This window comes from Candidatus Karelsulcia muelleri (genome assembly GCF_003214255.1).
GTDB classification, from domain to species: domain Bacteria; phylum Bacteroidota; class Bacteroidia; order Flavobacteriales; family Blattabacteriaceae; genus Karelsulcia; species Karelsulcia muelleri_B.
On sequence record NZ_CP029011.1, the window covers coordinates 90,001 to 273,706 of the forward strand.

General features: G+C 22.5%; 185 protein-coding genes, 18 tRNA genes and 2 other RNA genes (1 of these 205 cut by a window edge). 118 read left to right on the plus strand and 87 right to left on the minus strand.

Annotated features, from left to right (window positions below; genetic code table 11):
- Positions 1–683 carry the 3' portion of an ADP-forming succinate--CoA ligase subunit beta gene (sucC, locus tag DDE61_RS00435; protein WP_110476748.1) on the plus strand. The gene continues 487 nt to the left of window position 1, outside the view, so only the last 683 of its 1,170 coding nucleotides appear in the window; the start codon falls outside the window, past its left edge; it ends in the stop codon at positions 681–683.
- Positions 684–687: 4 nt separating this feature from the next.
- A complete protein-coding gene (gene dnaX, locus DDE61_RS00440; protein WP_110476749.1) occupies positions 688–1,731 on the plus strand; it encodes a DNA polymerase III subunit gamma/tau in 1,044 nt (347 codons plus the stop codon).
- 117 nt (positions 1,732–1,848) lie between these two features.
- Here dnaX and DDE61_RS00450 read toward each other — a convergent pair whose 3' ends face one another.
- Positions 1,849–2,016, minus strand: coding sequence for a Sec-independent protein translocase subunit TatA/TatB (locus DDE61_RS00450; protein ID WP_041520607.1), 168 nt, complete (start codon positions 2,014–2,016; stop codon positions 1,849–1,851).
- A gap of 61 nt (positions 2,017–2,077) precedes the next feature.
- On the opposite strand from DDE61_RS00450, the gene DDE61_RS00455 reads away from it, so the two are divergent.
- The 5 genes from DDE61_RS00455 to DDE61_RS00475 all read left to right on the plus strand — a co-directional run bounded on the left by DDE61_RS00455 (position 2,078) and on the right by DDE61_RS00475 (position 6,705).
- Positions 2,078–2,737 carry a ClpP family protease gene (locus DDE61_RS00455; RefSeq protein ID WP_110467235.1) on the plus strand — a complete coding sequence of 220 codons (660 nt, stop codon included), beginning with the start codon at positions 2,078–2,080 and terminating at the stop codon, positions 2,735–2,737.
- Between the two features lie 27 nt (positions 2,738–2,764).
- The gene (clpX, locus tag DDE61_RS00460; protein ID WP_204352372.1) at positions 2,765–3,919 is read left to right on the plus strand and encodes an ATP-dependent Clp protease ATP-binding subunit ClpX; all 1,155 of its coding nucleotides are present in this window, start codon (positions 2,765–2,767) and stop codon (positions 3,917–3,919) included.
- Between the two features lies 1 nt (position 3,920).
- Positions 3,921–6,476: a DNA mismatch repair protein MutS gene (gene mutS / locus DDE61_RS00465; RefSeq protein WP_110476751.1), complete on the plus strand. Its 2,556-nt coding sequence runs from the start codon at positions 3,921–3,923 to the stop codon at positions 6,474–6,476.
- A gap of 16 nt (positions 6,477–6,492) precedes the next feature.
- Positions 6,493–6,565 (plus strand) — tRNA-Gly (locus DDE61_RS00470).
- 53 nt (positions 6,566–6,618) lie between these two features.
- Positions 6,619–6,705: transfer RNA gene (locus tag DDE61_RS00475), tRNA-Leu, on the plus strand.
- Here DDE61_RS00475 and tsf read toward each other — a convergent pair.
- The 4 genes from tsf to rplM are packed head-to-tail and all read right to left on the minus strand — an operon-like array spanning position 6,706 to position 9,175.
- Positions 6,706–7,608 (minus strand): translation elongation factor Ts, encoded by a 903-nt coding sequence (gene tsf / locus DDE61_RS00480; RefSeq protein WP_110476856.1) that lies wholly within the window; start codon positions 7,606–7,608, stop codon positions 6,706–6,708.
- A gap of 7 nt (positions 7,609–7,615) precedes the next feature.
- The gene (gene rpsB / locus DDE61_RS00485) at positions 7,616–8,323 is read right to left on the minus strand and encodes a 30S ribosomal protein S2 (protein ID WP_110476857.1); all 708 of its coding nucleotides are present in this window, start codon (positions 8,321–8,323) and stop codon (positions 7,616–7,618) included.
- Between the two features lie 4 nt (positions 8,324–8,327).
- On the minus strand, positions 8,328–8,717 hold the full coding sequence (gene rpsI / locus DDE61_RS00490; RefSeq protein ID WP_012784056.1) for a 30S ribosomal protein S9: 390 nt from the start codon (positions 8,715–8,717) through the stop codon (positions 8,328–8,330).
- 2 nt (positions 8,718–8,719) lie between these two features.
- On the minus strand, positions 8,720–9,175 hold the full coding sequence (rplM, locus tag DDE61_RS00495; protein ID WP_012784057.1) for a 50S ribosomal protein L13: 456 nt from the start codon (positions 9,173–9,175) through the stop codon (positions 8,720–8,722).
- 226 nt (positions 9,176–9,401) lie between these two features.
- Between rplM and dnaK the strand changes: the two genes are divergently transcribed.
- From dnaK to rplT, 4 genes are all read left to right on the plus strand, one after another.
- Positions 9,402–11,288: a molecular chaperone DnaK gene (gene dnaK, locus DDE61_RS00500; RefSeq protein ID WP_110476752.1), complete on the plus strand. Its 1,887-nt coding sequence runs from the start codon at positions 9,402–9,404 to the stop codon at positions 11,286–11,288.
- Between the two features lie 63 nt (positions 11,289–11,351).
- A complete protein-coding gene (infC, locus tag DDE61_RS00505) occupies positions 11,352–11,873 on the plus strand; it encodes a translation initiation factor IF-3 (protein ID WP_110476753.1) in 522 nt (173 codons plus the stop codon).
- A gap of 5 nt (positions 11,874–11,878) precedes the next feature.
- The gene (gene rpmI, locus DDE61_RS00510; RefSeq protein WP_110476754.1) at positions 11,879–12,091 is read left to right on the plus strand and encodes a 50S ribosomal protein L35; all 213 of its coding nucleotides are present in this window, start codon (positions 11,879–11,881) and stop codon (positions 12,089–12,091) included.
- Entirely contained in the window at positions 12,084–12,419 is a 336-nt protein-coding gene (rplT, locus tag DDE61_RS00515) for a 50S ribosomal protein L20 (RefSeq protein ID WP_110476755.1), read from the plus strand. Before rpmI ends, rplT begins: the two co-directional genes overlap by 8 nt.
- On the opposite strand, the gene def is transcribed toward rplT, so the two are convergent.
- Positions 12,391–12,933 (minus strand): peptide deformylase, encoded by a 543-nt coding sequence (gene def, locus DDE61_RS00520; RefSeq protein WP_110476756.1) that lies wholly within the window; start codon positions 12,931–12,933, stop codon positions 12,391–12,393. The two genes, rplT and def, sit on opposite strands and share 29 nt — an antisense overlap.
- 11 nt (positions 12,934–12,944) lie before the next feature.
- Positions 12,945–13,364 carry a Holliday junction resolvase RuvX gene (ruvX, locus tag DDE61_RS00525; protein ID WP_110476757.1) on the minus strand — a complete coding sequence of 140 codons (420 nt, stop codon included), beginning with the start codon at positions 13,362–13,364 and terminating at the stop codon, positions 12,945–12,947.
- 277 nt (positions 13,365–13,641) lie between these two features.
- Between ruvX and DDE61_RS00535 the strand changes: the two genes are divergently transcribed.
- Together DDE61_RS00535 and DDE61_RS00540 are read left to right on the plus strand one after the other, a co-directional pair.
- A complete protein-coding gene (locus DDE61_RS00535) occupies positions 13,642–14,466 on the plus strand; it encodes a 2,3,4,5-tetrahydropyridine-2,6-dicarboxylate N-succinyltransferase (RefSeq protein WP_110467388.1) in 825 nt (274 codons plus the stop codon).
- A 9-nt stretch (positions 14,467–14,475) separates the two neighbouring features.
- Complete coding sequence (locus tag DDE61_RS00540; protein ID WP_110467390.1) at positions 14,476–15,528, plus strand: branched-chain amino acid aminotransferase; 1,053 nt, start codon at positions 14,476–14,478, stop codon at positions 15,526–15,528.
- A gap of 158 nt (positions 15,529–15,686) precedes the next feature.
- On the opposite strand, the gene DDE61_RS00545 is transcribed toward DDE61_RS00540, so the two are convergent.
- From DDE61_RS00545 to DDE61_RS00560, 4 genes are all read right to left on the minus strand, one after another.
- Positions 15,687–16,622, minus strand: a complete 936-nt coding sequence (locus tag DDE61_RS00545; RefSeq protein ID WP_110476758.1) for an HD domain-containing protein — start codon at positions 16,620–16,622, stop codon at positions 15,687–15,689.
- An 84-nt stretch (positions 16,623–16,706) separates the two neighbouring features.
- Positions 16,707–17,798 (minus strand): tRNA 2-thiouridine(34) synthase MnmA, encoded by a 1,092-nt coding sequence (mnmA, locus tag DDE61_RS00550; protein ID WP_110476759.1) that lies wholly within the window; start codon positions 17,796–17,798, stop codon positions 16,707–16,709.
- Complete coding sequence (locus DDE61_RS00555) at positions 17,795–18,880, minus strand: DnaJ C-terminal domain-containing protein (protein WP_110476760.1); 1,086 nt, start codon at positions 18,878–18,880, stop codon at positions 17,795–17,797. The genes mnmA and DDE61_RS00555 overlap by 4 nt, the downstream gene beginning before the upstream one ends.
- 13 nt (positions 18,881–18,893) lie before the next feature.
- Positions 18,894–19,088 (minus strand): hypothetical protein, encoded by a 195-nt coding sequence (locus tag DDE61_RS00560; protein WP_110467247.1) that lies wholly within the window; start codon positions 19,086–19,088, stop codon positions 18,894–18,896.
- Between the two features lie 19 nt (positions 19,089–19,107).
- Between DDE61_RS00560 and DDE61_RS00565 the strand changes: the two genes are divergently transcribed.
- The 4 genes from DDE61_RS00565 to DDE61_RS00580 are packed head-to-tail and all read left to right on the plus strand — an operon-like array spanning position 19,108 to position 24,145.
- Positions 19,108–20,394 (plus strand): HDIG domain-containing metalloprotein, encoded by a 1,287-nt coding sequence (locus DDE61_RS00565; RefSeq protein ID WP_110467248.1) that lies wholly within the window; start codon positions 19,108–19,110, stop codon positions 20,392–20,394.
- A gap of 17 nt (positions 20,395–20,411) precedes the next feature.
- A complete protein-coding gene (gene lpdA / locus DDE61_RS00570) occupies positions 20,412–21,815 on the plus strand; it encodes a dihydrolipoyl dehydrogenase (RefSeq protein WP_110476859.1) in 1,404 nt (467 codons plus the stop codon).
- Positions 21,816–21,818: 3 nt separating this feature from the next.
- Complete coding sequence (gene dnaB, locus DDE61_RS00575; protein ID WP_110476761.1) at positions 21,819–23,165, plus strand: replicative DNA helicase; 1,347 nt, start codon at positions 21,819–21,821, stop codon at positions 23,163–23,165.
- 5 nt (positions 23,166–23,170) lie between these two features.
- Positions 23,171–24,145, plus strand: a complete 975-nt coding sequence (locus DDE61_RS00580; RefSeq protein WP_110476762.1) for a zinc-binding metallopeptidase family protein — start codon at positions 23,171–23,173, stop codon at positions 24,143–24,145.
- Here DDE61_RS00580 and rbfA read toward each other — a convergent pair.
- A complete protein-coding gene (gene rbfA, locus DDE61_RS00585) occupies positions 24,142–24,522 on the minus strand; it encodes a 30S ribosome-binding factor RbfA (protein ID WP_110473198.1) in 381 nt (126 codons plus the stop codon). The genes DDE61_RS00580 and rbfA overlap by 4 nt on opposite strands.
- 83 nt (positions 24,523–24,605) lie before the next feature.
- Here rbfA and pta point away from each other — a divergent pair, with 83 nt between their 5' ends.
- The 14 genes from pta to DDE61_RS00655 all read left to right on the plus strand — a co-directional run bounded on the left by pta (position 24,606) and on the right by DDE61_RS00655 (position 43,743).
- Complete coding sequence (gene pta / locus DDE61_RS00590; protein ID WP_110476763.1) at positions 24,606–25,604, plus strand: phosphate acetyltransferase; 999 nt, start codon at positions 24,606–24,608, stop codon at positions 25,602–25,604.
- Complete coding sequence (locus DDE61_RS00595) at positions 25,601–26,797, plus strand: acetate/propionate family kinase (protein WP_110476860.1); 1,197 nt, start codon at positions 25,601–25,603, stop codon at positions 26,795–26,797. The genes pta and DDE61_RS00595 overlap by 4 nt, the downstream gene beginning before the upstream one ends.
- 4 nt (positions 26,798–26,801) lie before the next feature.
- The gene (gene mnmE, locus DDE61_RS00600; RefSeq protein WP_110476764.1) at positions 26,802–28,178 is read left to right on the plus strand and encodes a tRNA uridine-5-carboxymethylaminomethyl(34) synthesis GTPase MnmE; all 1,377 of its coding nucleotides are present in this window, start codon (positions 26,802–26,804) and stop codon (positions 28,176–28,178) included.
- Between the two features lie 19 nt (positions 28,179–28,197).
- Positions 28,198–28,272 (plus strand) — tRNA-Val (locus DDE61_RS00605).
- 42 nt (positions 28,273–28,314) lie between these two features.
- Entirely contained in the window at positions 28,315–32,661 is a 4,347-nt protein-coding gene (gene dnaE, locus DDE61_RS00610) for a DNA polymerase III subunit alpha (protein ID WP_110476765.1), read from the plus strand.
- A 94-nt stretch (positions 32,662–32,755) separates the two neighbouring features.
- On the plus strand, positions 32,756–34,501 hold the full coding sequence (locus DDE61_RS00615; protein WP_110476766.1) for an argininosuccinate synthase: 1,746 nt from the start codon (positions 32,756–32,758) through the stop codon (positions 34,499–34,501).
- Complete coding sequence (gene argC, locus DDE61_RS00620) at positions 34,494–35,465, plus strand: N-acetyl-gamma-glutamyl-phosphate reductase (RefSeq protein ID WP_110476767.1); 972 nt, start codon at positions 34,494–34,496, stop codon at positions 35,463–35,465. The genes DDE61_RS00615 and argC overlap by 8 nt, the downstream gene beginning before the upstream one ends.
- A gap of 9 nt (positions 35,466–35,474) precedes the next feature.
- Positions 35,475–36,620: an aspartate aminotransferase family protein gene (locus DDE61_RS00625; RefSeq protein WP_110476768.1), complete on the plus strand. Its 1,146-nt coding sequence runs from the start codon at positions 35,475–35,477 to the stop codon at positions 36,618–36,620.
- Positions 36,610–37,704, plus strand: coding sequence for a glutamine-hydrolyzing carbamoyl-phosphate synthase small subunit (gene carA, locus DDE61_RS00630; RefSeq protein ID WP_110476769.1), 1,095 nt, complete (start codon positions 36,610–36,612; stop codon positions 37,702–37,704). The genes DDE61_RS00625 and carA overlap by 11 nt, the downstream gene beginning before the upstream one ends.
- Entirely contained in the window at positions 37,701–40,892 is a 3,192-nt protein-coding gene (gene carB, locus DDE61_RS00635; RefSeq protein WP_110476770.1) for a carbamoyl-phosphate synthase (glutamine-hydrolyzing) large subunit, read from the plus strand. The genes carA and carB overlap by 4 nt, the downstream gene beginning before the upstream one ends.
- A 14-nt stretch (positions 40,893–40,906) precedes the next feature.
- Positions 40,907–41,845, plus strand: a complete 939-nt coding sequence (locus DDE61_RS00640; RefSeq protein ID WP_110476771.1) for a Rossmann-fold NAD(P)-binding domain-containing protein — start codon at positions 40,907–40,909, stop codon at positions 41,843–41,845.
- On the plus strand, positions 41,842–42,618 hold the full coding sequence (argB, locus tag DDE61_RS00645; protein ID WP_110476772.1) for an acetylglutamate kinase: 777 nt from the start codon (positions 41,842–41,844) through the stop codon (positions 42,616–42,618). Before DDE61_RS00640 ends, argB begins: the two co-directional genes overlap by 4 nt.
- A complete protein-coding gene (locus DDE61_RS00650) occupies positions 42,606–43,679 on the plus strand; it encodes a M20 family metallo-hydrolase (protein WP_110476773.1) in 1,074 nt (357 codons plus the stop codon). The genes argB and DDE61_RS00650 overlap by 13 nt, the downstream gene beginning before the upstream one ends.
- A tRNA-Asp gene (locus tag DDE61_RS00655) sits at positions 43,670–43,743 on the plus strand. Before DDE61_RS00650 ends, DDE61_RS00655 begins: the two co-directional genes overlap by 10 nt.
- Before the next feature lie 55 nt (positions 43,744–43,798).
- Here DDE61_RS00655 and DDE61_RS00660 read toward each other — a convergent pair.
- Positions 43,799–43,871 (minus strand) — tRNA-Lys (locus tag DDE61_RS00660).
- Between the two features lie 72 nt (positions 43,872–43,943).
- Here DDE61_RS00660 and DDE61_RS00665 point away from each other — a divergent pair.
- Both DDE61_RS00665 and tilS read left to right on the plus strand, forming a co-directional pair.
- Entirely contained in the window at positions 43,944–44,435 is a 492-nt protein-coding gene (locus DDE61_RS00665; protein WP_239493662.1) for a shikimate kinase, read from the plus strand.
- Positions 44,425–45,735, plus strand: a complete 1,311-nt coding sequence (gene tilS / locus DDE61_RS00670; protein WP_110476775.1) for a tRNA lysidine(34) synthetase TilS — start codon at positions 44,425–44,427, stop codon at positions 45,733–45,735. The genes DDE61_RS00665 and tilS overlap by 11 nt, the downstream gene beginning before the upstream one ends.
- Here tilS and trpA read toward each other — a convergent pair.
- The 7 genes from trpA to proS all read right to left on the minus strand — a co-directional run bounded on the left by trpA (position 45,718) and on the right by proS (position 53,554).
- Positions 45,718–46,464 carry a tryptophan synthase subunit alpha gene (gene trpA, locus DDE61_RS00675; protein WP_110476776.1) on the minus strand — a complete coding sequence of 249 codons (747 nt, stop codon included), beginning with the start codon at positions 46,462–46,464 and terminating at the stop codon, positions 45,718–45,720. The genes tilS and trpA overlap by 18 nt on opposite strands.
- Positions 46,461–48,254, minus strand: coding sequence for a bifunctional phosphoribosylanthranilate isomerase/tryptophan synthase subunit beta (locus tag DDE61_RS00680; protein ID WP_110476777.1), 1,794 nt, complete (start codon positions 48,252–48,254; stop codon positions 46,461–46,463). The genes trpA and DDE61_RS00680 overlap by 4 nt, the downstream gene beginning before the upstream one ends.
- Positions 48,214–49,023: an indole-3-glycerol phosphate synthase TrpC gene (gene trpC, locus DDE61_RS00685; RefSeq protein WP_110467268.1), complete on the minus strand. Its 810-nt coding sequence runs from the start codon at positions 49,021–49,023 to the stop codon at positions 48,214–48,216. Before trpC ends, DDE61_RS00680 begins: the two co-directional genes overlap by 41 nt.
- A gap of 11 nt (positions 49,024–49,034) precedes the next feature.
- A complete protein-coding gene (gene trpD, locus DDE61_RS00690; protein ID WP_110467392.1) occupies positions 49,035–50,021 on the minus strand; it encodes an anthranilate phosphoribosyltransferase in 987 nt (328 codons plus the stop codon).
- Complete coding sequence (locus DDE61_RS00695; protein WP_110476778.1) at positions 50,018–50,602, minus strand: anthranilate synthase component II; 585 nt, start codon at positions 50,600–50,602, stop codon at positions 50,018–50,020. Before DDE61_RS00695 ends, trpD begins: the two co-directional genes overlap by 4 nt.
- Positions 50,599–52,014, minus strand: a complete 1,416-nt coding sequence (locus tag DDE61_RS00700; RefSeq protein WP_110476779.1) for an anthranilate synthase component I family protein — start codon at positions 52,012–52,014, stop codon at positions 50,599–50,601. The genes DDE61_RS00695 and DDE61_RS00700 overlap by 4 nt, the downstream gene beginning before the upstream one ends.
- Before the next feature lie 73 nt (positions 52,015–52,087).
- Positions 52,088–53,554: a proline--tRNA ligase gene (gene proS / locus DDE61_RS00705; protein WP_110476780.1), complete on the minus strand. Its 1,467-nt coding sequence runs from the start codon at positions 53,552–53,554 to the stop codon at positions 52,088–52,090.
- Between the two features lie 77 nt (positions 53,555–53,631).
- Here proS and lon point away from each other — a divergent pair, with 77 nt between their 5' ends.
- The 5 genes from lon (at position 53,632) to htpG (ending at position 60,323) form a co-directional block, all read left to right on the plus strand.
- Entirely contained in the window at positions 53,632–56,040 is a 2,409-nt protein-coding gene (gene lon / locus DDE61_RS00710) for an endopeptidase La (protein WP_110476861.1), read from the plus strand.
- A gap of 19 nt (positions 56,041–56,059) precedes the next feature.
- The gene (gene lysA, locus DDE61_RS00715) at positions 56,060–57,268 is read left to right on the plus strand and encodes a diaminopimelate decarboxylase (protein ID WP_110476781.1); all 1,209 of its coding nucleotides are present in this window, start codon (positions 56,060–56,062) and stop codon (positions 57,266–57,268) included.
- An 11-nt stretch (positions 57,269–57,279) separates the two neighbouring features.
- A tRNA-Ser gene (locus DDE61_RS00720) sits at positions 57,280–57,365 on the plus strand.
- Between the two features lie 28 nt (positions 57,366–57,393).
- The gene (gene aroC / locus DDE61_RS00725) at positions 57,394–58,479 is read left to right on the plus strand and encodes a chorismate synthase (RefSeq protein ID WP_110476782.1); all 1,086 of its coding nucleotides are present in this window, start codon (positions 57,394–57,396) and stop codon (positions 58,477–58,479) included.
- 5 nt (positions 58,480–58,484) lie between these two features.
- Complete coding sequence (gene htpG, locus DDE61_RS00730) at positions 58,485–60,323, plus strand: molecular chaperone HtpG (protein ID WP_110476783.1); 1,839 nt, start codon at positions 58,485–58,487, stop codon at positions 60,321–60,323.
- On the opposite strand, the gene mtaB is transcribed toward htpG, so the two are convergent.
- Together mtaB and DDE61_RS00740 are read right to left on the minus strand one after the other, a co-directional pair.
- Positions 60,320–61,630 (minus strand): tRNA (N(6)-L-threonylcarbamoyladenosine(37)-C(2))-methylthiotransferase MtaB, encoded by a 1,311-nt coding sequence (gene mtaB, locus DDE61_RS00735; RefSeq protein ID WP_110476784.1) that lies wholly within the window; start codon positions 61,628–61,630, stop codon positions 60,320–60,322. The genes htpG and mtaB overlap by 4 nt on opposite strands.
- A 3-nt stretch (positions 61,631–61,633) precedes the next feature.
- On the minus strand, positions 61,634–64,780 hold the full coding sequence (locus DDE61_RS00740; protein ID WP_110476785.1) for a preprotein translocase subunit SecA: 3,147 nt from the start codon (positions 64,778–64,780) through the stop codon (positions 61,634–61,636).
- 56 nt (positions 64,781–64,836) lie between these two features.
- Here DDE61_RS00740 and rplS point away from each other — a divergent pair, with 56 nt between their 5' ends.
- From rplS to menA, 4 genes are read left to right on the plus strand one after another with little or no spacing between them, the layout of a single operon-like run.
- A complete protein-coding gene (gene rplS, locus DDE61_RS00745; protein WP_015799422.1) occupies positions 64,837–65,205 on the plus strand; it encodes a 50S ribosomal protein L19 in 369 nt (122 codons plus the stop codon).
- Entirely contained in the window at positions 65,174–65,530 is a 357-nt protein-coding gene (locus tag DDE61_RS00750; protein ID WP_110467277.1) for a 4Fe-4S binding protein, read from the plus strand. The genes rplS and DDE61_RS00750 overlap by 32 nt, the downstream gene beginning before the upstream one ends.
- 21 nt (positions 65,531–65,551) lie before the next feature.
- Positions 65,552–67,057 (plus strand): glycine--tRNA ligase, encoded by a 1,506-nt coding sequence (locus DDE61_RS00755; RefSeq protein WP_110476786.1) that lies wholly within the window; start codon positions 65,552–65,554, stop codon positions 67,055–67,057.
- Positions 67,057–67,962 carry a 1,4-dihydroxy-2-naphthoate octaprenyltransferase gene (menA, locus tag DDE61_RS00760; protein WP_110476787.1) on the plus strand — a complete coding sequence of 302 codons (906 nt, stop codon included), beginning with the start codon at positions 67,057–67,059 and terminating at the stop codon, positions 67,960–67,962. Before DDE61_RS00755 ends, menA begins: the two co-directional genes overlap by 1 nt.
- Here menA and thrC read toward each other — a convergent pair.
- The 15 genes from thrC to rpmH all read right to left on the minus strand — a co-directional run bounded on the left by thrC (position 67,950) and on the right by rpmH (position 82,007).
- Positions 67,950–69,275, minus strand: a complete 1,326-nt coding sequence (gene thrC, locus DDE61_RS00765) for a threonine synthase (protein ID WP_110476788.1) — start codon at positions 69,273–69,275, stop codon at positions 67,950–67,952. The two genes, menA and thrC, sit on opposite strands and share 13 nt — an antisense overlap.
- Before the next feature lie 11 nt (positions 69,276–69,286).
- Positions 69,287–70,219 (minus strand): homoserine kinase, encoded by a 933-nt coding sequence (locus DDE61_RS00770; RefSeq protein ID WP_110476789.1) that lies wholly within the window; start codon positions 70,217–70,219, stop codon positions 69,287–69,289.
- Between the two features lies 1 nt (position 70,220).
- Positions 70,221–72,674, minus strand: a complete 2,454-nt coding sequence (thrA, locus tag DDE61_RS00775; RefSeq protein ID WP_110467282.1) for a bifunctional aspartate kinase/homoserine dehydrogenase I — start codon at positions 72,672–72,674, stop codon at positions 70,221–70,223.
- 28 nt (positions 72,675–72,702) lie between these two features.
- Positions 72,703–72,775: transfer RNA gene (locus tag DDE61_RS00780), tRNA-Arg, on the minus strand.
- A 3-nt stretch (positions 72,776–72,778) separates the two neighbouring features.
- Positions 72,779–72,853: transfer RNA gene (locus tag DDE61_RS00785), tRNA-Pro, on the minus strand.
- Between the two features lie 3 nt (positions 72,854–72,856).
- Positions 72,857–72,938: transfer RNA gene (locus DDE61_RS00790), tRNA-Ser, on the minus strand.
- Between the two features lies 1 nt (position 72,939).
- Positions 72,940–73,599, minus strand: coding sequence for a sulfite exporter TauE/SafE family protein (locus DDE61_RS00795; RefSeq protein WP_110476790.1), 660 nt, complete (start codon positions 73,597–73,599; stop codon positions 72,940–72,942).
- Entirely contained in the window at positions 73,587–74,033 is a 447-nt protein-coding gene (locus DDE61_RS00800; RefSeq protein ID WP_110467284.1) for a FixH family protein, read from the minus strand. The genes DDE61_RS00795 and DDE61_RS00800 overlap by 13 nt, the downstream gene beginning before the upstream one ends.
- 30 nt (positions 74,034–74,063) lie before the next feature.
- The gene (locus DDE61_RS00805) at positions 74,064–74,843 is read right to left on the minus strand and encodes a cbb3-type cytochrome c oxidase N-terminal domain-containing protein (RefSeq protein WP_110467285.1); all 780 of its coding nucleotides are present in this window, start codon (positions 74,841–74,843) and stop codon (positions 74,064–74,066) included.
- A 9-nt stretch (positions 74,844–74,852) separates the two neighbouring features.
- Positions 74,853–77,096: a cytochrome-c oxidase, cbb3-type subunit I gene (gene ccoN, locus DDE61_RS00810; RefSeq protein ID WP_110476791.1), complete on the minus strand. Its 2,244-nt coding sequence runs from the start codon at positions 77,094–77,096 to the stop codon at positions 74,853–74,855.
- A complete protein-coding gene (gene ccoS / locus DDE61_RS00815) occupies positions 77,035–77,214 on the minus strand; it encodes a cbb3-type cytochrome oxidase assembly protein CcoS (RefSeq protein ID WP_239493655.1) in 180 nt (59 codons plus the stop codon). Before ccoS ends, ccoN begins: the two co-directional genes overlap by 62 nt.
- 20 nt (positions 77,215–77,234) lie before the next feature.
- The gene (locus tag DDE61_RS00820) at positions 77,235–79,619 is read right to left on the minus strand and encodes a heavy metal translocating P-type ATPase (protein WP_110476792.1); all 2,385 of its coding nucleotides are present in this window, start codon (positions 79,617–79,619) and stop codon (positions 77,235–77,237) included.
- Positions 79,620–79,663: 44 nt separating this feature from the next.
- Positions 79,664–80,980, minus strand: a complete 1,317-nt coding sequence (gene der, locus DDE61_RS00825) for a ribosome biogenesis GTPase Der (RefSeq protein WP_110476793.1) — start codon at positions 80,978–80,980, stop codon at positions 79,664–79,666.
- Positions 80,981–80,985: 5 nt separating this feature from the next.
- Positions 80,986–81,843 carry a lipoyl synthase gene (gene lipA, locus DDE61_RS00830; protein WP_110476794.1) on the minus strand — a complete coding sequence of 286 codons (858 nt, stop codon included), beginning with the start codon at positions 81,841–81,843 and terminating at the stop codon, positions 80,986–80,988.
- A gap of 11 nt (positions 81,844–81,854) precedes the next feature.
- The gene (gene rpmH, locus DDE61_RS00835) at positions 81,855–82,007 is read right to left on the minus strand and encodes a 50S ribosomal protein L34 (protein WP_015799436.1); all 153 of its coding nucleotides are present in this window, start codon (positions 82,005–82,007) and stop codon (positions 81,855–81,857) included.
- A gap of 63 nt (positions 82,008–82,070) precedes the next feature.
- Between rpmH and sucD the strand changes: the two genes are divergently transcribed.
- Positions 82,071–82,949 (plus strand): succinate--CoA ligase subunit alpha, encoded by an 879-nt coding sequence (gene sucD, locus DDE61_RS00840; protein ID WP_110476795.1) that lies wholly within the window; start codon positions 82,071–82,073, stop codon positions 82,947–82,949.
- Here the strand turns inward: sucD and DDE61_RS00845 are convergent.
- The 4 genes from DDE61_RS00845 to trpS all read right to left on the minus strand — a co-directional run bounded on the left by DDE61_RS00845 (position 82,936) and on the right by trpS (position 84,910).
- Complete coding sequence (locus DDE61_RS00845) at positions 82,936–83,616, minus strand: CPBP family intramembrane glutamic endopeptidase (RefSeq protein WP_110476796.1); 681 nt, start codon at positions 83,614–83,616, stop codon at positions 82,936–82,938. The genes sucD and DDE61_RS00845 overlap by 14 nt on opposite strands.
- A gap of 5 nt (positions 83,617–83,621) precedes the next feature.
- Positions 83,622–83,706 (minus strand) — tRNA-Leu (locus tag DDE61_RS00850).
- A 6-nt stretch (positions 83,707–83,712) separates the two neighbouring features.
- Positions 83,713–83,796: transfer RNA gene (locus DDE61_RS00855), tRNA-Leu, on the minus strand.
- Between the two features lie 145 nt (positions 83,797–83,941).
- On the minus strand, positions 83,942–84,910 hold the full coding sequence (gene trpS / locus DDE61_RS00860) for a tryptophan--tRNA ligase (RefSeq protein WP_110476797.1): 969 nt from the start codon (positions 84,908–84,910) through the stop codon (positions 83,942–83,944).
- A gap of 42 nt (positions 84,911–84,952) precedes the next feature.
- On the opposite strand from trpS, the gene DDE61_RS00865 reads away from it, so the two are divergent.
- Genes DDE61_RS00865 through DDE61_RS01465 form a run of 3 tightly spaced genes read left to right on the plus strand, consistent with a single transcriptional unit; the run spans position 84,953 to position 88,197 of the window.
- Positions 84,953–86,338 (plus strand): cytochrome c biogenesis protein ResB, encoded by a 1,386-nt coding sequence (locus DDE61_RS00865; protein ID WP_110476798.1) that lies wholly within the window; start codon positions 84,953–84,955, stop codon positions 86,336–86,338.
- A gap of 15 nt (positions 86,339–86,353) precedes the next feature.
- A complete protein-coding gene (locus DDE61_RS00870; protein WP_110476799.1) occupies positions 86,354–88,048 on the plus strand; it encodes a cytochrome c biogenesis protein in 1,695 nt (564 codons plus the stop codon).
- 8 nt (positions 88,049–88,056) lie between these two features.
- Positions 88,057–88,197 (plus strand): hypothetical protein, encoded by a 141-nt coding sequence (locus tag DDE61_RS01465; RefSeq protein ID WP_162616598.1) that lies wholly within the window; start codon positions 88,057–88,059, stop codon positions 88,195–88,197.
- A gap of 2 nt (positions 88,198–88,199) precedes the next feature.
- Here DDE61_RS01465 and DDE61_RS00875 read toward each other — a convergent pair whose 3' ends face one another.
- A complete protein-coding gene (locus tag DDE61_RS00875; protein ID WP_110476800.1) occupies positions 88,200–90,494 on the minus strand; it encodes a BamA/OMP85 family outer membrane protein in 2,295 nt (764 codons plus the stop codon).
- 61 nt (positions 90,495–90,555) lie between these two features.
- On the opposite strand from DDE61_RS00875, the gene DDE61_RS00880 reads away from it, so the two are divergent.
- From DDE61_RS00880 to rplI, 10 genes are all read left to right on the plus strand, one after another.
- A complete protein-coding gene (locus DDE61_RS00880) occupies positions 90,556–91,110 on the plus strand; it encodes a ribosome recycling factor (RefSeq protein ID WP_110476801.1) in 555 nt (184 codons plus the stop codon).
- A gap of 1 nt (position 91,111) precedes the next feature.
- On the plus strand, positions 91,112–92,503 hold the full coding sequence (gene asnS, locus DDE61_RS00885) for an asparagine--tRNA ligase (RefSeq protein WP_110476802.1): 1,392 nt from the start codon (positions 91,112–91,114) through the stop codon (positions 92,501–92,503).
- Between the two features lie 19 nt (positions 92,504–92,522).
- Positions 92,523–92,609, plus strand: a tRNA-Ser gene (locus DDE61_RS00890).
- Between the two features lie 6 nt (positions 92,610–92,615).
- Positions 92,616–92,689 (plus strand) — tRNA-Ile (locus DDE61_RS00895).
- Positions 92,690–92,714: 25 nt separating this feature from the next.
- Positions 92,715–93,041 (plus strand): 50S ribosomal protein L21, encoded by a 327-nt coding sequence (gene rplU / locus DDE61_RS00900; RefSeq protein WP_110467297.1) that lies wholly within the window; start codon positions 92,715–92,717, stop codon positions 93,039–93,041.
- A 2-nt stretch (positions 93,042–93,043) separates the two neighbouring features.
- Positions 93,044–93,298 carry a 50S ribosomal protein L27 gene (gene rpmA, locus DDE61_RS00905; protein ID WP_015799444.1) on the plus strand — a complete coding sequence of 85 codons (255 nt, stop codon included), beginning with the start codon at positions 93,044–93,046 and terminating at the stop codon, positions 93,296–93,298.
- A 10-nt stretch (positions 93,299–93,308) separates the two neighbouring features.
- Positions 93,309–93,631: a transfer-messenger RNA gene (ssrA, locus tag DDE61_RS00910) on the plus strand.
- A 15-nt stretch (positions 93,632–93,646) separates the two neighbouring features.
- A complete protein-coding gene (gene rpsF / locus DDE61_RS00915; protein WP_110467298.1) occupies positions 93,647–94,012 on the plus strand; it encodes a 30S ribosomal protein S6 in 366 nt (121 codons plus the stop codon).
- Positions 94,013–94,265: 253 nt separating this feature from the next.
- Positions 94,266–94,517 (plus strand): 30S ribosomal protein S18, encoded by a 252-nt coding sequence (gene rpsR, locus DDE61_RS01475; RefSeq protein ID WP_239493548.1) that lies wholly within the window; start codon positions 94,266–94,268, stop codon positions 94,515–94,517.
- 1 nt (position 94,518) lies between these two features.
- Positions 94,519–94,980: a 50S ribosomal protein L9 gene (rplI, locus tag DDE61_RS00925; RefSeq protein WP_110476803.1), complete on the plus strand. Its 462-nt coding sequence runs from the start codon at positions 94,519–94,521 to the stop codon at positions 94,978–94,980.
- Here the strand turns inward: rplI and DDE61_RS00930 are convergent.
- From DDE61_RS00930 to dapA, 3 genes are read right to left on the minus strand one after another with little or no spacing between them, the layout of a single operon-like run.
- Entirely contained in the window at positions 94,975–95,514 is a 540-nt protein-coding gene (locus tag DDE61_RS00930) for a hypothetical protein (RefSeq protein WP_110476804.1), read from the minus strand. The genes rplI and DDE61_RS00930 overlap by 6 nt on opposite strands.
- Positions 95,495–97,096 (minus strand): outer membrane protein assembly factor BamD, encoded by a 1,602-nt coding sequence (locus DDE61_RS00935; protein WP_110476805.1) that lies wholly within the window; start codon positions 97,094–97,096, stop codon positions 95,495–95,497. The genes DDE61_RS00930 and DDE61_RS00935 overlap by 20 nt, the downstream gene beginning before the upstream one ends.
- A gap of 4 nt (positions 97,097–97,100) precedes the next feature.
- Complete coding sequence (dapA, locus tag DDE61_RS00940) at positions 97,101–97,985, minus strand: 4-hydroxy-tetrahydrodipicolinate synthase (RefSeq protein WP_110467397.1); 885 nt, start codon at positions 97,983–97,985, stop codon at positions 97,101–97,103.
- A gap of 147 nt (positions 97,986–98,132) precedes the next feature.
- Between dapA and prfB the strand changes: the two genes are divergently transcribed.
- From prfB to DDE61_RS00965, 5 genes are read left to right on the plus strand one after another with little or no spacing between them, the layout of a single operon-like run.
- On the plus strand, positions 98,133–99,209 hold the full coding sequence (gene prfB / locus DDE61_RS00945) for a peptide chain release factor 2 (RefSeq protein WP_110467302.1): 1,077 nt from the start codon (positions 98,133–98,135) through the stop codon (positions 99,207–99,209).
- A 55-nt stretch (positions 99,210–99,264) separates the two neighbouring features.
- On the plus strand, positions 99,265–99,978 hold the full coding sequence (gene dapB / locus DDE61_RS00950; protein ID WP_110476864.1) for a 4-hydroxy-tetrahydrodipicolinate reductase: 714 nt from the start codon (positions 99,265–99,267) through the stop codon (positions 99,976–99,978).
- 1 nt (position 99,979) lies between these two features.
- A complete protein-coding gene (lepB, locus tag DDE61_RS00955; RefSeq protein ID WP_110476806.1) occupies positions 99,980–101,188 on the plus strand; it encodes a signal peptidase I in 1,209 nt (402 codons plus the stop codon).
- 57 nt (positions 101,189–101,245) lie between these two features.
- The gene (gene rpsU / locus DDE61_RS00960) at positions 101,246–101,458 is read left to right on the plus strand and encodes a 30S ribosomal protein S21 (RefSeq protein WP_110473246.1); all 213 of its coding nucleotides are present in this window, start codon (positions 101,246–101,248) and stop codon (positions 101,456–101,458) included.
- 1 nt (position 101,459) lies between these two features.
- Positions 101,460–102,218: a shikimate dehydrogenase family protein gene (locus DDE61_RS00965; RefSeq protein ID WP_110476807.1), complete on the plus strand. Its 759-nt coding sequence runs from the start codon at positions 101,460–101,462 to the stop codon at positions 102,216–102,218.
- Here DDE61_RS00965 and obgE read toward each other — a convergent pair.
- The 4 genes from obgE to DDE61_RS00985 form a co-directional block, all read right to left on the minus strand.
- On the minus strand, positions 102,215–103,195 hold the full coding sequence (gene obgE / locus DDE61_RS00970) for a GTPase ObgE (protein WP_110476808.1): 981 nt from the start codon (positions 103,193–103,195) through the stop codon (positions 102,215–102,217). The genes DDE61_RS00965 and obgE overlap by 4 nt on opposite strands.
- A 3-nt stretch (positions 103,196–103,198) precedes the next feature.
- Entirely contained in the window at positions 103,199–104,602 is a 1,404-nt protein-coding gene (gene lpdA / locus DDE61_RS00975; protein ID WP_110476809.1) for a dihydrolipoyl dehydrogenase, read from the minus strand.
- 26 nt (positions 104,603–104,628) lie between these two features.
- A tRNA-Leu gene (locus tag DDE61_RS00980) sits at positions 104,629–104,713 on the minus strand.
- Positions 104,714–104,720: 7 nt separating this feature from the next.
- A complete protein-coding gene (locus DDE61_RS00985) occupies positions 104,721–105,092 on the minus strand; it encodes an START-like domain-containing protein (protein WP_110473250.1) in 372 nt (123 codons plus the stop codon).
- Between the two features lie 109 nt (positions 105,093–105,201).
- Here DDE61_RS00985 and DDE61_RS00990 point away from each other — a divergent pair.
- The 5 genes from DDE61_RS00990 (at position 105,202) to tatC (ending at position 111,305) form a co-directional block, all read left to right on the plus strand.
- Positions 105,202–105,275 (plus strand) — tRNA-Met (locus tag DDE61_RS00990).
- Positions 105,276–105,308: 33 nt separating this feature from the next.
- Positions 105,309–106,649 carry an alanine--tRNA ligase gene (gene alaS / locus DDE61_RS00995; protein ID WP_110476810.1) on the plus strand — a complete coding sequence of 447 codons (1,341 nt, stop codon included), beginning with the start codon at positions 105,309–105,311 and terminating at the stop codon, positions 106,647–106,649.
- Positions 106,642–109,350, plus strand: a complete 2,709-nt coding sequence (locus DDE61_RS01000; RefSeq protein WP_110476811.1) for a 2-oxoglutarate dehydrogenase E1 component — start codon at positions 106,642–106,644, stop codon at positions 109,348–109,350. The genes alaS and DDE61_RS01000 overlap by 8 nt, the downstream gene beginning before the upstream one ends.
- A 13-nt stretch (positions 109,351–109,363) precedes the next feature.
- On the plus strand, positions 109,364–110,485 hold the full coding sequence (sucB, locus tag DDE61_RS01005; protein WP_110476812.1) for a dihydrolipoyllysine-residue succinyltransferase: 1,122 nt from the start codon (positions 109,364–109,366) through the stop codon (positions 110,483–110,485).
- A gap of 55 nt (positions 110,486–110,540) precedes the next feature.
- Entirely contained in the window at positions 110,541–111,305 is a 765-nt protein-coding gene (gene tatC / locus DDE61_RS01010; RefSeq protein WP_239493657.1) for a twin-arginine translocase subunit TatC, read from the plus strand.
- Here tatC and smpB read toward each other — a convergent pair.
- Positions 111,288–111,740, minus strand: coding sequence for an SsrA-binding protein (gene smpB, locus DDE61_RS01015; RefSeq protein WP_110476813.1), 453 nt, complete (start codon positions 111,738–111,740; stop codon positions 111,288–111,290). The genes tatC and smpB overlap by 18 nt on opposite strands.
- 34 nt (positions 111,741–111,774) lie before the next feature.
- Between smpB and DDE61_RS01020 the strand changes: the two genes are divergently transcribed.
- The 3 genes from DDE61_RS01020 (at position 111,775) to DDE61_RS01030 (ending at position 114,090) form a co-directional block, all read left to right on the plus strand.
- Positions 111,775–113,388: an ABC-F family ATP-binding cassette domain-containing protein gene (locus DDE61_RS01020; RefSeq protein WP_110476814.1), complete on the plus strand. Its 1,614-nt coding sequence runs from the start codon at positions 111,775–111,777 to the stop codon at positions 113,386–113,388.
- A complete protein-coding gene (locus DDE61_RS01025; RefSeq protein ID WP_110467316.1) occupies positions 113,375–113,677 on the plus strand; it encodes an iron-sulfur cluster assembly protein in 303 nt (100 codons plus the stop codon). Before DDE61_RS01020 ends, DDE61_RS01025 begins: the two co-directional genes overlap by 14 nt.
- Before the next feature lie 65 nt (positions 113,678–113,742).
- Positions 113,743–114,090, plus strand: a complete 348-nt coding sequence (locus DDE61_RS01030) for a DUF3127 domain-containing protein (RefSeq protein ID WP_110476815.1) — start codon at positions 113,743–113,745, stop codon at positions 114,088–114,090.
- 171 nt (positions 114,091–114,261) lie between these two features.
- Here the strand turns inward: DDE61_RS01030 and groL are convergent, their stop codons facing one another.
- The 3 genes from groL to miaB form a co-directional block, all read right to left on the minus strand.
- Positions 114,262–115,896 carry a chaperonin GroEL gene (gene groL / locus DDE61_RS01035; RefSeq protein ID WP_110476816.1) on the minus strand — a complete coding sequence of 545 codons (1,635 nt, stop codon included), beginning with the start codon at positions 115,894–115,896 and terminating at the stop codon, positions 114,262–114,264.
- 35 nt (positions 115,897–115,931) lie between these two features.
- Entirely contained in the window at positions 115,932–116,213 is a 282-nt protein-coding gene (locus DDE61_RS01040) for a co-chaperone GroES (protein WP_110473485.1), read from the minus strand.
- 239 nt (positions 116,214–116,452) lie between these two features.
- Positions 116,453–117,817: a tRNA (N6-isopentenyl adenosine(37)-C2)-methylthiotransferase MiaB gene (gene miaB / locus DDE61_RS01045; RefSeq protein WP_110476817.1), complete on the minus strand. Its 1,365-nt coding sequence runs from the start codon at positions 117,815–117,817 to the stop codon at positions 116,453–116,455.
- 59 nt (positions 117,818–117,876) lie between these two features.
- On the opposite strand from miaB, the gene sufB reads away from it, so the two are divergent.
- From sufB to infB, 6 genes are read left to right on the plus strand one after another with little or no spacing between them, the layout of a single operon-like run.
- On the plus strand, positions 117,877–119,286 hold the full coding sequence (gene sufB, locus DDE61_RS01050) for a Fe-S cluster assembly protein SufB (protein WP_110467398.1): 1,410 nt from the start codon (positions 117,877–117,879) through the stop codon (positions 119,284–119,286).
- A gap of 16 nt (positions 119,287–119,302) precedes the next feature.
- Positions 119,303–120,061, plus strand: a complete 759-nt coding sequence (gene sufC / locus DDE61_RS01055; RefSeq protein WP_015799471.1) for a Fe-S cluster assembly ATPase SufC — start codon at positions 119,303–119,305, stop codon at positions 120,059–120,061.
- On the plus strand, positions 120,048–121,340 hold the full coding sequence (locus DDE61_RS01060) for a SufD family Fe-S cluster assembly protein (protein WP_110476865.1): 1,293 nt from the start codon (positions 120,048–120,050) through the stop codon (positions 121,338–121,340). The genes sufC and DDE61_RS01060 overlap by 14 nt, the downstream gene beginning before the upstream one ends.
- Complete coding sequence (locus DDE61_RS01065) at positions 121,330–122,544, plus strand: SufS family cysteine desulfurase (protein ID WP_110476818.1); 1,215 nt, start codon at positions 121,330–121,332, stop codon at positions 122,542–122,544. Before DDE61_RS01060 ends, DDE61_RS01065 begins: the two co-directional genes overlap by 11 nt.
- A 31-nt stretch (positions 122,545–122,575) precedes the next feature.
- Positions 122,576–123,613: a transcription termination factor NusA gene (nusA, locus tag DDE61_RS01070; RefSeq protein ID WP_110476819.1), complete on the plus strand. Its 1,038-nt coding sequence runs from the start codon at positions 122,576–122,578 to the stop codon at positions 123,611–123,613.
- Positions 123,606–125,210, plus strand: coding sequence for a translation initiation factor IF-2 (gene infB, locus DDE61_RS01075; RefSeq protein ID WP_110476820.1), 1,605 nt, complete (start codon positions 123,606–123,608; stop codon positions 125,208–125,210). Before nusA ends, infB begins: the two co-directional genes overlap by 8 nt.
- A 38-nt stretch (positions 125,211–125,248) precedes the next feature.
- Here infB and DDE61_RS01080 read toward each other — a convergent pair whose 3' ends face one another.
- The 9 genes from DDE61_RS01080 to rpsP all read right to left on the minus strand — a co-directional run bounded on the left by DDE61_RS01080 (position 125,249) and on the right by rpsP (position 131,900).
- On the minus strand, positions 125,249–126,364 hold the full coding sequence (locus tag DDE61_RS01080; RefSeq protein WP_394798023.1) for a chorismate mutase: 1,116 nt from the start codon (positions 126,362–126,364) through the stop codon (positions 125,249–125,251).
- A gap of 28 nt (positions 126,365–126,392) precedes the next feature.
- Positions 126,393–127,547 carry a pyridoxal phosphate-dependent aminotransferase gene (locus DDE61_RS01085; protein WP_110476821.1) on the minus strand — a complete coding sequence of 385 codons (1,155 nt, stop codon included), beginning with the start codon at positions 127,545–127,547 and terminating at the stop codon, positions 126,393–126,395.
- Positions 127,544–128,371 carry a prephenate dehydratase gene (locus DDE61_RS01090; protein WP_110476867.1) on the minus strand — a complete coding sequence of 276 codons (828 nt, stop codon included), beginning with the start codon at positions 128,369–128,371 and terminating at the stop codon, positions 127,544–127,546. Before DDE61_RS01090 ends, DDE61_RS01085 begins: the two co-directional genes overlap by 4 nt.
- A gap of 9 nt (positions 128,372–128,380) precedes the next feature.
- The gene (locus DDE61_RS01095) at positions 128,381–129,376 is read right to left on the minus strand and encodes an aspartate-semialdehyde dehydrogenase (RefSeq protein WP_110476822.1); all 996 of its coding nucleotides are present in this window, start codon (positions 129,374–129,376) and stop codon (positions 128,381–128,383) included.
- A 48-nt stretch (positions 129,377–129,424) separates the two neighbouring features.
- Positions 129,425–129,667: a 30S ribosomal protein S20 gene (rpsT, locus tag DDE61_RS01100; RefSeq protein ID WP_110467327.1), complete on the minus strand. Its 243-nt coding sequence runs from the start codon at positions 129,665–129,667 to the stop codon at positions 129,425–129,427.
- A 24-nt stretch (positions 129,668–129,691) separates the two neighbouring features.
- Positions 129,692–129,763: transfer RNA gene (locus tag DDE61_RS01105), tRNA-Glu, on the minus strand.
- A 12-nt stretch (positions 129,764–129,775) separates the two neighbouring features.
- Positions 129,776–131,017 carry a 3-phosphoshikimate 1-carboxyvinyltransferase gene (locus tag DDE61_RS01110; RefSeq protein ID WP_110467328.1) on the minus strand — a complete coding sequence of 414 codons (1,242 nt, stop codon included), beginning with the start codon at positions 131,015–131,017 and terminating at the stop codon, positions 129,776–129,778.
- The gene (locus DDE61_RS01115; RefSeq protein ID WP_110467329.1) at positions 131,017–131,559 is read right to left on the minus strand and encodes a hypothetical protein; all 543 of its coding nucleotides are present in this window, start codon (positions 131,557–131,559) and stop codon (positions 131,017–131,019) included. Before DDE61_RS01115 ends, DDE61_RS01110 begins: the two co-directional genes overlap by 1 nt.
- Positions 131,556–131,900 (minus strand): 30S ribosomal protein S16, encoded by a 345-nt coding sequence (gene rpsP / locus DDE61_RS01120; protein WP_110467330.1) that lies wholly within the window; start codon positions 131,898–131,900, stop codon positions 131,556–131,558. The genes DDE61_RS01115 and rpsP overlap by 4 nt, the downstream gene beginning before the upstream one ends.
- A 44-nt stretch (positions 131,901–131,944) precedes the next feature.
- Here rpsP and DDE61_RS01125 point away from each other — a divergent pair.
- Positions 131,945–132,015: transfer RNA gene (locus DDE61_RS01125), tRNA-Gln, on the plus strand.
- A gap of 1 nt (position 132,016) precedes the next feature.
- On the opposite strand, the gene DDE61_RS01130 is transcribed toward DDE61_RS01125, so the two are convergent.
- From DDE61_RS01130 to rsmG, 3 genes are all read right to left on the minus strand, one after another.
- A complete protein-coding gene (locus DDE61_RS01130; RefSeq protein WP_110473270.1) occupies positions 132,017–132,499 on the minus strand; it encodes a GreA/GreB family elongation factor in 483 nt (160 codons plus the stop codon).
- A gap of 84 nt (positions 132,500–132,583) precedes the next feature.
- Complete coding sequence (locus tag DDE61_RS01135) at positions 132,584–134,479, minus strand: DNA gyrase/topoisomerase IV subunit B (RefSeq protein WP_110476823.1); 1,896 nt, start codon at positions 134,477–134,479, stop codon at positions 132,584–132,586.
- A gap of 13 nt (positions 134,480–134,492) precedes the next feature.
- Positions 134,493–135,140, minus strand: a complete 648-nt coding sequence (gene rsmG, locus DDE61_RS01140; protein WP_110476824.1) for a 16S rRNA (guanine(527)-N(7))-methyltransferase RsmG — start codon at positions 135,138–135,140, stop codon at positions 134,493–134,495.
- Positions 135,141–135,146: 6 nt separating this feature from the next.
- Between rsmG and DDE61_RS01145 the strand changes: the two genes are divergently transcribed.
- Positions 135,147–136,325: a pyridoxal phosphate-dependent aminotransferase gene (locus DDE61_RS01145; protein WP_110476825.1), complete on the plus strand. Its 1,179-nt coding sequence runs from the start codon at positions 135,147–135,149 to the stop codon at positions 136,323–136,325.
- Here the strand turns inward: DDE61_RS01145 and map are convergent.
- Positions 136,302–137,096, minus strand: coding sequence for a type I methionyl aminopeptidase (map, locus tag DDE61_RS01150; RefSeq protein WP_110476826.1), 795 nt, complete (start codon positions 137,094–137,096; stop codon positions 136,302–136,304). The genes DDE61_RS01145 and map overlap by 24 nt on opposite strands.
- A gap of 41 nt (positions 137,097–137,137) precedes the next feature.
- Here map and rpmF point away from each other — a divergent pair, with 41 nt between their 5' ends.
- Positions 137,138–137,329, plus strand: coding sequence for a 50S ribosomal protein L32 (rpmF, locus tag DDE61_RS01155; RefSeq protein WP_110467401.1), 192 nt, complete (start codon positions 137,138–137,140; stop codon positions 137,327–137,329).
- Here rpmF and DDE61_RS01160 read toward each other — a convergent pair.
- The 7 genes from DDE61_RS01160 to DDE61_RS01190 all read right to left on the minus strand — a co-directional run bounded on the left by DDE61_RS01160 (position 137,301) and on the right by DDE61_RS01190 (position 144,475).
- Positions 137,301–138,290: an alpha-ketoacid dehydrogenase subunit beta gene (locus tag DDE61_RS01160; RefSeq protein ID WP_110476827.1), complete on the minus strand. Its 990-nt coding sequence runs from the start codon at positions 138,288–138,290 to the stop codon at positions 137,301–137,303. The genes rpmF and DDE61_RS01160 overlap by 29 nt on opposite strands.
- A 1-nt stretch (position 138,291) precedes the next feature.
- Entirely contained in the window at positions 138,292–139,341 is a 1,050-nt protein-coding gene (fbaA, locus tag DDE61_RS01165) for a class II fructose-bisphosphate aldolase (protein ID WP_110476828.1), read from the minus strand.
- On the minus strand, positions 139,342–140,094 hold the full coding sequence (locus DDE61_RS01170; RefSeq protein WP_110476829.1) for a transcription antitermination protein NusB: 753 nt from the start codon (positions 140,092–140,094) through the stop codon (positions 139,342–139,344).
- Positions 140,095–140,392: 298 nt separating this feature from the next.
- A complete protein-coding gene (locus DDE61_RS01175; RefSeq protein ID WP_110476868.1) occupies positions 140,393–141,355 on the minus strand; it encodes a sigma-70 family RNA polymerase sigma factor in 963 nt (320 codons plus the stop codon).
- A 12-nt stretch (positions 141,356–141,367) separates the two neighbouring features.
- The gene (locus DDE61_RS01180; protein ID WP_110476830.1) at positions 141,368–143,446 is read right to left on the minus strand and encodes a polyribonucleotide nucleotidyltransferase; all 2,079 of its coding nucleotides are present in this window, start codon (positions 143,444–143,446) and stop codon (positions 141,368–141,370) included.
- 13 nt (positions 143,447–143,459) lie between these two features.
- Entirely contained in the window at positions 143,460–143,732 is a 273-nt protein-coding gene (gene rpsO, locus DDE61_RS01185) for a 30S ribosomal protein S15 (protein ID WP_110467341.1), read from the minus strand.
- A gap of 17 nt (positions 143,733–143,749) precedes the next feature.
- Positions 143,750–144,475, minus strand: coding sequence for a ubiquinone/menaquinone biosynthesis methyltransferase (locus tag DDE61_RS01190; RefSeq protein WP_110476831.1), 726 nt, complete (start codon positions 144,473–144,475; stop codon positions 143,750–143,752).
- A gap of 34 nt (positions 144,476–144,509) precedes the next feature.
- Between DDE61_RS01190 and DDE61_RS01195 the strand changes: the two genes are divergently transcribed.
- The 32 genes from DDE61_RS01195 (at position 144,510) to rplQ (ending at position 161,486) form a co-directional block, all read left to right on the plus strand.
- On the plus strand, positions 144,510–144,752 hold the full coding sequence (locus DDE61_RS01195; protein WP_110467343.1) for a type B 50S ribosomal protein L31: 243 nt from the start codon (positions 144,510–144,512) through the stop codon (positions 144,750–144,752).
- Between the two features lie 50 nt (positions 144,753–144,802).
- A complete protein-coding gene (gene rpsL / locus DDE61_RS01200; protein ID WP_110467403.1) occupies positions 144,803–145,180 on the plus strand; it encodes a 30S ribosomal protein S12 in 378 nt (125 codons plus the stop codon).
- 11 nt (positions 145,181–145,191) lie between these two features.
- Positions 145,192–145,668 (plus strand): 30S ribosomal protein S7, encoded by a 477-nt coding sequence (gene rpsG / locus DDE61_RS01205; RefSeq protein ID WP_110476832.1) that lies wholly within the window; start codon positions 145,192–145,194, stop codon positions 145,666–145,668.
- Positions 145,669–145,679: 11 nt separating this feature from the next.
- Positions 145,680–147,767 (plus strand): elongation factor G, encoded by a 2,088-nt coding sequence (fusA, locus tag DDE61_RS01210; protein WP_110476833.1) that lies wholly within the window; start codon positions 145,680–145,682, stop codon positions 147,765–147,767.
- A 12-nt stretch (positions 147,768–147,779) separates the two neighbouring features.
- Positions 147,780–148,091 carry a 30S ribosomal protein S10 gene (gene rpsJ / locus DDE61_RS01215; protein ID WP_204352369.1) on the plus strand — a complete coding sequence of 104 codons (312 nt, stop codon included), beginning with the start codon at positions 147,780–147,782 and terminating at the stop codon, positions 148,089–148,091.
- 2 nt (positions 148,092–148,093) lie between these two features.
- On the plus strand, positions 148,094–148,711 hold the full coding sequence (gene rplC / locus DDE61_RS01220) for a 50S ribosomal protein L3 (RefSeq protein ID WP_110467346.1): 618 nt from the start codon (positions 148,094–148,096) through the stop codon (positions 148,709–148,711).
- Between the two features lie 3 nt (positions 148,712–148,714).
- Entirely contained in the window at positions 148,715–149,350 is a 636-nt protein-coding gene (gene rplD / locus DDE61_RS01225) for a 50S ribosomal protein L4 (protein WP_110473284.1), read from the plus strand.
- A gap of 5 nt (positions 149,351–149,355) precedes the next feature.
- Entirely contained in the window at positions 149,356–149,904 is a 549-nt protein-coding gene (gene rplW / locus DDE61_RS01230) for a 50S ribosomal protein L23 (RefSeq protein WP_110476834.1), read from the plus strand.
- A 46-nt stretch (positions 149,905–149,950) separates the two neighbouring features.
- Positions 149,951–150,769 carry a 50S ribosomal protein L2 gene (rplB, locus tag DDE61_RS01235; protein ID WP_110467349.1) on the plus strand — a complete coding sequence of 273 codons (819 nt, stop codon included), beginning with the start codon at positions 149,951–149,953 and terminating at the stop codon, positions 150,767–150,769.
- Positions 150,770–150,783: 14 nt separating this feature from the next.
- Positions 150,784–151,068, plus strand: a complete 285-nt coding sequence (gene rpsS, locus DDE61_RS01240; RefSeq protein ID WP_041520710.1) for a 30S ribosomal protein S19 — start codon at positions 150,784–150,786, stop codon at positions 151,066–151,068.
- 1 nt (position 151,069) lies between these two features.
- Positions 151,070–151,477, plus strand: a complete 408-nt coding sequence (gene rplV / locus DDE61_RS01245; RefSeq protein WP_110476835.1) for a 50S ribosomal protein L22 — start codon at positions 151,070–151,072, stop codon at positions 151,475–151,477.
- Positions 151,467–152,159 (plus strand): 30S ribosomal protein S3, encoded by a 693-nt coding sequence (rpsC, locus tag DDE61_RS01250; RefSeq protein ID WP_110467351.1) that lies wholly within the window; start codon positions 151,467–151,469, stop codon positions 152,157–152,159. Before rplV ends, rpsC begins: the two co-directional genes overlap by 11 nt.
- Before the next feature lie 12 nt (positions 152,160–152,171).
- Entirely contained in the window at positions 152,172–152,582 is a 411-nt protein-coding gene (rplP, locus tag DDE61_RS01255; protein WP_110473287.1) for a 50S ribosomal protein L16, read from the plus strand.
- A 1-nt stretch (position 152,583) separates the two neighbouring features.
- Positions 152,584–152,841, plus strand: a complete 258-nt coding sequence (rpsQ, locus tag DDE61_RS01260) for a 30S ribosomal protein S17 (protein WP_110467352.1) — start codon at positions 152,584–152,586, stop codon at positions 152,839–152,841.
- A 1-nt stretch (position 152,842) separates the two neighbouring features.
- Entirely contained in the window at positions 152,843–153,211 is a 369-nt protein-coding gene (gene rplN / locus DDE61_RS01265; protein WP_110467353.1) for a 50S ribosomal protein L14, read from the plus strand.
- A complete protein-coding gene (locus DDE61_RS01270) occupies positions 153,208–153,474 on the plus strand; it encodes a hypothetical protein (protein WP_110476836.1) in 267 nt (88 codons plus the stop codon). Before rplN ends, DDE61_RS01270 begins: the two co-directional genes overlap by 4 nt.
- Positions 153,475–153,486: 12 nt before the next feature.
- A complete protein-coding gene (rplE, locus tag DDE61_RS01275; protein WP_110473289.1) occupies positions 153,487–154,041 on the plus strand; it encodes a 50S ribosomal protein L5 in 555 nt (184 codons plus the stop codon).
- Positions 154,042–154,046: 5 nt separating this feature from the next.
- A complete protein-coding gene (rpsN, locus tag DDE61_RS01280; RefSeq protein ID WP_015799512.1) occupies positions 154,047–154,316 on the plus strand; it encodes a 30S ribosomal protein S14 in 270 nt (89 codons plus the stop codon).
- Positions 154,317–154,339: 23 nt separating this feature from the next.
- On the plus strand, positions 154,340–154,741 hold the full coding sequence (rpsH, locus tag DDE61_RS01285) for a 30S ribosomal protein S8 (RefSeq protein ID WP_015799513.1): 402 nt from the start codon (positions 154,340–154,342) through the stop codon (positions 154,739–154,741).
- 28 nt (positions 154,742–154,769) lie between these two features.
- Entirely contained in the window at positions 154,770–155,318 is a 549-nt protein-coding gene (gene rplF / locus DDE61_RS01290) for a 50S ribosomal protein L6 (RefSeq protein WP_015799514.1), read from the plus strand.
- Positions 155,319–155,630 carry a 50S ribosomal protein L18 gene (gene rplR, locus DDE61_RS01295; RefSeq protein WP_110467356.1) on the plus strand — a complete coding sequence of 104 codons (312 nt, stop codon included), beginning with the start codon at positions 155,319–155,321 and terminating at the stop codon, positions 155,628–155,630.
- Positions 155,631–155,635: 5 nt separating this feature from the next.
- A complete protein-coding gene (rpsE, locus tag DDE61_RS01300) occupies positions 155,636–156,175 on the plus strand; it encodes a 30S ribosomal protein S5 (protein WP_110467405.1) in 540 nt (179 codons plus the stop codon).
- Positions 156,176–156,262: 87 nt separating this feature from the next.
- Positions 156,263–156,433, plus strand: coding sequence for a 50S ribosomal protein L30 (gene rpmD, locus DDE61_RS01305; protein WP_110467357.1), 171 nt, complete (start codon positions 156,263–156,265; stop codon positions 156,431–156,433).
- 4 nt (positions 156,434–156,437) lie between these two features.
- Complete coding sequence (gene rplO / locus DDE61_RS01310) at positions 156,438–156,887, plus strand: 50S ribosomal protein L15 (protein ID WP_110467358.1); 450 nt, start codon at positions 156,438–156,440, stop codon at positions 156,885–156,887.
- Entirely contained in the window at positions 156,884–158,215 is a 1,332-nt protein-coding gene (locus tag DDE61_RS01315) for a preprotein translocase subunit SecY (protein WP_239493658.1), read from the plus strand. Before rplO ends, DDE61_RS01315 begins: the two co-directional genes overlap by 4 nt.
- A 2-nt stretch (positions 158,216–158,217) precedes the next feature.
- Positions 158,218–158,433 (plus strand): translation initiation factor IF-1, encoded by a 216-nt coding sequence (gene infA / locus DDE61_RS01320; protein WP_110467360.1) that lies wholly within the window; start codon positions 158,218–158,220, stop codon positions 158,431–158,433.
- A gap of 7 nt (positions 158,434–158,440) precedes the next feature.
- Entirely contained in the window at positions 158,441–158,557 is a 117-nt protein-coding gene (gene rpmJ, locus DDE61_RS01325) for a 50S ribosomal protein L36 (RefSeq protein ID WP_015799519.1), read from the plus strand.
- A 4-nt stretch (positions 158,558–158,561) separates the two neighbouring features.
- Positions 158,562–158,969, plus strand: a complete 408-nt coding sequence (gene rpsM, locus DDE61_RS01330) for a 30S ribosomal protein S13 (protein ID WP_110467361.1) — start codon at positions 158,562–158,564, stop codon at positions 158,967–158,969.
- 6 nt (positions 158,970–158,975) lie between these two features.
- Positions 158,976–159,356 carry a 30S ribosomal protein S11 gene (gene rpsK / locus DDE61_RS01335; protein WP_110467406.1) on the plus strand — a complete coding sequence of 127 codons (381 nt, stop codon included), beginning with the start codon at positions 158,976–158,978 and terminating at the stop codon, positions 159,354–159,356.
- A 21-nt stretch (positions 159,357–159,377) separates the two neighbouring features.
- Complete coding sequence (rpsD, locus tag DDE61_RS01340) at positions 159,378–160,049, plus strand: 30S ribosomal protein S4 (RefSeq protein WP_110467362.1); 672 nt, start codon at positions 159,378–159,380, stop codon at positions 160,047–160,049.
- A 10-nt stretch (positions 160,050–160,059) separates the two neighbouring features.
- Complete coding sequence (locus DDE61_RS01345; RefSeq protein ID WP_110476838.1) at positions 160,060–161,121, plus strand: DNA-directed RNA polymerase subunit alpha; 1,062 nt, start codon at positions 160,060–160,062, stop codon at positions 161,119–161,121.
- Positions 161,118–161,486 (plus strand): 50S ribosomal protein L17, encoded by a 369-nt coding sequence (gene rplQ / locus DDE61_RS01350; protein WP_110467364.1) that lies wholly within the window; start codon positions 161,118–161,120, stop codon positions 161,484–161,486. The genes DDE61_RS01345 and rplQ overlap by 4 nt, the downstream gene beginning before the upstream one ends.
- Here rplQ and dapF read toward each other — a convergent pair.
- Positions 161,483–162,268 (minus strand): diaminopimelate epimerase, encoded by a 786-nt coding sequence (gene dapF / locus DDE61_RS01355; protein ID WP_110476839.1) that lies wholly within the window; start codon positions 162,266–162,268, stop codon positions 161,483–161,485. The two genes, rplQ and dapF, sit on opposite strands and share 4 nt — an antisense overlap.
- A gap of 73 nt (positions 162,269–162,341) precedes the next feature.
- Here dapF and rsmH point away from each other — a divergent pair, with 73 nt between their 5' ends.
- A complete protein-coding gene (rsmH, locus tag DDE61_RS01360; protein WP_110476840.1) occupies positions 162,342–163,256 on the plus strand; it encodes a 16S rRNA (cytosine(1402)-N(4))-methyltransferase RsmH in 915 nt (304 codons plus the stop codon).
- On the opposite strand, the gene rnpB is transcribed toward rsmH, so the two are convergent.
- The 3 genes from rnpB to mutL all read right to left on the minus strand — a co-directional run bounded on the left by rnpB (position 163,251) and on the right by mutL (position 166,623).
- Positions 163,251–163,589, minus strand: an RNA gene (gene rnpB / locus DDE61_RS01365) — RNase P RNA component class A. The genes rsmH and rnpB overlap by 6 nt on opposite strands.
- 17 nt (positions 163,590–163,606) lie before the next feature.
- The gene (locus DDE61_RS01370) at positions 163,607–164,986 is read right to left on the minus strand and encodes an aldehyde dehydrogenase family protein (protein WP_110476841.1); all 1,380 of its coding nucleotides are present in this window, start codon (positions 164,984–164,986) and stop codon (positions 163,607–163,609) included.
- Positions 164,983–166,623 carry a DNA mismatch repair endonuclease MutL gene (gene mutL, locus DDE61_RS01375; RefSeq protein ID WP_110476842.1) on the minus strand — a complete coding sequence of 547 codons (1,641 nt, stop codon included), beginning with the start codon at positions 166,621–166,623 and terminating at the stop codon, positions 164,983–164,985. Before mutL ends, DDE61_RS01370 begins: the two co-directional genes overlap by 4 nt.
- A 47-nt stretch (positions 166,624–166,670) precedes the next feature.
- Here mutL and argH point away from each other — a divergent pair, with 47 nt between their 5' ends.
- Complete coding sequence (argH, locus tag DDE61_RS01380; RefSeq protein ID WP_110476869.1) at positions 166,671–168,005, plus strand: argininosuccinate lyase; 1,335 nt, start codon at positions 166,671–166,673, stop codon at positions 168,003–168,005.
- Positions 168,006–168,015: 10 nt separating this feature from the next.
- On the opposite strand, the gene lysS is transcribed toward argH, so the two are convergent.
- Together lysS and DDE61_RS01390 are read right to left on the minus strand one after the other, a co-directional pair.
- Complete coding sequence (gene lysS / locus DDE61_RS01385) at positions 168,016–169,515, minus strand: lysine--tRNA ligase (protein ID WP_110476843.1); 1,500 nt, start codon at positions 169,513–169,515, stop codon at positions 168,016–168,018.
- 36 nt (positions 169,516–169,551) lie between these two features.
- Positions 169,552–169,625: transfer RNA gene (locus tag DDE61_RS01390), tRNA-Arg, on the minus strand.
- A gap of 32 nt (positions 169,626–169,657) precedes the next feature.
- Here DDE61_RS01390 and pdhA point away from each other — a divergent pair.
- The gene (pdhA, locus tag DDE61_RS01395) at positions 169,658–170,659 is read left to right on the plus strand and encodes a pyruvate dehydrogenase (acetyl-transferring) E1 component subunit alpha (protein WP_110467370.1); all 1,002 of its coding nucleotides are present in this window, start codon (positions 169,658–169,660) and stop codon (positions 170,657–170,659) included.
- Positions 170,660–170,662: 3 nt separating this feature from the next.
- The gene (locus tag DDE61_RS01400) at positions 170,663–171,784 is read left to right on the plus strand and encodes a dihydrolipoamide acetyltransferase family protein (protein WP_110476844.1); all 1,122 of its coding nucleotides are present in this window, start codon (positions 170,663–170,665) and stop codon (positions 171,782–171,784) included.
- Here DDE61_RS01400 and DDE61_RS01405 read toward each other — a convergent pair.
- The gene (locus DDE61_RS01405) at positions 171,776–172,489 is read right to left on the minus strand and encodes a DUF475 domain-containing protein (RefSeq protein WP_110476845.1); all 714 of its coding nucleotides are present in this window, start codon (positions 172,487–172,489) and stop codon (positions 171,776–171,778) included. The two genes, DDE61_RS01400 and DDE61_RS01405, sit on opposite strands and share 9 nt — an antisense overlap.
- Before the next feature lie 76 nt (positions 172,490–172,565).
- Between DDE61_RS01405 and gap the strand changes: the two genes are divergently transcribed.
- Complete coding sequence (gap, locus tag DDE61_RS01410) at positions 172,566–173,588, plus strand: type I glyceraldehyde-3-phosphate dehydrogenase (protein WP_110476846.1); 1,023 nt, start codon at positions 172,566–172,568, stop codon at positions 173,586–173,588.
- On the opposite strand, the gene DDE61_RS01415 is transcribed toward gap, so the two are convergent.
- Positions 173,585–174,010, minus strand: coding sequence for a type I restriction enzyme HsdR N-terminal domain-containing protein (locus tag DDE61_RS01415; protein WP_204352371.1), 426 nt, complete (start codon positions 174,008–174,010; stop codon positions 173,585–173,587). The genes gap and DDE61_RS01415 overlap by 4 nt on opposite strands.
- A gap of 4 nt (positions 174,011–174,014) precedes the next feature.
- Here DDE61_RS01415 and holA point away from each other — a divergent pair, with 4 nt between their 5' ends.
- Genes holA through rlmB form a run of 3 tightly spaced genes read left to right on the plus strand, consistent with a single transcriptional unit; the run spans position 174,015 to position 176,672 of the window.
- Positions 174,015–174,983 carry a DNA polymerase III subunit delta gene (gene holA, locus DDE61_RS01420; protein WP_110476847.1) on the plus strand — a complete coding sequence of 323 codons (969 nt, stop codon included), beginning with the start codon at positions 174,015–174,017 and terminating at the stop codon, positions 174,981–174,983.
- Between the two features lie 4 nt (positions 174,984–174,987).
- Positions 174,988–175,929, plus strand: a complete 942-nt coding sequence (gene trxB / locus DDE61_RS01425; RefSeq protein ID WP_110476848.1) for a thioredoxin-disulfide reductase — start codon at positions 174,988–174,990, stop codon at positions 175,927–175,929.
- Between the two features lie 14 nt (positions 175,930–175,943).
- On the plus strand, positions 175,944–176,672 hold the full coding sequence (gene rlmB / locus DDE61_RS01430; RefSeq protein ID WP_394798024.1) for a 23S rRNA (guanosine(2251)-2'-O)-methyltransferase RlmB: 729 nt from the start codon (positions 175,944–175,946) through the stop codon (positions 176,670–176,672).
- Here rlmB and pheS read toward each other — a convergent pair.
- From pheS to ilvD, 6 genes are all read right to left on the minus strand, one after another.
- Positions 176,669–177,664 carry a phenylalanine--tRNA ligase subunit alpha gene (gene pheS / locus DDE61_RS01435; protein WP_110476849.1) on the minus strand — a complete coding sequence of 332 codons (996 nt, stop codon included), beginning with the start codon at positions 177,662–177,664 and terminating at the stop codon, positions 176,669–176,671. The two genes, rlmB and pheS, sit on opposite strands and share 4 nt — an antisense overlap.
- Positions 177,665–177,675: 11 nt before the next feature.
- A complete protein-coding gene (gene ilvA, locus DDE61_RS01440) occupies positions 177,676–178,935 on the minus strand; it encodes a threonine ammonia-lyase (protein ID WP_110476850.1) in 1,260 nt (419 codons plus the stop codon).
- Between the two features lie 75 nt (positions 178,936–179,010).
- Complete coding sequence (gene ilvC, locus DDE61_RS01445; RefSeq protein ID WP_110476851.1) at positions 179,011–180,045, minus strand: ketol-acid reductoisomerase; 1,035 nt, start codon at positions 180,043–180,045, stop codon at positions 179,011–179,013.
- Positions 180,046–180,051: 6 nt separating this feature from the next.
- Positions 180,052–180,312, minus strand: coding sequence for an acetolactate synthase (locus tag DDE61_RS01450; RefSeq protein ID WP_239493601.1), 261 nt, complete (start codon positions 180,310–180,312; stop codon positions 180,052–180,054).
- 4 nt (positions 180,313–180,316) lie between these two features.
- Positions 180,317–182,014 (minus strand): biosynthetic-type acetolactate synthase large subunit, encoded by a 1,698-nt coding sequence (ilvB, locus tag DDE61_RS01455; RefSeq protein WP_110476852.1) that lies wholly within the window; start codon positions 182,012–182,014, stop codon positions 180,317–180,319.
- Positions 182,011–183,699 carry a dihydroxy-acid dehydratase gene (ilvD, locus tag DDE61_RS01460; protein ID WP_110473313.1) on the minus strand — a complete coding sequence of 563 codons (1,689 nt, stop codon included), beginning with the start codon at positions 183,697–183,699 and terminating at the stop codon, positions 182,011–182,013. Before ilvD ends, ilvB begins: the two co-directional genes overlap by 4 nt.
- Between the last annotated feature and the right edge of the window lie 7 nt (positions 183,700–183,706).

The following is a 183,706-nucleotide window of genomic DNA, read 5'->3' on the forward strand; positions in this document are numbered from 1 at the left end:
TGAGAAAAATTGCATTTCATTTAAAAATGAAAGATTCAGCTTTGATGAATTTGAAATTGTTTCTAAAAAATTTTTATAATGCTTATATAGCTTCGGATGCATATCTTTTGGAGATAAATCCTTTGTTAATAACTAAGAAAAATGAAATATTAGCAATAGATGCTAAAGGAATATTAGATGAGAATGCTATGTTTCGTCATATTGATTATAAGTCAATGGATTGGGATGATTTGGATTCGAGAGAATTAGAAGCTAAAAAAGCCGGGGTAAATTTTTTAAAGTTAGATGGGGAGGTAGCCTGTATGGTAAATGGAGCAGGGTTAGCTATGGCTACGATGGATATGATAAAACTGACTGGAGCTAATCCAGCTAATTTTTTAGATTTAGGTGGCCAAGCAGATTTGAAACGTATAAAAAAAGGATTGGATTTAATTTTAAAAGATAAAAAAGTGAAATTAATTTTAATAAATATTTTTGGGGGAATTGTTCGTTGTGATATAGTTGCGGAAGGAATTTTAAAATTTTTTGAAAAAAAAAATTTTATAAATTTGCCAATAATTATAAGATTAGAAGGGACAAATGTAAAACTAGCCAAAAAAAAATTAAAAAAAATAAATTGTTTTTATGTTTCTTCTCTTGAAGAAGCTGCTATGAAAATAAAAGTTTTATTAAAGAAAAGTTAATTAAATGGATTACGTGGTTTCATATAGAAAATATATACCGAGAGATTTTGAGGAGGTGATAGGTCAAAAAAATATTACAGAAACTTTAAAAAAAGCTATAGAAAAAAAAATGTTATCTAAATCTTTTTTATTTTGCGGTCCACGAGGTGTAGGCAAAACAACTTGTGCCAAAATTCTCGCTAGAAAAGTAAATAATTTTTATTATGAAGAAAAAAAGAGTATGTTTAATATAATTGAATTAGATGCCGCTTCAAATAATTCTGTAGATGATATAAGAAATATTATAAATCAAGTAAATTTTAGACCCCAATATGGAAAATATAAAGTATATATAATTGATGAAGTTCATATGTTATCTAATTCAGCATTTAATGCTTTTTTAAAGATTTTAGAAGATCCTCCATCACATGTAATATTTATATTAGCAACTACTGAAAAAAATAAAATATTATCAACTATAATTTCTCGTTGTCAGGTATATGATTTTAAGAGAATATCTGTTAATGAGATTACAAATTATTTAAGAAAAATTTGTAAAAAAGAAGGAATTGAATTTGAAGAAGATGCTTTATTATTAATTTCTGAAATTTCAGATGGATCTTTACGTGATGCTTTATCTATATTTGATAAACTAATTTTAGATTCTAATAAGAGATTATTAAGTGATAGAGTATATAATCAATTAGGGTTACTAGATATAGAATATTGTTTAAAGATTACAAATTTAATATTAAAAAAAGAGATATATAATGTCTTCTTATTATTTGATGAGATTATTAAAAAAGGTGTAAACATAAATATGTTTATAACTTCTTTATCTAAACATTTTAGAAATCTTTTTCTCTCAAAAGAGAGAAGAACTATTAAGTTAATTTATTTTTCTGAAAAAAGAAAAAAAGAATTTTGGATTCAATCAAAAAAAATATCTAAGAATTTTATTAAAAAAGCATTAAATTTATGTAATAAAACTGAAATTACTTATAAATCAAATAAGGATATAAGACTTGCATTAGAAATAGCTTTAATTAACTTAACTTCAATAACTTGAACTTGAACTTGAACTTGAACTTGAACTTGAACTTGAACTTGAACTTGAACTTGAACTTGAACTTGAACTTGAACTTGAACTTGAACTTGAACTTGAACTTGAACTTGAATAATAAATTCAAATTCTTTGTCTTTGAACACCTTGAATTGCTTCTCTAAATTCTTTTAACCCTAAACCTAATCCTTTCATAAATTCAGGAATTTTTTTACCACCAAAAAGTAGGAGTGCTAAAAAAACAATAACTACTATTTCTGTAGTTCCAAAACTACCTAAGAGTAGATTCATGGCATGGTTTTATATTAGATTGTATATATTAAAAAAAAAAAAAATAAAATAAAATAAAATGATGAATTATTCAAAAGAATTTAAAAAATATGCTTTAAGTACTAAAAGTATTAATAAGAGTTATATTGAAAATTATATGAAATCAATGACACCATATATAATGGAAGAAAGAAAGTATAATGTATATCAAATGGATGTTTTTTCAAGATTAATGATGGATAGAATTATTTTTTTAGGATCCCCTATTGATGATCAGATAGCTAATATTATACAAGCTCAATTATTATTTTTACAATCTTTAAATTCAAAGAAAGATATTCAAATTTATATTAATTCTCCTGGAGGAAGTGTTTATTCTGGATTAGGAATTTATGATACGATGCAAATAGTAAAACCAGAAATATCTACTATATGTACAGGAATAGCTGCTTCTATGGCTGCGATTTTACTTTGTTCTGGAAAAAAAGGAAAAAGATTTATTTTAAAACATTCTAGAGTTTTGATTCATCAACCTATTGGTTACTCTAAAGGACAATCATCAGCATCAGATATGGAAATAACTGTCCGTGAAATATTAAAATTAAAAGAAGAACTTAATAAAATTATTAGTGAACATACTAATAAACCCTTTGAAAAAGTACAAAAAGATTCTGATAGAGATTATTGGATGACTTCCGAAGAAGCGAAAAATTATGGAATTGTGGATGAAATTTTATTTTGAAATGTTATTTTTAAATTTTATTTTGAAATGTTAAAAAAGGATATGAAAAGTCCTAAAAAAATTAAAAATTTTTTAGATCAATATGTTATTGGTCAAGAAGATGCGAAAAAAATAATTTCTGTTGCTGTTTATAATCATTATAAAAGAATTATGAATTATGGTTATGGTTATGGTTATGGTTATGGTTATGGAACTAATGAAAATTATGGTTATGGTTATGGTAATGGTAATGGTAATGGTAATGGTAATGGTAATGGTAATGGTAATGGTAATGGTAATGGTAATGAAGTAGAAATAGAAAAATCTAATGTTTTAATGATAGGGGAGACAGGAACTGGAAAAACTCTTTTAGCTAAAAGCATTTCTAAATTTTTAAATGTTCCTTTTGCAAGAGTAGATGCCACTTCACTTACTGAAGCAGGATATGTTGGAGAAGATGTAGAAAGCATTTTAACAAAATTATTACAATCAGCTAATTATAATATTTCTTTAGCCGAAAAAGGAATAGTATTTATAGATGAAATTGATAAAATTTCGAAAAAAAATGATAATCCATCTATTACTAGAGATGTTTCAGGAGAAGGCGTACAACAAGCTTTATTAAAAATATTAGAAGGATCCATTGTTAATGTTCCTCCATTTGGTGGAAGAAAACATCCTGAACAACAATTTATACAAATAAATACTAAAAATATTTTATTTATTGCTGGAGGAGCATTTGATGGATTAAAAAATATTATATCAAATAGATTAAATATATCTACTATAGGTTTTAAACCTAATTTGGAGAAAAAAATAAATGAAAAAGATTTATTAAAATTTGTAGAATCACCGGATTTAAAAAAATTTGGATTAATTCCTGAATTAATAGGAAGGTTACCTATTATATCTAATTTAAAATCTCTTGATAAAAATTCTTTAAAAAGAATATTATTAGAACCTAAAAATGCTATTATAAAACAATATAAAAAATTATTTTTTTTGGATAAAATAAATTTAGAATTTACTGATTCTGCTATTGATTTAATAGCTGAGACAGCTATTAAATTAAGTTTAGGTGCAAGAGGTTTAAGAACTATATGTGAAAAAATAATGAAAGATTATATGTTTAATATAGATAAAATAAAAGGATCTCTTATCATAGATAAATTTGATATGAAAAAATATATTCAATATCAATAAAATGAAAAAAGCTTACATAACACCTCTGATGAGGCAATATTTTGATATAAGAAAGAAATATCCTGATGATACTTTAATTTTATTTAGAGTAGGAGATTTTTATGAAATGTTTGGAAATGATGCTATAAAATGTTCAAAAATTCTTAATATTGTTTTAACCAAACGTAATAATAAGAATAATTCATCTATTGAATTAGCTGGATTCCCTTATCATTCTATAGATAATTATTTACCTAAATTAATTAAATCTGGATTTAGAGTAGCTATCTGTGATCAATTAGAAAAAAAAAAGGATCAATTAGAAAACAAAATTTTAAATAGAGGGGTAACAGAAATAATTACTCCTGGTGTAATTATTAATAGTGAAGTATTAGAAGCTAAAAAAAGTAATTTTTTAGCAGCTATTCAGATAGAAACCAAAACCAATAAAATTGGAATATCGTTTTTAGATATATCGACTGGAGAATTTTTTGTTGGAGAAGGATCTAAGAGTTATATTGATCAATTTTTGAATAAATTTAATCCTAATGAAGTTCTTTATAAAAAAAATATAAAATCAGATTGGTTAAAATCAATAAAAAAAAAATATTATTCTAATGGAATGGAAGATTGGGTTTTTGATTATTTATCTGCTTATGAAAATTTATTAATGCATTTTAAAACTAACTCTCTAAAAGGATTTAATATAGAAAACTTATATAATGGGATTATTGCTGCAGGAGCAATATTAAACTATGTAGGGAGTATATGTAATATTAAAATTAGTCATATATCTAATATAATTAATTTAATAGAAGATGAATATGTTGCATTAGATGATTTTACATTAGAAAATTTAGAGATTATAAATTCAAAAAATGAAAAAGCAATATCATTAATAAATATACTAGATAAGACAATATCTCCAATGGGTGGAAGATTATTAAAAAAATGGATTACTTTTCCAAGAAAAAATATTCTTGATATTAAAAAAAGACAAAAAATAGTTTCTTTATTAAGAAGTAATAAGAAGATTTCAAAAGAAATTTCAGAAAAATTAAAAAATATTTCTGATATAGAAAGATTAACATCAAAAATAGTTTCTTATAAAGTGAATCCACATGATCTCATTTTGTTATCAAAATCTTTAAAAAAAATTACAGAAATAAAAAATCTGCTTTTTCAATCGAAAATGGAGGAATTGAAAAGATTATCAGATAAAATTAAAAAATGTGATCATATATATAATCATATTGAAAAAATATTATCTATGTCTTATAATAAAGGAAATATTATTTTACCTGGCTTTTCTAAAGAATTAGATGAATTGAGAACAATTATTAATTCAAGTAAAAAATCTATAAACCAAATTTTTAATAGGGAAAAAAAAAATTCTGGAATAAAAAAATTAAAAATATTATACAATAATATATTTGGATTTTTTATCGAAATAAAAAATTTGGAAAAAAAAAAAGTTCCCAGCCATTGGAATCTTAAACAAAAATTATCTAATTGTGAACGTTATATAACAAATGAGTTAAAAGATCATGAAATGAAAATTCTTTCTACTAAAGAAAAAATTATTTTGATAGAAAAGAATATTTTTTCTAAATTAATAGATTCTTTATCTAAAGAAACAGAGAGATTACAATATAATTCTAAATTAATAGCAGAAATAGATATTTTTATCTCATTTGCGATATCGGCATTAGAAAATAATTATATATGTCCCAAATTAAATGAATCTTTTAATATTTTTATAAAAGATGGTAGACATCCTGTCATAGAAAAACAAATTTATTCATCAGATAATAAATCATATATTCCAAATGATATTATTATGAATAATAATGATTCTCAAATTATTATTATTACTGGCCCAAATATGGCTGGAAAGTCTGCAATTTTACGGCAAACGGCATTAATAATATTAATGGCTCAGATAGGAAGCTATGTTCCCGCAAGTTATGCTTCGATTGGAATAATTGATAAAATTTTTAGTAGAGTGGGATCATCTGATAATATTTCTATGGGGGAATCTACTTTTATGAAAGAAATGAATGAAACAGCAAGGATAATAAATAATCTTTCTGATAGAAGTTTTTTAATATTAGATGAAATAGGAAGAGGAACAAGTAATGAGGATGGAATTGCTTTAGCGTGGTCAATAATAGAATTTTTAAATAAAAATATTCATAAACCCAAAACATTATTTGCTACTCATTATCATGAATTAAATACTATAAGTAATTATATTAAGAATATAAAAAATTATAGTGTTTCTGTAAAAAAAAAAGATGACAATATAATTTTTACAAGAAAATTAGAATTAGTAACTACTGTAACTACTAAGAGTTATGGAATCCATATAGCTAAACTTGCAGGCATCCCAGATGCTATTATTAATAGAGCTAATAAATTTTTAGCTAAAAGAGAGAGAGAAAAAAGAAATATAAAAGATTTTTATAATATCTATTCATTTATTAATAATATAGATATAGATAATATGACTCCTATTGAGGCTCTTAAAAAGATAGAGGAAATAAAAAAAAAAATTCAAATTCTTTTTGAAAAATAAATTTGAAAAATAAATTGCGAGAATAGCTCATCTGGTAGAGTACTACCTTGCCAAGGTAGTGGTAGCGGGTTCGAATCCCGTTTCTCGCTTCGCTTATTATATTATATTATATTATATTATATTATATTATATTATGCTGCCTGCCTGGATGGTGAAACTGGTAGACACGCAGGACTTAAAATCCTGTAGCTCTTAAAAAGCTGTGCGGGTTCAATTCCCGCTCTAGGTACTAACTTATTCTTTTATAAGAAGAAATTTTTAAATTTTTAATAAATTTTTTTATATAAATTTTTTTATCTGTTATCAGATTTTGATCCAATAATACATTTTCATTAAAAAACTTGTTAAGTTTTCCAATAATAATTTTTTTTATTAAATTTTGATTTTTAAATAATAAATTATTTATTATAATATTTTTTTCTCTTTTAATAACATCTCTCGGAATATCCTTTTTCTCCAATCCTATAGGATTGGTAGCAACTATTTGCATAGCAATTTCTTTATAAATTGCTTCTGCTTCTGCTTCTGCTTCTGCTTCTGCTTCTGCTTCTGCTTCTGCTTCTGCTTCTGCTTCTGCTTCGATAATTTTTTTATATTTATATTTATATTTATATTTATATTTATATTTATATTTATAAAACCCTACTATTGAACCAATTTTATTACTATGATGTACATAATATCCTACAAATTCTGATTGAATCCTTTCAAAGGAAATTAATTTTATTTGTTCTTTAATAATATTATTAATATGATGATTAATCATTTCTTTTACTGAAAGGTTTTTTTTTATTTTAAATAATAATAATTCATCTTTTGATTTACAAAATATAGCATTATTAGCTATAATTTTTGCCATTTTTAAAAATGTACTATTTTTAGTGACAAAATCTGTTTCACAACTTATTTTTAAAAGTACTCCTATTGTTTTTTTTTTATTAATTTTACAAATTACAAAACCTTCATTGGTTTTTTTAAAAGAAGTTGCATCTGCAACTCCTTTTTTTCTTAACCAATCTATAGCTTTTTCGAAATTTCCATTTGATTCTATCATTGCTTTTTTACAATCTTTTATCCCAGAGTTCGTACTTTTTCTAAGTTTCGTTATTTCTGATATTTTAGGTTTATACATATTTTTTTTACATATTTTTTTTATTTTTTTTAAAAAAAGAAATTCCTTCAATGATAGAATCGGTTAGATAGCTTAATATTAAATTAATAGATTTTGAAGAATCATCATTTGCAGGAATAGGATATTTTATTTTTCTAGGATCAGAATTTGTATCCACTATTCCAATAATAGGAATGCCTAAATTCAAACATTCATTTACAGCAATTTTTTCTTCTGTTACATCAACTATTATGACACATGCAGGTAAAAAATTCATTTTATAGATAGATCCTAGATTTTTTTTTAATTTAGCTTTTAATCTCTTTATAAGGAATCTTTCTTTTTTAGACATCATCTCATATGTCCCATCTAGTTTTTGTCTATCTATAACTTTAAGTTGTTTTACAGATTGACGGATAGTGGCAATATTAGTTAATATGCCTCCTAACCACCTTTCGGTTATATAAGGCATATTAACTTTATCTGCATAATCAGAAACTATAGTTTTTATTTGTTTTTTAGTTGCTACAAATAATATTTTCTTTCCAGAAGAAGAAATATTTTTAAGAAATATACAAGCTTCATTTAACTTTTTTATAGTTTTAGATATATCTAGAATATGTATTCCACATTTTTTCATAAAAATATACTGTCTCATATTTGGATTCCATTTTGATGAAATATGTCCCAAATGTGCTCCTACTTTAATAAATTCATCTATCTTTAGATTTAACATAATATTATCTTTTTGAAAATTGAAATTTTTTCCGTGATTTTTTTTTCCCATATTTTTTACGTTCTACCATTCTGGGATCTCTAGTAAGTAGATTGTTTTCTTTTAAAAAAGGTTTATTATTAATATCAAATTTACAAAGAGCTCTAGAGAGAGCTAAGCTAATTGCTTCAGCTTGACTATTTATTCCTCCTCCTGAAACTTTTATATAAATATCAAATTTATTTTTAGTCTCTGTTAAAATTAACGGTCTGGAAATTTTATGAAATGCTAAATTAGTAGTAAAATATTTTTTATAATAAATATTATTTACTTTAATTAAACCTTTTCCAATTCTCATGTACATTCGAGCAACAGCAGTTTTTCTTCTCCCTATAGTATGAATACTATTTTTCATAATTAATAAATATCATTTATATTTAATAAATTTAATTTAATAGTTTTTTTTAAATTATGGTTTGCAGTAGAAAAAATATATAAATTTTTTTTTATTTTGCTTCCTAATGAAGTTTTTGGTAACATTCCTAAAATAGATTTATATATTAAAAGACAAGGATTTTTTTTAAATAATTCAATTGCAGTTGAGATTTTTTTTCCTCCAGGAAATCCACTATGACTAATATATTTTTTATCTTTAAATTTTTTTCCAGTTAAAATTATTTTACTTGCATTTATAATAATAATTTTATTTCCACAATTAAGATTTGGAGTAAAAAATATTTGATTTTTTCCTATTAGGATTTTTGCAATTATAGAACAAAATCTACCAAGAATTTGATTTTCTGCATCGAATAATAACCATTTTTTATTTTTATTTAAAATAGTTTTATTAGCTGATAAAGTTTTAAAAAACATTTATTTTTTTATAAAAAAAAAGTATATATTATATATATATTATATTTTAATTTTGATTTTCAATTATAATTTAATTTTAAATTAAATTAAATTTTGATTTGAAATTAAATTAAATTATATATATAATATAATATAATATAATATAATATAATATAATATAATATAATATAATATAATATAATATAATATAATATAATATAATATAATATAATATAATAAAAAAAAAATGAGTAAAATAATAGGAATAGATTTAGGTACTACAAATTCATGTGTTTCTGTAATGGAAGGCAATTCACCAGTGGTAATTCCAAATTCAGAAGGAAAAAGGACAACTCCTTCAATAATTGCTTTTTTAGAAGGAGGAGAAACAAAAGTAGGAGATCCAGCTAAACGGCAAGCTGTTACTAATCCGAATAAAACTATTTTTTCGATTAAACGTTTTATGGGACGAAACTTTTCAGAAGTGACTGAAGAATTAAAAAATGTTCCTTATAAAATAATAAAAGGAGAAAATGATACTCCTAGAGTTTCTATAGGAAAAAAACTATATTCTCCTCAAGAAATTTCTGCTATTATTTTACAAAAAATGAAAAAAACAGCAGAAGATTATATTGGAAATGAAGTTAAAAAAGCTGTTATTACTGTCCCAGCATATTTTAATGATGCTCAACGTCAAGCAACAAAAGAAGCTGGAGAAATTGCTGGCTTAAATGTAGAACGGATAATAAATGAACCTACTGCGGCAGCCTTAGCTTATGGATTAGATAAAAATCATAATAATAATAAAATAGTGGTATATGATTTAGGGGGAGGAACATTTGATATTTCTATTCTAGAATTAGGTGAGGGTGTATTTGAGGTTTTATCTACAAGTGGAGATACTCACCTTGGTGGGGATGATTTTGATAAAGTTATTATAGATTGGTTAGGAAAAGAATTTAAAAAAGAACAAGGAGTGGATTTAAGGAATGATTCTATGGCGCATCAAAGATTGAAAGAAGCTGCAGAAAAAGCAAAAATAGAACTTTCATCAAGTTCAAAAACTGAAATTAATTTACCATATATAACTGCCAATGCTGATGGACCAAAACATTTAGTAAAAACTCTGACTAGGGCAAATTTTGAAAAATTATCTGATCATCTTATGAAAAGATCATTAGATCCTTGTAAAAAAGCTTTAGAAGCTGCAAATTTAATAGATAAAAATATAGATGAAGTAATTTTGGTAGGAGGTTCGACACGAATTCCGAAGATACAAGAACAGGTAGAAAAATTTTTTAAAAAAACTCCTTCGAAAGGAGTAAATCCAGATGAAGTGGTTTCAATAGGAGCAGCTATACAAGGAGGAGTTTTAAGTGGAGATGTAAAAGATGTATTATTATTAGATGTAACTCCATTATCATTAGGAATTGAAACATTAGGTGGAGTATTTACAAAATTAATAGACTCAAATACTACTATTCCTACTAAAAGATCAGAAATTTTTTCTACTGCTGCAGATAATCAATCAGCAGTTACTATCCGTGTGGGCCAAGGAGAAAGATCAATGTTTAATGATAATAAAGAAATAGGTAGATTTGATCTAATAGATATTGCCCCTGCACCGAGAGGTGTTCCACAAATAGAGGTTACATTTGATATTGATGCCAATGGAATTTTAAATGTATCAGCTAAAGATAAAAGCACTGGCAAAGAGCAATCTATCCGAATCCAAGCTTCATCCGGCTTAAGCCAAAATGAAATAGAAAGAATGAAAAGAGAAGCACAAGAAAATGCCGAAAAAGATAAAAAATTAAAAGAAGAAATAGAAAAAATAAATTCTGCGGATAGTATGATTTTTCAAACTGAAAAACAACTGAAAGAGTATGGAAATAAAATTTCAGAAGAAACTAAAAAAAAGATTGAATTGAATTTAAAAAATCTAAAAGAGGCTCGTAATTCAAAAAATATATCTGATATAGATCATTATATAAATATAATGAATAAGATATTATCTACTTCAGCCCAAGAATTATATAACACTAAAAAAAAGAAAGATGAGAAAAATGATTCAGAGAAGAAATCGGAAAAAAATAAAAATGTTCAAGATGTAGATTTTGAAGAAGTAAAATAAGTTTGTGTTGAATTTGAAAAGAATTTTATTTTATTTATATTGTTATAAAGAATATGAAAATTGATGAAAAGAAAACCTGCCAAAAGGAGAAGTTATAAAATAAATAAAAAGATTTCTGCTACTGAACTAAGGTTAGTAGGAAATAATATTGAAACTGGAATTTATTCTTTGAAAGAAGCTTTAAAGAGAGCTTCAAATTTGGGGTTAGACTTAGTAGAAATAAATTCTAAAACAAACCCTCCTATTGGGAGAATTATTGATTATAAAAAATTTTTATATGAACAAAAAAAAAAAACAAAAAAATATAAACAAGAAAAAATGAGAACTAAAGAAATAAGATTAACTCCTCAAATATGTGAACATGATCTTCTTTTTAAAAGAAAACATGCAGAAAGATTTTTAAAATCTAAAGAAAAAGTGAAATTTACAATTTTTTTTAAAGGTCGTTCGATTATTCATAAAGAAAAAGGAAAAATTCTTTTATTAAAATGTGCTTCTTATCTTGAAAAATTTGGAAAAATAGAACAAATTCCAATTATGGAGGGGAAAAAAATGTATATAATTTTATCACCTAAAAGATTTTAATTTTTATGTTAAAATTAAAATTAAAATTAAAATTAAAAACTAAATCTGGAGCCAAAAAACGTTTTAAATTGATAGGAAATGGAAAAATTAAAAGAAAAAAATCATTTAAAAATCATCTTTTAACTAAAAAAAAGAATAAAAGAAAACGTAGATTATCCGAATTTGAGATAGTACATAAATCAGATATGAAAAATATAAAAAAACAATTAAATGCCTAGATCAGGAAATGCTGTAGCCTCCAAAAAACATAAAAAAAAAATTTTAAATTATGCTAAAGGTTTTTATGGGGCAAGAAGTAAATTATATACAGTAGCTAAAAATGCAGTGGAAAAATCATTTCAATATTCTTACATGGGACGTAAAATGAAGAAAAGAAATTTTAGAAAATTATGGATTAAACGGATTAATGCAGCAGCTAGAAAAAATGGAATATCCTATTCCAATTTAATTTTCTTTTTTAAGAAAAAAAATTTTGTTTTAAATCGGAAAGGTTTAGCGGATTTAGCAATGAAGAATTTTAAAAATGTAAATTATTGTTTGGATTAGGATTGATTTTAGCTGAGATTTTTTTTAATTGATTATGAAGAAATAATTTTTTGGGATCAGAAATGTGATCTAGAAAGAATTTCCCCTCAATATGATCATATTCATGTTGAATTATTATTGATAATAACCCGTTAAAATGTTGTTTATATTTTTTCCAATTTTCATCATAATATTCTAGTATTAAATGATTTTTTCTGATTATATTTTCTAGTATATTAGGAATACTTAAACAACCTTCTTTAGTTATCAAATATGAACCATAAATTTTTAAAATTTTTGGATTAATAAAAACTTGTTTAAATTTTTTTTTATAAAAATTATTATATTCAATAATAAATAAACGAAGAGAGATTCCTATTTGGGGAGCAGCTAATCCAATGCCTTGGGCTTTCCCCATTGTATCATACATATTTTTAATTAAAGAATTAATTTTGTTGGAGTTGGAGAATTTTTCAATTTCAAGACATCTTTTTCTTAAGAGAGGGTGACCATAAATTAGTATGGGTAATATCATGATCATGAATTTTAGATTGTAAAAGAAGAATTGCTTAGAAAATCTTGTAAAAGAAGAATTGCACTGATTTGATCTAAGATTTTTTTTCTTTTTTTTATTTTTTTTTTGTTTAAAAAACTATTTATTAAAAAATAATTAGCAATTTTAGATGAAAATCTTTCATCTATACGTTTGATTATTAATTTGGGATATTTTTTTTTTAAAAAGTTTATAAATTTGAGAATATCTTTTTCTATTGGAAAAAGAGATTTATCAGATTTGAGAGGATGTCCTATAACAAGAGTATCTATATATTTATTTTTTATATATTTATCGATTGTGGCAATTAAATGATTGTAATCTACTGTTTCTAGACCAAATGCTATTGATCTAATAGGAATTGATAATCCTATTCTTTTGGTTCCAAAATCAATACATAAGATTTTTGACATAAAAAAAATATATTATTAATATAATATAATATAATATAATATAATATAATATAATATAATATAATATAATATAATATAATATAATATAATATAATATAATATAATATAATATAATATAATATAATATAATATAATATAATATAATATAATATAATATAATATAATATAATATAATATAATATAATATAATATAATATAATATAATATAATATAATATAATATAATATAATATATATATAATATTAATATATATATAATATAATTTATGATAGAATTTATGGACAAGATTATATTGAATTTAAAAAAAAAGATAGATTTTTATTGGGAGAAAAAATTTAAGATTTGTGAAAGTGATTTGAAATTTACTGTAGAAAAAGTGATAGAATATTTAGATAAAGGGAAATTAAGAGTAATTTCTTTTTCAAAAAAAAAGAAAATTATTATTAATGAATGGATAAAAAAAGCAATTTTAATTTATTTTAAAATAAAAAAAATAAAATTAATAGAATTTGGAAAATTTAAATTTTTTGATAAAATTCCTTTAAAAAAAAATTTTAATGGTGTGAGAGTAGTTCCTACCGCTCTTGCAAGATATGGATCTTTTATTTCAAAGAATGTAATTTTAATGCCTTCCTATGTAAATATAGGAGCTTTTATAGGAAAAGAATCTATGATAGATACTTGGGCAACTATAGGTAGTTGTGCCCAAATTGGGAATAGAGTACATATAAGTGGAGGAGTAGGAATAGGAGGAGTATTAGAACCCTTACAAAATTCCCCTGTTATTATAGGGAATAATGTTTTTATAGGATCAAGATGTATTTTAGTAGAAGGTGTAATTGTTGAAGATGAAGCTGTATTAGGAGCTAATGTAGTATTAACGGCTTCTACTAAGATAATAGATGTGACAAATGTCACTAAAAAAATTTCAAAAGGGTTAATTACTAAAAGGTCAGTAGTAATTCCTGGTTCATATTCTAAAATATTTAAATCAGGGAAATATTACGTACCTTGTGCATTAATTATAGGAAAAAGAAAAAAAAGTACTGATAAAAAAACATCATTAAATGATGTGTTAAGAAAATATAATATTTCAGTTTAATTGAATAATATGATAATTGAAAAAATTTATAAATCCCGGATAAATAAAATTGATTTGAATGATATATCTTTTGGGAATCATTATTCAGATCATATGCTTTATTGTAATTTTAAAAATGGAAAATGGGAAAATCCTATAATAAAACCATTTGGTAAAATTACTGTTTCTCCTATTTCACTAGTATTTCATTATGGTCAAGCAATTTTTGAAGGTATGAAAGCTTATAAAGATAAGTTAGAAAATGTATTTTTATTTAGGCCGATGGAAAATTTTAATCGTATGAATTCTTCTGCTAAACGTTTAAAAATGCCATTAATATCTAAATCGATTTTTATAGATGGATTAAAAAAATTAATAAATTTAGATAAAAAATGGATTCCAAATAATTATGGGCAATCTCTTTATATTCGTCCTTTTATTATAGCTTCAGATGGAAAATTATCAGCCAATCCATCTAAAAAATATATTTTTATGATTATTTGTACTCCTGCAAAGAATTATTATTCAACTCCCTTAAAAGTGAAGATAGAACAAAAATATAGTAGATCAGCTGAGGGAGGAATAGGTTTTACAAAAGCGGCAGGCAACTATGCCTCTTCTTTTTATCCTACTAATATAGCACAAAAAGAAGGATATGATCAAATATTATGGACTGATTCATCAACTCATTCTTTTATAGAAGAATCAGGAACAATGAATGTTTTTTTTTATATTAAAGATTGTTTAATAACAGCTCCAGCTAATGAAAAAATTCTTAGTGGAATTACTAGAAAAAGTATTATTACTCTAGCAAAAGAAAAAGGTTTAAAAGTAAAAGAATGTAATTTATCTGTTTCAGAACTTTTATATAGTTTCCGTAAAAATTTAGTAAAAGAAGTATTTGGGTGTGGGACTGCAGTGGTTGTAAATCATTTTAAACAAATAGGATATAAAGGTAAAAATTATTTTTTACCTAAAATCTCTTATGAGAAAAGAATATCTTTTTTTTTAAAAAAAAGATTGTTAGATATTCAACATAATGTAGTTGATGATCCATTTGTATGGAGAAAAAAAATTAATTAATAATTTTTTTTAAATTTATTGACATGAATTTATATTTAAAATATTTATTTATTTATTTAACATTTAAATTAAACCCATTTCTTTTCCTGCTTTTTTAACATTTATTGAATTTTTAACATTTTTTTCTTTTCTTTATTTTATTTTATCTTTATTTTATTTTATTTTATCTTTATTTTGAATAAATTTTTTAATAAATAAAGATTTTTAATAAATAAAGAAGCTTTATTAAAGTCATTTGGAATTATTCCTTTAATAATTGCTTTTTTTAAAAGTTTTTTTAAAATTCCTATTTCTTTACATGAATTTATATTTAAAATATTCATAATATTATCTCCTGATAAAGGAAAAACAAATTTTTTTTTGTTTTTTTTTTCTTCAATTTTTTTAATTTTTTTTTTCAAAAAATCCAATTTTTGTTTAAATTGTTTTTTTTTTAAAAACTTTTTAGTTGTTATATCAGATTTACACAAGAAGATTAAATCTTCTATAGAATTCCCCATATTAACTAATAATTTTTTTATTGAAGAATCAGTAGTCAAATAACTGATTAAAGTTATAGGTCTTGAACTATATTTAATAATATTTTTAATATATTTAATATTTTTTTTTTTATGTAATTTAAGTCTTTTAAAAATTGAATCAATCATTTTTGCACCTATTAATTCATGTGAATAAAAAGTCCATCCAATATTTGATCTATATTTTTTAGTTAGATATTTTCCAATATCATGTAATAATGCTGCCCATTTTAACCAAAGATTATTAGAATAATTACTAATATTATCTACTACTTTTAATGTATGATAAAAATTATCTTTATGTTTAAAACAATGAATTTTTTTTATACCTTTAATATTTATTAATTCTGGTAGAATTATTTTTAATAATCCTATTTTATAATAGAAAAAAATTCCTTTAGAAGGATTTTTATCTAATAAAATTTTATTAAATTCATAAATAATTCTTTCTATAGAAAGAATTTGAAAATTGTTTTCAATATAAAATCTTATACTTTTAAGTGGATCCTCTGAATTTGAATTTGAATTTGAATTTGAATTTGAATTATAAAATTTCAATTTCCTCCTATCCTTCATTTATAATTTATAATTTATAATTTATAATTTATAATTTATAATTTATAATTTATAATTTATAATTTATAATTTATAATTTATAATTTAACCTATTCTGCCAGAACCTATTACTTCATTATTTATATACCAAACTATAAATTGACCTGCATTAACAGCTAATTGTGGAATTTCAAATTCTACATATATTTTATTTTTTTTTTTATATAAAGTAGCTTTTTGCAACTTTTGTCTATATCTAATTCTACATTTAACTTCTTTTTTAAAAAAATCATGATTTGGATTGATCCAATGAATATTTTTTTTTTTTATCAAAACAACTTTTGTATATAATCCTGGATGATTTTTTCCCATTCCTACATATAAAATATTATTTTTTATATCTTTTTCTATTACAAATAAAGGAAATTTATATCCCCCAATTTTTAATCCTTTTCTTTGACCTTTTGTAAAAAAATGAGCTCCTATATGTTTTCCTATAATTTTTCCATCTTCTTTTTTATAATTTTTACTATTTTGATTAATTTCTATAATAGAACCTTCTTTTTTTTTTAATTTTAATTTTAAAAAATTAAATAATTTTATTTTTCCAATAAAACAAATTCCTTGAGAATCTTTTTTTTTAGCATTAATTAAATGATATTTACTAGCTATTTGTCTCACTTCTTTTTTAGTTAAATTTCCCAGTGGAAAAAGAGATTTTTTTATTTGATTTTGATTAAGTTTACATAAAAAATATGATTGATCTTTATTCTGATCAATACCAGATTTTATTTGATAATAAATTTTTCCATTTTCAAAAATTTCTTTTTTTCTAACATAATGACCTGTTGCAATAAAATCTGATTTTAAATCAATTAATTTTTCTAAAAAGATTTTAAATTTAATTTTCCTATTACAAAGTATATCAGGATTAGGGGTAAAACCTTTTCTATATTCTTTATAAATATATTTTATAATTTTTTTTTTATAGATTTTACTTATATCAATAATATAAAATGGAATTTTTAAAGTTTGAGAAACTAACATTGCGTCTATACTATCTTCTCTCCAAGTATTAATATTAGAATTAGAATATTTAAGATATATTCCAATGACCTCATAACCTTGTTTTTTTAATAACAAAGCTGCTACACTAGAATCTACACCACCAGACATTCCGACAATTACCCGTTTCATATTTCTTTTCCTTTTTTAGGATTCGGAATAAAATTTTTTTCAAATTTAAATTTCTCAAAAATTTTTTTTTGGTCTTCATTTAATTGGTTAGGAGTCCATATCTTGATATGAATCAGGAAATCTCCTTTTCCATAACCTTCAATAGAAGGTAATCCTTTCCCTTTTAATCTAAGAATTTTTCCTGATTGGGTTCCTGCTTCGATTTTTAATCGAACTTTTCCATCGACAGTAGGAACTTCTTCAAAAGTCCCTAATACTGCATCTGGAAAAGATATATATAAATCATAATGTAAATTTTTTCCTTCACGTTTGAATTTTTCATGATGAATTTCTTCAATAACTACTATAAGATCCCCAGAAATTCCATTTCCAAATGGAGCCTCATTTCCTTTTCCTGATATTTTTAATTGTATACCTTCAGTAACTCCAGGAGTAATCTTAAGACTTATTAAGTCTTCTTCTTTTTTTAGACCTTTATTATTTGCTCCTTTAGGAAGTTTTTTAATTTTTTTTCCTAATCCATTGCAGAAATTACATGTAGTAGTTGTCTGCATTTTCCCTAGAATCGTATTGGTTACACGAGTAATTTTTCCTGTTCCATTACAATTTTTACAAGAGAAAAATTCTCCACCTTTAGCAAATTTCATGCGTTTAACTTTAATTTTTTTTTCTACCCCCTTTAAAATTTCTTTTAAAGTTAATTTTACTCTGATTCTTAGATCACTTCCTTTAAAAATTTTTTTTCTATTATAATTTCCAAATCCAAAGTCTGAAAAACTACCACTAAAAGCATCTCCAAATAAATCTCCAAAATTTTCAAAAATTTCTTCCATCTTCATTCCTTCCGAACCAGAATATCCGTAATGTCCAAATTGATCATAACGTTGTTTTTTTTCTGGATTACTTAAGACATTATAAGCTTCAGCTGCTTCTTTAAATTTTTCTTCAGCTTTTTTTTTATTTTTATTTTGATTTTTATCTGGATGATATTTTATTGCTAATTTTCTGTAAGCTTTTTTTATTTCCTCAGGAGAGGCTTGTTTGGATATACCTAATATTTCGTAATAATCTTTTTTTGTCATTTTTAATTGGTTTTTATGTTACTAATTTTCTAATATTAAAAATATCCCCTTTTTTATGTTTCATTTTTATATGTAATAATTCCAACGTTTTATTGGCATTTTTTATTTTGAGACGTTTTTTATAATTTTCAAAATCTGCATTATTATTTTCTTCAATTCCTTTAATTTTTAATTTTTTGAATTCTTCTTTTAAATTTTCATCAATCATAATTAATTTAAGTTTATAAATGTTTATAATATTTTATAAACAACAATTATTATTTAATAAAAAAAAAATTACTTTATTTAAAAAAATTTTTTTTTATGAAAAAAATTGTTTTTTTTTAAATTTTTTTAAATATAAAATTAATAATTTATATAAAAAAAATATTTTTTTTTTAGAAAATATTTCGAATATTTCATTTTCAACTGCACGTTATTTTTTAATAAAATTTTTCAAAAAAGAAAAAAAAAAAATATTTAATTCAAATATTGAAATAATTTTTAAAACAAAAAAAAAACAAATGCATTTTTTAGCAAAAAAAATAATAATTCAATCTATTCAAAAATTAGCAACATCTTTTTCTATAGAAAATTCTATTTCTCTTTTGAATTTAGATTCATTAAAAATGAAAGGAAAACTTATAGGAAAAAATGGAGAAAATCTTAGATTTTTAGAAAATTTAACTGGAGTAGAAATTATAATAGATGAAAATCCAGAATATATTTTATTATCTAGTTTTAATCCAATAAGAAGAGAAATAGCCAAATTGGCAATTGTTCAATTAATTTTCCATGGAAGAATAAATCCTTCACGAATAGAAGAAATGGTTTTTTATTCTGAAAAAAAAATTTTAAATAAAATATTTAAAATTGGAAAAAAAAGTCTAATTGAAATGGGAATAAGAATTATTCATCCAGAATTAATTAAAATGGTAGGTACCATGAAATTTCGTTCTTCTTATGGACAAAATTTATTAGAACATTCTCGTGAAGTTGCTAATTTAGCTTCAATTTTGTCATCTGAAATTGGATTAAATGTAAAATTTGCTAAACGTGCAGGATTGTTACATGATATTGGAAAAGTTTCAGATATTGAATATGAACTTTCTCATGCATTATTAGGAATGAATTTAGCAAAAAAATTTGGAGAACATCCATATATTTGGAATTCTATTGGTTCTCATCATGATGAAATAGAAATGAAATCCTTCTTATCTCCTATAATTCAAATATCAGATACTATAAGTAGTTCTAGACCTGGAATTAGAAGAAAAAATTATGAATTTTTTTTAAAAAGATTAAATGAAATTGAAAATTTAGCAATGAATTTTAATGTAGTAAAAAAAGCTTTTGCACTTCAATCAGGCAAAGAATTACGTGTTATTGTTGAAAGTGAAAAAATAGATGAAAAAAAACTTTCACAATTATCTTGTGATTTATTGAAAAAAATTAAAACTGAAATCAAGTTTCCAGGAGAACTAAAAATTACCATAATTAGAGAAAATAAAGTTATAAACTTAAATTTAACTTGAAGAAATTAAATAAAAAGATGAATTTTTATGATGTTGTTATAATAGGATCTGGTCCTGGTGGATATATATCTGCAATACGTTGTTCACAATTAGGATTTAAAACTGCTATTATAGAAAAATATAATCAATTTGGAGGAACTTGTCTTAATGTAGGATGTATACCATCAAAAACACTTTTATATTCTGCGGAATTTTATCATAAAGCTAAAAATATGTTTTTTAAACATGGAATAACCTTTGAAAATCTTTTATTAGATTTTAATCAATTGATGAATAGAAAAAAAAATATTATTAACAACATTTGTAAAGGAATAAAATATCTTTTTTTTAAAAATAAAATAACCCCTTATTTAGGAACAGCTAGTTTTAAAGATAAAAATACTCTTTTGGTTTTAAACAATGAATCGAAAATAGAAAAAATAAATTTTACTTATGCTATAATAGCAACTGGCTCTAAACCAATGGAATTACCATTTGCCAAAATAGATGGAAAAAAAATATTGTCATCTACAGAAATATTATCACTGAATTATATTCCAAAGAAATTAGCAATAATAGGAGGTGGTGTAATAGGGATTGAATTAGGATCATTATATAATAAATTAGGATCAGATGTAACAATAATTGAATATGAAAAAACTTTAATAAAGAAATTAGATTTTTCTTTAAGTAAAGAATTAAAAAATATTTTAAAAAAAGATGGAATTAAATTTTATTTTTCAACAAAAGTTGAAAACATAGAAATAATTAAATCTAATGTTAAAATTTATGCCAATAAAAATAAAAATGAGAAAATAAATTTAATATGTGATTGTTGTTTATTATCAATAGGAAGAATTCCATATACAAAAAATCTAGAATTAGAAAATATTGGAATAAAAAAAAATAATAAAGGGTTTATATTAGTAAATAAAAATTTACAAACCAATATAGAAAATATATATGCTATAGGTGATGTAATTGGAGGATTAATGTTAGCTCATAAAGCTGAAAAAGAAGGAATTTTGGTTTCAGAAAAAATTTATGGGTTAAAAAAGAAAATTAATTATAATTTAATTCCATCTGTAATTTATACAAATCCAGAAGTAGCAAGTGTAGGAAAAAGTGAAAAAGAATTAAAAAATATGAATATAAATTATAAAATAGGAAAATTTCCTATTAAAGCTTTAGGCCGGGCTATTTCAAGTGGAGAAATTAATGGATTTATAAAAATTTTATCTAATGAATTAACAGATGAAATATTAGGAATTCATATGATAGGTCCTAGAGTTTCAGATCTAATAATTGAAGCTGTATTAGCAATGGAATTAAAAGCATCATCTGATGATTTATCATTAATAACTTATGCTCATCCTACTTTTAGTGAAGCTGTTAAAGAAGCGGCATTAATGGCTAAAGGAAAGAAACCGATTCATCTATAAAAAATGATAAAATCTCCCCCTCAAGCTATAGATTTAGAAGAAGCAGTTTTAGGTGCATTGATGATTGATAAAAAAGTCTTTTCTAATCTTATAGAGATAATAACTCCAGAAATTTTTTATAAAAATGAAAATCGTGAAATTTTTAAAGTGATACAAAAATTATTTAATAATTCTCAGCCTATAGATTTATATACTGTTTCAAATCAATTAAAAAAAGAAGGCAAAATTAATTTTATAGGAGGAGATTATTATCTGATAAAACTGACTCAAAAAGTCATTTCTTCAGCTCATATAGAATATCATGCAAATATAATTAAACAAAAATTTATATTAAGACGATTAATTGAAATTTCTTCTTATATAATAAAAACTTCATATAAAGAAACGACGGATGTAGTGGATCTTTTAAATTATGCAGAATCACAATTATTTAATATTAGTCAGAATAAATTTAATAAAAAATCTGAAAAAGCTCAAAATTTAATTGATAATGCTTTATCAAATATAAAAAAAATCCAACTTAATAATGGATTAAGTGGAATTCCTTCAGGATTTAAATCGATTGATAATCTTACTGGAGGATGGCAAAAATCTGATTTAATCATTATTGCGGCTCGACCTGGAATGGGAAAAACCTCTTTTGCTCTTTCTATGACTAGAAATATTGTTATTAAATATAATATACCTACAATGATTTTTTCTTTAGAAATGTCTTCCCTACAATTAATTACAAGATTAATTTATTCGGAAACAGAAATTTCTTCTGAAGAATTTAGAAAATCAGTTTTTTCTGATTTTGAATGGAAGAATATTTTGACTAAAATAAAAAAATTAAAAAATTCCCCTTTATTTATTGATGATACCCCCTCTTTATCTGTTTTTGACTTAAGAGCTAAATGTAGACGTATGGTATCACAATATAAAATAGGAATAATAATTATAGATTATTTACAATTAATGACAGTAAGTAATAGGAATTTAAATAAACCTCTAAATAGAGAACAAGAAATTTCTCTGATTTCAAGAAGTTTAAAATCTATAGCAAAAGAATTAAATATACCTATAGTTGCTATTTCACAATTATCACGTGCTGTAGAAATAAGAGGTGGGTATAAAAGACCTTTATTATCAGATTTAAGAGAATCTGGGGCTATAGAACAAGATGCAGATATTGTTTCATTTATTTATCGTCCGGATTATTATGGTTTTAATAATTGGGATGATGAGGAATCTTCTCCTTGTCAAGGAGAAGCAGAATTTATAATAGCTAAAAATAGAAATGGTGGATTATTTAATTTAAGACTTAATTTTAGAAGTAATAATGTGAAATTTACTGAGATAGAAAAATAAAACATATGTATAAAATATGTAAAAAATCAGAATTTTTTTTATATAAATATTTATATGCTTCTTCTTTAGTGGAAGAAGAAGTTTCTTCTCCAAGAATTTGGAAGAATTATATAGAACAATATTCAGATTCAATTGAAACCGATAATTATGGAACCGTTATAGGAATAATAAATAAATATAATTCGTTTAAAATTGTAATTGAAGCTCATGTAGAGGCAAGACAATGGTATATAAATTATATTTCAGATGATGGAATCATTTATGTTGCTTGTGTTGATAAGAAAATTGCACCTTCCAAACGTGTGAATATTCATACTAAAAATGGAATTATTGATGGAGTTTTTTTTTATAAAATTTATGAAAAATTAGGAAATTTTTTTTTGATAGATATAGGGGCTTCTACTTTAAAAGAAGTAGAAAATTTGGGAATTAATGTAGGTTGTAGGGTTACTTCTCAATATGATTTTTTTATATTGAATAATAAATATTATGTAGGTAGTGCCCATAAAATTTGTGGATTTATTATAGCCGAAGTAATGAGATTAATAAAAAAAAATAATGTTTTATTACCATATGGGTTATATGTTATAAATACTGTAAGAAAAAAAGAGACTACCCCAGCTAATATAGTTATAAAAATTGATGTATGTAATGAGACTTATCCTTTGATGAGGAATAAAAAAATAAATGGAGAGATAAAATGCGGATTAGGACCAGTAATAAATTATTCTCCATCAATAAACAATAATTTACGTGAAAAAATTATATTTATTGCTAATAAAAATAATTTATCATTTCAAAGACTGGTAAACAATCAAGATTATTTTTCGAGGGGAATTTATGCTTTAATCTCTATTCCAATTCGTTATAGGTATACAACAGTAGAAATGGCTATAAAAAAAGATATAGAAAATTGTATTAATATAATGTATGAAACATTAAAAAATATAGATCCTTCCGAAAAGTTTAATTATTTTTAAATTATTTTTTTTCTCTTAAGAGGATTTTCTTCTTTTCCTAGAAGGGCTTTATTGATTTTCTCTATATATTCTAATGAATCATCTATATAAAAAGAGAGATTCGGCATTTTTTTAAAATGAAATCTTAAATTTTGAAATAAAATTTTTTTATAAAATTTTGATTTTTTATTAATTTTTTTAATTAAAGAATATTGATTTTTTTTTGGAAAAAAACTTATAAAAATTTTTGCTAAACTAAAATCAGAATTGAGAATTACTTGAGTAATGATTATAAAAATCCTATGAGGAGAATAGATTAATTTTCGATTAAATATTGAAGAGATTTCTTTTTTTATTAATATAGCAGCTCTTTTATTTTTAAGACTAGATAAAAACATAAATTAAATTTAAGATTTTTATTTCTTTATAAAGTGAAAGAAGAAAATGTAGAACAAATATTAAAAAATGTATAAATTAAAAAATGTATATTACTCCACAAAAGTTTAAAAAAAAAATTTTTTTTATAAGTAAAAATGCACAAAAACATATAGTTTTACCTGAAGGAGAGGAAGAACGTATTATTATAGCTGCATCAATTTTTATATATAATAAACTTGGAAAGTTAACTTTATTAGGTGATAAAAAAAAAATTAAAAAGAAAATTAAAAATTTAAATTTATTTTGGGATGAAAAACAAATAAAAATTATAAATCCTAAAAATTCTATATATTTAAATGAATTTGCTGAAACTTTTTATGAATTAAGAAAAGAGAAAGGGATTAAATTTGAAGAAGCAAAAGTTCTTATTTCAGATTTTTCATATTTTGGAACTATGATGGTTTATAAAGGAATAACTGATGGAATGGTTTCAGGAGCAGTGAATACTACTGCTAAGACAGTTAGGCCAGCTTTACAGATAATAAAACCTAAAATAGGTATAAAAACTGTATCATCTATGTTTTTTATGTTATTACAAAAACGTGTAATAATATATTCAGATTGTGCTATTATTTCTACACCGACATCAGAACAATTAGCTGAGATAGCAATATGTTCAGCAGAAACTGCTAAATTATTTGGAATAAAACCTAAAATTGCAATGTTATCATATTCATCTGGCAATTCTGGATTGGGAAAAGAAGTAGAGAAAGTTAGAAAAGCGACAGAGATTGTGAAATACATTAATCCTAGTCTTAGAATAGATGGTCCGATTCAATATGATGCTGCAGTAGAGAAAAAAATTTGTAAAAACAAATTACCTAATTCCAAATTAGAAGGTAAAGCTAATATATTTATTTTTCCTGATCTGAATTCAGGTAATAATACTTACAAAGCAGTAAAACATGAAACTAAATCGATTTCGATTGGACCAATATTGCAAGGATTAAAAAAACCTATTAATGATTTAAGCAGAGGATCTACTGTAAAAGATATATATAATACTATTATTATTACTTGTATACAAGCTCAGAAAAAATGAAATTATTAATATTAAATTTAGGAAGTTCTTCAATTAAATATCAATTATTAGAAAATAAGAAATTTTTGATAAAAGGATTAATAGAAAGAATTGGAATGTCTGGAAGTAGAATAAAACAGATTGTTTTGAAAAAACAAATTTTAAAAAAAAGTATTTTAAATAAAAAAATAGAGAATCATTTTTTAGGGATAAAAAAAATGAAAAATTTATTATGTGATGAAAAGGTGATTCCAGAGGAAATATATGCTATAGGTCATAGAATAGTTCATGGAGGTTATTTTTTTAGGAAACCTACAATAATTTCAGATAATGTAAAAAAAAAAATAAAAAAACTTTTTAAGATAGCTCCTATACATAATTATATTAATTATATGGGAATAAAGATTTCTGAAAAAATTTTTAAAACTTCAATTCAAGTAGCAGTATTTGATACTGAATTCCATTCTACAATTCCTAAAAAATCTTATTTATATGCAATTCCAGATGAATTTTATTTAAAACATTATATTAGATCCTATGGCTTTCATGGAATTAGTCATAAATTTGTTTCCAAAACAGCTATACAGTATTTAAAAAATAAGAAAGTGAAATTAATTACTATCCATCTAGGAAATGGATCAAGTGTAACAGCTATAAATTCTGGAAAATCTGTAGAAACGTCTATGGGATTTTCTCCAAATAGTGGATTAATAATGGGGACTAGATCTGGGGATATAGATAGTAATATTATTTTTCATGCTTTAAAAAAAGGGTTTAAAATAGATGAATTAATTGAAATTTTAAATAAAAAAAGTGGAATGTTGGCATTATCAGGTTATAGTGATATGAGAGATATAAAAAAAAAATATGAAAAAGGAGATAAAAAAGCAATATTAGCATATGAAATGTATGCTTATAGAGTAAAAAAATATATAGGAATATCTATATCTGTAATGAATGGGGTAGATGCATTAATATTTACTGGAGGAATAGGAGAAAATGATATTTTAATGCGGAAACTGATTTGTAAAGATTTAGATTTTTTTGGAATAAAATTAGATAAGAAAAAAAATAATTTTAATTTTATTAATGAAAAGAAAAATGTCATTGAAATTCAAAAAAAAAAGAATAAAGTGAAAATTCTTGTTATTAAAACGAATGAAGAATTCCAAATATCAGAAGATATTTTATTTATTTTAAAAAAAAAGAATTAATTAAATGTTAAAAGAGAAGGATACTATAGTAGCTATAGCTACTCCTAGTGGCTATGGAGCAATTGCTGTTATACGAATGTCAGGAAAGAATTCTATAAAAATTATAAATAATATATTTGTTTCTATTTCCTTAAAAAAAAAATTATCTGAAAATTCTATAAATTTAGGATTTATTAAAATTAAAAAAAAAATTATTGATAAGGTATTAATTTTGGTTTTTAAAAAACCAAAATCATATACTGGAGAAGATGTAGTAGAAATTTCTTGTCATGGTTCTATGTATATACAAAATAAAATTTTGTCAATAATTATTGACCAAGGAGCAAGATTAGCAAATCCTGGAGAATTTACTTTCCGTGCTTTTATTAATGGAAAAATAGATCTTTGTCAAGCTGAATCAATACTAGATCTTGTAAATTCAGAAACACTTTTTTCTCATGAATTGGCTATTAATCAAATGCGGGGCAATATTTCGAATATAATAAAAAACTTAAGAAAAAAAATAATCGATTTGTTATCATTAATAGAACTTGAACTAGATTTTTCTGAAGAAAATTTATTTGTATTAAATAAGAGAGAATTCCAAAAAATTTTAGATAATATAATAAAAAAAATTAATGATCTAATAAAATCATTTAAAATAGGAAATGCATTAAAAAATGGAATATTAGTATCTATAATAGGATGTACTAATGTTGGCAAATCAACTTTATTTAATAAAATATTGAAAGATGAAAGATCAATAGTATCTAATATTGCAGGGACCACTAGAAATTATATAGAAGAAAATTTGATTATAAATGGGATAAAATTTCGTTTTATAGATACAGCCGGAATAAATAATAAAACAAAAGATTATATAGAAAAATTAGGAATAAAAAAAACATATAAAAATATAAAAAAATCTGATTTAATTTTATATGTCTTTGATTGTTTGAATGAAGAAATTCTAATGAAAAATTTAAAATCTTTACAAGAAAAATACCCGAAAAAAAAAATATTTATTTTAATAAATAAATATGATTTAATTAAAAAAAAAATAAATTTAAGAAATTATCAAGATAAAGATATATTTCATATATCAGCTAAATATGGATATGGGATAAAGAATTTATTAGATGAAATTACTTTTTTTTCTAAAAAAATTACTTCTTTAAAAGAAAATTCTATAATAATTACTCAAACAAGACATTATGAAAATTTGAAAAAAGCTATTTTTTATCTTTATAAAGTGAAAGAAGATTTAGAAAAATCAATTTCCCCAGAATTTTTATATATATCTTTACAGACAGCTTTAGAGTGTTTAGGCCAAATAATTGGTGAAGTGACTAATGAAGATATCCTATCAAATATTTTTTCGAAATTTTGTATTGGAAAATAAATAATAAAATGTGAAAAAAGGGTGATTAGCTCAGTTGGTTAAGAGTATCTGCCTTACAAGCAGAGGGTCACTGGTTCGAATCCAGTATCACCCACTTCCCCACTTGGAAATGTATAGAATAATTAAATAAAATATTATGTATATAATATTCGATACAGAAACGACAGGATTACCTAAAAATTATAATGCACCAATAATTAATTGGCCACGTTTAGTAAGACTATCATGGTGCTTATATGATGAAAACTTAAAATTAATAGAACTGAAAGATTACATAATTAAACCAGAAGGTTTTGAGATTCCTTTTAACTCAACTAAAATACATGGGATAAGTACAGAAGAAGCCCTGGAAAAAGGATATAAAATAAATTTTGTATTAGAAAAATTTAAGATAAGAATAAAAAATTATAAATTTTTAATTGGTCATAATATTTATTTTGATCTAAAAGTATTATGTGCTGAATTTATTAGATTAAATAAAATACATGATTTATATAAAAAAAAAATTATTGATACTAAAGAAAAATCTATTAATTTTTGTGCTATAAAAAGAGGAAAAGGAAAATTGAAATGGCCTACATTAACAGAACTTTATAAAAAATTATTTAATGATACATTTATTGCTCATGATTCGAAATCAGATGTATTAGCAACTTCCAAATGTTTTTTTGAATTATTACGTATTGGAATAATATCACTGAAGAATGTTAATAAAAAATTATTAAAAATTAATATTAAGAAAATTAATTTATCTAAAATTAAAAATTTGAATTTTAAAAAATTAAATTTTGAAAAAAAATTATTGAAAAAGAAATATTTTTCACATATTCATAATCATACTTATTTTTCAATTTTGTCTTCAACAATTGATATAAATTCTTTAATTAAAAAAACTATAGAATATGAGATGGATGCAGTAGGAATAACGGATTATGGAAATATGATGGGAGTTTTTAATTTGATGAATAAGATTAAAACTATTAATGAGAGTGAAAAAAAAAAAATAAAACCAATTATAGGATGTGAATTATTTATATCAGATAATTATTTAATAAAAAAATTTACTAAAAAAAACCCTGATAAAATTTATCACCAAGTTTTGGTTGCAAAAAATAAAAATGGTTATGATAATTTATCAAAATTATGTTCTCAGGGATTTATAGATGGATATTATTCAGGAATTCCTAGAATTGGAAAAAATTTAGTGGAAAAATATAAGGAAAATTTAATAGCAATTAGTGGAGATTTAAATTCTGAAATTCCATTGACTTTATTAAAGAAAGGAGAAAAAGAGGCAGAAAAAGTATTTAAATGGTGGCATAATTTATTTAAAGACGATTTTTATATTGAAATATTAAGGCATGGTTTAGAAGAAGAAGATCATGTAAATAAAATTCTTATAAAATTTGCAAAAAAATATAAGGTAAAATTTATTGCACAAAATAATAATTTTTATCTTGATAAAAAAGATGCTAATGCACATGATATTTTATTATGTGTAAAAAATTGTCAAAAGCAATCTATACCTATAGGTAAAGGAAAAGGATTTCGTTTTGGATTTCCCAATCAAGAATTTTATTTTAAAAAGAAATTACAAATGTATAATATTTTTTCAGATATCCCGGAAGCATTTGAGAATTTAAAAGAATTAATAGAAAAAGTAGAAGTTTATGATATTTCAAATCCAATTTTATTACCAAAATTTGAAATTCCTAAGAAATGGAGAAAAAAAGATTGTAAATCGAATGATATTCATTATGAAAATGAATATTTAAAATATTTAACCTATAAAGGTGCTAAAAAAAAATTTTCTCATTCTCATTTAAATGATTTTTCTCATTCTCATTTAAATGATTTTTCTCATTCTCATTTAAATGATTTTTCTCATTCTCATTTAAATGATTTTTCTCATTTAAATGATTTTTCTCATTTAAATGAGCAAATAAAAAAAAAAATTGAATTTGAACTTGAAACTATAAAAAAAATAGGATATCCTGGATATTTTCTTATAGTACAAGATTTGATTTTGCAAGCAAAAAAGATAGGTGTTGAAGTAGGGCCTGGAAGAGGTTCTGTGGCTGGATCTGTTGTGGCTTATTGTATAGGTATAACTAAGATAGATCCAATCAAATATAATCTTCTTTTTGAGAGATTTTTAAATCCTGATCGTGTTTCTCTACCTGATATTGATATTGATTTTGATGATAAAGGTCGTGAAAAAATAATTCAATGGGTAGTTAATAAATATGGAAAAGATAACGTGGCTCAAATAATAACATATGGAAAAATGGGAGCAAAATCTTCAATAAGAGATACGGCTCGTGTTTTGAATCTTTCTTTAGAAGAAACAGACAAAATGGCAAAAATGGTCCCTACTAATTTCTCTCTAAAAGAGATAATTACAAAAGATATAAAAGATTTAAAAAAAATTTTAAAATTTGAAGAATTAAAAAATGTAATAACATTAAAAAAAATTTTTAAAGAAAAAAATACTTTACAAGCTAAAACGCTGAAACAAGCGATGGGAATTGAAGGTTCTGTTAGGAACACTGGAATTCATGCATGTGGAATTATAATTACCCCTTCAGATATTAAAAAATATATACCTGTTGCTAAAACTAAAGATTCTAATTTGTTATTAACTCAATTTGATAATGAGGTTGTAGAAAAAATGGGTTTATTAAAAATGGATTTGTTAGGGTTAAAAACGTTGACTATAATTAAAGAAACATTATTTCTAATTAAAAATAGAAAGAAAAATATAAAACTAGAGAATATCCCTCTTGATGATGAAAAAACTTATGAATTATTTAAAAATGGAGAAACAGTGGCGGTTTTTCAATATGAATCTCATGGAATGCAAAAATATCTGAAACAATTAAAACCAGATAAATTTTATGATTTAATAGCTATGAATGCTTTATATCGTCCTGGCCCAATGCAGTATATTCCTAATTTTATAGCACGGAAACATGGACAGGAAAAAATATCTTATGATCTTCCTGAGCTTAAGGAATTTTTAAAAGAAACTTATGGAATAACAGTTTATCAAGAACAAGTGATGTTGATATCACAAAAAATATCTGGATTTAGTAAAGGAGATGCAGATTTGTTAAGAAAAGCTATAGGTAAAAAAGAAAAAAATCTATTATCGAATATGAAAAAACAATTTATAGATGGTGGAAAGAAAAATGGTTTTTCAAGCAAAATTTTAGAAAAAATATGGAAAGATTGGAAATCTTTTGCCTCATATGCTTTTAATAAATCTCATTCGACATGTTATTCATATATAGCTTTTCAAACAGCTTATCTAAAAACACATTATCCAGCTGAATATATGGCATCAGTATTAAGCAATAATATGAAAAATATAAAAGATATTTCGTTTTTTATTGAAGAATGTAACCGAATTGGAGTAATAGTACTTGGACCTGATATAAATGAAAGTGATTATAAATTTACAGTTAATAAACTGGGATTTATTCGATTTGGGATTGGAGCTATTAAAGGAATAGGAGAATATTCTGTGAAATCTATTCTGAAAGAAAGAAAAAAAAAATATAATTCTATATTGGGATTAATTAAAAAGGTGGATTTACGTTTAGTGAATAAAAAAGTTTTAGAAAATTTAGTGGTTTCAGGAGCTTTTGAGAATTTTAAGATTCAGAGATCACAATATTTTTATGAAGAAAATGGATCAAATATGATTGAAAAAATTATAAAATTTGGGGTAAAATACAAAAAAATAAAAGAGAATATTAAAAACTCACTTTTTAAGAATATTAAAGATATAGAAATTTTAAAACCAAACTTTAAAAGTTGTAAAAATTGGAATTTATTTGAAAAATTAAAGAAAGAAAAAGAAGTAATAGGAATGTATCTTACTTATCATCCATTGAATGAATATAAATATGAAATAAAACATTTGACTAATGCCACAATAGAAGATTTAAATTTTAATAAAGAAAAATTTATTGGAAAAAAAATTAATATTTGTGGAATAATCTCGAAATCATTAAATTTATTAAAAAATAATAAAAATTATATAATTTTTATTTTAGAAGATTATAAATCTAAAAAAGAATTTAAACTTTTTAGAGAAAATTATGAAAAATATAAAAATATTATTTATGAGAATAATAGAATTTATATGAAATTAGAAATTAAACAATTTAAAAAGAAAAAGAAAATAAAATATATTAAAATTCTTAAAATTTTAACCCTAAAAAAAGTATTAACTTTACTATCTAAAAAAATAGAGATTTTTATTGACATTAATCAATTAAATGATTCTTTTGTAAAGAATTTGAAAAAATTAATTTCTAAGAATTTAGGCAGTAAAAAATTACAGATTACAGTTTATGATAAAAAAAATAATTTAAATATAAAATATTATTCAAATAAATATTTGATAAATATAAATAAGAATTTTTTAGAATCCCTTAGGGATGGATATAAACTTAACTATAAAGTGACTTTCTAATTTATTTCTTTTGATCTCTTTCTCTTTCTCTTTCTCTTTCTCTTTCTCTTTCTCTTTCTCTTTCTCTTTCTCTTTCTCTTTCTCTTTCTCTTGAATGAACCTAACCGTTAGAAGAGCTAATTATGATGATAAAAAATATGCTGATATTATCTGTAAACAGATAGAATATTCTGCAAAAGTTAGAGGTACTGGTATATCAAGAAGAGATCCTGAATATATTAAAAAAAAAATGGTGGATGGATTTTCTGTTATCGCTTTTTTTAATGGAAATTTAGCAGGATTTAGTTACTTTGAAGTATTTGAAAAGAAAAAGTTCTTATCTAATTCTGGACTAATTGTATTTCCTAAATACAGGTTCCACGGATTAGCTAAAATGATGAAATTAAAAATATTTAAATTATCAAAAAAGAAATTTCCTAATTCAAAAATCTTTAGTATTACTACTAGTCCTGCAGTAATAAAGATTAATACCGATTTAGGGTTTAAGCCGGTATTATTTAGTGAGTTAACTAAATCTGAAACATTTTGGAAAGGATGTAAAAGTTGTACAAATTATGAGATTCTTCTTAGAAAGAAAAAAAAAATGTGTTTCTGTACAGGATTATTATATGATCCAAAATATAAAAAAAAAGATTTATATTTAGACAAAGGAGAAAAAATATTATTAGCATATAGTGGTGGATTAGATACTTCATATTGTTTAAAATATTTAACTAATAAAGGATATAAAGTAATAACTATTATAATAAATACTGGAGGATTTAAGAATAAAGAGCTTGAATTGATTGAAAAAAGAGCTTTAAAGATAGGAGCTATTTATCATTATTCTATTAATGCTAAGGAATATTATTATTATAAATGTATAAAATATTTAATATATGGAAATATACTGAAAAATAATACATATCCTTTATCTGTTAGTTCAGAAAGATTTTTTCAAGCAATTTTAATTGCCGAATTTTCGAAAAAATTAAATGTAAAAGCTATTTCTCATGGAAGTACAGGAGCAGGAAATGATCAAGTTAGATTTGATTTAGCCTTTAAAATTTTATGTCCTGAGACAGTTATAATAACTCCAATAAGAGAGAAAAAATTATCTAGAAAAGAGGAAGTCGATTTTTTAGAAAGGAAAGGGCTCACAATTTCTTGGAAAAAAGCTAAATATTCTATTAATAAAGGAATTTGGGGCACTAGTATAGGAGGTGAAGAAACATTAAACTCATCAACATCATTACCTGAAGAAGCTTATCCTTCAAAATTATCTGAAAAGAAGAAAAAATTTTTAGAATTAGAATTTAAAAAAGGAGAATTAATATCTATTAATAAAATTAAAGATTTAAAATTAAACAATATTCTGAAAATTGAAAAAATATCGTCTAAATTTGCTATAGGAAGAGATTGTCATGTAGGAGATACTATTCTTGGAATAAAAGGAAGAGTAGGATTTGAAGCGTCAGCCGCTTTATTAATAATAAAAGCACATCAACTTTTAGAAAAACATATTTTAACTAAATGGCAAATTTATTGGAAAGATCAGTTGTCAAATTGGTATGGAAATTTATTACATGAAGCACAATATTTAGATCCTATTATGCGTGATATAGAGTGTTTTTTTAAAAATTCTCAAAAAAGAGTAAGTGGAAAAGTAAAAATTTTATTAAATCCATATAGATTGGAATTAATAGGAATTGAATCAGAATTTGATATGATGAAATCTAAAATTGCTAAATATGGTGAAATGAATAATGACTGGACAAGTGATGAGGTAAAAGGATTTATTAAAATTTTTGGAAATCAAATGAAAATTTATCATAATATAAAAAAAGAATATTATGATTAAGATAGGGATTATTGGTGGGGCTGGATATACTTCAAATGAATTAATTAAAATACTTAATAATCATCCAAAAGTTGAAATAAAAAATATAGTAAGTACTACTTATCCAGGAATTCCAATAGAAGAGATACATCAAAATCTTATAGGTGAAATGACTAAACGATTTAGTAGGAAAATAACTGATGATATTGACTTATTATTTCTTTGTATAGGTCATGGGCAATCGAAAAAAATTTTAAAAAATATTTGTGATAAAATAAATGTAATTGATTTAAGTAATGATTTTAGAATGAATAATAATTCTATATTTCAAAAAAGAAGATTTAAGTATGGATTACCTGAATTAAATAAAAAGATTTTAAAAAAAACAAAGAATATTGCTAATCCAGGATGTTTTGCAACAGCTATACAATTAGCAATTTTGCCTCTTGCAAAGAGCAATTTATTAAAAAAAAATATACATATTAGTGCTATAACTGGATCGACTGGTGCTGGGAGAATGAATAATGAGAAATTAAATTTTAGTTGGAGAAATAATAATATATCAACATATAAGGTTTTGAATCATTCCCATATAATGGAAGTGAAACAAACTATAAATCAATTACAAAAGAAATATAATGGAAAAATTTATTTTATACCATATAGAGGTTGTTTTTCGAGAGGAATAATATCAACATTATATACTAGGATAGAACTTTCATTTGAGGAAATAAAAAAATTATATTATAATTTTTATAAAAAAAATCCTTTTATTTTTATTTCTGAAAAAGAAATACATTTAAAACAAGTTATAAATACCAATAAATGTATTATTAATTTGAATTACTTTAAAAAAAAAGTAATAATCACTAGTATTATTGATAATCTTATCAAAGGAGCATCAGGACAAGCTGTTCAAAATATGAATATTATGTATAATTTGAAAGAAACCTGTGGGTTAAAATTAACTCCTTTGGGAGTATAAAAAGAGAAAATGAATTTATTCAAGGTTTATTCTATTCTAGATATAGAAATAATTAAAGGAAGAGGAATATATCTTTATGATAATAGGAATAAAAAATATTTGGATTTTTATGGTGGACATGCTGTCATTTCAATTGGTCATTCTCATCCGAAATTCGTAAAGAATCTTAAAAAACAAATAGAAAAAATTTCTTTTTATTCTAATTCTATTAAAATACCTGAACAGGAAAAATTAGCTAATATGCTTATAGAAATGTCAGGATATAATGATTATAAAGTTTTTTTATGTAATTCAGGAGCAGAAGCAAATGAAAATGCAATTAAAATTGCGTCTTTTAAGAATAAAAAAAAAAAAATAATAGCATTTAAAAAATCTTTTCATGGAAGGACTAGTGGGGCAATTGCCATTACAGATAATTATAAAATTATTTCTAATTTAAATTTACAACATGAAGTAAAATTTTTTACTTATAAAGATCTATTTCGTTTAGAAAAAGAATTAAAAAAACAAGATACTTGTGCTGTCATTTCAGAAGGAATACAAGGGATAGGAGGAATAATTGATCCAGGAATAGATTTTTTTAAAAACCTATATTTTTTATGTAAAAAATATAATACTATTCTTATATTAGATGAAATTCAAAGTGGTTATGGTAGAACCGGATTATTTTTTGCACATCAAAATTCTGGAATTAAACCAGATATAATTACTATTGCTAAAGGCATGGGAAATGGATTTCCTATAGGTGGAGTAATTATTCATCCTAAATTTAAACCATTTAATGGAATGTTAGGAACTACATTTGGGGGAAATTATTTAGCTTGTTCTTCAGGAATTTCTGTTTTAAACATTATAAAAAATGAAGGTCTTATATATAATGCAAAAAAAATGGGCAAAAGATTGATTCATTCTTTAAAAGAAATTGATGAAATTAAAGAAATCAGAGGAAGAGGACTTATGCTTGGACTGAAGTTTAAGTTTCAAATAAAAAAATTAATAAATATTTTAATAAAAAATGAAAATATTTTTGTAGGATCTTCTTTAAAGAAAAAAATAATAAGATTATTACCTCCTCTGACTATAGAAGAAAAACATATAAAAACCTTTATTTTAAAATTAAAAAAAGCATTGTATTATTTAAAAAATGATAAATAAAAATGCCAAATTGATTTTGGAGGATGGGAGTATTTATGAAGCTTATAGTTTTGGGGATGAAAAATCATCAGCTGGAGAAATAGTTTTTAACACCTCTATGACTGGTTATAATGAAAGTTTAACTGATCCTTCTTATAAAGGCCAAATATTAGTTTTTACTTATCCATTAATTGGAAATTATGGAATTCCTCCAATAAATTCATATAAAAATAATATAAAAAAATTTTATGAATCAGATAAAATACATGTTTCTGGATTAATTACATCTTATTATTCAGATTATGAATTTCACTGGAATATGGAAAAAACATTATCAGAATTTTTAAAAATTAATCAGATAGTAGGTATATCTGGAATAGATACAAGATCACTAACAAAAAAACTTAGAAAGAAAGGTACTATGTTCTGCAAAATAATCATATCAGATGAAATTACAGATAATTATTATTTAGGAGATTATTATTTAGGAGAGAAAGTTTCTATAAAAAAAAAAAATAAAAAAAAGATATATGGAAATGGAAAATATAAAATATTACTTATAGATTGTGGAGTAAAAAATAATATTATTAGATGTTTTTTAGAAAGAAATTGCACTGTAATAAGAGTTCCTTGGAATTATGATTTTTTAAATGAAGATTATGATGGATTATTTATTTCTAATGGTCCAGGAAATCCTAAGGAATATAAAACTACAATAACTAATATTAGAAAAGTTTTAAAATTTAATAAACCCATATTTGGAATATGTTTAGGAAATCAATTATTAGGTCTGGCAGCAGGTTTTGATACTCATAAACTTAAATATGGTCATAGAAGTAATAATCAACCTGTAATTTTATCAGGAACTAATAGGTGTTTTATAACTTCACAGAATCATGGATATGTAATAGATTCAAAAAAAATTCCAAATGGATGGAAAATTTTTTTTAAAAATTTAAATGATAATACTTGTGAGGGATTAATAAATTATGAAAAATTTTTTTTTTCCGTTCAATTTCATCCCGAAGCCTCAAGTGGACCTATTGATACTCAATTTCTTTTTGATGTATTTTTGAATTTTATAAAATTGAAAACTAATAAATGAAACTAAAAAAAGTATTAGTAATAGGATCAGGTGCCTTAAAAATAGGAGAAGCAGGAGAATTTGATTATTCTGGCACACAAGCTTTAAAAGCTCTGAAAGAAGAAAAGATATTTACAATATTAGTAAATCCTAATATAGCAACAGTTCAAACATCAGAAAAAATAGCTGATAAAATTTATTCATTACCTATTACACCTTTTTTTGTAGAAAAAATAATAGAAAAAGAAAAACCACAAGGAATATTTATTTCATTTGGTGGTCAAACAGCTTTAAATTGTGGAATTGAATTATTTAAAAATGGTGTTATGAAAAAAAACAATGTAAAAGTTTTAGGAACTCCTATATCATATATTATTAAAAGTGAAGATAGGGATATTTTTAGACAGATGTTAATTAAAAGAGGCATAAACATTGCTAAAAGTATAGCTGTAAATTCTATAGATGAGGCTATAAATGCATCTAAGGAAATCGGTTTTCCTTTGATAATTAGATCTGCTTATGCTCTTGGGGGCTTGGGCAGTGGATTTGCTAAAAATGTATATGAATTAAAAAAACTTTCAAGTGTAGCATTATCTTATTCTTATCAAATTCTTATAGAAGAATCCCTGAAAGGGTGGAAAGAAATTGAATATGAAGTTGTAAGAGATAGTTATGATAATTGTATTACTGTATGTAATATGGAAAATATAGATCCTATAGGAATCCATACTGGAGATAGCATTGTAGTAGCTCCCTCTCAAACATTAAATAATCTAGAATATAATAAATTACGATCTATTTCTATAAAAATAGCTAGATATTTTAATATAATAGGTGAATGTAATGTTCAATTTGCTTTGTCGAATAATTCAGAGAAATATAATGTGATTGAGATAAATGCTCGTTTATCAAGATCAAGTGCGTTAGCTTCTAAAGCAACAGGATATCCTTTAGCTTTTATAGCAGCTAAATTAGCATTAGGATATGGATTACATGAATTAAAAAATACTGTAACTAAATTAACATCTGCATTTTTTGAACCAGCTTTAGATTATATTGTTTGTAAAATTCCCCGTTGGGATTTAAAGAAATTTGAGGGTGTATCAACTAAAATTGGAAGTAGTATGAAAAGTGTAGGTGAGTTAATGTCTATAGGGGGGTCTTTTGAAGAAGCCTTCCAAAAAGGACTTAGAATGTTAGATCTAGGATTAGATGGGTTTATAAATCCATTAAAAAAAATAAAAAAGATAAAATCAGTAATAAAAATTTTAAAAGATCCTAAATATTCTAGAATAGAAGTTATTGAGGATGCATTTGAAAATGGATTATCAGTAGATAATATTACAAAACTTACCAAAATAAATCCTTGGTTTATTTCTAAATTAGAAAATTTATTTAAAACTAAAAAAAAAATAAAATTTTTTGATAAAAAAAATCATATTCCATATGAATTATTATTTCAATCTAAAAAACAAGGATTTTCAGATAATCAAATTTCCGGACTTATATCTTCTTCAATTAATGAAATACCGAAAATATCAAATGATATAAGAAAATATAGAAAAAAAAAAAAGATAATTCCCTTTACAAGGCAAATTGATACCTTAGCCTCTGAATATCCATCAAAAACTAATTATTTATATTTAACATATAATGGATCGAAACATGATGTTTCGTATTTTGAAAAAAAAAAATCAATTATAATTTTAGGATCAGGAGTATATAGAATTGGGAGTAGTGTTGAATTTGATTGGTGTTGTGTGAGTGGATTATCTTTTATAAAAAAAAAAGGATATCGTTCAGTAATAATAAATTATAATCCAGAAACAGTAAGTACAGATTTTGATGTATGCGATAGATTATATTTTGAAGAACTTAGTTTAGAAAGAATATTAGATATAATAGAATTAGAAAATCCTTATGGAACTGTTATTTCTCTGGGTGGGCAAATTCCAAATAATTTATCATTAAATCTTTATAAAAAAAAAGTAAATATATTAGGTACTTCTCCAATTAATATAGATGAAGTAGAAGATAGATTTAAATTTTCTAAATCTTTAGATAAATTAAAGATTTTTCAACCAAAATGGAAAGAATTAACTAATATTTATGATGTTTATAATTTTATAAATTTAGTAGGTTTTCCCATTATTATTAGACCTTCTTATGTTTTATCTGGAGCTGCTATGAAGATTGTTTTTGATAAAAAAAATTTAGATTTTTTTTTAAAAAAAGCGATTACTATATCTCCTAAATATCCTATTGTAATAACAAAATTTATAGAATCTGCAAAAGAAATTGAATTAGATGCTGTTGCAAACAATGGAAAGATTATATATTCTGCTATTTCAGAACATATAGAATATGCAGGTGTTCATTCTGGAGATGCAACATTAGTATATCCTCCTCAAAATCTTTCATTAAAAACTATAAAAAAAATAAAAATTATTTCAAAGAAAATAGCTAAAAGATTTAAAATATCAGGTCCATTTAATATACAATTTTTATATAAAAAAAACAAAATTAAAGTAATTGAATGTAATTTAAGAGCTTCAAGAAGTTTACCTTTTATCTCAAAAGTATCAAATTTTAATATTGTAGAATTAGCAATGAAAGTTCTTTTAAAGAAAAAAATTTGTTATAAAAAAATTCCTAATTTTTTAACAATTGATTATGTAGGGGTAAAAGCTTCACAATTTTCATTTTCTCGGCTTGAAGGTGCAGACCCAATTGTAGGTGTAGATATGGTTTCTACAGGAGAAGTAGGATGTTTAGGATATAATCTGAATGAAGCTATAATCAAATCTATGTTATCTGTTGGATATAATATTCCAAAAAAAAATATATTTTTTTATATAAATTCTCTGAAAGAGAGAAGATTAATGTTAAATTATATAAAATTATTAATTATAAATAATTATAAAATTTATTGTAATAAAAAGACTTGGAAGTTTTTTTTAGAAAAAAAAATTGACTGTGAAAAAATTGATGAGATTAATATAATTGAAAAGATAAAATCAAAAAAAATAGATCTTATCATTAATATTCCTTATAAAAACAAAAAGAAAAAAAATGATTATTTAATTCGACGTGCAGCTATAGATTTTAATGTTCCTTTATTAACTAATAAATGTTTAGCAAAAGTTTTTATAAAATCGTTTTGTGAAATAAAATCATTGAATATGATGGAGATTTCCTCCTGGAGGTAGAATTTAAATATGATATGAAACAATTTATTAGTGTAAATGATGTAAAAAATGTTAAAACCCTTATATTGAAAGCTATAAAATTAAAAAAAAATCCTTTTTTTTACAAAAAAAATAAAACTATTGGATTAGTATTTTTTAACCCGAGTTTAAGAACACGTATAAGTAGTCAAAAAGCTGCTTTTAATTTAGGTTGTAAAACTTGGATTTTAAATATAAATTCCGATTCTTGGAAAATAGAGACATCTGATGGTTCAGTTATGAATTCTACCCAAGAACATCTTAAAGAAGCTATAGGTGTAATGAGTTTATATTGTGATCTTTTAGCAGTAAGAACCTTTCCAGGTCTTTTGGAGAAAGAATATGATTATAAAGAAATTTTACTAAAAAAAATAATAAAATATTCCAAAGTACCAGTAGTTAATCTTGAAAGTGCCACTTTACATCCTTTACAATCATTAGCCGATTTAATAACAATTGAAGAGTTTAAAACTAAAAAAACTATAAAAATAGTTTTAAGTTGGGCACCTCATATAAAAGCATTGCCTCAATCAGTTCCAAATTCTTTTATAGAATGGGTAAAAAAAATGAAAGATATAAAATTATATATTACTAATCCAGATGGATATAATTTAAATAGTGATTTGACTTTTGGAATAAAATTGATACCTAATCAAAAGGAAGCATTTAAAAATGCAGATTTTATCTATGCCAAAAATTGGAGTAGTTATGAGAACTATGGAAAAAGAATTTTTAAGGATTTATCTTGGACTATTACAAAAGAAAAAATGCAATTAACGAATCAAGCAAAATTTATGCACTGTTTACCAGTAAGAAGAAATTTAGTAGTAGAAGATTCTGTATTAGATGATAAAAACTCGATTTTTTTAAATCAAGCCGAAAATAGAATTTTTGCTACACAAATAGTGTTTTTAGAAATTTTAGAAAATATATGATTAATGTTGTTAAACTAGGGGGAGATATTATTTTTAATAAAAAATTATTAATTTCTTCTTTAAAGAATTTTTCTAAATTAGATGGATATAAAATTATAGTCCATGGAGGAGGCAAAATAGCAGATTTGGTTTCTAACAAAATGGGATATAATATTAAAATTATAAATGGAAGACGGATTACAGATAAAACAACATTAGAAATAGTAGTAATGACATATTCTGGTCTTATAAATAAAAAAATAGTTTCAAAATTACAAAGTCTAGGATTAAATCCTATAGGATTTTCTGGAGCGGATGGAAATTTAGTGAAATCATATAAAAGATCTATTAAAAAGATAGATTATGGGAATGTTGGTAATTTGACTATTAATAGTATTAATACGGATTTAATTAAATCTCTGTTTAGAATAGGAATCATTCCTGTTTTATCTCCTATTACTCATGATGGAAATGGAAATCTATTAAATACAAATGCAGATACTATTGCTTCTTATTTATCTATCTCTTTATCAAAAACTTATAAAGTAATTTTATCATATTGTTTTAATAAACTTGGTGTTTTAAAGAATTTAAAGGATGAGAACTCTTCTTATTATAAGATAGAAGAAACTTTCTTTCAAAAATTAAAAAATAAAAAGATTATAAATAAAGGTATGATTCCTAAATTAGAAAATGCTTTTTATGCATTAAAAAATGGAGTTTCCAAAGTAACAATATCTCATCCTAATTATTTAAATCATCCTACCAAAAAAACTATTCTATGTCTGGGATAAATTTACATAAATTAAAAAAAGAATGTATTCAGTTATTAAAAAAACTTATTAATACACCTTCTATATCAAAAGAAGAACAAAAAACTGCAGAAATCATAGAATTTTTTTTTATAAAATATAATTTATTTCCAAAAAGAAAATATAATAATATTTGGATTGAAAATAATAATTATGAGAATGATAAATATACAATATTATTAAATTCTCATCATGATACTATTCAACCATCTTATGGATGGAAGACCGATCCATTTCTAGCTAAAGAAGATGGAAATAAAATTATTGGATTAGGAAGTAATGATGCAGGAGGTTCTGTTGTTTCATTGATTGCAACTTTTATTTATATTAATAGTTTACCAAAATTTAAATATAAACTTATACTTCTTATAAGTGCTGAAGAAGAAATTAGGGCAACAAGAGGAGTAGAAAGCATATTATGTTATTTAGGAAAAATAAATTTAGGCATAATAGGAGAACCTACAAAAATGCAGCTGGCCATAGCTGAAAAAGGATTAATTGTTTTAGATTGTTTATCTATTGGACAAACTGGACATGCCGCCAGAGATGAAGGAATAAACGCTTTATATATTGCAATAAATGACATAAGATGGTTAAAAAATTATATTTTTGAAAACAAATCAGATATATTGGGCAATATAAAATTAACAGTAACAAAAATCCAATGTGGGATCCAAAGAAATGTTATACCAGATACTTGTTATTTTACTGTTGATATTAGAACTAATGAAATATATTCTCAGGAAGAAATTTTATATAGAATAAAAAAAAATATATATTCTAAGATATTATCAAGTTCATATAGACTTAAATCCTCTTCTATAGATCCTAATCATAAAATTGTAAATCTAGCTAAAAGGCTTAATATAAAAATATTTGGGTCCCCTACTTTATCTGATCAAAGTGTAATGAATTTTCCTACCGTAAAAATAGGAGTTGGGGATAGTTCTCGTTCTCATACTCCTAATGAGTATATTCTTTTATCAGAAATAGAATCTGGAATTGATTTATATCTAAAATTATTACTTAATTGGGTCTGGTAGTTCAGATGGTTAGAATACGTGCCTGTCACGCACGAGGTCACGGGTTCGAGTCCCGTCCAGACCGCTCGCTACTTATTTTATTTTATTTTATTTTATTTTATTTTATTTTATTTTATTTGTGACCTGGCTGGGGATCGAACCCAGGACCCTTACATTAAAAGTGTAATGCTCTACCAACTGAGCTACCAAGTCATTATATAGATAAATATACTATCATTTTTTTATGAAAACAAATAAATTTTGAAAATTATTCTAATAGGATATATGGGGTCTGGAAAGACAACTATAGGCAAAACATTAGCTTTTAATTTAAATCAGAAATTTTACGATTTAGATAATAAAATTATAGATTATACTAAAGAAAGTATTTCTGAGCTATTTGAACTATATGGTGAAAAAAAATTCAGAAAATTAGAATATAATATATTCTATAATTTTTTAAAAAAAAAAAAATCTTATATTTTATCAGTCGGAGGGGGTACTCCTTGTTATCAGAACAACATTTTGTTAATGAAAAAATATTCAAAAATTGTTTATTTAAAGGCTGAAATTAATACGTTATTTTACCGTCTTTTAAAAGAAAAAGAAAATAGACCTTTAATATCAAAATTATCTAATAATGATTTATATAATTTTATTGGTGATTCTTTGAATAAAAGATTGTGTTTTTATAAAAAAGCTGATTATACAATAGATATAGATAAAAAATCGATTTTAGATATCGTTAAAGAAATAATATCGTTTTATGTTTTATAAAAAAAAATTTTTAAATTGTTTAAAAAAACATTTTATTTTAAAAAATAAAAAAATTTATGTAGCAGTTAGTTCTGGATTAGATAGTATGGTGATGTTAGATCTTCTTTTTAAAAGTTGTAATAACCCAATTGGGGTGATACATTGTAATTTTAACCTAAGAGGAGATGATTCGGATAAAGATGAATTTTTTATACAAGAATTTTGTTTAAAAAATAATTTAAATTTTAAATCTAAAAATTTTAATACTCCTACCATTAAAAAAAAATTTTCAATACAAATGATTGCTAGAAAATTGAGATATGATTGGTTTAAATTTTTATTAAATAATTCATATTGTGATTATATCGCTTTAGGGCATCATTTAGATGATTCAATAGAAACTTTTTTTATTAATATTATTAGAGGAACTGGGATTAAAGGATTAATAGGAATAAATAATTTTAAAAAAAATATTATTAGACCTTTATTTTTGTTTTCTAAAAAAGAAATTAGATCATATGCAAAAGAAAATAATATTCACTGGCGTGAAGATATTAGTAATAATGATTTGAAATATTTAAGAAATAAAATTAGATTTTTTTTAAAACCAATTTTAAATTATAAATTTTATAATGGATTTAAAAAATCGATAAAATATTTATCTGATGAATATATTTGTTCATCCCATCATATGGATTATATTTATAATTATATTATAATTGAAAAAAAAAAATGTCCTTTTTTAGTTAAAATAGATTTAAAAAAATTAATAAGATTATATCCACTTTCAACCTATCTTTTTAAGATATTTTATAAATATGGATTTAAAAATCCAAAAAATTTAAAAAATATTTTAAATTCTAAATCAGGAAAAAAAATTTTTTCAAAAAAATTTTGTCTGATAAAAGACAGAACTACTTTTCTTTTAGTAGAAAAAAGTTTTTTTTTATTAAAAAAAATATATTATTTACATAATTTAAATACAATTAAAAATCCTTTTTTTATATCATTTTTAATTTCTGATAAAAAAAAAAAAAATTACTATACATATATAGATTATGAAAAATTAATTTTTCCATTAAAAATAAGAAATTGGGAAAAAGGGGATAAATTCAATCCAATTGGATTAAAAGGAATTAAAAAATTAAGTAAATATTTTAAAGATAAAAAAATGTCTCTTGTGGAAAAAAAAAATATTTGGGTTCTTCTTAATGGAGATAACAAAATTATTTGGATAATCTCTGATCGTTTAGATCAGCATTTTAAAGTCACAAATTTAACAAAAAAAGTTTTAAATATAAATTTACATAATTTTTTTTAAAAAATTTTCTATACTTTCTTCTAAAGAACTTTTTTTAAGAGCTTTTATAAAAGCACTTCCAATAATAGCACCTTCTGCATATTTATATGCTATATTTAATGATTTTTTATCACGGATTCCAAATCCAATAAGTTTCGGAACTTTGAGTTTCAGGTTTTTTATACTCTCTAAAAAAGATAAATTTATATTATTTTTTCTACCTGTAGTAGAATTAGATGAAACTATATATAAAAAATAATCAGAATTCCTACTTAACAGTAGAATCCGTTTTAATGATGTTTGAGGAGTTATTAAAAATATAAATGCAATATTATATATTTTAAATAATTTTCTATATTTCTCTATGTAAATTTTTGGAGGTAAGTCTGGTAAAATTAATCCCGATACCCCAGATTCTATACAATTTTCTAAAAATTTTTTTTCGCCATATTTTATAAATTGATTATAATATCCCATTAAAATTATAGGAATTTTTATTTTTATATTTTTTAGTTGGGAAAATAAAACCGATATATTCATACCTTGTTTTAAAGATGAGGTATTACTTTCTTGGATTATTTTTCCATCTGCTAATGGATCAGAATATGGAATTCCAATTTCTACTATATCTATATTTAGATTCTGTAATTTTTTTATTATAAGTGGCATACTCTCTAAATCGGGATATCCAGCAGTTATATATATATTTAATATATTTTTTTTCAAAAAAATTTTTTGAATTTTATTCATTTCTTTTGATTTTTAATATGTTTTATATATGTATCCATATCTTTATCACCTCTCCCAGAAAGATTTATTATTACCAAATCATTTTTTTTAAATGATATTTTTTTTAAACATGCTAAAGCATGAGCACTTTCTAGTGCTGGAATTATTCCCTCTAAAGAAGCAAGTTCAATTCCAGCTTCAATAGCCTCCAAATCGGTAATACTTATAAAAGTCGCACGTTTTTTATAAAATAAATTCGCATGCATGGGTCCAATTCCAGGATAATCTAATCCAGCAGATATAGAATAAGGTTCTAATATTTGACCATATTTATCCTGCATAAGAATAGTAAGACTACCATGTAATACCCCTAAAGAGCCTTTTTTAATTGTTGCTGCTGTTTTATTAGTATTTACTCCTAATCCTGAAGCTTCTACACCTATTAGATTAACAGATTCATAATCTAAAAAATGATAAAATATCCCTGCAGCATTACTCCCCCCTCCTAAACATGCAATTATATAATTAGGTAGTTTCTCGGATTCTTTTAATTGTTCTTTTATTTCTTCACTAATAATTGATTGAAAATAAGATACCATTCTAGGATATGGATCTGGTCCAACTGCTGATCCTATCATATAATAACATTCTGGATTATTTATCCAATATCTAATAGCTTCATTTACTGAATCTTTTAAGGTTTTGCTTCCACTATTAACAGTTATTATGTTAGCACCTAACATTTTCATCCTATATACATTTTGTATTTGTCGTTTTATATCTACTTTTCCCATAAAAATAGTACATTTTAATCCTAATAAAGAACAAATAGTGGCCGTAGCTACACCATGTTGACCTGCACCAGTTTCTGAAATAATATTTTTTTTCCCCATTTCTTTAGCTAATAACGCTTGACCTATTGTATTATTTATTTTATGAGATCCAGTATGATTTAAATCTTCTCTTTTTAAATAGATTTTAGCTCCATATAGCTTAGATAAATTTTTACAAAAAAACAAAGGAGACGGTCTGCCAACATAATTATGTAATAATAATTTTATTTTTTTTTTAAAAAATTTATTTTTTATAATTTTATTATATTCATTTTTTAAATTGTTAATATTATTATATAGCATTTCAGGAATATATGCACCTCCAAAAAAACCATATAAACCATTATTATCTGATAAATATTTTTCTTTTATTCTAGAAAGAAATTTTTTTAACAAAAAAATATTTTTTAATCCAGGTTTTATTTCAAAACAACTATTTAAATCTATTCCTAAAAGGAAGGGAATTTTTAAATTATTGATTTGATCAAAATCATTTGAATTTATACCTCCACTTAAAAAAAAAGGAACTTTTAAGTTATAATCATATATTTTTTCCCAAGAAAATTTTTTTCCACTTCCTCCATATAAAGTTGATTTAAAATCAAATAAAAAATAGTTTACATAATTTCTATATTTAGATATTTCTTCAAAAGAAAAATCATTATCTATTCCAAAAGATTTAATAATTTTTATTCCATATTTAGATATATTACTACAATAGTCAGGACTTTCTGTACCATGTAATTGGACAAAATCTAAATTATTTTTTAAACTTATTTTTAATAAATTATCTTCTTTTTCATTTACAAATACACCTACTTTTGAAATACCAATTGTATTAGGAGCTAAAAAATTAGATCCTACAAATCTAGGAGATTTGTCATAAAAAATAAATCCTAGAAAATCAGGATATAAATCAATTATATCGGATATATTATTATTGTATTTTAATCCACAGATTTTTAATTTTTTTAACATTTTTTATAAATTGTTTACAACTATCACCTGGATTAAAGGATGACAAAAATTTTTCTCCTATTAAAAACCCATTAAATCCTAATTTTTTTAAAAAAAATATATTATTTATATTAGAAATTCCACTTTCAGAGATAATAGGAAAATTTTTAGGAATTAATGAATAAAATTTATTAGAATTATGGATATCTACATTTAAAGTAGATAAATCTCTATTATTTATTCCTAAAATATCTATTTCATCAGAAATTTTTGATATATCTGTTTTAGAATGTAATTCTAATATTACTTCTAATCCTAAACTTTTAGCTAAAGTAGCTAACAATTTAATTTGTTTTTTTTTTAAAATTTTAGCAATTAATAATATTGCATCTGCGCCTAAAGCTTTTGAATGAATAATTTGATATTCATCAATTATAAAATCCTTTCTTAATAAAGGAAGTGAAATATACTTTCTTAGTTTTGATAAATCTTTACTACTTCCTAAAAAAAAATTTTTATCAGTAAGGATAGAAATTCCAATAGATCCTGCTTCTTTATATTCTTTACAAAGATTTTCTAATCTAATATTTTCATTATGAAAATTTTTAGATGGAGATTTTCTTTTAAATTCTGAAATAATCCCAATATGATCATTTTTTATTTTTCTTTTTAAAGAAAGACATTTTCTTTGAAAAAAGAATTTTTTTTCAAGTCTTTTTATACTATATTTTTTAATATCTCTTTTTATTTCTTTTTTTTTTATTTCTATTATCTTTTGAAGAAAATTCATAACTTTTTAAATTATATGTCTAAAAATCTTTTTAAGATTTTTTTTACTTTTCCACTTTTTAAAGCTTCTTGGGCTTTAGAATAATTAGTCTGAATACTACAATCATTTAATAAGCTAAGTGCAAAAGCAGCATTAATTGAAACAACTGTGTTTTGAAATACAGTTCCATTTCCAGAGATTATATCTAAAAAAATTCGGGTATTTTCTATATTATTTTTTCCTCCTTTTAATTTTAAAGGATTAATTTTTTTTATTAAAAAATATTCTGGAGAAAAAATATGTTCTCCTTGTTTATCATAACATATGAAATCAGATGTTAAAGAAATTTCATCATATCCATCCAAACTATGGACTATTGAATAATTTTTATCAGTTTCTTGATAAAAATAATAGTATAGTCTTGCTAATTCGAGATCACTTACACCAAGTAACTGATTCTTTGGATTACTAGGATTTAATAATGGGCCTAAAATATTAAAAATTGTTTTTATACCAAGAATTTTTCTAACCTCTCTCACTTTTTTTAGTGTTGGATTAAAAATATGAGTATGTAAATAACAAATTCCAACTTTTTCTAGTTGTTTTTTTAATTTTTCTTCTTTAGAAGTGAACTTAGATTGTAAAATTTCAAAAATATTAGAAGATCCTGTTACAGATGAGGAACTATAACTCCCATGTTTAATTACTTTTTCGCCTAAACTGGCTACTATAAAACATGATAAAGTAGAAATATTGAAAGAATTTTTATTATCTCCACCAGTTCCTACTATATTAATAGCATTAAATTCTTTTAAATCTATATTAATAGATAATTCTATTAAAGCTTGACTAAACCCTTTTATTTCTTCTAATGTAGGATATCTCATATTATAAATGGCAGATAAAGCAGCTATTTGCTTAGAATTAAATTTCTCTTGAGAAAAAGATAAAAAAAAATTTTTAGCCTCTTTTTGAGAAAGAGGTTTCTGCTCAAATAAATAATTCAATATCTCTTTCATCTTTTTAATTTTAATTTTAATTTTAACCAATTTTCTATTATTTTAAACCCATATGGAGTTAAAATTGATTCAGGATGAAATTGGACCCCACTTACATCATATTTTTTATGACGTATTGCCATAATTTCTTTTTCTGGCCCTAAAGCCGTTATTTTTAAATTTAATGGAAAATTTTCTTGTGAAATTACCCAAGAATGATACCGTCCAACTTTTATTTTTTTAGGTAGATTTTGAAATAAAATTTCTTTATTATCTATAATTTCTATTAAACTAGACATTCCATGATATATATTTTTATAATTTATTAATTTACCCCCAAAAACTTCAGCTATGGCTTGTTGACCTAAACAAACCCCTAAAATACTTTTGCTTTTAGCGTACTTTTTTATAAGTGGTTTAAGAATATTAGCTTCATCTGGAACTCCTGGACCAGGAGATAAAATAATTTTATTAAAATTTTCAATTTTATTGAAATCTATTTTATTATTTCTGTAAACTGCTACTTTAGCCGAAGTTATTTGTTTTACAATATGTACAAGATTATATGTAAAAGAATCATAATTATCTAATACTAATATCATTTAAAAATATTTTGTGCTAATTCTATAGCTTGGTTTAAAGCTAGAAGTTTGTTATTAACTTCTTCTAATTCTTTTTCTGCTTTAGAGCCAGAAACTATTCCTGCCCCAGCTTGAAAAAAAAGAATATTATTTTTACTTAAAAAAGATCTTATAATTATAGCGGTATTTATATTCCCATATAATCCAAAAAATCCTATTGCTCCACCATATATTCCCCTATTTTTATTTTCAATATTATCTATTAATTTCATAGCTTTATATTTTGGAGCTCCGGAAAGGGTTCCCGCAGGAAAAGTATCCCCAAAAACTTTTATTAAAGAAATTTTTTCATTTAAAATACAAGAAACTTTGGAAACCATATGCAAAACATGAGAAAAATATTGAACTTCTTTATAATTTTCAACAATAACATTTATAGAATTTTTACTTAAATCATTTCTTGCTAAATCTACTAACATTATATGTTCAGCATTTTCTTTAGGATCTTTTCTCAATTTTTGAGCTAATTTTTTATCTTTTTCATCATTTCCTGATCTTTTAATTGTTCCAGCTATGGGATTTATATACGCTTTATTATTTTGAACTAGAATTTGAGATTCTGGGGAGGATCCGAAAAGTTTATAATTTCCATAATCAAAATAAAATAAATAAGGAGATGGATTTATAGATCTTAAAGCTCTATAAACATTAAATTCATCACCTTTAAATTGTTGTTTAAATTGCCTAGAAATTACAATTTGAAAAACATCTCCTCTGCTACAAGCTTCTTTTCCAGAAGAAACCATTTGTTTAAATTCATTATCTGTTATATTAGAACATTTTTTTCCTTTAGTTTTAAAAGAAAAAAAAGAATAATTTTGATTAAATACTAAATCAATAATGAAATCCATTGATTTGTCTTCTTTTTCAGAGTAAGAGAATTTATGTTCTACTATATACAATTCATTATAAAAATGTTTAAAAATAATTAAATTTGCATAAAATCCAAACCTTATCTGGGGAACAGAATATGATTTATCTATAAATGAATTTAATTTTATATTTTCAAAATATTGAACACTATCATAAGATGTATACCCATACAATCCAGAATAAGGACTCCAATTATTTGTGCTATAAAATTTTTTGATAAATTTATCAAAATAATACTGGAGAGTTGAATAACTATCAATATAAAAATTCTCTTTTTTATTATCTGGATACAAAATTTTTATTTTGTTGTTATTAATTATAATTTCAGATTTTAAATTAAAACAAATTATAGAAGAATGATTTTTAGTAGTTTGATAATCAGAAGATTCTAATAATAGAATGTTAGAAAATTTATTTCTTAATTTTAAATAGAGCTCTACAGGAGTCGAAATATCGGCTAAAAATTTTTTTTTAATAGTTTTAAAACTAAATTTAGACATTAAATTGATTAGACATTAAATGCAGAACCATCTGAAATAATTAAAGATTAAATAATCTTATTTTAAGAAGTTGTTAATAAGATTTAGCAAAAAGAACTCGTTGTTTAGATTTTTTTTTTGAAAAAATACATTTCCCCAACTTTGAGGTTAAATTTATTGGAATGCAACGTATTGTAGCATTGGTTTCAAATTTTATTTTTTTTTCGGTTTCAGACGTTCCATCCCAATGAGAAAATATAAATCCACTATTGGTTTTAATTTTTTTTTTAAATTCTTCATAAGAATCTACTTTTAGTAAAAACTTTTCCTTTCTTTTAAGAGCTTTTTTAAAAATGTTATCTTGAATTTTATACAATAGTTTTGGAATGAAAGTTTCTAATTTTTTAATAGATATATTTTTTTTTTCAAGTGTATCTCTTCTTACTACTTCAACAGTTCCTCTATCTAGATCTTTTTTTCCTATAGTTATCCTTATAGGAATTCCTTGAATTTCATATTCATTAAATTTCCATCCTGGAGTATAATAAGTTCTTTTATCATATTTTATATTTATACCTTTTTTTTCAATAGATGCTTTGAATGGAAAAACAATTTTTTCTATTAAATGAAGTTGTTCTTGAGTTTTATAAACTGGAATAATTACTATTTGGATTGGAGCAATTTTAGGTGGTAAGATAAGCCCTTTATCATCTGAATGTGTCATAATCATAGCGCCAATTAATCTTGTTGAAATTCCCCAAGATGTAGCCCACACATATTTTTTTTTTCCTTTTTTGGTGGTATATTTAACATCAAACGCTTTTGAAAAATTTTTCCCTAAAAAATGAGAGGTAGCTATTTGGATAGATTTACCATCTTGCATAATAGATTCTATACAGAAGGTTTTTTCTGCTCCAGCAAATTTTTCACTAGATGTTTTTCTCCCCTGGATTACAGGAATAGAAAAAAAATTTTCTACAAAATTTGTGTATATATTTAACATTTTTTTAGTATGATTTATAGCTTCTTTTTTTGTCGAATGAGCAGTATGTCCTTCTTGCCATAAAAATTCAGAGGTTCTTAAAAAAAACCTTGTACGCATTTCCCAACGGATTATATTAGCCCATTGATTAAAAAGTATTGGAAGATCTCTATAAGAGTTTATCCAACGTTTATAAGAATTCCAAATTATTGTTTCAGAAGTAGGTCTAACAATAAGTTCTTCATCAAGATGAGAAGATTGATCTACTATTAAATTTTTATTATTAAGATTTTTTAATCTATAATGAGTGATTACTGCGCATTCTTTGGCAAATCCTTTAATATGATTAAATTCTTTTGAAAGAAAGGATTTTGGAATAAGTAAAGGAAAATAGACATTTTCATGTCCTGTAGATTTTAAAATTCTATCTAAGATAGACTGAATTTTTTCCCATATAGCAAATCCATATGGTTTTAGAATCATACATCCCCGGACATCTGATTTTTCTGCAATATTTGCTTTTAAAATAATTTCATTATACCATTTAGAATAATTTTCATTACGTTTCGTTAGTTTCATTTATTATTTGTTTTTAAAAAAGACATATTTTAAATAAATATTATATATAATTTTGTAATATGTTTAATTTTTTTAAAATGTTATTACAAAATCGATTTGTTGATTATGAATCAATTTTTGAATCAGACTTGTTTCCTTTAATTTGCAAAGGAAATATTGAAGAAAAAATATTAAATTCTAAAGTGAAGGTTACAGAAACTCTAGAAATACTTTCTGTAAGAAATGTTGTGTTATTTCCAGGTGTAGTAATACCTATAACAGCTGGCAGAAAAAAATCCATTAAATTATTAAAAGATGCATATTCGGCTGATAACCCAATTGGGGTATTAACTCAAAAAGATTTGAATATTGAAAATCCTCAAGAAAAAGACCTATACTACATAGGTACAGTAGCTAAAATATTAAAATTATTAAAAATGCCGGATGGCACTACTACCGTTATTTTACAAGGACAAAGTAGATTTAAAGTTACTAAAATGATCCAAATTGAGCCTTATTTTAAAGCGGAAATAATCTATTTAAAAGATGAAAAACCAGACAAAGAAGATAAAGAATATTTAGCTTTAATAGATTCTATTAAAGAAATATCAATAAAACTTGTACATGAGAATCATAATCTTCCTTCAGAATCTAGTTTTGCTATTAGCAATATAGAAAGTCAATCATTTCTTATAAATTTTGTTGCTTCTAATCTTAATTTAGAAATTAAAGAAAAGCAAATTATTTTAGAATATGATTTTGTGAAACAAAGAGCAATAGAAACTTTTCGTTTTTTAACTTTAGAACATCAACAAATGATATTAAAAAATGAAATTAAATCTCGTGTTAAAAAGGAAATGGATCAACAACAAAAAGAATATTTTTTAAATCAACAAATAAAAGCTATTAAAGAAGAATTAGGATATTTGTCATATGAAAAAGAAATAGAGGAAATGAAAGTTAAATCCTATCAAAAAAATTGGTCTAAAGAAACTCAAAAACAATTTGAAAAAGAATTAAGGAAATTTCAACGCACTAATCCACAGATGCCAGAATATACCGTATTACGGAATTATTTAGAATTCATGTTAGATTTACCTTGGCAAACATATTCTAAAGATAGTTTTGATTTAAAACGTGCACATCAAATTCTTGATAAGGATCATTTTGGACTTGAGAAAGTTAAAGAAAGAATAATAGAATATTTATCTGTTATAAAACTGAAAGGAGATCTTAGGTCACCTATTCTTTGTTTTTATGGCCCACCAGGGGTAGGAAAAACTTCTTTAGGCAAATCAATTGCTTCGGCATTAAATAGAAAATATGTACGTATATCTTTAGGTGGATTAAATGATGAAGCTGAAATTAGGGGACATAGAAAAACCTATATAGGTGCTATGCCAGGAAGGATATTACAATCCATAAAAAAAGCCGGAACATCTAATCCAGTTTTTGTATTAGATGAAATAGATAAACTGGGAATGGGGAATCAAGGAAATCCTGCTTCTGCAATGTTAGAAGTTTTAGATCCCGAACAAAATAAAGAATTTTATGATAATTTTCTGGAAATGGGATATGATTTATCTAAAGTGATTTTTATTGCTACAGCAAATTCCCTTTATCCCATACATATGGCACTTTTAGATAGAATGGAAGTCATAGATATGACTGGATATACTGTGGAAGAAAAAATAGAAATTTCTAAAAAACATTTAATTCCAAAACAATTAAAAGAAAATGGCTTAACAAGCAAGGATCTTATTTTAGGGGTTAAACAAATTGAAAAAATTATTGAAAATTATACTAGGGAATCAGGGGTAAGATCTCTTGAAAAGAAAATTTCAAAAATTGTAAGATATGCTGCTAAAAATCTTGCGATGAAAAAAAAATATTTAAAACGTATAAATTTAGCAAAAATAGAAGAAGTATTAGGACCTCCTCAGGAGCCTGAAAAATATGAAGTTTATAAAATTCCCGGAATAGTAACAGGATTAGCTTGGACTATGGGAGGAGGAGAGATTATTTATATAGAATCAACGTTATTGAAAGGAAAAGGAAATTTTAGTATAACGGGAAATGTAGGAAATGTTATGAAAGAATCTGCTACTATAGCTTTAAAATATATAAAAGCTCATCATCAGGAATTTGGAATAAATGAAAAAATGTTTGAAATGTATAACCTACATATTCATGTACCAGAAGGGGCTGTACCTAAAGATGGCCCATCTGCTGGAATTACTATATTAACTTCTATAATATCTAGTTTTTTTAAAAAAGCAATACGTCCGTATTTAGCTATGACTGGGGAAATAACCCTTAGAGGTAAGATTCTTCCTGTTGGGGGAATTAAAGAAAAAATATTAGCAGCAAAAAGAGCTAATATAAAAGAAATAATTCTTTCAAAAGACAATCAAAAAGATGTTTTTGCGATACCAAAACCTTATATAAAAGGTATAAAATTTCATTTTATTAGGAAAATTATTGAAGTGATAAACTACTCTTTTTAGAGAGAGAGAAAAAAGAAATATGAAAATAAATTTTCATAAACTTACAAAAAAATATGGCACTCCACTTTATGTATATAATGCCAATAAAATTGAAGATCAATATAAATTGATGAAAAAATCTTTTTCTTCTATAAAGAATTTTAAAATAAATTATGCTTGTAAAGCAAATACAAATATAAGTATATTAAAATTTTTAAAAAAATTAGGTAGTGGATTAGATACAGTATCTATACAAGAAGTGGAAATAGGATTTAAAGCTGGATTTAAACCAAAAGAAATTATATATACTCCTAATGGAGTTTCTTTAGAAGAAATAAAAAAAGCAATAAAAGCTGGAGTTCTAATTAACTTAGATAATTTATCTCTTTTAGAACAAATAGGGAATGAGAAGACTAATTATCCTATAGGGATTAGAATAACCCCTCATATTATGGGGGGGGGAAATAAAAAAATTTCTGTAGGTCATATAGATTCAAAATTTGGAATATCATATTATCAATTACCTCATATTAAAAAAATAATTAAAAATACTGGCCTTCAAATTGAAGGCATACATATGCATACAGGGTCTGATATTATAGATATGGGAGTGTTTTTCCAAATAGCTGAGAGATTATTAAACGTAGCTAATCTTTTCAAGACACTTAAATATATAGATTTTGGCAGTGGATTTAAAGTACCATATAAACAATCTGATTCCAAAACAGATTTAGATCTGTTAGCTTTTTTTTTAAAAAAAAAACTTTCAATTTTTTTTGAAAAAAATTCTTATAAGAAGATAAAATTGTTTTTTGAACCTGGAAAATTTTTAATGAGTGAATCAGGTTTTTTTTTAGTAAAGGTTAATGTTATTAAACAGACTACTTCTACTGTTTTTGCTTGTGTTGATTCTGGATTTAATCATTTTATACGGCCAATGTTTTATGATTCATATCATCAGATAGATAATATTTCAAATCCATTAGGAAAATTACGTTTTTATACTGTAGTAGGATATATCTGTGAATCGGATACATTTTGTGTTAATAGACCAATAAATGAAATAAGAGAAGGAGATATATTATGTTTTAGAAATGCAGGAGCTTATTGTTTTTCTATGTCATCTCACTATAATTCTCGTTATAAGCCTGCTGAAGTTCTTCTTTATAAGAAAAAAGATTTTCTTATAAGAAAAAGAGAAAATATGCAAGATTTACTTAATAATATGTTTGAAATAGAATTTAATTAATTAGCTATCTAGGATAGATGGCAGAGTGGTCTATTGCGGCGGTCTTGAAAACCGTTGAGTGTAAAAAACTCCGGGGGTTCGAATCCCTCTCTTTCCGCATAATAATCTTGGGGGTTGAATATGTAATGGCAGGAAATATTTTTGGAAAATTATTTAGAATTACTACTTTTGGAGAAAGTCATGGATATGCATTAGGAGGTATAATAGATGGATGTCCCTCAGGATTAAAATTAAATTTTGAAGAAATTAATAATGAATTAAATCGTAGAAAACCTGGTCAATCTTCAATTGTAACTCCAAGAAAAGAATTAGATGAAGTACTTTTTTTATCAGGTATATTTGATGGGTTTACTACAGGGACTCCTATTGGATTCATTATTAAAAATAAAGATCATAATTCAAAAGATTATTTTAATATAAAAGATATCTATCGCCCATCTCATTCTGATTTTACATATTATAAAAAATATGGAATAAGAGATTATAGAGGGGGGGGAAGATCTTCTGCACGTGAAACTGTATCTCGTGTAGTTGGTGGTGCAATTGCTAAACAATTCTTAAAAAAAAAGAATATTTTTATAAAAGCATATGTTTCCTCTATAGGAAAATTAACTTTAAATGAAAATTATAATAACCTTGATTTTTCGAAAATAGAAAAATCACCTGTCCGTTGTCCTGATTTAAAATTAGCAGAACAAATGATAGAATCTATTAATAAAATAAGAAAAAAAGGAGACACACTAGGTGGAGTAATTACTTGTATTATAAATAATGTTCCTATTGGAATTGGAGAACCAGTTTTTAATAAACTTAATGCTGAATTAGGTAAAGCTATGTTGTCTATAAATGCTGTAAAAGGATTTGAATATGGGAGCGGTTTTAATGGAACTAAAATGAAAGGATCTAATCAGAATGATCTATTTACTGAGAATGGGAGTACTAAAACAAATTTTTCTGGAGGAATTCAAGGAGGCATTTCTAATGGAATGGATATTTATTTCAAGGTAGGTTTTAAACCAGTAGCTACTATTAGTAAAAAACTAAAAAGTTTAGATATTAATTTTAAAAGAAAAAACATTTTTGTAAAAGGTCGTCATGATCCTTGTGTTTTACCTAGAGCAGTTCCTATTGTAGAGGCAATGTCTGCATTAGTTGTATATGATTATATTCTTCTTAAGAAAGTATCTAAGATAAGAAAGAAAAGAAAATAATTTTTATGGAAAAAGGTAAAATTAAAGTAACAGCAGAAGATATTTTTCCTGTTATAAAAAAATTTTTATATTCAGATCAGGAAATCTTTTTAAGAGAGCTAGTATCAAATGCAACTGATGCCATTTTAAAATTAAAAACTCTGATTAGTTTAGGTAAATTTTCTAAAAAAATAGATGATTTAATAATAGAAATTATCATAGATAAACCAAATAAAATTCTAAAAATTAGAGATAATGGAATTGGAATGACAAAAAAAGAAGTAGAAAAATATATTAATCAAATTGCTTTTTCAGGTGCAGAAGACTTTCTAAAAAAATATAAAATTAAAGAGATAATTGGTCATTTTGGATTAGGATTTTATTCATCTTTTATGGTTTCTGAAAAGGTAGAAATAATATCTAAATCTTATAAGGATTATGAAAAGGCTATTCATTGGATATGTGATGGCTCGACTAATTTTTCTATTAAAACTATAGAAAAACAAAACTCAGGAACTGAAATAATACTTCATATTAAGAATAATTATAAAGAATTTTTAGAAGAAAAGAGAATAAAAACTTTACTAAGTAAATACTGTAAATTTATGCCGATTCCTATTTTTTTAGGAGAAAGTGAAGAAGGAAAAAATAAAAATAAAATAATAAATAACCCATTTCCTGTATGGAAAAAAAATCCAATAAATCTAAAAAAAGAAGACTATATAAATTTTTATAAAGAACTTTATTCTATTAAAATGGAAGATCCTTTATTTTGGATTCATCTAAATATAGATCATCCTTTTAAACTGACTGGAGTTCTTTTTTTCCCAAAAATAAAAAATCAAATTGAACTTCAAAAAGATAAAATACATTTATATCAAAATCAAGTATATGTGACAGATAATTTAGAGGGGATAGTTCCAGATTTTCTTAATCTTTTAAAAGGTGTAATTGATTCTCCAGATATTCCACTTAATGTTTCGAGATCTGATCTTAAATCTGATTCATCAGTGAAGCAGATTTCAGGTTATATTACAAGAAAAGTAGCTGATCAGCTTGAAAAGCTGTGTAAAACTAATCGTGAAGATTTTGAAAAAAAATGGGAGGAGATAAAAATTATTATAGAATATGGAATGATTAGCAATCATAAATTTTATTTAAAAGCCAAAAAATTTGCTTTATATCCTGATCTAAATAATAAATATTATTTATTAGAAGAATATTTAGAAAAAATTAAATTAAAAAATAAATTTAAAGATGATAAAATAATTGTTTTTTATACTTCAAACTTAGAAAGTCAAAATTCTTATATAGAAACAATTAAAAATAAAGGATATAAAATATTACTATTAGATAGTCCAATTGTAGGGCATCTTATTCAAAAAATAGAAATTGATTATAAAAATATAAATTTTTATAGAGTGGATTCCGATCAACTCGATAAACTTTTAAAAAATTATAATGTGAATGAACAAGAAATTTCAGAACAAGAAAAAAAGGAATTAAAAAATTCTTTAATAAAACATCTTGATCCAGAAAAATTTTTAATAAAAATTAAAGATTTAGATCAATTTTCATTACCATTTATGATAACTATTCCGGAATTTGTTAGACGAATGAAAGAAATTAGTCTTACAGGAAATCCTATGTTTAATTTAAAAAATTTTAATGATAAATATAATATTATTGTAAATAAAAATCATAAACTTATAAAAAAAATATTAAATGAAAAAAATTTAAAAAAAAAACAAAATCTTATTAAAGAATCCTTAAATTTAGTGATGTTATCACATAATCTTTTAAAAGGAAAAAAATTAACATATTTTATATCTAAAAGTTATGAAAATCTTTTAAAAAAAGATTAATGACAAATCATATTTCCCAAATAATCTATATTTAGTAATGTTACCTTTTTTATTTGATTTATTAAAAAGGATTTCCATGTTGTTTTAGTTCTAATAAAATTATCTGTATATCCATATATATATCCGGATTTATTTTTTTTTTCAAATAAAACTTTTTTTTTTTTATTTATATTTTTATAATAAAAATTATATTTTTTTCTTTTTGAAAGAATTCTAAGAATTTTACTTCGTTTATAACGAATTTTTTGTGGTATTGAATTTTTCATAGAAATTGCTTCTGTATTTATTCTTTCAGAATAAGAAAATACATGGAAATATGAAATATCTAATTTCGATAAAAATAAATAAGTTTCTATAAAATTTTTTTCTTGTTCTCCTGGAAATCCTACTATTACATCTGAACCAATACACGCATTGGGCATAAGATTTTTAATTTTAATTATTTTTTTTTCAAAAAAATTGGAAGAATACCTTCTTTTCATTTTCTTTAAAATTTCATCACTTCCAGATTGGAACGGAATATGAAAATGATGAACAAAAATTTTACTTTTAAGAATAAAATTAATTATATCATCATTTAATAAATTAGGTTCAATTGATGAAATTCTAATTCTAATTATTTTTTTTTCATATAAAAAACTATCCATTGCTTTCATTAATTCTAAAAAATTAGATTTTGGTTTAAGATTTTTTCCAAAATCTCCTATATTAACACCAGTTAATACTATTTCTTTTATTCCTTTTTTTATAACATTTTTTGCATATTTTATAATATTTGTAATCTCATCAGATTTTGAGGTGCCTCTAGCTTTGGGAATAGTACAATAACTACATTTATAGTCACATCCATCTTGGATTTTTAAAAAAGATCGTGTCCGATTTAATTTTGAATATGAAGGAAAATATAAATCTGATTTTTTTAGATCAGAATAATATATTTTTGCAGTTTTTTTCTTATAAAGATTTATATTCTCTAAATAATTAATTATCTTAAATTTTTTTTTTGCTCCAATGATTAAATCTATCCCATTTATTAATGATATTTTTTTTGGATTGACTTGTGAATAACAGCCTATAGCTACAATAAATGCATTTACATTATTTTTTAAAGCAATTTTTACAAGTTTTTTTAGTTTTTTTTCTGCATTGTTTGTAACTGAACATGTATTAATGATGTAAATATCAGCAAAAGATATATATTTTACATATTCATATCCTTTCATTAAAAATTTATTGATGATTGTATCGGTTTCTGTAAAATTAAGTTTACATCCTAATGTAGAAAAAGCGACTTTTTTTTTTTTCATTTATTAATTTTTTTCATTTAAAATCTTCCTTATTTCCTGTTTTTCCTGTTTTTTTCTCTTTGCAAGGGTTTTCAACACGAATGAATCATTCATTTTACAATGAAATAAATATTTTATAGTAGATTTCTTAATTTTAAATAAAAATTTTTTAAAAAGCTCATAAGCTTTTTTTTTATAAAATATAATTGGATCTTTTTGATCATAAACTGAATTTTGGGAATATAGGATTAAATCATCCATATCTTTAATATGGTTTTTCCATATTTCATCTATATAATAGATAATTATTTTATTTTCAAGTTTATTGATTACTTTATCAAAGTTTTTTGCATTATTTTTGTTTAAATCATGTTTAATGATTATTTTTTTTTTATATTTAGAATTTGAAAAGTGAAATTTTAAATTCAAAAAATTTTTTTTTCCAGAAAAAATAAAATATGAAATTATATATTCAATTTTTGAAAAAAAATTAATCTTTATAAGATTGTAATTTTTTCTTATTAAAGAATATATTTTTTCTAAAAGAATTTCTTTTTTAAGAGAAAAAAATGATTTTTCATTAATAATATTTTTTAAATTAAAAATTTTGAATATTTCATCTTCAAATTCTTTATAAGAAGAATTTACTGATAGTAAATGATCTATTATTTGAAAAATCATCTGTGATATTAGAACATTTGATAAAGTTAAATTTAATGAATTTTTTCTAATTGAATAAATATATTTTCTTTGTTCATTGATTATAGAATCATATTCTACCAAACGTTTTCTAATATTAAAGTTAGTTTGTTCTACTTGTTTTTGATAAAGTTTTATAGAATTACTAATTAATTTTCCAGTTAAATATTCTTTTTTGCCAAATTTTTCAAGTATTGATGCAAAACCAAAAATTCGCATTAAATCATCTTCTAATGATAAAAAAAATTGAGCACTTCCAGGATCCCCTTGCCGACCAGAACGTCCTATTAATTGTCTATCAATACGTCTTGAATAATGTCTTTCAGTTCCTATGATAGCTAATCCACCTGCTTTTTTTACTTGTTCAGAAATTTTTATATCGGTTCCTCTACCAGCCATATGAGTTGCAATTGTTACTCTCCCAGAGAGTCCCGCTTTTTCTATTATATTGGTTTCTTTTTTAGAATATTTTGCATTTAAAACCTTATTTGGAATATTTCTACTGTTTAATAATTTACTGATGAATTCAGATTCTTCTACAGAAGAAGTTCCAACTAAAACAGATCTTTTTTCAATTTTTGAGAAAAAAATTACTTTTTTTATAATTGCATTATATTTTTCTTGTTTAGTTTTAAAAAAAATATCTTCATAATTTTTTCTAATAATTGGTTTATTAGTCGGTATAATAATTACGTCAAGATTATAAATTTTCATAAATTCTTCATATTCTGTTTCAGCAGTTCCTGTCATTCCTGATATTTTATTATACATTTTAAAAAAATTTTGTAATGTAATATTAGCTAATGAATGGTTAGAATTTTCTATATTTACATTTTCTTTAGCCTCCAATGCTTGATGTAAGCCATCTGAATAACGTCTTCCCTCCAAAATTCTTCCAGTTTGTTCATCTACTATTTTTACTTTATTCTTTCTTAGAATATAATGTCTATTTTTTTCAAATAATGTGTATGCTTTAATTAACTGATTAATAGTATGGATTTTATTTGTTTTTTTATAAAAATTATTTATTATTTGATTTTTTATTTTTTTTTCATTAGAAATTTTTTTTAAATTATTTATTTGATTATAAATATTAGGAATTCTAAAAAAATTAGGATCCTTCATTTCATGAGAAACAAATTTCATTCCTTTTTCTGAAAACTCTATAGTTTGATTTTTTTCATTTATTATAAAATATAAATCTGAATCAATATTCTCTTGCATAGAAAAAGATTCAGTTTCTTCTAAAAGATTACGTATTTTTTTATTTCCTAAAAACTTAATCAGAGGTTTATAGGTTGGCAACCCTCTATAAACTTTAAAAAGATTTCCCCCACCTTCTTCTTTATTTCCAAATAAAATTTTTTTACGGGCCAAATTTAAAAACTTATTTAAAGCATAAAGTTGTTTATTAATAATTTTTTTTATTGTTGTTTTAAACAACGAAAAAGAATAATTAATTTTGGTAGATGAAGATTCAGATGAAGATATTATTAATGGAGTACGGGCTTCATCTATTAAAACAGAATCTACTTCATCTATGATGGCATAATTTAATTCTTTTTGTATTAATTGTTTATATGAAACAACCATATTATCACGTAAATAATCAAATCCAAATTCATTATTTGTCCCATATGTAACATCTGCTTCATAGGCTTTTCGACGGAAATATGAATTGGCTGAATATAGATCAATACAATCGACAGTTATACCATGAAATTCTAGAATAGGTGCCATCCATTCACTATCACGTTTAGCTAAATATTCATTTACAGTTACTACATGAACTCCTCTTCCAGAAAGAGCATTTAAATAAATAGGTAAAGTAGCCACTAAAGTTTTTCCTTCCCCTGTATACATTTCTGCTATTTTTCCTTGATGTAATACAATTCCTCCAATTAATTGAACATCATAATGGATCATATCCCATCTACACTTTTTTCCACTATAACTCCATTTAGTTTTCCAAATAGTTTTTCCTTTTTTTAATTTTAAATAAGATCTACTTTTAGAAAGTAGATAATCTAATTTATTAGAATTAACTATTATTTTTTTATTTTCTTTAAATCTTTTAGCGGTTTCTTTTACTACTGCAAATGCTTCTGGAAGTAATTCTAATAATATTTTTTCTTCTTCTTTAGAAAGATTAGAATTAAGAATTTTTAATTCTTTCAATATTGATTTTTCTTTTTTAATTTCTTCAATAGAAAAAACTTTATAATTTTTATTCTTTTTATAAATAGAAATTAACTTCTTTTGTAAGAGAGATATTTTATCCGAAATAAATTTTGTTTTTTCTTTTATATATTTTTTGAAATAAAAAGTTTTTTCTCTTAATTCCTCATTAGAAATGGAATTAATTTTTTTTTCAAAAACACGAATTTTATTGAATTCTTCTTTAAGATTTTTTAAATCTCTCTCTTTTTTTTTACCCCAAAAAAAATTTAATATTTTCGAAAAAAAATTCATTTTTTATTTTATTTTATTTGATTTAATTATATTTCTAATATAACAAAATTTTTATTATGAATAATCTAAAAAATTATGTAGATAATAAATATAACCCAAATAAATTTTATCTATTAAAATTAAATTCTGGAGATCAAATAACGGTTCATTATGAAATAATGGAAGGAGAAAAAAAAAGATTACAATCCTTTAAAGGAGTAATAATTAAAATTCAAGGCAATTTTCTTAATTATACTTTTACTGTACGTAAAATTAGTGGAGAAATAGGTGTAGAAAAAATATTTAGTATTAATCAACCTTCAATAAAAAAAATAGATATAAATAAAAAAGGGAAAGTCCGAAAATCTAAAATTTATTACTTTAGAAAGTTAAAAGGAAAAAAAGCTAAAATAAATGTCATTAAAAATAACAGAAAAATGTATTAATTGTGGTGCTTGTGAAGCCGAATGTCCTAATAAGGCTATTTATGAAGGATCTAAAAAATGGTCTTTTTCAGAAGGCACCAACCTAAAAGGAAAATTTATTAATAAATTAGGAATAAAAATGGATGTTAATTGTTTACAAGAACCTATAAAATATGATTACTATTTTATAGTTACAGAAAAATGTACAGAATGTTTAGGATTTTTTGATGAACCTCAATGTGCCTCGGTTTGTCCAGTAAATTGTTGTATTTTAGATGAAAAAAATTTAGAATCTAAAGAGGATCTTTTGAAGAAAAAAAACTTTATACACTGTAAAAAAGAATGAAAGCAAAATATAATAAGAGAAATGGAAAAAGATGATAAAAAATTAAAATTTATTATTTCACATGCAAAATCTTACGGCTTTATCTTTCCGTCTAGTGAAATATATGATGGATTAAAAGCTGTTTATGATTATGGTCAATATGGAATATCTTTAAAAAATAATATTAAAGAATATTGGTGGAAATCAATGACCCAATTCCATGAAAATATAGTTGGAATAGAATCTAGTATTTTTATGCATAATAAAGTTTGGAAAGCTTCTGGACATATAGATGAATTTAATGATATAATATTATATAATGAAAAAACAAAAAAAAGTTATCGTCTTGATCTTTTAATAGAAGAGTTTTTAGAAAAAATTAATGATTATAATTGGTTTTTAAAAAACAATTCGGGAATGACAATTAAATTTCCCAACCAATTAAATCTTTTTAAAAAAGAATTTAAAAAAAATATATTTTCATATATAGAAAATTGTTTAAATTCAAATAAAATTTTAGAAATAAAAAATTTTTTAAAAAAAATAAATTTTTTTTCAAAAAAATATAAAAATTGTTTTAATTTTTATAAATTAAATTTAATGTTTATTGTATATATAAAAAATATATATAATGAAAAAAAAATTTATCTAAGACCTGAAACTGCTCAAGGTAGCATTATAAATTTTTTAAATGTAAAAAAAACAAGTAAAATTAAAATTCCTTTTGGAATTGCCCAAATAGGAAAAGTATTTAGAAATGAAATAACAGCTAGACAGTTTTTGTTTAGATTGAGAGAATTTGAACAAATGGAAATGCAATTTTTTCTTTCTCCTGGAGAAGAAGGAAAATGGTATGATTACTGGAAAGAATATAGGTTAAAATGGCATTTATCTTTAGGATTTAAAAAAAAAAACTATAGATTTTATAATCATGATAAACTTGCACATTATTCTCAATATGCTTGTGATATTCAATTTAAATTTCCTTTTGGATTTAAAGAATTAGAAGGAATTCATTCCCGTACAGATTTTGATATTAAAAATCATGAAATTTTTTCTAAAAAAAAAATAAGATATTTTGATATTAAAAAAAATATAAGTTATAGACCTTATATTATAGAAACTTCTTTGGGTTTAGATAGGATGTTTTTAGCTATATTTTCTTCTTCTTTAAAAGAAGAAATATTAAAAAATAATACTAAACGAATAGTATTAAAACTCCCTTATATTCTGGCTCCAATAAAAGCAGCTATTTTACCTTTAGTAAAAGATAAACAATTGATTGTGATAGGGAAAAAAATCTTTAAAAGATTAAAATTAGATTATTCATTAATTTATGATGAAAAAGATTCAATTGGAAAAAGATATAGAAGACAAGATGCAATAGGAACTCCTCTTTGTATAACAATAGATTATGATAGTATCAAAGATAATTGTGTAACAATTAGATTTAGAGATAGTATGATTCAAAAAAGAATTCTAATATTAGAAATAAAAAAAAATATTGAAAAATTAATTGATTTAAAAAAATTTTTAAATTTTATTTAATGTTAGAAATATATAATTGGATATATGCTTTTAGGTTAAAAACATTACCTTTGTCTTTATCTGGTTTAATTTTAAGTACTTTTATTTTTTTTTCAAAAAAAAATCTATTTAATAGAGATATTTTTATATGGTCATCATTTACTTCTATATTTCTTCAAATATTATCTAATATTGCAAATGATTATGGTGATTGCATCAAAGGCACAGATAATATAACCAGAATTGGTCCTAAAAGAACAATACAATCAGGAATTCTTTCTAAAAAGAAAATTAAATTAGCATTAATAATAATTAGTTGTTTATCATTTTTTTCAAATATAATTTTATTGTTTTTTTCTTTTAATGAAAAGTTTTCATATAGAATTTTATTATTTTTAATTGGAATTATTCTATGTATCTATTCTGCTATTACCTATACTATAGGAAAAAATCCATATGGATATAAAGGTTTAGGAGATTTATCTGTATTTCTTTTTTTTGGTCTAATTTCTTTAGAAGGAAATTATTATTTATATAATCATTTTTTAAATAAAGAAATTCTGTTATTAGGTATTTCTTTAGGCTTTTTAACTGTCTCAGTTCTTAATATTAATAATATGAGAGATATTGATAATGATAATAAAAATGGGAAATATACACTTCCTGTGAGGATAGGACTAAAAAAAGCTAAAATATATCATATATTTTTAATGATAGTCCCTTTTCTTTTAAGTATATTATATGTTTTTTTAACTTATAAAAGTATATCCCAATATCTTTTTATTATATTAATAATACCTACAATTAGGCATTTAAGAATAATTCTTAAGATTAAGAATCATAAAGAGTTTAATTATGAGTTTAATATAAATATCTATATAAATATATTATATACATTTTTAATGGGGGTTGGTCATCTTTTATAATCTAAATTACTAGTTAATAACCAATTTTTAAAATTTTCATATTCATTACTCAATTTTATACTTTTTTTAGTTTTTTTTAAAAGTTTTTTCACTTTTTCATTTAATAAAATTTGATCAGATAATTTTTTATTTATTTTCTCTAAAAATTTTACTGGAGATGCTGTGGCTAAAAAAATATTTTTATAATTAAAATTTTTTTTATCAAAATAAAATTTTTTTAACCCTAAATACCCAATTGCTCCATGTGGATCCATCATATATTTATATTTCTCCCATATAAATTTAATTATATTAATTGTTTCTTGATCCGAAAAAGAATATGCAGAAAAAATTTTTTTAATATTTTTTACATGTTTAAACATATACATTATCCTACTAAAATTATTGGGATCAGCTATATCCATAGCATTAGAAATTGTTTCTTTTGTAGGATATGGGTTATAAATTTCAGATTTTAACAATCTGGGAACGGTGTCATTTATATTTGTAGCTGCAATAAAATGTTTTACTGGTAATCCCATTTTAAATGCTATTAATCCTGCACATATATTTCCAAAATTTCCACTAGGAATAGAAAAAATTATTTTTTCATTGTTTTTTTTTTTAAATAAAAGTTTATAACACAAAAAATAATAAAATATTTGAGATAGTAAACGTGCAATATTAATAGAATTGGCTGAGGTTAAAAATAATTTTTTACGTATTTTTTCGTCATAAAAAGCTTTTTTTGCTAACAATTGACAATCATCAAAATTTCCTTTTATTTCTAAAGCTAAGATATTATCCCCTAATGTTGTTATCTGTTTTTCTTGTAAAAAACTTATTTTTGAAGAAGGATATAATATTACTACTTTTACACCATCAATTTTATTAAAAGCATTGGCTACCGCAGCTCCTGTATCTCCAGAAGTAGCAGTAAGGATTATAATATTTTTTTTAATTTGTTTACAGAAATATTTTATACACCCTGATAAAAATTTTACTCCTATATCTTTAAAAGCCATAGTAGGTCCTAAAAATAACTCTAATGAAAAAAAATTTTCATAAATTTTTTTAAGATTTATTTTAAAATTTACTGTATTAGAAATAATATTTAATAATTCTTTATATGGAATTTCATTTCCAATAAATGGTTTAATTACTTCCATCATTAAATCATTTACCTCAAAATTTGAAATATTTTTAAAAAATTTCTTTTCTAATAAAGGGATTTTTTCAGGAAAATACAACCCTTTATCTGGACTTTGTCCAAATAAAACAGCTTCTTTAAAAGAAGCTATATATTTATTATTTTTTAAACTTTTATACAGCATTTATTAAATTTTTAATTCAATTCATAATATACAATTCCAGTTTTTTTAATAGAAGAAGTATATATTTTATATTTTAATTCTAATTTCGAATAAATATTTTCCATTACATTAGATACTAATTCTGCTTTGTTTTTTCCTTTACTTAACATAAAGACAGAAGGTCCAGAACCAGAAATTCCTCCTCCCAATGCACCTATTGATTTACATTTTATTTTTAATTCATTAAAAGCTGGTATTAATATAGCACGTATAGGTTCTACTATAACATCATTTAATGATCTACTTATCAGGTTATAATCTTTTTTATATAATCCTGCTATTAAAGCAGCTAAATTCCCCAATTGGGGAATTGCCTCAGTCATTAAAATTTGCTGTTTTAAAAGTTCTCTAGCATCAGAGGTTTTTATTTCTATTTGAGGATGTATAATACTTACCCAAATATTCTCTGGAGAACGCAAAGAAATTATATCTAAAGGTTTATAACTTCTAATTAAGGTTATTCCTCCAAAAATAGCTGGAGCTACATTATCTGCATGAGGAACTCCTCCAGCTAATCTTTCTCCTTCCATAGCAAATTTAATTAAATCAATTTTATTAAAAGGATTTCCTAATAAATAATTGGCTCCTACTACAATGCCTGCGGCACTAGCTGCACTAGAACCTATACCACTTCCTGGTTGGATATTTTTATAAATTTCTATCTCAAATCCTATATTTGATTTTTTATATTTTTTTAATAATGCTTGTAATGCAAGACTAATTACATTTTTTTTTATTTTTTTAGATAATTTTGCTCCATAAATTTTATTTATTCTTATTCCAGGGGAATATGATTTTTTCATTATAATTTCATCATTAGGAATATTTACTGCTAAGCCTAACACATCAAATCCACAAACTATATTTGCTATAGTTGCTGGAGCAATAATTTTTATTTTCTTCATTTTAAGATTTACTAGCTTTAATTATATCTGATAATACTCCAGATGCAGTAACTTCTGCACCTGCACCTGCACCTTTTATAATTAAAGGTTGTTCACTATATCTTTGGGTATTATATAATACCATATTATCTTTTCCTTCCAGGTTAAAAAATGGATGATCCACTTTTATTGATTGTAACCCTACATATGCATTTCCATTTTCATATTTAGCTATAAAACGTAATTTTTTTCCTTTTTTCACAGTTTTTTCACGTATTTCATTAAAATAATTATTATATTTTTTTAATAGATTATAAAAATGATCTATTGATGTAGAATTTAAACATTCTTCAGGTAAGAAATTTTTTTTATATATATTTTCTAATTCTAGATTAGATCCACATTCACGTGCTAAAATTAATATTTTCCTCATTACATCTATTCCACTAAGATCTATCCTTGGATCTGGTTCTGTATATCCAGAATTTTGTGCTTCTTTTACCACTTCAAAAAAATTTTTTTTTTCAAGAAATTTATTAAAAATAAAATTTAAACTCCCAGAAAGTACTGCTTCTATTTTATAGATTTTATCCCCACTATTGATTAAATCATTCAGTGTACTAATTACAGGTAAACTAGCTCCTACATTAGTTTCAAACAAAAATGGAGCATTAAAATTTATTGATAATTCTTTAAGTTTTTTATAATAATCATAAGTTGATGAACATGCTATTTTATTACATGTAATAACACCTATTCCTTTTTTTAAAAAATTTTCATAGATCATAGCAATATTTATATTGGCTGTATTATCAACAAAAAGACTATTTCTAAAATTAATTTCATACATTATTTCCATAAATTTTTTTAAATCCATTTCATATGACATCTTATCAAGATAATATTTATATTTTTTTATATCGATTCCATCTTTTTTAAAGATCATTTTTTTACTATTTGCTAACCCAATTACTCTTAATTTCAATTTAAATTCTTTTTTTAAATAATTTTTTTGCTTATAGATCTGATCTAAAAGATTACTTCCAACTTTTCCTAATCCTATTAGAAACAAATTTATTTGTTTATTTTTTTTTTCAAAAAATTCTTCATGTAAAATATTTATTGCTTTTTTAAAATCTGTTTTGTTTATAACAACTGAAATATTTTTTTCAGTGGAACCTTGAGCTATTGCTCTGATATTAATCCTATTTTTTCCTAAAGCACTAAAAATTTTTCCACTTGTTCCATGCATATTTTTCATTTTTTCTCCAACAAGTGCTATAATACATAAATCTCTTTCTATCGAAAGAGGTTTTATCTTCTTATTAGATATTTCTATGTAAAATTCATTATCTATAACTAATTTAGCTTTTAAAACATCTTTTTCATGAATTCCTACAGCAATAGAATATTCTGAGGAACTTTGGGTAATAAATATTACATTTATTTTTTCTTCTGAAAGTTTTTTGAAAAGTCTTTTAGAAAAACCAGGAATTAAAAATCCTACCATTCCACTTCCTTCTAATGTTATTAATGATATTTGTTTAATTCCAGAAATTCCTGTTACAGGTTTAGGTTTTTTTTTAAAAAAATTTATTCTTTCTATATAAGTTTCTTTTTTTTCAAAAAGACTTTTAATTTTTATAGGAATATTTTTTTCTATCACTGGTTGTATAGTAGTAGGAGATATTATTTTTGCTCCAAAATGAGATAATTCCATTGCTTCTTCAGAAGATATATTTCTTATAGTATAAGCTTGTGAGACTAATTTAGGATTGGCAGTCATTATTCCATTTACATTAGTACATATTTCTAATAAATCTGCTTTTAATGACGAGGCAACAATACCTGCTATATAATCTGCTCCCCCTCTTTCTAATGGAGTTATTTCTGATGAAAAAGCTATTATTCCTGGAAAAATAATATATTGTGATTTTTCTTTTTTAAAAAAATTTATTAAGTTATAATAACTTTTTTTTAAATCAATTTTGGAACATCCAGATTCATAATCTGTTAAAATTAATTTTCTACTATCTTTAAATTTTACTTTTAAATCAAATTCTTTAATTTTTTCTGCTATTAAATAAGACGAATTTAAAACTCCAAAACTTATTAGATTTTCTAATGAAAATATTGATAACTTTTCTACTTGAAAAATTCCATCACAGATATTTTCTAATTTATTTATATTTTTTTTTAAATTACTAATTAGACAACTTTTTTTTTTTAAATTAAATAATTCATTAATTATATTAATATGTTTATATTCTATTAATTTTAAGATTTTTTTATAATCTTTCTTTTTTTTAGAAGCTAATTTTCCACATTTTATTAAATCATCTGTAATATGATAGAAAGCAGATATAATTATAACATATTTTATATTCTTTGGATTTTTTTTTAAAAATGTACATATTTTTTTTAATGATTCACTATCAACTAATGAACTACTTCTAAAGTGTAGGACTTTTACCATTATAATACTTTATAATACACTCATTTCGTGATCACGACAGGATTTGAACCTGTAACCTACTGCTTAGAAGGCAGTTGCTCTCTCCATTGAGCTACGTGACCCTGTCGGGATGATAGGATTCGAACCTACGACCTCCTGGTCCCAAACCAGGCGCGATAACCAACCTACGCTACATCCCGGGGCGGAGAGTGTGAGATTTGAACTCACGAAGCAAAATGCTGACAGTTTAGCAAACTGTTCCGTTAACCCCTCCGGCAACTCTCCTCTATCTTTTGCCAGAAGTTTTAATAAGTTTAGGAGAAAAATCTAGAATTCCTAATCCACGAATTAATAAAATAAATCCCATTATTATTTTCAATAATGTTATATTATTTAATAATATTTTTTTTAAATTAAAAATTAGCAAATTTTTTATACTAAATAAAGTAAACATCATAGGAACTGTTCCTAATCCAAAATAAAACATAAATATTCCTCCCAACAAACTATTCCCTCTAGAAATAGCTAGACTAATAGCTATATAAACTATACTACATGGTATCAATCCATTAAATAATCCTTTTAAGAAGAAAAAATTTTTTTTTAAAAAAATTAATTTCTTTAAAAGAAAATATAATGGATTTTTAATTATTAAATGATTTCTTTTCATCAAAGATGAAAATATTATATTCCCACCTAAAAATAAGGAAGTTTTTTTTTGATATCCTATTAAATTCAATCGATATCCTATTGTTCCAAATATATATCCTAATAAAATATAGGAAATCATTCTCCCTATTTGATAGTTAAAATTGTTAAAGTTTTTTTTTAATTTTAATTTTAAAAAAAAAAAGGTTAGAGGGCCACACATACTAAAACAATGAATACTACTAATTATTCCCAATAAAAATCCTAGAGAAATATATGAACAATTTAGTTTTTCCATATTATATCTTTTTCGATTAAAAATTCTTTGTTATTAACAATCCATCTTAATAGAAGATTATAATTACCTTTTTTTAATGTTTTAGATGAAATAATTATGAAATAATTATTTTTTGTATTCATTGAATTATTATTATCTAATAAACTATTAGAATATCTAATTAAAGAATAATTAATATTTAAATTTAAATAATTTTTTTCTTTTGGAAAAACAATGTGAATTCCTTTTTTGGAAATTTTAAATTTTATTTTATTTTTTAAAAATTTAGCATTTTTTTTACTATCTATTTTTTTTTGAAAATTTATTTCTTCTTCATAATATTTCTTTGAAATTAATTCACTCTTAATTGATTGTTTTCTTAACAAAAAATAACTATTAAAAGTTAGAAATACAAATAAAAGGGAAAAAACTACTATTTTATAGTTAATTTTCATGTCCTACAGTTTTTAATTTACAGTTTTTAATTATTCCAAAATAATTTTGTCTCCTTCTGGAAATTTGGGATTTTTTGGTTTGTTGTTGTTTTTATTTATAAAATAAATATAACTAGATAATTTTTGAATATCATTGCCTTTTATTTCTCCTGAAGCACCAAACGCCCTCATAACTTTATTATTTTTACTCCCATTCCATATTATAGAAAATACATTTTTTATAAGAGTTTTTTCTTTATGATTTATCCAATAATCATCTGTTAAATTTGGGCCTATATTTCCTCCTCCATCTATATTATGACAAGTTGCACAATTTTCATTAAAAAGTTTTTTTCCGTCATTAATAAATTTTTTATCAAATTTTACAGTTTCTATACTAGCTTGGGGTTGTTTTTTTTCAAATTCTTTTATTTTTTTTAATTGATTTTTATAGGCTCTTTTATATTCAAATTGTGGATTTGCAAAATTTGTAAAAAAAAAAGAACAAAAATATATAATAGAAATTACTATTGTAATAGAAAAAAGTTGTTGCCACCATTTAGGAATTTTATTATCTAATTCTAAAATTCCATCAAACCCATGATTTATTGTTTTTATTTTTTTTTCATAACTCTGAAACTTTTTTAACTTTTTTTTTGATAATTGATTTTTAAATATTTCTTCTAAAAAAGAAGATATTATTATTAATAATAATGATATTATATAAATCCATATTGATAATGGATGTTTCAGATAATCAAAATCACATTCTAAAAAAACATAAAAAATAAAAATTATAATAATTAATGAAAAAAATAATTTTCTTAACATAAAATTACTCTAATCTATTCCTTGTATATCTTTTCCTAATCTTTGTAAATATGATATAATTGCAATTATTTCTCTTTCTTTTAAAGGAAAGAATTTTTTTCCATAAACTTTTTTTTGAAAATTTATCTGTTGTTTTATTTCCGGAGATTCTTTATAAATTTCTTTTTCTATTAACCCAGCTTGTCTATCAAGATAATTATATGCATTTTCTATATCTTTTTCTAAATAAGGAACTCCTAGTTTTTTCATTACTTTCATTTTTAATAATGTTTTAGATTTATCTAATTTTCTATATATTAACCATGGATATCTTGGCATAATAGATCCTGGAGATGTAGATCTTGGGTCATACATATGTTTAAAATGCCATGAACTAGGATTTTTGCCTCCTTCTCTAGCTAAATCCGGGCCAGAACGTTTAGAGCCCCATAAAAATGGATGATCATAGACAAATTCCCCAGCTTTAGAATATTCTCTATAACGAACTACTTCATCCCTAAATGGCCGTACCATTTGAGAGTGACATCCATTACATCCTTCTCTAATGTATAAATCTCTACCTTCTAATTCAAGAGGGGTATATGGTCTAACACTAGTTAATGTAGGAGTATTGGATTTTATTATCATATTAGGTATAATTTCTACAATGCCCCCAATAGAAACTACTATTAAAGATAGTAAAAAAAATGTTATTGGTTTTTTTTCTAACCAATTATGAAAAGTTTCTACTTCAAATTCTTTTTTTGAATCAGTAATTGATTTGCAAGCTTCATTTTTAATAAAATCTCCTTTTTTTATTGTTTTATATATATTATAGATCATAAAGATCATTCCTAACATATATAATAAGCCTCCAATAAATCTTATTTTATAATAAGGAATTATAGAAATAACAGATTTTACAAAATTTTTATTGGTAAGGGATCCATCCTCATTAAATTGTTTCCACATTTTTGATTGTCTTATTGCACTCCAATACATTGGAATCACATAAACCAATATACCTAAAGTACCTAGAAAAAAATGGATATTAGCATAGAGTTTAGAATAAATTTTAGTATTCCATAATTTTTCTACTAACCAATAAATTACTCCAAAAGCCATAAATCCATTCCATCCTAAAGTTCCTATATGAACATGTGCAATGATCCAATCAGTAAAATGAGCTATAGCATTTAATTTTTTAGTAGCCAGCATTGGGCCTTCAAAAGTGGCAATACCATAAAAAGTAAGAGATAAAACAAAATATTTTAATATATGATTTTTATTTATTTTAGTTCCTTTTAAGGTCAATAAACCATTTAACATTCCTCCCCAGGATGGAGCAATTAACATAATTGAAAATATAGTGCCTAACATTTGAGCCCATGCAGGAAGAGCAGTGTAAATTAAATGATGAGGACCGGCCCAAATATATATAAAGATTAATGACCAAAAATGAATAATTGATAATTTATATGAAAAAATAGGTTGACCAGAAGCTTTAGGAACAAAATAATACATTAATCCTAATATAGGGGTAGTTAAAATAAATGCAACAGCATTATGACCATACCACCATTGGACTAATGCATCTTGAACTCCAGCATAAATAGAATAACTTTTTAAAGAAAAAAAAGATATAGGTAATTCAAGATTATTAAATATATGAAGTATACTTACACTTACCCATGTGCCAATAAAAAACCATATAGAGACATATATATGTTTTATTCTTCTTTTCATAATGGTTCCAATCATGTTTATTCCATAAATAATCCAGATGATACATATCATTATATCTAATGGCCATTCATGTTCTGCATATTCTTTACTAGTATTTATTCCTAAGAAAAAGGTAATCCAAGATAACAGAATGAATATTTGCCACCCCCAAAAATGGATCCAACTTAATAGATCACTATACATTCTTGATTTTAATAAACGTTGTAAAGAATAATAAGAACCGGTAAAAATTATATTTCCTATAAATGCAAATATAACCGTTGTTGTATGTATCATTCTTAACCTCCCAAATCCCATTATTCCATTTTCATATTTGAGATTATGTCCAAAAAAAATCTCTGGGAGATTTGGAGAAAAAAGCATTAAAGAAAGAATTATACCTACTAAAAACCCTGTAAAAGCCCAAAAAATTGTAGCATATAAAAAAGCTTTGACAATATTATTATCATAATAGAATTTTTCTATTTTAAACCATCTTTCCTTCTCTTTCTCTTTCTCTTTCTTTCCTTCTCTTTCTACCTCCTTCATTTTCATCTATTAAAATTCTGATAGAATTTGATTCATAATCCTCAAATTGATTATTAATTGCATTAATAAAAAATAATATTAAAAATATAATTTCTATAATTAAACTTATTAATATCATTAAGATTAATATCTCCAAATTTATAAATTTATTTTTAATTTATAAGCCGTTATCCAAGTAGATAATAAAGAAAAGATTAGTACTGATATAAAACTTAAAGGCATTAAAATAGCAGCTATAATGGGGGTTAAATTTCCAGTTATAGCAAATGATAATCCCAAAAGATTATATATTATACTTATAACAAAACTTATTCTAACTAATTTAGAACTAATATTAGAATATTTAAAAAAAATTGGAATTTTATCAAAAGAACTAGCATCCATTATTATATCACAATTTGGACAAAAACTTTGATTATTGGAGATAACTATTCCTATATCACTTTGTTTTAAAGCTATAGAATCATTAATTCCATCTCCAAACATTAAAACTTTTTCTCCAATTTTTTGAAGATTTTTAATTTTCTTATATTTATCCATTGGACTTTGAAAAAAATATAATTTGCTTTTAGCTGGTAATAAAGATTTTAAATATTTTTTTTCTTTATCATTATCTCCTGATAAAATTAATATTTTATATTTTTTACCTAAAAATTTAAATATCTTTTTTAAATTTTTCCGATAAAAATTTTTAACTAAAAAATACCCTATTTTTTTTTTATCAAAAGATATAGAAACTTTAGTCGTTTTTTTTTCATTTTTAAAATTATCTGAACTTAAAGAATTATTTGATTTGCCTGCTTTTATTTCGATACCATTTACTAATCCTTTTATTCCTTTTCCTGGACTTTCTTCAAAATTAGTGACTAATTCAGTTTCATTTAAATTTGATAATTTATTAGAAATAATTTTACATAAAGGATGATTGGAATTTTTTAATAATGAAATTATTTTTAATTTTTTATTCAATTCAAGTTTGGGGCCAATAAATTTAATATTTGATTTTTCCAATTCAGTAATAGTACCTGTTTTATCAAAAATTAGAGATGTAATTTTATAAATTTGTTCTATAGAAGAAATATCTCTTATATAAAAGCCTTTTTTTCCTAAAATATGGATAACATTTCCAAAAATAAAAGAAGGAGATAAAGCAACTCCACAGGGACAAGCAACTATTAATATAGAAGAAATTATTTCAAATACTCTATTGACGTTTTTAAAATACCAAAAAATTCCTGAAATGACAGAAATTATTAGTATAAATAAAGTAAAATATTTACTAATTAAATTTAGTTTAGTATTAATAATATTTTTTTTCTTTCTAAAAGCTTCATTAATCCATAAATTATGAAGATAACTTTTATCTACATCTTTTACTATTTTGAGTTTAATTCTTCCCCCTTTTTGTTTAGCTCCAGCATAAATATAATCACCTAATTTTTTAGATTTAATATTAGATTCTCCTGTTATAAAACTATTATCTATAATAGCTAATCCTTCTATCAAAATTGAATCTGCTGGGATAATTTCTTCATTTTTTATAATGATAAAATCTCCTTTTTTAAGATTAGAAATAAGAATATTTTTTTCTAAATTATTTATTAATTTAGTACTATAAATGGGAAGAAAATATTGATAATTATTATCAAATGATAAATATTTATAAGTTTTTAATTGTAAAAATTTTCCTAAAAGAAGAAAAAAAACTAATCCAGAAAGACTATCAAAATATCCACTTCCAATATTAGATATTATTTCATATAGACTTCTAAAATATAAGACTAAAATTCCTAGAGAAATAGAAAAATCGATATTTAAAGATTTATTTTTTAATCCTAAAAAAGCAGATTGAATATAATCAATAGATGAAAAAAAAATTATAGGTAGAGAAAGAAAAAACATTATTAATCTGAAAAAAGTATTATGGGTTCTAAACCATTCATCCCTATTAGATCCTAAATATTCAGGAAATGATAAAAGCATTATATTCCCAAAACAAAAAAAAGAAATAACTATTTTATATACAAAAAAATTCCTATTATAAATAGGAATGGAATTAAAATTACCATAAGTAATTGATGGTTTATACCCAATTTTAGTGAGAAGTTTAGCTAAATCACTTAGTTTATAACCTGAATTTTTATATGTTATATAAATACTTTTTTTAGTAAAATTTACTGTTGAATTTATAATCTTTTTTTCTAATTTGTTTAAATTTTCTAAAAGCCAAATACAAGAACTACAATGAATTGATGGAATAGTAAACCTTACTATGGTAAAATTTTTATCAGAAAAAGAAACTATTTTACTAAAAATAGTTTTTGTATCTAAAAAAGAAAAATTATATTTTTTTTCTGTTTCCGGAGAAAAACCTGGATTTTTATTTAATTCATAAAATTTTTTTAAATTAGATTTCTCAATTAAATTATAAATTGTAAGACATCCGTCACAACAAAAAAAAAATTTATTAAAACATATTTTGTTAGTAATACATTTGTTGCCACAATGAAAACATTTTTCTATTTTTTTTCCCCCATAAAATCAAATAAAATCAACGGGGAGGAGGTTTATTTAAGTCGAAATAAAATTTTTATTGGAATTCCAGTAAAATTAAATTTTTCTCTTAATTTTTTTTCTATAAATCTTTTATATGATTTTTTTATTAAATTGGGATAATTAGAAAAAAATATAAATTGAGGATTATATGTTGGTAATTGACTACAATATTTTATTGTAATTGGTTTTCCATTTATTAATGGATGAGGATATTTATTTATAATAGGTAACATAATTTTATTTAGTAAACTGGTTTTTATTTTTAATTTTAATTTAAATGCAATTTTAATTGCAGTTTTTAGAGATTTAATTAAATTTTTTTTTTTATAAGATGAAGTAAAAAATATAGGAACATCCTTAAAAGGAGCTATTATTTTTTTAATTTTTTTTTTAAAAATTTTTTCTAAAAATTTATTTTTAATTAAATCACATTTATTTATTAATAAAATAATTCCTTTATTATTATTTTCAATAATTTTAAAAATCTTAAGATCTTGAGATTCCATTCCAGATATACTATCTATTAAAAGGAGACATACATCGGAATTTTTAATGGATTTAATGGCTCTCATTACAGAATAAAATTCTATATTTTCTTTTATTTTCTTTTTTTTTCTAATTCCAGCAGTATCTACTAATATACATTCAATTCCAAATTTTTTATAAAACACTTCTAAACTATCTCTTGTTGTTCCAGAAATATTAGAAACAATATTCTGATTTTTCTTTAAAAGTGTATTTATTAATGTTGATTTTCCAACATTAGGACGTCCTACTATAGCTAGTTTGGGGATAAACTGATTTTTTTTTTTAACAAACAAATCAGTTTCAGTATTTTTAAATATTTCAACAATTGAATCTAATAACTCTCCTGTTCCAGCTCCATTAATAGAAGAAATACAATATTTTTTTGAAAAACCAAGTTTAAAAAACTCTGAAATATTTTCTTTCTTCTTTAAAAGATCAATTTTGTTGATTACTAAATAAATAGTTTTTTTTAATTTATGTAAAATTTTTGAAATTTCGTAATCAATTTCTAAAATTTTATTACTGGGATCTACTAAAAAAAGTATAAGATCTGATTCTTCTAATGCAAAAAAAAATTGTTCACAAATTTTTTTATCAAAAATATTATTAAATTTATTAGTATAACCTCCAGTATCTATTAAACAAAAATCTATTCCATTCCAATTGCAAAACCCATAATTTCTATCTCTAGTAACGCCACTTTTAGAATTAACTATAGATTTTTTATATCCTATTAACCGATTAAAAAGTGTTGATTTTCCAACATTAGAACGTCCTACTATAGAAACTAGTTTAGTCATTTAATTTATAATATATGTTTATATGCATTATAAGAAGATCTTACTAAGGGGCCACTTTCTACATATAAAAAACCCATATCTAATGCAATTTTTTCATATTTTTTAAAAAGAAAAGGATGAATAAAATTTTTTACAGGTAAATGTTTAATAGAAGGAGATAAATATTGTCCAATAGTAATAATATCTATTTTAGCTTTTTTACTATCTTTTAAAGTTTGGATTACTTCTTCTTCAGTTTCCCCTAATCCTAACATTATTCCAGTTTTGGTTCTTATATTACTTTTTAATTTTATGTATTTTAATACATTAATACTACGATCATATTTAGCTTGAACTCGAACTTTTTTAGTTAATCTACGTACAGTTTCTATATTATGTGATATTACTTCTGGTTTTTCATTTAGAATAAGATTGATTAAATCTTTTCTTCCTTTAAAATCAGGAATTAATGTTTCTAATGTTAAATTCTCATTTAAATTTTTTATAGCTTTTATTGTTTTAACCCATATAATGGCTCCCATATCTTTTAAATCATCTCTATCTACTGATGTAATTACTGCATGTTTAATATTCAAAATTTTTATTGAATGAGCAACTTTTTTGGGTTCTTCAAAATCAATTTTTTGGGGTTTGCCAGTTTTGATGCCACAAAATTTACAGGATCTTGTACAAATATTTCCTAATATCATAAAAGTAGCTACTCCTTTTCCCCAACATTGTCCTATATTAGGACAACTACCACTATTACAAATAGTATTTATATTATTTGATAATTTAAGAATATTATTATAATTTTTTCCTAGTGGAAATTTTCCATGTAACCATTTAGGTTTTAAATTAACAAATTTTTTGTCCAGAACCATAAAACAATTTTTTAAAATTTTTTAATTTTTTTTGGAGTAAGGAAGGTTCTTTTTTTTTTTCTTCTTCTCGCTAATAATTTTCTTCCATTTTTACTACTCATTCTTTTTCTAAACCCATGATTATTTAATCTTCTAATATTAGAAGGTTGATAAGTTCTCTTCATTAAAAATGAAAAATTTAATTAATAGATAAAAATATATAAAAAATTAAATTTTGTCTCTAACAAATGAGTATTTTAATTAATAAATTTTCTAAAATAATAGTACAAGGATTTACAGGAAAAGAAGGATCTTTTCATTCTCAGCAAATGATAGATTATGGAACCCCTATAATTGGAGGAGTTACTCCAGGTAAAGGAGGAAAAAAATTTTTAGGAAAACCAATTTTTAATACAGTAGAAGAAGCAGTAAAAGCATTAAATGCTAATGTTAGTATAATTTTTGTTCCACCTAGATATGCCTATGATGCAATTATTGAATCAATAGATTCAGGAATAAAAATTATAGTATGTATAACGGAAGGAATTCCTAGATCAGATATGATCAAAATAAAAAATTATATTAATTTGAAAAAAAAAACTATTTTAATAGGTCCAAATTGTCCGGGCATTATTACCCCTAATGAAGCAAAAGTAGGAATAATGCCAGGATTTATTTTTAAAAAAGGAAAAGTAGGAATTGTATCTAAATCAGGAACTCTTACCTATGAAGCAGCAGATCAAATCGTAAAATCAGGATATGGAATCTCTACGGCTGTAGGCATTGGAGGGGATCCTATTATTGGAACTACTATGAAATATATTATATCAGAATTTTTAAATGATTCAGAAACAGATATAATCGTTATTATAGGAGAAATAGGAGGAAAATTAGAAATCGATGCTGCCAAATTTTTAAAATTAAAAAAAAAAAAAAAAATTTGTTTAAGTTTTATTGCTGGTCAAACGGCTCCAAAAGGAAGAACTATGGGACATGCTGGAGCTATAATAGGGCAGAAAAATGATACTGCTTTTTATAAAATGGAAATAATGAAAAAATGTGGAATATTTATAGTCAAATCACCTTCCCAAATTGGAGAAAATTTAATGAAAATTAGTAATTTTTAATTAAAAATAAAAAAGAAAAAATTATAAAAATAACATTATTAAAAGAATGTATTATTATACAATTTTTTATAGAAAAAGTAATTACATAATTAATACCAATTATTATTCCTATAATGACCCCACTTATAAATTGTATAGGATTATTATGAATGAAACCAAATAAAAATGAAGACAAAATAATTGCTTTTATAGGGTTAACCTTCTGAATTAAGAATTCATTTAATATTATTTTTCTGAAAAAAATTTCTTCACATAAAGGTGCTAATAATGTAAAAATTGGAATAAATGTATTTGGATAATTATATATTTTTATTAACAAATAATCTTTAAACGATAAATAATTTTTAAACGATAAATAATTTTTAAACGATAAATAATTTTTAAACGATAAATAATTTTTATTAAAATTTTTTAAAAAAAAAATTGTTATATTTAGAAAAAAAGATAATATTAAAAATATAGAAAAAGATTTATTTTTCATTGGTTTTTTCTTATTATTAAAAATCTTAAAAAAAATTAAAAAATATGGAAAAGCATAAAATGTATAAAATAAAATTTCTTTAGAAAACCCTATTTTAAATAAACATTTTTTTAAAATTAAAGATATATTATTATAATATATATATATTATAATTTTTTTTTCCACATTCCATAATGTTTTAAACATTTTTGTACCTGGAGTGGGATTTGAACCCACAAGATTATAATAATCCCTGAATTTTGAGTTCAGTACGTTTACCATTTTCGTCATCCAGGTTTTGTGTGCGGGTAAAGGGATTTGAACCCCCATATCTGTAAAGATACTAGATCCTAAATCTAGTGTGTATACCAATTTCACCATACCCGCAGATTATTTTTTCTTTTTATGTCTATTTAATCTACTTTTTTTTTTTCTTTTATGTGTCGCTATTTTTTTTCTTTTTCTTTTTTTTCCGTTTGGCATATAATTTTTTTTTTATAATATAAATAATTTACAATATTTTATTGTATCATTAAAAAACCTTTTTCTTTAAATTAAAGACACTTCTTACTTTATTAATAGTATTAATTGCTATTTTTCTAGCTTTTTGGGCTCCTTTTTCTAAAATTGAATCTATTATTTTTATATTTTTAATATAAAAATTAAATTTTTTTCTTTCATTAGAAAAAAAACATAATATATGTTTATATAATTTTATTTTTGCTTTTTCATATGAGGGATCCTCCATTAATTTTTTTTCAAATAAACAAAAATATTTTTTATTAAATAATAATTTATATATATTATATATAATTTCATTTTTTAAATTTTTTTTTGAAAAAGTAGAATTACTACTTGTATGAATTTTCATAATTTGAGTTTTTATTTTTTCTTTAGAAGAAAAAATATCTATTGTATTTTTTCTAGATTTACTCATTTTATATCCATCAATTCCTGGAATTGCCATTGAAGTTTTTTTAATTTTAGCTTCTGGAATTAAAAATAAATTTTTAATTTGATTATTAATTTTTTTTGCAATTTTTCTAGTTATTTCAATATGTTGTAATTGATCTTTTCCTACAAAAACTATTTTTGAGTCAAAAAGTAATATATCTGCTGCCATTAATATTGGATATGTAAAAAGTCCAGTATTAATATTATTTTTTGATTTAAATGAATGAGATAATTTAAGTCTTTGGTAAGGAAAAAAACAATTTAAAAACCAAAAAAGTTCCGTTATTTGAGGAATATCTGATTGTCTATATAAAATTGCTTTATCTAATTTTAACCCACAAGCTAACCATGCTGCTGCTATTTTATATGTATTATTTTTAATATTCTTAATAGATTTTATATTTGTAAATGAATGTAAATCAGCTATTAAAATAAATACTTCTTTTAAGGAAGTTTTACTATTTTTAATAGTTGGGAGCATTACTCCTAATAAATTTCCTATATGTGGAATCCCAGTACTTTGAATTCCTGTTAATATTCTCGACATTTTTTTTATATTAAAACAATTTAAAAATCAAATTTTTATGAGATGATAAAAATTTTTTTTACGCAAAAAGTATTTTCATTACTTATAATAATATATATAATTTTACTTGTAATAGCTACTTTTATTGAAAAAAAATTTTCAACAGAAACTGCACAAGCTCTTATTTATTATTCTAAATGGTTTGAATTTTTCATGTTAATTTTAATAATTAACTTTATTGGTAATATAATTAAATATAAATTTTTTAATAAAAAAAAATTGCCAATATTTATTTTTCATATATCATTTATATTTATTTTTTTAGGAGGAGTAATATCAAGGTATTTTGGATATAATGGAACTTTGTCCCTTCGGGAAGGAGAAAAATCAAATAATTTAATTTCAAACAAAAAATATTTTAATATAAATTTATCTGATAATAATAATTGTCTTAAATCAAATATATATTATATATTATCTAATTTTAATAAAAATTATAAAAAAAGGTTTTTTTTAAAAAATTTGTTTTACAAAAACAATTTAATTTTTCAAATTGAAAATTATATTAAAAATGTAAAAGAAATATTCTTAGTTGATAAGTTTGGAATAAAATATATTAATATTATTACTTATTTTAAAGGAAAACCAAACAATAATTTTCTTAAAGATGGAACTATTAAAAATATAGGAGGATTATATTTTAGTTTTAATAAACACGTAAAAGGAATTATAAATTTTTGGGAAAAAGGAAATAAAATCTATATTCAAGCTCCAATTGAGATTTTTAATAAGAAAAAAAAAGAAACTGGAGTTATAAATCAGAATTTGATATCACAAATCATTTTAACTTCTTTTTATAGAATAAGAAATTTAAATTTTTTTATTGATAAATCTCCTTTTTTCGGAAATATATATTATATCCCTATTAATAATTATTATAATTATTCAAATTATCCTTCTTCTTTAAGAGCAAAAATTTTTAAAAATAAAAAAATTAAAAAATTTAATTTTTTAATAAAAAAAAATTTTAATTTAATAAAAACCAATATAAATTTAGGGGGAAAAATACTCTCTCTGAGATATGGTCAAAAAATATTAAACTTTCCTTTTTATGTAAAATTAAAAAAATTTATTTTAGAGAAATATCCTGGTTCTTCCCAACCTTCTTCTTTTAAAAGTCAATTACAAATAATTGAGAAAGACAAAATAATTAATTATAATATATATATGAATAATATTCTTGATTATAAAGGATTTAGATTTTTTCAATCTGGATATAATTCAGATGAAAAAGGTACTATTCTTTATGTGAGTCATGACTTTATAGGATATTTTATTTCATATATGGGGTATATATTTTTAATTATCGGTATGATTTTTACTTTTTTTTGGAAAGAAACTAGATTTTATAAATTAAAATCTAAACTTAATAGAGATATTCTTATTTAAAAAATAATTCTCGGTATGTTTTCTAAACAGATATTTTCTCTGTTTTTTTTTTTATTAAATTTTTGTTATTCTTCTTTAAAAGAACCAGAAAAACAAATTTTAAATGATCATGCTAAAAAATTTGGTACAGTCTTAGTCCAAGCTAAAGATGGAAGAATTAAACCAATGAATACTTTAGCTTTAGAATTATTAATAAAAATTTATAAAAAAAATTCTCTTTTAAATTTAGATGCTAATAATTGGTTAATTTCATTTTATCAAAATCCTAATTTTTGGTTGAGATATCCTTTTATTAAAATTAATAAAAAAGGAGGAAAAGAGTTATTTAACAAATTAAAAGTTAATAATTTTGGATATACTTCTTTAATGAATTTTTATAAATTTAATTCCAAATTAAAAAAATTTGAATTAATTTTTGAAAAAGATTTTCAATCTGCTTTTTCCAAAAATCCTTTTGAAAGAAATAGTTATGAAAAAGAATTAATTAATTTAATTGAAAAAATTAATATATTTTATAAAATTTTAAAAGGTGATTATATTAAGATTTTTCCTCATTCTAAATTAGAAAAAAAAAATTTTACTTGGAAATCTTGGATAAAAAAAAAAAATATTTTATATAATAAATATATTTCTTCTTTGTTTTTTTCTAAAAAAAAAAATAAATGGGAAAAATCTAATAAAATATTAGATGATATTATTGGTTTTCAACAAAAAAAGGGGATTCTTCCTTCTGATAAACGAATTAAATTAGAATTAATTTATAATAAATTAAACATTAATTGTTTTTTAATGGTTGGTTATTCCTTCTTAGGAATAATAATTCTTTTTTTTGCTTTTATAAAAAATTTTTCTTATAAAAAAATAAATTTTTTTTTTAAAAAAAATTTATTGAGATTAATTAATCTATTTTTTATCTATCATACATTAGGATTAATTATACGTTGGTATATTTCTTTTCATGCTCCTTGGAGTAACGAATATGAATCACTTATTTTTATAAGTTGGTGTATTTTATTTTCAGGAATTTTAATTTCAAAGAATCGGAATTTAATTATTCCAGGACTTTCTTGTTTAGTAGCAAGTATTATATTATATATAGCATATATTAATTTAATTAATCCTGAAATAACTAATTTAGTACCTGTTCTTAAATCTTATTGGTTAGTTATACATGTAACTATTATAACCTCAAGTTATGGTTTTTTATGTGTTAGTTCTTTAATAGGATTATTAGTAATCATTATTTTTATTATAAATAAATTTTTATTAAAAAAAAATATAAAATTAATAATTTCTGATTTAACGATAATTAATGAATTATCGATGATAATTGGTCTTTTTCTTCTAACAATAGGAACTTTCTTAGGTGCTATTTGGGCAAATGAAAGTTGGGGAAGTTATTGGAATTGGGATCCAAAAGAAACCTGGGCTTTAATTAGTATTTTAATTTATGTTTTAATTTTACATATGAGATTAATTCCTTTTTTTAAAGGAAAATATATATTTAATATTTTTAGTTTTTTATCAATTATTTCTATAATAATAACTTATTTTGGAGTTAATTATTATTTTGCAGGATTACATTCTTATGCTAAAGGAGAAAATTTAAATTTTTTTTTCACCGAAAGGTGCTATAAATTATTAATTATTATTATTATTATTATTTATATTATTTATAAACAAAATCAAAATAAAAAAAAAAGTAAATAAAATTTATTATGACTTATATAATTTTATATATAGAAATTATTTTTAATTTAATATTATTAAATATTAATCTTTATGGAAGATATTTAAATGTATTATTTATTATAATAGGAATTATATTTATAATATATGGAATAATAATAATTTTTTAAAATTATAATTCGTTGCCTATGGCAAAGTTTACTTTCCAGTTTGGCTTAACATTATCAAGAGTTTTATCCAATCTATATGTTAGATCAAATTCTAATAACCCAATATTATTAATAAAACATCTAATTCCAGTTCCTATAGAACGTTTTAATTTAAATGGATTAAAGTTTTTATAACTATCAAATATATTTCCAGCTTCAAAAAAATTTAAAATCCATAATTTAAAATAATTTTTCTCAAAAATTAAATATCTTAATTCTGTTAAAATTTTTTCATAAAAAGAACCTCCATTTTTAGGGGAAATTACTCCATATAATTTATTAGGTTCATAATACCCCCTTAAAGGAATAAAATTTTTTTTATTTAAATTTTCTTTTTGAAAACTTGTACCTCCCATATAAAATTGTTTAAAATCATCGTTTTTATTTGAATTATGTAATACTCCAAATTCATATCCAATTTTGGATATTAATTTTTTAAATATTTTTTTATACCAAAAACTTTTCATTTGAAATTTAAAATATTCAAATTTATTGGTTTTCAATTTTTTTAATGATTTGGGTAATTCCAAAAATGAATTGATATTTACATATCCTCCTTTTTGAGGGAAAATAATATCTGGACTAATTGAATTATGATTAAATATTAATTGAGAATTACAATCTTTATATAGATTACTTTTTTCAGAAAAAGATAATGTTTTATCTTTGTATATTTTGTTTTTATTAATATAATTTATATTAAATAATAAATTATTATTTTCATTAATTTTTTTATTTAATTCAATAGTAGATTTGAATTTATTTATTTTATAATTATCATTATTTTCTAAATTTCTAAAATTTAGATCATGTGATTCTTTTGGAAGCTCATTTTTATAAAAAAAGTTAAATTTCATACTACTAGAATCAGTTAAATTTGGATGGATAAAAGAAACATTATATTTTTTTAGCTTTTTTCCTATTGTAAAATCCAATAATACTTTTTGATTATCCCCATAAGGAATAATTTTTAAATTTTTTGGGTGGAAACAATTCAATAAAGAAAAATTATTTATATTTAATGAAATTTCTCCTAATAAATCTTTACCTTGAAAATTTCCTTTGAATTTTAATTCGCTATTTATGTTTTCATAAACCACAAAATTAAGATCTAAAGTATTCTTTTTATAATTTGGAACTATTTGCATTTGCATTTGAACATTGTAAAATAAATTCAGATTTTTTAAATTTGTTATTGATTTTTCAATTTCTTTTTTAGAAAAGAAATTTCCTGGTATAGTTGTTAATTCTCTGAATATGATTTCATCTTTAACTTGGTTATTACCAATAATATTAACTTTGTTAATAGTTATTTTTTCATTTTCTTCTATAATAATTATAACATCAATTAAATTATCTTCTTTTTCAGATTCAAAAATAGAAATTTTAGAAAATGCATATCCTTTATTTAAATAAAAGTCCACAATACGCTGAATAGAATTTTTAATTTCTATTAGATTATAAAAATCCCCTTCCTTTAAATTTAAAGCCAATTTTTTTTTTAAAATTTCATCATTGAAATTTTTATTGCCATTAAAGGATAATTTAGAAAATTTATATTTATTTCCTTCAATAAATTTTAAATTTATTGAATAATATTTAGAATTTATTTTCTTAAATTCTTCTGAAGAAATTTTAAATTTTTTAAATCCATTTTTTTTATATTCCATAATAATTTTTTTCTTATATTCTTCATAAGAAGGATAACTCATTTTGTAATGAGGTTTCATTTTATTTAGTTGTTTTTCAGAAAAAAAATTATTTCCTTCAAATGAAATATTTTTTATTGTCATCAATTTTCCTTTATTAATAGAAATAATTAATTTTATTTTAGATTGTGATTGATTTTTAATTTTCAAATACAATAAAATCTCCCTATATCCTTTTATATTAAAATAATTTTTAATAAAAATTTTTAAACTTTCAAGAAAATCAGAACTATCTGTTGTAGGGTGGTTAGTAAGTTCCCAGAAATAAATAATTTCATTTATTTCTTCTTTTGAAATCCCCTCAAATTGGATTTGATCAATTTTTTCAAATTTGATTTTTTCAAATTGGATTTGATCCATTTTTTTTTTTAATTCTAAATTACTTTTTTTATCTTTAATAATATTTTTTTCTTGACATGCCAGTTTTTCATTAAAAAAAAATCTCAAAAAAAATAGAAACAAAAAAACCAATATTATTAAATAATGCCTTGGAATTGCAAATGCAAATTTCAATTTGTTCCAAATTTTTTTTTTATATATATTTAACATAAAATTTATTTGTTTTCTCTATATCTATATATATAATAAAAATAATAAAAAAAAATACTTTATGAAAGAATTATTAATTTTAATTAATGGTTTAAAATCAGAAATAAAAAACAAAATTTTGGGGTTCAAACAAAAATTATTCCAAATTAGAATTGGAAAAATTAATGAATCTATTTTAGATGATGTTACAATTGATTTGTATGGAAAAAAAGTTCAGATAAAAACTATCTCTAATATTTCTATATTAGATGCAAGAACTTTATTAATTACACCTTGGGAAGAGAAAAATATAAATATTCTTTATAAAGCTTTATTAAAAAATAGTATTCTTTATACTCCATATAAAACTGGAAAAGTATTAAAATTAAAAATGGCTCAACTAACAGAAGAAACTAGAAAAGAATTAATAAAAAAAATTAATTTTATTTTAGAAATATTTAAAATAAATTTAAGAAAATTAAGAAAAAAAACTATAAAAAAATTAAACAAAATAAATTCATTAGAAAAAGATTGTTTAAAAAAAAACAAAATAGAGATACAAAATATAATTAATGATTGTATCAATTATATGAAAATTATTTCTAATAGAAAAAAAAAAGAAATACTAACTATATAATATGAAAAAAAAAATTCAATGTTTTAATTCAATTAAAGAATTAATTTTTAATTATAAATTTTTTATATCAAAAGAAATTAAGATAAAAGGTTGGGTAAAACATTTTCGTTATAATTGTTTTATTATTATAAATGATGGATCGACAATTAACAATTTACAAATTTTTATTGATAAAAAATTTTCTTCACTTGTTAAAAAAATTAATATTGGAATTTCAATAGAAGTTATAGGAGTTTTGGTTTTAAGCCAAGGCAAAGAACAAAATATAGAAATATATGCTAATAAAATAAAAATTATTGGAAAATTTTCTCCTGAGGAGCTTCAAAAGACAATTTTACAACCTAAAACCCATAGTTTTAAAAAATTAAGAGAACAAGCCTATTTAAGATTTAGAACAAGTATATTTAGTTCAATTTTGAGAATTCGTCATAATATTTCTTTTTCAATACATAAATTTTTTTTTAAAAAAAATTTTATTTATATTAATACTCCGATAATAACAACTTATGATTCTGAAGGAGCAGGAGAGATGTTTAGAGTAACAAATTTTGATTTAAAAAAAATTCCTTTAAATGAAAAAGGAGAATTAAATAATAATTTAGATTTTTTTGGAACTTCTACATATTTAACAGTATCTGGACAATTGCAAGGAGAAGCTGCAGCTTCAGGGTTAGGAAAAATTTATACATTTGGGCCTACTTTTCGTGCAGAAAAATCTAATACTTTTAGACATTTATCTGAATTTTGGATGATAGAACCTGAAATGTCATTTTATAAATTAGTTCAGAATATGAATTTTGCCGAAAAGTTATTAAAATATGTTATTAAATTTGTAATTAATAATTCTTATGAAGATTTATTTTTTCTTGAAAAAAAAAACAAAAGAAAAATCTTTAAAAGATTAAATAATGTTTTAGAATCTTCTTTTGAAAGAATAAGTTATACAAATGCTATAAAAATTCTTAAATCTAGTAAAAAGGGTATTAATTGGGGGGAAGATCTTAAATCTGAACATGAAAAATTTTTAGCAGAAAATTATTTTAATAATCCAATAATAATTTATAATTATCCATTAAAAATTAAACCTTTTTATATGCGTATAAATAATGATAATAAAACGGTAGCAGCTATGGATATTATATTTCCTTATATAGGTGAAATAATAGGAGGCTCTCAAAGAGAAGAAAGATATAATGTTTTATTAAAACGGATTTTGGAATTAAATTTAAATATTAAATCACTTTGGTGGTATTTAAATATTAGACGTTTTGGATCTGTTCCTCAGAGTGGCTTTGGATTAGGATTTGAAAGATTAATTCAATATATTACAAATATAGATAATATTAAAGATGTTATTCCTTTTCCTAGATATCCCAATCATGCAGATTTTTAATAATTAGGAGAGATAATTAGGAGAGATGGCTGAGAGGTTTAAAGCACATGCTTGGAAAGCATGTATATAATATATTGTAACAAGGGTTCGAATCCCTTTCTCTCCGCATCGCGGTCTCATAGCTCAGTTGGTTAGAGCACTTGACTCATAATCAGGGGGTCGCTGGTTCAAATCCAGCTGAGACCACAAATGATTAGATTATAAAAATAAAATGGAAGCATATTTTGAAATATTAGGGTTTCAATTTAAAGCGACTTTAAATAGTTTTATTACAATTCCTTATTTAAAAAAGGAAAAAGAAGGGAATGAGATTATTATTAATAATATTATTTATTTAAATGAAAAAGGTAAAATTTTAATGGGTTTTCCTTATATAAAGAAAATAAAATTAAAAGCTAAAATAATAAATCATTATAAGGGAAAAAAACTAATTATTTTTAAAAAAAAAAGAAGAAAAGGATTTCAATTAAAAAAAGGACATAGACAATTGTTAACAACAATTAAAATAATTGGTTTTGAAAAAGAAAAAAACTTTTAAAAATGGCACATAAAAAAGGTGTAGGAAGTACTAGAAATGGACGGGATTCTATTAGTAAACGTTTAGGAATAAAATTATTTGGAGGTCAAATAGCCAAACCTGGAAGTATTATTATAAGACAACGAGGAACAAAACATCATCCTAAAAAAAATGTCTTTTTGGGAAAAGATCATACAATTCATTCTTTGATAGATGGAAAAGTTTTTTTTGAAAAAAAAAGTAAAGGAAAATCATATATATCAGTAATTCCTATTTAAAATAATTATTGGGGCTGGATTGGAATTGACAACAAGATTAATATATAAGTAAGCATATCGTGAAAAGTAATGTAATCACGTAAATATCATTACAAATGATAACCGGCAAAAAAAATTATGCTCTTGCTGCTTAGCAAGATTTTTTTATTCAAAATAAATTGAATTTGAAAGATTGAGGTTCTAAATCTTTCTTGAATTGTTTAGAACTTTCTTATAAGAAAGAGTTTCTTATCACTAATCTTATGTGAAATTTGCTCTTTGATAAGATAAATATGTAGAAAACTTATAATATTACTTGTTTGGACACGGGTTCGAATCCCGTCAGCTCCACACTAAAATAATACATATATGAAATATGAAACAGTATTAGTAATTACTCCTGTTCTTTCTGAGGAACAAATTAAGTTAACAACATCAAATTATATCAATTTTTTAATTGATAAGAAAGCCAAATTAATTTTTCAAGAAAATTGGGGTTTAAAAAAATTAGCGTATCCTATACAAAATAAAACTAGTGGATGCTATCATATTATTTATTTTTTAGCAAAACCAAAATTAATTTTAAATTTAAAATGGAAATTATTACGTGATGAAAAAATTATGAGATTTTTAATTCTTAAAATTAATGATGAAGCTTTATTATTTTTTATTAAAAACAAACCCCAATTAATTTTGGAGAATGATTTTAAAAAAAAATTATATATAAATATTTAAAATGAAGGAAAAAATGGACCTTATATCAGAAAGTATGATCAAGAAGAATGAAGAGAAGAATGAAGAGAAGAAGGCTAATAATAATGAAACTGAAAATAATAATGAGGAGAATAATAATGAGGAGAAAAAAGTGAATATTGAATCATTTAATCCTCAGAGAATTTACCAGGACCCTGAGCCAGATCCTGAATTTGATTCTGATTCAGAAAAAGAAGAAAATTCTCTTCTAGAAGGAGAAGATTCAGAAAAAGGAATTAGGTTTTTAACCCCTTTTGATGTAAAAACCAAACCTGAGAAAAAATATTGCTTTTTTTTAAAAAATAAAATAAAATATATAGATTATAAAAATCCAAAATTTTTAATTAAATTTCTTAATGAAAGAGGAGAAATTCTCCCTAGAAGGATAACTGGAACTTCTAAAAAGTTTCAAAAAAGATTAACAAAAGCAATAAAAAGATGTAAACAGATAGGGTTATTACCATATATAACAGATAGATTACGATAATATGAAAATAATTTTAAAAAAAAAAATCCTAAATTTAGGGAAAAAGAATGATTTAATAGAAGTTAAACCTGGTTATGCTAGAAATTTTTTATTTCCTAAAAAAAAAGCAATATTAGCAACAATTTCATCTATTAAAGAATTAAATAATTTAATTAAAAAAAAAAAAATGAAAAAAAAATTTTTAATAAAAAAATTAAAATTTTATTTAAAATCTATTAAAAAATTAAAAATTAAATTTTATCTTAAATTGGGGGAAAATGGAAAATTATTTGGATCAATTTATAAAAAAAAAATTTATAAATATTTAAAATCAAAAAATATTAAAATAAAGAAAAAATTTCTTTTTCTAGAAAAAGACCCTATAAAACAAATAGGCGTTTTTCCATGTAAAATAATTTTACATCCTAAAGTCCATTCAAAATTTGAATTTGAAGTTTATTATAAAAAAGTTTTAATTTTATAATGATAATTTTATATTTAATTTTTTTTTTAAGATAATTTCCAATTTAGTTTTCAATTGAGTTTGAAAATTCTTTTCCAATTGAATTTTCAACTTGTTTTCCAATTTAAATTTCTTATTGTTATTGAAATTTTTTTTATTTACCAATTTATTTTCTTCTTCTTTTTCTAATTGATTTATCAATTTATTCTTTATTATTTGTTTAATTGTTTTTTTTAGTTGTTTTTTAAAAATGTAATAAAGTTTTTTATCTAAAAATTCTCTAATAGCTAGAGAAGTAGGTTTTGAAATTTTTTCAAAAATTTTCGAAATTTTCATTTTAGCTTCAGAAAGAACAACTTCTTCTAAATGTTTAGGTTCAGGAGGACATAATTTTATTTTTTTTTTTAGTTTTGATTTAATATAACAAAAAATTGTTTCTGAACGTTTTGACAAAAGACTTATTAAGGAATAAACATTGTTCCCGGTTTTGTCAAAATCTTTATAATCTACTGTTTTAGTAGAATCTTTACAATTTTTATATTCTTTGATATTCATCTATATATTGATTATAAATTTTTAAAAAAAATAATTGTCTTTCTATTTTAGAAAATAAATTTTTAATTCTATAATCAAGGTTTAATTTTTTTTCATAGAAAAATTGATTTTCGAAATTATAAAAATTATGAATATAATCATTATATAATTTTAATGTTTTTTTAAAATCAAATTGATTTGTGGATTTTTCTAATTTATATTGTGAAATTATCATATAAATATATTCATTTTGAATGGAAAATATTTTTTTCAGTTTTTTAAAATTTTCAATATTATCTTTAAATATAAACAATGATGCTTTATATTTTTTTCTTTTAAAATAAAAATTTCCTATTGAAATTTGTTTTTTTTTTAAGTTTAAAACTGCTTTATAAAGCATTTTTTTTGCGGTGTTTAGTTTTAAACTATTAGTATAGCTTTTTATAAATTTTAAAAAAACTTTTATTGATTTTAAATTATTTTGTTGATCAAAATTATAATCATTTGCTTGTTTATAATAACACATTCCTAAATTAAAAAGAGTTACTTCTAACGGTTGTTTTTTTTTTGAGGTTGCTTTTATCTCTTTAGATGTTTCTTTTTTTAACTCTTTATTATCTGGTAAAGTTTCTTCTGATTTTAATTTTGAAAATAAAGATTGTTTTTCTTTTCCTGAAAAAATTTTTTTTAAATTTAATAAAATAAATTTTTTATTCTTTTCAGAAAAGAAAAATTTTTCATTGTTAATTGTAACAAAATTTTTTTTTTTCAATTTTGAATAAATTTCTTTTTCTTCTTTTTCGGAAAGAATTTTTTTTTTACTTAATTTTGAGAAGAAAGCATCTTCTTCTTTTTCTAAGAAAAGATCTTTTAAAGAAAGCAAATTTTTCTTTTCTTCTGCAAATGCTTTTGAAGAATAAATCATATTTGTTTTATCAATATTTGATAAAATTTTCTTTGCGTCTTTTTCTGAAAAAAAATTTTCATTATTAATAATTGAGTAAATTTTTTGTACATCTTCTGCTGATAAAATTTTTTCTTGTTTTAATTTTTTTAAAAGTTTTTTTTCAAAAATTAAAGCCTCATTTTTATTTGGCTCATTATTGAGTTCTGAAATTAAATCATTATCTGAAAAAGAAAAAAAATTTTCATTTTCAATTAATTCAATTTTATTGTCAGTAATATTTTCAATGTCATGATTAATATTAGAATTTTTTATAATAAGATTAAAATAAAAAATTGCTTCATCATATTTCTTTAAATAAAAATTGCAGAAAGCAGTTTTAAACATTATATTTTTATAAAATTTTTTATTTTTTAAAAATGAAATTCTTTCTTCTGAAAGAAGTTTTTCAAAAATGTTTAATGCTTCTTTATATTTTCTTTTGTGAAAAAAATTAGATGCATTAATAATTAATCTATAATTATTTATATGTTTCTTTTCTATTTTTTTAGTTATTTCTTCTTTTAATATTTTTTTTAAAAATTTTTGCAACCAAACGTTTTCTTTTGTTTTTTTTTTAATTAAAACTTTCATAAGTTTTTCTTTTTCTAAACAAGAAAATATTTTTTTTTTTAAAATAGTTAAATATGTGTTAAACATAAGTTTAAAATTTTAAATAATTTAATTCCAATTTAATTTGTTGTTCTAATGTCTTACTACACTCCATTAAAGGTAATCTAACATAATTATTACATAATCCTTTTAGTTTTAATAAAGTTTTTATTCCAGATGGATTTCCTTCTTTAAAAATTATATTGTAAATTTTAATTATATTAAAATAAATTTTATATGCTTCTTGTACTTTATTTTCACAAGCTAATTTAAACATTTTAGAAAGTTCTTTTGGAAATGCTTGTCCAACTACGGAAATCATTCCCTCTCCTCCTCCTAAAATTATTGGTAAACTTAAATTATCATCTCCTGACAAAACAGCAAAATTTTTTTTTGATTTATTATTAATAATATTATATGATTGAAGAATATTTCCTGAAGCTTCTTTTATTCCTATAATATTTTCATATTTTAATATTAATTTATTAATAGTTTCTAAACTAATATTTGTTCCAGTTCTATGTGGAACATTATAAATGATAATATTTTTATCTGTATTTTCAGAAATTGTTTTAAAATGATGAAAAATTCCTTTTTGAGAAGGTTTATTATAATAAGGACAAACAGATAAAATGGCATCCACACTATTTAAAGTTAATTTTTTTAAATTTAAAATTACTTCTTCTGTATTATTACTACCTATTCCAACTACAACAGGTAATTTTTTACTATTAATATTAATTACACAATTAATAATATCAATTTTTTCTTTTATATGTAATGTAGACGCTTCTCCAGTAGTTCCTAATAATACTAAATACTGAACTCCTTCTTTTATCACAAAGGATACAATTTTTTCAATCGATTTAAAATCTATTGCTCCTTGTTTATTAAAAGGAGTTACTAAGGCAACACCAATTCCAGAAAGTTTTTTCATTTTATAAATAATATTTAAACATAACATAAATATAATAAAATCTAAAATTCGCTCACCCAAAAAATTTAATTTATTTTTTTAAATTATCAGGATTATTTTTAGTCCATGTTGGAACACCGGATTTAATTTTAAAACTTAATATTTTAAATGGTTACAAAAGAACAAATAAAAAAATTATCAAATAAAATAAAAGAGATTTCTATTTCTTTAGAAATAAAGAAAAAAATTTCTTTTCTAAAAAAAGAAGAAAAAAAATTAATGTCTCCTTTTTTTTGGAAAAATAAAAAACAATCAAAAAAAATAATTAAATCTTTATCAGAAACGAAAAAATGGTTAAATACTTTTAATCTTTTAAAAGAATCATTTAATGATTTAAAAATTTTATTTTTTTATTTTAAATCTGGAGAAGAAACAGAATTAGAAATTAATAATCTTTTAAAAAAAATTGAAAATCTTATTTCAAAAATTGAATTTAAAAATTTCTTTTTTGAAAAAGAAGATGCTTCCAATGCTGTTTTACAAATTTCTGCAGGAGCAGGAGGGACAGAAAGTTGTGATTGGGTTTCAATGTTATATAGAATGTATTTTTTGTGGGCAGAAAAAAATAATTTTAAAATAAAAAAACTGAATAGTCTACAAGGAGACATAATAGGGTTAAAATCTATTACTTTTGAAGTAAAAGGTTTTTATCCTTTTGGATATTTAAAAGGAGAAAATGGAGTTCATCGATTAGTCAGGATTTCTCCATTTGATAATTCAAAAAGACATACTTCATTTGCTTCTGTCTATATTTATCCTTTAATAAAAAAAGATCTAAATCTAGACATAAAAGCCTCCGATATAACATGGGATACTTTCCGCTCTGGAGGAGCTGGAGGACAAAATGTCAATAAAGTTGAAACTGGAGTACGCTTGCATCATCGTCCAACGAATATAATTATTGAAAATTCTGAAACAAGATCACAAATTCAAAATAAAAATAAAGCATTAAAATTACTTAAATCACGGTTATATTATATTGAAAAACAAAAATTATTTAAATCGAAAATGAAATTCAATAAAAAAAAAATAGAATGGGGATCACAAATAAGAAATTATATTATGCATCCTTATAAATTAGTAAAAGATATAAAAACTGGATATGAAACCTCTGATATTCATTCAGTTTTGAATGGAGAAATAAATATTTTTTTAAAAAAAAATTTATTACTGAAAAAAAATTAAAAGATTTGTTAACTTTTATTATATCTATAAATAATAAATGGTGGAAAAAAAAAATATGAATATAGGTTTAATAGGCTATGGTAATATGGGCAAATCAATAGAAAAACAAGCAATTCTTCGGGGACATAAAATTGGTTTTATTACTAATAAAACTCCTTCTTCTAAAGAATTAAAAAATTATAATTTAGAATTAGTATTAGAATTTAGTTCTCCTAAATCTGCTGTTTCAAATATAATAGTTTGTCTTGAAAATAAAATTCCTATTGTTTGTGGCACAACAGGTTGGGAAAACCAATATGATTTTATTAAACAAAAATGTAAAAAATATAATGGATCATTTTTATATTCTCCTAATTTTAGTATAGGAGTAAATATATTATTTATTTTAAATAAAATATTAGCTAAAATAATGTTTAAATCTAACTTAGATTATAAAGTTAGTATAAATGAAATTCATCATAAAAATAAATTAGATTCCCCTAGTGGGACTGCTATTGCTTTATCAAAAGATATAATATTAGAAAAATATTGTAAAAATTGGGGAATAATTCCTTTAAAAAATAATAAAAAAAATATATATATAAGTTCAAAACGTATAGACAATATAATAGGAATACATACAGTATTTTATGAATCATTAATTGATGTAATCCAAATTAAACATTTTGCAAAAAAAAGAAAAGGTTTTGCATTAGGCGCAATCATTGCAGCTGAATGGTTATATAAAAAAACTGGAATCTTTTCTATGAAAGATGTATTAAATTTATAATTTGTTAATATATAATATATTAATATTAATAATAATATTAAAAGTTATTTATTTTTTAGGAACTTATAAATTATATTTAAATAATGGACGAAACATTATTATTGCTTTAATTCCATTATATAATATAATTATATTGATGAAAATTTTAAAAAGACCTATTTGGTGGTCCATATTATGTTATATTCCTATAATATATTTTTTTATGTATATATTATTATGTTTAGATATAATATCTTGTTTTGTAACACGTAATAAAAAAAATATATTAATATTAATTATTACTTTTGGAGCGTATTTAATTTTTTTAAATCTAAATAAGAATATTAAATTTATAAAAGAAAATTCACCAGAATTAAGATCTTTAATATTTTCAATAATTTTATCTTTAATTATAAAATTATATATATTTCAAATATTTTTTATTCCTTCTTCTTCAATGGAAAAAAGTTTATTAATAGGAGATTTTTTATTTGTCAGCAAATTTAATTATGGGATAAGAATTCCTATTACTCAACTTTTAATAAAATTTCCTTATTTAAGACTTCCTAGTTTGAAAAAAATTAATCATAATGATATGATTGTATTTAATTTTCCAAATGATTTTAAATCAAAATCTATTGATAAAAAAAAATATTATATTAAACGTTGTATAGGCTTACCAGGAGATAATTTAATTATTAAAAATGGATTATTATATATTAATGGACTTTTAAAAAAAGAAAAAACAAATTCGCTTTTATTTAAAGTACAAAAAAAATTAAAATCATTTAATATAAAAAGGAATGAAAACAAATTAATTTATTTAAAAAAAGAAATAATTCCAAATTCTTTAAAAGAAACAAATATCTTTCCAGAAGATAAATTATGGAATCGTGATAATTATGGGCCTATTTATATTCCTAAAAAAGGAGATTGTTTATATTTAAATAAACAAAATATTTTTCTATATAAAGATTTAATTACTAAATATGAAAATAATTCTTTAAAATTAAAAAAAAATGTTTTTATTATAAATAATAAAAAAACCTTTAAATATTTAGTAAAAAAAAATTATTATTTTATGTTAGGAGATAATAGAGAAAATTCATTAGATTCTCGTTATTGGGGTTTTTTACCATTTGATCATATAGTTGGAAAACCATTATTAATTTTGTTTTCAACCAACGAATTTAAAATTCGTTGGAATCGTTTTTTTTCCTTAATAAAATAAATTGTTTTTTTAAAAAAAAATATATATATAAAAAATAAAATAAAATAAAAAATTGTAATGAAATTAATTACACCTGTAAAAGAAGGAGAATCTATAGATAGAGTTTTAAAAAAATGGAAAAAAAAATTTGATAAAGCTCGTGTAATAAAAAAATTACGAGAACGAAAACAGTATGTAAAACCTTCTGAAAAAAAAAGAAAAAATTTCTTAAAAGCTAAGTATAAGGAATATTTAAAATATAAAAAGGAATATTTAAAAAATCAGAAATAAAATGATTAAAATTTATGGTTTAGTAGGAAAAAATATTTTTTATTCTTTTTCAAAGAAATTTTTTGAAAAAAAATTTAAAAAAGAAAAAATAAAAAATACTATATATAGTTTATATGATATAAAAAATCTTTCATTTTTAAAAAAAATATTGAATAATAATTCAAATTTATTAGGATTTAATGTTACAATTCCATATAAGGAAAAAATTATGAATAAAATTCATTATATAAATAAAAAATTATTAAAAATAGGCTCAATAAATACTGTTAAAATTATAAATGATAAAACTATAGGTTATAACACAGATATATATGGATTTGAAAAATCTTTTAAAAAAAACTTAAAATTTTTTCATAAAAAGGCCCTAATTTTAGGAACGGGAGGAGTGTCTAAATCTATAATGTATGTTTTAACAAAATTAGGAATTAAATATCTTTTTGTTTCAAGAAAAAAAAAAGAAAAAAATTGTATTTCTTATTCAGAAATATCTAAAGAGTTAATTTATAATTATAATATAATTATAAATTGTACTCCAGTAGGAACATTTCCAAATATTAATGAATGTCCGAATATTCCTTATAAATTTCTTTCAAAGAATCATTATTTATATGATTTAGTTTATAATCCAAAAGAAACTTTGTTTTTAAAAAAAGGTAAAAAAAAAGGATGTGTTGTCCAAAATGGAATAAAAATGCTTTTTTTACAAGCCAATCTCTCTTGGAAAATTTGGAATAATTTTAAAATTGATTATTATCTTTAATAAAAATTAAATATTTTTTTTTTAAAAGAAAAAAAATTCTCTTTTTGAAAAGAAGAAAAAAATATAAATTTTTCATTTTTGGGTAATTCTTTTTTTATTTCATTTTTTAATTTTTCATCTAAAAGATCTGATTTAGAAATTATTAATAAACGTTTTTTTTTTAAAAGATATGGATCATATTCAGATAATTCATTTATAATTATATTATATTCTTTAATATAATTTTTTGTTTCAGCAGAAATCATTATTAATAAAATTCTATTTCGTTGAATATGTTTAAGAAATTTAAACCCTAATCCTTTTCCTTGGTAAGCTCCTTTTATTATTCCTGGAATATCTGCTATAATCAGATTATTAAATTTTTTAAAATTCGCAAGGCCTAAATTAGGAATTAATGTAGTAAAAGGATAATTAGATATTTTGGATTTAGATGAGGTTATTACGGATATTAAAGTAGATTTTCCAGAATTTGGAAATCCAATTATACCTACATCTGCTAAAATTTTTAATTCTAAAATAAAAATTGCTTCTTTGCCAAGTTTGCCTTTTTCAGAATAAAAAGGGGATTTACATCTAGAATTTTTAAAATTCCAATTTCCTTTTCCTCCTTTTCCACCATATAATAAAATTTTTTCTTCATTTTGATGAATAATTTCAAAAATAATTTGTTTTTTTTCATCTTTAACTATAGTTCCTAGAGGAACTTCTATTATAGAATTTTTTCCTTTCGAACCAGTAATTCTATTTACACCTCCATTTTTTCCATTTTCAGCTATATTATGTTTTTTTTTTTTTAAATGAGATATTGTATATAATTGATTATTTCCTCTAATTAGAACATTGCCTCCTTTACCACCATCACCTCCATCAGGTCCTCCTTTAGGAAAGGTTTTATTTTTTTTAAAATGAATCATTCCTGAACCCCCATTGCCACTTCTACAATAGATTTTAATATAATCTAAAAATTTATTTCTCATATTTTAGATATGAATACATTTTTTATCAGCATTATTTATTGCTTCTATAATAGATTCACTAATAGTTGGATGTGGATGAATACATTTCAAAAAGTCAAATAACGTTGTTTCTAGTTGCCGAGCAACTACAATTTCAGAAATAAGTTCTGTAACCCCGGAACCTATCATATGACATCCTAATAATTCTCCATATTTTTTCTCAAAAATGATTTTAATAAATCCATCTGTAGCATCATTAACTTTAGCTTTTCCTAAAGCAGTAAATGGAAACTTTCCTATTTTTAATTTAAATCCTTTTTTTAAAGCTTCTTTTTCAGAATATCCAACATATGAAATTTCCGGATTAGTGTAAATACACATAGGAACATTATTATAATTTAATGGTGAGGGATTTAAGCCAGTAATTTTTTCTACACAAATAATTCCTTCATAAGAAGCAACATGTGCTAAAGAAATACTAGGGATTACATCGCCTATAGCATAATATCCTTTTACATTAGTTGAATAATATTTATCTACACAAATATGTTTAGTATTATTTTGCTTAATTCCTAGATTTTCTAATCCTAAATTTTCAGTATTGGGACAAATTCCAATTGCAGAAATAATAACATCAACATATAAAATTTCAGTTTCATTTTTTGAATTGTTAATAATTACTTTTGTGCATTGTTTATCATTTAAATAAATGAAATCTTTAATAATTGAAGAGGTTTTTATTATGACACCATTTTTTTTTAAAATTTTTTTTAAATGAATAGAAATATCTAAATCTGAATATGGTAAAATGTTTGACATTTTTTCTATTATATAAATTTTAGACCCAAAACTATTATAAAAATAAGCAAATTCTAAGCCAATAGCTCCAGATCCTATAATTAATATTGTTTTAGGTATTGTTTTTAATAATAATGCCTCACGAGAATTAATTATATTAATTAATTTTCTATTTTTAATAGAATTAAAATTTCTAGATTTACTCCCTGTAGCAATAATTATGTTTAATGCATTATATTTGGTTTCATTTCCAAATTTATCTTTAACATTTACTATATTTTTTTTTAAAAGTTTTGCTTTTCCATATATAATTTTTATATTATTTTTTTTTAATAAAGACAAAACTCCTTTATTCATTTTTTCTGAAAGAATCCTACTTCTATAAATTATTTTTTTAAAATCAAATTTTATATTATTAATAATTATCCCATATTGGGAAGCTTGTTTCAAACTATTAAAAATATTGGCACTTTTTAATAAAGATTTTGTAGGAATACACCCCCAATTAAGACATACACCTCCAAGATTTTCTTTTTCTACAATAGCTGTTTTTAATCCTAATTGTGCAGCCCTGATTGCTGCAACATACCCTCCTGGCCCACTTCCAATTATAATTAAGTCAAAAGACATAAAACTATTTTAAAAAATTACTTTAGTACTCACGACTGGATTTGAACCAGCATATCTTAAATAGATACTACCACCTCAAGGTAGCGTGTATACCAATTTCACCACGTGAGTTTTAATTTTAAGATTCTGTTCTTTTTTTTAAAATTTTTATTTTGTTTTGCCACCACAGTTTCGATTGTTCTATTTCATTTTTCTTAACAAAATCTGTTATTATAAGATATAACTTTTTTAGTTTTTCTTGAATAAGAAATTCAAAATAATATTTTTTTTCTTCAAATTTTTCCCATTTGTATCTTACAGATTTTTCTTTTTTTTTTTTAATTAAAAAACATGTTTCTTCATATCCATTCCAAAAACAAATATATCTAGATCCTATAGATTGAACATAGTCAGCAAACCATTTTGCCATTTTTTCAGGTGTATAAATATAATTATATAACATTTTTTTTGAATAATTCAATTGAAATTCGAACTTAATTGGTTCAAGCATTTTTTATTTTTTTTTTAAAAAATATTTTCCTAAATATAAAATTAGGTAATTTTAAAAAAAAAATTATTTTTTAATTTAAAAGTTTTAATTTAAAAGTTTTAATTTAAAAGGCGTGATAGCTCATTTGGTTAGAGCGTCGGATTCATAACTCGGAGGTTGGGGGTTCAATTCCCCCTCACGCTATTAAAAGTAATTTAAAATTAGTGCCATCATTTAATGAAATATAAAGATATAAAAAAAATTTTTTTAGATTTTTTTAAGAAAAAAAATCATCAAATTATTGATTCGGCTTCCCTTTTAGCAAAAGATGATCCATCTTTAATGTTTACTAATGCTGGAATGAATAGATTTAAAAAATATTTTCTTGGTTATAAGAACCCAAAATATGTAAGAATTACAAATATTCAAAAATGTCTTAGAATTACAGGCAAACATAATGATATTTCTGATGTAGGAAGAGATAAGTATCATCATACTATGTTTGAAATGTTAGGAAATTGGTCATTTGGAGACTATTTTAAAAAAGAAGCTATAGAGTGGGCATGGGAATTATTAACAAAAACCTTTAAAATCAGAAAATCAAATATTTATGTTACTATTTTTAGTGGAAATCTAAATGAAAATTTAGAATTTGATAAAGAATCATATAAATATTGGAAAAATTTAATAAATGAAAATCAAATTGTTTTTTTTGATAAAAAACATAATTTTTGGGAAATGGGGAATACAGGCCCCTGTGGATATAGTTCAGAAATACATATAGATCTTAGAGAAAAAAAAAAAATAGAGGGAAAAAAATTAATTAATAAAGGACATCCTTTAGTAATTGAATTATGGAATTTAGTTTTTATAGAATTTTTTAGAACCCAAAATGGGAATCTTGAAAAATTATCGAAATCTCATGTAGATACTGGGATGGGAATAGAAAGATTATGTATGGTTTTACAAAACAAAAAATCTACATATGATACTGATATTTTTATTTCTTTAATTAAAGAAATAGAAAATATTACTGGAAAAGTTTATGGAAAATTAGAAGAAGAAGATATTGCAATTCGTGTCTTAGCAGATCATATTAGAGCAATTGTCTTTGCTATTAAAGATGGGATAATTCCTTCAAATAAGAAATCAGGATATATAATAAGAAAACTCTTAAGAAGAACAATAGTTTATTATTTTTTATATTTAAATATAAAAAAATCGTTTTTATATAAACTTGTAAAAGTAGTTTTATCAGAAAAAAATAATGAGAATTCAAAAATTAAAGAAAACTTTATAAGTAATTTAATTAAAAAAGAAGAATTCTTATTTTTTAAAAATTTATTTAAAGTGAGTAAAAAATTTTATAAAATTATTTCTTATTTAAAAAAAGAAGGAAAAACTATTATAAATGGAAAAATCATATTTGAATTATATGATACATATGGGTTACCATTTGAATTAGCAAATCTTTTTGCATTAAAAAATAATTTTATTATTGACAAATTTTCTTTTGAAAAAGAAATGTTAAAACAAAAATTACGTTCTAAAACAAAGAAAAAGAATATTTATGTCTAAATATTTTTTTTTAAATAAAATAAATTATAAACAAATAGAAATTTTTTATTTGAAATATTTAGAAAATCCTACTTCTGTAAACAACAGTTGGCGGTTTTTTTTTCAAGGATTGAATTTTTTTAAAAAAAAAAGAAAAAAAAAATCCAAGAAAATAAAAATATCTAAAGAAATAAATGTTTTAAAATTAATTAATTCTTATAAAGAAAGAGGTCATCTTTTTGCTAAAAATAATCCTTTTTTTGAAAAAAAAATTTTTTTTTATCCTACCTTAAATATTAAAAATTTTAATCTTGAAAAAAAAGATCTTGAAAAAAATTTCTTTTCTTTGAAAGAAGTAGGCATGCAATCTTCTTCTCTTAAAGAAGTAATTTTGGGGTTAAAAAAAAAATATTGTAAATCAATTGGATTTGAATATATGTATATTAATAATCCAGAACAAATAAAATGGATTAATAATTGGATATTTTTTAATAAAAAATTTTTATTATCTAATAACGAAAAAAAAAAAATATTTTTAAAATTAAATCAAGCTACAAAATTTGAAGAATTTATTCATACAAAATTTGTAGGACAAAAAAGATTTTCAATAGAAGGAAATGAATCAATTTTACCTGCTTTAGATTATATCCTTGAATATTCTTCTATTAATTATCCTATAAAAGAATTTGTAATAGGAATGTCCCATAGAGGAAGATTAAACATATTATGTAATATTCTTAAGAAGAAATGTACTAAAATTTTTAGTGAATTTTTTGGAAAAAAATATACTGAAAATAACTTCTTAGGAGATGTTAAATATCATTTAGGATATAAAAAATCTAAAAAAAATAAATTAGGAAAAAAAATTAAGATTATTAATGTTCCTAATTCTTCTCATTTAGAATCTGTTAATCCTCTTGTCGAAGGAATTGTTCGTGCAAAAATTGATAATGATTATTATGGGAATTTTAATAAAGTTCTTCCAATCCTTTTACATGGAGATGCAGCTATTTCTGCTCAAGGAATAGTATATGAAGTTATTCAAATGTCTTTCCTTGAAGGATATAAAACTGGGGGAACAATACATATTATTATAAATAATCAAATTGGGTTTACTACTAACTGTTCAGAATCTCGTTCAAGTCTGTATTCTACAGATTTAGCTAAAGTAATTCTTTCTCCAGTTATACATGTGAATTCAGATGATATAGAAGCCGTAATTTACTCGATTAAATTTGCTTTAGATTTTAGAATGTATTATAATCAAGATGTATTTGTAGATTTATTAGGTTATAGAAAATATGGCCATAATGAAGGAGATGATCCTCTTTTTACTCAACAATATTTTTATAAATTAATTGACAATCATAAAAATATATATGAGATCTATAAAGAAAAACTTAAAAAGCAAAATTTGATTGATAAAAATTTTATAAAAAAAATTGAAAAAAAATATCAAAATTATCTTTATAAAGGATATACTGATTCAAAAAATCATTTAAAAAATAAATTAGATTTTTTTTTTTCATATAAAGAAAAATTAATTGATGCATCTTATAAAGATATCATAAAAAAAATAAATACTACTTTTTCTTTAAAAATTCTATTAGAAATAGGAACAAAAATTTTTTCGTTGACGAAAAGAAAAAAAATTTACAAAAAAACTGAAAAAATTTTTCATTCGAAATTAGAATTTCTTTTAAAAAAAAAGATTGTAGATTGGGGAATGGCTGAATTACTTGCTTATGGCACTTTATTATATGAAGGTTATAATGTAAGATTATCTGGAGAAGATGTAGAAAGAGGAACATTTGCTCATAGACATATTGTAATTAATTCAGAATTGGAAGAAAAAATTTATTTACTAAATAATCTTCGAAAGGGACAAGGAAAAATATATGTTTATAATTCTTTATTATCTGAATATGGAGTTTTAGGATTTGAATATGGATATTCCATGTTTTCTAAAGATACTTTAACATTATGGGAAGCCCAATTTGGAGATTTTAGTAATGGAGCTCAAATTATAATAGATCAATATTTATCTTCTGCAGAAACAAAATGGAAAATCCAAAATGGATTAGTTTTACTTTTACCTCATGGAGATGAAGGCCAAGGATCAGAACATTCCTCTTCAAGAATTGAAAGATATTTACAGTTATGTGCAAATAATAATATTTTTTTATGCAATTGTACTACTCCAGCAAATTTTTATCATCTTATAAGAAGACAAATAAAATTTTATTTTAGAAAACCATTAATAATTTTTACTCCAAAAAGTTTATTAAGAAATAAAAATTGTATTTCTTTATTAACTGAACTTTCTAATGGAGAATTTAAAAAAATAATAGATGATAAATTTGTTAACAAACAAAATGTTAAAAAAATAGTTTTTTGTTCTGGCAAAATATATTATGATTTAATTAAATTTCGAAATCTTTTGAAAAAAGAAAAGACTGCAATAATAAGAATTGAACAAATTTATCCAATAGAAAAGAATTCTATTGAAAAAATAATGATGCAATATCCTAAAAAAAAAAAAATTATGTGGGTACAAGAAGAACCAGAAAATATGGGAGTATGGCCTTTTATATTTAGAAAATATAGTCAAATTCCATGGATTATAGTTTCTCCACCTGAAAGATCAGCCCCTTCTACTGGATCATATAATGATTATGTTAATGATCAAAAAAAGTTATTATTAAAAATATTTAATATATAAAAATATATTTTTAATGATTTTAGAAATCAAAGTTCCTTCTCCGGGAGAATCAATAACAGAAGTAGAAATTTCATCATTGTTAGTTAACAATGGGGATTTTGTAAAAAAAAATCAAGTAATTGCTGAAATAGATTCAGATAAAGCTACTTTAGAAATCTGTGCAGAAGCAAGTGGAAGATTATTTTTTAAAGCCAAAAAAGGAGACACTTTAAAAGTAGGAGAATTATTATGTATAATAGATACTTCTTTTTTAAAAAAAGAAGAGAATTTCTTAAAAGAAGAAATCTTAAAAGAAGAAAAAAAAGAAGAGAATTTTTTAAAAGAAGAAAAAAAAGAAGAAAAAAAAGAAGAAAAAAAAGAAGAGAATTTATTAAAAAAAAAGAATAAATTAAAGAATAAATTTAATAGATTTTTTATTGTTAAAAAATTAACTAAACTTAGACAAACAATTTCGGAAAAACTTGTTGAAGTAAAAAATAAAACAGCTATGTTGACTACTTTTAATGAAGTAGATATGAGAAATATTTTATATTTAAAAAATAAATATAAATTTTCTTTTAAAGAAAAACATGGAGTAAAATTAGGATTTATGGCTTTTTTTGTAAAATCTTGTATAAGAGCATTAAAAAATTATCCAGATATTAATTCTATGATAGATGATAAAGGAAAAAATAAAATATGTTTTAAATATTTTGATATAAATATAGCAGTAGCTGGCCCAAAAGGATTATTAGTCCCAGTTATTAGAAATGCTGATACTCTTTCTTTCAGAGAAATAGAAAAAACTATAAAAAATTTTTCTTTAAAAATAAAAAATTCCACTATTTCTATAGACGAAATGATTGGAGGAACTTTTACTATAACAAATGGAGGAATTTTTGGATCTATGTTATCTACTCCGATAATAAATCCTCCGCAAAGTGCTATATTAGGAATGCATTCTATAGTAGAAAGACCTATAGTAAAATTAGGCAAAATCAAAGTTATTCCAATTATGTATTTAGCATTATCTTATGATCATAGAATTATAGATGGGAAAGAAGCAGTGGGATTTTTATTTTCAATAAAAGAATCAATAGAAAATCCTATTAAATTTTTAATAGGATCCAAAGAAAATTTAAATAATTTTTTTTAATTTGTAATTAATTTTAATTGATACAAGAAGAAAGGATATGAATTCATATAAAAATATGTCCTTTTTTGATCATTTTCAAGATCTTAGAAGACTTCTCCTCAGAAGTATTATTAGTATAATATTCTTTACATGTTTTGTGTTAATAAATAAAAACTTTATATTTGATTATATCATCTTTTCACCTATAAGATCTAATTTTATATCTTATACTTTAATTTATAAACTTGGATATTTTTTTCATCAACAAATTAATATTGCTCCAAAAAAAATTATTATTCAAAACAATCAATTTTTAGGACAATTTAATACTTATGTTTTGGTTTCTTTAATAGGAGGAATAATTTTGTCTTATCCATTTATTTGTTATGAACTTTGGAATTTTATTAAACCAGGTCTCTTTCTTAAAGAAAGAAAAATTATAAAAAATCTTTTAATATTGTCTTCAATATTATTGATATTAGGTTTAATAATTGGATATTTTATCCTTTCTCCATTTGCAATACAATTTTCAAATACTTTTTTTATAAGTAATTTTCCTAAAAATATTTTTTCATTAAATGATTATGTAATATTAATAATTAATTCTACCATATTAATGGGAATTCTTTTTTTATTTCCTTTAATTCCTTTGTTTTTATCAAAATTGGATTTAATCACTTTTCAGACTTTAAAAGAATATAGAAAATATGCATTTTTTTTATTATTTATAATTGCTTCAGCTATTACTTCTGGTGAATTTATAACAACTATATTAATATTTTGTCCTTTATATTTATTATATGAATTAAGTATAATAATTACTTTAATATTTAATATATAATTTTTTAAAATTTGCTTTCTCTAAAGATTTAATCTTTATAAGATTTCGTTTTTCATATTTTTTTTTACTTTTAGCTAAAAAAAATTTAATTTTTATAAAATTTCTATTGTTTAATACTATTTCAGTAGGAATTATATTTAAATTTAAATTTTTAATTTGTTTTTTTATTTTATTGATTTCTTTTTTTTTTAAAAGAAGTTTTCTTCTCCTTTTAGGAGAAAATTTTGTATTGTAAATATTTGAATTGGAAATATACATATCAAATATGTAAATATTGTTATTTATTAATTTACAATAACTATTTTTAATAGAAACTTTTTTTTGTTTTATTAATTTAACTTCAATTCCTAATAATTCTATTCCAGCTATAAATTTTTCTTTTTTTAAAAGATTATAATCAAAACCTGCTTTTTTATTATTAATTATTAATTTCATATAAGTTTGCTTTTTTATTATTAATTATTAATATATGTTAACTGTACAAAATCTATATTTTCAATTTGGAAAAAGATTATTATTTAATAATGTAAGTATTAAATTTACTAAAGGGAATTGTTATGGAATAATAGGAGCAAATGGATCTGGAAAATCTACTTTTTTAAAAATAATTTCTGGAGAACAAAAACCTACTAAGGGTAAGATATTAGTTGAATCTGAAAAAAGAATTTCTTTTTTAAAACAAGATCATAATAATTATAATAATTACACTGCTTTAGAAACAGTAATAATGGGAAATATGAAATTATTTAAATTAAAAAAACAAATAAATAATTTATATAAAAAAAAATTTTTTTCAGAAAAAGATGGTCTAAAAGCTGCTGAATTAGGAGTTCTTTTTGAAGAAATTAATGGGTGGAATTCCGAAAAAGATGCTTCTATTCTTTTATCTAATTTAGGAATTAAAGAATATTCTCATAATTTTTTAATTAAAAATTTAGAAAATAAATTTAAAATTAAAGTTTTATTAGCTCAAGCAATTTTTGGAAATCCAGATGTTTTAATTTTAGATGAACCAACTAATGATTTAGATGTAGAGACTATCTATTGGTTAGAAAATTTTTTATCAAAATATGAAAATACAGTAATAGTTGTTTCTCATGATCGTCATTTATTAGATAGTATCTGTACTCATATCTGTGATATAGATTTTGGAAATGTAAATTTCTTTACTGGAAATTATAGTTTTTGGTATAAAGCTACTCAAATTGCTATTAAACAAAATAAAATTTTTTCTAAAAAAATAGAAGAAAAAAAAAAAAAATTAGAAAATTTTATATTAAGATTTAGTTCAAATGCTTCTAAAGCAAGACAAGCTACTTCAAGAAAAAAAATTTTAAAAAATTTAAATTTAAAAAAAAAAATTGCATCATCAAGGCGATATCCATATATTTGTTTTGAACAAGAACGTGAAGTAGGAGACCAAATTTTGAATATAAAAAATTTATCTAAAAAAATTAATAATAAATTTTTATTAAAAAATATTTATTTTAATTTAAAGAAAGGTGATAAAATTGCTTTATTTTCTAATAATAGTAATTGCACTACTGTTTTTTATGAAATTATTACTGGAAATTTAACTCAAGATAGTGGAAAATATCAATGGGGGACAACAGTCAAGTATTCATATTTACCATTAAATAATTTTAATTATTTTAATAATCAATTCAATTTAATTGAATGGTTGAACCAATTTATTGGTTTCAATGAAACTTATAGTGAAGAAAATCTTCGTAGTTTTTTAGGAAAAATGCTTTTTAGTGGAGAAGAAACTTTTAAAAAAGTAAAAATATTATCTGGAGGAGAAAAAATGAGATGTTTGTTTGCTATGTTAATGTTATTAAAAGGAAATGTATTAATTCTGGATGAACCAACCAATCATCTTGATTTAGAAGCAATAACTTCTTTAAATAAAGCTTTAAAAGAATTTAAAGGTAATATAATAATTACTTCTAGAGATCAAAAATTATTACAAACTGTTTGTAATAATTTTATTGAAATTACTGATTCAGGAACAATAATAAATTATCATAACTTTGAAGCTTTTTGTAATTATAAAAAAAAATTTTTGAATGTTAATTCTTAAAAAGAAAATAATTTCTATATTATCAAATATTTTTGATCCAGAAATTCCAATAAATATTTATGAATTAGGTCTTATTTATGATCTAAGAATTAGAAATAAAAACATTATAAGAATTATTATGACTCTTACTACTCCTCATTGTCCTGTAGCTGAAAGTTTTACCAAAATAATAAAAAAAAAAATTTTTAATATTTCCTATGTAAAAAAAGTAGATGTAATTATTACATTTTTTCCTAATTGGACATATAAATTTATGAGTGAATTAGCTCGTTTAGAATTAGGGGTTTAAACAAATTTGTTTTTTTAAAAAAAATTTCTTATACTATAAGTAGTTAATTTTAAAATTTATTTGATTTGGAAATACTAGGCATTTTAAAAAAAATTTTTGATATTAAACATTTTAAAAATGGGTTTAAAAAAAGAGAAATACTAGTTTTAACGGAAGAACAGTACCCACAAAACTTGTTAATTGAATTTATTCAAAGCAAAGTAAAATTAATAGAGAATTTCTCTATAGAGGATAGAATAAAAATATTTATTAATTTAAAAGGTAGAGAGTGGATTACACCTACTGGTGAAAAAAAATATTTTAATTCTATCCAAGGCTGGAAAATAGAAAAACCTATTGAACCTGTTAATAAAATTCAAAATTCAAGTTCAACTAACTCAGCAATTGATGAATTTGATGAGTTACCTTTTTAATGATACCTTTTTAATGAGAATTTCTAATTTGCCAGCCTTTTCTTTGCATGCTTATTTATTAAAAAAAAATATCTATTTGGTTGGTGGTATTAGTAGGATGGGATTATTGGTATTAGTAATTCCTAAAATGCCACTCACTATTACCTAGCAATTTAGGAATGTTTAAATTTTTTATACCATTCCTCCCATGCCACTATTACCTGGCATAGTGGGCATTGCAGGTTCTTCTTTTTTTATTTCTGTAATAACACAATCAGTAGTTAATAACATTCCTGCAACTGAGGCAGCATTTTCTAATGCTACACGTGTTACTTTTGTAGGATCAATTATACCTTCAGAAATCATATTTTTATATTCACCTAATTTAGCATCGTAACCAAATTCTTTTTTTCCTTCAGCTACTTTAGCAACTATTACAGATCCTTCTTCTCCAGCATTAGCCACTATTTGACGTAAAGGTTCTTGTAAAGAACGTTTTACAATTTTTATTCCTGTATTTTGATCTACATTATCTACTTTTAAAGAAGATAAAGATTTTATTGCTCTAACCAATGCTACTCCTCCTCCTGCAACTATTCCTTCTTCTACTGCTGCTCTTGTAGCATGTAACGCATCATCGACGCGATCTTTTTTTTCTTTCATTTCTACTTCAGATGCTGCTCCTACATATAAAACTGCTACACCTCCAGCTAATTTGGCTAATCTTTCTTGAAGTTTTTCTTTATCATAATCAGAAGTTGTTATTTCTATTTGATTTTTAATTTGATTTACCCGTGAGTCTATTTCTTTTTTATTCCCACTACCATTTACAATAGTAGTATTTTCTTTATTTATAATAATTCTTTCGGCTTTTCCTAAAAATTCTAATTTTGTATCTTCTATTTTACTTCCTGTTTCTTCAGAAATAACTGTTCCCCCTGTAAGGATAGCTATATCTTCTAACATGGCTTTTCTTCGGTCTCCAAAACCTGGAGCTTTTACTGCAGCTACTTTTAATGCTCCTCTAATTTTATTTACAACAAGAGTTGCCAGTGCTTCTCCTTCTACTTCTTCTGAAATAATTAATAAAGGTTTTCCAGATTGAGCCACTGGTTCAAGTATAGGAAGAATATCTTTCATAGAAGAAATTTTTTTATCAGAAAGTAAAATATAAGGATTCTCAAATTCTGTAATCATTTTTTCAGAATTAGTTACAAAATATGGTGATTGATACCCACGATCAAATTGCATTCCTTCAACTACATCTACAGTCGTTTCTATTCCTTTGGCTTCTTCAACAGTAATTACTCCTTCTTTACCTACTTTTTCAAAAGCAACAGATATTAATTTTCCTATTGCTTCATCATTGTTAGCAGATATTGAGGCTACTTGTTTTATTTTTTCATTATTCCCACCTACTTTTTTAGATTGTTTTTTTAAATCATTAACAACAGCTTCTACAGCTTTATCAATTCCTCTTTTTAAATCCATAGGATTTGCTCCAGCTGCAACGTTTTTTAATCCCTCACGAACTATAGCTTGTGCTAATACTGTTGCAGTAGTAGTTCCATCTCCTGCTATATCATTTGTTTTAGAAGCTACTTCTTTTACCATTTGTGCGCCCAAATTTTCTATAGGATCTTCCAGTTCTATTTCTTTAGCTACTGAAACTCCATCTTTAGTTACTTGGGGGCCTCCAAAAGATTTTTGGAAAACAACATTTCTGCCTTTAGGACCTAAAGTTACTTTTACGGCATTAGCTAATGCATCTACTCCTTTTTTTAATTTATCTCTAGCTTCAATATCAAATTTAATATTTTTTGCCATTTAAATTCTTGCATCATATTCACGACCACTCCACCTTACGACATTATTGCCAATATATCAGATTCACGCATTATTAAATAATCTTTTCCATTTAATCTAAGTTCTGTCCCAGAATATTTTCCATATAAAACTTTATTACCTTTTTTAACAGTAAGAGGTTCATTTTTTTTGCCTCCTCCAACTGCAACTACTATACCTTCTTGAGGTTTTTCTTTAGCTGTATCTGGTATAATTATTCCTGAAGATGTTTTTTTTTCTGTTGGAGAAGGTTCTATTAAAACACGATCTGATAAAGGTTTAATTTTTAAATTAGCCATCTTTAAAAATTTAGATTATATTAGATAATTAGAAATTATTATTATTATAATTAATATTAATGCTAATATAAATGTTATTTTTTCTAAAAAAAATTTAACTTTAAATAAATCCATTTTCAAATTAGTTATTTTGGATAAAAATAAGAATAATTAACATTAAACATATTATTATCAATAGAATTCCTATAATATAGTAACCTATAATATAGTAAAAAAATTCTTTCATAATTTTTTCGAAATTAAAATATTTCTCCTATTAAAGTTGCTGAGGTACAATTATTAATTTTTACCTTTATAAGGTTTCCTATTTTAGAATTTTTTTTATTAAAAATTACTATATCATTTCCAGAATTTCTACCATAAAAATAATTTATACTTTTTTTTGAAATTCCTTCTATTAAAATTTCTTGAATTTTTCCTATAGATTTTTTTAATCTATAATAGGAATGTTTTCTTTGTAAGTTTATAATTTCTGTTAATCTCCGTTTTTTTATTGTTAAAGAAACGTTATCATTAAATTTTTTAAAAGCATATGTTAATTTCCGAGGGGAATAGATAAACATATATGAAAAATTATATTTAACGTAATTCATTAAATTAAGTGTTTCATTATGATCTTTTTCAGATTCATTACAAAATCCAGTAATAATATCACAAGATATAGAACAATTTGGAAGAATTTTATAAATTTGATTTATAAGTAAAATGTATTCTTCACGAGAATATTTTCTATTCATTAATGATAAAATTTTATTACTTCCAGATTGGACAGGTAAATGAATATGTTTACATATATTTTTATATTTTTTCATTACATTTAAAACATTCAATGTAATTTGATTAGGATTAGAAGTCCAAAAACGGATTCTCATAAAAGGAACAGTTTTAGCAACTAATTCTAGTAATTTAGGAAAATTAATAATTGTATTATTTTTTAATGAAAATTTATTAAAATTTTTTTTTAATCCTCCACCATACCAAAAATATGAATCGACATTTTGACCTAAAAGAATAATTTCTTTAAATCCTTTTTGAAATAAAAATTCACATTCTTTTAATATACTAATTGGATCACGACTTTTTTCACGACCTCTAGTAAAAGGAACTACACAAAAAGTACACATATTATCACATCCACGCATAATAGTGACGAAAGCCGTTATTTTTTCTTTTTTTCTTTTAGGAATAATATCGGAATAAGTTTCATTATTATAAAAATAAGTATTTATATACTTACCGTTTTGATTTAAAATTTTTTTTATTAAAAAAGGAAGTTCTCTATAAGAATCTGGACCTAAAATCAAATTAACAATTTTATTTATTTTAAAAAATTTTTTTTTAAAAATTTCTGCCATACAACCTAAAATTCCTATTATTAGATTTTTTTTATAATTTTTTAAATATTTTATTTGATTTATTCGTAATAATATTTTATTTTCAGATTTTTCTCTGATTGAACAAGTATTTATTAAAATAATATTAGCATTTTGTATCAAATCAGTTTGAATAAATCCTTCATTATCTAATATAGAACAGACAATTTCACTATCAGAAATATTCATTTGACACCCATAATTTTCGATGTAATATTTTTTTTTTTCCATTGTTATATTTTTTTATTTTTTTATTATTTTATTATTTTATTATTTTAAAGAAAATTAACATGAGAAAAAAAAACATCTTAAAAAATTCTGATTATAAATATGGTTTTTATTCTAATTTAGAATCAGAAAAACTTCCAAAAGGAATTAATAAAAAAATTATTATTAATTTATCTAAAAAAAAAAATGAACCTGATTGGTTGTTAAAAAGAAGATTAAAATCATATAAAATTTGGAAAAAAATGTTTTATCCTAATTGGGGAAACCTATTATATAATATTCCTGATTTTAAAAACATAAGTTATTATTCCGCTTTGAAAATGAAAAAAATTTCTAAAAAATTAAAATTTACTTTTAAAAAATTAAATTTAACTTTTAAAAAAAAAATAAATAAAGCTAAAATGGCTTTAGATATAATTTTTGATTCTGTTTCTGTAACTACAACTTTTAAAAAAAGTTTAGCAGAAAAAGGAATAATATTTTGTTCTTTTAGTAAAGCAATTAAAAAATATCCTGAAATAATAAAAAAATATTTAGGAAAAATAGTTCCTATAGGAGATAATTTTTATTCCGCTTTAAATTCAGCAGTTTTTTCTGATGGATCTTTTTGTTATATTCCACAAAATGTCTATTGTCCTATAGAATTATCTACCTATTTTAGAATAAATGAATCAGGAATCGGTCAATTTGAAAGAACACTTTTAATTGCTGATAAAAATTCATATGTTAGTTATTTAGAAGGATGTACAGCTCCTCAACGAAAAGAAAATCAATTACATGCAGCAGTAGTAGAATTAATAGCTTTAGAAGGTGCTGAAATTAAATATTCTACTGTTCAAAATTGGTTTCCTGGAGAAAAAACTGGTACAGGCGGAGTTTTTAATTTTGTAACTAAAAGAGGATTATGTGAAAAAAAATCTAAAATTTCCTGGACTCAAATAGAAACTGGATCAGCTATAACTTGGAAATATCCATCTTGTATTTTAAAAGGTGATTATTCAGTAGGAGAATTTTATTCAATAACATTTACAAAAAATTTTCAACAATCAGATACTGGCACAAAAATGATTCATTTGGGAAAAAAAACTAAAAGTACTATTATTTCAAAAGGAATATCAGCTGGATATTCTAAAAATAATTATAGAGGATTAGTAAAAATTACTCCTAATGCTAATTATTCTCGTAATTTTTCACAATGTGATTCTTTAATTCTAGGAAATTATTGTAGTTCTAATACTTATCCTTTTATAAAAGGAAAAAATTTTTGTTCTCAAGTAGAACACGAAGCGACTACTTCTAAAATAGGAGAAAATCAATTATTTTATTGTAATCAACGTGGAATAAATTTAGAAAAAGCAATATCACTTATAGTGACTGGATTTAGTCAAGAAATTTTAGATAGATTACCTTTAGAGTTTGCAATTGAAGCAAGAAAATTATTAGAAATTCAATTAGAAGGTTCTGTAGGATAGTTAAAAATTAATTATTATGTTAAAAATCAAAAATTTATCTGTTTCAGTAAAAAAAAAACAAATATTAAAAAATGTTAACTTAACAATTAAAAAAGGAGAAATTCACGTAATAATGGGACCAAATGGATCTGGAAAAAGTACAATAGCATCTATTATAGCTGGAAAAAAAAATTTTCTTCTAAAGAAAGGAGAGATTTTTTTTGAAAAAAAAAAAATTAATTTTTTATCTCCAGAAAAAAGAGCACAATTAGGAATTTTTTTATCTTTTCAAGATCCAGTAGAAATTCCTGGAATTTCTATTTATAATTTTATAAAAATTTCTTTAAATTCTATAAGAAAAGCAAATGGAAAAAATGAAATTTCATCTAATAATTTTTTAAAAAAATTAAAAAAAGTATCTGATTTATTAAAAATTGATAAAAAATTTCTTTTCAGATCTTTAAATGAAGGATTTTCAGGAGGAGAAAAAAAACGGAATGAAATTTTTCAAATGTGTATGATAAATCCCAAATTATCTATTTTAGATGAAATTGATTCTGGGTTAGATATAGATGCTCTTAGGACTTTATCTAGAGGAATTAATACTTTTAAAAAAAAAAATAATTCATTATTAATTATTACTCATTATCAAAGATTATTAAATTATATAATTCCTGATTATGTACATATTTTATATAAAGGAAAAATTATTGAATCTGGAAAAAAAGAATTAGCAATAAAAATTGAATCAGAAGGATATAATTTTTATAAAAAAAAATATAATGAAATTAAATAAACAATTAAATTTTTTTATTAAAAAAAAAATTAATTCTTCTTTTATAAAAAATTATATAAATTCAATTTGTAAAAAATCATTAAAAATTTTTAATGAAAAAATCATTTCTTTTTCTAAAGAAAAGAATTTTATTTCTTCCATAATTAAATATGATTATTCATTTCCTAGAAAAGAAAATATAGATTGGAAGATTTTAAAAAAATATTTAATAGATAAAAATGGAATATATTTATTTTTTTTAAATGGTTTTTATCTTTCTAATTTTTTAGAAAAAAAAAATAAATTTATTTTTTCAATAAATGAAATTTTGCTTAAAAAAAAAAGCAATTCAACTATTGAAAATTTTTTTGGTAAAACCATATCAAATAATGATATTTTTAATTCATTAAACTTTCTTTTTTCAAAAGATGGTGCGTATATATTTATACCGGATAAAATTTGTTTAAAAAAAACGATTTATATTATAAATCTTTATAAAATAAAAAATGATTTTTCAATTCTAAATACTAGAAATTTAATAATTTTAGGAAAAAAATCTCAAGCTAAAATTGTAGAATTTCATGAATCATTAACAAACAAAATTTTTTTTAGTAATTATATTACTGAAATTTATAATAAAAAAGAAAGTAATATAGAATATATAAAATTATATACGAATATAGCTTATTCTTATTTAAGAAATAAGACTTATATTACACAAAAAAAAAAAAGTATTTGTACTTTAAATAATTTTTCATTTGAAGGAAAATTTTTAAATGAAAATATTAATTTTTTTTCTTGTGGGAAAAAATCAAAATCATATTTTAATGGACTAGCCATACTAAAAAAAAAATCTATACATCAATATGTAAAAATTAATTCATTAATAGATCATTTATTTTCTAATTGTGAAAGTTATCAACTAACTAAATCAATATTAGATGGAACTTCAAAAGGGAGTTTTAATGGAAAAATTAGAATTCATAAAAAAGCTAATAATATTATTGCTTTTCAAAAGAATAACAACATATTATTAAATAAAAATTCATATGTTTATTCTAATCCAGAATTAGAAATTTTTGCAAATAATGTTAAATGTTCTCATGGAAGTACTCTAGGTACACTAGAGAAGAATAAAATTTTTTATCTTTGTACTAGAGGTATAGAAAAAAAAATTGCAAAATCAATACTTATTTTGTTATATGCAAAAAAAATATTAAAAAATATTAATATTCCTAAAATAAAATTGTTTTTATCTAAAAAAATATTAAATATTTTAAATTTAAAAAATGTTTTCTAAAAAAGAAATAAAAAGTATAAGAAATCAATTTCCCATTTTAAATACTATTATTAATAATAGAAAATTGATTTATTTTGATAATGCTGCTACTACTCAAAAACCTAAACAAATAATAAATTCAATAAAAAAATTTTATTACAAAATAAATTCTAATGTCCATCGGGGAGCTCATTTTTTAAGTAAAAAAGCTACTGAAAAAATGGAATTAAGTAGGAAAAGAATTAAATTTTTTTTAAATGCTAAATCTTCACATGAAATTATTTTTACAAGTGGAGCGACAGAAAGTATTAATTTAATAGCTAATAGTATTTCAGATTTAATAAATAAAAATGATGAAATATTAATTCCATATTCTGAACATCATTCTAATATAATTCCTTGGCAAATACTTTGTAAAAAAAAAAAGGCATTATTAAAAATAATTCCTATTGATAATAATGGAAATTTAAAATTGGAAAAATTTAAATCAATTCTTTCTAAAAGAACAAAATTAATTTCTTTAAGTCATGTATCTAATTCTTTAGGAATAATTAATCCAATTAACAAAATTATTTTTGAAGCTAAAAAATATAATATATTAGTAGTAATAGATGGTTCTCAAGCTATATCTCATATTCCTATAAATATAAAAAAAATAAATCCTGATTTTTATGTTTTTTCCATACATAAAATGTATGGCCCAACTGGGGTAGGAGTCCTTTATGGCAAAGAAGAACTTTTGAAATTATTTTCTCCATATAAATATGGAGGTGAAATGATTAAAAAAGTTTTGTTTGAAAAAACAACATATGCTAATTTACCTTTTAAATTAGAAGCTGGGACTCCAAATATAGAAGGAATTATTTCTACATTAGAGGTAATAAAATTTATTAAAAAATATTCTATTAAGAATATTAAAATTTATGAAAATAAAATTATGAATTATGCAACTAAATTATTAAATAGTATAAAAGGAATTAAAATTTATGGAAAAGTGCGTTCTAATATTATATCTTTTAATCTAAAAAATATTCATCCATTTGATGGAGGTCAATTATTAGATAATTTTGGAATAGCTGTAAGAACAGGGAATCATTGTGCACAACCGTTAATGAGATTTTTTTCTATTCCTGGAACTATAAGAATAAGTTTTGCCATATATAATTCTTTTGAAGAAATAGATTTTTTATTTAAAACAATATTAAAAATAAAAAAAATATTATAGTATATATATAATAAAAATAAATATATAAATAATGTGTTCTTTGAATTGGTTTAAAGAGAAGTTTTTTTTTAATAAAAAACTTTTTATGTCAATAATAAAAAAATCTTTTATTTTTTTTTTAAAAAAAAAATATGGTAAGCTAAAAAATTATAAAATATTTTTTAATTATAAAAATGGAGAAATAGAAATTTGGAGAGATTTAAAAATAGTCTCAGATGAGATCATTAAAAATTTCAATAAACAAATCGAAATTTCGAAAGCTATTAAAATTAAAAAAAATTTAAAAATAGGAGATTCTTTAAAAGAAAAAATAGAATATCAACAATTGGGAAAAAAATTTTTATTTTCTTTAAAAAAAGATTTATTATATAAATTTAAAAAATTTGAGAGAAAAAATCAATTCCAAATTTTTCAAAAAAAAATTGGAGAGATTCTATATGCAAAAGTAGATTATATAATGAATGACAATATTTTTTTTAAAAATAATGAAAATAATAAAATGATTTTACTGAAAGAAGAACAAATTCCAAATGAAAAATTTAAAAAAGGAAATTCATTTTTTCTTCTTATAAAGAAAGTCAAATTTATAAAAAATAAAATTTATCTTTTACTTTCAAGAAAAGATAAAAATTTTTTAAAAAAATTATTGGAATTAGAAATTCCTGAAATATCTAATGGATTAATAATTATAAAAAAAATTGTCCGTATAGCAGGAGAAAGATCAAAAATTGCAATAAAATCAAAAAATAAAACAATTGATCCTATTGGAACTTGTGTAGGCCTTAAAGGATCCAAACTAAAAAATATTATTAAAGAAATTAATAATGAAATTATAGATATAATAAATTATTCTTCTAATATAGAATTATATCTTACTAGATCTATAAGTCCTGCAAAAGTTGCCATGATAAAAATTGATAGAAAAAAAAAATTAGCATTTATTTCTGTCAATTCAGAAGAAATAAAAAAAGCAATTGGAAATAAAAAAACTAATTTACGTTTAGCCAGTAAATTAACTGGATATAAAATTTATATTTTAAATATTAAAAAAAAAAATTATAATGAATAAAAAAACTACCGATTTGATGAAAATGAATTCTAAAGCTGCTGCTAAAAAATATAATAAAAAAGAGACTATTAGAACGAAACATGGTGGAGATGGAGAGAATGAAAAAGATCTTAAACCTAGATCACCTGTAGTGACTCTAATGGGACATGTAGATCATGGAAAAACATCTTTGTTAGATTATATAAGAAAAACTAATATTATAGCAGGTGAATTTGGGGGTATTACACAGCATGTAGGAGCTTATAATGTAAAATTTAAAAATGGAAAAAGTATTACTTTTTTAGATACTCCAGGTCATGAAGCATTTACTGCTATGAGAGCTAGAGGAACTAAAATAACTGATATAGTAATTATAGTAATAGCAACAGATGAAAATGTTATGCCTCAAACTAAAGAAGCAATTAGTCATGCCCAAGGAGCAAAGGTTCCAATTATATTTGCATTAAATAAAATTGATAAAGTTAATTCAGATCCAATGAAAATTAAAAGAAAATTATCTGAAATGAATTTTTTATTAAAAGAATGGGGTGGAAATTATCCATCTCAAGATATTTCAGCTAAATCTGGAGAAGGGGTAGATCAATTATTAGAAAAAATTTTATTAGAAGCCAAAAAATTAAATTTAAGAGCAAATCCAAATAAACCTGCTGAAGGCACAGTAATAGAAGCTTCTTTAGAAAAAGAAAGAGGATATACAACTACAATTTTAATTCAAGGAGGAACTTTAAAAGTAGGAGATTATCTTGTAGCAGGAACGTTTCATGGCAAAGTAAAATTAATTTTAAATGAAAGAGGAAAATCTCTTAAAAAAGAATATCCTTCTAAACCTGTAATAATTTTGGGGTTAAATGGTCCCCCTTTTCCTGGGGAGAAATTTAAAGTTTTTTTAAATGAAAAAGAAGCCAAGCAATTTGTTGAAAACAAAATTAAATTAAAAAAAGAACATAAATTTCGTTTTCAACGCAAACCACAAATAACCTTAGAACAAATAACCTTAGAACAAATGACAAAAAAAATTAAAAAATTAAAATTAATTATTAAAGCAGATGTTGATGGTTCAGTAGAAGCTCTGAGTGATTCATTAGAAAATTTATCAACAGATAAAATTGTAGTTCAAATAATATATAAAAATATTGGCTTAATATCTGAATCAGATATTTTATTAGCCGTTGCATCTAATGCAATTATAATTGGATTTAATGTTAAAATTACTTCTAAAGCTAAAATTCTTGCAAATCAAAAAAAAATAGATATAAGATTATATTCTGTAATATATAATGCAATTAATGCTATTAAAAAAGCATTAGACGCTCAAAAAATAATTCCTACTAAATTAGTAGGTACTGCGAAAGTAATTAATTGTTTTAAACACAAAAAAATTGGAACAATAGCAGGATGTTTAATTTTAACTGGGCAAATAAAACGTAATTCTAAATTACGTTTAATTAGAAAAGGACAATTAATTTATTCTGGAGAATTAAATTCTTTAAAAAGATTTAAAGAAGATGTTAAAGAAGTTAATAAAGGATATGAATGTGGAATAGTCATAAAAAATTTTAATGACATAAAAATAGGAGATATAATTGAATTCTATTAATTAAGAATTCTATTAATTAAGTTCTCCATAAGTTTTCTTTATAAATTAATAATTTTTTTTTGAATTTTTCTTGATTCTTTATGAATCACTTTGAAAAGTTCTTCTAAAAATTTCGTTGCAAGTCCAAATTGGGTTCCCATCTTTTTATATTCTTCTATTAATGTTTTCCATCTTTTCTGTTGCAAAATCACTAAATTACTATTTTTTTTAATTAAAGCTATTTGTTCTGAATAATTCACTCTTTTAGATAAAAGATAAATTATATTATGATCTAATTCCTTAATTAGGTTTCTTACCTGGTCTAATTCAAATTGGGATTTTTCTTTGTCTTTGTCTTGGGTTTCTTTTAATCTCAATGAATGGTTATTAAGTTTTTTAATATAATCTCCTAATATTGAAGGTTGAATTTGTTGTTGGGAATCGCTAAATGCGTCGTCAGGATTACAATGAGTTTCTATTATAAATCCATCATAGTTAAAATTTCTAGCTTGAATCATTACTTCCAATAATCTTTCTTTATTTCCACAAATATGAGATGGATCACATAATATAGGAATATTTGGAAATAATTTTTTAAATTTTAATGCCAAGTCCCAATTAGGAGGATTTCGATAAATCAAACTTTTATAGGTAGAAAATCCACGATGGATAATACCTAATTTGGTTATACCTTGATTTAATAATCTTTCTAAAGCTCCTATCCATAATTCTATATCAGGATTTATAGGATTTTTAACTAAAATTATTTTATTTGTATCTTTCAAGGCTTCTGCAATTTCTTGTACCGTAAATGGATTCACTGTACTTCTAGCTCCTATCCAAAGAATATCAACTTCATGTTTTATTGCAAGTTTTACATGAGTAGCATTTGCAATTTCTGTAGCAATTAATAATCCAGTTTCTTTTTTTACCTCTTTAAGCCATTTTAATCCAATTTCTCCTATTCCTTCAAAAGAATTTGGTCTAGTTCTAGGTTTCCAAATTCCTGCTCTAAAAATCTTTATATTATTTATTTTTTTTAATTTTTTAGCAATTTCTAATACTTGATCTTTAGATTCTGCACTACAAGGACCTGATATAATCAGTGGTTTGTTAAACTTATTTATCCAATCTTGTTTAATTAAATTTAACTTCATCATTTTTGTGGTTTTCATTTTAATATACTAAAAAATTTAATTGCAATCAATAATTTTTAATTATTCTTTTTTTTGCTGTTTTTAAGAACTTTTTTTTACAACATAAAGATAATCTTACATATCCTTTTCCATTACTTCCAAAAATACTACCAGGTGTAATAAATATTTTATATTTATATAAGATTTTATTTGTCCATAATATGTCATTCTTCTTATTAAGTTTGCCCCAAACAAACAAACCAGCACTGTTTTTAGAATAACTTATTTTCAATAAATCACAAATTTCCCAAATTATATTTCTTCGTTTATAATATTCTTTATTTTGAGAAAAAAACCAATTGTTATTAAATTTCATTGCTTCTATAGCTCCTTTTTGGAGAGGAAAATACATCCCAGAATGTACTTGACTTTGAATTTTAATTATATTTTCTAGTATATTTTTTTTTCCAGCTATCATGCCTATTCTCCAGCCTGCCATATTATAACTTTTACTTAAAGTATTTAATTCAAGAGATACATCTTTTGATTTTTTAATATTAAAAATACTAATTGGATTATCATTTAATATAAAACTATATGGATTATCATGCACTAATAAAATATTATTTTTTCTAGAAAAAAAAACAATTTTTTCTAATTCTTCAATATTTATTTTTGCTCCTGTAGGCATATGAGGATAATTTATCCAAAAAATTTTAACTTTATTTAAATTAAATTTATTAATTTCAAATAAATTTGGAAGCCATTTATTTTTTTCTATTAATGAATAATAAATAATTTTTCCTCCAATTAATTTAGAAATTGAAGTATATGTAGGATACCCAGGATTAGGAATTAATACATAATCATTTTTATTAAGATATGCCATACTAGTATATAATATTCCTTCTTTAGACCCCATAAGAGGTAAAATTTCGTTTTCGGGATTTAAATCAATTTTATAATTTTTATAATACCATTCAGAAAATTTTTTTCTTAAATTAGGAATTCCTAAATATTCTTGATATTTATTTGCGTTTTCATTTTCTGAGGCTTTTTTCATTGTTTTTATTACTCCTAATGGAGGAAATAAATCTGGATTTCCTATTCCTAAATTAATAATTTTATTTCCTTTTTTTTCTAAAAACTTTAATTCTTTATTTTTTTTAGAAAAATAATATTCTGAAATCTTTTTCAGATTAAATGAGGGATAAATAGTCATTTATTAATTCCATTTTTATATTCTCCTATTACATAAAAATTATTAATTAAATTTTTTATTTTTTTTTTAAAAATTAAATAATTAATAATTTTTTTAAAAAATATATCCATATAAAATTTATATTTCCATATATTATTTTTTTTTGGAAAAGTTTGAATACTGGTAATTTTTATTTCAAATATTGAAATTATTTTTAGTAGAAAGTATAATTCATCAATTAAATTGTTTAAACTAAAATAACAAGATGCTTTATTAAACTTTAAATAAAAGTCTTTCTTTTTTTGTATCACAAAAAATCTTGTATAATTTTTCTTTACTGTTTGAATATTTTTATCTATAATTTTTAAATTATAAACCCTTGCTGCTTCTTTAGAAGCTATTGCTGCTATATTTTTTTTTTTCTTTTTATATATAAAAAAAGCTGCTTCTGCAGTATCCGCATATTCAGTTATTTTTAAATTTTTATATTTAGATAAATATTTTTTACATTGTAGCAGAGCCATAGGATGGGAAATAATTTGTTTTATATTTTTAATATCATTTTGTTTTAAAATCATTAAATTCTGATTTATAGGGAAATAAATTTCACCAATAATTTTAAGCTTAAAATTTTTAATTAAATTATAATTTTCAATTATAACACCTACTAAAGAATTTTCTATTGCTATAACTCCTATCTCAGCTTTTTTGGTTACTACAACATTAATTAATTTCTTAAATGTTTTACATTCAACTAATTTATATGGTTCTTTTTTAAAAAATTTTTTAGTTGCTAATTCATGAAAACATCCTTTTATTCCTTGAATAGCGATTTTTTTTCTCATCATTAAAATTTAATTAATTAATAAATTTTTTTTTTTTAAAAATTCTAAAATTTGAATTGCATTAGTAGCAGATCCTTTCCGTAAATTATCAGAAACAATCCATAAATTTAAAGATCTTTTTTGAGAAAAATCTCTTCTAATTCGTCCTACAAATACATTATCATTATTTTCACTTAAAATTGGCATAGGATATATATTTTTTTTTAAATTATCCATTAATTTTAATCCTGGGTATTTTAATAATAAATCTCTAATTTCCTTCATTTCAAAATCTTTTTTAAATGTTAAATTTACACATTCCGAGTGACCTCCTATTACAGGTATTCGGACAGAAGTAGCAGTAATTTTTAATCTTGAAAGATTTAAAATTTTTTTTGTTTCATTAATTAATTTTAATTCTTCTTTAGAATATCCAGAAATCTCAAATATATCACATTGAGGAATTGCATTTTTATTTATTTTATAATAAAAATTCTTATTTGATTTTAAACACTTTTCTTCAGTTAAAAGTTGATCTAATCCTTTTTTCCCTGATCCTGTTACAGATTGATAAGTAGATATTATAACACGTTTTAATTTATATTTAATATTTAATGGGTTTAATACCATTACTAATTGTATTGTGGAACAATTAGGATTTGCAATTATTTTATCTTTTTGAGATAAAAGCTCTCCATTTATTTCAGGTACTATTAATTTTTTTGATTTATCCATTCTCCAGGCTGAAGAATTATCTATTAATTTAATCCCTTTTTTTGCAAATTTAAGGGCCCATTTTTTTGAAATTTCTGCTCCAGCTGAAAAAATTGCTACATCAGGTTTTAAATCAAGTACTTCTTTTAAACTTAAAATTCTATATTTTTTTTTATTAAAAAATATTGTTTTTCCTATTGATTTTGTTGAGGCAACAGGATAAAAATTTTTAATAAAAATTTTTTTCTCTTCTAAAATCTTCAGAAGAACACGTCCCACCATTCCGGTTACTCCAACTATAGCTAAATTCATAATTTATTTTATTTTATTTTATTTTATTTTCTATATATATAATTTTTTTTATAAAATTAAAGTTTTTAATAATTTACTTTTTAATCTATTTGATTTATTTTTATGAATAATTTTTTTATTTACTAATCTATCTATTAGAGATGATAATTTATTTCTTTTATTTTTTATATCTTTTTTATTAGATTTTAAATTCTTAATTAATGTTCTAGTATATTTAAAATATACTTTTTTTTGTAACCTTTTTAAATTATTTTGTTTAATTCGCTTTAATGCCGATTTTGTATTTGCCATTTTTCATATAAACTTTTTTCATAGTAGCCCATAGGGGAATCGAACCCCTCTTTTCAGAATGAAAATCTGATGTCCTTACCAATAGACGAATAGGCCTGCAAATTAAAGTTAAAGTTGTTTTGTTTTAAAAAAAAAACCTAATTTTTTTAAATCTATCCAAAAATTGGTATAAGATTTAGAAACTACATATGGATCTAATATTGAAATAGGATATATAATACTTAATGTTGAAAAAGACATAGCCATTCTATGATCATCATATGTATATATATACATATTTTTTTTTTTAAAATTAAAATTATTTAATAATAAACTATTATTTGTTTTAATACTTTTTATACCTAACTTAAATAATTCAATTTTCAATGCCTTTAATCTATCCGTTTCTTTAATTTTTAGAGTTTCTAATCCGGTTAAAAAACATTTAATCTTTAATCCGGCACAAGTTACTACTATTGTTTGTGCAATATCTGGTGTTGAATTTAAATCAAGAAAAATATATTTTTTTTTTCTTTTTATTATTTTTTTTTTTAAAATTAATTTTTTTTTTTTAAAAAATGTTTTAACATTAAAAAAAGAATTATAAATATTAGTGATTACTTTATCACCTTGAATACTTTTTTTTGTAAAAAATTTTAAATTTAAATTTGCCTTTTTGCAGAAGGCAACTAAAGAATAGTAATATGAAGCTGAACTCCAATCAGATTCTATTAAAATTTTTTTGTTTTTTAAAATATTATTCTTATTTATAATAATAATATTTTTTTTCCAATAAACATTTATTCCTATTTTTTTTAAAATATTAAACGTCATTTTAATATAAGACAGAGAAGTAATTTTTTTTGATAAAAAAATTTTTAATCCATTTTTAAATTGTGATGCTATTAACATAATAGCACTTATATATTGACTACTTAAATTGGCATCTATTGATATTGTCCCTCCTAACAAATTAGAACCTATTATCCTTAAAGGAGGATAACCCTTTTTTTTTTCATAAAAAATTTTTCCTCCTAATTTTTTTAAAGTTTCTACTAAAATAGAAATTGGTCTTTCTTGCATTCGATATGATCCAGTTAATATAATTTCTTTATTTTTTTTTATCGAAAAAAAAGCTGTTAAAAAACGCATAGCAGTTCCCGAATGATTTATATTAATTACTTTTTTAGTAGTAAATAAGGCTTTTTTTAAAAAATAAGTATCATCAGAATTTGAAATATTTTTTATATTAATTAAATTAGGATATAAAGCTTTTAAGATTAATAACCTATTGGATTCACTTTTAGAACCAGTAATATTAATTTTTCCTTTTAAAAAAAAATTATTTGTTTGTAACTTCAAATAATCCATTAATCCAATCCATTATTTAATAATCCTTTGGGAAGCTTTAAAATTAAAATTTTTTTTTTTTTATTTTTTTTTAAAAAAAAATCTTTTACTAAAGGTAAAAAATATTTTTTTTTATTAAAATTTAATTCTAAAAGATTTTGTAAAAATCTATAATATATAGTTTTTATTTTTCCTATAAAACAATATTTATTATTAAATAATTTATAATCTATTAGTTCATGAAATAAAAATTCTTCTTTAGAAGAAAAAAAAAATTTTTTGTTTTTTAAAAACAAATTTTCATTTTTTAAATTTTTAAAAAAAAAATTATTCTTAACTAATAAGAATTTAGTGTGAGAAACAAATATAATTTTGTTTATTTTTAATTTTAACAATAAATTTTCTTTTTTTATTAAAATTAAATTTAATTTTTTAACAAAATTTTTTTTATTATAAATTTTATTTTTTAAAAAAATCCATTTTTTAAAATTTAAGCCATGTTTTTTGGTAATTTTTCCTAAAAAGAAATATTTTTTTTTATTAAAAATTAATTTTTGTATCAAAAATCTTTATTTTTATTTAAAATCCAAGTTTTCATTTTTTTTTTTATTTCTGATTTTTCAACAATTCCTTTTTTAACTCCATTTAAAATATGTTTTTTAAACAAAACTCCTTTTAAAAAAAAAATTGATTTTACTGTACAAGTAGGTTTAGCACCTTTTTGGAGCCAATTAATTGCTTTATTTATATTTAATAAAACTTTAAATGGATTCATATTTGGATTATAAAAACCTATTTTATCAATAAATTTTCCATCTCTAGATGATCTAGAATTAGCCACTACAATAGTATAAAAAGCATTTTTTTTTCTTCCTTTTCTTTGAAGTCTTATTCTTAAGGACATAATATTTATTTTATTTTATTATATATATATTATATTAAAAGTAAAGACTCGTGGTGTAATGGTAGCACAGCAGATTTTGGTTCTGCTAGTTGGGGTTCAAATCCCTACGAGTCTGTCTAACTTTCTTTTTCTAATTTTATTTTTAAAATTTTCAAATGAACAAATTTATTATTTGGTAATTTAATATGAGCTATTTCACCAATTTTTTTTCCAATTAATCCTTTGGCTATAGGAGTGTAAATTGAAATTTTTAATTTTTTAATATTAGATTCAGTTTCTGGAACTAATGTATAATATATACATTCTCCAGTTTCAATATTTTTTACTTTTACTTTTGTAAAAATTGATACTTTAGTAGTATTTATTTTCGAGAAATCTATAATTCGGGTATTATTTATTTTTTTTTTTAAATTGAAAATTTTGATTTCTAATAATCTTTGATTTTCTTTAGCAATTTTATATTCCGAATTTTCGGATAAATCTCCTTTTTCTATTGCTTCTGCAATTTCCTCAGCAATTTTTAAGCGTTCTAAATTTTCTAAATACTTTAATTTTTTTAGTAATTTTTTTATTCCTTTTTTAGAATTGTATTCTACCATTTTTTATTTTATTTTTAATTATAAAAATTATTTATTTATATATATTATTATATTTAATGTATAAATTTTTTAAAAAAAAAATATTTATGCATCAATATTTGCAAATAAAGCATTTTGCTCTATAAATTTTCTTCTTTTAAAAACCTTTTTTCCCATCAACATCGAAAAAATATAATTTGCATTTTTAAAATTATCAATTTTTACTTGTCGTAAAGTTCTGTTTAATGGATTCATAGTAGTTTCCCATAATTGTTCAGCATCCATTTCTCCTAATCCTTTATATCTTTGAATATGAATTCCTTTTAAATTTCCTATATTTTTTAAAATTTTTTCTTTTTCTTTTTCATTCCAAGCATATAATTTTTTATTAAAATGTTTTATTAAAAACAATGGAGGAGTGGCGATATATATATATCCTTTTTCTATTAAAATTTTAAGATTTCTAAAAAAAAAAGTTAAAATTAATGTTGAAATATGACTTCCATCTATATCTGCATCGGTCATAATTATTATTTTTTTATAACGAATATTTTTTATGTTTAAAACAATTTTTTTTTCTTTTTTTCTTAAAAAGATTCCTAAAACTGAAAAAAGATTTCTTATTTCTTCATTTTCAAAAATTTTTTCTTTCATAGATTTTTCTACATTTAAAATTTTTCCTCTTAAGGGAAAAACTGCTTGAAATTTTCGTTCTCTTCCTTGTTTAGCCGTGCCACCAGCAGAATCTCCTTCGACTAAATATATTTCACATAAATTATGATTATTTGAAGAACAATCAGCTAATTTTAAAGGGAAAATATTATTTATTTGTTTCTGAATTAAGTTCCGAACTTTTTTATAAGCTTGTAATGCTTTAACTGTTAAAAACACTTTATTTAAAATTTTTTTTTTCAATAAAGGATTTGCGTTAATAAAAATATTTAATTCGTTGGAAACTATTTTTTCTACAAGACCAATAATTTCATTATTACCAAGTTTTTTTTTAGTTTGTCCTTCAAATTGAGGATTAGCAATCCTCATAGAGATTATGGCAATAATTCCTTCTCGAATATCTTTTCCTGAAATTTCTATTTTATATTTTTTATAATAGAATTTTTTAAATGTTTTTGTTAATGCTCTTTTAAATCCAGATATATGTGTACCTCCTGAAGGTGTAGGAATATTATTTACATAAGAATAAATTTTTTCTTTAAAAGAAGAATTAAATTTCATTGCTAATTCTAATTGAATTTTTTTATTTTTTTTTTTTAAATAAAAAAATTTTTTTAAATAATTTTTATCTTTACTTAAATTTAAAATAAATTCTTTTATTCCTTTTTTGGAATAACAAAATTCTTTTTTATTTGGAGAAAATCTTTTATCAATTAATATTAATAATAAACCTTTATTTAGGTAAGATAATTCTTTTATTCTATTCAAAATTAAATTATAATCAAAAATTTTTTTGCCAAAAAAGGATTTCTCTACTTTAAAAGTAATTTCAGTTCCTCTCATTTGTTTTTTATTTTTTTGATCTAATTTCTTTAATTTAGTAATTGGAATTCCTTTAGAATAAATTTGTTCATATATTTTTCCATTTCTAAAAATTCTAGCTATAAGATAACAAGATAATGCATTAACGCAAGAAATTCCAACTCCATGTAACCCACCAGAAATTTTATAAGCTTTTTTATCAAATTTTCCTCCTGCTCCAACTTTAGTCATTATTACTTCTAAAGTAGAAATTCCTTTATTTTTATATAAATCAACTGGAATTCCTCTTCCATTATCTAAAACAGTAATATATTCATTTTTGTGGAAAGTAATTCTAATTTTAGTGCAATATCCTGATAAATATTCATCTATAGAATTATCTATTACTTCAGTAAGTAATTGATGTAACCCATTAATGCCAATGTCCCCAATATACATTGCAGGTCTTAATCTAATATGTTCAATTCCATCTAAATATTGTATATTTTTAGATGTGTAATTTTCCATTTTTTTTATAAATTTATTTTTTTTTTACTATAGGTATATACACAATTTTTTTATTAAAAAAAAATTTTTTTTTAATAAAATTATATATATTATATTCAATATATAAATATTGCTTTTTTTTTTCCTTCTCAAAAGGTTTTCCTTTTAGATAAAAAATTCCATTAAAAATTTTATTTTTATAATTAAATTTAATATTTTTTTTTACTAATTTAATAAAATTTGATAATTGTGTTACTGCTCTTCCCAAAATAAAATTACATTTTTTTTCAAAATTTTCTATTCGAGTACACACTATTTGTACATTATTTAAATGTAATTCATCAATGATTATTTGAATAATTTTAATTTTTTTTTTAATTGAATCAATTAATATAAATTTTGTTTCATTAAACATTATTGCTAAAGGAATTCCAGGAAAGCCTCCTCCAGTTCCTACATCCAAAACAATTGATTTTTTTAAAAATTTCATTATTTTAGAAATACTTAAAGTATGTATACAATGTTTTTCAAAAAAACCGTTAAAACTTTTTTTTGAAAAAATATTTATATTTTTATAATAAAAATTATATATTTTATATAAAATATAAAATTTTTCAATTTTTAATTTATCTATTTCTGTAAAATAATTATTAATTAATTTAATTTTTTTATTAAATTTCATTTTTTAATGTTATCAGATAGAATTTTAAATATGGGAATTTCTAAAACATTAGAAATGACTGCTAAAGCAAGAAAATTAAAAGAATTAGGATATAACGTAATTAATTTAAGTGTTGGCGAACCAGATTTTTTACCTCCATCTTTTATTTTAAAAGCTGCTAAAAAAGCTATAGATAAAGGTTATCATAATTATACTCCTATATCAGGATATTTAGAATTAAAAAAAATGATTTGTAATAAATTTAAACGTGATAATAATCTTAATTATTCTAATTCACAAATTTTAATAAGTAATGGAGTAAAACAATCAATAATCAATTTATTTTTAGCTTTATTAAATAAAAATGATGAAGTAATAATTCCTGCACCTTATTGGGTTAGTTATTATGAAATGGTAAAATTTTGTCAAGCAAAACCTATTATTCTTCCTACTACAATAAAATCTAATTTTAAAATTACTTCCAAACAATTAAAAAACGTTATTACTTCTAAAACAAAAATTTTTATATTTAATTCTCCTTGTAATCCAACAGGATGTGTTTATTCTAAAAATGAACTAAAAACTTTAGTAAAAATTTTATCAAAAAATCCTAAAATAATTATTATTTCAGATGAAATCTATGAATATATAATTTATGAAAAAAAACATATTAGTATTGCTTCTTTTTCAGAAATTTATAACCAAACGGTGACATTAAATGGTCTTTCTAAATCTTTTTCTATGACGGGATGGAGGGTAGGATATTTAGGAGGACCTGAATGGCTTACTAAAGCGTGTGAAAAAATTCAAGGTCAAACCACTTCATGTGTAAATTCAATAGCACAACGTGCTTCTATTGTTGCATTAAAATATAATCAAAAAAAAATTTTAAAAAAAATTTTAAATTCATTTAAAAAAAGAAGAAATTTAATAATAACTTTTTTTAAAGAAATTCCTACTTTCAAATTTAAATCTCCTGATGGAGCTTTTTATCTTTTTCTAGATATTTCTTTTTTTTTAAAAAAAAACCAATCATCAAATAATTTTTCAATGCATTTGTTAAATAAATATTTTGTAGCTACAGTTTCAGGAGAATCTTTTGGATCTAAAAATGGACTTAGAATTTCTTATGCTAGTTCTAAAAAAAATTTATTTGAAGCATTATTTAGAATAAAAAAATTTTTAAATGAATTTTTCTTCTTTTGATGAAATTCCTAATGAATCATATATATATTTATATGTAGATAATAAATATGGTTTTCCATTAATTATAGCAATATTATGTTCATAATGTGCTGAAGGTTTTTTATCTAAAGTAGATATTGTCCATCCATCTTTATTAATTTTTATATATTTTTTTCCTTTATTTACTATAGGTTCAATTGCTAATACTAATCCGTTTAATAATTTTTTACCCATTTGTTTTATTCCATAATTAGGAACATTTGGTTCTTCGTGGATTTTTTTCCCTAATCCATGGCCTCCAAATTCTCTTACAATAGAATAGCCATGTTTTTCAACATGATTTTGAATAGCATATCCTATATCTCCTATATGATTTCCTGCTTTACATTCAGCAATTCCTAAATATAATGATTCTTTTGAAATTTTTAATAATTTTCTAATATTAGAATTAACATTTCCTACTTCAAATGTATAAGCGTGTTCTCCATAATAATTATTCATTTTAACTCCACAATCAATAGATACAATCTCTCCATCTTTTAATGGAATTTTAGTAGGAATTCCATGAATAATTTGTTCATTAATAGAAGCACAAATAGTATTAGGATAATTATATAATCCTAAAAAAGCAGGAATGCCTCCATTATCTCTAATAAATGTTTCTGCTAATGAATCTAAATATAGAGTACTAATTCCTGGTTTAATTTCATTAGTTAACATTCCTAATGTTTTAGATACTAAAATAGAACTTGATTTTATCAAATTTATTTCTTCTAAAGTTTTTATATGCATTTTTTATTTTCTTTTTAGAATTTTATTTTAAAAAATTAATAATGGCACATCCTAAAAGAAGACAATCTAAATCTAGAAAAAAAAAAAGAAGAAATTTTTATAGAATATCTAATCCAAGATTAGGAAAAGATCCAATAACAAAACAATATCATCTTTATCATAGAGCACATTGGTATGAAAATAAATTATATTATAAAGGAAAAATTATTCTTGAGAAGAAATTATATTCATAATATTTTCTATTAGATCTTTTTTAGATGGATACCATTTCTCAATTAAATTTTTTGCATAAGGAGCAGGAGTATCTTGTCCTGTAATTCTTTTAATTGGAGCATCTAAATAATCAAACGCTTCTTGTTGAATAACATAAGTTATTTCAGAAGCAATAGATGCAAAAGGCCACGCTTCTTCTAAGATTAATAATTTATTTGTTTTTTTTATAGAATTTATAATTGTATTATAATCTAAAGGTTTTATGGTTCGTAAATCTATAATTTCTATACTAATATTTTTATTTTTTTTTTCAAGTTCTAAAGCAACTTCTAAAGCAATTTTTATTATTTTTCCAAAAGAAACAATTGTTAAATCATTTCCTTTTTTTTTTAAATTAGCTATTCCTAATGGTATAGTATATTCTTTAATTGGAATCATCATTTTATCTCCATACATTTGTTCTGATTCCATAAAAATTACTACATCATTATCACGAATTGAAGATTTTAAAAGACCTTTGGCATCATAAGGATTAGAAGGAATTACAATTTTTAAACCTGGACAATTAGCATACCAACTTTCAAAAGATTGAGAATGAGTTGCTCCTAATTGTCCAGCAAATCCTGTCGGACCTCTCAAAACAATAGGAATATTCCATTGACCTCCACTCATTTGTCTTATTTTTGCTGCATTATTAATAATTTGATCCATCGCTACTAATGAAAAATTAAAAGTCATATATTCAATTATAGGACGACAACCATTAAGAGCAGAACCAATTCCAATTCCAGAAAATCCTAATTCAGAAATTGGAGTATCAATTATTCTTTTAGAACCAAATTCTTTTAACATTCCTTTAGAAGCTTTATAGGCACCATTATATTCCGCAACTTCCTCTCCCATTAAATATATAGTTTTATCTTTTCTCATTTCTTCACTCATAGCAGCTGCTATTACCTCTCTAAAAGTCATTTGTTTCATTTTATAATCTATTTATGTTATTTAAATCTTCAAAAGATTTTATTAATCTTTTTTTTAAATTTTCTTCTCCTTTTCTAAGCCAAATTCTAGGATCATAATATTTTTTATTTGAAATATTTTTTCCATGTGGATTTCCAATTTGTTTTTTTAAAAATTCTAAATTAGAAATTATATATTTTTTTACTCCATTAGTAAATGAATATTGAATATCTGTATCTAAATTCATTTTTATAACACCATAATTAATAGCTTTTTTAATTTCTTTTAAAGAAGCTCCAGAACCTCCATGAAATACAAAATTAATTGGATTTTTTTTTTTAAAAAAATCTTGACTTGTTTTTAAAATTTCAGGTTTAAGTTTTAATTTGTCTTTATATACTCCATGTACATTTCCAAATGAAGCAGCTATAAGAAATTTAGAATTAATTGTTTTTAATTCATTATAAAATCTAATAACATCTTTGGGATTTGTATAAAATTTTGAATCATTTAATTTGGTATTATCTTTTCCATCTTCTTCTCCTCCAGTTATTCCTAATTCCACTTCAAGTGTAAGATTTAGTTTTTTCATACGTTTAAAATATTTTTTTGAAAGTTTAATATTTTCAATTAAAGGCTCTTCAGATAAATCAATCATATGAGAACTAAATAATGTTTTTCCAAAAAATTTATAATAAATTTCATTAATATTTAATAATCCATTTATCCAAGGTAATAATTTTTTATTACAATGATCAGTATGTAAAATAACTGGAATATTATAATATTTAGATATTTCATGGACATGTTTTGCGCCACATATTGAGCCTAAAATAGCTGCTTTTTCATTATTATCATTTAATGATTTTCCAGCAAGAAATAAGGCACCACCATAAGAAAATTGTATTATTATAGGAGAATTAACTTTTTTTGCCGTTTCAAGCACTGCATTAATAGTATTATTTCCAATTACGTTTACTGCAGGTAAAGCAAAATTTTCTTCTTTTGCATATTGAAAAATTTCTTCGACAAGAGACCCAGTTGCTATTCCTGAAGGGAATTTTTTTTTCATTTATTTAATTTTAAGAATTTTATTTTTTAATTGGGTTAAAATTTTTTCCATAATTCCATTAATAAATAATTTACTTTGTTTGGTAGAAAACATTTTAGATATTTCTATATATTCATTCATAATAACTTTAACAGGAATTCTAGAAAAAAAAAGTAATTCACATATATACAAATGTAAAATAATTTTATCTATTAAAGATAAATTTTTAATTTTCCAATTATCTGATATATTATTAATAATGGAATTAAAATTTGTTTTATTAATAATTGTATTTCTATATAAATTTTTTATAAAATAAATATAATTTTTTGAATCTTTTTCTTTCTCTTTAAAACTTTTTCTTCTTAAAAGAGAATTACATATTAATCTATGTACTAATTTTAAATTATTATTTCTAAACAATTTAGATAAAAATTTATTTTTTATAAAAAAAAAATAATAAAATTTTAATTTTTTATTTAAAATTTTTAATTTATAAAACAACAAATTATTTGTTTTTAATAACAAAAAATATATATCGTCTATCTGAAGTATACTTTTATAAAGTTTTTTTTCTAAAAAAAATCCATTTATATTAGAAACATAATATGTATATAAAAATTGCAGTATTAAAATACGTGAATTTCTTCTTCTTATTAATTTCAATTGTCTAATTTTTTTTAATTTTTTGTATATATATAAAAAAAAATCTATGATTACTATGATTATAAACTTAATTTTCTTACTAGTCAAACTACTAGTAAAACTGCCCATAAAAATAATAAAACTTATATTAAATATAATAAAATCAATTATTCATTTAATAATGAAATTATTAGGAATAATAATTTTTAGCTTATTATCTTATTCTATAAAATATTCTATAAAAATTTTTTTCAAAAATTTCTTAAAAGATGTTTTAATTAAGCTTCTTATATACTATTAAAAATCAATATATTAAAAATCAATATTAAGATTAAGCTTCTTATATACTATTAAAAATCAATATATTAAAAATCAATCTTAAGATTAAGCTGATTTAAAATCATATACTCTTAAAAGATTCAATTTTTTATTTACATAAATAAGGTCTTAATAATTTTTTTCTATAAGAAATTCTTAATCTTTTAATACCATTAATTTCTATTTGTCGGCAACGTTCTCTAGTTAACTTTAATAAAAAAGCTACTTTTTCTAAAGTCATTGGTTTACATCCAAATCCATAATGTAAAGATATTACTTGAGATTCTTTTTCTGAAAGAGTTTCCAATAATATTTTTATATCTTTAAAAAAAGATTCTTTTTCTAATTTAAAATCTGGTTCAGGAGAAGTTTCCGATTTAAGAACATCATATAAATTAGTATCTTCTCCTTCTAAAATTGGCGCATCTAAAGATGTAGGTTGAATGGAATTTTTCAAAGCTTCTTCAACTTCTTTTTCACTACTATTTAAGTAAACTACTATATCATTTACAGTAGGTTGCATTTTAAGTTTTTGTTCTAATTTAGAATAAGTTTTAACTACTTTATTATAAAAAGCTAGTTTATTTGTAGGACAACGGATACATCGAGCTTGATCTGCTATAGCTTGTAAAATAGCTTGTCTAATCCACCAAACACAATAAGAAATACATTTAAAACCTTTTTTTTCATCAAATCTACTTATTCCTTTAATAAGACCTAAATTTCCTTCATTAATTAAATCAGATAAACTTAATCCTTGATTTTGATATTGTTTGGCAACAGAGACTACAAATCTTAAATTTGATTTAATTAACTGCTCAAGAGCAGTACCAGCAGACCCCTCTGATAATTCTTTTCGAGCTAATTTAGCTAATTCTAATTCTTTTTTTTGAGATAATAAAGGAATTTTTCCTATCTCCTCAAGATATTTTTCTAAAGATTCATCTTCATATTCATCTGAATCTTCAGATTCAGATTCAGATTCATATTCATATTCATATTCATATTCATATGAAGATTCATATTCATTATTAATTATTTGTTTTTTCAGATTTTTAATATCATATTTCATTTTCATAAAAGTTTATATAATTCTTTTAAAATTTATTTTTCCGTTTTTATTTACAGATTTAATTTTTATCCAATCCCCTTTTCTTAGAAAAGAATAAAGATTTAAATTTTTAAAATTTTCAGATTTTTTTAAATCCATTGTTTGCCCTGAAGGCAAAATAATAATTAATTCAGAATTTTTAATAGATTTAATTTTTACTTTATAAAGTTTTTCTTTTTTAGGAAAAAAAATTAAGTTTTTAATTTTGAAAATAGCATTTTTAATTTGTTTATCAGTTTTTCCATAAATTTCTATTATTCCTAAATTTTCTTTTTCTTCTATTTTTAAATTAGTATTTGTTGAAGTTTTAATTTCTTGTATAATTTTTCCACCAGATCCAATTACAGTTCCTATCAACTTTTTTTTAATTTCAAAATAAAAAATTTTGGGGGAATTTTCTTTCAAAGAAGGGGATTTAATTGTATTCAATATTTTTTTTATTAAAAATAATAAACAATTTTTTGCTTTTAAAATTGAATTCAATAACATTTCATAGTTTGAACCAGGAAAGTTAATATCCATTTGACATGCTGTTATTCCAAATTTTGTTCCTGTCATTTTAAAATCCATATCTCCAATATTATCTTCATCTCCTAAAATATCTGAAAGAATTATTGCTTCATCTGTTAAAAAATTAATAATTAATCCCATTGAAATTCCTGAAACAGGTCTTTTAATGGGAATTCCTGCATCCATTAATGCTAATGTACTTGCACAAACAGTAGCCATAGAAGATGATCCATTTGATTCTAAAATATCTGATACTACTCTTATAGTATAAGGGGTTTTAAAAGGAATTATATTTTTTAATGCACGTTGAGCTAAATTGCCATGTCCAATTTCCCGTCTTGAAATTCCTTTTAATAATTTTATTTCTCCAGTTGAAAACGGAGGAAAATTATAATGTAAATAAAATTTTTGTTTATCTTGTAATATCACATTATCAATTTTATTAACATCTAAGGAAGAACCTAAAGTAACTGTAGATAATGCTTGAGTTTCTCCTCTGGAAAAAATTGCTGATCCATGAACACTAGGCAAAAAATTTGTTTTACTCCAGATCTTTCTAAGATCATCTAATGATCTTCCATCTAAACGATGATTTTCTTTTAAAATAATTTCTCTCAAAATTTCTTTTTTTAATATTTCAAATATATAATTTTGTTCATCTTCATTAAGAATTAAATTGTCATATAAAAAATAATTATTTATTTTTAATAACAAAATTTCCATTTGTTGAAAACGAATTATAGATGAAGCTTGTTTATATAAACAATATATTTTTTCATAAAAAATATATTTTATTTTTTTTTTTAAATAAATAAAATTTAAGTTGTTAAAAACAGGGAAATTCTTACTTTTAATTTTTAAGTTTTTAATTAAATTAATTTGAGCAGTTATTTGTAATTTTATAAAAAAATGTGCTATTTTTATAAAATAAATAATTTCATTTTCAGAAATTTCTTTCATTTCTCCTTCTATCATTAGAATAGAATTTTTAGTGCCTCCTATAATTAAATTTATATCTGATTTTTTAACACTTTTTATTCCAGGATTAATCAAAAATGAATTTTGAAATCTAATAATTCTAACTGCTGAAACAGGTCCTTTAAAAGGAATTCCTGAAATAGAAACAGCAGCAGAAGCTACTAATCCAGCTAAACCATCAGGTAATACATTTATATCATATGATAATAAATAAATTATTATTTGAATTTCTTTCAAAAAATTTTGTGGAAAAAGTGGACGTAATAAACGATCTATTAATCTCATTGTTAAAACTTCTTCATCAGAAGGTCTTCTCTCACGTTTTAGAAATCCACCAGGAATTTTCCCCCCAGCTGAATAATTTTCTTTATAATCAATTATTAAAGGTAAAAAATTAATTCCTTCTTTTTCCTTTTTTGAAATTACAATAGTAGCGATTAAACTAGTTTTTCCCATTCGAACTACAGCTGTACCATTAGCTTGACAAGCTAATTTACCAGTTTCAATACTGATAATCTGTCCATCTTCTAAAAAGATATTTTCTTTTATTAATTCTGGTATCATTGAAAATCTTTTATTAAACGGTTCCAGTTTTAATTCTTTTTAAAATTGTTTTAAACAATTTTATGTTATTTTTTTTTAAATATTTAAGTAATTTTTTTCTTTTATAAACTAAAATTCGTAAAGATCTTTCTGAATTAAAATCCTTTTTATTTTTTTTAAGATGATTGCTAATTTTATTTATTTTCAATGTAAAAAAAGAAATTTGAACAATACAGTTTCCTGTATCAGTTTCTGATTTACCATACTTTTTTATTATTTCTTTTTTTTTTTTTAAAGGTAAAGACATATATTATATTTTTTTATTTATTTTTTTGCAATATAAATTGAAACAATTCCAAAAGTTAATTGGATTGTTTTAATTAATTTAAAATTAAATTGTTTAAATTTTTTTTTTAAATTTACATTTTTATAAAAAAAATCAATAGATTTAATTAAATAATTATAAGCAAATAAATTTTTATAAAAACTTTTTATTATTAAAGGAATAATTTTTTTTGAATAAAATTTATAAATATAATTAAAATTAAAAGAATTATTAGATTTAGAAAATTCTAATATAATTAGATATCCATTTAGAGATAAAACTCTATAAATTTCTTTAAAAACATTATTAATATTTTCAAAATTTCTAATTCCAAAAACTATAGTAACAATGTCAAATTGATTTTTTTTAATAAAAAATAATTTTTGACAATCAGCTTTAATTAATTTTACATTTTTATAATTTTTTAATTTATTTTTTCCAATAGAAATCATTTTATTAGAAATATCTATTCCTAATAAATTTAACTTTTTAAGTTTATTAACTAATAAAATTGGAATATTTCCTGTTCCTGTGGCTAAATCTAAAACTAATTTAGGATTATAATTAATTATTATCTCAGATAATTTTTTTCTCCATTTTCGATCATATCCAAATGATATAATATTATTTATTTTATCATAATTATGATAAATAATATCAAACATTTTTTTTATTTGAATAGTTTTATTAAATTTAGCTTTTTTAAAAGGTTTAATTTTTATCATTACATTAATATAATAAATTAAAATAAAAATAATTATGAAAAAAAAAATTCATCCAAAAAATTATAGAATGGTCTGTTTTCAAGATATGATTAGTAATCAAACTTTTTTTTGTAAATCTACTATTTTTACTAAGGAAAAAATCAATATAGATGGAAAAGAATTTCCATTTTATAAATTGGAAATTTCAAGTTATTCTCATCCTTTTTATACAGGAAATATGAAATATATTTCGGAAACTGGCAGAATAGAAAAATTTAATAAAAAATATAAAATTTAAATAAAAAATTAAAATTTATTATATATATTTAAATGAAATTATTTTTTAATATGCCCACTATACAACAATTGATAAAAAAAGGAAGAGAAAAAATTCCTAATAAAAGTAAATCTCTTGCATTAAATCGTTGTCCTCAAAAACGAGGAGTTTGTACAAGAGTATATACAACCACTCCTAAAAAACCCAATTCTGCAATGAGAAAAGTTGCCCGGGTGAAATTAACAAATGGAAAAGAAGTAAATGCTTATATTCCCGGAGAAGGACATAATCTTCAAGAGCATTCTCTTGTTTTAATAAGAGGGGGAAGGGTGAAAGATTTACCAGGTGTTCGCTATCATATAATACGTGGAGCTTTAGATACTGCTGGTGTTAAAGATAGAAAAAAAGCTCGTAGTAAATATGGCACAAAAAAACCTAAAAAAACCTAAAAATAAAAAATATGAGAAAATTTAAATCAAAAAAAAAAATTTATCAACCGGATCCTAAATTTCAAGAAACGTTAGTAACACGTTTTGTAAATCATTTAATGAAAAATGGAAAAAAAACTTTAGCATATAAAATATTTTATAAATCTATAGATGAAATAGAAAAAAAAAAAGAGAATAAAAAAAAATCTGGAATAGAAATTTGGAAAAAAGCATTAAAAAATGTAATGCCTCATGTAGAAGTTAGAAGTAGACGGATTGGAGGGTCTAATCTTCAAATTCCTACACCAATTAAACCTTATGTAAAAGTTACTAAAGCTATGAAATTATTAATTAATTGTGCTCGTCAAAGAAATGAAAAAAGTATGTATAAAAAATTAGCGGAAGAAACGTTATCAGCTTCTAAAAAAGAAGGAACTGCTTTTAAAAAACGTGAAACTATTCATAAAATAGCTGAAGCAAATAAAGCTTTTTCTCATTTTAGGTTTTAAATTATGAATTTATGAATAATTTAAAATATACAAGAAATATAGGAATAGCTGCTCATATTGATGCAGGAAAAACTACTACTACAGAACGGATTCTATTTTATACTGGAATAACTCATAAAATTGGTGAAGTCCATGAGGGAACAGCTACTATGGATTGGATGAAACAAGAACAAGAAAGAGGAATAACAATTACTTCTGCTGCTACAAAATGTGAATGGATTTATAATAAAAAAAAATATAAAATTAATATTATTGATACCCCAGGACATGTAGATTTTACTGTTGAAGTCGAAAGATCTTTAAGAGTATTAGATGGAATGGTAGCTTTATTTAGTGCAGTAGACGGAGTAGAACCCCAATCAGAAACAGTTTGGAGACAAGCAGATAAATATAAAGTTCCTAGAATAGGATTTATTAATAAAATGGATAGACAAGGAGCAGATTTTTTTAATGTGTGTAAACAAATAACTAAAAATTTAGGTGCACATTGTTTAATATTACAAATTCCTATTGGGAAAGAAAATGAATTTAAAGGAGTAGTAGATATTATTGCTAAAAAAGCAATAATTTGGGAAGAAGAAAATTATGGGACAGTTTATAAAAACATTCCGATTCCTGATGAATTATTAGATATAACTAATAAATATAGAAATATTCTGTTAGAAACAATATCTGAATACGATTATGATATAATGAATAAATTTTTTGATAATCCTAATAAGATTTCAGAAAAAGAAATAATTGCTTCTATAAAAAGATCTACTTTAAATATTGAAATTGTTCCTATTATTTGTGGTTCTTCTTTTAAGAATAAAGGTGTTCAAGTAATGTTAGATACTATTTGTAGATATTTACCATCTCCAATTGAGATCAAAGAAATAAAAGGGATAAACCCAAAAACAGAAAAAGAAGAAATAAGAAAACCGAATTTTAAGGAACCTTTCTCTGCATTGGCTTTTAAAATAGCTACTGATTCTTTTGTAGGGCGTTTAGCTTTTTTTCGTGTTTATTCTGGAATAATAAAATCTGGAACATATGTTTTGAACGCTAGATCAGGGAATAAAGAACGAATATCAAGAATATATCAAATGCATGCTAATAAACAAAATCCTGTAGCTTATATTGAAGCGGGAGATATAGGAGCTGCAGTAGGATTTAAAAATATAAAAACTGGGGATACATTATGTGATGAAAATTTTCCAATAATTTTTGAAAATATTTCTTTTCCTGATCCAGTAATTGGAGTAGCTATTGAACCAAAATATAAATCTGATATTGAGAAAATGAGTTTATCATTAACTAAATTAGCAGAAGAAGATCCTACTTTTCAAGTACGAAATGATAAATCGACTGGACAAACAATAATATCAGGAATGGGAGAATTACATTTAGAAATAATTTTAGATAGATTAGAAAGAGAATTTAAAATAAAAGTTAACAAAGGAAATCCTCAAGTAGAATATAAAGAAGCATTAACGAATTCCATTAAACAGAGAGAAATATATAAAAAACAAACTGGAGGACGAGGCAAATATGCAGATATATTTTTTAAATTAGAACCTGGCAAAGAAGGCTCTCAAGGATTAGAATTTCTAAATAAAGTAAAAGGAGGAAATATTCCAAAAGAATATATACCTTCAATAGAAAAAGCATTTAAAGAAGCTATGAAAATAGGTCCTTTATCAGGATCAGAAATAGAAAATGCTAAAATTATTTTAATAGATGGGTCATATCATTCTGTTGATTCGGATCAACTGTCTTTTGAATTAGCTAGTAAAATTGGTTTTAAAAAAGCTGCCAAAAAAGCAAATCCTATTCTTTTAGAACCTATAATGAAGGTAGAAGTATTAACTCCTCCAGAAAATATGGGATCTATTGTAGGAGATTTAAATAGAAGAAGAGGAATTATTCAAGGTATGGAAGAAAATATGATAAATTTAAAAATTATAAAAGCTTTAGTGCCTTTATCAGAACTTTTTGGATATGTAACTATTTTACGGACATTATCTTCTGGAAGAGCAACATCTACAATGGAATTTTTTAATTATAAACCAGCCCCAGCTAATGTAGCTGAAAAATTTATTTTAAATAAAAAATGAAAATTTAATATTATGAAGATTATTAAGAAGATAAAAATAAAATTAAAATCATATGATCATTATATTTTAGAAAAATCTTCTGAAAAAATAGTAAAATCTATTTTCCCCACTGGAGCCAAAATAAATGGACCAATTCCATTACCTACTAAAATTAAAATTTTTACAGTCTTAAGATCTCCTCATGTTCATAAAAAATCTCGTGAACAATTTAAATTATCAAGTCATTTCAGATTTTTAGAAGTATATAATGTTTGCTCATCTACTGTAGATGTTTTAATGAAATTAGAATTAGCTAGTGGGGTAGAAATAGAGATTAAAATTTAATAATGTTAGGAATAATAGGTAAAAAGATTGGAATGACTAGTTTTTTTGATGAAAAAGGATTAAAGGTGCCTTGTACAATAATAGTAGCAGGTCCCTGTTTTGTTTTACAAAAAAAAACATTAAAAAAAGATGGATATAATTCTTATCAGATAGGATTTGAAGAAAAAAAAATAAAAAAAACTAATAAATCTTTATTAGGTCATTTTAAAAAATTTAAATCTACACCTAAAAAAAAAATAGTGGAATTTTCATTAAAAAAAGAATTAAAATCAGGAGATATAATTAAAGTAGATATTTTTAATGAAAACGAGTTAGTTGATATTACAGGTTTTTCTAAAGGAAAAGGGTTTCAAGGAGTAATTAAACGGCATGGGTTTTCAGGTGTAGGAGAAAAATCTCATGGTCAACATAATAGATATCGTGCCCCGGGATCTATAGGTGCTGGGTCTGATCCTTCAAGAGTTTTTAAAGGAACTAGAATGGCTGGCAGAATGGGAAATAAAAAAGTAACTATAAAAAAGTTAAAAATATTAAAAATCGATTTATTGAAAAATTTATTAATTATAAAAGGATCAGTTCCTGGCACTAAAAACTCTTTTTTAAAAATAAAAAAAACTTAAAAAATGAAATTAAATATTATTAATAAGAATGGATTTGAAACAGGAAGATTTTTAAAAATAAAAAATGATTCTTTAAAAGAAAAAAAAAATCACATTATTTATCTTGAAATAAAAAGATATTTTTCTGCACAAAGACAAGGCACAAAGAAATCTAAAGAAAGAAGTGAAATAACAGGTAGTACAAAAAAAATTCAACGTCAAAAAGGAAGTGGAAATGCAAGAAAAGGAAATATAAAAAATCCTCTCTTTAGATCTGGGGGAAGAATTTTTGGCCCTAAACCCAAAAAATTTAATTTTAAATTAAATAAACTTTTTAAAGTGTTAGCTAAAAAATTATTAATTTCTTTTAAAATCCAAAAAAATAAAGTAAAAATATTAGAAGATTTTTTTTTAAAAAAAAAAAAAACATTTTTAATAAAAAAATTGATAACAACTCTTAATTTAGAAAAAAAAAAATTATTAATTATAATTAATAATAATAAAAAAGATAAAAATTTTTTTATTGCTTCTAGAAATTTAAAGTTATTAAATGTAATTTCAATTGAAGAATTAAATATTTTTTATTTAGCAAATTATGATTATTTAATTTTTTTTGAAAGCGTTTTTAAAAAATTATTTAAATTATTTAATATTAAGTAATTATTATGTTAATAAATATAAAAAAAAAATTTTCCAATAAAAAATTGGATCCTTTTTTTACTTTTAAAGTACCTTTATTTTATAATAAAAAAGAAATTAAAAAATTAATATATAAAATATATAATATTAATTTTAATAATATAAAAACTATGATTTATTGTAATTTAAAAAAAAGTAAAAAAGGAGTTTTAAAAATAAATAAATTTAAAAAAGTAATTTTAAAATTAAAACAAGATTATAAATTCAAAATTTTTAATAAATTGAAAATAAAGGCTAATTTAGAGAAATTCAAAATTTTTAATAAATTGAAAATAAATTATAATTTAGATAAATTAAAAATTTTAAATAAATTGAAAAACTTTTCTTCTTTAGAATTAGAAGAATTATTAAAAATTTTTAATAAATTGAAAAAATATTTTAATTATTTTAATTTAGGTATTTTAAAAAATTTTAATAAATTTAAAAAATGTTCTCAGTTAGAGAGATTAAAAATTTTTAATCAATTGAAAAAAAGTTTTAATTTATCTAATATAAAAGAAACGAAACTAAATTAAATTAAATTAAATTAAATTAAATTAAATTAAATTAAATTAAAAAAAAATGTCAATTAAAAAAAAAAAACCGATTACTTCAAGTCAAAGATTCAAAATAATAAATTCATTTAAAGAAATTACAAAACATTTTCCTGAAAAAACTCTTTCTAGAGGAAAAAAGAAAACAGGAGGTAGAAATAATTGTGGCAAAATGACTATAAGATATAGAGGGGGAGGCCATAAAAAAAAATATAGAAGAATAGATTATAAAAGAAATAAATTTGGGATTCCGGCTATAATAAAATCTATAGAATATGATCCTAATAGATCAAGTTTTATATCTCTTTTATTTTATAAAGATGGAGAAAAAAGATATATTTTATCAATTGATGGATTAGAAATAGGAAAAAAAATTATTTCAGATAAATATACTATTCCGGAATTAGGAAATGCAATGTATATTATGAATATTCCTTTAGGAACTATAATTTCTTGTGTAGAACTTTTTACTGGAAAAGGAGCAATTTTTGCACGGAGTGCAGGGGCATATGTGCAATTAATTGCAAAATCAGAAAAATTCTCTACTATAAAATTACCTTCTGGAGAAACTCGGATGGTGTCTTCAAACTGTATGGCAACTATAGGATCAATTGCTAATTCTGATCATAAATTAGAAATTGATGGCAAAGCAGGAAGAAAACGTTGGTTAGGAAAAAGACCTAGAACTAGAGGAGTAGCTATGAATCCAGTTGACCATCCAATGGGTGGTGGTGAAGGAAAGGCATCTGGAGGACATCCTAGAAATAGAAATGGACTTCCATCTAATGGATTTAAAACCCGTGATAAAAAAAAAAAATCCAATAAATTTATTATAAAGAAAAAATAAATAAAATAATTATTATGCCACGTTCATTAAAAAAAGGTCCATATGTTAATTTAAAATTAAAAAAAAAAATTTTATTAAATAATTTAAATGTAAATAGAAAAAAAGTTATAAAAACTTGGTCCAGATCTTCTACTATTATTCCTGAATTTATTGGAAATACAATATTAGTTTATAATGGAAAAATTTTTATACCAGTATATATTTCTGAAAATATGATAGGACATAAATTAGGGGAATTTTCTCCTACTAGAATTTTTAGAGGGCATTCAGGATTTAAAAAAAAAATAAAAAAAAAATAATATGATAATAAAAAATAAAAAACAAACTAAATCTGATTTAAGATTAAGATTAAGATCAGTAGTTAATCTGAAAAAGATTTCATGTTCTCCCCGAAAATTACGTTTAATAACTGATTTAATTAGGACTGAAAAAGTAGAAGATTCAATATTAAAACTTAATTTTATTAAAAAAAAAGGTTCAATTTTAATAAAAAAAATTTTGTTATCAGCTATGGCTAATTGGAAAAATAAAAATTTTGAAAAAGATATTTCTAATTATAATTTTTATATAGAAAAAATTTTAGTAAATCAAGGGACTCAGTTGAAAAAGATTCGTCCTGCACCTAAAGGTAGAGGGGTTAAAATTAGAAAAAGATATAGCAATATCTATATTACTATAATTGGAAAATTAATTAATTATGGGACATAAAGTAAACACATTATCCAATCGTTTAGGATTAATTTTTGGTTGGCAATCTCTTTGGAGTAACAATTATCCAGAAAGAATAAAAGAAGATTTTAAATTAAGAAAATATTTAGAAAATCGTTTAGCAAAATATAATGTATCTAGAATTTATATTGAAAGAAATTTAAATAGAGTAAATATTACTATTTCAACTTCTAGGCCTGCAATGATAATTGGAAAAGGAGGTGAGGAAGTAGAAAAATTAAAAAAAGAATTAAAAGTTTTGACTAAAAAAGTAATTCAAATAAATATATTTGAAATAAAAAACCCAGAATTAGATGCTGTATTAGTTGCTAAAACTATAGCTCGTAAATTAGAAAATAAATTTTCATATAAAAAAGCTATGAAAATTTGTTTAGCTGCTGCTTTACGTTTGAATGCAGAAGGAATAAAAATTAAAATATCTGGACGTTTGAATGGAGCAGAAATGGCACGAACAGAAACTTATAAAGAAGGGAGAATTCCTTTATCAACTTTTAGAGCAGATATAGATTATTCTATGGCAGAAGCTCATACTAATTATGGAATCATAGGAATAAAAGTATGGATCATGAAAGGAGAAATTTATGGTAAGAAAGATATGTATAATTTTTTTAAATTAAGATCTAAAAAAAAAAATTCTTATAAAGAAAAAAAAAGAATTTAAAATTTAATAATTATGTTACAACCTAAAAAAACTAAATTTGAAAAACAACAAAAAGGAAGAATAAAAGGAAATTCAACAAGAGGAACAAAATTATATTTTGGCAAATATGGAATTAAATCCTTAGATCCAGGATGGATAACAGATAGACAGATAGAATCTGCTAGGGTTGCAGCCACACGGTTTCTTAAAAGACAAGGTAAATTGTGGATAAATATTTTTCCTGATAAACCTGTGACTAAAAAACCTCAAGAAGTCCGGATGGGAAAAGGAAAAGGTGGAAGAGATCATTGGGTAGCAGTAATAAAACCAGGCAGAATTTTAATTGAAATAGATGAAGTAGACTTTATTTTAGGAAAAGAAGCTTTGAGATTAGCTTCTCAAAAATTACCAGTAAAAACGAAATTTATAATTAATAATAACTGAAATGTATAAAATTAAAATGTATAAAAAAAAAAAAATTGGACTTGTAATAAGTAATAAAATGAAAAAAACTATAGTGATGGCTGAAACATATAAAAAAAAACATCCGATTTATAAAAAATTCATTTTAAAAAAAAAAAAATATCATGTTCATGATGAACATAATTTATGTAAAAAGGGTGATTTAGTAAAAATCATTGAAACTAGACCTTTTAGTAAAACTAAAAGTTGGCGATTATTGAAAATAATAAATAAGAAATAAAATGTTACAACAAGAATCAATAATTAGAGTAGCAGATAATTCTGGAGCTAAAAAAGTATTATTAATAAGAGTTTTAGGAGGAACAAAAAAAAAATACGCCTATATAGGCGATACTATAATAGTTTCTATAAAAGAAGCTATAACAGGATCTAGTGTAAAAAAAGGACAAGTATATAAAGCAGTAATAATAAGAACAAAAAAAAATATAAAACGTAAAGATGGATCTTATATTAAATTTGATGATAATGCATGTGTATTATTAACTAATACAGGGGAACTAAAAGGGACTAGAATTTTGGGCCCCGTTCCTAGAGAATTAAAAGAGAAAAATTATAATAAAATTATTTCATTAGCTATAGAAGTTTTATGAAAAAACTAAGAAAAGGAGATACTGTAATAATTTTAACAGGGGAAAAGAAAACAAAAAAAGGAATTATATATAAAATATATAAGAAAAAAAATAAAGCATTATTACAGAATGGTTATGCCAAAGAAATACTAATAAATATCTCAAATATTTCATTTTTAAAAAAAGTAAAATCCCATTATTATCCAATAAAAATTGGATTTAAAATTGACAAAAAAGGTCAAAAACAAAGAGTTTCCAAAAAAACTGGAAAGATTATTAATTAATTTTTTTAAAAAATGAATTTGAATTGTTTTCCAAGAACGAAATTTTTGTATAAAACAAAAATAATTAATAAATTAAAAAAAAAATTTAATTATAAATGTATAATGCAAGTTCCAAAACTAAAAAAAATCGTTTTAAATCAAGGAATTAATATTTCTTTTTTTGAAAAAAAAACTATTTCTAATGCAATAGATAATATTACTGCAATAACAGGTCAAAAAGCAATTTATTGTTTATCCAAACGTGATGAATCTGGTTTTAAATTAAGAAAAGGAACTCCTATAAGTATTAAAGTAACCTTAAGAAGGAATATTATGTATGAATTTTTAGATAGATTAATTAATATTGCTTTACCAAGAGTTCGTGATTTTAAAGGAGTAAATAAAAAGAGTTTTGATGGCAAAGGAAATTATAATTTAGGAATTTCTGAACAAATTATATTTCCAGAAATAAATTCTGAATTTTTAAAAAAAAATATTGGAATGAATATAACTTTTGTGACTTCTTCTAAGTCTGATAAAGAAGCTAAATATTTATTATATTTATTTGGAATTCCTTTTAAAAAATAAAAAAAATGGCAAAAGAATCTTTAAAAGCAAGGCAAAAAAAACGTAAAATGATGGTTTTAAAATATGCTAAAAAACGAAAATTATTAAAATTAAATAGAGATTATGAAGGATTACAAAAATTACCTCGAAATGCTTCTCCTGTACGAGTACATAATCTTTGTTCTTTAACTGGAAGATCGAAAGGATATATGAGAAAATTTGGAATTTCCCGGATTGAATTTAGAAGGTTAGCTTCTCAAGGATTTATTCCAGGAATTGTGAAAGCTAGTTGGTAACTTTAATTAAATTATAAAAAAAAATGATTACAGATCCAATAGCTGATTGCTTAACTAGAATTAGAAATGGGTATTTATCAAATAATATGATTGTTGAAATGCAATATTCGAAAATAAAAAAAGATATAATAAATATATTATATAATCAAGGATTGATATCAAGTTATAAAATAGAAAGAAGAAAGAAAGAGAAATTTGTTATAAAAGTAGCTATAAAATATAATAAATATACTGGAACATCTGTAATAAAATGTATAAAAAGAATTAGTAAACCGAGTTTAAGACAATATTGTAAATATAAAAAAATTCCTCGTGTTATAAATGGATTAGGAATTGCAATTTTATCGACTTCTAAAGGAATAATGACTGATAAAATTGCACGTAAAAAAAAACTTGGAGGAGAAATAATATGTTTTATTTATTAAATGAAATTAAATATAATATATATATTATATGTCTAGAATTGGCAAACTTCCAGTTTTAATTCCTGAAAATGTTGTTGTAAAACAAGAAAAAAATATAATTTATATTAATGGTCCTTTAGGAAAATTAAAACAAAAAATAATAGGTGAGATTAAAATATCTCTTAAAAAGAATTTTATTTTTCTAAAAAGAAAGAAGAATGATAAAAAAAATCGTGCATTACATGGATTATATCGTATGTTGATCTTTAATATGATTAAAGGAGTATCTACTGGATTTAAAAAAGAATTAAAAGTGATAGGAATAGGATATAAAGCATCTAATAATAAACAAATTTTAGATTTAAATATAGGATATTCTCATAATATAATGATGAAATTACCTAAAGAAATTACTTTAGAAGTAAAAAGAGAAAAAAATAAAACTACTCATATAATTTTAAATTCTTATGATAAACAATTATTAGGAATAGTAGCAGCCAAAATAAGATCTTTAAAAAAACCAGATCCTTATAAAGGAAAAGGAATTCGTTATTTAAATGAAATGGTAAGAAAAAAAATAGGAAAATCTGCTAAATAAATGATAAGAAAAAAAAAAATATTTGGGTATTTAGAAAAACCTAGAATTTCAGTTTTTAGAAGTAATAAACATATTTATGCTCAAGTAATAGATGATTATAAAGGACATACTTTAATTTCTGTTTCATCAAAAAATTTTGATTTTAAAAATCTAAAAAAAAAAGAGATTTCTTATAAGATAGGAAAAATTTTAGGTAAAAAAATTTATTCTTATGGAATAAAAAAAATAGTTTTTGATAGAAATAGATATATTTATCATGGCAGAGTAAAAGCTTTAGCAGAAGGCTTAAGAAATGTCGGGTTACAATTTTAATGGGTATGAAAAAATTAAAAATAAAAAAAAATTATAAATTAAAAATTTTAAAAAAAATTAATTTAGATTTAAAAGAAAAATTAGTTGTGGTTAATCGAGTTTGTAAAGTTACTAAAGGTAGAAGATATTTTAGTTTTACTGCGTTAGTAATAAAAGGAGATAAAAAAGGATTAGTAGGTTATGGATTTGGAAAAGCTAAAGAAGCACCGGAAGCTATTGCTAAAGCAGGTGAAAAAGCAGAAAAAAAATTATTAAAAATAAATATTATTAAAGGAGGAACAATACCTCATGAACAAGAAGCCAAATATGGAGGAGCCCGTGTTTTTATTTGTCCGGCTTCCGAAGGAACTGGAATAATTGCTGGTGGGGCAGTGAGATCTGTTTTAGAAGCAGTTGGCTTGAAAAATGTATTATCTAAATCAAAAGGATCTTCTAATAATCAGAATTGTATTAAAGCTACAATGTTAGCTTTATCTAAACTACGAACTTTAAATACTATAGCTTTAGAAAGAGGAGTTTCTATAAAAACAATTTTAAAAAAATAAAAAAATAAAAAAATAAAAAAATAAAAAAATAAAAAAATAAAAAAATAAAAAAATAAAAAAATAAAAAAATAAAAAAATAAAAAAATAATGATGAAAATTTTGTTAAAAAAAAGTTCTATAAAAAAAAGTAAATCCCAAAAATTAACATTGTTAGCTTTAGGATTAAAAAAACTTAATTCGACAGTAGAACATATTTTAACCCCATCAATAATGGGAATGATAAAAAAGGTATCACATTTATTATTAATAAATAATTAAAATTATGATATTAAATAATTTAAAATATAAATTTGGATCTGTAAGAAAAGAAAAAAGATTAGGCAGGGGACAAGGATCTGGAAAAGGTGGGACTTGTACTAAAGGTCATAAAGGAGCAAAATCTCGTTCAGGAAATTCTAAAAAATTAGGTTTTGAAGGAGGGCAAATGCCATTACAAAGAAGAATTCCAAAATTTGGATTTAAAAATTTTAATAAAAAAAAATATTTAATTTTCAATTTAGATACAATACAATATTTAATAAATATTGGAAAATTGAAAAAAAAAATAACTATAGAAAGTTTTAGAAAACTAGGTTTTTTTAAAAAAAATATTTTTTACAAAATTTTAGGAAGAGGAAAATTAACCTATAAAATAGATATTACTGCTCATAAATTTAGTAAAAAAGCATTCAATGGAATTAAAAAATTGGGGGGAAATTTAAGAATATTATGAAATTAAAAAATCTTTTGAAGATTTTGAATAAAAAAGAATTATCATCAAAAATATATTATACATTCTTTATAATTTTAATATATCGTTTTGGATCATTTTTCCCTATTCCATTTATCAAACCAATTTATATAAATGAAATTGGTTTTAAAAAAAAGATTTTCACTTCTTTTACTTCTTTTGGTTTTAAAAAAAATATTTTAACTTCTTTAACAGGAGGAGCCTGTAATAGAGCGTCTATTTTTTCTTTAGGGATTCTGCCAAATATATCAGCATCAATTTTTATACAATTTCTTTGTTATTTTTTTCCTTTTTTTAAAAAATTGAAAAAGAATGGCCCCCTTGGAAAAAGAAAACTAAATTTGATTACTAAAGGTATAACTTTAATATTATCTTTAATGAAAGCTAATGCGTATATTTTCTATTTAATTAATATTTTTCTTAAGAAGAAGACATATTATTTAAATTTTATTTTAATTTATGGAAAATATTTTTTCTTATTTACATCAATAATATGTTTAACTACAGGAACATTCTTAACAATGTGGTTAAAAGAAAAAATTAATGAAAAAGGGCTAGGAAATGGAAATTCATTTTTAATAATAAGTGGAATGTTATCTCGTTTTATAAATTCTTTTATATCTGAAATATTAAATAGAATTAATGAAAATGTTTTTTTAGGAATTTTAAGATTATTATTTGAAATAATAGTTTGGATATTCATTATTGGAATTGCAATTATTATAATAAAATCTGTAAGAAAAATTTATATACATTATATAAATAATTTTGGGTTGAAAAGAAACTATTCTTCTAATTTAGAAGAAATAAAATTTTTACCTTTAAAAGTAGTTCATACAGGAGTTATGCCTATTATGTGTTCACAAGGAATGTTATTTTTCTTAATAACATTAATGTCTAAAATACATTATAATTCTATAGATATTATAATTGAAAAATTAAAAAATATATATGGATTATGGTATAATATTCTGTATAGTATAATAATAATATTAATTACGTTTTTTTCTACTTATTTTTCTATTTCTGTTAATACAATTTCAGATGATTTAAAATTAAATGGAGGATATATACCAAATGTAAAACCTGGAAAAGAAACTTCTTTGTTTTTAAAAAAAATTGTTTCACAAATATCCTTGATAGGATCATTATTATTAACTATAATGGCTTTATTACCGTCAATCTTTGTTTGTCTGGGAGGAGATAAAAATTTTGCTTTCTTTTTTGGAGGTTCCTCATTAATAATTTTAGTAGGAAGTTTATTAGAAATAAAAACAACAATAAATAGTTATTTATTAAATTATAATTAAAAATGGCAAAAGAAAAACATTTTGAAATAGATGGAATTGTTTTAATGGCATTACCTAATGCAATGTTTAAAGTGGAATTAAAAAATAAATGTATTGTGACTTGTTATATTACAGGAAAAATGCGGATGAATTTTATTAAAATTTTACCAGGTGATAAAGTTCGTTTACAAATGTCTTCTTATGATTTAAGTAAAGCAAGAATTGTATATAGATATTAAATTTTTTATGAAAAAAGTAACGTCTCTTAAAAAAAGAAGTGAAAATTGTCAAATTGTTAAACGTAAAGGTCGTTTAAGAATTATTAATAAATTAAATCCTAAATTTAAACAAAAACAAGGTTAATATTATGGCTATAATATCAGGAATAGAAATTCCAAAAAATAAAAGAGGACTAATAGCACTGACTTATATATTTGGAATAGGAATTAGTACATCTAAAAAAATATTTAACAATACAGGAATTGATAAAAATAAAAAAGTATCCAACTGGACAGATAATGAAATAAAAAAAATAAGAAAATTTATATCTGATAAGATAAAAACAGAAGGAGAATTAAGGTTGGAAATCCAATTAGATATAAAAAGAATTATGGATATTGGATGTTATAGAGGAATAAGGCATAGATTAGGATTACCTGTTAGAGGACAAAAAACTAAAAAGAATTGTAGAACAAGAAAAGGTAAAAAAAAAACAGTTGCAACTAAAGCAACTAAAAAAAAATTAAATAAAAATATAAAAAAAAATAAAAAATAAAATTTAATGGAAAAAAAAGAAATGGAAAAAAAAGAATCAATGGATTCTATAGGAAAAGCTTATATAAATTCAACATTTAATAATATTATTATAACAATAACAAATCAAAAAGGAGATGTAATTGCATGGTCTTCAGCAGGAAAAATGGGATTTAAAGGTTCAAAAAAAAATACTCCATATGCTGCTCAAGTTGCTGCAGCAGATGTTGCTGAAAAAGGATTGAAGGCTGGATTAAAAAAATTAAAGGTCATAGTAAAAGGTCCAGGTGCTGGCAGAGATTCTGCTATTCGGACATTAGTAAATAAAAATTTTACTTTATTAGTAATTAAAGATATTACTCCTATTCCTCATAATGGGTGTAGACCTCCTAAAAGGAGAAGAGTATAATATAATTAAAATTAAAAAAAAATGGCAAAATATATAGGACCAAAAAATAAAATTGCCCGTAAATTTGAATTGGGAGAATCAATTTATTTAAAAGAAAAGAATAATTTTGAAAATAAAAAAACTTTCGATGGACAGTATGTAAATCCTCGTAGTGGAAAAAATCGTAAAATAATTAAAAAACTAAATAAAAAACTAAATAAAAAACTAAATAAAAAAAAATCATTTTATTTTATTCAATTGTTAGAAAAACAAAAAGTAAAATATACTTATGGAATTTTAGAAAAACAATTTAGAAAAATGTTTGAGAAAGCTTCAAAAAAAAAGGGAAGAAAAGGGGAAATACTTTTACAATTATGTGAATCTAGATTAGATAATATTGTTTATAGATTAAAATTATCACATACTAGACCGGAAGCCAGACAATTAGTATCACATCGGCATATTACTGTTAATGGAAAAATTGTAAATATTCCTTCTTATAATTTGAAACCAGGAGATAAAATTTCTTTAATAGAAAAATATAAAAAACAAAAAGCAATTCTTTTGGAGAAAAAAAGATTAGTTGGAAAGGTAACAACTTGGTTAAGTTGGGATAATGAAAATTTTATAGGGATATTAAAATCAATACCAAGAAGAGAACAAATTCCTGAAATGATTAATGAAAATTTAATAGTGGAATTATATTCTAAATAATATAAATAATATGTTTTTTTTAAAGTTTACAAAAAAGGAAAATTTAAGAGTATTAAAATTAACAAATTACGAAGGACATTTTAAAATAGAACCGTTATATCCTGGTTGGGGAGTAACAATTGGAAATACACTTCGAAGAGTCCTTTTATCTTCTTTAGAAGGATATGCAATTTACTCAGTTAAAATTGAAGGAGTAGATCATGAATTTGCTACAATAAAAGGTGTAAAAGAAGATATGACAGAAATTATTTTAAATTTGAAAAAAATACGTTTTAAAAAAAAAATTGAAGATGAACAGGACCCGGGAGAAAAATTTAATATTATTATCAAGAATGAAAAAGAAGAAATAACGGCTGGAGATTTAGGGGAATATATTCATTTATTTGAAATAATAAATCCTGATTTAATTATTTTAAATAAAAATAAATTTATTTCTTTAAATATTACTATTGTAATAAAAAAAGGAATTGGTTATGTACCTTCAGATTCAGATTCAGATTCAGATTCAGATTCAGAAGAAAATGAAAAACACATTAATACTAATGGAACCATATCAATGGATTCTATTTTTACTCCTATAAAAAAAGTAAAATACACAATTGAAAACTGTAGTGTAAGTAAAAATTCAACTTATGAAAGGCTTTTTTTCGAAATAAAAACAGATGGAACTATAAATCCTAAAGATGCATTAATAAAAGCATCTAATCTGGTAATAAGACATTTTAAATTATTATCTAATAAAAAAATTAGTTTAAATTATAACAAAAAATATAAAAAGAAAAAACAAACTAATGAAAATTATTTAAAATTGCGGAATCTTTTGAATTCTTCCTTAGAAAGAAAAAATTTATCAGTAAGAACTTTAAATTGTTTAAAAAAGGCTAAAATTTTGACATGGGGAGATTTAATTAAGTCTAATCCAACTAATTTTAAATATTTGGGAAAAAAATCTTTAGAGGAGTTAGATTTAATAATGAAAAAATTAACCATTTATTATGGAATGAATCTTGAGGATTATAATAAAAATAAAAATAAAAATAAAAATAAAAATAAAAATAAGAAAAATATATGAAACACGGAAAAAAATTTAATCATTTAGGAGTAAAAAGTTCACATCGGAAATCAATGTTATCTAATTTAGCTTCTTCTCTTATAAAAAAAAAAAGAATTCTGACTACTTTAGCAAAAGCTAAAGCATTAAAAAAATATATTGAGCCTTTAATTACAAAAAGTAAAAAAAATACTACTCATTCTAGAAGAATAATTTTTAAATATTTAAAAAATAAACATTCTGTAAAAGAACTTTTTGAAAAAATATCATTAAAAATTTATAATCGTCCTGGAGGATATACAAGAATTATAAAAACGGGATTTCGTTTAGGAGATTCTGCAGAATCTTCATTTATTGAATTAGTTGATTTTAATCAAAATTTTTAATTTATTTTTATTACTCCTTTATAAACAAAATTGACTTCTCCTTTTAAAAAAATTCTTTTATAAGATTGAAGAAGAGTATCAAACTTAACTTGTAAAAGTCCACCCCGGGTTTTTACTAAAATTTTTTTAAAAAAAATTTTGTTTTTATGATATGCTGCAATTACAGAAGCTGTTACTCCTGTTCCACAGGAGAAAGTTTCATTTTCTACTCCTCTTTCATATGTTCTAACATAGAAAATATGTTTATTAATTTGAACAAAATTAACATTTACTCCTGTTTTTAAGTATTTTTTACTACTTTGTAGTTTTCTACCTTTTTTTTTTATATTTATATTTTCTATTTTTTTAATAAAAATAATATGATGTGGAGATCCTGTATTTAAAAATATATATTTTTTATCTACTTCTACTGTTAGAAATTCTACATTTGTCATATTTATTGACACAATATTTTTATTTATTGTTGCATAATGATATCCATCTATTGTTTTAAATAATGTATTCTTCTTATGAAGAACACCAATTTTTTTTGCAAAATGAACCGAACATCTTCCTCCATTTCCACACATACTTCCTTCCTTTCCATCTGAATTATAATATTTCATATAAAAATCATAATTTTTGATTTTTTCAATTAAAATTAATCCATCAGCACCAATTCCTAAATTTCTATTACACAATCTTTGTATTATTTTTTCTTTTAAAGAAAATTGTTTGCAAAGATTATTAATTATAATAAAATCATTTCCTGTTGCTTGATATTTAAAAAAAAAAATTTTCATATTTTAACTTATATTATATATATATTATATTAAATAAAATATTATTATTATATTAAATATAAATTATATTAAAATGTCTGCATTTCATAATCCTGTCTTATTGGAAGAAACATTAGCTCTATTAGTTAAAGAAATTGATGGAATTTATATAGACTCCACTTTTGGTGGGGGGGGGCATTCTTTTTCATTTTTAAAAAAAATAAGTAATAAAGGTAAGCTAATTGCTTTGGATCAAGATATAGATTCTATAAAGAATAATAATATCTTTGATGCAAGATTTAATCTTGTTAAAGATAATTTTAGATTTTTAAAAATCATTTTAAAAAAAAAAAATATTAATTATGTATCGGGAATATTAGCAGATTTAGGAATTTCTTCTCATCAGATAAATACTCCCAACAGAGGGTTTTCAATTAGATATGATAGTCTTTTAGATATGAGAATGGATCATTATAAAAAAAAAAATGCAAAATTTATAATAAATAATTATTCATATAAAAAATTATATAATATTTTAATTAAATATGGAGAAGTAAAAAATGCAAAAAAAATAGCAAACATTATTTTAAAACAAAGAAAAAAAAAAATTATAAACAAAACTTTTGAACTAAAAAATCTTTTAGCTTGTTTTTTTAAAACAAAATTAAAAAATAAATTTTTCTCAAAAATATTTCAATCTCTTAGAATAGAAGTAAATGATGAAATCAATGCATTAAAAGATTTATTAAATAATTCATTATCTATATTAAAACCTGGAGGGAGAATTGCAATTATTTCTTATCATTCTTTAGAAGATAGAATTGTAAAAAATTTTTTTAAAACTGGAAATTTTCATGGAGTAGGTCAATATGATTTATATGGCAATAATCTATCTCCTTTAATTCTTTTAGAACCTAGAGTAATTTTTACCTCTAAAAAAGAAAGAAAACAAAATAATAGATCAAGAAGTGCTAGATTAAGAATAGCAGAAAAAAAATTTAACTTATAAAGTAGACTATAAGCCGGATTCTGTTTTTTTTATCATTTATCTGGGATAAAAGTTACCTTTTATCTCTATCTGCCTACCCCCCGAATTAATAGTGAAAGGGAATCCTACACTTTTTTAAATTCAAGTATCCGGTATACATGGCATTTCACAACACAGAGTTTACACAATTTCACTACAGCCTTACTGTACTTTTTTTCTGTTGCACTATTCCTCATCTCACGATGGACGGGTATTACCCAATGTGTTACCCTAATGGTGTCCGGACTTTCCTCATTAAAAAAAGTTTTTTTATTTTATTTTCTTTTATTTGAACGCGATAAAATTGTCTACTTTTTTTTAAATTTTATTTTCTAATAATGAAAATTTATATTTAAATTATATAATTTCTTTTTAACAGAAGAAATTATTGATTTATCAATACAAAATATCGATCCTGTAATAAATTTGTTTGAATTTTTAATTAAAAAAAGTATGTTTTTCCAATTAGACTCTTCATATAGAAAAATTGTTATTACCGGTGAATAAATTTCCTCAAAAAAATAATAGGGATTATTAGTTTCTATTACTGTTGGAGTAATAAAAAAACCTTTTGAACTATCACATTTTCCCCCAATAATAATATTACTCTTCTTATCAGAAGAAGATTTTTCTATATAAAGTTTTATTTTTAAAAAACTAATTTTATCAATTACAGATGTAATAAAATTTGAAAAATTTCTAGGACTTCCTATTTTCAGGGAAAGAATTTTTTCTATTAAAATTTTTTTTAATTTATTTTTCCATAATTTTTTTGGAATATAAGCTATAGATATAGAAGAACTTTTTTGGCCTTGATATTCAAAAGCTCCAGCTAAAATTGCTGTAGATACTTTTTTGCTATTATAACTAGAATGGACCAAAAGAAAATTTTTTCCTATTGTTTTCCCTAAAAACATAGGATATGTTTTATATTTAAAAATATATTTTTTTATTTTATTTAAAATTATTTTATAATCCTTTATAGGACCTTTAAAAGTTACTCCCCCAAAATTTGTATGGGTTAATCCAACATTTGTTATTTTTTTTATATTTATTAATAATAAATTAATTATTCCATCTGGAATACCAGCAATTTGAAAGATTTCCATTAAAACATTTGCTGTTAACAATTGCATTTCAGATGGTTTCCATAACACAACATTTCCCATAATTACAATCCAATATGGGATTTCTACAAAAGAAAAATTAAATTGTGTAATTGCAACAACAAATCCTTTATAATTTAAAGGAATTAAATTTTTTTTTTTATATATTTTTTTTGCAAAATCTATATGATTTTTTAAATCATCTCTTAATTTGCAAGATGAATCTCTTTCAGATTGAAATATATTTTTCGATTGACCAATCATTGTAGCTGCATTAAGTTTATCTCTATATGGACCAGAAATTAAATCTACTACTTTTAAAAAGATAGAAATTCTTTCTTTAAAAGAAAGATTTAACCAATCTTTTTGGACTGATAAAGAGTAATTAATTGCATTAATTATATCTTTTTCTGAGCCTTCATGCCAATATCCTATAATTTTTTTATTATCATGTGGAGGATATATAGAATGTTTAATTCCACTAAAAAGTTTTTCATTTCCAATGAATTGAGGAATATCTATTTGAGAATTAAACATTTCATCATAAATTTTTTTTAACTCTATTATAGAAAAAATCTTCTTTTTATAATTATAAGAATGTTTCATTTAATGAATAATTTTTTCATTTTTTCTTTAGAAACATTCAAAAGAATTTTTTCCCCAAAAGGAGAATAATAAGGATTGTTAGAAACAAATAATTTTTTTATTAATCCTTTTATTTCTAAATTAGAAATTTTTTTTCCCTTTTTTAGAGCAAAATATTTACATATATATTTATATATAATATTTTTTTTATTCATCATTTTTTCATTTTCAAAAATTTTTTCTATAATCTTAGTTAGATTAGTTTTTTTTATTCCAAGAGAGAAAGATTGTACTAATATTTTTTTTTTTAAAACAAAAATTTTAAATCCTAAATAATTTAATTTAGATAATATTTTTTTTAAAAAAGATTTTTTATCTATTTTTAGATTTTTAGATTTTTTTTTATAAAAAAAATCATATAAAATTCTTTGATGAGCACGATTTTGATCTACTAATAAAAGTCCAGATTTTATTACCCCTAATAAATAGCTATTATAAATTTGAATCCATTTATATAAGTGTATTTTGGTTTCATTTTTATAAAATGATTGGTTTTTAAACAAATTTTTAATTTGTTTATATTTTTTGTTAAAAACCTTTAAATCACTTTTTTCTGTTAACGGAAAAAAATATTTATTATTATAATAATAATTATAAATATTATTGATTCCTAAAGATTCTTTAATAGTCGAACTAATATTATTACATAACTCAATTTCATATTCATAATCATAAAAAAAATTTACTTTTGTTTTAGAAGGATTAATATTAATATTAAATTTATTATAATCCATACTTAAAAAGATAAAATAAGAAGGATTTTCTTTTTTATTTAAAATTCCTTCATAAGAAGCTATTATAGCATTATGTATATTTTTATTTGTTATATAACGTTTATTTAAAAATAAATATTGTCCTAACTTTTTATTATAGTTAGGGTGGGTTATATAACCTTTTATTTTTACTAACTTAGTAGTTTTTTTTATTTTAATTAATTTGTTTTTTAATTTTTCACCATAGATTTGAATTATCCGTTCTTTATAAGAAGATTTATTTAAATTAAATAATAATTTTTTATTATTTTCTAAATAAAAATTAATTTCTTTATGACTTAAAACAATTTTATAAAATTCATTAATAATGTTTTTTAATTCTAAATTAGATGATTTTAAATTTTTTCTTTTAGCAGGAATATTATAAAATATATTTTTTATACAAATGCTACATCCTTTATTCATTGCAATTGGTAATGGTTTATATTTTAATTCTCCATTTTCTATAATAAGCCTTATTCCTAAATCTGAAGTTTTCTCTCTTGTCTCAAGTTCAATCTGTGTTACCGAAGAGATATAAGATAAAGCTTCCCCTCTAAAGCCTTTAGTTGAAATCTTCAAAAGATCTTCTATTTTAGTTAATTTGGAAGTTGAATATCTCTCAAAACTTTTAATAGCATCATTTTGACTCATTCCTATTCCATCATCTATAATATGTATTCTATTTTTTCCTCCATTTGTTAAAATGATTTTAATATTTTTTGCATCTGCATCTATAGAATTTTCTAAAATTTCTTTTAAAATTGAGGCTGGATTCTGGATTACATCTCCAGATGCTATTTGATTTGATACATTTTTTGATAATAATTTTATTACATCAGTCATTTGATGACAAATTTCTTATAATATATATATATTTTTATTTAAAAATTGTGAAACTCTGGCAAAAAAATTTTGAAATTAATAAAAAAATAGATCTATTTACAGTAGGAAAAGATAGAAATTTAGATTTATTTTTAGCACCTCATGATATTATCGGCACATTAGCACATATAATAATGTTAGAAACAATAGGTTTATTAAACATTAACGAATTAAATTCTTTAATAAAAGAATTACATAGTATTTATGAAATAATAAAATCAGGAAAATTTAAAATAGATGAAAATATAGAAGATATCCATTCTCAAATAGAATTCATGTTAACTAACAGTTTAGGAGAACTAGGAAAAAAAATCCATAGTGGGAGATCTAGAAATGATCAAGTTTTATTAGATATAAAATTATTTATACGAAAAGAAATACAAGAAATAGTGTTTTTAATTCAAGATTTATTCAATGTTTTAATTTATTTAAGTAATCGATATAAAAATATTTTAATTCCTGGTTATACACATTATCAAATAGCTATGCCTTCATCATTTGGATTATGGTTTGCATCTTATTCAGAAAGTCTTATAGATGATATAATTTTCTTAAAAAGTGCATATAAAATTTCGAATAAAAATCCTTTAGGTTCAGCAGCTGGATTTGGCTCCTCTTTTCCATTAAATAGAAACCTGACAACGGATCTTTTAGGATTTGAAGATTTAAATTATAATGTTGTCTATGCACAAATGTGTAGAGGAAAAACCGAACGTATAGTTTCACAAGCTCTTTCATCATTAGCTCATACTATGAGTAAAATTTCTCAAGATATCTGTTTATATATGAGTCAAAATTTTAATTTTTTATCTTTACCTGATAATTTAACTACAGGATCTAGTATAATGCCACACAAAAAAAATCCAGATGTATTTGAATTAATAAGGTCTAGATGTAATAAAATTATTTCTTTACCTAATCAAATCTCAATTATTACAACGAATCTCCCTTCAGGATATCATCGAGATTTTCAAACTATTAAAGAAATTTTTTTACCAGTATTTGAGGAAATAAAAACCATATTATTAATTTATGTAGAAATGCTGAAAAAGCTTATTATAAAGAAAAATATTTTAAATAATAAAAAATATAACTATTTGTTTAGTGTAGAAGTAGTTAATTCTTTAGTTAAAGATGGTTTTTCATTTAGAGAAGCATATAAAAAAGTTGGGTTAGATATCCAAAAAGGATTTTTTTCCCCAATTACTGATATAAAACATTCCCATGAAGGGAGTATAGGTAATTTATGTAATAACAAACTTAAATTTATAATGAAAAAATTAATTCAAAGTTTTCACTTTGAAAAAGTGAATAAAGCCATTAATAATTTATTAATGAAATGATAATCTCATTTTAAATTTGTCTCATTTGAGGAAAAAATAATACTTCTTGTATACATTTGTTATTTGTTAATAACATTATTAATCTATCTATTCCAATTCCTATTCCTGCACACGGAGGCATTCCAAATTCTAAAGAACGAATAAACTCCCAATCTATTAACATGGCTTCATTATCTCCTTTTTCAAAAAGTTTAATTTGTTCTCTAAATCTTTTTAATTGATCAATAGGATCATTTAATTCAGAATAGGAATTCGCAATTTCATTTCCATTAATTATTAATTCAAACCTTTCAGTTAATCCTTTTTTCCTTCTATGTTTCTTAGTTAAAGGACTCATTTCTATTGGAAAATCCATAATAAAGGTAGGATTTCTATATTTTTTTTCACATTTTTCACTAAAAATTTGCTCAATCAATTTGGCTTTTCCCATGTTTTTATCAATTTTTAGCTGTAATTTTTTACATATATTTCTAATATTTTTTTCATTCAATCCAGATAAATCAAACCCAGTATTTTCTTTAATTGAATCTAATATTGTAATTTTTTTAAATGGGGTTTTAAAACTAATAAGTTTATTATTAATTTTTAATAATTTTTTATTATATAATTTTATACATAAATATTCTAATAATTTTTCTATAAAATTCATCATCCAAAAATAATCTTTATAAGATACATATAATTCTAATATAGTAAATTCTGGATTATGGTTTTTATCTATACCTTCATTTCTAAAATTTCTAGAAAATTCATAAACAGATTCTAAGCCTCCTACAATTAATTTTTTTAAAAATAATTCATTTGAAATCCGTAAATAGAATTGAATATTTAATGCATTCTGGTGAGTTATAAATGGACGAGCAATAGCTCCCCCTGGAATTGATTGAAGAACAGGAGTTTCAACCTCTAAATATCCTTTATTATTTAAATAATTTCTAATATATTGAACTATTTTAGTACGCTTTATAAAAAGCTTTTTAGTTTTATCATTAACTATTAAATCTAAATATCTCATTCTATAACGTTGTTCAGACTCTTCAAAAGAATCATGAACTTTTCCAGTTTCATCTTTTTTTACATTTGGTAAAACACGTAAACATTTAGATAGTAATTTTATATCTACAGCATGTACAGTGATCTTATTGCTTTTAGTTTTAAATAAAAAACCTTTTATTCCTATAATATCTCCAATATCTAAAAGTTTTTTTAAAAAAAAATCATATTTGGTTTTAAATTCAGAAATACTATCTCTTTTCAGATAAATCTGAATTAATCCATGATTATCTTTTATCTCTAGAAATGAGGCCTTGCCCATTTTTCTCATTCTAATAATACGTCCAGAAATAATAACATTTTTTCCATATTCATAATATTTAATCACATCTTTTGATGTGGCATTTACATTATATTCTTCAGAAGGATAAGGATTTATTCCAATTTTTCTAATTACATCAAGTTTGTTTCTACGTATTATTTCTTGATCTGAAAATTTTAAAAAATTTTTATTCATGAAATGAATTACATTATTTCTAAAAACTTAAATAAGTGACCTCGAAGGGAGTTGAACCCCCAACCTTCTGATCCGTAGTCAGATGCTCTATCCAATTAAGCTACAAGGCCTTAAATAAGAAAATAAATATATAATAAAAAAAATGAAAAAAATTAGTAATGATATATATTTAAAATGGTTTAAAGATATGTCATTTTGGAGAAAATTTGAAGATAAATGTAGATCTTTATACTTAAAACAAAAAATAAGAGGATTTTTACATTTATATAATGGACAAGAAGCTATTCCTGCAGGTCTTGTTCAGGCTATGGATTTAAAGAAAGATAAAATGATTACTGCTTATAGATGTCATATTTTGCCAATAGCTATGGGGGTAAATCCTAAAAAAATTATGGCTGAATTATTTGGAAAAAATACTGGAACATCTTGTGGAATGGGGGGGTCGATGCATATTTTTAGTAAAAAATATCGGTTTTATGGAGGTCATGGCATTGTAGGCGGACAAATTCCTATAGGTGCAGGAATTGCATTTGCAGATAAATATTTTTTTCGTGATGCCGTAACATTAACTCTTATGGGTGATGGAGCGGTGAATCAAGGTTCACTTCACGAAACTTTTAACATGGCAATGATTTGGAAATTACCTGTTGTTTTTATATGCGAAAATAATAAATATGCAATGGGCACTTCTGTAAAAAGAAGTTCTAATATTGAAGAAATATATAAAATTGGATTAGCATATAAAATGCCATCTTTTTGTGTAGATGGAATGGATCCTATAAAAATATATGAACATGCTTCTAATGCAATAGAAAAAGCTAGAAAGGGAAAAGGACCTACCTTTTTAGATCTTCGCACTTATCGATATAGAGGACATTCTATGTCCGATTCAGAATCATATAGAAGTAAAAAAGAAATTAATGAATTTAAATCTAGAGATCCTATTCTTCTTATAAAGAAATATATTTTAGATAACAAATTAGTTTCAGAAAAAATTTTAAATGAATTTAAAGATGAAATTAATAAAAAAATTGAGGAATGTGTTAATTTTGCAGAAATGTCAAATTATCCAAATGAAGAAAAACTATATAGTGTAGTTTATTATAAAAAAAATTCTACTTTTTTAGAAAAAAAAAATATATAAAATATGGCAGAAGTTATATTTATGCCTCGTTTAAGTGATACTATGGAAGAAGGGACTGTTGTAAAATGGCATAAAAAGATAGGTGACAAAATTTTAGAAGGAGATATTTTAGCGGAAATAGAAACGGATAAAGCAATTCAGGAATTTGAAGCTGAATCTAATTCTACATTACTTTATATTGGCATTAAAGAAGGAGAAACTGCCCCAGTAAATAGTTTATTAGCTATTTTAGGGTCTGAAAATGAAGATATTAGTTCTTTGTTAAAAGAAAACCAAACTATTATTAAAAAAAATAATAAAAAAATTTTTATTTCTCCTTTAGCTAAAAAAATTGCTTTTGAAAAAGGAATTTCATTAGAAAATATTAAAGGAAGTGGAAATAATGGACGTATTATAAAAAAAGATATAGAAAAATATAATAATCATTTATCAGATGATAAAATAACTTTTAAGAAAGTAGACCATTCTAATATGAGAAAAATAATTAGCAAAAGATTAATTAATTCTCAAATGGAATCCCCTCATTATTCTTTATTTTTAGAAATAAAAATGGAGAATTTAATGAAATTAAGAGAATCTCTTAACGAAATGAATTATTTAAAAAAAATATCTTTTAATGATTTAATAGTTAAAGCTTCGGCTATAGCTATAAAAGCAAATCCAAAAATAAATTCTTCTTGGACAGAAAAAAGTATCTTATACCATAAGAATATTAATATAGGAATAGCAGTTGCATTAGAAGATGGATTAATTGTTCCTGTAATTTCTAATGTAGATGAGAAATCATTAAGAAAAATTTCTCTTGAAATAAAAGAGAAAGTAATAAAAGCTAAAGAAAAAAAACTTCAATCTAATGAATTAGAAGGTAGTACTTTTACTGTTTCAAATCTTGGAATGTTTGGGATAGATTCATTTACATCTATTATTAATCAACCTAATTCTTGTATTCTTTCTGTAGGAAGGATAAAGAAAAAACCTATTATAAATAATGATAAAATTGTAATAGGTCATACTACTAAATTTACATTAACATGTGATCATCGAATGATAGATGGTGCAGTAGGAAGTGATTATTTAAAATGTTTAAAACATTTGTTACAAGAACCATTAAAGATTTTACTTTAAATATAATATTGGAATGATTAAAATCATAAGATTAGTTAAAGTAAATGAAATTTTCAAGCTTTTACTTTGTAAAAAAAGTGTAAAATTATCATCTTGATATATTTTTTCATATAAAGAAATAATTAATTTTAATCCTAATAAAATTATTATAAAAAATGCAGAATCTTCTAAAGAAGAATATTTTTCTGTTAATTTTAATAATTTGACTGTACTAATTCTTAGTAAAAAAAGACTTATAAAAACTCCTAAAAAAATTAATACTGGATTATTTGAATATGATATTCCTGCCAAAATGTTATCTATTGAAAAGAGAAAATCAATTAATTCTACATAAAGAATAGTTACCCAAATTTTAGAAAAAAAATTAATTTTAAATAAATTCTTTTCTTCTTTTTGGGTTTTTAAAAAATGATTAATTCCTAAATATATTAAATATAACCCTCCAATTAGTTTTAACCACCACATATTAATTATTACAGCAGCAAAAATTAAAGATATTATTCTAAAGAAATATGCTCCGAAAATCCCATAGTTTAATGCTTTTTTTCTATCTTTTTTGTTAATGTTTTTAACCAAAGTAGTTAAAATGGTAGCATTATCTATAGAGAGAAGAGCTTCTATTAAGACTATATTAATAAGAATAGATATAGAATGGAGAGGATGGTCTACAATTTCTTTAAAAAATTGAGAATAATTAGTTTTCATCACTTTTTTACTATTTAGAAATAAATTTTATTATTTTTAATATAAAATCAAATAAAATAAATTAAAAAAAAAATATATGTCTAAAATTAGAATAGGAATAAATGGATTTGGAAGAATAGGAAGATTACTATTTAATGCTTCTCTAGAAAGAGAAACTATTGAAATAGTAGCTATAAATGATCTTTTAAAGGTTGATTATATAGCTTATATGTTAAAATATGATTCAACACATGGGCCTTTTAAAGGCAGTATAAAGATAGACAATAATAATCTTATTGTTAATAATAAGAAAATTAGAATAACGTGTGAAACAGATCCATCTAAAATTAATTGGGGATCAATAAATGCAGATTACATAATCGAATCAACAGGAGCTTTTCTTACATATGAAAAAGCTTTTAATCATTTAAAAGCAGGAGCTAAAAAAGTAATATTATCTGCACCTCCTAAAGGTGAGATTCCTATGTTTGTAATGGGGGTGAATAATAATTTTTTAAAAAAAGATCAAAAAATAATATCTAATGCCTCATGCACTACTAATTGTTTAGCTCCTATAGCTAAAATATTAAATGATAATTTTGGAATTGTAGAAGGATTAATGACAACTGTTCATTCAGCTACAGCTACTCAAAAAGTAGTTGATTCTCCATCAATTAGGGATTGGAGAGGAGGAAGGTCTGCACTAGTAAATATTATTCCATCATCTACAGGTGCTGCTATTGCTGTTGGCAAAGTAATTCCTGAATTGGATGGAAAATTAACAGGAATAGCTTTTAGAGTTCCTACAATAAATGTTTCAGTAGTAGATTTGACAGTTAGTTTAAAAACTAAAACTTCTTATGAAGAAGTAAAATTTGTTATGAAACATGCTTCAGAAAATGAATATAAAAATATTTTAGGATATATAGAAGATCCAGTAGTATCAATGGATTTTATTGGAGATAAAAGGATTTCAATATTTGATGCGAGCGCTAGTATGATGTTAAATTCTACTTTTTTAAAAGTAATATCCTGGTATGATAATGAAGTGGCATATTCTAATAAATTATTAGATTTAGTAGAGTATCTAAATTCATTAGAAAATGAAATTCCAAATTAATTGGAATTGTAATTTGGAATTTCATTAAAAAATAAAATTATATGATTTTTGAAATCAATTTTAAAAATTATATTATTAATCCAATTGGTAATTAATAAATAATAACTTTTAATATAAAAATTATATTGAATGATTTGATCAAATACTTTTTTTGAAAAAATCTTTGAAGATTTGCATTCAATAAGAATGAAAGGTTGGTTGTTTTTATAAACAAGTATATCTATCCGTTTTTTTAAATTATTAAAATAATAAATTTTTTCTACAAAAATAGATGAAAAATCATATCCTTTATTGAAAATTAAATAATATAACATATGTTGTCTAACATATTCTTCTTTAGTAAAGAGATAATATTTTTTTCTAATAATACAATAAATATAAGTATTATTATTATAATGTTTAATTAAAAATTTATATTTCATTTTAATGTTTTTAACATTTAAAAAAAAAATTATCACCGATATAAATAATAAAAAATTTAAAAATATTTATTTTTTTATGGGAGAAGAAAGATTTTTAATAGAAAATTTAACGAATTCAATTGAATTGTTTTTAAAAAAAAAAGAAAAAATAAAAAAAAAAATATTATATGGATATGATTTAGATTTAAAAAAACTTTTTTTTGTTACTAAACAAATTTATATAAATTTTTCAAATGAATATAATTTAATAATTGTAAAAGAGGCACAATTTTTGTCAGAAAAAATTGAAAATATATATTATATATTAAAAAATCATTATAAAAAAACTATATTAATTATTTGTTATAATAATAAAGTTCTTGAGAAAAGAAAAAAATTATATAAATATATTAAAAAAAATGGAATAATTTTTAATTGTGTCAAATTAAAAACGAATGAAATTTTGAATTTTTTTAAAAATGAAATTGAAGAAAAAGGATATATTATTACTCATAATGCTATTAAACTTTTAATAAAGTTTTTAGGAGAAAATTTATATTCGATAAATAATGAAATAAATAAATTATTTATTTTAATGGAAAAAAATCAAATTATAGATGAAAAGATTATTAAAAAATATGTAATTAAAACTACTTTTAAAGTAGAATCATATATAATTGAAAAAAATTTTATAAAAGCTTATAAAGCTATTTTAAATTTAAATTGTCCAATTAGTTTTATTTTAAAAAATATTTATAATTTATTTTTAAAAATAATTAAATTTCATTGTTTAATTTTCACAAATGTGAAATTTCAAAATTTTGAAAATAAAATTTTGAATTTTACTACTTTAAAAAAGTATCCATTAAATAATATATATAATATTATTTCTTCTATAAGAGAAGCAGATATTAAAATAAAAAATATTTATATTAATTCAATTAATAAGGAATCTATTTTAGAAGAACTTTTCTATAAAATATTTTATAATTAAAAATATGAAAAAAATTTTTGATTGTATAATTATAGGATCCGGTCCTGCTGGATATACTGCAGCAATTTATATTGCTCGTGCAGATTTAAATCATATTTTATATACAGGCCCAATTCCAGGAGGACAACTTATAAAAACTAATGAAATAGAAAATTATCCTGGATTTCCAAAAGGAGTAAAAGGTTATTTGTTAATGGAGAATTTTAAAAAACAAGCTGAAAAATTTGGTACAAAAATTTATTTTAATAATGTAATTGATATTAATTTTAAATTAAATAATATTCATGAAATTTTATTAGATAATAATAAAAAAATACAAACTAAAACTATAATTATAGCAACAGGAGCATATCCAAAATATCTAAATATAGATAATGAAAAAGCCTTGATAGGACATGGAATATCTACATGTGCCACATGTGATGGTTTTTTTTTTAAAAAAAAAGATGTTGCTGTAATTGGCGGAGGAGATAAAGCTCTTGAAGAAGCAATTTTTTTATCAAAATTATGTAATAGAATATATATTATAATTAGAAAATCTAAAATGAGAGCTTCTAAAATTATGCAAAAAAAAATTTATAATATTAATAATATTAAATTATTATTTAATTTTGAAATTAAAAAAATAATAGGAAAAAAAAAATTAGAATATTTAATTTGTAAAAAGAATTATTCTAATGAAGAAAAAAAAATAAATGTAAAAGCTATGTTTCTTGCTATAGGCAATAGTCCTAATACTAATATTTTTAAAAATAAAATTTCTTTAGATAAAAATGGTTATATTTTAACAAAAAAAAATTCTACTAAAACAAATATACCGGGAGTTTTTGCTGCAGGAGATGTTAAAGATAAAATTTATAGACAAGCAATTACATCAGCTGGAACAGGTTGTATGGCTGCAATAGAGGTTGAAAAATATTTATCTTCTTTAGATTTAGAGGAATGAAAAAAAATACCATTATGATTTATGGAATAAACACTTTATATGAAGCAATAAAATCTAAAATAAAAATATATAAAATTTATTTAAATAAGAAAAATAATAAAAATAATAAAATTAAAAAAATAATAAAATATTCTAAAAAAAATAATATTTCATTAAATGAAATAATAAATTTTAAAAAAATTGAAAAAAAAAATCATCAAGGAGTATTTGCAATTATCGATCATATTCAATTGTTGAAAATTGAAAATATCATTCCAATGATTTATAATTCTGGTAAAATTCCATTATTAATAATTTTAGATAGTATTACAGATGTAAGAAATTTTGGGTCTATTGTTAGAACTTCAGCTTGTACTGGGGTGGATGCTATTATCATGGCTACTAAAAATAGTGTCACTATAAATAGTGATTCTATCAAAACCTCCTCAGGAGGAATTTTTAAAATTCCAATTTGTAAAGAAAAAAATATAATAAAAATTATAAGATATTTAAAATCTTTTGGAATACAAGTTATAGCTGTAACTGAAAAAACAGATAATATTTGCTATAAATTTAATTATAAAAATCCTACAGCTTTTATCTTAGGAAGTGAACAAAAGGGAATTTCAAAAAAATATTTATCATTATGTAATAATACAGTTAAATTACCTTTAATAAAAAATTCTTTAACATCATTAAATGTTTCAGTTGCTTGTGGAGCTATTTTATATGAAACTATAAGACAAAGACTAATTGAAAGTTAAAATTCTTGTTTAAATTGTTTCAAAAATCTTAAATCATTTTCAAAAAAATCTCTAATATCATTTAAATTATAAATCATTAATGTAATCCGTTCTATTCCAATTCCAAAAGCAAATCCTGAATAAATCTCAGAATTTATATTTATATTATTTAATACAATAGGATCTATCATACCACATCCAAGAATTTCAAGCCATTTATTATTCCATAATATATCTAATTCTGCACTGGGTTCTGTAAATGGAAAATAAGATGGTCGAAATCTAGTAATTGATTTTCCAAAAAAATTTTGAATAAAAAAATTTATAGTATTTTTTAAATCTTTAAATGAAACTTTTTTATCTAAATAAAATCCTTCTATTTGATGAAATAGATAATGAGAATTTGAAGAAATCTTTTCATTTCTATAAACCCTTCCTGGAGAAATCACTCTTATTGGAGGGGGATTTTTTTCCATATATCTTATCTGGACTGAAGAAGTGTGTGTTCGTAACAATTTATTACTTTTTTTTAAAAAAAAAGTATCTTGCATTTCCCTAGCAGGGTGATTATATGGAAAATTTAATGCTGTAAAATTATACCAGTCATTTTCTATCTCAGGACCTTCACAAATTTGAAATCCTATTTTATTGAAAATATTTATTATACGATTTTCTATGATAGAAATTGGATGTCTAGATCCTAGATCTTTTTTATTTCCAGGTTTTGTAAAATCGGTAAAATAATCTTTTTTTTTAATTTTTTTTTTCTTTTTTAAAAAAATTTGTTTATATTTCTTTATATAAATTTCAATATCTTTTTTTAAAGAATTAAGATAAAATCCTATTTTTTTTTTTTCTAATTCAGAATTTTCAATAAATTTTATTTCTTTAAAAAAAAAATTTAAAATTCCTTTTTTTCCTAAATATTTTTTTTTTAAAATTTCTAACTCGGAAAGAGAATTTATTTTTAATAAAAAAAAATCTTTTTTTATTTTTTTTATTTTATTTAACATTTATATAAAATTTATATAAGTATATCAAATAAATCTGGATTATCATTAATATATTGATAATGTATATTATATTTCTTCATTTTTTTTATCATTCCGGAAAAATCTTTTTTATCTGATAATTCTATTCCTATGACAGCTGGTCCTTCTTCTTTAGAAGTTTTTTTAGAATATTGAAAATATGTTATCTCATCATTAGTCCCTAAAATAGTACTTACAAATTCTTTAAGTGCTCCAGCTCGTTGAGGAAATCTAACTAAAAAATAGTGTTTTAATCCTTTATAGATCAAAGATCTTTTTCTAATTTCTTCTGTTCTAATTATATCATTATTTCCTCCACTTAAAATACAAACTACATTTTTCTTTCTTATTTTTTCAGAATAAATCTCTAATGCTGAAATAGCTAAAGCTCCAGCAGGTTCTGCAACGATTGCTTCTAAATTATATAAATCAAGTATTGTAGTACAAACTTTACCTTCATGTAAAGGTTTTATATCAAACAAAACTTTTTTACAAATATTAAAATTTAATAAGCCTACTTTTTTTACAGAAGCCCCATCTATAAATCTATCTATATTTTTTAATTCAATTACTTTATTTTTTAAAAATGAAAAACTCATAGAAGGCGCCCCTAAAGGTTCTACACCTATTATTTTAGTATCTGGACTTATATGATAAAAATAACTTCCTACGCCTGAAGCTAACCCCCCACCACCAACAGGAATAAAAATATAATCTATTTTTTCTTTCATTTGTTGAAAAATTTCTAATCCTACTGTTCCTTGTCCTTCTATAATTTTTTTATCATCAAATGGATGAATAAATTTTTTTTTTTTACAAGCTTTAAAAGCTTTTTCACTACATTCATCAAATGTATCTCCTGTTAAAATAATATTTATATATTTTTTTCCAAACATTTTTACTCTCTCTATTTTTTGTTTCGGAGTAGTGATTGGCATATATATTGTTCCATATATTTTTAATTTATTACATGAGTAGGCTACACCTTGTGCATGATTTCCTGCACTAGCACAAACAAGACCTTCTTTCAGATCCTTTTTTGAGAAACTTTTAATTTTATTGTAGGCTCCTCTTATTTTATAAGATCTAACTATTTGTAAATCTTCTCTTTTTAAAAAAATATTAGAATTATATTTTTCTGATAAAATTGTATTTTTTTGTAAAGGAGTATTAGATATAATATCTTTTAAAAGATATTTGGCTTCTATTATATCTTTTACTGAAGGAAAATATTTGTTAATTAATGAATTCACTAATCTAATTTAGATATCGGCTTTTATTAAATTAAGTAAAATAATCTGCCATTTGCCATTAATAAATAATAATAATTAAGGTCGTAATTTACGGACTATTTCACCTGTTTGCCATAATTCACTTTCTTTGATTTCTTTTAATTCTTTTTTAAGATTTTTTCTATAATTTTTCTTACTATTTGATATAATTGTTTTATCTGCTTCTTTACCTGAAGAAACTTCTTTATAAAGATTTCTAAAAATTGGCAAATTTATATCTCTAAATTTTTTCCACCAATCTAAAGCTCCTCTTTGGGCTGTTGTAGAACAATTCTCATACATCCAATCCATTCCTTTTTCTGCTATTAAAGGCATAAGACTTTGTGTTAATTCTTCTACTGTTTCATTAAATGCTTCTGATGGAGAATGTCCATTTTCTCTTAATACTTGATATTGAGCAGCAAAAATTCCTTGTATAGCTCCCATTAAAGTTCCTCTTTCTCCTGTTAAATCAGAATAAACTTCTTTTTTAAACGTAGTTTCAAACAAATAAGCTGATCCTATTCCGATTCCTAGAGATAAAGCTCTTTCTTTTGCTTTTCCAGTATAATTTTGATATATTGCATAACTTGAATTAATCCCTTTTCCTTCTTTGAAAAGTCTTCTTAAACTAGTTCCTGAGCCTTTTGGAGCAACAAGAAAAATATCTATCTCCTTTGGAGGAGAAATATTTGTTTTTTTTTTAAAAGTTAATCCAAAACCATGTGAAAAATATAATCCTTTTCCTGCATAAAAATATTTTTTTATTTTTGGCCAAACTGCAATTTGGCCGGCATCAGATAATAAAATCATTATTATAGTTCCATTTTCTACTCCTTCTTCTAAATTAAATAATGTTTTATTTTCTATCCAACCATCTTTTATGGCCTTTTTCCATGATTTGGAATTTTTTCTTTGCCCTACTATAACATTAAATCCATTATCACGTAAATTAAGTGCTTGGCCAGGCCCTTGAACTCCATAACCTAAAACACAAATAGTTTCATTTAAAAGACATTTTCTAGCTTTTTCTAAAGAAAAATTTTTTCTTGTTATAATTTCTTCTTCTAAATTTCCAAATTTTAATTTCATCTCTATCTATATATTTATTTTTAAATTATAAAGAAATAATTTATTTATTCCTATAATTTTTTTTATTTGTTTAATAACATTTTCAATTTTTAAAAATTGAAAGAAAATTTCAATTTTTATTATATAATAATAATTATTATTTAATTTTTTTTCTAAAAAAGAAAAATTTTTAATTTTTAAATTTCTTCTATTAAAAATTAAAATTATTCGTATTAATAATACTATGATATTATCTGAAATTATAATAATATGTAATTTTTTTTTCATAAATTTATTTGATGATAAAATCATCTAGAGAATTCCCAGGAGGGATTATAGGATAAATATTATATTCTTTTTCTATAATTATTTCAAGTAAATATGATTTTGTTTGATTTAACAAAAATTTAATATTTTTTTTTAATATTTTTTTTTTAAAGATTTTTTTTGAGTTTATTCCATAAGCTTCACAAATTTTCATAAAATTGGGATTTTTTATTTTAGTAAATGAATATCTTTTTTCAAAAAATAATTCTTGCCATTGTCTCACCATTCCTAAAAAATTATTATTTAATAATATTATCTTTATTGCAAGATTATATTGAAGAATAGTTCCTAATTCTTGTATAGTCATTTGAATTCCCCCATCACCTACTATACAAATTATTTGATTATTTTTTAATCCAATTTTTGCTCCTATAGAGGCTGGTAAAGAAAATCCCATGGTTCCTAATCCACCTGAAGTAATTTGACTTTTTTTACAAGTAAAATTAAAATATCTAGATGCAGACATTTGATGCTGGCCTACATCTGTAACTAACACAGTATTATTTTTTTTATAAAAATTAATAAAATTAATTACTTCACCCATAGTAATTTCTATTTTATTAGTATTAAAATCATTATTTATTACTTCTTTTTTTTCTTTAAATTTTAAAAAATTAAATTTTTCTATCCATTTATTATAAAATTTTTTTTTTATTTTAAATAATAATAATTTTAAAATTTTTTTACAATTTCCTACCAAAAATATATTTGGATTAATAGTTTTTTTAATTTCAGATTCATCAATATCTATATGAATTATTTTAGCTTTTTTTCCATATTGATTTATATCTCCTGTCACTCTATCATCGAACCTCATTCCAATTGCTAATATTACATCAGATTGATTAGTTAACATATTAGGGGGGTAATTTCCATGCATTCCTAACATCCCCATATATAAAAAATTTTTTTTTTTTAATGTTCCTAATCCTAGGAGAGTGCTAGCTGCAGGAATATTAGTTTTTTTTAAAAAAAATTTTAATTCTTTTTCTGCATTAGCTAATATTACTCCTTGCCCAATAAGAATTAAAGGTCTTATAGATTTCTTAATTACAGTAGTAGTTTTTTCTATTTGTTCTAAATTTATTTTTTTTTTAATAAAAAAATTTTTTTTTAAAAAAAATTTTTTAGAGTAAAAATTAAATAATTCTAATTGTGCATCTTTTGTAATATCTATTAATACTGGACCAGGTCTTCCTGATTTAGCTATAAAAATTCCTTTTGAGATTATATATGATATTTCTTTAGCGTTTTGAACTTGAAAATTCCATTTAGTAACAGGAATAGAAATATCGATTATATCAGTTTCTTGAAATGCATCAGTCCCTAATAAATTTGATGAAACTTGTCCAGTAATGCAAAGAATAGCAGTACTATCTATTAAAGCATCTGCTAAGCCAGTAATTAAATTGGTAGCTCCAGGACCTGAAGTCGTAAAACAGACGCCTACTTTCCCACTCACTCTAGCATATCCTTGAGCAGCATGTATAGCACCTTGTTCATGACGTGTTAAAATATGTGATATATATTTTTTATAATAAAATAACGCATCATAAATAGGCATAATTGCTCCTCCAGGATATCCAAATATATATTCAATTTTTTCAAAAATAAGTGTTTTTATAAGAATTTCTGAACCTTTGATCAAGTTTTGAGAATTCATAATTCAAATTTATCTGTTACACAACCATTAGAAGCAGATGAAACAGTTTTTGTGTATTTATATAAATATCCTGATTTAACTTTCAAAGGAGGTGCTAGCCAGTTTTTTTTTCTTTTTTTTATTTCTTCTTTAGAAATTTTTAATGTTAAAGTATTTTTTATTGCATCAATTATGATGACATCACCATTTTTAATTAAAGAAATTAATCCCCCATTTTGAGCTTCAGGAGTAATATGACCAACTACAAAGCCATGAGAGCCTCCTGAAAATCTTCCATCAGTTATTAAAGCTATTTGGTTTCCTAAATTAGCTCCCATTATATATGAAGTTGGTTTAAGCATTTCTGGCATGCCAGGTCCTCCTTTAGGACCTACATATCTAATTACTATTACATCCCCTTTTTTTATTTGATTATTAATTATTGCTTCATTAGCAGAATTTTCTGAATTAAAAACTTTTGCTATTCCTGAAAAAAAATTTCCTTCTTTTCCTGTAATTTTAGCTACTGCTCCATAAGGAGCAAGATTTCCATATAATATTCGTATATGCCCTATTTTTTTTATAGGATTAAATAATGGATAAATTATTTTTTTTTTAAAAGAAATTTCTGGAATTTTTTTTAAATTATTTTTAATTGTTTTTCCGGTAACTGTCATACAGTCTCCTTCTATAAATCCTTCATTTAATAAATATTTTAAAATTATAGGAATTCCTCCTATATTTTGAATGTCTTCCATTAAAAAATCTCCACTTGGTTTTAAGTTAGCTATAATTGGAACATTATTATTTAGATTTTGAATATCATCTAATGATAAATCTAAATTAGCAGTTTTAGCTATTGCTAATATATGTAAAACTAAATTTGTTGATCCTCCTAAAGCAATTGCTAAAATAATAGCATTTTTTATTGATTTGTTAGTAATAATATCTAGTGGTTTAATATTTTTTAATAAAATATTTTTTATATATTTTCCGATTTGAATACATTCTTGTTTTTTATAACTACTATTAGCTAATGATGAAGATGAATATGGAATTGTTATTCCCATTGCTTCACAACAAGAAGCCATTGTATTAGCTGTATACATTCCTCCACAAGCTCCAGGTCCTGGACAAGCATTTTTAATTATATTTTTATATTCTATTTCTGATATTTTTCCTATATTTTTTTCTCCTAAAGCTTCAAAAACAGAAACTATATTTAATTTTTTCCCATTATAAGAACCTGATGATATACTCCCTCCATATACTAATATAGAAGGTCTGTTAATACGCAACATTGCCATAACTATTCCAGGAATATTTTTATCACATCCTGGAATTCCTATTAATCCATCATAATGTTGAGCTTTTACAACACTTTCTATACTATCTGCTATTAATTCTCTTGAAGGTAAAGAATATCTCATTCCAGATGTTCCCATAGACATTCCATCACTAATACCTATAGTATTAAATTGAAACCCCACCATTCCATTTCTTTTTACAGATAATTTAATTTTTTTACTAAGAATATTTAAATGCATATTACATGGATTTCCTTCATACCAATTACTAACTATGCCAACTTGAGCTTTATTAAAATCATCTTCTTTTAACCCAGTAGCATACAACATTGCTTGTGCAGCAGGTAAAGTATTATTTTTAGTTAATTTAATACTAAATGGATTGATTATTTTTTCCATTATAAAC

What these genes read in the sequence shown, in the direction of transcription:
- dnaX (WP_110476749.1), top strand. Translation starts at nt 688, where the DNA reads ATGGATTACGTGGTTTCATATAGAAAATATATACCGAGAGATTTTGAG.
- DDE61_RS00450 (WP_041520607.1), bottom strand. Translation starts at nt 2,016, where the DNA reads ATGAATCTACTCTTAGGTAGTTTTGGAACTACAGAAATAGTAGTTATT.
- DDE61_RS00455 (WP_110467235.1), top strand. Translation starts at nt 2,078, where the DNA reads ATGAATTATTCAAAAGAATTTAAAAAATATGCTTTAAGTACTAAAAGT.
- clpX (WP_204352372.1), top strand. Translation starts at nt 2,765, where the DNA reads ATGTTAAAAAAGGATATGAAAAGTCCTAAAAAAATTAAAAATTTTTTA.
- mutS (WP_110476751.1), top strand. Translation starts at nt 3,921, where the DNA reads ATGAAAAAAGCTTACATAACACCTCTGATGAGGCAATATTTTGATATA.
- tsf (WP_110476856.1), bottom strand. Translation starts at nt 7,608, where the DNA reads ATGTATAAACCTAAAATATCAGAAATAACGAAACTTAGAAAAAGTACG.
- rpsB (WP_110476857.1), bottom strand. Translation starts at nt 8,323, where the DNA reads ATGTTAAATCTAAAGATAGATGAATTTATTAAAGTAGGAGCACATTTG.
- rpsI (WP_012784056.1), bottom strand. Translation starts at nt 8,717, where the DNA reads ATGAAAAATAGTATTCATACTATAGGGAGAAGAAAAACTGCTGTTGCT.
- rplM (WP_012784057.1), bottom strand. Translation starts at nt 9,175, where the DNA reads ATGTTTTTTAAAACTTTATCAGCTAATAAAACTATTTTAAATAAAAAT.
- dnaK (WP_110476752.1), top strand. Translation starts at nt 9,402, where the DNA reads ATGAGTAAAATAATAGGAATAGATTTAGGTACTACAAATTCATGTGTT.
- infC (WP_110476753.1), top strand. Translation starts at nt 11,352, where the DNA reads ATGAAAAGAAAACCTGCCAAAAGGAGAAGTTATAAAATAAATAAAAAG.
- rpmI (WP_110476754.1), top strand. Translation starts at nt 11,879, where the DNA reads ATGTTAAAATTAAAATTAAAATTAAAATTAAAAACTAAATCTGGAGCC.
- rplT (WP_110476755.1), top strand. Translation starts at nt 12,084, where the DNA reads ATGCCTAGATCAGGAAATGCTGTAGCCTCCAAAAAACATAAAAAAAAA.
- def (WP_110476756.1), bottom strand. Translation starts at nt 12,933, where the DNA reads ATGATATTACCCATACTAATTTATGGTCACCCTCTCTTAAGAAAAAGA.
- ruvX (WP_110476757.1), bottom strand. Translation starts at nt 13,364, where the DNA reads ATGTCAAAAATCTTATGTATTGATTTTGGAACCAAAAGAATAGGATTA.
- DDE61_RS00535 (WP_110467388.1), top strand. Translation starts at nt 13,642, where the DNA reads ATGGACAAGATTATATTGAATTTAAAAAAAAAGATAGATTTTTATTGG.
- DDE61_RS00540 (WP_110467390.1), top strand. Translation starts at nt 14,476, where the DNA reads ATGATAATTGAAAAAATTTATAAATCCCGGATAAATAAAATTGATTTG.
- DDE61_RS00545 (WP_110476758.1), bottom strand. Translation starts at nt 16,622, where the DNA reads ATGAAGGATAGGAGGAAATTGAAATTTTATAATTCAAATTCAAATTCA.
- mnmA (WP_110476759.1), bottom strand. Translation starts at nt 17,798, where the DNA reads ATGAAACGGGTAATTGTCGGAATGTCTGGTGGTGTAGATTCTAGTGTA.
- DDE61_RS00555 (WP_110476760.1), bottom strand. Translation starts at nt 18,880, where the DNA reads ATGACAAAAAAAGATTATTACGAAATATTAGGTATATCCAAACAAGCC.
- DDE61_RS00560 (WP_110467247.1), bottom strand. Translation starts at nt 19,088, where the DNA reads ATGATTGATGAAAATTTAAAAGAAGAATTCAAAAAATTAAAAATTAAA.
- DDE61_RS00565 (WP_110467248.1), top strand. Translation starts at nt 19,108, where the DNA reads ATGTTTATAATATTTTATAAACAACAATTATTATTTAATAAAAAAAAA.
- lpdA (WP_110476859.1), top strand. Translation starts at nt 20,412, where the DNA reads ATGAATTTTTATGATGTTGTTATAATAGGATCTGGTCCTGGTGGATAT.
- dnaB (WP_110476761.1), top strand. Translation starts at nt 21,819, where the DNA reads ATGATAAAATCTCCCCCTCAAGCTATAGATTTAGAAGAAGCAGTTTTA.
- DDE61_RS00580 (WP_110476762.1), top strand. Translation starts at nt 23,171, where the DNA reads ATGTATAAAATATGTAAAAAATCAGAATTTTTTTTATATAAATATTTA.
- rbfA (WP_110473198.1), bottom strand. Translation starts at nt 24,522, where the DNA reads ATGTTTTTATCTAGTCTTAAAAATAAAAGAGCTGCTATATTAATAAAA.
- pta (WP_110476763.1), top strand. Translation starts at nt 24,606, where the DNA reads ATGTATATTACTCCACAAAAGTTTAAAAAAAAAATTTTTTTTATAAGT.
- DDE61_RS00595 (WP_110476860.1), top strand. Translation starts at nt 25,601, where the DNA reads ATGAAATTATTAATATTAAATTTAGGAAGTTCTTCAATTAAATATCAA.
- mnmE (WP_110476764.1), top strand. Translation starts at nt 26,802, where the DNA reads ATGTTAAAAGAGAAGGATACTATAGTAGCTATAGCTACTCCTAGTGGC.
- dnaE (WP_110476765.1), top strand. Translation starts at nt 28,315, where the DNA reads ATGTATATAATATTCGATACAGAAACGACAGGATTACCTAAAAATTAT.
- DDE61_RS00615 (WP_110476766.1), top strand. Translation starts at nt 32,756, where the DNA reads ATGAACCTAACCGTTAGAAGAGCTAATTATGATGATAAAAAATATGCT.
- argC (WP_110476767.1), top strand. Translation starts at nt 34,494, where the DNA reads ATGATTAAGATAGGGATTATTGGTGGGGCTGGATATACTTCAAATGAA.
- DDE61_RS00625 (WP_110476768.1), top strand. Translation starts at nt 35,475, where the DNA reads ATGAATTTATTCAAGGTTTATTCTATTCTAGATATAGAAATAATTAAA.
- carA (WP_110476769.1), top strand. Translation starts at nt 36,610, where the DNA reads ATGATAAATAAAAATGCCAAATTGATTTTGGAGGATGGGAGTATTTAT.
- carB (WP_110476770.1), top strand. Translation starts at nt 37,701, where the DNA reads ATGAAACTAAAAAAAGTATTAGTAATAGGATCAGGTGCCTTAAAAATA.
- DDE61_RS00640 (WP_110476771.1), top strand. Translation starts at nt 40,907, where the DNA reads ATGAAACAATTTATTAGTGTAAATGATGTAAAAAATGTTAAAACCCTT.
- argB (WP_110476772.1), top strand. Translation starts at nt 41,842, where the DNA reads ATGATTAATGTTGTTAAACTAGGGGGAGATATTATTTTTAATAAAAAA.
- DDE61_RS00650 (WP_110476773.1), top strand. Translation starts at nt 42,606, where the DNA reads ATGTCTGGGATAAATTTACATAAATTAAAAAAAGAATGTATTCAGTTA.
- DDE61_RS00665 (WP_239493662.1), top strand. Translation starts at nt 43,944, where the DNA reads ATGGGGTCTGGAAAGACAACTATAGGCAAAACATTAGCTTTTAATTTA.
- tilS (WP_110476775.1), top strand. Translation starts at nt 44,425, where the DNA reads ATGTTTTATAAAAAAAAATTTTTAAATTGTTTAAAAAAACATTTTATT.
- trpA (WP_110476776.1), bottom strand. Translation starts at nt 46,464, where the DNA reads ATGAATAAAATTCAAAAAATTTTTTTGAAAAAAAATATATTAAATATA.
- DDE61_RS00680 (WP_110476777.1), bottom strand. Translation starts at nt 48,254, where the DNA reads ATGTTAAAAAAATTAAAAATCTGTGGATTAAAATACAATAATAATATA.
- trpC (WP_110467268.1), bottom strand. Translation starts at nt 49,023, where the DNA reads ATGAATTTTCTTCAAAAGATAATAGAAATAAAAAAAAAAGAAATAAAA.
- trpD (WP_110467392.1), bottom strand. Translation starts at nt 50,021, where the DNA reads ATGAAAGAGATATTGAATTATTTATTTGAGCAGAAACCTCTTTCTCAA.
- DDE61_RS00695 (WP_110476778.1), bottom strand. Translation starts at nt 50,602, where the DNA reads ATGATATTAGTATTAGATAATTATGATTCTTTTACATATAATCTTGTA.
- DDE61_RS00700 (WP_110476779.1), bottom strand. Translation starts at nt 52,014, where the DNA reads ATGTCTAAATTTAGTTTTAAAACTATTAAAAAAAAATTTTTAGCCGAT.
- proS (WP_110476780.1), bottom strand. Translation starts at nt 53,554, where the DNA reads ATGAAACTAACGAAACGTAATGAAAATTATTCTAAATGGTATAATGAA.
- lon (WP_110476861.1), top strand. Translation starts at nt 53,632, where the DNA reads ATGTTATTACAAAATCGATTTGTTGATTATGAATCAATTTTTGAATCA.
- lysA (WP_110476781.1), top strand. Translation starts at nt 56,060, where the DNA reads ATGAAAATAAATTTTCATAAACTTACAAAAAAATATGGCACTCCACTT.
- aroC (WP_110476782.1), top strand. Translation starts at nt 57,394, where the DNA reads ATGGCAGGAAATATTTTTGGAAAATTATTTAGAATTACTACTTTTGGA.
- htpG (WP_110476783.1), top strand. Translation starts at nt 58,485, where the DNA reads ATGGAAAAAGGTAAAATTAAAGTAACAGCAGAAGATATTTTTCCTGTT.
- mtaB (WP_110476784.1), bottom strand. Translation starts at nt 61,630, where the DNA reads ATGAAAAAAAAAAAAGTCGCTTTTTCTACATTAGGATGTAAACTTAAT.
- DDE61_RS00740 (WP_110476785.1), bottom strand. Translation starts at nt 64,780, where the DNA reads ATGAATTTTTTTTCGAAAATATTAAATTTTTTTTGGGGTAAAAAAAAA.
- rplS (WP_015799422.1), top strand. Translation starts at nt 64,837, where the DNA reads ATGAATAATCTAAAAAATTATGTAGATAATAAATATAACCCAAATAAA.
- DDE61_RS00750 (WP_110467277.1), top strand. Translation starts at nt 65,174, where the DNA reads ATGTCATTAAAAATAACAGAAAAATGTATTAATTGTGGTGCTTGTGAA.
- DDE61_RS00755 (WP_110476786.1), top strand. Translation starts at nt 65,552, where the DNA reads ATGGAAAAAGATGATAAAAAATTAAAATTTATTATTTCACATGCAAAA.
- menA (WP_110476787.1), top strand. Translation starts at nt 67,057, where the DNA reads ATGTTAGAAATATATAATTGGATATATGCTTTTAGGTTAAAAACATTA.
- thrC (WP_110476788.1), bottom strand. Translation starts at nt 69,275, where the DNA reads ATGCTGTATAAAAGTTTAAAAAATAATAAATATATAGCTTCTTTTAAA.
- DDE61_RS00770 (WP_110476789.1), bottom strand. Translation starts at nt 70,219, where the DNA reads ATGAAGAAAATAAAAATTATTGCTCCAGCAACTATAGCAAATATAGTT.
- thrA (WP_110467282.1), bottom strand. Translation starts at nt 72,674, where the DNA reads ATGGTAAAAGTCCTACACTTTAGAAGTAGTTCATTAGTTGATAGTGAA.
- DDE61_RS00795 (WP_110476790.1), bottom strand. Translation starts at nt 73,599, where the DNA reads ATGGAAAAACTAAATTGTTCATATATTTCTCTAGGATTTTTATTGGGA.
- DDE61_RS00800 (WP_110467284.1), bottom strand. Translation starts at nt 74,033, where the DNA reads ATGAAAATTAACTATAAAATAGTAGTTTTTTCCCTTTTATTTGTATTT.
- DDE61_RS00805 (WP_110467285.1), bottom strand. Translation starts at nt 74,843, where the DNA reads ATGTTAAGAAAATTATTTTTTTCATTAATTATTATAATTTTTATTTTT.
- ccoN (WP_110476791.1), bottom strand. Translation starts at nt 77,096, where the DNA reads ATGAAGGAGGTAGAAAGAGAAGGAAAGAAAGAGAAAGAGAAAGAGAAG.
- ccoS (WP_239493655.1), bottom strand. Translation starts at nt 77,214, where the DNA reads ATGATATTAATAAGTTTAATTATAGAAATTATATTTTTAATATTATTT.
- der (WP_110476793.1), bottom strand. Translation starts at nt 80,980, where the DNA reads ATGACTAAACTAGTTTCTATAGTAGGACGTTCTAATGTTGGAAAATCA.
- lipA (WP_110476794.1), bottom strand. Translation starts at nt 81,843, where the DNA reads ATGGTTCTGGACAAAAAATTTGTTAATTTAAAACCTAAATGGTTACAT.
- rpmH (WP_015799436.1), bottom strand. Translation starts at nt 82,007, where the DNA reads ATGAAGAGAACTTATCAACCTTCTAATATTAGAAGATTAAATAATCAT.
- sucD (WP_110476795.1), top strand. Translation starts at nt 82,071, where the DNA reads ATGAGTATTTTAATTAATAAATTTTCTAAAATAATAGTACAAGGATTT.
- DDE61_RS00845 (WP_110476796.1), bottom strand. Translation starts at nt 83,616, where the DNA reads ATGTTTAAAACATTATGGAATGTGGAAAAAAAAATTATAATATATATA.
- trpS (WP_110476797.1), bottom strand. Translation starts at nt 84,910, where the DNA reads ATGTCGAGAATATTAACAGGAATTCAAAGTACTGGGATTCCACATATA.
- DDE61_RS00865 (WP_110476798.1), top strand. Translation starts at nt 84,953, where the DNA reads ATGATAAAAATTTTTTTTACGCAAAAAGTATTTTCATTACTTATAATA.
- DDE61_RS00870 (WP_110476799.1), top strand. Translation starts at nt 86,354, where the DNA reads ATGTTTTCTAAACAGATATTTTCTCTGTTTTTTTTTTTATTAAATTTT.
- DDE61_RS01465 (WP_162616598.1), top strand. Translation starts at nt 88,057, where the DNA reads ATGACTTATATAATTTTATATATAGAAATTATTTTTAATTTAATATTA.
- DDE61_RS00875 (WP_110476800.1), bottom strand. Translation starts at nt 90,494, where the DNA reads ATGTTAAATATATATAAAAAAAAAATTTGGAACAAATTGAAATTTGCA.
- DDE61_RS00880 (WP_110476801.1), top strand. Translation starts at nt 90,556, where the DNA reads ATGAAAGAATTATTAATTTTAATTAATGGTTTAAAATCAGAAATAAAA.
- asnS (WP_110476802.1), top strand. Translation starts at nt 91,112, where the DNA reads ATGAAAAAAAAAATTCAATGTTTTAATTCAATTAAAGAATTAATTTTT.
- rplU (WP_110467297.1), top strand. Translation starts at nt 92,715, where the DNA reads ATGGAAGCATATTTTGAAATATTAGGGTTTCAATTTAAAGCGACTTTA.
- rpmA (WP_015799444.1), top strand. Translation starts at nt 93,044, where the DNA reads ATGGCACATAAAAAAGGTGTAGGAAGTACTAGAAATGGACGGGATTCT.
- rpsF (WP_110467298.1), top strand. Translation starts at nt 93,647, where the DNA reads ATGAAATATGAAACAGTATTAGTAATTACTCCTGTTCTTTCTGAGGAA.
- rplI (WP_110476803.1), top strand. Translation starts at nt 94,519, where the DNA reads ATGAAAATAATTTTAAAAAAAAAAATCCTAAATTTAGGGAAAAAGAAT.
- DDE61_RS00930 (WP_110476804.1), bottom strand. Translation starts at nt 95,514, where the DNA reads ATGAATATCAAAGAATATAAAAATTGTAAAGATTCTACTAAAACAGTA.
- DDE61_RS00935 (WP_110476805.1), bottom strand. Translation starts at nt 97,096, where the DNA reads ATGTTTAACACATATTTAACTATTTTAAAAAAAAAAATATTTTCTTGT.
- dapA (WP_110467397.1), bottom strand. Translation starts at nt 97,985, where the DNA reads ATGAAAAAACTTTCTGGAATTGGTGTTGCCTTAGTAACTCCTTTTAAT.
- prfB (WP_110467302.1), top strand. Translation starts at nt 98,133, where the DNA reads ATGGTTACAAAAGAACAAATAAAAAAATTATCAAATAAAATAAAAGAG.
- dapB (WP_110476864.1), top strand. Translation starts at nt 99,265, where the DNA reads ATGAATATAGGTTTAATAGGCTATGGTAATATGGGCAAATCAATAGAA.
- rpsU (WP_110473246.1), top strand. Translation starts at nt 101,246, where the DNA reads ATGAAATTAATTACACCTGTAAAAGAAGGAGAATCTATAGATAGAGTT.
- DDE61_RS00965 (WP_110476807.1), top strand. Translation starts at nt 101,460, where the DNA reads ATGATTAAAATTTATGGTTTAGTAGGAAAAAATATTTTTTATTCTTTT.
- obgE (WP_110476808.1), bottom strand. Translation starts at nt 103,195, where the DNA reads ATGAGAAATAAATTTTTAGATTATATTAAAATCTATTGTAGAAGTGGC.
- lpdA (WP_110476809.1), bottom strand. Translation starts at nt 104,602, where the DNA reads ATGTCTTTTGACTTAATTATAATTGGAAGTGGGCCAGGAGGGTATGTT.
- DDE61_RS00985 (WP_110473250.1), bottom strand. Translation starts at nt 105,092, where the DNA reads ATGCTTGAACCAATTAAGTTCGAATTTCAATTGAATTATTCAAAAAAA.
- alaS (WP_110476810.1), top strand. Translation starts at nt 105,309, where the DNA reads ATGAAATATAAAGATATAAAAAAAATTTTTTTAGATTTTTTTAAGAAA.
- DDE61_RS01000 (WP_110476811.1), top strand. Translation starts at nt 106,642, where the DNA reads ATGTCTAAATATTTTTTTTTAAATAAAATAAATTATAAACAAATAGAA.
- sucB (WP_110476812.1), top strand. Translation starts at nt 109,364, where the DNA reads ATGATTTTAGAAATCAAAGTTCCTTCTCCGGGAGAATCAATAACAGAA.
- tatC (WP_239493657.1), top strand. Translation starts at nt 110,541, where the DNA reads ATGTCCTTTTTTGATCATTTTCAAGATCTTAGAAGACTTCTCCTCAGA.
- smpB (WP_110476813.1), bottom strand. Translation starts at nt 111,740, where the DNA reads ATGAAATTAATAATTAATAATAAAAAAGCAGGTTTTGATTATAATCTT.
- DDE61_RS01020 (WP_110476814.1), top strand. Translation starts at nt 111,775, where the DNA reads ATGTTAACTGTACAAAATCTATATTTTCAATTTGGAAAAAGATTATTA.
- DDE61_RS01025 (WP_110467316.1), top strand. Translation starts at nt 113,375, where the DNA reads ATGTTAATTCTTAAAAAGAAAATAATTTCTATATTATCAAATATTTTT.
- groL (WP_110476816.1), bottom strand. Translation starts at nt 115,896, where the DNA reads ATGGCAAAAAATATTAAATTTGATATTGAAGCTAGAGATAAATTAAAA.
- DDE61_RS01040 (WP_110473485.1), bottom strand. Translation starts at nt 116,213, where the DNA reads ATGGCTAATTTAAAAATTAAACCTTTATCAGATCGTGTTTTAATAGAA.
- miaB (WP_110476817.1), bottom strand. Translation starts at nt 117,817, where the DNA reads ATGGAAAAAAAAAAATATTACATCGAAAATTATGGGTGTCAAATGAAT.
- sufB (WP_110467398.1), top strand. Translation starts at nt 117,877, where the DNA reads ATGAGAAAAAAAAACATCTTAAAAAATTCTGATTATAAATATGGTTTT.
- sufC (WP_015799471.1), top strand. Translation starts at nt 119,303, where the DNA reads ATGTTAAAAATCAAAAATTTATCTGTTTCAGTAAAAAAAAAACAAATA.
- DDE61_RS01060 (WP_110476865.1), top strand. Translation starts at nt 120,048, where the DNA reads ATGAAATTAAATAAACAATTAAATTTTTTTATTAAAAAAAAAATTAAT.
- DDE61_RS01065 (WP_110476818.1), top strand. Translation starts at nt 121,330, where the DNA reads ATGTTTTCTAAAAAAGAAATAAAAAGTATAAGAAATCAATTTCCCATT.
- nusA (WP_110476819.1), top strand. Translation starts at nt 122,576, where the DNA reads ATGTGTTCTTTGAATTGGTTTAAAGAGAAGTTTTTTTTTAATAAAAAA.
- infB (WP_110476820.1), top strand. Translation starts at nt 123,606, where the DNA reads ATGAATAAAAAAACTACCGATTTGATGAAAATGAATTCTAAAGCTGCT.
- DDE61_RS01080 (WP_394798023.1), bottom strand. Translation starts at nt 126,364, where the DNA reads ATGAAAACCACAAAAATGATGAAGTTAAATTTAATTAAACAAGATTGG.
- DDE61_RS01085 (WP_110476821.1), bottom strand. Translation starts at nt 127,547, where the DNA reads ATGACTATTTATCCCTCATTTAATCTGAAAAAGATTTCAGAATATTAT.
- DDE61_RS01090 (WP_110476867.1), bottom strand. Translation starts at nt 128,371, where the DNA reads ATGAGAAAAAAAATCGCTATTCAAGGAATAAAAGGATGTTTTCATGAA.
- DDE61_RS01095 (WP_110476822.1), bottom strand. Translation starts at nt 129,376, where the DNA reads ATGAATTTAGCTATAGTTGGAGTAACCGGAATGGTGGGACGTGTTCTT.
- rpsT (WP_110467327.1), bottom strand. Translation starts at nt 129,667, where the DNA reads ATGGCAAATACAAAATCGGCATTAAAGCGAATTAAACAAAATAATTTA.
- DDE61_RS01110 (WP_110467328.1), bottom strand. Translation starts at nt 131,017, where the DNA reads ATGGATTATTTGAAGTTACAAACAAATAATTTTTTTTTAAAAGGAAAA.
- rpsP (WP_110467330.1), bottom strand. Translation starts at nt 131,900, where the DNA reads ATGTCCTTAAGAATAAGACTTCAAAGAAAAGGAAGAAAAAAAAATGCT.
- DDE61_RS01130 (WP_110473270.1), bottom strand. Translation starts at nt 132,499, where the DNA reads ATGGTAGAATACAATTCTAAAAAAGGAATAAAAAAATTACTAAAAAAA.
- DDE61_RS01135 (WP_110476823.1), bottom strand. Translation starts at nt 134,479, where the DNA reads ATGGAAAATTACACATCTAAAAATATACAATATTTAGATGGAATTGAA.
- rsmG (WP_110476824.1), bottom strand. Translation starts at nt 135,140, where the DNA reads ATGAAATTTAATAAAAAAATTAAATTAATTAATAATTATTTTACAGAA.
- DDE61_RS01145 (WP_110476825.1), top strand. Translation starts at nt 135,147, where the DNA reads ATGTTATCAGATAGAATTTTAAATATGGGAATTTCTAAAACATTAGAA.
- map (WP_110476826.1), bottom strand. Translation starts at nt 137,096, where the DNA reads ATGCATATAAAAACTTTAGAAGAAATAAATTTGATAAAATCAAGTTCT.
- rpmF (WP_110467401.1), top strand. Translation starts at nt 137,138, where the DNA reads ATGGCACATCCTAAAAGAAGACAATCTAAATCTAGAAAAAAAAAAAGA.
- DDE61_RS01160 (WP_110476827.1), bottom strand. Translation starts at nt 138,290, where the DNA reads ATGAAACAAATGACTTTTAGAGAGGTAATAGCAGCTGCTATGAGTGAA.
- fbaA (WP_110476828.1), bottom strand. Translation starts at nt 139,341, where the DNA reads ATGAAAAAAAAATTCCCTTCAGGAATAGCAACTGGGTCTCTTGTCGAA.
- DDE61_RS01170 (WP_110476829.1), bottom strand. Translation starts at nt 140,094, where the DNA reads ATGGGCAGTTTTACTAGTAGTTTGACTAGTAAGAAAATTAAGTTTATA.
- DDE61_RS01175 (WP_110476868.1), bottom strand. Translation starts at nt 141,355, where the DNA reads ATGAAATATGATATTAAAAATCTGAAAAAACAAATAATTAATAATGAA.
- DDE61_RS01180 (WP_110476830.1), bottom strand. Translation starts at nt 143,446, where the DNA reads ATGATACCAGAATTAATAAAAGAAAATATCTTTTTAGAAGATGGACAG.
- rpsO (WP_110467341.1), bottom strand. Translation starts at nt 143,732, where the DNA reads ATGTCTTTACCTTTAAAAAAAAAAAAAGAAATAATAAAAAAGTATGGT.
- DDE61_RS01190 (WP_110476831.1), bottom strand. Translation starts at nt 144,475, where the DNA reads ATGATAAAAATTAAACCTTTTAAAAAAGCTAAATTTAATAAAACTATT.
- DDE61_RS01195 (WP_110467343.1), top strand. Translation starts at nt 144,510, where the DNA reads ATGAAAAAAAAAATTCATCCAAAAAATTATAGAATGGTCTGTTTTCAA.
- rpsL (WP_110467403.1), top strand. Translation starts at nt 144,803, where the DNA reads ATGCCCACTATACAACAATTGATAAAAAAAGGAAGAGAAAAAATTCCT.
- rpsG (WP_110476832.1), top strand. Translation starts at nt 145,192, where the DNA reads ATGAGAAAATTTAAATCAAAAAAAAAAATTTATCAACCGGATCCTAAA.
- fusA (WP_110476833.1), top strand. Translation starts at nt 145,680, where the DNA reads ATGAATAATTTAAAATATACAAGAAATATAGGAATAGCTGCTCATATT.
- rpsJ (WP_204352369.1), top strand. Translation starts at nt 147,780, where the DNA reads ATGAAGATTATTAAGAAGATAAAAATAAAATTAAAATCATATGATCAT.
- rplC (WP_110467346.1), top strand. Translation starts at nt 148,094, where the DNA reads ATGTTAGGAATAATAGGTAAAAAGATTGGAATGACTAGTTTTTTTGAT.
- rplD (WP_110473284.1), top strand. Translation starts at nt 148,715, where the DNA reads ATGAAATTAAATATTATTAATAAGAATGGATTTGAAACAGGAAGATTT.
- rplW (WP_110476834.1), top strand. Translation starts at nt 149,356, where the DNA reads ATGTTAATAAATATAAAAAAAAAATTTTCCAATAAAAAATTGGATCCT.
- rplB (WP_110467349.1), top strand. Translation starts at nt 149,951, where the DNA reads ATGTCAATTAAAAAAAAAAAACCGATTACTTCAAGTCAAAGATTCAAA.
- rpsS (WP_041520710.1), top strand. Translation starts at nt 150,784, where the DNA reads ATGCCACGTTCATTAAAAAAAGGTCCATATGTTAATTTAAAATTAAAA.
- rplV (WP_110476835.1), top strand. Translation starts at nt 151,070, where the DNA reads ATGATAATAAAAAATAAAAAACAAACTAAATCTGATTTAAGATTAAGA.
- rpsC (WP_110467351.1), top strand. Translation starts at nt 151,467, where the DNA reads ATGGGACATAAAGTAAACACATTATCCAATCGTTTAGGATTAATTTTT.
- rplP (WP_110473287.1), top strand. Translation starts at nt 152,172, where the DNA reads ATGTTACAACCTAAAAAAACTAAATTTGAAAAACAACAAAAAGGAAGA.
- rpsQ (WP_110467352.1), top strand. Translation starts at nt 152,584, where the DNA reads ATGTATAAAATTAAAATGTATAAAAAAAAAAAAATTGGACTTGTAATA.
- rplN (WP_110467353.1), top strand. Translation starts at nt 152,843, where the DNA reads ATGTTACAACAAGAATCAATAATTAGAGTAGCAGATAATTCTGGAGCT.
- DDE61_RS01270 (WP_110476836.1), top strand. Translation starts at nt 153,208, where the DNA reads ATGAAAAAACTAAGAAAAGGAGATACTGTAATAATTTTAACAGGGGAA.
- rplE (WP_110473289.1), top strand. Translation starts at nt 153,487, where the DNA reads ATGAATTTGAATTGTTTTCCAAGAACGAAATTTTTGTATAAAACAAAA.
- rpsN (WP_015799512.1), top strand. Translation starts at nt 154,047, where the DNA reads ATGGCAAAAGAATCTTTAAAAGCAAGGCAAAAAAAACGTAAAATGATG.
- rpsH (WP_015799513.1), top strand. Translation starts at nt 154,340, where the DNA reads ATGATTACAGATCCAATAGCTGATTGCTTAACTAGAATTAGAAATGGG.
- rplF (WP_015799514.1), top strand. Translation starts at nt 154,770, where the DNA reads ATGTCTAGAATTGGCAAACTTCCAGTTTTAATTCCTGAAAATGTTGTT.
- rplR (WP_110467356.1), top strand. Translation starts at nt 155,319, where the DNA reads ATGATAAGAAAAAAAAAAATATTTGGGTATTTAGAAAAACCTAGAATT.
- rpsE (WP_110467405.1), top strand. Translation starts at nt 155,636, where the DNA reads ATGAAAAAATTAAAAATAAAAAAAAATTATAAATTAAAAATTTTAAAA.
- rpmD (WP_110467357.1), top strand. Translation starts at nt 156,263, where the DNA reads ATGATGAAAATTTTGTTAAAAAAAAGTTCTATAAAAAAAAGTAAATCC.
- rplO (WP_110467358.1), top strand. Translation starts at nt 156,438, where the DNA reads ATGATATTAAATAATTTAAAATATAAATTTGGATCTGTAAGAAAAGAA.
- DDE61_RS01315 (WP_239493658.1), top strand. Translation starts at nt 156,884, where the DNA reads ATGAAATTAAAAAATCTTTTGAAGATTTTGAATAAAAAAGAATTATCA.
- infA (WP_110467360.1), top strand. Translation starts at nt 158,218, where the DNA reads ATGGCAAAAGAAAAACATTTTGAAATAGATGGAATTGTTTTAATGGCA.
- rpmJ (WP_015799519.1), top strand. Translation starts at nt 158,441, where the DNA reads ATGAAAAAAGTAACGTCTCTTAAAAAAAGAAGTGAAAATTGTCAAATT.
- rpsM (WP_110467361.1), top strand. Translation starts at nt 158,562, where the DNA reads ATGGCTATAATATCAGGAATAGAAATTCCAAAAAATAAAAGAGGACTA.
- rpsK (WP_110467406.1), top strand. Translation starts at nt 158,976, where the DNA reads ATGGAAAAAAAAGAAATGGAAAAAAAAGAATCAATGGATTCTATAGGA.
- rpsD (WP_110467362.1), top strand. Translation starts at nt 159,378, where the DNA reads ATGGCAAAATATATAGGACCAAAAAATAAAATTGCCCGTAAATTTGAA.
- DDE61_RS01345 (WP_110476838.1), top strand. Translation starts at nt 160,060, where the DNA reads ATGTTTTTTTTAAAGTTTACAAAAAAGGAAAATTTAAGAGTATTAAAA.
- rplQ (WP_110467364.1), top strand. Translation starts at nt 161,118, where the DNA reads ATGAAACACGGAAAAAAATTTAATCATTTAGGAGTAAAAAGTTCACAT.
- dapF (WP_110476839.1), bottom strand. Translation starts at nt 162,268, where the DNA reads ATGAAAATTTTTTTTTTTAAATATCAAGCAACAGGAAATGATTTTATT.
- rsmH (WP_110476840.1), top strand. Translation starts at nt 162,342, where the DNA reads ATGTCTGCATTTCATAATCCTGTCTTATTGGAAGAAACATTAGCTCTA.
- DDE61_RS01370 (WP_110476841.1), bottom strand. Translation starts at nt 164,986, where the DNA reads ATGAAACATTCTTATAATTATAAAAAGAAGATTTTTTCTATAATAGAG.
- mutL (WP_110476842.1), bottom strand. Translation starts at nt 166,623, where the DNA reads ATGACTGATGTAATAAAATTATTATCAAAAAATGTATCAAATCAAATA.
- lysS (WP_110476843.1), bottom strand. Translation starts at nt 169,515, where the DNA reads ATGAATAAAAATTTTTTAAAATTTTCAGATCAAGAAATAATACGTAGA.
- pdhA (WP_110467370.1), top strand. Translation starts at nt 169,658, where the DNA reads ATGAAAAAAATTAGTAATGATATATATTTAAAATGGTTTAAAGATATG.
- DDE61_RS01400 (WP_110476844.1), top strand. Translation starts at nt 170,663, where the DNA reads ATGGCAGAAGTTATATTTATGCCTCGTTTAAGTGATACTATGGAAGAA.
- DDE61_RS01405 (WP_110476845.1), bottom strand. Translation starts at nt 172,489, where the DNA reads ATGAAAACTAATTATTCTCAATTTTTTAAAGAAATTGTAGACCATCCT.
- gap (WP_110476846.1), top strand. Translation starts at nt 172,566, where the DNA reads ATGTCTAAAATTAGAATAGGAATAAATGGATTTGGAAGAATAGGAAGA.
- DDE61_RS01415 (WP_204352371.1), bottom strand. Translation starts at nt 174,010, where the DNA reads ATGAAATATAAATTTTTAATTAAACATTATAATAATAATACTTATATT.
- holA (WP_110476847.1), top strand. Translation starts at nt 174,015, where the DNA reads ATGTTTTTAACATTTAAAAAAAAAATTATCACCGATATAAATAATAAA.
- trxB (WP_110476848.1), top strand. Translation starts at nt 174,988, where the DNA reads ATGAAAAAAATTTTTGATTGTATAATTATAGGATCCGGTCCTGCTGGA.
- rlmB (WP_394798024.1), top strand. Translation starts at nt 175,944, where the DNA reads ATGATTTATGGAATAAACACTTTATATGAAGCAATAAAATCTAAAATA.
- pheS (WP_110476849.1), bottom strand. Translation starts at nt 177,664, where the DNA reads ATGTTAAATAAAATAAAAAAAATAAAAAAAGATTTTTTTTTATTAAAA.
- ilvC (WP_110476851.1), bottom strand. Translation starts at nt 180,045, where the DNA reads ATGAAATTAAAATTTGGAAATTTAGAAGAAGAAATTATAACAAGAAAA.
- DDE61_RS01450 (WP_239493601.1), bottom strand. Translation starts at nt 180,312, where the DNA reads ATGAAAAAAAAATTACATATTATTATAATTTCAGATAATATCATAGTA.
- ilvB (WP_110476852.1), bottom strand. Translation starts at nt 182,014, where the DNA reads ATGAATTCTCAAAACTTGATCAAAGGTTCAGAAATTCTTATAAAAACA.
- ilvD (WP_110473313.1), bottom strand. Translation starts at nt 183,699, where the DNA reads ATGGAAAAAATAATCAATCCATTTAGTATTAAATTAACTAAAAATAAT.